Genomic DNA, 218,664 nt, shown 5'->3' on the forward strand with positions numbered 1-218,664 from the left:
TGCGGTGAGCCCTTCAGCGATGCGGGCCGGCACCGCGGTCTGCTGTGGCAGGTGGTCGAGGTGGAGTCGCAGCGCTCGGCGGGCGCGGCTGAGACGCAGCCGGAACGCGACCGGCGAGATGCCCAGGACGGCGGCGGCCTGCGGTGCGCTGAGCTCGTCGAACGCGGCGATGGCGAGGGCCTCCTGGTGCGTCTCGGAGAGGTGCCTCCAGGCGCGACCGACGTCGACCGCGCTGACCACACCGTCGGTCTCCGCCGTGGTGGCGGCGACGACGACCGGCTCGTCGGCGAGGCGCACCCCCAGCGCGCGGCGGCGGTGCTCGCCCCGCTGGGTGTTGAGCAGGAGGTTCCGGGTGATGCCGAAGGTCCACGCCCGGGCGTCACCCGGGTCGCGCGGCAGCTCGTCGAGGCGACGCCAGACGACCAGGAACGCGTCGGCGACGACGTCGTCGGCAAGGTCGGGATGTGTCCGTCGCTGGACGAAGCGCAGGAGGTCCGGGTAGACCGCGTCGTACAGCGCGGTGAAGGTGCGCTCCCTCGCGGGGGCACGACGTGCGTCGCTCATACCCGGTACCTGTCCACCACCCGAGCATGTGTGTCACGCGTCGATCGGTCTGCTGTGCCACGCCGGAAGGGCCACGGGCGTCGTCACTCGGGCGGCGGGCAGACGCCGGCGGAGCCGGTCGGTAAGGTCCGCGCATGGCGCGACGGGGCGAGCTGCAGGAGGTCCTGCTCGACGACGACGCTGCCGCGCAGGACGCCGACCCGGTCGCCGCGACCGGACGTCGCCGTGTTCCCGTGACGTGGCTCGTCGGCGGGGTGCTGGTCCTCGGTGCCGGGCTGGGCGCCACGCAGTGGGTCGTGACGGAGCGGGAGCGCGCCGCGGACGCCGCGCTCGCCCGGGTGCCCGGGGTGATCTCCCCGGTGGACGAGGTGCTCGTCGCCGGGCGTCGGGTTCCCGCCCGGGAGGCCGGCGCGCTGTTCGGCTATGCGGGGGGCATGGTCGATCGCGCAGCCGACGGCTCCCAGACGTACACGCGGTTCGGGGGGGCCTGGTCGACCCTGCTCCTGGGTCCGGTCGCGGTGCTCGCCGAGCAGGAGCCCTCGACGATCGTCGGTGGGAGCTGGTGCGTGGACGACGTCGTCCCCGGCGGCGACATCGGCTCGGCTGCGAGGGTCGTCTGCCTGATCTCCGACGGTGCGGTCGTCGTCGAGCCCAGTGGGAGCCTCGAGCGCGTGCCGGCTAGCGCGCACGAGGTCGTCGTGCTGTCCACCGCCGCCGGCCGGGTGCTGGCGCGGTGGCCGGTGGACGCGGGCGACACCCTTGCGGTGCTGCCCGACGACACGGTCGCGATCGCGTACTCCTCCCCGGCCGGCACCACCGTGGCCGGCTTCGACACCCTCTCGGGAGAGCAGCGGTGGTCGAGGACGGACCCGTTCGTCGACGGTGTCACCTACTCCGAGAACGACCTGTCGGCGTCGGTGTACCGCGCGGGCGACCTGCTCGCGTACTCCCCGACGGGTGGGCCCCTGCGGTTGCTGTCGGCGGAGGGGGACGTCGTGCGGGACCTGACCGAGGAGGTCGGCACCGGCGCCCACGGCATGGGGTGGGCGACCGACGTGGACGGCACGATCTCCTGGCAGGTCACCACGACGGACGGGGTCCGCACCACGTTCCTGTCGCCCGACGGCGACCCGGCGGCGGACGTCACGATCGGGGGGAGCCGCTTCGACACCGCACTGGACGACGGCAGCGTCCCCGGGCTGGTCCTGACCCGGGACGACATGCTCCGCGGGTGGGACGCGGACACAGGGTCTCGGCGGTGGTCGAACGACACGGTGATCGACGCCTCGCACGCGCTGATCATGCGGGGCAAGGTGTTCGTCGGGAGCACGAGCGGTCTGCGCGCGCTGGACGGAGCGACGGGCCAGGTCCTGTGGAGCACCAAGCCGGGACGCGGGTGGACCCTCGGATCGACGATGTTCACCGACGGGCGGCACCTCCTCGTCCCGGTCACCGCCGTCACCGCAGGTGACCGGAGCCAGCTGGTCGCGTACGACCCCGCGACCGGGCAGGAGGTCTTCCGCGCCGACTTCCCGGCCGGCGTGAGCCAGGTCGTGCCGGCGGGCCGCAGCCTGGTCGGGCTCGACATCGCCGCGAACGAGTACGTCGTGCTGGGCTGAGCCGGCGGATGCTGTCGGCGACGGCACCCGCCGGCCGCTGATCAGTCCTCGGTGACCTCGGGAGCCGCGACGGCGTTCTTGCGGGACCGCTGGACGAGGACGCCGACCAGGATCACGAGGCCGAGCCCGGCGAAGGCGAGGGCGACCGGCAGGGGGCCGACGGAGTCGAGGAACCGGGAGATCCCCCCGTACCTGCGGCGGGTGCTGTCCGGCTGCGCGATCTCGTCCCAGAGGGGCGTGAACGGGACCACCGCGATGGCGAACAGCACGGCGGGGAGGAAGAAGTCGGTCCAGGACGACTCGTCCTCGTCGGTGTCGATGTCCAGGTCGGGCGTGGTGCTGGGCGCAGAGTTCATGAGTCCGGTTTCTCGGGGAGGGAGGGCGCCTGCTGTCGGCGCGGGGGAAGGCTAACCGGACCCGTGGGGGGTTGAGTGCCGGAAATTTCCGGCATGTGACGGGAGGAGACCACGCAGCACGCCACGGATGACGTCGGGGAACACGTCGTCGGGTTGCCGTGTGCTGCCCGGGTCGAGCCTCGCGAGGTGGGGGTGGTCGCCCCGGGGGATGACCTCGGCGAGGTAGGCGGCCTGAGCCTGGGCACGCTCGGGGTCGGGAGCGCTGTCCATGGCGCGGGCGAAGGAGCTGATCAGCGAGTTCAGGACGGCGTACGCGACGAGCTTCTGGCCGTCGTGGGCGGGGTGCTCGGCCAGGACGGCCATGACGTGCTCGCTCACCCGGAGACCGTGGGGTCCGACGACGGGCGCGGTGACGACCTCGGTGAGCCACAGGTGTCGACGGTGGATCTCCAGGCCTTGCACCGCGAGGGCGACGAGGTCGTCGAGCCAGTGGCCCGTAGGTTCGTGCAGCACGTACTCGCCGGCGGCGTGATCGACCATGAGGTCGATGAGCTCCTCGCGGCTGGTCACGTGGCGGTAGAGCGATCCGCCGCCGGTACCGAGCTCCGCCGCGACGCTGCGCATGGTGAGGGCGGCAAGACCGTCCCGGTCGGCAGCGTGGACCGCGGCGAGGGTGACGGTCTCGCGGGTGTGCCGTGGGGGGCGGCCGACGCCGGAGCTCGTCGCACGGAGCCAGACCACCTCGGGTGACATGGTCCGCGCCCCTCAGGCGATCCGCTCGAGCCAGGCCCGCAGCGGTCGGGTCCCGTCGTCGCCGGCCATCGCGGCACGGACCGCCTGGGCACCCTGCCGCAGGGTTGTCGACGAGGCGGCGTCCTCGATCCGCGCGGCGAGCTTCGCGGCGGTGACCTGCTTGACGGGCAGCGGGCTGCTGGCCGCTTGAAGCGCGGTGAGGCGTCGCGCCCAGAAGGGCTGGTCGGTGTGGATCGGTAGGGGGACCGACGGCACCCCGGCGCGGAGTGCCGCGGCGCTGATGCCCGCACCGGCCTGATGGACCACGGCCGCGGCGCAGGGCAGGAGCCACTCGTGCGGTACGTCGCCCACGTGGAGCGCCCGGTCGGTGCCGAGGCGCTCGGCGACCTCCCGGAGCTGGTCGCCCTGGAGCACGACCCGGTGGGTCCCGCTGGTGAGCGCGTCATGGACCGCGTCGGCGACCGCGGCGCCGGGCGGGAGGCTGCCCAGCGAGACGACGACGGGGGCCGGGCCGGCGGACAGGAAGTCCTCGAGCTGCGCGTCGGGGCTCCAGAGCGGTGCCGTCGGCGGCCACCAGAACCCGTCCAGGGTGAGGGACGACGGCCAGTCGCCGGGGCGAGGGAGGACGGCCGGGCTGATCCCGTGGTGCACCGGCAGCCCTTGCTCACGACGTCGGCGCTGCGCGGTACGGCGGGCCTCGGGAGGCAGGCCCAGCTCAGACCGGATCCGGGCGCACGCCGGGTCGTAGGGGGTGCGCACGAGCTGCGAGAGGCGACCGGCGAGCCGGTTGCCGATCGCGCCCAGGTCGTGCGCGCTCGCGATCATCGGGGGGTAGTCGCGGCTCGGCTGCGCGGGTTGCAGGAGCGCCTCGGCCGACGGGACGCCCAGGTGCTCGGCGAGGTCGTGACCGTACGGCGAGATGGCGTTGGTGAGGACCGCATCAGCCCCGGGTGCTGCCGCGAGCGCCGCTGACGCCGCAGCCTCCATGTAGGTGCGGAGCGACTCCAGGTAGGCCCGCACCCCCGGCTTGGACGCGGGATCCGTACCTGGAGCCGGGGTGAGCGTCGCGGTGACGGGGACGTGCGTCGCGCCGGCGTCGCGCACGAGGGTCCCGTACTCGGTGTTCGCGACGATCGTGACGTCGTGCCCGTCCGCGACGAAGGACGCGGCGAGCCCGGCTGCGGGCGCGACGTCGCCGCGGGTACCGGGGGCGAGGACGAGGACGCGCATCAGATCTCCTTTGCGAACAGTGTTAGCAAAGGCTACCAGGGTGACGCGTGGAGTCGTCGCGCCACGCGACGCGTCCCTCAGGACCCTGAACCGTTCGTCTGGTCGTCCTTGTCGGTCTCGCGGGGTGGCACCACTGTCTGCCGCGCGATCCGGTGCGGGTACGGTCGTGCCCGCTGACCCGGGAGCTCCGGGCGACGGGAGGGACACATGCGTTCGTCGGTCGTGGTGACGATGGTGGTCGCCGGTGTCCTCGGGCTCGCCGGGTGCACGGGTGGCGACGACCCGGAGCCGTCCGGGACGGGCTCGGCGGCGGCGGACGCGCCGGGCGGGACGGTGCAGCAGGCCGGCACGGTCTTCGACGCCACGTTCCCGGTGCCGGGCGACCCCGACGCCGCGGTGCGCGTCGAGGTGGAGCCGCTGGTCGTGCAGGGCAAGACCATGGAGCTGCGCGTCTGGTTCACGCCCGACGACGACTCCCTCGCCGACGGTGAGACCGTCAACATCTACGGGATGACGGGCGACGGTGATCTGCGCCCCGCGCTGAACGACCTGGAGCACCTGACGCAGTACTTCGTCCTGAGCGAGACCGGGCAGTACTGGGAGACGGACAACGTGTCCGCGAAGGCCGCCGACGGCGAGCGGGTGCTCTACCAGGCGTGGTTCGCGGCACCGACCGAGCAGGTCGAGGCGCTCGACCTGTCGCTGGTCGCGTCGTGGGCACCGTTCGAGAACGTCCCCGTGACGTACGAGGACTGAGCCGTGCGACCGATCGCCCGTCGACTGCCGGCTGCGGCCGCGCTCACGCTCGTCGTCGCCGTGCTCGTCTCCGGAGCCTCCCCGGCGACGGACGACGCGACGCCCCTGACGCTGGACGACTTCCCTGCCCTCACCGAGGGCGTCCTGACCAACCGGCTGTTCGCCGTGCGGGACTACAGCGGGTCACCGGCGTTCTTCACCGTGCGGCCCTACGAGGCGGACCCGGCGATCCGGCAGGTGGAGCAGGTCGAGCAGGAGCAGGACCAGACGTCGGTCACGCTCGCGTCGGACATCCTCTTCACCGTCGACGGCAGCGACCTGTCCGAGCCGGCGCGCGCGGCGGTCGGAGGGCTCGTCGCCCAGGTCCCCGCGGGGGCCACAGTCACGGTCGACGGGCACACCGACTCCGTCCTCGACGACGCCTACAACCAGGCGCTGTCGGAGCGCCGCGCTCAGTCGGTGGCCGCCGCGGTCGCTGCGGCCCGTCCGGACGTCGTGCTCGACGTGCACGGGTACGGCGAGTCGCGCCTGCTGGTCCCCGAGGAGGGCGAGGACGTCGCCGACGACCGCGCCCAGAACCGTCGCGTCGAGCTCCGGTACTCGGGCGCGCCCCCCACGCCGACGGCGTCCGCGGCACCGTCGGGCACCCTCGGCAGCGCGGCCGCGGGGCCCTACGGAGACGCCGGCCTCGTCGTGCCCGTACCGGAGTCGCTCGAGATCGAGCAGACCGTCGACGCCCCTGGGCGGCCGGGCGAGAAGCTGCGCGTCGGGGTGGAGAGCCTCGAGGTGCGCGGGGCGTCGATGCGGCTGCGGATCGTCGTCGAGCGGCTGGGCGGTTCCAGCGAGCCGGCGACGCTCTACGAGCTGATGGACCGCAGCCCGCTGCGCCCGACCGTCGCGGACCGCACCCGCCTGGTCGAGTACCGCACGCTGTCGAACACGGGCCAGCGCTGGTCGACCGACGAGCTGGCCCTCGACCTCCTCCCCGGCGTGCCCGTGCGGTTCGAGGCGACGCTCCCGGCACCGCTCTACCCGACCGAGGCGCTCGCGGTCAGCGTCGACTCCCGCTGGTCGACGTTCGAGGACGTGCCCGTCGCCTTCCCCTGACGGCTCACCGGGCGTCGGAGTGGTGGGGTAGATGTCGGGCCGGCGCCGAGGCGTACGCCGTGACGGCGACGGTCGCCTGGGCCGCTCAGGCGTTCGAGCTCCGGTCGATCCCCAGGGTGGCGACGAGGTCCTCGTGGAGCTCGAACCAGACGCGGTGGCAGGAGTCGACGTCGGTGCGGTCGACCCAGCCGGTGTCTCCGGCGTGGGCTCGGCGTCGCGCCGCGGCGAACCGGGTGTCGTAGCCCTCGAACCGGGCCAGGAGCCGCCCGAGCCGGTCGACGAGCGGCGTGAGGCCCTGCTCGATCGCGGCGAGCTCGTCCAGGACGCGGGTGTCCCACGCGGTGTCGGCGTGGTCGTTGGTGGCGAGCCGGTCGTCGGGGGTGGGGCGCAGCTGCCAGGCCGTGCAGGCGCGCTGGAGCCGTGCGTTCAGCGGCAGGAAGTCGCCGTGGACCTCGCGGACGTCGTCCTCGCCGTCGCAGGAGGAGAGCTCGGCGGCGAGCAGGCGCTCGTCCTGGGCCCGCCCGCGGTCGGTCAGGGACCAGCCGCCGAGGTCGGCGAACGCGGCGTGTTCCACCCAGCCGTAGGCCTCCGCGTCGCGCAGCAGCTCCTCGGTCTCGGCCGGGTCGAGGTCGAACCGACGGGCGACCGTCGCGGTGTCGGCGAACCCGACGATGCGCACGGCGTGCAGCGTCAGCAGGTCGGGGGCTGACTCCCGCGTCACGACGCCGTCTCCCGTCGGGCGGTGAGCCTGGCGTAGTGCTGCTGGCACGCCTGCCGCGACCTGAACCCCATGGCCTCGGCGATCTGGGCCCAGGTCAAGCCTGCGCTGCGGGCGACGAACAGCAGGCCGTCCTCGAGCCCGTCCACCTCGGCGCGCGCCGCGGGCATCAGGGTGAGGGCACGCAGGAGGTCGTCGGAGGTCAGGTCGCCCGAGCGCCACAGGGCGAACTGCACGAGGTCCACCGCGGACGGAGGGACCGGTGCGGGACGCCACGGGCGGTCGTCGAGCCGGTCGGCACCCCGGTGGAGGAGCTGCTCACGTGCGTCGTGCTCGCGCCGGGCCTGCGCCTGGTCGGCGGCGGCCGCGTCCTTGCTCTGCATGCGCGCCATCGTGCATAGTCAACAGAATGTTGTCAACGACCCTCGTCCCGCTGCACGACGCCGTGCCTCGGACGTGCGGGGGAAAGGCGGGCGCGCTCGGCGCACTGCTGCGCGCGGGGCTGCCGGTCCCGGACGGGTTCGTCCTCCCGATCGCCTACCGCCCGGTGGACGGTGCGCTCCCCGACGACCTGCGCGCCGCCCTCGGGAGCGCACCGGTCGCGGTGCGGTCCTCGGCGGACGACGAGGACACCGGCCTCGCGTCCGCGGCGGGCCAGTACGAGAGCGCGCTCGGGGTGCAGGGCGTCGACGCGGTGGTCGACGCGGTCCGCGCGTGCTGGGCGTCGTTGCACTCGGCCCGGGCGGTCGCCTACCGGGGCGCGTCGGCCACGAGCCCGAGGATGGCGGTCCTCGTGCAGCGCCACCTGGACGCCGAGGTCTCCGGGGTGATGTTCACGCCCGGGGGTCCGGGCGGGCCGACGCAGATCGAGGCGTCCTGGGGGCTCGGCCCGAGCGTCGTCGGCGGCACGGTCACGCCGGACGCCTACCGCGTGGACGCGGACGGGACGGTCACGCGCACGGTCGCGGACAAGCGGACCCGCCTGGACCGGCGCGGCACGCAGGTCGTGACGAGCGACGTCCCCGAACCCGACCGCCGTCGACCGACCCTCGACGACGCCACCGCCGCCGGGCTCGCGGGCCTCGGCCGGAGCATCGCCGCGGTGCTCGGCGGACCGCAGGACGTCGAGTGGGCGCTCGTCGGCGGTGACCTCTGGGTCCTGCAGGCCCGGCCCACCACCGCCGACCTGCCCGAACGGCCGTCGCGCCCGGTCCGCTCGCCCGCGACGCTCGTCGGGACACCGGGCAGCAGCGGCACCGCGACCGGTACCGCGCGCGTCGTCCGCGGTCCGGGTGACTTCGCCGGTGTGCGCCCGGGCGACATCCTCGTGTGCCCCTGGACGGACCCGAGCTGGACACCGCTGCTGCGCCTCGCCGCCGGGGTCGTCACCGAGACCGGCGGGGTGCTGTCGCACGCCGCGATCGTCGCGCGCGAACGTCGGATCCCCGCCGTCCTCGGCATCACCGGCGCGACGACCACGCTGCACGACGCCACGACCCTCACCGTCGACGGCACCGCCGGCACGGTCACGAGGCACCGATGAGGACGGCCAGGGGCACGCGTCACCTCTACCTCGCCCGCCACGGCGAGGCCGACGCGTTCGGCGAGCTCACCGACACGGGCCGACGGCAGTCCGAGCTGCTCGGTGAGCGTCTCGCGCGCGTCCCCGTCGACGCCGTGTGGCACTCACCCCTGCCGCGCGCCGTCGCCAGCGCGCACGAGGTCGCCCGGCACCTCCCCGGCGTCCCCGTCGCCGCGGCCCCCGAGCTGGTCGACCACGTACCGCACGTCCCGCCCCCGAGCGAGATCCCGACGCCGTGGCTCGGCTTCTTCGACGGCTACGACGCTGCCGAGGCGGCGTCGGGGCGTGCGACCGCGGACGCCCTGGTCGCCCGGTTCGCGTCGGAGGTGGACCCCGTCACCGAGAGCGGCGACACGCACCTGGTCCTCGTCACGCACGCGTTCCAGATCGCCTGGCTCGTGCGGGACGCGCTCGGTGCACCCCCGTCGCGCTGGCTCGGGCTGAACAGCGGGAACGCCGCACTGACGGTCATCGAGTACCGGATCGGCCTGCCGCCCGCGCTCGTGGTCTTCAACGACATGAGCCACCTGCCGGCCGCACTGCGCTGGACAGGTTTCGCCGACGTCGTCAGGCCGTAGCGCTCAGGGCTGAGGCGGCCCGTCCACGCCGTGCACGGGGTCCGTGCCCGCGCGGGGCGGGAAGGGTTCCCAGGTGCCGGGGTTCAGCCGCAGGGTGCAGCCCTGCGCCACGGCGCGGTCGGTCAGGTCCTGGGCGGGGTAGCCGTCGGCGACCATCGCGTCCTCGACGGCGCGGGCGATGCGCTCGGGGTGCCGGCTGCCGAGGTACCACCACACGAACGGGGTGCGGCGGGCCCGGGAGCCCGGCCGGACCGCGTCGGTGACCTCGACCACGCCGGGGAGGTGCCGCCACCCGCCGAGGGCGGAGTCCAGGCCGTTGAGGGCCAGGGCGGTGCCGCTGGCGGCGCCGTGCCGGAAGTGCGGCGACGACGACGTCCGCCCCGGCAGCCGACCCAGCAGGTTGGAGCGCCGCACCACGCGGACGCGGCCGGGGTCGATCGTGGACCACGGGATCACGAAGGGTGACTTCGTGCGCATCCCGACGACCAGGCCGTGCTCGCAGACCCGGTGCCGCTCCGCGACGCCGACCCCGACCAGCAGCGCGACGAAGAGCAGGAACGTGCAGCCGACGGCCGCCGCGACGATCCGGCCCTGCGCCTCGGGCAGGGCGACGGCCAGCGCGCCCCAGGGGAGCACGACGACGGCAGCGAGGATCCAGAAGACCGTGCCCGGCCAGGAGCGGAACGTCGCCCGGACGGCACCCATGTCCTGCCGGCCCTGGTCGGCCACGGCCAGCAGGCGGTCCAGGGACGCGTCGTCGGGGCCGCCCAGCTCGAGGAACTCCCGCTCACCGCTCACGGTGCGGCCAGGACGTCGTGCCAGTACGTCAGCACGGACTCACGGTCGGCGCCCCGGTAGCCGACGTCGTCGCCGACGGCCGTCGAGACGTAGGAGCCGTGCGGCCCGGTGAAGACGCCGCTCCAGGTCTCGCCCACCGTGTCACCGAAGTCCAGGCGGGTCACCGTGAGCGCAGCAGCTGCTCGCGGGCGGTCGTCGAACCGTCGGCGAGGCCCTGGACGATCGCTGCCGTGGCCACCACGACGCCGCCGATCGCGGCGAGCGCTGACTCGGCGGCGGCAGCCACCTGGCCGTCCCCGGCGAAGACCATGCCCACCCCCTGCTGGATCGTGCGGCGCTCGCCCGGCCGCGACCGCACACGTTACCGACCTGCGCCCGTCCATCGGTCCGGTACGGGGGGATCTGTCACCCGGACGGCACGCGCGGATCCGTCCAGCACTGTGATCGTGCACAGCGACCCTGGGTCCCGAACAGAACGAAAGGGTTAGGCGACGGCGCACGCCATGGGAGGCTCGCTACTGTGAGCGATCACAGGGTGGAGCACGCCTCACGGTGGGCGTTGCACACCGCACGACAATCACTGGAGATTGCGCGTGAACACTCGGAAGCGTCTCACCGCGATGGGGATCGCAGCCCTGCTGACGGCGACGGCCGCAGCCGTCGCCGTCCCGTCGCCCGTCCAGGCCGCGAACAGCCTGTCGATGCTCGGCGGTGACGTGTCGAGCCTGCAACGCAGCCTCGACCTCGGCGTGAAGTACTACGACGCGAACGGGAGCCAGAAGCACCCGCTCGACATCCTCAAGGGCGCCGGCATGAACTACGCGCGGCTGCGCGTGTTCAACAACCCGGCGTCCGGGTACAACAACCCGAGCAAGGTCCTTGCCTACGCCAAGGAGGTCAAGTCGCGCGGCCTGAAGCTCATGGTCGACCTGCACTACTCCGACACGTGGGCGGACCCGGGCAACCAGTGGAAGCCGTCGGCGTGGGCGAACCACGGCATCGCGCAGCTGCAGAAGGACGTCTACGACTACACGTACTGGCTCTGCACGAGCCTGAAGGCGCAGGGCACGACGCCGGACAGCATCCAGATCGGCAACGAGATCAACGTCGGCATGCTCTGGAACGAGGGCAAGGTCTCCAACAGCAACTTCACCAACCTGAGCCTGCTGCTGAAGTCCGGCTACAACGCGGTCAAGGCGTGCAGCTCCTCCACCCAGGTCATCATCCACACCGCCAACTCCGACAGCGTCGAGCACCTGACGTGGTTCTACGACGGGATCAAGAACCAGGGCGTGAAGTGGGACCTCACGGGCCTGTCGTACTACTGCTTCTGGCACGGCGGGCTGGACGCCCTGTACTCGGCGGTGTCGACGGCCCGCACCCGGTACGGCAAGCCGGTCGTCCTCGTCGAGACGTCCTACCCGTTCACGACGGCGAACGCGGACTCGCAGGCGAACAGCGCCAACGGCACCTGCGCGGGCTTCGACGCCAGCTGGGCAAGCCAGGCGACGATGTTCCAGTACGTCCAGAACACGGTCCGGAACGCCGGTGGGATCGGCGTCTTCTACTGGGAGCCCACCTGGACCGCCGTGCAGGGCAACGGCTGGGACCCGTACAACATGAACGGCACCGGGAACGGGTGGGACAACCAGGCGATCTTCAGCTGGAGCGGCCGGGTCAACCCCGGCTTCCGCTGGACCCCCTGACGGCCTCAGGCGGTACGTTTCTCCACCATGAGCGGCCCCCACGTCCTCCTCACCATCGCGGTCGCGCTCCTCGTCCTGGGCGTCGTGGCCCTGCCGGTCGGCATCGGACTGCTCTCTCGGGCCCGCAGCGTCCGTCGGATCCAGCTCCCCGCCCGCGTGGTCAGCAAGGTCGGCATCGTGGCCGGCGACGTCATGACCGTCGAGTACCCCGGTCCCGACGGCGCACCCTTGCGCGCCGAGGTCTTCGCCGCGTTCCGGCAGGGCCTCGGCGCGACGCCGATGTTCCACGGGTACGTGTACGTCAACCCGGACGACCCCACCGACGTGAAGACCCGCCCTCAGGGGAAGGTCGGTCCCGGGTGGACCGTCACGATCATCGGCATCGTCCTGCTGACGGCAGGGCTCGTCGTGCTGCTGGTCGCGCTCGCCGGCCTGTGGATCCAGAGCATCCCGGTGGTCGGCTAGCGGTGCTGCTCGACAGGTTCGCCGGGGGCTGGTCGGTGGACCGCGCCGTCGTCGACACCCGTGCCGGGGCGGACGGCCACCTGAGCGGCACGGCGCGGTTCGAGCCCACCGGCGACGGGTCCCTGGCCTACGTCGAGTCGGGGGTGCTGACGTTCGGCGGGCACGTGAGCCCAGCGGGTCGACGGCTGCTGCTGCGGGGTGCGGGCGGCCGGTCGGTCGACGTGCTGTTCGGCGACGGCCGCTTCTTCTACCGGTTCGACCTCGTCGACGACCGCTGGACCGGCGAGCACCCGTGCGCCGAGGACATCTACACCATGACCGGACGGTTCCTCGACGCCGACAGGTTCGAGGAGATCTGGCACGCCCTCGGCCCGTCGAAGGACTACCGCCTCACGACGACGTACCGACGGTCCGCGTCCTAGTCAGTCGTCGATCTCCGCGGTGCCCGACCGCTCGAGCTCGTCCAGGTGGTCGAGCATCGCCCGGACCTGCTCGGGCGGGTGCCCGACCCAGTCCTCGACCTCCCCGACGACCCGGACCGGCTCGCGGGTGCGGTAGGACCGCGTCGGGTTCCCGGGGAACCGCTTGTCGGTGACGTTCGGGTCGTCCTCCAGGGCGCCCGTGGGCTCCACGACGTAGATGCGACCACGCCCGGGACCGTGGGCCAGCTCCGCACCCCACGTCGCCGCGTCGAGCGTCGCGGTCACGTAGACGTGGCCGGCCGTCCTGCCGCCGCCGAAGTTCGAGCGCCGGCCCGGCTCGAGGACGTCGCCGACCCGGAGGTCTGCCTTGGTGCCGTGGAACAGCGCCCCCGACTCGTGGACCTCGAAGGGTGTCGGACCGGTGGTCATGTGCGTCCTCCTGTCAGCCGGCTAGGTGCGCCACAGCCGGCTCGATCACCACGGACACCCTAGGTCTCCCACCCGGGGCTCGTCCGTGCCGCACCGTTGTGAGTACAGCATTCCGTGTACTGTCACCTGCATGGCGACCGCGACGCTCACGCACACCTCCGCGCTCGCCCGGCTGGGGTACGCCCTGTCGGACGAGACGCGCACGAAGATCCTCCTGGCGCTGCGCGAGGCACCGGCCTACCCGTCGGACCTGGCCGACGCGCTGGAGGTGTCCCGGCAGGTGATGTCGAACCAGCTCGCGTGCCTGCGCGGGTGCGGGCTCGTCGAGTCCGTCCCGGACGGCCGCCGCACCTGGTACCGGCTGGCCGACCCGCAGCTGTCGTCGGCGCTCGCGGACCTGCTGCAGCTGGTGCTCGTGGTGGACCCGACGTGCTGCGGTCCGGACTGCGCCTGCGCATGACCAGCCTCGCGACCGGCCGTCGCGCCCTGCTCGAACGGCGCATCCGGTGGATCGTCGCGGCGACCATCGCCTACAACGTCGTCGAGGCCGGCGTGGCGCTGGCCGCCGGGCGGATCGCGTCGTCGTCGGCCCTGGTCGGGTTCGGGCTCGACTCGGTCGTCGAGGTGCTGTCCGCCGCCGCGGTCGCCTGGCAGTTCTCCGCCCCGGACCCGCACACCCGGGAGCGCGCCGCGATACGGACCATCGCGCTGTCGTTCTTCGGCCTGGCCGCGTTCGTCACCGTCGACGCCGTGCGGACCGTGGTGGCCGCGGCCGAGCCCGAGCACTCGACGGTGGGCATCGTCCTGGCCGTGGTCAGCCTGGCGGTCATGCCGATCCTGTCCTGGGTCGAGCGACGCACCGGCCGCGAGCTCGGGTCGGCCTCCGCGGTCGCCGACTCCCGGCAGACCCTGATCTGCACCTACCTGTCGGCCGTGCTGCTCGTGGGCCTCGTGCTGAACAGCGCGCTCGGGTGGTGGTGGGCCGACCCGGTCGCCGCCGTGGTGATCGCCGGGTTCGCCGTCCGGGAGGGCATCGAGGCGTGGAAGGGCGAGGCGTGCTGCACGCCCGTCTCCCGGCTGGTCGGCGACGAGCCGCACTGCACGGACGGCTGCTGCTGACGCGCAGTCATTGCGCCGGCACGCACCCGCCGTCGGCGATCATCCCGTCGGTCTCCACCTCGGCGTGCTCCGGGTCCAGCGTCCCGACGAGGCACAGCCCGCCGACGGAGATGATCACGCCGATCGACGACGGCGCCGCGGGGTCACCGGCCGCCTCCACCCAGGGCACGTCGGGGTCGAACCCGGCGGCCTCGAGGGCGTCCTGCACGGCGTCGACGGACAGCGGGCCGCCGACCAGGGAGGCCAGGGCGTCCTGCGCGGCCACGCGCTGCGGCTCGACCTCGGCCCGGCTGTCGTCGTCCGGCTCGAACCGCTGCCGGTACGCGTCGTTCTGCGCCATCGCCGCCTCGCCGTCGTACGGCACGCAGTCGGCCGGCATCTCCTGGCCCTCGACGATCGGGCACGCCGCGGTCGGCGTCACGGACGCCGACGGGTCCTCGGCAGCTGTGCCACCGGAGCGCCCGGCACAGCCCGAGGCGAGGAGGACGACGGCGACGATCGTGACCAGCGCGGAGCGCGTGCGGATGAGCATGCCCGCCAGGCTCGCACCGGCCCACGCCGACTGTCGTGCGGTCGGCTCGATCGTCACCGGACCGAGACCGGCCCGTTTCCCGACGGTCACCTGGGCGGGGCGCTCACCGGCACGGGCACACCCCCGAATCTCGTCGCGACGGTCAGGGCCGGTGCAGCGTGAAGACCTCGTACTCGTCGCGGACGGGGCGGCTCGCGACGAGCTGGTGCCCGCCGCCGTGGTACGCCGACACGTAGTGCCCGTTGAAGGCCCGCAGGGCGATCCGGTCGGTCATGACCTCCTCGACGCGGAAGACCTCCCACTCGCCGATCTGCGCGCGCCCGGCGAAGATCTCGCGCCCGCCGCCGGCCTCCGCGGAGAGGAAGTCGCCGTTCGGCGCGAGCAGCGCGACGCGGTCGCCGCCGAGCCGGACCAGCCCGAACGTCTCCCAGTCGCTCGGGCTCGGACGGTTCGCGACGAGCATCTGCCTGCCGCCGCCCTCGGCGACCACGAACTCGCCGTAGTGCACCTGGAGGTTCAGCACGTCGTCGACCGCGGGGAGCCGACGGGCACGCCACTGCAGGGTCAGGCGGTACGCGCGACCACCCAGACCTGCCACCACGACCTCGTGACCGGCGACGTGGGAGCTGGGCGAGCCCGGGACCAGGAACGACGTCTGGACGGGGGCGAAGTCCTCGTTCGGGATGCCCCGCACGGTGTCGTCGACGCCGGGGACGCTCCAGCCGAACATCCCGCCGTCCTGGTCCTCCTTGGCCCTCTGACCGACGACCGCGCCCATCGCGTCGGCAAGCGTCGGGGCGAGCGCCTTGATGACGTCCTGCGCGGCGGCGTCCCGGGTGGTCCCCGACCAGTCCTCCGCGGCGAGCAGGAGCGTCGCGTGCGCCGCCGACGGTCCCGCGGTGCCGTCCGGGACGAAGAACCGGTGCAGCTCGCGGTCGAGCAGCGCGGGGTGCCGGTCGACCGCGCTCGTGCCCAGGTTCTGCGGCACGAGCGTGCGGACCTCCGCGGCACCGTCCGCGCCGACCTGCGTGGTCAGGGCTCCCGTCAGGCGCAGCGAGTCGTGCCCGAGGCCGTCCGGGGCGAACGGCCAGGCGCCGCGGAACGCCGTCGGGTCCTCGCACAGCACGCCCGTGACGTGCAGCGACACCACGGTGCCGCCGGCGTAGTCGACGATCGGCTGGCGGCAGATGGGCATGACGGTCATGGGGTTCCCTTTCCTCGAGGAGACGTGCTCGGAGCGGTCAGCGCGACGACGACCTTGCCGCGGACCTCGCCCGCTTCGAGCCGGCGGTGCGCGTCGGCGACGCCGTCGAGCGGCACGACCGTGACGCGTCGCGGACGCAGCCCGGTGCGCGCCACGGCGTCGGCGACGTGCCGCGCCGCGACGGCGAGCTCCTCGGCCGACGCGCGGGAGATCGTGAAGCCGGTGACGGTCGCACCGGACAGGTAGAGGCGGCCGACGGGCAGGCGGGCGCTCGCGGCCATGCCGGCGAGCAGGACGACGCGGCCGTCGGGACGCAGGACGTCGAGGTACGACTCGAGGTCGTTGTGGCCCGCGGCGTCGACGACGAGGTCGACCGGACCGCCGAGCACGGCGACGTCAAGGGGGGAGCCGGTCGCGAGCGGCGTGGCCCCGGCGGCACGCAGGTCGTCGTGGTCCTGCGGTCGGGCCGTCGTCAGCACGGTCGCGCCAGCGGCGCCGGCGAGGTGCACCGCCGACCACCCGACGTTCCCGCCGCCGCCGACGACGAGCACGCGCTGCCCCGCGCGCAGGTGCCCGCGGTCGGCCAGGGCGAGCCAGGCGGTGACGGCCGGATGGGCCAGCGCGGCCAGGTCGCACGGCTCGACGCCGACCGGCACCGCGTACAGCCGGGCGCGGGGGACGCAGACGTACTCCGCGAGCGCTCCGTCGCGACCGTCATGGCCGAGGCTGTTGGTCCACACCTCGTCCCCGTCGGCGAACGCGTCCCGTGCGGCGGCACCCGCCCCGACGACCGTCCCGACGGCGTCGCGGCCGACGACGAACGGGAACGCGAGCGGGGTCGACCAGGAGCCGCTGCGGACGAACGTGTCGACGTGGTTGACGGACCCGTAGCGGACCCGGACGAGGACGTCGTCGGGGCCGGGCACGGGCACGGGGACGTCGAGCACCCGGATGCTCTCCGGGGGCCCGGGTCGGTCGATGGTTGCGGCTCTCACCGGCGGGAGCCTGCCAACCGGGCACGCCGGTCCGGCTCCGACCGGTCCGCGGGTGTCACGTCGCACCGGTCGACGTGTCAGGTCGGGACGCGAACCTGTCAGGTCGGGGTGGACCTGACACGCGGGGCGGCTCGACCTTGTCCCACGTGCCCGTTCTGCCCACGATCGTCCGCCATGACCATCATCGACAGCAGCCCCCTGTTCGCCGTCTCGGAATCGATCGAGGTCGACGCGTCGCCCGCGGAGGTGTTCGCGACCGTCTCCGACCTCGGCCGCAGCGGCGACTGGAGCCCCGAGTGCCGCGGCGGCACCTGGACGGGCGAGCCCGGCGCGGTCGGCTCCGTCTTCCGCGGCGAGAACTACCGCGCCGAGGACGTCGTCGGCTGGGCGCCGCTCGTGCGGGGGACGTGGTTCACCGAGGCGGAGGTCGTCGAGGCCGACGCCCCGGCGACGTTCCGCTGGGCCATGCGCACGCACACCGGTGCGACGCAGAGCAGCGTGTGGGGCTTCGTCGTCGAGGAGACCGTCGACGGCTGCCGGCTGACGCACGACTTCGTGATGCGCGAGGCGACCGAGGGGATCCACAAGATCGTCGCCGGGCTCGACGAGGCGGACCGCGAGCGCTTCGTCGAGGAGTGGGGTGCGAAGCTCGTCGACGACGTGCGCCGGACGCTGGCCCGGATCAAGGACGTCGTCGAGGCCGGCGTCGTCCGCGTCGACGTGGTCGCCGGGGCGGCGTCGTGATCTACCAGCGTGTCGGCAACCGCGGGATCCGGCTCGGGTCGCTGTTCGCCCGGGCGCACCGGCGCAACCCGCGTGCCCGGCTCACCCTCGATCACGACCTCGACCTGGTGCCGGGCCGCCGCGAGTTCGCCATGGGCGACCTCCAGGAGCTGGTGGACGACTTCTCCGCGCGGCTGTGGTCGGCCGGCCTGCGCACGGGGGACCTGCTCGTCCTCTACAAGAGCGACTGCTTCGACCTGACCCTGCTGGCGTGCGCGTGTGCGCGGATCGGCGTCGTGCCCGTCCTGCTGTCGGCCAAGCTGGACCCGGCGACGGCTGCCGCCCTCGTTCGCAAGCTCCCTCGCCCGGCTCTGCTGACGGACCCGAGCAAGCTCGCGACGCCCGGCCTCGCCGAGATCGGCGAGCATTGCGCGACCGTGCTGACGGTCGGCCCGTGGACCGAGGGCACGGACCTCCGGGCGCTCACGGGGCAGCCCGCGGTGCCCGCGGTCGACGTCCCCGCCGACAGCCCGCTGTTCGTCACGCACACGTCGGGCACCACGGGTCTGCCGAAGCTCGCCGTGCACACCAGCCGCACGATGCAGGCGCGGTACCGCCCGCAGTCGCTGCTGGCGCGGCTCATCTCCCACCGCGAGACCGTCGCCATCCACGTCTCGTTCGTGCACTCCCGCCTGTTCACCGCCCTGCCCATCGCGATCCTGCACGGGCACAGCGTCGTCCTGCTCCGCGACGACGAACCGGCCGCGGTCGCGGACCTGCTCGCCCGGACCCGGCCCGGCCTCATCGAGGCGCACCCCAACACGTTCAAGTCCTGGGAGGCGCTCGCCCACGACCCCCTGCGGCCGCTGGCGGGGACGCGCGTGTTCAGCAGCACGTTCGACGCGGTGCACCCGAGGACCGTCGAGGCCATGCTCGCGGCGTCGTCCCGGCGGGCGGCCGTGTACGTGCAGATGTACGGGCAGAGCGAGGTCGGCCCCATCGCGTGCCAGCTCTACACCCGCCGGCGCGGCATGCCCGAGGGGCGCAACGTCGGGCGCGGGTTCCCGCTGTCGACCGCGATCCGGGTCAGCCCCCGGGGCGGGCGGACGCCGAGCCGGGAGCACCCCGGGTACATCGAGGTGAAGAGCGACGGCCGCATCGTCACGTACCTCGGCGAGCACGAGCGCTGGGAGGCGCAGGTGCACGACGGCTGGTGGCGGATGGGAGACGTCGGCTTCAAGGACCCCCGCGGGCGCCTGCGTCTGCAGGACCGCGAGATCGACCTCATCGACGGTGTGCCCAGCACCCTCGAGCTCGAGGACGAGCTGCTGCGCCGCCTGCCGGACATCGCCGAGATCGTCGTCGTCGAGCTAGACGACGGCCCGGCGGCGGTGCTGTGCACGCAGACCGGCGAACCTCTCGACGACGCGCGCTGGGCCGCCGCGGTCCGGGACCTGCCGGTCGCCCGCCGCGTCGAGCTCGCCCAGGCCGACATGCCGACGACGTCCACGACGAAGGTCCGCCGGCGCGAGCTCGTCGCGCTGCTGGAGCGCCGATGACGCCGGTCGCCCTGGTGACCGGTGCCGCCGGCGGCATCGGCCGGGCGGTCGTCCTGCACCTGGCACGGCTCGGCGGTCACGTGGTGGCCGTCGACCGGGACGCCCACGGTCTCGCCGCGCTGGAGGAGGCGCCCGGGACCGTGACGACGCGCGTGGTCGACGTGACCGACGAGGGCGCCGTCGAGGCTCTCGTCGCCGACGTCGAGGCGACGCTCGGTCCCGTGACCCGGCTCGTCAGCGCCGCGGGCGTGCTGCGCCCGGCGCCGGTGCTCGACGTCTCCCGGGCCGACGTGGTCGAGACGTTCGCGGTCAACGTCGTCGGCACGGTGCTGGTGTGCCGGGCCGTCGCCACGCGGATGGTCGCCCGTGGCGGAGGGTCGATCGTCACCGTGGCGTCGAACGCCGCACGGGTGCCCCGCACCGGGATGTCCGTGTACGCGGCGAGCAAGGCGGCCGCGGAGATGTTCACGCGGTGCCTCGCGCTCGAGACGGCGGCGCACGGCGTGCGGTGCAACGTCGTTGCGCCCGGCTCGACCGACACCCCCATGCTGCGCGCCCTGTGGGAGCAGGGCGGCAGCGAGTCCGCGACCGTCGACGGCGACCTGGCGACGTACCGCAATGGCATCCCGCTCGGCCGGGTCGCGAGCCCCCAGGACGTCGCCCAGGTCGTCGCGTTCCTGCTGTCCGACGACGCCCGCCACATGACCATGCAGTCCCTCACGGTCGACGGCGGCGCCGCGCTCGGAGCCTGAACCACCCGCCTTCCCGAACCCCCTACCGAGGAGGAGCCATGCCCGGACTACCCACCGTGCAGCCCTACGTCCTGCCCGGCCGCGATGCCATCCCGGCCGCTCGGGTGCCCTGGACCGTCGACCCCGCCCGCGCGGTCCTGCTCGTGCACGACATGCAGCAGTACTTCGTCCGCGGCCTGCCCGACGTGGTCCGCGACGACCTGGTGCGCCGGGTCCGGCTCCTGCGGGCCCGGGCCGACGTGCTGGACGTCCCGGTCGCGTACACGGCGCAGCCCGGCGGCATGACGCCCCTCGACCGGGGGCTGCTGGCGGACGTCTGGGGGCCGGGCATGAGCGCCACCGCGGAGGACCGGGACGTCGTGGCTGGCCTGACGCCGAAGCCGGGCGACTGGCGGCTGACCAAGTGGCGGTACAGCGCGTTCGTCCGCTCGACGCTGCTCCAGCAGATGCGCGACGCGGGGCGCGACCAGCTCGTCATCTGCGGGGTCTACGCGCACGTCGGGGTGCTCATGACCGCGGCGGACGCGTTCCAGCACGACATCCAGCCGTTCGTCGTCGCGGACGCGGTCGCGGACTTCTCGCTCGAGTTCCACCGACTCGCGCTCGACTGGGCGGCGGACCGGTGCGCGGCTGTCGTCGTCACCGACGAGGTCTTCGCGTGACGGTCCCCGGCCGGCCCGACGACGCGCTCGCGCGGGTGCTGGGCCGGGAGCCGGGTGCGTTCGCGCTGCTGCACCGTCCCGCCGCCGGGGGTGCGGGGACCGTCGAGGTGATCGCCGGGCCGGTCCGGTCCGCGTCGCTGCTGCGGGACCTGCCGCTGGCCGGCCCGACGGGACCACCGTCGGGACCGGACGGCACGCCGGGTGACCCCGAGGTCCTCGTCCTCGTCCCGTACCGCCAGGTCACCGAGCGCGGGTTCGCCGCCGTCGACGACCGCGAGCCGCTCCTGTGCCTGACGGTCGAGTCGTACGACCGCCTGCCCGTCGCCGACGTCGCCGCGCGCCTGCCCACCGCGACGGCTCCGCTCGTCGGCGGCTTCGACGTGTCCGACGACGAGTACGCGGACCTGGTGCGGACCGTCGTCCGGGACGAGATCGCCGCGGGTGCGGGCGCCAACTTCGTCGTCCACCGGTCCTGGGAGGGCCGGCTCGGCGGACCGGCGCTGACGTCGGCGCTGGCCGCGTTCCGTCGGCTGCTCCTCCAGGAGGTCGGCGCGTACTGGACGTTCCTCGTGCACACGGGCGACCGCACGTTCGTCGGCGCCAGTCCGGAGCGCCACGTCACGCTCGAGGGCGGCACGGCCACGATGAACCCGATCAGCGGGACGTACCGGTACCCGCCGACGGGCTCGACGCTCGACGGCGTCCTCGACTTCCTCTCCGACGGCAAGGAGACGGACGAGCTCAACATGGTGCTCGACGAGGAGATCAAGATGATGTCCCGGCTGTGCCGTGACGTGCGGGTGCGCGGCCCGTACCTGCGCGAGATGGCGCGGCTGGCCCACACCGAGTACCTGGTCGAGGGACGCTGCACGGCCGACGTGGCGACGCTCCTGCGCGACACAATGCTGGCGCCCACGGTCACGGGCAGCCCGATCGAGAACGCGTGTCGCGTCATCGCGACGCACGAGCCGCGTGGCCGTGGCTTCTACAGCGGCTTCGTCGCCCTGGTGGGTCACGATGCCGCGGCGGCGCCGTGGGTCGACTCGGCGATCCTCATCCGCACGGCGGACGTGCGCGCCGACGGCCGGCTGCGGGTGGGCGTCGGCGCGACGCTCGTTCGGCACTCGGACCCCGACGCGGAGGTCGCGGAGACGACCACGAAGGCTGCGGGCATCCTCGCGGCCTTCGAGCCGGAGCAGGTGTCCCGGTTCGGCCAGGAGGACGCCGTCACTCAGGCCCTGGCCCGGCGGGGGGCACGGATCTCCGGGTTCTGGCGGGGACCGACGGGTCAGGCGACCGCGGCAGGTGGTGGACGCCGCGCAGTGGTCGTGGACGCGGAGGACGCGTTCACGCACATGATCGCGCGGCAGCTCTCGTCGGTCGGGTGGAGCACGCGCGTCGTGCCCTGGCAGGAGGCGACGGTCGACGACGTGCTGGGGGGCGACGTCGCCGTGCTCGGACCCGGACCGGGCGACCCGACGTCGCACGACCTCCCCCGGGTGAGCAGGGTGCGCGCGCTGGCGGGTGCCCTGCTGGAGGAGCGGGCGCCGTTCGTCGCGGTCTGCCTCGGCCACCAGGTCGTCGCGCAGCTCCTCGGCCTGCGCGTCCTGACGCACCCGACCCCGCAGCAGGGCCTGCAGCGCGAGATCGACCTGTTCGGGGTCCGTGAGGTGGTCGGGTTCTACAACAGCTACGTGGCGCTGTCGGGTGCGGACGGCCTCGACGTACCGGGGATAGGCAGCATCACCGTCGCGCGCGACCAGGCGTCCGGGCAGGTGCACGCGGTGCGCGGCCCGTTCTTCTCGACCGCCCAGTACCACCCCGAGTCGGTCCTCACCCTGGGCGGTGAGCGCCTCCTGCGGGACGCGGTCGAGCGGGCCGTGCGCGGCGAGGGGCGTCCTCACGCGGCGAGCAGGCCCTCCAGCCGGTCGGCGGCGAGGGTGGCCCCGTCGGTGGCACGCAACGGCACGGCGACCACCTCGGCCGCGTCACGGTAGGCGCGGTCGGCCAGGACACGGCGGATCGCGTCGCGGACCTGGCCGACCGGTGCGTCGGCGGGCAGCGAGAGGCCGGCCCCCCGCTCCTCGACGAACGCCGCGACCCGCGGCTGGTCGAGCGCGGCGACGCCCTCCTGGTCCGCGGCGCGGCCGGTCAGGCAGACGAGCGGGACGCCGTGGGAGAGCGCGCGCATGGCCGTGCCGTGCCCGCCGTGCGTCACGACGAGGTCCGCGTCGCGCAGCAGCTCGCCGTGGTCCGCGAACGGGACGGCGAGGACCGACGCGGGCACCCGGAGCCGGTCCGGGTCGACGGCGCCGATGGTCGCGACGCCCCGCACGGGCAGGTCTGCGAGGGCGTCGAGCGTGCTCTGGAGCTTGCCGACCGACGACTGGGCGACCGCCGTGCTGAAGCTCACGAGGACGAGCGGCCGGTCGTCGCGACGGTCGGTGCGCACGACGCGCGCGCGGGCGTCCGGTTCGAGCACGGGCGCGCCGTGCCCCGCGGTGGGCCACGGGCTGCTGGGGGCGCTGTCGAGCTCCGCGAGGCTGTTGACGTGCAGGACGTCGGGACGTCCCCACAGTGTGCGCAGGTCGGGCATCGTGCCGAGGCCGGAGCGCTCACGGGCCTCGGCCTGGCCGCCCATGAGCACCTCCCAGCCGTCCACGGTGCGGTGCAGGAAGGTGTGCAGCATGACGGCCGTCGGGACGTCGCTGTCCGGGGTGACGTCGAGCGCGGCGCCGAACATCGCGTCGACGACGAGCACGTCGGCGCGCAGGTCCCGTCGCAGGTCGAGCACGTCCTGCCCGACGGCGGGAGACGTGAGGTAGCTGAAGAGGCGCCCGCGGGGGTGCCAGCCGAACTGGTCGGCGTGCCGGTAGGACGACGGCAGCACGTGCGCCCGCATCCCGGCCGACTGCACGCGGGGGGCCATCTCAGGCCTCCCCGCGAAGCGCACGTCGTGCCCGCGGCGGACGAGCTCACGACCGATGCCGATGCTGGGCGGGACGTTGCCGCCGCCGTCGAAGCAGGCCCACACGAACGTCGCCACGGCTGGTCTCCTCGGGTCGCGCGAATCCGGTCGCCCACCGTACGGGCGGGTCCGGCGCGGCGGGGCCGGGCGCCCGCGTTCTGTCACGTTGACCTGGTCAGGGTCTTCTGGAACGATCTAGTAGTTCGTTCTAGTAGATCGATCCAGAAGGAGGCCCGGTGAGCGACCGTCCGAACCTGAAGACGCTCGCGGCCGCCGCGGGTGTCTCGCCGTCGACGATCTCGAACGCCTACAACCGTCCCGAGCAGCTCTCCGTCGCGCTGCGCGAGCGGATCCTCGACCTCGCCGCCGAGATCGGGTACCCGGGGCCGAACCCCGTGGCCAGCTCGCTGCGCAGCCGCCGGACCGGCTCCATCGGGGTGCTGTTCGCGCAGGACCTCACGTACGCCTTCTCCGACCCGTACTGCACCGAGCTGCTCACGGGCGTCGCCGAGGTCGCGACGAGCTCGTCCACCAACGTCCTGCTCATGCCGGTCGGGCCGCACAGCATCTCGAAGGTCTACTCGCGCGACGAGGAGCTGCGCCTCGTGCAGGGCGTGCGCCAGGCGGTGCTCGACGGCGCCATCGCCGACGGCGTCGACGGGTCCCACCCGGTCCTGCGGGTGCTGGCGGAGCGCGGCATCCCCGTCGTCAGCACCGTCGACTCGACCGGTCCGTGCGTCCTGGTCGACGACCGCGAGGCGGCCGCGGAGCTCGGCCGGTACCTGCGCGGCCTGGGCCACCGCCGGTGCGTCGTCCTCGCCGACAGCATGGACGACGGCGACCCGGTGCTGGGCGGCAGCGACGACCGCGTCTTCCCGTACGCACGGCTGCGGGCCCTCGGCGTCCGCGACGGGCTCGGCGACGAGGCCGACGTCGTCACGGTCAGCGCGGGCCAGAACACGGTCGCGTCCGGCCGTGCCGCCGCCGCCGCTGCCCTCGCGTGCGCCGTGCGCCCGACGGTGCTGGTCGCGGTGACCGACGTGCTGGCCCTCGGCGCGCTGGAGCTGCTCCACGAGCGGGGGATCACGGACGTGTCCGTGACGGGCTTCGACGACGTGCCCCGAGCGCGGGAGGCCGGCCTCACGACCGTCCGCCAGCCCGTCCGGGAGAAGGGCCGGGTCATGGCCCGGATGCTCACCGACCCGACCACCACGCAGACCCGCGTGACGCTGCCGACCGAGCTCGTCGTCCGCGCGAGCGCCCGACCCGCCCCGGCCTGACGCCGGCGCACCACCGCAGGGGGACACCATGCACACCGACCTGACTCTCGCCCTCATCATCGGCAGCGTCCGCGCCGAGCGGTTCGCACCCGTCGTCGCCGGGTGGGCACGTGAGCGCATCGAGGCGCACGGCGGCTTCGACCTCGACGTGATCGACCTCGCGGACCTGTCGATCCCGGCGTCGCTGGACGGATCGGGCGACACGGAGCTGCTGCGCCGCCGCGTCGGTGCGGCGGACGCGTTCGTCGTCGTGACGCCCGAGTACAACCACGGCTACCCGGGGTACCTGAAGACCGCCATCGACTCGGTGCTCGCGGAGTGGGAGGCCAAGCCGGTCGGCTTCGTCTCGTACGGGGGGCTCGCGGGTGGCTGCCGGTCCGTGCAGCAGCTGCGGACCGTCTTCGCCGAGCTGCAGGTCGTCACCCTCCGGGAGCAGATCGTGTTCGCGGGCGTATGGGACAGGTTCGACGAGGACGGCCGGCTCGTCGACCCGGAGCGCCACGAGGGTGCCGCCAAGTCGATGCTCGACCAGCTCGTGTGGTGGGGTCGCGCGCTGCGCACCGCCCGGCAGGAGAAGCCCGCCGCCTGACCGGCACCCTGACCCGTTCAAGCCGGACGCCTGCGTCCCGCACCCTGCCAGGAGGCCACCCATGTCCCGGACCGAGACGACCACCGTCGCCGGACCACCCGTCGTGTCGCCGCGCCGTGCCGCGCTCGCGCTCGCCGTCCTCGCCGGGGGCGCGTTCTGCTTCGTGACCACCGAGACGCTGCCGAGCGGCATGCTCACCATGATCTCCGAGGGTCTCGGCGAGCCCGTGTCGCGCACCGGCCAGATCGTCACGGCCTACGCGATCGTCGTCGTGGTGTTCTCGCTGCCGCTCACGCGGATCACGGCCAGGGTGCCGCGCCGCGGGCTGCTGACGCTGACGCTCGCCGTGTTCAGCGCTGCGACGTTCCTCGCCGCCTGGGCGCCGACGTATGAGGTACTCGTCGGCGCGCGCGTCCTCAGCGGACTCAGCCACGCGCTGTTTTGGTCCGTCGCCGCCGCAGCCGCGACGGGTCTGTTCCCGCCCGAGGTCCGCGGGCGGATGGTCGCGCGGCTCTCGATCGGCAGTGCGCTCGGACCGGTGCTCGGGGTGCCGCTGGGGACGTTCCTGGCCCAGCAGACCGACTGGCGCGTGCCGTTCGCCGTCCTCGGCTGCGTGAGCGTCGGTCTCGCCCTGTGCGTCTTCGCCCTGCTCCCGACGTACTCGCCCGAGCAGGGCGGCGCCGCCGCGGGGACGAGCCCGAGCCGGCCGCGGTTCGCCCTGCTGCTCGTCGTGACCTGCCTGGCCGTCGCCGGGGGCATGAGCGTGCTGACCTACATCGCGCCCTACGTGCTGGACCACGCCGGGTTCGCGGAGAACTCGCTGAGCCTGCTGCTCGGAGTGTCCGGTGCCGCGGGTGTCGTCGGGACGACCGTCGTCGGACGGTTCCTGGACCGGCGGCCCTGGGAGTGCCTCGTCGTGGTCCTCGCCGGGCTCGCCGTCGCGCACGCAGGGCTGTGGGCGCTCGGCTCCACACCCGCGCTGGTCGTCGCGTGCGTCGCCCTGACCGGCGGCTGCTTCGGCGCGATGGCGGCGACGCTCATGCACCGCGGGCTGCAGCTCGCGCCCGGGAACACCGACATCGCGATGGCGTCCGTGAGCACCGCGTTCAACATCGGCATCGCCGCAGGTGCCTTCTTCGGTGGTCAGGTGCTCGCGACGTGGAGCGTGCAGGGGGTGCCGCTCATGGGCAGCCTGCTGAGCGTCACCGCACTGATGCTCGTCCTCGTCGTCGAGCCCCGGCTGCCGGCCGCCCGACCCCTCGTCCGCCCGACAGAGAGCGCCTCATGACCTCCGAGCTGACCGCCACGGTCATCGTCCCCACCTACAACCGCGCCGACCTGCTCGCCCGGACGCTCGAGTCGGTCGAGCGCCAGGACGTCGCCCGGCACCGCCTGGAGGTCGTCGTCGTCGACGACGGCTCCACCGACGGCACCCGCGAGGTCGTCGAGCGCTTCAGCCCGTCGCTCGGGGCCCGGTACCTGTTCCAGCCCGACGAGGGCTACCGCGTCGCCGCCGCCCGCAACCTCGGCATCCGGGCCGCGACGGGCGACGTCTGCGTGTTCGTCGACTCGGGCGTCGCGCTCGGGCGGTCCTGCGTCGCTGCCCATCTACGCGCGCACGAGAGCACGCCTGAGCCCGTCGCGGTCGTCGGCTACGTGTACGGGTTCGAGCAGGACGACGTCGAGGCCGCGCAGATCCGGGCGGACATCGACCTCACCGACCTCGACGGCACGATGGACCGCTTCGCCCGCACCGGTCTGTGGCCCGACATGCGGGAGCGCTCCTACGCCCGCTACGACGACGACATCGCCGGGCTGCCCGCGCCGTGGCTCCTCTATTGGACGTGCAACACCTCCGCCTCCACCGCACAGCTGCGCGAGGTCGGGATGTTCGACGAGGCGTTCACCTCCTGGGGGGCCGAGGACGTCGACGTCGCGCTCCGGTTGCACCGCGCGGGCGCCCGGTTCGTCGTCGACCGCGATGCGCGAGCCGTCCACCTGCCGCACCCGAAGCGCTACGCCGACCGGGAGGACGACGTCGTCTCCAACTACCGCTACATGGCGGACAAGTACCGGGACCCGGTGGTCGACCTGCTCGCCGAGGTCCCGACGATCGACCTGCGTGACCTCAACGAGGTCATCCGCGCACGGGGTCTGGTCGTGCCGACCGCCTGACGTGCGCCACGCCACCGTCTGAGCCGTCCCGACCAGGGTCGGGACACACTGCAGGGGGACTGCATCGATGCCACGCCCGTCGTCCACGCCGCTGGTCACCGCCGATCTCATCGGCCGACCGGAGTTCGAACGGTTCTGCGAGCAGGTCTTCGCACCGCTGCCGCGCCGCGACCAGAAGCACAAGGCGAGCGCCTACGTCGCCGGGCTGCTGCGCGCCGGCGGGCGCAAGTCCCTGCGGAACATCGCGTCGGCGGCCGGGTCGGACGTGAACGAGCAGAGCCTGCACCACTTCGTCAGCGAGTCCACCTGGCCGTGGCGGTCGGTCCGCAAGGCCCTCGCGCGGCACCTGTCGGTCGACCGGACCGCGCACGCGCTCGTCGTGCAGCCCTGGGAGACGCCCGCGGCGGGGCGCCCAGACGTCGAGCCGGTGGGGGGCCGCCCGCAGGCGTTCGGCCTCTGGGCCGCCACCGACCGGGCCGTCCTGCCGCTGTCGTGGTGGCGCAGCCCCGACGCCGCGCGCGTCGTCGGCGCCGACTTCCGGGTCGCCCGGCGTCGTGAGGTCGCCCTGGTCGAGGCCTACCTCGACGCCGCACCCGCGTCCGGTACCCCGGTCCCGCTCGTCGTCGACGCGCGCGGGCTCTCCGTCGGGGCCGTGCTGCGCAGGCTCGGGCCGCAGGTTCCGACGGCGCTGCGGATCGCGGCCGACCAGGAGCTCGTCGTGACCGAGCCCGCGTGGGCCGACGGTCGTGAGTCGTCCGTGCAGGCGCAGCAGGTCGCCTGGCGCAGCCGCAACCTGCGCCGCCCGACCGCGGTGTCCGACGACGCCGGGGGTGAGACGGTCACGCTCGTCCTGTCGAGCCTGCGCGTGCAGGTGCCCGAGGCGCGCTCGGCGGGGTCGCCCCTGGCGGCGGACCTCGTGTGCATCGGCGAGCCGCGTCGCCCGTGGCCGCAGCAGCTCTGGCTCATGGCCGGGCCGCAGCCCGACGTGGAGCTGCTGCTGTACCTCGCGTCGCTGCTCGACCACGCGCGGACCGCGCCAGACCTGACGAGCCTCGCGCTCGGCCTGCACGACTACCGCGGGCGTTCCGACGACGGGTTCCACCGCCACGCGACGCTCGTCGGGGTCGCGCAGGCGTACCTCGCGGTGCACGGCCGGGCGGGGCAGGTGTCGCTGCAGTCCGTGGTGCGCGAGCCGAACGTGGAGGTGCCCGTCGTGGCGACCGACCCGCCGCGTCCCCGACGCGACCTGTGCCAGTCGACGGTCCGTCGGACGGCGCGCCGCTCGGGGTGAACCCGGCCCGTCAGCCTGTCGGAGCAGGGTCGCGCTGACAGACTCGCGTCGTGACCACCTCCGCACAGCCGTCGACCGTCCACGTCGTCGGCGGGCTGCTGGTCGAGCAGGGTCGCGTGCTGCTGGGGCATCGCAGCCCGGGTCGGCGGTGGTTCCCGGACGTGTGGGACATCCCTGGAGGACACGTCGAGCCCGGTGAGTCGAGCCGGGCGGCGCTCGAGCGGGAGGTCCTCGAGGAGCTCGGCGTGACCGTGCGGTCGGCGCGGGAGCACGACCAGGTGCGGGTGTCCGGTGATCCCGCCGTCGTGATCGACCTGTGGCTGGTCACGGAGTGGGTCGGGACGCCGGTGAACCTGTCGCCCGAGGAGCACGACGCGCTCGCGTGGTTCGGGGTCGACGACCTGCCGACGGGGGAGCTCGCGCACCCGGCCCTGGACCGGCTCCTGCGCACGGTGCTGGAGCGGGCAGCGCCGTAGCGGACGGCCTGGTCCTGCTGCTCGCACCCGCCGGGCGTAGCGTGGAGCGGTCGCACCGGGACGAGGGGGCTCACCGTGAGGCGTTCGTGGTTGACCGGGCTCGTGACCGTGCTGCTCGTGCTCGCGGGGTCGTCGGCGATGGCGACACCGCCGGGAGGGCAGCCGCACCGCGGCCATCCGGTGCACGTCGTCATCGGCGACTCCCTGCCGGCGGGTCAGCAGTCGGTGCCGCCCGCGGTGGACTTCCCGACCACGGCCGCGCGCTGGAAGGCCAGCGGCTTCGTCGCGCAGTACCACCGGGTGCTCCGCCACGAGCTCGACTGCTCGCCGGGACGCCCGCACCACCACCGTGGCCCGGGGAGGAGCTGTCACGCCCTGGAGCTGGTGAACCTGTCGCGGACCGGCATCCCGGGAGTCGCGGCGGGGGTCACGACGGCCACGGTCCTGCAGCCCGGGGACCAGCTCGACCAGGCGGTGGCGCTGATCGAGGCGCGCAACGGCAACCGGTCGCCCCGCGACGACGTGGAGGTCGTCACGGTCTCGGTCGGGGGGAACGACCTGTACGGGCCGGCCGTGGCGGCGTGCGTGCCGCCGACCGGCTCCTGCGTGCCCGCGCTCGACGCGACGTTCACCGCGTTCGAGGACCGGTACGACCAGATCCTCGCGAGACTGCGGGAGTCGGCCGGCCCGGGCACCGTGATCCTCGCGATGACGTACTACAACCCGTTGCCGTTCTGCGACCTCGGTGCGGGGAACCCGGACACCGCCCGGGTGCTCGGCGACTTCATCCTGGAGGGCGGCGACATCGGCCTCGGTGCGATGCCGCTCGGCTTCAACGACCGGCTGCGCCAGGTCGCGGACCGGTACGGCGCGGTCGTGGTGGACACCTTCGGGACGCTCGGCGCCGGGGACTTCGTCGGCGGTGCGGACTGCGTGCACCCGGACGGCGACGGCCACCGGGCGCTCGCGGGTGTGTTCGCGAGGACGTTCCCGCGCTGACGCGCGGAGCGGAGCCTCCCTTAGCCTCGGGGCCATGATCGTCTGGCTCAACGGCACGCACGGCGCAGGCAAGACGACCGTGAGCGCCCTCGTGCAGCCCCTGCTCCCGGACGCACGGATCCTCGACGCCGAGAAGGTCGGCGAGACGCTCATGGACATCACGCCCGGGCTGCCGGACACCGACAACTTCCAGCACTGGCCGCCATGGCGACCGCTCGTCGTCGAGACCGCCCGCCGGGTCCTCGACTACACGGGTGGAACCCTCGTGATGCCGATGACGGTCCTGGTCGAGCAGTACTGGCGGGAGATCAGCGCCGGCCTCGCCGCGCACGGCATCCCGGTGCGGCACTTCGTCCTGCATGCGGACCAGCACACCCTGCGCGCGCGGATCGACGGCGACGCGGTCATGGGTCCGTCCACGTTCCGGCACCAGTACCTCGAGCCCTACGCCGAGGCGGCCCGGACGTGGCTGCACGCCGACGCGGAGGTCGTCGACACGACGCACCTGACGCCCGACCAGGTCGCCCGGGAGGTCGCCGTCGCCTGCACGTGAGCGCTCGATCGGTCACGTGAGCGACATACCGGTCACGTCGTCTGGTCGTTGGGCCGACTCACTCCGCAGGGTGAGGATCTCGGCGCCGTCGTCGGTGATCGCGATGGTGTGCTCGCTGTGCGCGGTGCGGCAGCCGGTCGCGCTGCGCAGCGTCCACCCGTCGTCGGGGTCGGTGACCAGCTCGGCGGTGTCGGCCATGACCCACGGCTCGAGCGCGAGCAGCAGTCCGGGGCGCAGCGTGTACCCGCGGCCGGGCCGACCGGTGTTGGCGACGTGCGGGTCCTGGTGCATCGTCGAACCGATGCCGTGGCCGCCGAACTGGGTGTTGACCGGGTACCCCGCCTCGCTGAGCACGGAGCCGATGGTGTGGGAGAGGTCGCCGATGCGGGCGCCGGGCCGGGCGACGGCGATCGCGGCTGCGAGGGCGCGCTCGGTGGCGTCGATCATCGCGACGCTCTCCGACGGTCGTGACTGGCCGACCAGGACGCTGACGGCGGAGTCGGCGGCGATCCCGCCCGTGGAGACGGCGAGGTCGAGGGTCAGGAGGTCGCCGTCGGCGAGGGTCTGGTCGCGGGGCCGGCCGTGGAGCACGGCGTCGTTGACCGAGGTGCAGATGTAGTGGCCGAACGGGCCGCGCCCGAACGTCGGCGCGTAGTCGACGTAGCAGGACACCGCCCCGGCCTCGACGATCATCGTCCGGGCCCACCGGTCGAGGTCGAGGAGGTTCGTGCCGACCGTCACGCGTTCCGTCAGCGTCCGGAGGATGTGCGCGACCAGGGCGCCGGACTCCCGTGCGCGGGCCAGCTCGGCGGGGCTGAGGATCTCGATCATGTTGCGTCCTTCACGGGGGTACCAATAACTATCCCGGCCATATTATCCCGGCTACGATCGTGCCCATGGTCAGGCTGCCGCTCACCCCCGAGGAGCTCGAGCGCGGACGCCGTCTCGGTGCCCTGTTGCGTCGCGCCCGCGGAGATCGCTCGATGCTCGACGTCGCACTCGATGCCGGCGTCTCGCCCGAGACCCTCCGCAAGATCGAGACCGGCCGCGTCGCGACGCCCGCCTTCCCGACGATCGCGGCGATCGCCGCCGTCCTCGGACTCTCCCTGGACGCGGTCTGGGCGGAGATCAGCGAGGCCCGAGCACCGGAGCAGCTGGCGTCCTAGCGAGGTGCGGCCGGCACGAGGTCCAGCAGACGCCGGTGCGTGCGCTCGTCCGCCGCCGCGACGATGCCCGACCCGCCGCACGTGCTGTCAACATCCATCTGACTGTGACTCGACGTGCCTGCACCGACACCTCCCGCTGACCGGCTCGTGCAACCCGGCGATCTCTCCACCTGCGGCGACGCGGCGACACGACATCGCTGAGGCGGTCGCCGCATGCCTGAGATGACCCCTTTGTCTGTCACAGCCCATTGACGGGTGACGCCCGTGTCCGACATCTTGTGACCGCGACGGCCAGAGGGTGTCGACGCGTGAGGCAGGGGGCGCATGCACACCAACCGTCTAGCTCGGACGCTGGCCGCCGTGGTCGTCGTCGGTGCACTGTCCATGACCGGTGCCCAGGCGGCACCGCCAGCTGCACCGACACCAGCCCCGTCGAACGCCCAGCCACCGGGAGGGCCGTCGTCGCTCCCCCCGACCGCCGACGAGCCGGTCGAGGTCCCCGAGGTCGGTGAGCTCGTGACCGAGATCCCGTCCGAGGAGCGCGACGCCACCCTCGGCGAGGGGTGGGAGACGTCGTCCGACCAGGCGTGGACGCTGTCGGGCGACCCGTCCGGCCTGCACGTGCTCGTCGCGGACGCCGCGGACGGGTACGCCTGGCGCACCGTCGCGACGCTGACCCGACCGGGGGTCGAGACGGACCGGTGGATCGGCAACGCATGCCTGACGTCCTCCGGTGACCGCCTCGTCGTGGCGTACGCGCCGCGGTCGTTCACCAACGAGCCGGAGCTGTTCCTCCAGGGCGCGTGGACCGCGACCGTCGACCTGGCCTCCGGGGCGGTGACCGACCTGCCCGTGCGTGGGAGCCTCGAGTACTTCACACCGTCGTGCGGCTTCGAGGAGCAGGCCGTGCTGACGGTCTCCGGGGGCGAGGAGATCAACGCCACCCGCCTGGTCAGCGTCGACGCAGGGAGCGGTCAGGTGGCCGCGCCCGTCGAGGTCGGTGGTCAGGTCACCTCCGCGATCCCCACCAGGTCGGGCCTCGTGGCCGCCATCGGCGCGCAGGTCGCACGCGTCGAGCCGTCCGGGCACATCACCCCGTTGGCCCGTGCGAAGTCCGTCCCCTACGAGCTCGCGACCGACGCCGACGGTGGCGTGGTCTTCCTCGACCACGACGGCACCACCGCGACCGTCCACCGCCTCGACGCCGCACGGCTCGCCACGCCGAAGCCCAGGCTCGAGGCACCGGTTCTCGCGAGGGGCCCGCTCACCGAGGTCGGCGTGACCAGGACCGCGCACGGCCAGGTCCTGCTGACGGGCAAGGCGAAGCCGACCCGCACGCTGCCCTCGTCCGTGCGGGTCGCCGCCGTCGGGACGGAGGCCGAGGTCAGTGCGGACGGGTCGGTCGTGGTCGACGTGACCAGCGACCGCGGCCCCGTCGCGACGCCCGACGGTTCCGTCGACCCGACCGCCACCCTCGAGACGCTGGAGACCCGCGTGACGAGTCTCGAGACCGGCCGCGCGGCGACCGTCGACGTGATCGTCGAGAGCACACCGGTCGCCTCCGAGCCTCCGGCCGCGGACGGCCCGGCTGCGCCGCCGGTCGACCGGGAGACCCCCGGGACCTCGCGGAGCCTGGAGCGCACGGCCACGACCACGACGGGGGCAGCGACGACGCTCGCGGCGTCCGGGGACCCGACGGGTGTGCACGACCCGGTCGACGTCGGCCGGGGCTGCTCGGTGCCGCGCAACTCCGTCCTCAACCAGGCTGTGCAGCCCAAGCCGCGGCAGGTCGAGTGGGCGGTCAACCAGGCCGTGAAGGGCGTGCTCAACGTCCAGCGGCCGAACAACTGGAAGAACCTCGCCATGCCGGCCTACAAGCCGCAGACGATGTTCCCGTCGATCCCGCTCAGCGGCGGCGGCGAGGTGCCCTCGCAGATCATGCTCGGGATCCTCGCGCAGGAGTCGAACCTCTGGCAGGCCAACGGCTACGTCGTTCCCGGCGTGACGGGCAGCCCGCTGATCGGGAACTACTACGGCATCGACTACACGCCCGCGAACCCCGCCGACCTGTGGAACCCGGACTTCGCGTCGGCCGACTGCGGGTACGGCGTCTCCCAGGTCACGGACGGGATGCGGCTGTCCGACACGGGTATGCCCGGCGGTCGGTCGTGGAACCAGCAGCGGGCCATCGCGCTCGACTTCGCCGCCAACGTCGCGGCCGGACTGCAGATCCTGCAGGAGAAGTGGAACCAGACCCGCAACGCCGGCATGACGATCAACGACGGCAACCCGGCCAAGATCGAGAACTGGTTCTACGCGATCTGGGCGTACAACTCGGGGTTCTACCCCGAGGCCGACAAGGACACGCTGGAGCGCAACGGTGCGTGGGGCGTCGGCTGGAACAACAACCCCGTGAACCCGAGCTACTCGCCCAGCCGCGGCTTCTTCCACAAGAAGCCGTCCGACGCGACGCATCCGCAGGACTGGCCCTACCCCGAGAAGGTCATCGGCTTCGCGGCCTTCCCGCCGTCGCTCATGGAGTCGCCGGGGACGTTCGTCGGTGCGTACCGCGCGGCGTGGTGGAACGGTGAGAACAGCCTGGACAACACCAACCGGCTCGGGGCCAAGCCGCCGGTCGACGCCTTCTGCAGCCCTGAGGTCAACGACTGCGCGTACGAGCCCGGCATGGACGCGCAGTGCTTCCACGAGAACAGCAACGGCGTGCTCGACCACCGGTGCTGGTACCACGAGCCCGTCACCTACAAGGCCAACTGCTCGGTCACCTGCGGCAACGCGTTCCTCCGGTTCGTCGCCGGCTACGCCTACCAGGAGGACGGCAACGCCTACCCGCCGGTCTGCACGACGGCGGAACTCCCCGCCGGAACGCTGGTGGTCGACGACGTGCCCGCAGGCACCCCCGTCGTCCGAGGTGGGTGCTCGGCGGTCCCGTCGGTGGGCTCCTTCAGATTCACCTTCAACAGCGGGAGCGACCCGACGGAGTTCCCCTCGAAGATGGACCTGCACCAGCTCGGTGCGGGGTTCGGTGGCCACTTCTGGTTCGGGCACACCCGGCAGGCGGGGGTGCGGGGCGACTCCATGGAGTTCACCGGGAGCTGGACGCTCGACCGTGAGCTGCACCAGTGGGCCCGAGTCCTGGTGCACGTCCCCGACCACGGCGCACACACCCGGCAGGCGACGTACAGGGTGAACACCGGAAAGGGTCCGTGGCCCGAACGCACGATCCTGCAACGGACCCAGCGCAACGGCTGGGTCTCCCTCGGTGTCTTCGAGATGGACGGGGTCCCTGAGGTCTACCTCTCCACGAGAACCGCCGACGGCGACGACGGCGACGATCCCGTCGTGACGGTCAACAAGAACGAGGACATCGCCTTCGACGCGGTCGCCTTCGTGCCACTGGACGAGAAGCCCAAGGACGTCGTCGTCGCGCTCGGGGACTCCTACTCCTCCGGAGAGGGTGCGGCGCAGTACTACGCGGAGACGGACACGCACGGATCCGACCCGCGCTACACGAACGCGTGCCACAGGTCGCCGCTCACGTGGTCCCGCATGATGACGCTCCCGGGTTCGAGCACGCCGGTCGGTCAGCGCGCGGATGCGTGGGACCCTGCGCTCGACTACCACCTGCTCGCCTGCTCCGGCGCGTACACCTGGGACGTCGACTACGACGAGAGGTACGGGGAGCTCGGGCAGCTCGAGCGAGGGTTCGTGGACGAGAGCACCACCCTGGTCACTCTCTCCATCGGGGGGAACGACGCCGGGTTCAGCGAGGTGCTCCTCGAGTGTGCGGGTCCGTGGAACATCGTCCATCCGAACTGTGAGGTGCTCCCCCTGCCCGGCGAGACGAACTTCCGGAGCGAGCTCGAGGCCAAGATCGCCACGACCGTTCGCACGAGGGTCAAGGACACGCTCGTGAAGATCAGGGGCGAGGGCCCGAATGCCGACGTCATGCTGATGGGTTACCCCAAGCTCTTCTCCGGCGTGTGCTTCGACGTCCTCACGAATGCGTTGACGCCCAGCGAGATCTACTGGCTCAACGACCTCGCCGTCCAGCTCGGTGCGTCGATGGCGGGCGCAGTGGCCGACGCCAACGCCGAGGTAGGCACGGATTTTGCGACGTTCGTGTCACCGATCGATGCGTTCGACGGCCTCGGCATCTGCGGGAACCCGGAACAGATCCACGGCCTCGTCATGACGCAGACCGAGGGAGAGCCCGCGCAGCTGACCTCATTCCAGTCCGCGCACCCGAAGGCGAACGGGTATCTCACGTACGCCGGAGTCGCGACGACGGCTCTGGCGGGCATGACCCCGTGACCCCACGCCGGTGGGGGAGGACGGCTGCGGCGCTCGCCGTGGCCGTCCTCGCCCTGCTGTCGACCGGCTGCGCACCGGACCGGCGTGACATGGAGCGCCAGGCGGCGACCGAGGCGAGGAGCAACGCCCAAGCCGTGCAGGCGTGGCTGGGGTCCGTGGTGCAGGACGAGGCCGGCTCCACGCCCGAGGAGGTCGTCGACGCGCTCGAGCAGTCGCTCGAGGGCAGCACCATCGCGATGTGGAACGGTCCGGGTGTCACGACCGGCCGGACGACGACCTGGCCGGTCGCGGTGGTCGGCAGCGCGTCCGAGTCGAGCTTCCCGTCGAACGTCATGGCCTACGCGCGACTGTGCTTCGATGCGACGTTCGACCACGGCTCTGGCGCGGTGACCCTCAGCGACATCGACTGCCCGGCGGACGCCGGCACCCCGGACGACGCGATCGACGCGGATCTGGAGCCGTGACTGCCGGGCACCGACGACAGCCCCAGGGCAGGTCCGGCGGGGCGAGGACGTGGGCGGTTGTCGCGAGGGCGGCGATCACCGAGGCCGCGGTCACGGTGTGGCCGGCGTCCTGGCCAGGTGGGGCCGCACGAGGTCGAGCAGTCGCCGGTGCGTCGGCCCGTCCGCCGCCGCGAGCAGGCCCCGGCCCGTCGGGACGGGACCGCCGGCAAGGTCCGTCACGACGCAGCCGGCCGCTAGGCACAACGCGATCCCGGCGGCGAAGTGCACGCTGTCGGCGAGCACCCCGTCACTGACGTAGCCCGCACGCCGACCCGTCGCGACCCACGCGAGCGCGAGCGTCGTCGACAGGGCGCGCGGCCCGAACTCCGCCCGGAACGCGGGGTCCGCGAGCAGCTGCGGCCCGACGAACGGCCGGTCGAGCGGACCGTCGCAGTTGACGTCGACCAGCCGCGACACGGCCGACGGGCGCAGCGGCACGTCGATGCCGTCACAGCGGAGCGACGCCCCCGTGCGGTCGCTCCAGAAGACTTCCCGGGCGATCGGGTCCGCCACGGCACAGGCGACCACGCCCACCTCGTCGACGAGCGCGACGTTGACAGCGACCAACGGGGTCTGCGCGGCGAAGTTCAGCGTCCCGCAGAGGGGGTCGACGAACCAGCGGCGCGACCCGGGCCGGCTGCTCGCCCCGGACTCCTCCGCGAGGACCGAGTCCCCCGGGCACTCCGCGGCGAGCACCGCGAGGATCGCCTGTTCGGCGTCGAGGTCGGTGTCCGTCGCGAAGTCCGTGCCCGCCTTCGCGTGGCGGGTCACGTCCCGCCCGTAGGCCGCCCGGACGACGGCGGCACCGGCCTCGGCGGCGAACACGGCGACGTCGGCGTCGGTGCGCGCGACGCTCATGCGGACGCCGCGGCGGCGGGTGTGCAGGGCGCGGTCACGAGCAACAGCCTGCACGAGGCGCACGCCAGAGGCGATCCGCTGGGTACCCCGGCCTGGGCCGGGAACGCCGCGGCGAACGTGGCCGACGGCATCACCTTCGTCGCGCTCCCGCTCCTGGCGGCGACCCTGACCCAGAGCCCGATCGCGATCGCGGGCCTGGCCGTCGGTCACTCGAAGACCAGGTCCAGGGGGAGCCCCGACTGGCCCAGGACGTCGGCACGGTTGTAGTAGTCCGCGACCGCGGAGATCTGGTCTCCGGTGGTCTCGATGACGGTGACGATGGGGACCGCGAACGGGGTCGGTGCCCCCATGAGGTGTCCGCTGAAGGTCCCCCGGACGACCGCGCGGTCGGGGCCGGTGATGACCTCGTCCACGGCGATGGCGACGTCGCCGATGGCCTCGTGCGTCATGTCGACCCACGTGGCGACGCCGTCCGGCCCGGTGAAGGAGGACTGGAACGCGTAGTCGTCGTAGGTGCCGGTCGAGGTGAACAGGGCGGCCATGGCGTCGGCGTCGCCGGCGTTCCAGGCATCCGCCCAGCGCGCGGCGAGGTCGTCACCGGACGCGGCCGTGGCGCTCGATGTCGGGGTGGTGTCTGTGTCGACGGCGCAGCCGCCGAGGAGGAGGGCCGCCCCGGTCAGGGCGGCAAGCAGGATGTGGCGGGTGGCGATGCGCACGAGTGTCTCCTTCGGTCCGTATGGTTACATGTGTAAGTATTGCCACATGTACTTACGGATGTAAAGTCACGCTCCATGAGTGACCTCACGCCTCCGCGCCGGGCGCGCAGCCCACGCGGGCACGGCGCGCAGCTGCGCGCGGAGATCGTCGAGGCCGCCGCAGCGCTGCTGGACGAGCACGGCACCGAGCAGGCCGTCACGCTGCGCGCGGTGGCACGTCGGGTCGGCATCGCCGCCCCGTCGATCTACGCGCACTTCCCCACGCGTGAGCACGTGGTGGTCGCCGTGGTCAGCGAGGCGTTCGACGCTCTCGAAGAGCACATCGCCGCCGCCGCCGAGGGCGCGGGCCGCGATCCCCGGGACCGGCTGCGCGCCGCGAGCCACGCCTACGTCGACTTCGCCGCGCGCTGGCCGCAGCGGTACCGGGCGATGTTCAGCGGGGTGTGGACCCCCGACGAACCGACGGACGACCCGGTCGAGTCGGACGGTCCGCCGAGGCTCGTGGTGGGCGACGAGGCCTTCACGGTGCTGGTGACGGCGATCCGGGACTGCGCGGCCGAGGGGAGCTCGACCAGCACCGACCCGTTCGCCGACGCCACCGCACTGTGGACCGCGCTGCACGGTCTCGCGGAGCTCCGTCCCGCCGCGCCGCGGTTCCCGTGGCCCGCCGGGCTGCTGGACGTGCTCGTCGACAGGCTCGCTCGGCTCACGCGGTAGCAGCGTCCACGGCGCGGACGAAGTCGAGGATCGCCGCCGCCAGCTCGCCCGGCGCCTCCATCGCGACGTAGTGCCCGACTCCGTCGAGCTGCACCGCGGTGACCTCGCCTGCGGTGACCTGACCGAGCGTCGCGGCGGTGAACGGGCCGCCGCCGGCGCCGACGGCCAGGACGGGGACCGTCAGCGGGCTCGACGCGGCCAGCGCCCGCAGGTCGTCGCCCTCGCCGAGCATCGACCGGTAGAGGCCGACCGCACCGCGCCAGCCCCCGGGGCGGGCGTAGGTGCGGGCGAACTCGTCGACGTCGGCGTCGGTGATCGACCCCGCGACCGCGGTCAGGCCCGGGAACGCCCACTGCCCGAGGAGCTCGCGCTCGCGGCCGGCGAACAGCAGGTCGGGGATCCCGGGGGCCGCGAGCGCGCCGATGTGCCAGGAGCCGCCGTGCGTGACGTCCGCCAGTCCTTCGAGGCCGAACCCGGCGAGCCCCATCTCGATCGCGGTGACGCTGCGGACGTCCTCGGGGTGGGTGGCGGCGAGCCGGAAGACCGTGCCACCGCTGATGTCCTGGCCGGTGACGTGCACGGGCCCGAGATCGAGGTGCGCGATGAGCGCGTGCAGGTCCTCGGCGGCGGTGGCGCTGTCGTGGTCGTCGTCGGCCGTGCTGGAGTCGCCGAACCCGCGCAGGTCGACGGCCAGGACCCGGTGGGTCGCGGCGAGCAGGGGGATGACCTTGTGGAAGGTCCACCAGGTCTCCGGGAACCCGTGGACGAGAAGGATCGGTGACCCCGTCGAGCCCGCGGAGACGTAGTGGAGGCCGGTTCCGGCCAGGTGGGCGGTGTGGTGCTCCATGGCAGCTCTCCTCAGATAGACAACTCGGTTGTCTATAACAGTAGACAACCTCGTTGTCCTTGTCCACCCGAGACGCTTACGCTGCCGACATGGCACGTTCCGGCGCGGACCTCGCGCTCCTGCTCCTGAGCGGGTTCCGCTCGCTCGTCGACGCGGCCATGGCCGAGCTGGCCGACCGCGGCTACGACGACTTCCGGCCCACGCACGAGTTCGCGCTGCGCGCCATCATCGCCGGGGCCGACAGCGCCTCCGACCTGGGCCGCCGCACCGCCGTCTCGAAGCAGGCGGCGGCCAAGACGATCGCGGTCCTCGTGCAGCGCGGTTACGTGTCGAGCGAGCCGGACCCGGCCGACGCGCGGCGCAAGCGGCTCGAGGTGACGCCGCTCGGCCTGGACGTCCTGCGCGAGGGTGAGGCGGTCTTCGAGGAGCTGCGCGCCCGGTGGGAGCGCCGGCTCGGCGTCGCGGAGCTCGCACGGCTCGAGGCCGACCTCGCGACGCTGGTCGGCGACGACGTCGTGCGCGTCGACGCACCAGGATGGGCCGCGCACCACCCGACCGAGGAGGCGCCCTGATGGCACGGCCCCCGCTCGTCCAGGTCGAGCCCGGCGAGGTCATCGCCATCCCGCTGTTCCTCACGTCGGAGCCCGTGCTGACGCGGTTCCGTGCCGACGCGTTCCGGGACCGTGGCGACGAGTTCGCGTTCTGCCGGGTCATCGAGGACAGGCGCGGCTCGGGCATCATCGTCGAGGTGTTCGACCACGTCGGCGGGCTCGACGCCGCCATCGCCGACGTCGTCGCCGCCGACCGGCTGTTCCCGCCTGTCGCGATCACCGGGCTCGGGATCCACAAGAGGCGCTGGCGCAGGGTCGGCACATGCGAGCCGTACGACCGGGAGCGCGACTCCGGCTACTCGACGATCCAGCTCGTGCTCAGCCCGTACGACCGACCGCGGCTCTGGCAGGACGGCGTCGAGACGCCGATCGACGTCGAGACGGCGAAGGGGTACGAGTCCTGGCGGGTGTGGTCCGCGGACCACCTCGAGACCAGGATCGTCGAGGCCCTCGGCCACCCGAGCTCGTCTGCGGCTGACCGCCGTCGCGGCACCGGTCCCGAACCCGACAGGGCTGTCGCCACGGCCCCCTGAACGACACCCACGTCGGGGCCGAGCACCCGGGGGCCTGGCAGGGCACTACCGGTCGTTGCCGGGGCGGTCCGGCATGGCGGGACCGGTCGGGCCGTCGAACGACCGCTCGTCGCTCCACCGCGGTCCGTGCTCCCAGTCGCTGCCACCGCGGTAGTCGTGGAGGGCGACGACGGCCAGGAACGCCCAGAGGATGGAGACGAGGATCGAGAGGAGGATGAGGGCGGCTCCGGCGATCACGCTGATGATGCCCCACCGGCGGGCGTTCGACGCCTCGCGCTCGGCCGTCACGGCGTCGGCGGCACCGAGGGCGCGCGACGCGCGGTGCGACGCGAGGAGCGCCGGGATCCCGGTGGGCCAGAACAGGATCATCGCGGCGATGACCCAGCCGACGGGCGCCGAGGTGGCGGGGGCGGCGGGCGGCGGCGGCGGTGGGGTCGCGGGCGTCGGGGCGGGGGCGGCGCTCGGGATGGGCTCGGTAGACATGGTTTCCTCCACGCGGCTCGGCTGGTCAGGCTCACGGTAGGACGCCTGCCTGGGAATGCCCTTTGAGCGTGTCCGGGCCGACGAAACGTTGTGCACGGTTGACGCCCGCGAGCCCGTGGACCTACCTCTGGAGGGCCTGCGGTACGCGCTTTCCGGCAGTCCACGACGACGTGGACGTCGAGAGCAGGTGCACCCCTTCCCTTCCCGCTCACGGCAGGTCGCACCGAGCGATGTGAGCGCTCACATCGACTGAGAGGTCCCGCATGACCCCGCTCCGCAGGCTCACCGCGCTGGCCCTGGCCGCATTGCTCCTGGTCGCCGCCCTCGTCGTGCCGTCCTCGGCGGCGACCGCCGTCGGCGAGGACACCGTCCGCAACCCGCTGCTCGCCAACGGCGCCGACCCGTGGCTGACGTTCCACGACGGCAGCTACTACCTCGCCACGACGACGTGGAGCTCGCAGCTCGTCATGCGCAAGTCCCCGACCCTCGCGGGCCTGCGCACCGCCGCCCCGGTGCACGTGTGGTCCGAGACGGCCGCCGACAGCGGGTTCAACTTCTGGGCGCCGGAGTTCCACCGGCTGACCGGCCCGAACGGCACCCGCTGGTACCTCATGTACACGTCGGGCACGAGCGCGAACCTCGACGGCCAGAAGCTCCGGGTGCTGGAGAGCGCCGGCGACGACCCGATGGGCCCGTACGCGTTCAAGTCCACGCCGATGCCGAGCACCTGGAACATCGACGGCAGCTACCTGACCGTGAACGGACAGCTGTACCTGCTGTGGTCCGAGTGGCAGGGCTCCGACCAGAGCATCTGGATCTCCCGGATGACGAACCCCTGGACGGTCACCGGCTCACGCGTGCTGATCTCCCGCCCGACGTACAGCTGGGAGACGCAGGGGGGCCGGACCAACGAGGCGCCCGCGGTCATCCAGCGGAACGGGAGGACGCACATCGTGTTCTCGGCGAGCTCCTGCAACACCCCCGACTACAAGCTCGGCCTGCTCACGCTCACCGGGAGCGACCCGATGTCCGCGTCGGCGTGGACCAAGAGGTCCTCGCCGGTGCTCCAGCAGGGCAACGGCGTCTACGGCCCCGGGCACAACGGCTTCTTCACGTCCCCCGACGGCACGCAGGACTGGCTGGTCTACCACGGCAACGCGTCGAGCAGCCAGGGCTGCGGGAACACCCGATCGACGCGTGCGCAGCCGTTCACGTGGGCGTCGGACGGGTCGCCGAGCTTCGGGTCCCCGGCGTCGACGTCGACCGACCTGGCGGTCCCGTCGGGCGAGAAGGGCCCGATCACGGCGGCCGTCGAGGGTGCGGCGTACACGCTGGTCAACCGGAGCACCGCGCGCTGCGCAGGCGTCACCGGAAGCTCCGGGTCGGACGGCGCGGACGTCGCGCAGTACGGCTGCGACGCCACCTCGAGCCGCTGGGTGCTGGACCCGACCGCCGACGGCTACTACCGGCTGGTCAACAAGGCCAGCAACAAGGTGGTCGACGTCGCGAACTGCGGCACCGCCGACGGCACGGACGTGCGGCAGTGGGCGTGGCTCGACAACGCGTGCCAGCAGTGGCAGGTCACGCCGACCTCCGACGGCTGGTCGCGGCTGACCAACCGGGCGAGCGGCAAGGTCCTGGACCTCGCCGGCTGCGGCACCGCGGACGCCACGAACATCCGGATCTGGTCGTCGAACGGCTCCGCGTGCCAGCAGTGGCGCCTCGCGCCGGCGGGCACGGTCGCCGTCGTCAGCAGCCAGAGCGGCAAGGTGCTCGACGTCGCCAACTGCTCGACCTCGGCGGGCACGTCGGTGCGCTCCTGGGCCTGGAGCGGTGCCGCGTGCCAGAGGTGGACGTTCGCGCACACCGACAACGGCTACTACCGCGTCCAGCCGGCGTCGTCGTCGAGCAGCTGCCTTCTGGTCGCGTCCGGGTCCACCGCTGATGGGGCCGCGCTCACGCAGGGCTCGTGCTCGGCGGCGGGGAGCCAGTGGCGGGTAGAACCGCTCGCGGACGGCTCCGTGCGGCTCGTCGCGCGGCACAGCGGCAAGGTGCTCGACCTGTCGGGCTGCGGTCTGGCCAACGGGAACGCGCTCGTGCAGTGGCCGTGGCTGGACAACATCTGCCAGCGGTTCACCCTGCGCGCGCTCTGACCGCCGGGGGGTGGTGGGGCCGTCCCCCACCACCCCGCTGGCGAACGGGTGTCTGCGCGTGGCTGCGCGCGTCCTCATCGGTATGGTCCCGCCCATGGTGCGACGCGGCGAGCTCCAGGAGGTCGAGCTCCTCGACGAGCACGACGTGCCCCTGAGCAGCCCGCCGCCCCGGCGCCGGATCGCGCCCGGCGCGGTCGTCGTCGGCGCCCTCGTCGTCGCCGCTGGGCTGGCCGCCACGCAGTGGGTCATCACCGCACGCGAGCGCGCCGCGGTCGAGGCGCTCGCGCAGGTTCCGGGCGTGCTCGCGCCCGTCGACGAGACGATCACCGTCGCCCGGACGGTCGCCGGAGAGGATGCCGGCACCCTTTTCGGTCACTCGGAGGGCGTCCTGGACCGGGCGACGGACGGCTCGCAGTCGTACACGTGGGTCGACGGGACCGGCGGGGGGTCCGGCTGGACCGCGGAGCTGATGGGACCGTCCGCGGCGCTCGCGGCCGTCGCGTCGGGGCACGTCGTCTCGGGCAGCACGTGCGTCACCGACTCCGCGCCCTCGATCGATCCCGTCCCGGCGACTCGGGTCGTCTGCCTGGTCACGGACGGGGCGTTCGTCGTCGACCCGACGAGCGGGACCGGTCTGGAGAGGCTGCCGGCCACGACCCGCGAGGTGGTCGTCCTGTCCGTGGCCGACGGGAGCGTCCTGGCGCGCTGGCCCGTCGACGCCGGCGAGTACGTCGCCGTCCTCCCCGACGTCGTCGTCCTGGGCTCCTGGTCGGCGACCGACATCACCCTCGCCGGGTACGACCCGCTCACCGGCGAGCAGCGCTGGACCCGCGCCGAGCCGTTGCCGCGCGGGTTCCGGTTGTCGGACGACGACCACCTGGGCATCAGCCTGTTCCGGGTGGGTGACCTGCTCGGCTACTCCGGGCCCGAACGCTCCCTGCTGCTGCTCTCCGCGGACGGCCGGCCCGTCCGTGACCTCGACGGCGAGCTCGGCGGGATGGTCGACGCCGGCTGGCTGACCGACCAGGACGGCAGGATCATCCTGCAGTCCCAGAGCGCCGACGCACCCCGCACCACGTTCCTCGCCCCGGACGGCGACCCCGCCGGTGACGTCACGGTCGACGGGCGGCTCGTCCATACGGTCCTCGACGACGACAGCGTCCCGGGGCTGCTCCTCACGGCCCACCGCGCCCTCTGCGCCTGGGACGAGCGCACCGGCGATGCCCTGTGGGCGAACGACGAGGTGGTCAGCGCCGGCTCGGCCCTCGTCATGCGTGGGCGGGTGTTCGTCACGACGGCCAACGGCGTCGTGGCGCTGGACGCGCGGACGGGCGCGCTGGTCTGGGCCACCGAGACGGAGCGCCGGATGGCCGTGAGCGCGATCGCCACCGACGCCCACCACCTGCTCGTCATGCTCGACCCGACGACGCGGGACGGAGAACCCGTCCTGGTCGCGTACGACCCGGCGTCGGGGCACGAGGAGTTCCGCGCGCACTACCCGGACGGCATCTCGATGGTCGGCCCCGCCCGGCGCACCCTCGTCGGCATGGACGAGACGACGAACGAGTACGTCGTCCTCGGCTGAGCCCACCCCCGCGGCCTCCTCACCGCGCGCCACCGGGCAGGGGCACCTACGGTGGCCCGACGTTCGTTCCCGGCACGCGGAAGACGGTGTGGCATGGCTGGTCCTCGACACCACGACGTCCTCGTCATCGGCGGCGGCAACGCAGGCATCTCGCTCGCCGCGAAGCTGCGGCGCGACGGGTGCCGTGACGTCGCGGTCGTCGAGCCGAAGCAGGTGCACGAGTACCGGCCGCTCCTGTCGTACGTCGCGTCGGGCATGGCCACGCTCGACGACCTGCGCAAGCCGCAGGCGTCCGTCATGCCTCGCGGGGTGCGGTGGTACGCGGACTCGGTGGTCGGCATCGAGCCCGAGCGCTCGCTCGTGCGCCTGGCCGGCGGGGACGACCTGACGTACTCCGACCTGGCCGTGTGCCCCGGGTCGCGAGTGGACTGGGACGCGATCCCGGGGGCGCAGCAGGCGATGAGCACCCCGGAGGCGTCGACGAGCTACCTGCCGGAGCTCGCACCGTCGACGTGGACCATGCTGTCGTCGCTGGTGGCCGGCACAGCGGTGTTCGCGATCTCCGACCGGCACGTGCCCTGCGCACCGGTCGGCCTCAAGCCGCTGTTCACCGCCGCAGACCACTGGCGCCGGACGGGCGTGCTCGACGCGATCACGATCGAGCTCGTCGTCGCGGGGGAGAACCTGGTCGACCTCCCGCGCGCCGACCGTGAGCTGCGCGCCGCGGCCGAGTCGTACGGCGTGCGCGTGCGGACCGGGACCAGCGTCGAGTCGGTCGACGCGTCCACCCGATCCCTGCGGCTGCGGACCCCCGACGGCGTCGACGACCTGCGCTACGACGCCCTCTACCTCGCACCGCCCCACCGGGCGCCCGACTGGTTGGCGTCGAGCGGCCTGACGTCGCCGACGAGCGACGGCTTCCTGGCGGTCGACCCGCGCACCCTGCAGCACCTCGCGCACCCCACCGTGTGGGGACTGGGTGACGCGGCTGCCGTGGTCGCGCTGCCGTCGGGCGGGGCGCTGCGCAAGCAGGTGCCGGTCGTCGCGCACAACATCTCGGCCCGGCGGACCGGCGCGACGATGCGGCGGTACGACGGCTACTCGGTCGCCCCGGTCACCACGTCACGCCGCGAGCTCCTGCTCGCCGAGTTCGACCGCGACGGCCGTCCCGAGCCGACCACGTCGGTCCCCGACCTGGTGCGCCCGCGCCGCAGCCTGCTGCTCTTCGACCGCTACGTGGAGCCGCAGGTGTACTGGCACCGGCTGCTGAAGGGCAAGGTGTCGTGAGCCGGGCACGCGAAAGGCGAGCACAGGTGCCCGCCTCTTCCAAGGTATAGCCGACGGGGGGTCTTGCGGCAAGGCCCCCTCTCCGGCGCAGAATCTCCGACCGTGCCCTGGCCGGCAAGCCCCAGTTCGGAGCTGATGACGTCGTGACCCCTCTGACCACCCGTGCGTTCGACCTTCCCGACGACCTCGCCGCCAAGGCGGACCCGGCGTCGATCGCGCCCGACGAGCAGCACTTCGCGGCCGTCGCGGCGACCCTCGCGCAGTCGATCGCGGAGCTGTCCGACCGGCTGGACGCCGCCCGCCGGGCACCCGGTCGCAGCGGCACCCTGGCGCTGGAGCGGGACCAGGAGATCCACCGGCTGTCCGCCCGGCTCCGCACGCTGGCGCGGTTCGGGCTGGACCTGTGCCTCGGGCGGGCTGTCGGGACCGACGGCGAGACGGTGTACGTCGGGCGGCTCGGTCTGACGGACAGCGCCGGGCGGCGACTGCTGCTGGACTGGCGGTCGCCCGCGGCGGAGCCGTTCTTCGGCGCGACGCACGCGAACCCGATGGGGCTGGTCAGCCGGCGCCGGTACCGGTGGACCGCCGGCCGGGTCGTCGACTACTGGGACGAGGTGTTCACCGCCGAGGGGCTGACCAGCAGCGCCGCGCTCGACGACCAGTCCGCGTTCGTCGCGAGCCTCGGCGCCGCGCGGTCCGAGCGGATGCGGGACGTGCTGGGCACCATCGCGGCCGACCAGGACGCGATCATCCGTGCGGGCTCGTCGGGTGCGCTCGTCGTCGACGGCGGCCCCGGCACCGGCAAGACCGTCGTCGCCCTGCACCGCACCGCGTACCTGCTGTACTCCGACCCGCGCCTCGGGCACCGGCGCGGCGGCGTGCTGTTCGTCGGGCCGCACCAGCCGTACCTGGACTACGTCGGGGACGTCCTGCCGAGCCTCGGGGAGGAGGGCGTCCAGACGTGCACGCTGCGGGACCTCGTCGCGGAGGGTGCTGCGGCGACGGTCGAGGCCGACCCGGAGGTGTCCCGGCTCAAGGCGTCCGTGGAACTGGTGAAGGCCGTCGAGCCGGCGGTCCGGTTCTACGAGCGGCCGCCGAAGGACGGCATGGAGGTGGAGACGTCCTGGTTCGACGTGTGGGTCAGCGCGGACGACTGGGCGGAGGCGTTCGAGGCGCCCGAGCCGGGGATGCCGCACAACGAGGCCCGCGACCAGGTCCGGGACGCGCTGCTGGAGATCCTGGTGGACAAGGTCGACGACGGCGAGGTCGAGCGGGACCAGGTCCGCCGGACGCTGCTGGGGAACAAGGACCTGAACACCGCCCTCAACCGCGCGTGGCCGCTGCTGGAACCGACCGACCTCGTCGGCGACCTCTGGACAGTCCCCGCCTACCTGCGCCTGTGCGCTCCGGGCCTGACGCTCGACGAGATCCGGACGCTGCAGCGCGCCGACGCGCGGGCCTGGACGGTCTCCGACCTGCCGCTCCTCGATGCCGCACGGCAACGGCTCGGCGACCCCGAGGCGTCCCGACGGCGCCGCAGGCAGGAAGCCACCCTGGCTGCCGAGCGGGCGTACATGGACACGATCGTCGACGACCTCATCGCGACCGACGACTCCGAGCTGAAGCTCATGTCGATGCTCCGTGGCGACGACATGCGCGACAAGCTCGTCGACGAATCAGCACTGGCTGGCCCCGCGAGCACAGACCCGGACGCGCTCGCCGGCCCGTTCGCGCACGTCGTCGTCGACGAGGCGCAGGAGCTGACCGACGCGGAGTGGCAGATGCTCCTGCGGCGCTGCCCGTCACGGAGCCTGACCGTCGTCGGCGACCGTGCGCAGGCGCGGCGCGGGTTCGCCGAGTCGTGGCAGGAGCGGCTCGAGCGCGTCGGGCTGCACCAGGTCGAGCTCGCGTCGCTGAGCATCAACTACCGGACGCCGCAGGAGGTCATGGCGGAGGCCGAGCCGGTGATCCGCGTGGCGTTCCCGGACGCCAACGTGCCGACGTCCGTCCGGAGCACCGGCGTCCCCGTCCGGTACGGATCGACGTCGGACCTGGCCGCGATCCTCGACGAGCACACCACCGGCGTCGCGTGCGTGATCGGCGACCCGACCTTCGAGGGGACCTCCCGGGTGCGGTCGCTGACCCCGGAGCTGGCCAAGGGCCTCGAGTTCGACCTCGTCGTCCTCGTCGACCCCGAGTCGTTCGGCACCGGCATCGAGGGCGCCGTCGACCGCTACGTCGCGATGACGCGCGCGACCCAGGAGCTCGTCATCCTCACGACGGGCGCGGACGGACCGTCAGCGACTGGGTGAAGGCGCCGATCGGGCCGCTCGTGTCGTGCAGGATCGTGTGCGTCAGGCCCAGCCCGGTCGGTCCGAACGTGACCGTCGTGTCGAGCCCGAGCCAGTCGCTGCGCGGTGCCGCGACCAGGTGGACGGTGAGGTCGACGTTCGGGAACGCGACCTCGTCCGTGGGGCGGCGGGGTGTCAGGCCGTTGGCGATGTCGATCACGCCGAGAGCCCGCGCGGTCGCGCTGACCGGCTCGTCCGCGACGAGCGGCACGGCCGTCCGCACCCAGGAGACTGCTCGGCCGGGTTCCTCCTGGAGCCGGCGTGCCTCGACGCTCCGCACGAACTCGCCCGGCCAGGTGCCGGCGGGGTCCCAGGCGGACATGTCGTCGGGTCCCGGCACAGCCGGCAGCGGACCACCGGCGATGGGGGAGGTCTCGTAGGCCTGCAGGAGCCAGGCGCGCACCACGACCGCGGCGCGTCCGTCGTGGCTGAGCGTCGCCTGCACGAGCTCGATGGTGCGGCCGGGGCGGAGGACCTCGACGTGCACCTGGACCGGCTCGATGGGCAGGGTGCCGAGGATGTCGTAGGACAGGCGCGCCAGCTGCAGCCCGTGCGTCCGCTCCGTCTCCACGACGTGGGCCAGCAGCCCGAGAGCCGGAGCGATGTGCTGCTCGCCGGGGTCCCACCCGCCGCTGACCAGCCCCGTCGGCGCGAAGGTCGTCTCGTCGAGACGGTCGAAGTACGCCACCACCGCGCTCACTCCTCGATCGCCGCGTCGAGCGAGCGCAGGTGCTGCCGGAACGTCACACCGTCGCGCTCGCGGGCGGCCAGGTAGTCGTCGAACCGGGTCTGCTCGCGCAGCGTCGTGCCGCCCTCCATGAGCGCCGCCTGGTGCCGCTCGGTGTCCCGGATCCGCGCGGCGACGACCGCAACCTCCGCCGCCCCGTCGAGCGGCACGAACACGGCCCCGTCGTCGTCGGCGAGCACGACGTCGTCGGCGGTGACGATGTGCGGACCGCAGCAGGCCCAGGCGAGCGCGTCCGCGGCCTGCGGGTCCAGGCGTTCGGGCCCGTTCGGGCACGCGCCGAGACTGACCACCGGGAGCGCGATGTCGCGCAGCTGCGCGGAGTCGCGGTGCAGGCCCCAGATGACGATCCCGACGAGGCCGGCCCGGGCGACCTCGAGCGCGACCAGGTCGCCGACGCAGGCCTCGTCGGTCCGGCCCTCGTTGTCGACGACGAGCACGTCGCCGGGCTCCGCGTGCCCGAGCGCCTCGAGGAACACGTCCACGCTGCCGACGTGCCGCACGGGCCGGGCGCGGCCGGCGACGTGGATCCCGCTCCACGCCGGCCGCAGTGCCGGGGGCGTGCACCGGACGGCGATGCCGAGGCGCAGGCACGCGTCGGCGACGTGCGCGGTGGCCAGGTCCTGGAACGTGGTCTGCAGGGTCGGTGCGTCCATGGACGCATCCTCGCCGGTCGAGCCGTCAGACGAGGGCCTGTTCGACGAGGAGTGCGACGCCGAGCCCGGTCATGAACACCGCCGACGTGCGCGACACCACCCGCGCGGCGGCCGGGCGGGCGGACAGCACCCGGCGCGCGGTCACGGCGACGGTGAGGTAGACGGCCGCGCAGGTGGCGACGTGGATCAGGCCGAGCACCACGATCTGCGCCCAGACCGGCCACGGCGCGGACGTGGAGGTGAACTGGGGCAGCAGCGCCAGGATCAGCAGGAGAACCTTCGGGTTCAGTCCGCTGACGCCGAACCCCTTCCACAGCCAGCGCGCCGGCGACGTCTCCGCGACGTCCTCGACGAGCGGCGAAGCAGGCCGGGTGAAGGTCGTGAACCCGAGCCACAGCAGGTAGGCACCGCCGACGACCGTGAGCCCACCGAGCAGTCCCGGCGCACCGGCGATCAGCGCACCCACGCCGGCGGCGACCAGGAGGGTCGCCGCCAGGTGCCCGGCGAGCATCCCGCCGACCGCCGGGAGGACGACGCGTCCGCGCAGCCCGGCGCTGATGGCGTACGCCCAGTCGGAGCCGGGGGCGACCACGAACACGACCGACACGGCCCAGAACCCCAGCACGTCGGTGATCTCCATGCGGGAAGGCTAGGGAGAAAGCGGCGACAGGTGGTTCCAACTTCTTCGCGACCCGACGGAGATCGTGGAAGAATCTCCCCCATGGACGCGATCGACCGACAGATCCTTGCCGAGCTACAGCGCGACGGCCGTCAGACCCTCACCGACCTGGCCGAACGCGTCCAGCTCAGCGTCTCCCCGTGCCACCGCCGGCTGCGAGCGCTGGAGCAGGCGGGAGTCATCACCGGCTACCACGCACGGCTGGACCCGGCGGCGCTCGGTCTGACGTTCGAGGCCCTGCTCTTCGTGACGATGCGCGAGGCCACGCGGACCTCGATCCAGACGTTCGAGACGGCCGTCGCCGAGGTCCCGAACGTCCTGCTGGCCCAGCGGCTGTTCGGCGACCCCGACTACCTGCTGCGCGTCGTGGCCAAGGACCTGAGCGACTACCAGCGCCTCTACGACGAGGAGCTGTCGGGCCTCCCCGGGGTCCAGCGGGTCAGCTCGACGCTGGTGATGCGGTCGGTCGTCGAGGACCGACCGCTGCCTCTCTAGAGCCCCACCATCGCCATCCCGTTGTCGTCGTACCGGTTGCCCGCCACGCCCACCGTCGAGGCGAGCCCGTCGAGCTCGGCGCGCTCGTCGGCGGAGAGGGCCACCGCCGCGGCGCCGGCGTTCTCGCGGACGCGCTCGATCCGCCGCGTCCCCGGGATCGGCACGATCCAGGGCTGCTGCGCGAGCAGCCACGCGAGGGCGACCTGGCCGGGGGACGCCCCCCGGCTCTCGGCGAGGCTCCGGACCCGGTCGACGAGAGCGGCGTTGGCGTCCCGGTTCTCCGCGCTGAACCGCGGCACGCGGTTGCGGATGTCGCCGTCGGCGAAGGTGGTCGTCGAGTCGACGGTCCCGGTGAGGAACCCCTTGCCCAGCGGGCTGAACGGCACGAACCCGATGCCCAGTTCCGCGAGCGTCGGCAGCACCTCGGGCTCCGGGTCGCGGGTCCACAGCGAGTACTCCGACTGCACGGCGGTGACCGGGTGCACCGCGTGCGCGCGGCGGATCGTGGCCGCACCCGCCTCGGAGAGCCCGAAGTGGCGCACCTTCCCGGCGGCGACCAGCTCGCCGACCGTCCCGGCGACGTCCTCGATGGGTACGGCCGGGTCGACGCGGTGCTGGTAGAAGAGGTCGATCACGTCGGTGCCCAGCCGCGACAGGGACGCGTCGGCGACCCGGCGGATCTGCTCCGGGCGGCTGTCGGTGCCCTGCATCGTGCCGTCGACGATGTTCCAGCCGAACTTCGTCGCGATGACCACCTGGTCCCGCACCGGGGCCAGGGCCTCGCCGACGAGCTCCTCGTTCACGTACGGGCCGTACACCTCGGCGGTGTCGACGAACGTGACGCCCAGGTCCACCGCGCCCCGCAGCACCGCGATCATGTCCTCGCGCGTGCCGGGGTTGGGGCCGTAGCTCATGGACATGCCCATGGCGCCGAGGCCGACTGCCGAGACCTGAAGTCCCTGTCCGAGCGTGCGGGTGTGCATGGACGTCCTCCCTCTGCGGACGCCGTCGCGGTCGTCCACGCCCTCGACCGTACGACGCGGTCCGCGCGCGAGGGAGGCCCTGCCAGTACGTGTGCTCGCGGGGCGTCGCACGGGAGCGACGAGAGGGACACGATGGACCTGATCACTACAGGCAGGAGACCGACCGACGAGCGCATGGACGAGCGAGATGCTGACCACGATCGACACCGCCGACGAGCTGCGGGTCTCGTCGTACCGGCCCGACGGGACCCTGCGCCCGTTCGTCACCATCTGGGTGGTGAGCGTCGGCGACGACGTCTACATCCGCTCGGCGTACGGCCCCGGCAACGGCTGGTTCCGCCGCGCGCAGACCTCGGGCACGGGCCCCCGCCGCACACCGGGCGACGGGGGCTCCTGCACGTGAGTCAGCTGCGTCCCTTCCCGACCTTCGAGAACGGCGTGACCGTCACCGCGTCCACGTCGGGCGCGTACTGCGAGCGCAGCAGCACGTCCGGGAACGTGTCCGAGATGAGCGTCGTCCCGTCGAAGCTCGGCAGCTCCTGCGACGAGAACGCGAGGGTGTTCGCGCCCTTCTTCAGGTCCACCTGGACGGTGAGCTCCCAGAAGTTGTTCTGGTGGAACGTGTGCGGGAACACGATCCGGCTCGGGGCCTTCCCGTTGACCGACAGGTCGGCGTGCCGGGCCAGCGGGTCCGGGTTGTAGTGCGTCGCCGGTGACTGCTCGGGGTTGGCGTACCGGACGGTCAGCGCGTACCGGCCGGCGGCCTTGACGGTCACGTCGAACGTGAGGGTGTTCGCGTTGCCCGGTTCGCCGCCGATCCCCGTGACCGCCTGCCCGCCGGACGCGAGCGACCGGTCGGCGACCGCAGCGGTGCCCCCGAGCCGGGCGGCCTCGGCCTCGTACGTGCTCCCGACGAGCGTGCCGGTGGTGGGCTCGACGCGCAGCCGGTCGAGGACCGTCGTGCCGCGCCCGCCGGTGACGGTCACCTTGTTGATGCCGCCGGAGAGCACGACCTGCGCCGTGGTCGACTTCTTCACGTCGGCGACCTCGGTGCCGTTGACCGCGAGGACCGCGTCGCCGGCTCCGATCGTGTCGACCCGCAGCGTCGACTCGCCGTCGGTGCGCGAGTAGACCCAGAACGTGACCTCGTCGCCCCGGCGCAGCTCGGCCGTGCCGGAGCCGGAGACCTTCTTCCGGTCGTAGGTCGCCTTCGCACCTGTCAGCTCCGCGAGCTCGGCCTCGTAGATGCTCTGCGCGGCGGCAGGGTTGGCCAGGGACAGGTCGAGCTTGTCGACGATGGAGTCGCCGAGCGTGCTGCGCGTGCCGTCGAGGCTCTTCGCGGCCAGCCGGAGCGTGTGCCTCCCGGCGCTCAGCGCGACCTGCGTGTCGGTGTGGTCCCAGACCACCCACTTGTAGCCGAGCGGCAGGAACAGCTCCTGCTCGGCGGCGTCGTCGACCGTGAGGAACACGTTCGTCGGCCCCTGCTCGGCGACCAGCGGGTAGGTGTTGAGGGAGTTGGCGAACACGGACAGGTCGTAGGTGCCGTCCTGCGGCACGTCGACCTCGAACGAGAGCGTGACGTCCGACCCGGCCCGCAACCCGCCCACGTTGTACGAGCCCGAGGTGAAGAACCGGCCGACGTCGGTCGGCGTGCCCTCGGGTCCGTTCCGGCTGTAGCCGGTGCCGGTCCAGGCGGCGTCCTCGGCCTCGTAGGTCGCGCGCCACGTGGTGGGCGGGACCTGCGGCGACGTGGCGTGCTTGCCCGGGGTCAGGACGACCTCGTACGCCGACGACGCCTGCAGGGCGGGCAGGGTGTCCGAGCCGAACGGCACGACGACCGAGCCGTCCTTCGAGACGGGCAGGTCGAGCTCGGCGACGACCTCGGGCTGCGCGGAGTCGCCGATCTGGCCGGTCCAGCGGATCTCCCGCACGAGTGCGTGGACCTTCGTGCCGAACACCTTCTTCGGGACGTCGTCGAACTGCACCCAGGACGGTCCGTCGGCGCCGCCGAGGATCAGGCGGGCCTGCTTGCGCTTCTCGTCGAGGGTCGCGACGCCCTGGAGCGTGTAGCTCGTGGCGGGTGACGGCGGCGTGACCTCGACCGTGTGACCGGTCATCGAGCCGTACGCGTTGAGCAGCCACCACTGACCGTTGGCGCGGTTGGCCTGCACCGCGGAGTCGGACAGGTTGCCGTCGATGTTCCAGTACGCGATGTCGGCGTCGACCTTGGCGGCCTCGATCGCGGAGACCCACTGGATCATCTGGCCCGGGACCGACGTGTGGTAGTTGAACGCGTACTCGTTGATGTTGATCGGCAGCTCGGTGCCCTCGTAGGCGGTGCCCGCGAACACCTCGGGCTCCCACGACCGGTACGTCGCCACGGACGACGTGACCTTCGCCGGGTCGCTGAGCTCGTGCCACGTCATCACGTCCGGCACGGTGCCGGCCTCGACGGTGTGCTCGAGGAAGCCCTTGACCTGCCCGAACAGGATGCTGGTGTTGGGCCCGGCGATCCGGGCGTCCGGCATCTTCCCCTTGATCAGCCGGTAGAAGTCGTCCCACGTCGCGAAGTAGTCGGTGGGGTCCGACAGCCAGCTGGTGCCGTCGTAGGACCACTCGCCCGTGCCGAACATGTTGCCCTCGGGCTCGTTGAACGGCACGAAGACGACGTTGTCCTGGTACTCCGGGTCGAGCTGGAGCACCTGGTCCACCTGCGCGGAGACCTTCTCGCGGTAGATCGCGACCTTCTCCTGCGGCGTGCTGCCCTCCCACTGGTACGGGAAGCCGCGGTGGATGTCGGTCATGTAGATGTACACGTCGCCGTCGGTGGAGTCGGCGAGCGGCTTGACCACCTCGAGCGCGTCGGCGCCCGGGTGCTGCGGGCCGTCCTGGGCCTTGGTCGAGACCGTGCGCAGGTGCATGCCCTCGAGCAGGTTGTTGGTGGGCAGGTCCTGGCCGTAGACGCCGTAGAGCGTGCCGGACGCGCCGCCATGGAACGCGCCGGTGTCCGTGCCGAGGTCGACGATGAGCTCGCCCGGGCGGATCACCCGGACGTTCGCGGTGACGGCCGAGCCCGCGGCGGTGCCCTGGACCGTGAACGTGCCGCGGTCCGCGTAGGCCGACGGGTCGACCGCGTCCCACGTCACCGGGACCGGGCGGTCGTAGCCGTCGGAGAACGTCGCGGTCACCGTCGCCGGCAGGGCGGGCGCCTGGTCGATCGCGGTGGTGACGGCGAACGTGTCCTGCGTGATGCCGGTGGGCTGGGGGACGTCGCCGACGAGCTCGCCGACCTGCTCGGCGGAGAGCGCCGCGTGGTAGACCGCGAAGTCGTCGATGGCGCCCGCGAACAAGGGGTCGCCGTAGAAGGAGCGGCCGAGGAATCCGGCCTGGGTGGCGGCCGCGGTGAGCAGCTCACCCGCGGTGATCGGCGTGCTGACCGACCCGATGGACGCGCCGTCGAGGTAGGTGGTCAGGACGTCCGCGGTGGTGTCGAGCGTCGTCGTGACCGTGTGCCAGCCGGCCGTGGGCAGGGCTGCGGAGCCGGTGACCCGCGCCTCCGAGCCGCCGCCGACCGTCGTGATCGCGGTGCGCAGGGGGCCGTCGCCGCTGGCGGGCGTCGTGAACAGGTACCGGCTGTTGTCGGTGCCGAGCGCCACGAGCCACTGCCACGGGGCCGTGCCGCCGTCCCAGCGGACCCTCGTCGAGACCGTCAGGTCGGTGGTGCCCTCGAGCACCGGGCGCGGCAGCGTCACGAAGGCGCCGTCGGAGCTCGGCGCGCCGCCGGGCAGGACCAGCGCACGCGAGCCCGGCACGGCGCCGTCGACGACGGACGCGGTCGCGACGTTGACGAGCGTCGCGTCGCGGCCGTTCCCGGAGCTGTCCGTGACGACGCTGCCGGGAGTGGCGTCGTCGAACGCGTAGTGGACGGCGGGGTCGGGCACGACGGCGGGGGCGGCTGCCGCGGGGACGGCCGGTGCGGCGAGGGCGGCCGTGAGCACGCACGCTGCGGCGACTCTCCGGGGGTTCACGGGACTGGTCATCGTCGACCTCTCTGTCGGGTGGCCGCGCTGTCGTCTCTGACGCACCGCCAGCGAACCGGTTCGCTGGACGACCGTAGGTGTCGGGCAATTCGGGCGTCAAGACCCTCTCAGTGAAGACGCAGGTCAGGGGCAGTACAACGATGTCCGACGCGCGCCGGGGTCGTTGTCAGGACGGCGCACGAGCCCTATTCTGCGAACCGGTTCGCGTCTTCGAGAGGATTCCCATGGCGACGATCGGTGACGTGGCGCAGGTCGCGGGCGTGTCCCGCAGCACCGCGTCCAACGTGCTGTCCGGCAACAAGCGCACGTCACCGGAGATCCAGGAGCGCGTCCGCCGCGCCGTCGACACCCTCGGCTACACCCCGAACGCCGGCGCCCGCGCGCTCGCCACGTCGCAGACCCGGGTCATCGGCCTGCTCGCCCGGTTCCTCGACGACGAGTTCGCACCCGCGATGCTCCAGTACATCCTCGGCGTCTCGAACACCGCCCGGGAGCTCGGGTACGACATCCTCCTCGTCTCCGAGGCGGACGGCGCCCGCGCCCTCCAGCGCATCACGAGCTCGCTCATGGTCGACGGCGTGGTCCTCCTGAACGTCGCCGAACGGGACGACCGCCTCGACGTGCTGCGCGGCGCGAACCGGCCCGGCGTGCTGGTCGGACTGCCCGGCGACCCGTCCGGGCTCGACGTGTTCGACCTCGACTTCGCCGAGACCGGCCGGCTGATGGTCCAGCACCTCGCCCGCCTGGGGCACCGCGAGCTGCTGCTGGTGTCGCAGCCGGACCACGTCGTCGAGCGCGGCGGCGCCTACGTCTGGCGACTGCGCGACGCCGCCGTCGAGGAGGCCCGGTTGCGCGGCGTCACGCTCCGGACGGTCGCGGCCGCACCCAGCCAGCCCGAGGTCGGTGCCGACCTGCGTGCCGCCCTCGACGCCCACCCCGACGTCACCGGCCTGCTCGTGAGCAACGAGGCCGCCGCGGCAGCCCTCCCGTTCGTGCTGCGCGACCGCGGACTGGAATCGCCTCGCGACGTCTCCGTCGTCGGTCGGTTCTCGGCCGAGTTCGCCCGCACGTTCTCGCTGCCCTACACGTCGATCGAGAGCGCCCCCGACCGGCTCGGGCAGCTCGCCGTGCGCCAGCTCGTGCGGCGCATCGAGTCACCGGGCGGTCGCGAGGAAGCGCACGGGGTGCGGTTCATCTCGCCCGAGCTCGTGGACCGCGGGAGCACGGGAGCGCCTCGGCCCGCAGACGGTGGCACGATCGCCGGATGACGCAGTCCCGGCACCTGAGCGTGTCCATCGACCGCCCGCTGGCCGACGTGTACGCGTTCGCCGCGGATCCCCGCAACCTGCCCCAGTGGGCGGCCGGCCTGGGCAGCGCGATCGAGCCCGACGGCGACGGCTGGTCCGTCGAGACCCCGCAGGGGCAGGTCGGTCTGACGTTCGCGCCGCAGAACGAGTACGGGGTGCTGGACCACGTGGTGCGGACGCCGACGGGGGAGACCGTGTACATGCCGGTGCGGGCGATCGCCGACGGCGACGGCTGCGAGGTGGTGATCACGCTGCGCCGCGCACCGGGGATGTCCGACGCGGACTACGAGCGCGACACGGCGCTCGTCACCGCCGACGTCGCATCGCTCAAGCAGGTCGTCGAGGCGCTCTGACGCGCTCCTGACGTGCGGCGGGCACGCGGTGGACCGGCCGGACTGCCCGTGCCTCAGTCGCGCAGGACCGCCGCGATCGCGCTGACCTCGAGGAGCGCACCCGGCACGCCCAGCGCGCTCACCACCGCGGCCGTGACCAGCGGCGGAGCCCCCGGACCGGCGAGCCGCGGCCCGATCGCGCCGTACGCCGCGGCCAGGTCCGCCCCCTCCGCGATGAACACGGTCCACTGCACGACGTCGGCGAGCGTGGCACCCGCCGCCTCCAACGCGGTGCTCACGTTGTCGACCGCGCGGACCGACTGCTCCGCGACGTCGTCGGAGACGACCGTGCCCGTGTCGTCGACGCCGTTCTGACCGCCGACGTAGATGGTCGTCGCACCCGCGGGCACGACGGCGACGTGGCTGAACGCCGGGCTCTGCACGAGACCGGCCGGTTGCAGACGTGTGATCTCCATGGCGTCCACGGTTCCACAGCCCGCTGACACCGGCCTGTCACCGAAGGACGTCGTAGTGCAGGTGCGCGGCGTTGCGGGTGACGACGGTCGCGGCCTCGTCGATCCGCAGGGACGCCCGCGAACCCTCGAACAGCGGGGTCCCGGAACCGAGCAGCACCGGGGCGACGTGCAGGTGCAGCCGGTCGACGAGCCCGTCGTGCAGCGCCGACCCGCCCAGCTCTCCGCCGCCCATGACGAACACGTCCTTGTCGCCCGCGGCTGCGGCCGCCTGGTCGAGCGCGTCGCGGAGGCCCGTCGTGACGATCGTCATCCGGTCGGTGAGCCGCACGTGCTCGGGCGCCCGGTGGGTCACGACGAAGCACGGCGGCGGCACGTCACCCTGGTCGGCGCCGTAGTGCATGTCGTCGTTCCAGCCGTCGGGGCCGTCGACCACGTCGAACGTGTGCCGGCCCATGACGACCGCACCCGTCGCGGCGGTGAGGTCGGCGAGCACTCGGACGTCCTGCGAGGTACGGCCGTCGCCGACCGCCCACTCGTGCAGCGCCTGCACCGCGTCGTCGGAGCCCGACACGAAGCCGTCGAGGGAGATGGTGATGTCGAGGATCACTGCCATGCTCGTCCACGATGCCACCGGTGCCGGCGCCGCGCAGCGCCGGGCTCCGGTCGGAGCCGTCGCCGACCCGCCCGTCCACCTTCACCGGCTGAGGGTCGTCTCCTCGCCGAGCCGGGCCATCTTGTGCGGGTTGCGGACGGCGTAGATCCGCACGATCCGGCCGTCCTCGACCACCAGGCTCATCGCGGTGTTCAGCTCCCCACCGAGGTCGACACGCGCTGCCGGGGCGCCGTTGAGCCACATCGGCGTCGTCGCGAACTCGACGGTGAGCCGGGCGAGGCCGCTGAGGAACGCGGCCACCTTGTCCGCCCCGACGATCGGGTGCCGCGCCGCGGAGACCACACCGCCGCCGTCGGCCACGACGACCACGTCGGGAGCGAGCACGTCGAGCAGCCCCTGCAGGTCGCCGCCCCGGACCGCGGCCAGGAACCGGTCGACGACCACCGACTGCTCGGCCCGGCTGACCCGCTGCCGCGGTCGTCGGGCGGCCACGTGCTCCCGCGACCGGTGCGCGATCTGCCGCACGGCGGCAGGTGACTTCCCGACGGCCTCCGCGATCTCGTCGTACGGCACGTCGAACACCTCGCGCAGCACGAAGACCGCCCGGCCGGTCGGGTCCAGCGTCTCCAGCACGGTGAGCATCGCGAACGAGACGCTGTCGGCCAGCTCCACGTCGTCGGCCACGTCGGGGCTGGTCAGCAGCGGCTCGGGCAGCCACTCCCCGACGTAGTCCTCGCGCCGGCGGGCCAGCGTGCGCATCCGGTTGAGCGACTGGCGCGTGACGATGCGCACCAGGTACGCCCGTCCGTCGCGGACCTCGGCCCGGCCGTCGTCACCCAGGTCGGCCCAGCGCAGCCACGTCTCCTGCACGACGTCCTCGGCGTCGGCGGCCGAGCCGAGCAGCTCGTACGCGACCGTGAACAGCAGGTTGCGGTGCGCGACGAAGGGGTCGTCGGTCATGCCTGCGACGCTACGCGGCCGGGCTGCGACAGAGGCGGCAGGCCGCACGACGCCGCGAACCCCTCGGCCTCGATCCCGAGCGCGAAGTTCGTCCGCGCGTACAGGTTGGCGAGCGCCACCCACGACGTGAGCTCCACCAGCGCCGGTGCGCCGAGCTGGTCGAGCAGCCGGGCGGACAGCGCGTCGGTCACGGTCGGCGGCGTCTGCGACATCGCCTCCGCGTACTCCAGCACGTCCCGCTCCAGCGGGGTGAACGCGTCGGACTCCCGCCACCGCGGCACCTCACGGGCCTTCGTGAGGTCCAGACCCTCGTTGTTCGCCTGGAAGTAGCCGAGGTCCAGGCACCACGAGCAGCCGATGAGGGACGCCGCCGCCATGTGGGCGTAGGACTTCAGGTCCTCGTCGCACGCGTGCCACCGCGACGACTTCTGGCCCAGCGACATCGAGAGCTTCAGCACCGGCGGGCTGTTCCAGAGCACGCCGAGCGACTCGGGCACCTTGCCGAACATCTTCTTGCTGAACGTCTTCACGACGGTCCCGTACAGGCCGGTGATCTCGACGGCCGGGACGCGGGTGGTGCTGGTCATGTCTCCTCCAGGGGATGCGGTGTCGGGCACAAGACACCGGCCGAGGAGGATCTGTGACAGGTGGTATCCCGCGGGCCGTCCGCTCGTCCTTGGTGGTGACCCCGGGAGGAACCACCATGTCCGACGCCCCTGCGCGCCTCGTCCTCGACCGCCCCGCCGACGCGCGCGCCGCGGCCGCCCTGCTCGCCGACGGGACCCCCGTCGCGCACGGGTTCGGCGCGATCTACGCACTGACGTCCCGCGGTGACGGCGTCCGGCGGGTCAATTCCCTGAAGGGCCGGCCGCTGGACCAGACCGGCAGCGTGACCGCACCGACGGGTCACGTCCTGGACGCGTTCGACCTCGCGGCCCTCCCGGCGGCGGTGTCGCCGTCGCTCGTGCAGGACGTCGTCGACGCGTTCAGCGCGCTCGGCCCGTTCGGGTTCCGTGGCCCGGCCGCCGGTCACGTGCCCGCCGACCTGACCGCGCAGGACGGGGACACGACGACGACCCAGGTCATCGTGCCGGGCGACGGGTGCCCGTCGCAGGTGTTCCTTGCCGCCGCGTCCGACGCCGTCGGTGGCGAGCCGTTGGCGGTCTCGTCGGCGAACAGGTCCCGGCACGTCACCGGTGGGCTGGATGCGCCGGTGCACTGGCGGGTCGAGGGCCTGCGGGCCGAGCTCGGCGGTGCGGACCTGGTGATCCTGGAGCACGCTGACGACGCCGTCGCGCGGGACCGGTTCCCGCTGCACACCACGGTCTCGACGACGATCCTCGGGTTCCACCGCGCGGAGCGGTCGCACGGTCGCGTGCACCTCGTGCTGGAGCGACACGGGTCGCTGCACGTCACCGGCGTCGTCGCGGTGCTCCGGGGTCTGGGGCTCGGGCTGACGATCGCCCGGCGCGCGGAGACCCGGCTCGTCCCCCGCACCTATGACGTCAGCGGTCCAGCAGCTCTCGCAGCGTCCTGATCACCTGGTCCGGTGCCTCCTCGGCCATGAAGTGGCCGGCGTCGAGGGTGCGGTGGTCGACGCCGGGTGCCCACGCGTGCCACAGGGCGGCGGCGTCGTAGCCGAGCGCAGCGCCCCAGTCCTGCTGGATCACGGTCACGGGCATCTCCAGGGTCCGGCCCGCCGCACGGTCCTCGCGGTCGTGCCGCACGTCGACCCCGGCGGAGGCCCGGTAGTCGGCGACGATCGACCAGACCGCGTCGCGGGACGCGCGCAGGTACTCGGAGCGGTACTCCGCGGGGATGGCGTCGGGGTGCTGCACCCAGTCGTCGAGGAACGACGAGAAGAACCGGTCGGCGGTCGCCTCGATCATCGGCTCGGGCACGCCCACCGGCTGGGCCATCAGGTACAGGTGCCAGGCGACCTTCGCGTCGGCGCCGCGCAGGATGTCCCACATGTCGAGGGTGGGCAGCACGTCGAGGGTCAGCAGGTGCGTGACGGTGGCGGGGTGGTCGAGGGCGGCACGGGTCGCGACGAGGGCCCCGCGGTCGTGCCCGGCCAGCGCGAACGAGTCGACGCCGAGGGCGCGGGCCACCTCGACGACGTCGGCCGCCATCGTCCGCTTGGAGTACGTGTCCTCGGTCGACTCGGCCGGCTTGTCGCTCGCACCGTAGCCGCGCAGGTCCGGGACGACGACGGTGTGGTCGGCCGCCAGGTCGGCGGCGACGTGCCGCCACATGAGGTGCGTCTGGGGAAAGCCGTGCAGCAGCACGACGGCGGGGCCGGTGCCGGCGACCGCGACGGACAGGTGCGCGCCGTCGGCGGTGGGGACACGGTGGTAGTCGAAGCCGGGCAGGGTGATCGTCATGACCCCACCCTCGCCCGCCTCGATCAGCGCCCGATCAGCGCCACTACAGTGACCGCGTGGGTGAGCCGCGGATCCGGGTCCTCGGTCCGATCGGGGCCGAGATCGACGGCACCCCGCTCAGGATCACCAAGCCGCGGCACCGCGAGATCCTCGGCCTGCTGGTGGCCGCCCACGGCCGCGTCGTCTCGACCGACCGGCTCGTCGACGAGCTCTGGGACGACCCGCCCGCCGGTGCCGTCGGCGCCGTGCGGACCTTCGTCGGGGAGCTGCGCCGCATCCTCGAACCGGACCGCCCGCCGCGGACCGACCCCACGGTCCTGGTGACGGTCGGCACCGGGTACGCGCTGCGGGGCGTGAGTGTCGACCTCTGGGACGTCCGGGACGACGACCTCACCGAGCTCCCGTTCGAGGAGTTCGCCGACCGGCCCTGGGCGCAGCCCGAGCGCGCACGCGTCGCCGCGCTCCGTGCCGACGCCGTGGAACGAGCAGCCGACGGTGGAGGCGCCGAGGTGGTGCCGCTGCTGGAGCAGCACGTCGAGGCGCACCCGTGGCGGGAGAACGGCTGGCGGCTGCTCGCCCTCGCGCTCTACCGCAGCGAGCGGCGGGCCGACGCGCTCGCTGTCCTGCGCCGTGCGCGGACCCGGCTCGTGGACGAGCTCGGGCTCGACCCCGGCCCGCGCCTCGCGGACCTGGAGCGAGACATCCTCCGCGACGACGTCCCGGACACGGGAGGGTCGCTCCTGCTGCGGGCCGCGACGGCGCACGCCCGGTCCGGTGCTCGCGCGCAGCTGGAGAGCGCGAACGCCCTGCTGCCCGGGCTGGCGACGTCCGGCACCCTCGGGCTCGTCAGGGAGCAGCGGCTCGCCGCGATCGCCGCGGCGGAGGAGCTCGGCGACGCGGAGCTCACCGCCCGGATCGTCGGCGGGTTCGACGTCCCCGGCATCTGGACCCGGTCCGACGACCCCGCGCAGGCGGCGGCCCTCGTCGACGCGGCACGGCGGCTCCTGCCCGCGGCGACCGGTCGCACCCGGGCGCGACTCCTGGCGACCGTCGCGATGGAGTCCCGCGGCACGGCGGACCGTCGGGCCGAGGCCGACGAGGCCGTGCACCTCGCGCGGTCCCTCGGCGATCCGCAGCTGCTGTGCTTCGCGCTCGGCGCCCGCTGGATGCAGTGCTTCACCGCCACCGGCCTCGCCCGTGAGCGCGACGCGATCGGGGCGGAGATCGTCGCCGTCGCCACCACCGCCGAGCTGCCCACCTTCGAGATCCACGGTCGCCTCATCCGCCTCCAGGCGCTCTGCGCGCTCGACGACGTCCCCGCCGCGACCGTCGAGGCCGACGCGGTCGACGCACTCGCCGCACGCCACGAACGCCCCCTCGCGTCGGTGTTCACCACCTGGTTCCGGCACACGTTCACCGACGCCCCCGTCGTGCCGCCACCCGCCGACGACATGCCCGGCTTCGCGCACGGCATCGCCGCGCTCAGCGACGTGACCACCGCGCTGCGTGCCGGCCGCCCGCTGCCCGACGCCGACGTCGGCCCCTACGAACCGTGGGTCCGCCCGCTCCTGCTGGCCCGCGCGGGCCGCACGCCGGAGGCTGTCGCCGCACTCGACGCCGTCCCCGACCCGCCGCACGACCTCCTGCTGGAGGCGATGTGGTGCCTCGTCGCCCGCGCCGCCGGGGAGACCGAGCACCGAGCCGCCGGTCGCCGGGCCGCCGACGCGCTCCGTCCCGCCATGGACGAACGGGCCGCGGGCAGCGGCGTCATCGACCTCGGACCCGTTGCCGATCTTCTCCAGGAGACCCCATGACGATCACCCGCATCGACGGCACGACCGACGCCCGTACGACCTCCGCCGTCGTCGAGCTGTTCGTCGCGTACCGGCACTTCTACGGTCGCCTCGACACCGACGACGACGCCCGCACCTTCCTGCACCGTCGTGTGCGGACGCAGGACTCCTTCGTCTGGGCGGCGCTCGCCGACGACGGCGTCGCAGGGTTCGTCCAGGTCTACCCGGCGCACACCTCGCTCGACCTCGGCACGGTCTGGTGGCTGAACGACCTCTTCGTCGCCCCGACCGCCCGTGCGATCGGAGCCGGGCGGGCGCTGGTCCAGCACGTCCTCGACGAGGCCGCGGCGAACGGCGTGGCGGAGGTCCGGCTGGAGACGCAACCGTCGAACACGACGGCCAGGGCGCTCTACGAGCGGCTCGGCTTCACGCTCGACGGCCCGTCCGCGCCGGTCGCCGAGCACGACGGCGGGGCATTCCTCACGTACACCTACGGGGTCCCGGACCCGACCACGGGTGCGGCGAGGATGGCACCGGCCGAGTCCGTCTGAAGACGTGCCCTGAACGAGCCATGCCCCAGCCACGATCGGTGCGCACCGTACGGGTGATGCCGGTGCGCGCACCGACCGACCGGCTCCTCGCTGATCAGCCGCGCAGCAGCTTGCCGTAGGCGTCACGCGCGTACCGGCCACGCCGGACCGATAGGACGAGCAGCCCCTCGGTGAACCCCCACAGCCCCATGGCCAGGGCGGCGAGCCCGAGCGTGAAGAACCCGCCGACCACGGTGATGGCGAGCATCGTCAGCCCGCGACGCCAGTAGCCGAGGTACATGCGGTGCAGGCCGAACGCGCCCAGGAAGATCCCGAGCAGGCCGGCCGCGACGCGGGACCGGGGCCACGCCGACGGCCTGATCCGGAGGTCGACCCGCAGCCGCAGCCGAGGCCACTGTCGGGGCGTGCGGACCGGCGTCGGCTCGGGCACCGCGTCCTCGAGGTCCGGCACCGGACCGGGCGGGTACCGCACGGTCGCCGAGAGCGGCTGGTACGCGGGAGCCGGTGCGTGCATGGGGCGTCGGGTCACGACGGGGCGCTCGCGGACGTCGTCGTCCAGGTCGAGGACGACGGGCCGGTCGATGGTGTCGGTCACGGGTGCTCCCGTGGGTCGGGTTCAGCAAGTCCCCCGAGCGTAAGCCCGGGAGACGTCGCCGGGACAGGCGGAACTACCCGCCGACGGCCGCGAGCACCGCGGGGTCGGCGCAGCCGCGCGCGAAGCCGGCGATCCGACGGTCGATGTCGCGCTTCAGGACGACGCGCCCGACGCGCTCCGCGAGCGGCGCCAGCCACCGCGGCCGGCACGTGAAGCTGTACCGCCAGACGGCCTTGGTGCCGCCGTCGGGCAGCGCGGTGAACCGCCAGCCGCCCGCCATGACGGCGAAGAACCAGGGGCCCTCGACCATCTTCATCCCGACGTTCGTCGGCGGCTGGTACGACACGTACTCGCTGACCATGCGCAGCCCGGACCGGTGCCGGGTCAGGGTGCGGACGCCCTTGGCGGGGGCGGTGGCGTCGTCGAGGAACGCCTGCCGACGGATGAACGGGTCCCACCGCAGCCGCGTCTCGCCGGTGGTCTGGGACACCGCGAACGCGACCTCGGGCGGAACCGGGACGACGACCGACGACTCGACGATCACGGGGACATCGGCTCCTTCGGGTTTGTCTGCTCGGCTGCACCCTACGGCTGCAGCGTTCGCGCGACGCGTCCGCGACGTCAGTACCAGCCGTGGGACTCCGAGTGCGCCCACGCGCCGCACGGCGAGCCGTACCGGGCGTTGACGTAGGAGACGCCCCAGCGGACCTGCGTCAACGGGTTGGTCTGCCAGTCGGCACCGGCGGAGGCCATCTTGGATCCGGGGAGCGCCTGCGGGATGCCGTACGCGCTCGACGACTTGTTCTTCGCGGTGGGGTTCCAGCCCGACTCGCGCTGGAAGAGCGCGTCCAGGCAGCCGAACTGGTCCGCGGCCACCAGCGAGGCCGCGTACTGCTTGACCTCGCCGACCGGGGTGCTCGACGGGACGGTCGGGGCCGCGCTCCGCGCCGGTCGGCGTGCCGCGTCCCGTGCAGCCTTGTGCGCGGCGGCCTGGAGCTCGGCCTCCGCCTCTGCCTGCGCGGCGGCCTCGGCGGCGAGTCGCGCTGCCTCGGCCTGCTCTGCGGCGATCCGCGCGAGCTCGGCGTCGATCGCCGGTCCGAGCCACGGCACGTCGGCGTCCGGGGCAACCCAGACGGCGTCCGCCGGTGCGCTCACCGCGGCGGACACGGGCGCCTGGAGCGCGGTCGACGAGGCCTCCCCGTGCGTCCCGATGCTCGCGCCCAGCGGTGTCGAGCTCGCGCTCGCGCTGGTCAGCACCGCGATGGCGATGACCCCGACGCTCACGATGGGGGCCACGGTGAGCGGCCGCGACCACGAGAGCGCGCGGCGGGGCTGCGGCTCGGCACGGTGACGGTGCCGCTTCGGTGAAGCAGTCATGACTGACGGGTTCCTCACGTGGCGGGTGCCCGATCCTGGTCGTCGGACCCACCAGGGCATCGGTACCTCACGCGCCGGACATGAGGGGCTGTCCGAGTCGCCCCTACTCCGGTCCCCCGGACCCGAGGCCGTCGCTCGCGCCGGTCACGACTCGACCACCCGCCGACCGAAAACCACCGTGGCGTCCTGGACCGCGACCGAGGCGACCGGCCGGATGCCGTGCAGGTGGCCGAGCGGACCCGACTCGGCCAGGTCCCACCGGACCGCGAGCCGTCGCAACGTCCCGCGCACGGTGTTGTGGGCGACGACGGTCGACCGGTCGGGCCGGCGTTGCGCAGTCGGTAGCGGCAGCACCACCGGGACGGGCGAGAGGCGCGGGCCGACCCGCGCGGTCAGCCGGGCCACGGCGGTCCCGTCCGCGGTGCGCACCTCCGTCCGCACGGACGTCCCGTCGGGTCGGGTCCCCGGGACCGTGGAGCGGGTGATGCGGGCCAGGTCCTTCGGGATGCCCCACAACGCTCGGCCACCTGCACGGGACGCGGCGGTCGTCACCCAGATCTGCGGGATCGTCACGCGCGGCATCCGACCGTCGGTGCTCAGCACCGCGACGAGCAGCTCGTCGTAGGTGAGCACCCCACCCGGCACGTACCGGACGGCCGCGAGGCCGACCAGCGCCGAGCCGCGCACCGGCACCTCCTCGTACCCGACGGGCAGCGCCTCGGTCAGGCCGACGAGCCGGTCCGCGGGGACGCGGAGCACCGACACGAGCAGCTCGCTGCGCAGCGTCCAGGGTCCCGGTGGGTACGGGATGCCGATCACGAGGACGAGCCGACCTCGGGGCGTGACGCGAACAGGTTCAGGCCCAGTGCGCCGGACAGGTACCGGGTGGCCAGCCCGCCGCGGACGCTGTTGCCGGCCGCGTCGAGGCGCGGGGAGAACGTGCTCAGGCTCCCCTTGCCGGGTGCGACGGTCACGATGCCTCCGGACACGCCGCTCTTGCCGGGCAGCCCGATGCTGAACAGCCACTCGCCGGAGCGCTCGTAGAGGCCGCTCGTGGCGAGGGCGGCGAGCACGTACCGGCACACGGACGGGTCGACGACGCGCTCGCCGGTGACGGGGTTGACGCCGCCGTCGGCGAGGGTGGCGCCCATGACGGCCAGGTCGGTCGCGGAGACGAGCAGGGAACACTGCCGCGTGTAGACGTCGGTGGTCTCCAGGGGGTCGTGGGCGATGCGGCCGTAGGACTCCAGGAGCCGGGCGATGGCCTGGTTGCGGCGGTTGTGGGCTGCCTCAGAGGCGTACACGTCGTCGTCGAGCAGGAGCGGGCGGCCGGCGAACGCGGACAGGCCAGCCTGCAGGAACGCCCACTTGTCGTCGGCGGTCGCGCCCGGGACCAGGCTGGTGGTGGCCAGCGCTCCGGCGTTGACCAGCGGGTTCATCGGGCTGCCGTCGTTGAGCTCCAGGGCCATCACGGAGTTGAACGGCAGGCCGGTGTTGTTCACGCCGACGGCGTCGAGGACCGCCTCGGGGCCGAGTGCGTCGCAGACCAGCGCGAACACGAACGCCTTCGACACGGACTGGATGGAGAACTCGTGCAGGGCGTCGCCGACGCTGTGGGAGGCGCCGGTGACGGACACGATGCTCAGCCCGAACAGTGCCGGGTCGGCGTCTGCGAGCGCGGGGATGTAGTCGGCGACGGCACCGTCGTCGACGCCCGCGTACCGGTCGTGCGCCTCCTGCATGAGGCGTTCGACCAGCTCGAGGCGGGGCAGGGTCCCGGTGGAGATCAGCTCGGGGAAGTCGTCGCTCATGGGCTCAGTCTCGCGGGCGCGCGTCGTGCGCGCGGATGGCGAGCTGGACCCGGTTCTCCAGGCCCAGCTTGGTGAGCGCGCTGGAGATGTGCGACTTCACGGTGCCGAGCGACAGGAACAGCTGCTCGGCGATCTCCGCGTTGCCCAGGCCGTCGGCGACGGCCATCGCCACCTCGTACTCCCGCTGGCTGAGCCCGGCCTCGCGCAGGTCGGGGGCGGCGGGGGCGCCACCTGAGCGGGCGTGCTCGATGAGCTGGGTCAGGACGCTCGGCGAGACGATCGGCTGCCCGTCCGCGGCGGTCCGGACCGCGTCGACGATCTGCTCGGGCGGCGTGTGCTTGAGCAGGAACCCGGCGGCGCCGGCGCGCAGCGCGTCGAGGACCACGCCGTCGGTGCGGAACGTGGTGAGCACGATGACGGCGGGCCGGGGATCCGCCCGCAGCCTGCGCAGCGCGGCCACCCCGTCGAGACGCGGCATGCGGACGTCGAGGAGGACGACGTGCGGCCGGGTGCGCGCGACGGCGTCGTCGAGCTCGTCGCCGTCGGACGCCTCCCCGGCGACCGTGATGCCGTCGGCGCCGGCGAGCATCAGCTTCAGGCCGGTCCGGACCAGGGGGTCGTCGTCGACGAGGAGGACGCGGATCTCTCGATCGCTCATCGCGCCCCGGCCGGGAGCACCACGGTCAACCGGAACCGCCCGTCGCGGACCGCGGCGTCCATCCGACCACCCTCCAGCCGCACCCGTTCGGCCAGCCCGACGAGCCCGCGCCCGGCACCGGGGATCTCGGCGGCGGTCAGCCCGACGGGCACAGCGTTCTCCACCTCGACCAGGAGGTCGTCGTCGTGCTCCGCGACGACCACGTGCACGGTTGCGTGCGGGGCGTGCTTGCGGGCGTTGGTCAGCCCTTCCTGGACGGCGCGGAACGCGGTGCGCTGCATCGACTCCCGCAGGCCGTCCGTCGGGACCGACATGCGGATGTCGACGGACTCGCCGGCCTCCCGCGCCTCGGCGACGAGCTGGGGGATGTCCCGCAGCCGGGGCTGCGGGCGGTCGGTGCCGGGCGAGACCTCGTGCAGCACCGTGAGCAGCTCGCTGAGGTCCTCCACGGCGCGGTGCGCGTTCTCGCGGATGACGACGGCCGCGTCGTGGATCTCCGCCGAGGTCGGCGCCGTCGCTGCCGGGCGGGCGGGGTCGGTGCGGTACTCCAGCGCGCCGGCGTGCACGGACAGCAGCGAGACGCGGTGGGCGAGCACGTCGTGCATCTCGCGGGCGATCCGTTCGCGCTCGTCGCGACGCGTCGTCGCCAGCCGCTCCTCGTAGCGCTCGCGGTCCCGGGCGGCGGACTCGCGCAGACCCTCGATGACCTGACGGCGGGACCGCGCGAGCAGCCCGGCGCACAGGACCAGCGCGTACATCAGGGGGATCGTCACCAACCACACCAGCAGCTCCATGCCCGGCAGCGGGAAGAGCCAGTGGTAGGGCAGCGCGGTCGCGATGTGCAGCGCGGTGATCGCCACGGAGCGCAGCGGCCGGGACCACGTCGCCATCCGGAAGACGCCGACGAGGGTGGGCACGGCGGCGGTGATGGCCAGCGCCCCGGGGAGCACCAGCAACAGGCCCACGACGCTCGGGTACCGGCGGGTCCACCACAGGAGCAGGCACGCGACGAGACCGAGGGCGATGTCGAGCGGCCAGAACCACGCGCTGACGCCCGCGACGAAGGACGGGTGGATGAGGAACGCGTAGTAGTACCAGGACCAGAGCGAGACGGCGAACACGATGCCGTCGGCGACCCACTCGCGGCGGGTCCGGTGCGGCTCCAGCGGCGACAGCGCGCGCAGCCACCTGCGGGCGCGCGCCGCTTCAGCCATCCTCCGAGGATACGGAGACGCGGTCCGACGACGACGGTCGGCCGACGACTTCTGGCCGGACGGCCGGGAGGTCTGGCCGATCGACCGACGAGGCCGTCGGGCCGGAGGTCGAGACTGGGGGCATGGCAGACGAACACGCACTCGAGCTCATCGACCTCCGCCGGGAGTTCGCCGAGAAGGTGGCCGTCGACGACATGTCGTTGCGCGTCCCGTACGGGTCGTTCTACGGGGTGGTCGGACCGAACGGCGCCGGCAAGACGACCGCCCTGTCGATGGCGGTGGGCCTGCTGCGGCCCACGAGCGGCCGGGCGCTGGTGCAGGGGATCGACGTGTGGGCCGACCCCATCGGCGCCAAGCAGCGGCTCGGGGTGCTGCCCGACGGCCTCGCCCTGCCCGAGCGGCTGACCGGCGGGGAGCTCCTCACCTACTGGGGACGCTTCCGCCGGCTGCCGAAGGACGTCGTCGCGGCGCGCACCGGGGAGCTGCTGCGCATCCTGGAGCTCGACGAGGCCGAGACGCTGGGCACGCTCGTCGGCGAGTACTCGACGGGCATGCGCAAGAAGATCGGCCTGGCCACCGCGCTGCTGCACGCGCCGAAGGTGCTGGTCCTCGACGAGCCGTACGAGGCGGTCGACCCGGTCTCGGCGCGGGTGCTGACGCGGATCCTGCGCCGGTTCACCGAGGGCGGCGGTGCCGTGGTGATCTCCAGCCACGTCATGGCGATGGTCGAGCAGCTGTGCGACCGCGTGGCGATCGTGGCCCGCGGGCAGGTCGTGGCCGACGGCACCCTCGACGAGGTGCGGCGGGGCGCCAGCCTCGAGGACCGGTTCGTCGAGCTGGTCGGCGCCCCCGAGGTCGACGAGGAGGAGCTCGCATGGATCGGGAGCTGATCTCGCTGAAGTTCACGATGCTGCGGAACACCACGCCGGGGCTGCGCAAGGTGGGCTGGGTGTTCGGGGGCGTGGCCGTCCTCGCGACCTGGGCGGTGGCCCTCCTGGCGTCCGGGGACCAGGTGCGCGCGTCCGCGCTGACCCTCGTGTTCGCCCTGTGGGGCCTCGGCGCCGCGATCGGACCGGTCCTGACCAGCGGGGCGGGTGTCCTGCGCGCCGACTACTTCGCGCTGCTCCCGTTGCCGCGAGCCGCCCTCGGACGCGGCCTGCTGGCGAGCGTGCTGGTGAGCATCGCGTCCGGCTTCGTGCTGCTCGCCCTCCTCGCGACAGTCGTCCACGCGCTGTCCGTGGCGCCCGAGACGGTCGTCGTGGTCCTCGTCGGCGCCCCCCTGACCTGGTTGCTCGTCGTCACCCTGTCGCGCCTGGTCTACGGCCTGCTCGGTGCGGCGATGAAGACCAAGCTCGGTGTCGAGATCGCCGGGGTGCAGTTCGGCCTCATGTTCGCCGCGTGGTTCGCCGGCTGGATGGTCGTGCAGGTGGCCGTGGAGAGCATCCCGAAGCTGCTCCAGGACGGTCTGCCCGAGGGGATCATCACGACGGTCGTCGACGCGCTGCCGACCTCCTGGACGGTGCTCGCCGTCGACGCCGCAGCCGCGGGCGACTGGTCACGTGCCGGGCTGCTGCTGCTCGCGCTCGCGGGCGTGGACGCCGTCCTGGTGCTGGCCACCATCCCGCTGCTGGTGCCCCGCAGCGCCGCCGTCGAGAAGCGGCGGCAGGGGCGTCGCTCCCGCGCCCTGGTCGCGGGCGGCGGGATCCTGCCCGCCACCCAGACCGGCGCGGTCGTGATGAAGGAGCTCCGGCAGTGGCGGCGGGACGCCTGGCGCGCCCTGGAGAGCAGCACCGCCGTGTGGACGGGTGCCGCGATCGGCGTGTTCGCCCTCCTCGGGGGCTACACCGCACCGGTCGCGTCGTTCGCCGGGCTCATCGTCGCGTTCATGCTCGGCCTCAGCGGGTGCAACCTCTACGGGCAGGACGGGTCCGCCGTGTGGCAGAACGTCGTCGGCGAGGACGAGTCGTCCGTGCGGTCCGACGTCCGTGGCCGCCAGTGGGCGATGCTCCTCGTGTTCGTTCCGCGTGCGCTGGTCGTGTCCGTCGCGTTCCTGCTGCTCAGCCAGGCGTGGTGGGCCGTCCCGGTGCTGCTGGCGTCGATCCCGGCGGTGTTCGGTGCCGCCGCGGGCGCCGCGATCCTCGTGTCGGCGCTCGGGGTGTCGCCCGGAGTCGACCCGCGCCGACGGCTCGGGCCGAACGACGCGAACGGCAACATCGCCCTGCACGTCTGGATCGTGCTCCTCCTGGTCCCCGTGGCGTCGATCCCGACGGCCGGGATGATCGTGTGGTCGCAGCTCACCGGGTCGGCCGCGCTGACCGTCGCCGCGGTCGTGGTCGGTCTGCTCAACGGCGTCGCCGCCGCGTGGGCGCTGGGCCGCGTCGCGATCGAATACCTGACCACACGCATGCCGGACGTGTTCAGCCGCATCCGGTACGGGCAGGTCTTCCGGGAGGCCGACGACGGGCTGCTGTCCTGGGTGGAGAGCACCACGCTCAAGGGCGAGCAGGACCTGGCGAACCAGAAGCAGAAGCAGCGGGAGGCCCGGCTCGCGCGCGCTGCCCGGTGACGGTGTCGGACCCCCGTCCTAGCGTGGAGGGCATGGCGGAGTTCCGGGACGCAGACCTGCACGACGCACGCTTCACGATGGTGGACCTGACCGGCGCCACGTTCCGGGCCGTCGGTCTCCACCAGGTGGTGATGCGGAACGTGGAGATCACGCACACCACCATCGACGGGGAGATCGAGGACCTCGTCATCAACGGCGTCGACGTCGCCCCGCTGATCGAGGCAGAGCTGGACCGTCGGTTCCCCGACCGGGTCCTGTTCCGGCCGACGACCGCCGACGGGTTCCGGCAGGCGTGGGACCGGAACGAGGAGCTGTGGTCCGCGACCGTGGAACGTGCTCGACGGCTGCCGCCGGAGACGCTGCACGAGTCGGTGGCGGAGGAGTGGTCGTTTGTCGAGACCTTGCGCCACCTCGCGTTCGCGTCGGAGTCGTGGGTGGGCCGCGCCGTCCTGGGCGACCCCACCCCGTGGCACCCGCTGTCCCTGCCGTGGGACGAGATGCGGCCCCGCCCGGGCGTCCCGCGGGACCGCGACGCGCGGCCGTCGCTCGACGAGGCGCTCTCCCTCCGGTTCGCCGCGATGGCACTCGTGCGGGGTGTGGTCGACGGCCTGACCGACGAGCAGCTCGACGTCCCCGGGGCACCGCTGGTCGGTCCGGGCTGGCCCGACGAGGGCGACTCGTTCACGCCGCGCCGGTGCCTGCGGGTGGTGCTCAACGAGGAGTGGGAGCACCGCAGGTACGCCGAGCGCGACCTGACCGTGCTGGAGGCTCAGCGCAGCGGCGCCCAGAACGACCACGGCTCGCCCTCGGGGCCGAGCGCCCCGTACTCGCGCACCCCGTAGGGCTGGTCGGCCGGCGGGAACGTGACGGTGCCGCCACGCGCGACGACCGCGTCGTGGTGGGCGTCGACGTCCTGGACCGTGACGACGAGCATGCCTGTCGCGCCCCCGAGCGTCGCCGGCGACGCGAGACCCCACTCGGGAGCGACGCGGTGCAGCATGACCATCCCGTCGGCGGTGCGGACCTCCGCGTGCACGACCGTGCCGGTGTCGTCGCGGTGCAGCGGTCCCGGCTCCAGCCCGAACACGTCGACCAGGTGCCGGTGCGCGGCCTCCAGGTCGGCGTAGACGAGCACCGCGATCCGGCGCAGCGGCTCGGTGGCGGCGACGATGGTGTCCTCGAGGACGGCGAGCAGACGCCGGCAGACGTCCTCGTCGGCGGGACCGTCGGCGGGGACCACGGTGAGCCGGTGCAGCAGCCGCTCCATGCGCAGCACCTGGTCCTCCAGCGTGGCCAGGTGCGTGCGCAGGGCACCGTCGAGGGTCCAGGTCGGGTCGTCGAGCGCCGTGGCGATGTCCTCCAAGGACGTCCCGAACCGCCGCAGCACGCTGATCCGGTAGAGCCGCTCCACCTGCTCGCGCCGGTAGACGCGATGGCCCGCGGTCGTGCGGTCCGGCGTCAGGAGGCCGATGTCGTCGTAGTGGTGCAACGTGCGGACGGTCAGGCCGGAGACGTCCGCCAGCTCACCCACCCGCCACTCGTCGGCCATCGCTCAGCGCAACGGGGAGTGGATAGCCCAGCGGTGGCCGAACGGGTCCACGAGCCAGCCGCGCTTCTCGTCGCCCTGGTCCGACGGCTCCCGGTCGACGGTCGCACCCGCGGCGACCGCCGCGGCGTAGACCGCGTCGGCGTCGTCGACCCCGAGCACGACCGCGCACGAGCTGTGCCCGAGCGTCGCCGGGGCGTAGGCGCCGTAGTCGTGGAACTCGTCGGACAGGTAGAACGCGTTGCCGGCGATGGTGAGGGCGGCGAAGCCGATCCGCCCGTCGCCCTCGTCGCGTTCGCCGGTCTCCTGCGCGCCGAACGCCGCCGTGTAGAACGCGATCGCGGCCGCCGCGTCGTGCACCGTCAGGTACGGGACCAGGCTCGTCATGCTCGCTCCTCGGCTCGGGCGGCGCACCGTCGTCGCCGCTGCGCCCGACGCTAGGCCCTCACGTCACGTGAGGTGCAAGGGGGTGTGCTTGTCCGGTCGTGGGCCGAGGGCTAGCGTCGAGAAGGACTCGGGGGGCACTCGATGAGGACGTACGACCAGCCGCGCACGCCCGCCGCTGGCGCGCCCGGCCGCGCGAACCACGCCCGCCGGACCCCGGAGCCGTTCCTGCACGTCCTGCAGCGGACCGCCGGCAACAGGGCCGTCGGCGAGTACCTCCAGCACCCCCCGACGCGGTCGGCCGACGCGGTCGTCGAGGTCGAGGACGAGCCGGAGAGCGAAGGTGCCGAGGGCATCTTCGCGTCGACCGCGACGCACGGGCTCGGGTCCCCGGCCGCGGCGTCGGGCGGCGCCGTGCTCGCCGGGCTGGACGGGTTCGAGGCGCTCGCGGGCCCGTCGGTGGGCTCGGCGGCCGACATCATGGGTGGCGGCTCCGCGCCGAACGGGATGCGGATCGGGCTCACCAGCGCGCCCGACGGGTACAAGGCGCCGCAGTTCGAGTTCGGCACGGTCGCGGCGATGGGTCCGACCGCGGCCGACCCGCCGACGTTCACCTGCACGCCGACGTGGAAGCAGCACGTGGACGAGGGCAGCAACGTCTGCTGGTACCTCCCCGCGGGCAAGCACAAGTCGATCACGCAGCGTGGCGGCAAGGACGTCTACATCACGCTGAGCGCGGCGATGTCCACGCTCGACGAGCGGGCCGAGCGCGAGCATGCCGACGACATCAAGCAGGCGCGCGACATCTCGATCCAGGAGGCCGAGACGCTCCTGACGCTCCACGTCATCGGCAAGACCTTCCCCGCCGCCGCGACCGCCACGGCGGCCCAGCAGCACGTCCTCGACGCGATCACGGCCAGCCTCACGCACCCCGGGCTCGGCAACGACCAGAGCACCTGGGCGGCGACGTACGACCGGCTGTTCATGAAGACCGGGGTACGCGACGTCAAGAAGTGGCACAACTTCGGCGAGACGGGCCCACCCGTGGTCACCGCGACCCAGATCGTGCACACCGTCGCGGCGGGGTCGACGAGCATCGGCACGACGTCGTCCGCCGCCCTGATCGTCTACTGACATGGGATCCGTCGTCGTGCCCGTCACCGCGTTCTCCGACGAGCCCACCGCCTGGCTCGACCACCTCGAACGCCGCACCCGGCACACCGTGGGTGCCCGGTGCGCCGCCGCGGGCCTCGTCGTGGTCGGCCGTCGCACGGGAGAGGTCCTCGCCGTCGACGCCGTGCTCCAGGGGGAGGCCACGGGCCCCGTCGCCCTGCCGCCGGTCCCGCGGGACTTCGACGGCAGCGAGGGCCTGACCCCGGCGGTCCATGACGGCGAGCGCGCGCTCGTGTTCGCGGTCGCGGGGGCCGACGGTGCCTGGGTCCTGCTGGACCGGCCCGGGGCGGCCGTCGGCGAGCGGTCGGTGGACGACCTCGACGCGCAGGTCCAGGCGGCGACCTGGTTCGCGCGGCTCCCGCACGACGACGCCCGGGTCGTGGCGCTCGTCGACGCCGCCGACGACGGCAACCCGGCGACCGTGTCCAGCGCCCTGCGCGCCCTCGGCGACGAGCAGCTCCACGACGCCACGACCGACCTGATGACGCTGGCCCTCGCGTCCGACGTCCCCGCCCTCCCCGCCGTGCTCGCGGCCGTCGCGCTGTGGTTGCTCGACGAGCACGCGCGGGCCTCGGCCGCGCTGGCCGGCACCGTCGACCGGCTGGGCCGGGACCGGTTCCTCGAGCTGTGGGGCGTGCAGGAGTCCGCCGACGACCCGGTGCTGCTCGTCGCCCCCGACCCGGACCTGTTGCCGTACGCCTGACCGGGTGTGGGTGGTGACCCCTAGCGTCGGTGTCATGGCTCCGACACACCACACCCTGGACTACGTCGAGATCGCCGCGCCGGACCTCCCGGCGGCGATCGACTTCTACTCCCGCGCGTTCGGCTGGGAGTTCACGCAGTACGGCCCCGGCTACGCGGGCATCCGGCGGGCCGACGGCGACGGCGAGGTCGGCGGGCTCAGCGCGGAGGGCGTGCCCGGGACGGGCGGCCCGCTCGTCCTGCTGTTCTCCGCCGACCTCGACGCCACCGTCGCCGCGGTGGTGGCCGCCGGAGGGACCGTCGTCAACGGCCCCTACGGCTTCCCGGGCGGACGCCGGTTCCACTTCCACGACCCGGCCGGCAACGAGCTGGGCGTCTGGGCGGCTGCTCCGGAGTAGGTCACCCGACGCTGCAGGTGGGGGTGAGTCCCCCTGCGGAGCCGGTGGCCTGGAACCCGACCTCCGTCACCTGGCCGGCGCCGAGGGAGCCGTTCCAGGCGACGTTCGTCAGCTGGACCGGTCCCGTGCTGGCGGACCGGGTGACGTTCCACGCGTTGGTGATGGTGGCGCCCGACGGCAGGGTCAGGCCGACGTTCCACCGGCTGATCGGCGACGAGCCGGCGGTGATGCGGATGCTGGCGACGAAGCCGCCGGTCCACTGGTTGACCGCCACGGTCGCCGTGCAGCCGCCGACGGGCGGGCTGGTGGGCGTCGTCGTCGGCGTCGGAGTCGGAGTCGGACTGGTGGGCGTGGGAGTCGGGATCGGGGTGGTCGGTGTGGGGGTCGGCGTGGGGCCGTCCCCGAGGACGGGCGTCTGCCAGTCGACCCAGTCCGCCAGCCGGCCCTGCGCCTTGCTCGAGATCCGGAAGGTGCCGGGCGTGCTGCCCGTGCCCAGCAGGAACTTCTGGATGCTCTGCTGCAGCGGCGTGCGCCACTCGGCGCGGTTCGCGCAGTGCGAGCCGTCGGTGACGTCGGACCAGTAGGTGATGTTCCCGCCGGCACCGAGCGCCTTGTAGACCTCCGCGCCTCCCAGTGCCGCCACGCTCGCCGAGCGGGGTCCGAGGTTGGCGATGTGCGGGTTGTCCATGATGAGCAGTCCGCGCGGTGCGACGAGACCGACGATCTGGTGCGTGTCGACCGGTAGCCGGTTCGGGTTGCCGGTGAACGTCCCGAACGCGTCGCCCAACCACGGCTGCTCGCCGTACGCGCTGCTCAGGCTCTGCGCGCCCTCACCGGGGATGCCCCGGAAGATCGGGACGCCGGCGCTGCCGGACTCGATGGGCATGGTCAGCGCGATCCGCTGGTCGAACGCGCCGGCCACGAACGCCCCCTTGCCGAACCGCGAGCAGCCGGTCACCCCGGTGGCGTCGGCCGTCAGGATGCTGCCGCCCGCCTGCTCGATGACGTCGATGATCCGGCTCACCCCCCAGGCCCAGGCCATCAGCAGACCGGTGCTGCTCTGCGCGCCGTAGAGGGCGTAGAACGCGCCCTGCTTGTTCGAGCGGCCGGTCCCCTCCTTGCCGACGGTGTACGGGTCGTAGCTGATGACGGCGGCGCCGGCGGCCCGGATCGCCGCGGTGTCCGCACCGAACCCGCCGTACACGACGACCGCCGGGAACGGACCCGTGCCGCTGGGCAGCTGGACGCTCGCGGAGAAGCTGGAGCTCCTGCCCTGGTGGGTCGTGCTCACGGTGATGCTGGTCCGCGACACCGTGCCCGTCACGCTCGCGGGCCGGCCCGGCTTCTCGCCGTAGACGAACTTCTCCGCCAGCCGCTTGGTCAGCTCCCGCTGGCAGCGCCAGTCCGCCTTGGTGGCGATCCGCGTGCCGTTGAGTGCCGTGAACGGGTCGGGCAGCTTGGCGTTCGTCGGCAACGAACCCGCGTCGGGCAGGGTCGGCACCGCGCAGTCGGCGCCCTCGTCCTCCACGGCGGCGACGAACGGCGCCGCCTGCGCGGGAACCTGGACGACGACGGTGGCCGCCATCAGCGCCGCGACCGACAGTGCGACGACGATCGAACGGGTCCTGGACACGGGTGCTCCCTCATGACGGGCGACTCGTCCGACCACGGTCGCTCTGCCGCCGACGATCCGGCAGGGCGACGACGGGCAGCAAAGCGACGAAACCGTTAGGCAGAGGGTGAACGAAAACTTTCGATACCCGGACGGGTCGCCACCGTGACCAGGTGCGAGCTGAGACCCAGCAGGCTGGGCTCCCGCTCGACGACCCGCGCGGCGTCGAGCACCACGTCGCGGCGGGCGTCACCGTCGTCGAACGCGGACGCCAAGGGCTTGATCCAGTGGGCCAGACCCTCGACGCCGACCGTCTCCCGCACGACGAGCCCGGCCTCGGTGGCCTCCGCGGGGAGCTCCTCCGGTCGGTGGAAGTACGCGGTCGTGAACCAGCGCGGGTCCCCGGTGGGGTTCTCGTGCACCCCGGTCGCCAGGTCCTGCGCGACGATCGCCCGGAACGCGGGGTCGAACAGGTAGGACTGCGCGAGCCCGTCGAAGAGGGACGCGAACCGGTTGATCGCCATGGCGATCACCACCCCGCCGGGCACGACGACGCGCAGCGCCTCCCGCCACACCGCCAGCCGGTCGGCGGGGTCGGTCAGGTGGTACAGCGGGCCGAGCAGGAGGACGGCGTCGACCGACGCGTCGCCCACGGGCAGGGCGCGGGCGTCACCGACGGACGCGGTGAACCGCTCGTGGCCGCCCAGCCGCGTCTCGGCCCGCTCGACGTGGCCGGGCAGCAGGTCGACGAGGTGCACGGTGTGGCCGTCGTCGAGCAGCCACTCGGCGTGGACCCCCGTCGCGCCGCCCACGTCGAGCACGCGTGCAACGGGAGGCAGGTGGCGACGGGCGATCTCCTGCACCCGCGCCAGCTCGAGCCGGCCGAGGCCCTCGCGCAAGCGGGTGTCCTCGTCGTACGCGGTGTCGTAGTGCTGGTGGATGGCGGGCTGCTCCATCGCGACAACGTACGAGCCCGCCCGGGCCGGTGCACGGGGATATCGGTCAGGTCACGACGTCGCTTCTCGGTAGGCCTTCTTGCCGTACCTGTCCAGGTACTCGTCGACGAGGTCGGTGTCCCGCTTCCTGGCGAAGCTGGACCCCAGGTAGGCGATGGACGGCTTCTCGAGGAGGGGGAGCAGGTCGTCAGGAGTCAGGGCCGTGTCGACGAGCTCAACCTCTTCCAGGTGCGGCACGTCGGTGAGCATCGTGATGTCCGAGAGACCTTTGCAGCCCCAGATGCGCACGGTCGTCAGGTGGTCGAGCCGCTGCAGGTCAGGCAGGACGAGAGGGCCCCGGGTGTTGAGGATGTGCAGCTCCTCGATCTGGGTGAGATCCGCCAGGAAACCCCAGCCCGAGGCCGACCTGAAGCCGTTGAGGAAGAGGCTCCGGAGCGTGCCGAGCTCCGCGAGGGCACGAGGATCGGCGACCTTGACGTTGATCAGCCCCAGTCGCTCGATGACGGGCAGGTTCGTCAGGAATGCCAGTGACGCGTGCTGCGACCTCCAGAGCTCGAAATCCCGTCTCGACGTGTATCGCCCGACGAGGAGCTCCGACTCCGAGAAGCTGCCCTCGACGACGACGGTGCCCTGCACGACGCGAATGTTCTTCGGCATGGGTGTCCTCGTGTGGAGCCGCTGTCAGCTGACGAGCTGTCGGAGGAGCAGGACCACGGTCGCGGCGGGTGCGAGCGCGGCCAGGACGACGGTGCTGAGCCAGCGCCAGCGCGGTGCCCAGCCGCGCCGGGCCTGCACGATGCCGGCGACGAGCGCGGGCAGGGCGGGAACCAGCGAGACCATCAGCACCACGACGGCACCGAGGTCGCCGAACCCCTGCGGGTTCCGGAACCCCTCGACGGCGTAGACGACCGCCAGCACGGCACCGACCGCCGCGGCGACGGCCAGCAGCAGCGCCGCCCAGCCGATGACCGTCGCCCACGGGACCCGTCGCGCCACTGCCTGCTCGGTCATGCAGGGACAGTACCGACGCCCGTGCGCCCCCAGCGCCGGTAGACCACGACCGCCGTCAGGATCAGCAGCGGGAGCACGACGAGGCTCTCGGGGCGGACGCCGAAGACCAGCGGGGTGTCGATGACCACGACCTCTGCGGACAGCAGCGGCCACGCGACCGCGTTGGCCATGCCGTGCCCGAGCACCGCGGGCCACACGCTTCCGGTCCGGTCGCGGGCGACACCCCAGATGACGGCCATCGCGAGCACCGCGACGGAGAACATCGGGATCTGCACGACCAGGGGGAGAGTGGTGTAGCCGTCGCCGAACGCGACGATGTACGGCACGTGCCACACGGCCCACAGGACGCCGACGGCGAGGTGCCGCCGCAGCGCCGGGACGCCGAGCGCCGCGAGCCGGGGCTCCAGGTACCCCCGCCAGCCGAACTCCTCGAACGCGGCGAACGTGAGGCGGGCGACCAGCCCGGTGGCGAACAGCACGGCGAACCGCTCGGCCGCGCCGGGCGCCAGGTGCGCGTCGCCGACGAGCGCACCGAGCACGAGCGGCACCGCGAACAGGGCGGGGAACAGCAGCAGCGCGACCGCGTACCAGCCGCGCTCGCGGCCGAGGCGTAGGCCGGCGTCGGCCCAGCCCTCCCGCCCGATCGTGCGCAGGCCGACGGCCAGGAGGAACGGGCTCATGATGAACAGCAGGGCGCCGGCGCTGGTCTCCGGGTCCGGAGACGACGCCATGACGAGGCCGCCGAGCGTGGACAGGACGAGGACTCCGACGGCGTAGACCAGCACGGCCTGCCGGGTGGCGGGCTTGCGTGTGCGGGGGGCGGTCATGGTCATGGTGGGCTCCTTCGGGCGTGGGGCATCGCCCGGCCGCCGGGATGGCGGTCGGTGGATCCGTGGACGTTCAGTCGGGCTGGGTCAGCTGGTCTCGGCGAGCAGGTCCTGAGCCCAGTCGAGCTCGGCGCGTGCGTGCACGAGTCCGTTGGCGAGGGTTGCGAGACGCAGGCGCATCTCCAGGGTCGGGGTGATGCCGGCGGCTGCGAGCGCCTGCTCGGAGCCGACCCGGGTCTGCTCCAGCACGGCCGCGAGCTCACGCGCCTCCGCGGCGCGTTCCTCCAGGACGGCGCGGACACGGTCGGGGCCGAGGCGGCCGACGAAGAACAGCCGCACGAGGAACACCTCGCGCGACGGCACGTACTCGACGGGTGCGGCGAGCCAGGAGTCGAGCTCGGCCAGCCCGGCGTCGGTGATGGAGTGCTCGCGCCGGTCGGGCTTGCCCACCTGCGGGATGGTTCGCACGTCGACGAGGCCTTCTGACGCCAGGTGGCCGAGCGTGCGGTAGATCTGCGCCTGGTCGGCCGGCCAGAAGTGCGCGACCGACTCCTCCATGTGCTTGCGCAGGTCGTAGCCGCTCATCGGGGAGATCGAGAGGAACCCGAGGACGGCGTGCTTGAGGGACATGGCTTGAGACTAGAAGACATGTCTCTTATAAGACAAGTCCTCTATTCACCTGAGCAGCGCCGCTACCGACGAGCGACCGAGGTGGCGCGCCCAGTCCAGCGGTGTCGCGCCGAACCGGGCGTCCCGCAGCGTCGGGTCGGCGCCGAGCCTCAGCAGCAGCGCGACGAGGTCGGTGTCCCCGAGGTCGACCGCGGCGTGCAGGGCGGTCTCCCACCGCTCCTCGACGGGGACGTCCTGCCTCCCGTACGCGTTCACGTCGAACCCGACGTCCACCAGCAGCGCGACGGTGTCGTGCCGACCCCGCGCCGCCGCCCAGACGACCAGTCCCGGACGCTGGTCGCGCGCCTGCGCCGCCACGGCGTCCCCCAGCGCCACCACCCGGTCCCGGTCGCCCAGCATCGCGGCCTCGACGAATGCGTCGACCGGCGCCACGTCGACGCGTTCCGCACCGCGCGAGACCAGGAGGTCGACGACCCTGCGGTCGCCACTGGCGGCGGCCAGGCTCAGCGGTGTCGGAGGGGTCGGGTCCGAGCGGCCACCGGTCGGCCACCTCCCGTCGTCGAACGGCGCATGCAGGTCCACCCCCTGGTCGGCCAGCAGCTCCACCCGGGCGAGCTGCCCGTGCTCGACGGCCCAGCGCAGCAGGTCCCGCACCAGCCTCCTGGGCTCGTCCACCGCCTCCGGACCCAGCCGGCGGCGCCAGACCCCGCCGTCACCGCGACCGAGGCCGTACTCGACGAGCAGGACCAGGTGGTCGTCGTCGGCGCCGAACATGCGGTTGTACAGGGTCTGCCCGTCGTTCGGGTCGGCGCCGCGGTCGAGCAGCAGCCGGGCGAGCGCGAGCGACTCCGGGTGGCGCGGCTGGCTCACCGGACCGCCCTCGCCCTCGCCGAACACGCCGGTGAGCAGGGTGAACAGGGTCGGCTCGCCGTGCCAGAGGTAGCCCTCGTCCGGGTCCGCACCCGCATCGAGCAGCAGCCGGGCCGTGCCGACGGGGTCCCCGCCGCCGACGCGCGAGTAGGCCAGGTAGGCGAGCGGACGCCAGCCGTGCGGGCCACCGCGACGACGGGCCAGCGCCGGGTCCCGGTCGAGCAGGCGGGCGACGACGTCCGCCCGGGACGCGGCCGAGGCCGCCCAGATGTCGTCCTCGACGAGGTCCGGGTGCGCGACGAGGAGCGCCCGGGCCGCGGCCCAGCGATCCGGTCCGTCGCTGCCCGAGTACGTCAGGCACGCGAGCCGGCAGAACTGGGCGCCTACCGACTGGTCCTCGTCGCTGGGATCCCAGGTGTGCGCGGTCCGGGCGTCGAGGTGGTGGCGCAGCCGCGGCCAGCTCGGGAAGCCGTACTCGCGAGCCACGGTGAGCTGCGCGGCGCTGAGCCGGAACGTGGTCAGGTCCGCCGGCGGGTCCGGGTGGTTCCGCGCGATCCGGTCGGCAGCCTGCGGGTCCCCGGCCACGGCGGCGCGCTGCAGGGCGCGGGCCTGGCGGCGCAGGTGCCCGAGGTCCGGGTGGGCGGGCAGGGACAGGGTCGCCACAGCGACCTCCTCTCGTCGCCCGGTGTCCGCGTGGTCGGGCCGAAAGGAGGCGGAGGGGTGCAGCCGTCTCACGCCCAGGTGGGCTGTGCCCTGCCCGCGGACCGGTCGGCTGCCTGGAAGCCGCTGTCAGCCTAGACCCGAGAGACGTACGCTCGCCGGGGCCCGGGCAGCCGGACCGACGAACGAGGGGTGGCGGTGTGCGCAGCGAGTACTCGGGCGAAGGGCTGAGCGAGGACGACCTCGCGCCGACGCCGCTCCAGCAGGTCCGCCGGTGGGTCGCCGAGGCGCACGCTCGGCACGCCGAGCGCGGCGACGTCGTCGAGCCGACGGCGCTGTCGGTCGCGACGGTCGACGCCGACGGCAACGCGAACGTCCGCACCGTCCTGATGCGGTTCCTCGACGAGCGCGGGCCGGGGTTCGTCACCGACCTCGGCTCGGCGAAGAGCCGCGAGATCACCGCCACAGGATCCGTCGCCGCGTCGCTGACGTGGCCGGCGATGTTCCGCGCGGTCCGGTTCCGGGGCCGCGCCGTCCCCGTGGGTCGTGACGAGATCGTCGCCTACTTCGCCACCCGCCCCTGGGGCTCGCGGATCAGCGCCTGGGCGTCCGACCAGTCGCAGCCGATCGCCGACCGAGCGACGCTGGTCGCCACCTACGAGCGGTACGCGGCCCTGTACCCGGACACGGGGTCGGCCGGCGACGTCCCCGTCCCCGACGGGTGGGGCGGCTGGCGGATCGAGTGCGACGAGGTGGAGCTGTGGGCGGGCCGACGCGACCGCCTGCACGACCGGCTGGTGTACACGCGTGCGGCCGACGGAGGCCTCGACACCGCCGAGGCGTGGACCGTCTACCGCCGCCAGCCCTGAGCGCCCCTGTCAGGGCGCCCGGCGCCTACCGGCCGCCGCCGTGCGTTCCTGCTCCCCGGACATCGTGCCGACGAGCCACAACCGCCAGGTCAGGAACTCCTGCAGGCGGTCGGCCTGCCCGGTCCGGCGCAGCAGCGCGAACAGCTCGTCGGCCACCTCGTCCGCGCGGTCGTCGTGCGTGACGACGAAACCCTCGACGGCCTCCCGCAGGTGCCGGGTGGCGTCGTCCGTGCGGCCGCGCGAGTCGTCCAGCCGGCCCAGGAACCAGAGCACGTCCGCGGCAGCCGGCACGTCGCCGAGCTCCAGGTACGCCTGGACGGCGCGGTCGGCGTGCTCGGCGGCGGCGTCCGTCGCGTCGTCCCCGCCCTCGGACAGCAGCCGGCGCGCCGTGGCCAGGTCCGCGTCGGCGGCGCTGCGTTCGTCGGTCATCGGGTCTCCTCCGGTCCGAGGCCTGCTCGAGCAGCACCGTCGTGGCTTCGGTCAGCGTCGCGGCGTCGGGCCCGCAGTGGCGGGGGAGAGTGCGGCGGACGACAGAGGCTAGCCGACTCCGGGCGGTGAATTGTCCGAAGTGTCGCGTTGCACACCCGGTCGCAGGTGTCGGACCATCTCGATCTCCGTGCCGATGGTGCTCTCGAACGTGACGCCCGACGGCGCGAAGCCCGCCCGCCGGTAGGCGCCCTGCGCCCGGACGTTGTCGCGGTGGACACCGAGGGTCAGAAGCTCGAACCCCAGGTCGCCGGCCCACTGCGCGCAGGTCTCGAGCAGCCGGTCGATGAGCCCCGAGCCCCGCTGCTCGCCACGGACGAAGACCCCGACGACCGTCGCGCGGCTCTGCTCGATCGGCCGCCCGTGGTAGTCGAGGGTGCCGGCACGCTGCGCGATGACCGTGACCGACCCGACCCAGTCCGAGCCGTCGACCGCGACGAACTGCGCGGCCTCGTCCCCGTCGGCCGCACGGGCGGTGCGGCCCTGGTAGAACACGTCCGGCTCCGCCGCCGCGTGCTCGTAGGTCTCGAGGAAGGCGAGGCCGGCCGCCTCGTCCCGGAGCGCGTCGAGCCGCAGGGCGCGTGCGGAACGCCAGTCGTCGGCGCGGACGCGGCGGATGCCGACCCGCAGGTCGACGTCCTGCGACGACGAGACCCCCGGCCGGTAGTCACCGTGGCGGGCCCACGTGAGCCGGACCCGGACCAGCACCACGTCGGGATCGGCCAGCGACGCCTCGAACTGCGGGAACGCGTCGAGGTACGCCCGCGCACACGCGTCCCGGTCCGCGCCGTCGGGCAGGTCGGCGGTCCCTTCGCACTGCAGCGTGGTCCCGTCGCGACCTCCGACGACGACCGCCACCCGCGGGTCCCGACGAACGTTCGCGACCTTGCGGGAGGACGTCCGCGCGTCGAGCACGAGCTCGCCGCGGTCGGTCGCGGTGATCGGCAGGTACGCGGCCTGCGGCGACCCGTCCGGGCCGAGCGTGCTGATCACACCGTCTGCCTGCGCACGGACGTACTCGACGAGCTCTCCACGATCCATCTGCCGCAGCGTAGGCGCGGGGGTCCGCAGGCGACGTCGGAAATTGCTCGTCGACGATGTCGATCTCGTGGTTCCGCCGTTCGACTCGACGATGAGAGGGTCCGAAGGGGGCCCCCGGAACGGTAGGAGAAGAACCGTGAAGTACATGCTGATCATGCGTGCCACCGACGAGGCGTACGCGGCGTTCGAGAACATCGAGTTCGCCGACATCATGGAGGCGATGGGCAGGTTCAACGACGAGATGATCTCCGCCGGCGTGCTCGTCGCGGCGGAAGGTCTGGACGATGCGGCCGACGGCGTCGTCATCGACTTCTCGTCGCAGCCGCCCGTCGTCAGCGACGGCCCGTACGGCGAGACCAAGGAGCTGTTCGGCGGCTTCTGGATTCTCGACGTCGCCTCCAAGGAGGAGGCGGTCGAGTGGGCCAAGCGCGCGCCGCTCACCGGCCCCGGCCAGAAGACCGAGATCCGCCGGGTGACGAGCATCGACGAGTTCCCGCAGGACAACGAGTGGATCCAGAAGGAGCGGGCGTGGCGCGAGCGGACGGGCCAGCTCTGACGTCGTCGGGTGACAGCCGCGGGAAGGCGAGTGCGGGCGTGGCGCGAGCGGACGGGCCAGCTCTGACGTCGTCGGGTGACAGCCGCGGGAAGGCGAGTGCGGACGTGGCGCGAGCGGACGGGCCAGCTCTGACCTCGTCGGGGACCGGGCGTGATGCGGTCGAGGCGGTGTGGCGGATCGAGTCCGCGCGCATCGTCTCGACCCTCGCCCGCTACACGGGCGACTTCGGGCTGGCGGAGGACCTCGCACAGGAGGCGCTGGCGGCGGCGCTGGTCGCGTGGCCGCGCGACGGTGTCCCGAGCAGCCCGGCGGCGTGGCTGCTCACGGTGGGTCGTCGGCGCGCGGTCGACACGTATCGCCGTCGCGTCGCGCTCGACGAGCGGCACGCGACCCTCGCCCGTGACCTGAGCGAGGGTGCGGGGGGCGACCTGCTGTGGGACCCGGACCGGATCGACGACGACGTGCTCGCGCTGATGTTCGTCGCGTGCCACCCGGTGCTGTCCCGGGAGGCGCAGGTGACGATGACGCTCCGGGTGGTCGGTGGTCTGACCAGCGACGAGATCGCCCGGGCGCTCCTGGTGCCGACGGCAACCGTCCAGGCCCGGGTCACGCGCGCGAAGAAGACGCTCGGCGCGGCCCAGGTCCCGTTCGAGGTGCCACCGCCCGACGAGCGCCGCGAGCGGCTGGCGGCGGTGCTGAACGTCCTCTACCTGGTGTTCACGGAGGGCTCGTCGGCGACGTCGGGCAGCGACTGGATCCGTCAGGACCTCGCTCACGAGGCCGTCCGCCAGGCCCGCGTCCTGGCGCGGCTCGTCCCCGACGAGCCCGAGGTCCACGGCCTGCTCGCGCTCCTGGAGCTGACCGCCGCACGGTTCCCGGCGAGGGTCCGTGACGACGGTGAGCCCGTGCTGCTGGAGGAGCAGGACCGTCGACGGTGGGACCGTGCGGCGATCCGGCGGGGACGCGCCGCGCTCGCGACGGCCGGACGCGTGGGTCGAGGGCTCGGCGCGTACGGCGTCCAGGCCGCGATCGCCGAGTGTCACGCGGTCGCCCCGTCGGTCCGGGACACCGACTGGGACCGGATCGTCGTGCTCTACGAGGCGCTCGGCCGGTTGGCGCCGTCGCCGGTGGTCGAGCTCAACCGCGCGGTCGCGATCTCGATGGCGCAGGGCCCCGCGGCGGCTCTGCCGGTCGTCGACGGTCTGGTCGCGTCGGGCGCCCTGCGCGAGTCGCAGCTGCTGCCGAGCGTCCGCGGTGAGCTGCTGCGCCGCCTGGGCCGTCGCGACGACGCCCGTCGGGAGCTCGAACGTGCCGTCGAGCTGTGCGGGAACGAGCGCGAGCGCGACGTCCTGCGGCGCAAGCTCGCCGCGCTGGACTGACTGCGCGTTTTTGCGTGGACGTCCGGCGAGGCCCGCTGCCATCGTCGTCGGGATGACACCACAGCTCTGGGACGCCGAGGCCGCACGGCGCTACGACACCCCCGGCACCGGCATGTTCGCGCCCGAGGTCCTCGGACCGACGTTGGACCGGCTCGCCGCGCTCGCGGACGGCGGTCGAGCGTTGGAGCTCGCCATCGGGACCGGCCGCGTCGCCGTCCCGCTCGCGGAGCGCGGGGTGCCGGTCGCGGGCATCGAGCTCTCGTCGCACATGGTCGAGCAGCTGCGGACGAAGGTCGACGAGGACACGCTCCCGGTCGTCCTGGGCGACATGGCGACCGCCACGGCGCCGGGCGAGTTCAGCCTCGTCTACCTGGTGTTCAACACGATCTCGAACCTGCTCACGCAGGAGGAGCAGGTCGCGTGCTTCCGCAACGCGGCCCGCCACCTGGTCCCCGGCGGCCGGTTCGTCATCGAGCTCTGGGTGCCCGAGCTGCGCAAGCTCCCGCCCGGCGTCGGGGCCACGGTCTGGTTGAACGAGCCCGACTACATCGGTCTCGACACCTACGACGTCCTGCACCAGCGGGTCGACTCGCACCACTTCCGGTTCGACGAGGGCCGGCAGGCCGACCACGGCTGGACGCCCCACCGGTACATCTGGCCGTCCGAGCTCGACCTGATGGCGCAGCTCGCGGGCTTCGCGCTGGAGAGCCGCGACGCCGACTGGTCGGGTGAGGAGTTCACCGCCGACTCGCGTTCGCACGTGTCGGTGTACCGCCTTGGCTGAGGCTACGTCGTGCTGCCCGAGCACCGCCGGCAGGGCTATGCCGGCGACCTGATGCGCGAGGGTCTCCGCGTCGCGGCGACGCTCGGGCTCGAGCGCGTCCTCGTCACGTGCTCGCCCGACAACATCGGGTCGGTGCGGACCATCGAGGCGGCCGGTGGCGTGCTGCAGGACGTCGTCTCGCACCCGAAGGCAGGGGCGAAGCGTCGGTACTGGATCACGCTCGGTGACCCGGCTCGGACCAGCACCCCGTAGCCCCGCGTCCCGTGGCCGAGACACCTCTGCTGCGAGCACGCGCTCCGTCAGCGGCGACGCAGCTCCGGCGACCAGCCGTCCGTGCCCGACAGGTAGGCGCGGACCGTGAACAGCCCGGCCTCCGGAGGCGTCAGCTGCGGGCGGTCGGCGGTGAGCAGGGCGCCGGGTCCGCGGTTGTGGTGCTCGGCGAAGCGGGCGTCCCGCCAGAGCCAGCCGCCGGAGAAGTCGCTCCACGCGACTGCGCCGATGTGGTCCCCGATCCACGAGTCGCGCACGAGCACCTGCCCGATCGCGTTCGGGTCGTTGCTCGGGTGCCACGGCCGGCCGAGGAACACGGTGCCGGCGGGGGCGTCGCTGGTGAAGTGGGACCGCGTGAACAGGAAGCCGTAGGGGTTGTCGATCATGGTGCTCGGCGCGGTCACGTAGCCGTTGTTCGTGGCCGAGCCGCGGGTCAGCGAGTGGATCTGGCTGCGGTCGAACACGGCGGTCGCGCGGCCGAAGATGAAGTCCACGTCGCCCTCGACGTAGCAGTCGCGGAAGTACGCGCGGGCGACGACGGCGGCCGACGAGCTGTTCACGTAGAGGGTGTCCTGGTTGCCGAGGAACCGGACGCCGTCGAACACGAGCCGGTCGGCGCGCGTGAGCACGGCGACGGCCTGCCGGTTGGTGATCTCCGGGTGCGCGGCCTCGTCGAAGAGGTTGGCGAACGTCAGGTTCCGCGCCGTGAAGTCGGCGCCGTCGAGCGTCACGCTCGCGCTTCCCGACGTGCCGTACGGGCCGGAGCCGTCGGGCTTGGGGGTGCCGTTCGCGTTGTCGTAGGCGATGACGACGTCCTGGGCGCGGCGGCCCGTGCCGACGAGCGTGAGGAACGGCTTCGTCGCGGGAACCTTGACCAGCTCCCGGTACTCGCCGGGCCGCACGGCGACGACCCACGGCTCGGTGGCGCCCACCGGGGCCGCGTCGATGGCTGCCTGGACGCTGGCGAAGTCCGCCCGGCCGTCGACGGAGACGGTGACGTCGGGTCGGTCGTGACCGGGTCCCTGGTGGGCGAGCACCGGGCCGGCGAGGCCGCTGTGCGCGGCGCCGAGCACCGTGAGCGTGGCGAGGAACAGGCTGGTACGTCGTCGTACGTGCATCTCAACACCCCTGCGAGAAAGCGCTTGCCCGGCGGCGTGACGACGCTAGGGGAGCGGATGCAGTGGAGTCAAGGAATCGCGCATGGGTACCTCTCCCTCGCCGACATGGAGGGGCATCGACCGCGCGCTCGCCGGGCTGCTCGACCTGGGGTGACCGCGGGTGGCGCGCACGGAGCCCGTGCGCGCCACCCCGGTCGTCAGGAGGCGCGCTCCAGCAGGACGCGGTCCTCGGGTGCGAGGTGCTTGCCCGGCCCGTGGCCGTGGCCCGGGTGCGGGTGTCCCTTGCCCGGGCCGGAGACGCCGTTGATGGCCGACGTGTCCCACGCGAGGGAGTAGGTGGACGCGGCGATCGCCTTCGACATGATGCCGAGGGCCTTCGCGTTCACGTTCGACAGGTCGTCACCTGCGGAGTGGTAGTTCGGGTCGTGCGTGATCCCCGCCGTCCCACCGAACAGGGCGACCTCCTCGGGCGTCTTGACGTCGTCGGCACCGGTGAACAGGCCGGACGCCGGGACCCCGTTGAGGATGAACGCCTGGTAGTCGGAGCGGCCGGAGAACTCGGTGTCCACCCACGGCTGGCCGATCTTGTCGAACCAGCTGGTGAGGACCGCCTCGGTGGCGACCGACCCCTCGGGGACGTCGACCGGGGCGGGGTAGGTGGACTCGTCCGCGTCGTACACGCCGATGATGTAGTTCGGCGAGCCGACCATGTCGTAGTTCAGGTACGTCGCGATGCGGTCGAGCTCACCCTCCTGCGTGGCCAGCTCCTCGACGTAGGCCGTCGACCCGATGAGCCCGAGCTCCTCGGCGCCCCACCACGCGAACCGCACGGTGTTGTGGTGCGGGGTGTGCGACTTGCCGAGCTGGACGGCGGTCTCGAGGATCGCTGCCGACCCGGTGCCGTTGTCGTTGATCCCGGGTCCCTCCTCGACACCGTCGAGGTGCGCGCCGAGCATGACGACGTTGTCGTCCCGGCCCTGCTTGGTCTCCGCGATCACGTTGAACGACTCGGCCACCTCGGTGTGGCTGCTCACGTCCAGCGTCACGTTCACCACGCCGGCAGCGAGCGCTGTGGCGAGCGCCTGACCGTCGGCCTGCCGGACGCCGGCCACGGGGACGGTGACCAGACCTTCGGCGCCCAGCGTGCCGAAGAGCTGCACGTCGGGAACGTTGTTGTAGATGACGACGCCGATCGCGCCGGCTGCCTCCGCGTTGAGGGCCTTGTCCGCGAACGGGCACGCACCACGGCTGACGAGGGCGATCTTGCCGGTGGCGACGACGCCCGACCACGTGTCGGCGGTGCAGCCGAGCGGGTCTGTGGGGGCGACGAGGTCGGCGGTGATCCCGCCGACGGGGGCGTTCGGGGAGAACTCCATCTGGTCCACCGTGTACGCGGCGGAGCCCGGGGAGTTCTCCGTCAGGGTCTCCGTGTCGATGATCTCGCGGTCGAAGGTGAACGGGTCTCGTTCGGTCTTGTACCCGGCCTTGCGCAGGGTGCGCTCGACGTAGCGGGCGCTCTCCTCGTAGCCGGACGTCAGGGCTGCCCTGTTGCCGTCGTTCTTGTCGGCGATGCGCTGGAAGGCTGCCAGGTGTCCCTGGACGGCCTTGGTGCTGACTTTCTGGGCGAACTTCTCCGGGGATCTCCCGCGATCGTGCGCCGCGGCCGGGGACGCGATGGCCCCCGCTGCGACGATGGCGATCGATGAGGCTAGTGCGACCAGAGTTCGACGTGCCGCCATGCGGTGTCCTCCTCACACGTCGGCGCGACCTGTAGGCCGCGCCGGGCCAACCCCCTGTCGGCCGCCACCTAGACCAGCACAGAACGGTCACAGGTGGGAGATGGTTCGCGCTGGCAACTGAGCTGCGGTCGGGCGCTGAGACGACCCTTGTGGAGGCCTGGCCAGGGTCGATACCGTCCCGCGACACCGAGGAGGTCACTGATGGGTGCCGCGCAGATCGTGCTGCTGCTGGTCGTCCCGGTGCTGGCCGCCCTCGTCCTCGTGCTCCGCCGCGGAGGGCTCGCCTCCCTCGCGAACGTCCGGGTCCGCGGTGCGGCCTGGGCGCTGTCCGGTGCGGCCGTCCAGGTGCTGCGCAGCGCGGACCCCGCCTGGGCCGCAGGCGTGCTCGAGGCCGCCGGCGGGGCGCTGGTGCCCCTCGCGCTCGCGGTGTGCGCCGTCGGGTTCGCCTCCGCGAACGCGCGCGGGGCGGGCCGCGCGGTCCGCGTCGCGCTCGCGGTCGCGACGGCGGGAGCCCTGTCGAACGCCCTCGCGACCGCGCTGAACGGAGGCATGCCGTTCTCCGTCCCGGCGGCCCGGTCGGTCGGCCTCGACGTCGCAGGAGCCCCGGGCCACGTCCCGATCGACGGGGCGACGCTGCTCGTCCCGCTCGCGGACCTGGTCCCCGTCCCGGGGCTCGCGATGGTGTTCAGCGTGGGCGACGTCCTCCTCTGGACCGGCCTCGCGGCAGTCCTCGTCCTGGCAGCCGCCCGGACCACCACACTCCCCGGCGACGCCGCCGGGGTGCACCACCCGCCTGCCGCGGCTCCGGCCACGGCGTCCACCGTCACGAGGAGCACCCTGTGAAGAACCGACCCTCCGCCACGCGCGTCTACGTCACGCTGTCGAGCATCGCCGTCACCGCGGCTGCGGTGTACGCGTTCGCGGCCCCGTTCACCCGGACCAACTGATGACGCGACCTTCGGCGACGCGCGTGTACGTCACGCTGTCGAGCCTCGCGGTCACCGCGGCCGCGGTGTACGCCTTCGCGGCGCCGTTCGGCAGCACGAACTAGCCGGTCCGGTGGTGCGGCGGACCGTCGCCGCACCACCGGGAGCCGTCAGAGCTCGCGCAGCACCTCGCGCGCGAACCGCACCGACCGCTCGCGCAGGCCCCCGATCCGGCTCTGGACGAGACCGGCTGGGTCCTGTCCCGCCTCGATGATCGTGGGCTTGCGGCGCACGTTGTGCGAGCACTCGAACCCGGTGCAGATGAGGGTGCCGATGGTGTCGCCGTTCCGGCCGGGAGCGCCGGCGCGGCGGGCGACGTACATCGAGACGTCCTCGGTGGCGTAGACGTCCTCGCACCAGGCGCAGACGGCACGGCGGCGCTTGCCGACCTCGGGCGAGCGCAGCGCGATGCCCACGAGGGTGTCCTCGACGGGCACCACCACGTAGGCGCGCAGGGGTGCCTTGCGGTCGATCCAGCCCAGGTAGTCGAGGCGGTCCCAACGCTGCTCGGACAGGTCGGGGAGGGTGAGCTGGGCGGCCTCGCGTCGTGAGCAGTTCACGAAGGACGCGCGGATGAGCTTCTCGGTCAGGGGGTTCACGGTCGTGGGCTTTCGGGGCGACGGGAGCCGGCACGGGATCGTGGCGGCGCGAGCGCCCGTGCAGGTGTGCCGGAGGACCGGCGGAACGTGAGTCCGTCGGTGGCGTCAGGCGTGCTGAGCGGGCGTCCGGGTCCCGCCTGAGCAGGCCTGGACGGCCGCCTCGCTTCCCCGCTGCATCGTGATGCGCTCCGTGCTCGTCTCCGTCATGAACGAGTCGATGGTGCGCCTCGGCCGGCCCGCGCGTCCACTCCGATCCTCACTCGCCCGGTGCCGCGAGCGCCTTGCGCACGGTGAGCAGGAGCTGGCTGACCACGTCGTGGGGAGGGGTCGTGCCCTCGCGGAGCTCGCTCCAGCCGAGGTAGAGCGACGACCACAGGATGCCCTGCAGCCAGCCGGGGGAGAGCCGGGTGTCGAGGGTGCCGTCGGCGAGGCCCCGCGCGCAGGCGTCGTCGAGCGACTGGGAGAAGCCGTGCTCGGGCCCGCAGGTGTCGATGGAGACGACCTCGGTGAACATGAGGGTCAGCAGGTCGCCGAGCTGCAGGAGTGTCTGGCAGGCGCGCAGGATCGCGTCGAGCCCCGTGCCCTCGTCCAGGCGTGCACGGACGGCGGCGTCCCCGAGCCGGCGTCCTGCCTCCTGCATCACGGACGTGAGGAGCTCGGCGCGGTCGGGGTAGTAGCGGTGGAGCGTCGTGCGGCCGACGTCGGCGGCGTCGGCGATCTGGCCGAGGCTCGCGCTCGGGTCGGCGGCGAGGACCCGGATCGCGGCGTCGAGGATCGCCTTGCGGGTCCGGCCACGCGTACCGGTCTCGCTGTCGACTGTCATCCACCGAAAGTAGCACCGTGTTCCACCGAGGGGCACAGTTGACCTATCTGGAACATCAGTGTTCCACTGGATGGATGACGGCGACGACGGACACCGACCAACCTCCTCGCGGCGAGCGTCTGCGCATCCTCATCGGCTTCGCGCGGCCGCACCGCAACACGCTCCTGGTCGGACTCGCGCTGAGCCTCGTCGCGACCGCGATGGGTCTCGCGACGCCCATGGTCACCAAGTGGGTGCTCGACTCCCTGTCGGAGGGTCTGAGCCTGGCGACGCCCATCGCGCTCCTGCTCGGGCTCCTGGTGGTCGGGTCGGCCGTCGGGCTCACGCAGTGGATCCTCATGGGCACCGTGGCCGAGCGCATCGTGCTCGACGCGCGCGAGTCGCTGGTCCGGCACTTCCTGCGCGCGACCGTGCCCGCCGTGACGCGTCGGCCCGTCGGCGAGCTGGTCACGCGCACCACCTCGGACACGCTGCTGCTGCGCGAGGCGGCCTCGTCGAGCCTGGTCAGCCTGGTCAACGGTGTCGTCGCCCTCATCGGGACGCTCGTCCTCATGGCCGTCCTCGACCTCGTGCTGCTCGGCACGACCATCGCCGCGATCATCGTCGTCAGCGTGCTCATGGCCCTGCTGCTGCCCGGCATCGCGAAGGCGCAGGAGGCCGCGCAGGAGTCCGTCGGCCGGCTCGGCGGCACGCTCGAGGGCACGCTGCGCGCGGTCCGCACGGTGAAGTCGAGCCGCGCCGAGGAGCGTCAGGGCGAGCGGATCCTGGCCGACGCGCGCGACGCCAAGGACCACTCGGTGCGCGCCGTGCGGACGACCGCCGTCGCCTGGACCATCTCGTGGGGCGGCATCCAGCTCGCGATCGTCGTCATCCTCGGGCTCGGTGCCTGGCGCGTCTCGCAGGACCTGCTCGCGGTGTCCAGCCTGGTGGCGTTCCTGCTGTACGCGTTCAACATCGTCGGCCCCATCACCGAGCTGACCCAGGCCTTCACGCAGCTGCAGTCCGGTATCGCCGCGGCCGCGCGCATCCGCGAGGTCACGACGATGGACAGCGAGGAGCCCGTGCCCTCCGGCGGTGCCGCGCCCGTCGCGACGGACGAGTCGACCCCCGTCGTCGAGCTCCGGAACGTGACCGCCGCCTACGGGCCCGACGCCGAGCCGGCCGTGCGGGACATCTCGTTCACGGTGCCGCGCCGGGGGCACACCGCGCTCGTCGGCCCGTCGGGCGCCGGCAAGACCACGGTGTTCTCGCTGCTGCTGCGGTTCCTCGAGCCGCAGTCCGGGCAGCTCCTGCTGGACGGGGTCCCGTTCTCCGAGATCGGGCACGGCCGCCTCCGCGAGCGCTTCGCGTACGTCGAGCAGGAGACGCCGATCGTGCCGGGCTCGATCCGCGACAACCTCCTGTTCAGTGCACCCGACGCGTCCGACGAGGAGCTCGACCGCGTGCTGGCCGCGGTCCGGCTCGACGGGGCGTTCGACGCGCTCCCCGACGGGCTGGACACGTCGCTGACCTCGACGTCCGTGTCCGGCGGCCAGCGGCAGCGCATCGCCCTGGCCCGCGCGATCCTCAAGGCGCCCGAGGTGCTGCTGCTCGACGAGGCGACCGCCCAGGTGGACGGCCTCACGGAGTCGGCGATCCACGACTGCATCCGGGACCTGGCCGCGCGCGGGGCCGTCGTCACGGTCGCCCACCGGTTGTCCACGGTGCTCGACGCCGACACGATCCTGGTGATGGAGGACGGGCGGGTGCGGGCCCGTGGGACGCACGAGGAGCTGCTGGAGTCCGACGCGCTGTACCGGGACCTGGTCGAGGCGCTGCGCATCGGCGTGGAGCTGCCGGGGCGTGTCGCTGTCGGCTGACCTGGGGTCTCAAGATGCTCAGCATGCTGAGTGTTGGCACGATGGTGTGCATGGAGACCGCACTCGACACCCGTTCACCCGCCACGACCCGGGACCGGGTCCGCCAGGTCACCGTCCTCGTCGGCGCGATCGTCGCCATCGGCGGTGCGGCAATCGGCTCCGGTGCGTTCGGCGGCCAGCCCATCGCCGACGCCGCCGACGGTGCCCTGTCCGCGACCGCCACCCCGCTCGCGCCCGACACCCCCGCGTTCTCGATCTGGTCGCTGATCTACCTCGGTCTCGGCGTCTTCGCGGTCGTGCAGGCACTGCCGCGCCAGGGTGCTGACCCGCGTCTGCGCGCCGTCTCGTGGTGGGTGCTGGCGTCGATGCTGCTCAACGCGCTGTGGATCGCGGTCGTGCAGGCCGGGTCGGTCGGCGGGAGCGTCGTCGTGATCCTCGCGCTGCTGGCCGTGCTCGCGGTCGTCTTCGTGAAGCTCGTCCGCCTCGCGCACACGGGGGTCGCGACGTCCCTGGTCACCGACACGACGACGGGGCTGTACCTCGGGTGGGTCAGCGTCGCGACGCTCGCCAACATCGCCGCGTTCCTCACGGTCGCCGACGTCGGCGAGCTCGGCCTGGGCGCGACGGCGTGGTCGGTGATCGTCCTCGCGGCCGGTGCCGCGCTGTCCGTCGCGTACGCGGTCTTCGGGCGCGGGCGTCCGTCGGTGATCGTCCCGGTGGGCCTGGCGATGGCGTGGGGCCTGGGGTGGATCGGCCTGGGCCGCACCAACGGTCCGCTGGTCGACGAGACGGTCGCGACGGCCGCGTTCGTCGCGGCGGCGATCGCGCTGCTGGCCCCGCTGGTCACGACCTTCTCGGCCCGCCGTCGCTGACGAGCAAGCCGTGAGTCGCGGTCCAGGACGCTGACGCGGGACCCAGGGCTTGGTCGCCGCTGTGCGGTGGCACCGGTCGTGCGGCCGGCGCGGTCAGTGTCGGGCCGACGCGAGCGACGGGCCGGTCCCGTCGTCGGTCAGCCGTGCGACCGTGCCGGTCGCGTCCACGGCCACGGCGATCGTGACATCGTCCGACCAGCCGGCCGCGGTCAGCTCGCGACCGCTCGTCGATGCGCCGACGGCCGCCGAAGGGTCGGGCGTCGCCCGCCAGAGAGCGGCGGCCGCGTTGGCCTCGCTGGAGAGCTCCCCGAGCGCCGCAGCGATCGCGCCCGCGCCGAGCAGGTCCTCGAGGCACGGCCGCAGGCTCCCGTCGGGCCAGCGCTCCCCTGCCGGGACGAGGACGACGTCGTGGCACGGGTCGGCGGCGAGGTGGTCCGCCGCGGCGCGGGCGACCGCCGAGGCGTTGCGCAGGCACCCGGCGACGACGGTCGCGCCGGTGCTCGCCAAGCCGTGCGCGATGGTCGCGCCGTTCGGCGAGGGGAGGACGAGCCGCCCGCCGCGCAGGTGTGCGAGCGAGGCCGGCGAGAGGCTCAGACGACCGTCGCCCCTCGGGAGTGCCAGTGCGGCCCCCAGGGAGCCGGCCAGCGCCTCCGCGCCCGCGGGGTCGCGGTGCGGGTAGGGGTGGACGACGACGCCCTGCTCGCACGCGACGGTCACCGCCGTGGAGAACGACCGGACGTCGACGACGACGACGAGGCTCGCGGACCCGTCCGGGCCGAGCAGGTGCCGCGCACCGGTGAGACCCCACTCGAGCCGCACCCGCGCGGGCCGCTGGTCGGGGAGCGCCACGATCACCGGCCGAGTCTGCCATCCGCACACCTCGCGCAACTCATGGTTGCGCGAAGGATGGCGCGAGGGTAGCGTGACCTGCAACCGATAGTTGCAGAAGGAGAAGGTCATGGAGTTCGGAAGCATCGAGCGCGAGATCCACGTCGACGCGTCGCCCGAGGTCGTCTTCGAGGTCATCAGCAGCCCGGAGCACATCCGGGAGTGGTGGAACGGCGCGGAGTCCGACCTGTCACCGACCCCGGGGGCCGCGGCCCAGGTGGGGTGGCCGGGGGACGACCACGTGGAACCGCTCACGGTCGTCGACGTCGACCCGCCGCGCCTGTTCTCGTTCCGGTGGATCTTCGACGAGGGGACGCACGGACCGTCCCTGCTCGTCACGTTCGAGCTCGTCCCGTCCGGCGCGGGCACGCTGCTCCGGATGACGGAGACCGGCTACCGGGAGAAGGGCTGGGAGATCGCGACCCTCGAAGCGGCCTACGCCGACCACGTCGAGGGCTGGGACCGGTTCGTCCCGGCGATCGCGGAGTACGCCGCCGGGCTGGTGTCGACGCCATGAGCGTCGCCGTCGACGACGACCTCTGGTCCGCGATCGGCGACCCGACGCGGCGCCGGATGCTCGACCTCCTGCTCGCCGACGGGGCCGGCACCGCCACCACGCTCAGCGACAGCCTGCCGGTGACACGACAGGCCGTGGCCAAGCACCTGGTGGTCCTGGACCGCGTCGGGCTGGTGCACGTCACCCCCGAGGGGCGCGAGCGCCGGTACCGGGTGGACGAGGCGCAGCTCGCCCGCGCGGTGGCCCAGCTCGCCGACGTCGGGTCGGCGTGGGACGCCCGTCTGCAGCGGATCAAGCGGATCGCCGAGGCGATCGAGCGCAGTCAGAAGAAGTGACGAGAAGAGGGGTATCGAGATGGTGGACATCATTCACCGGGTCGGCGTGAAGGGTGCGGCCCTGGACGACGTGTACGCGGCGGTGGCGACGGTCGACGGGCTCGCCGGCTGGTGGACGGCCGACACCACGGGTCAGGCCGAGGTCGGTGGCTTGCTGGAGTTCCGGTTCGAGCCGGGCGGGATCGACATGGTCGTGCTCGCGCAGGAGCCCGGCCGGAGCGTGCTGTGGGAGGTCGTCGACGGGCCGCCCGAGTGGATCGGGACGACCGTGCGGTGGGAGCTCAAGCAGGAGGGCGAGTACGTGATCGTCCTGTTCGCCCACGAGGGCTGGAAGGAGCAGGTCGAGTTCATGTCCCACTGCAGCACCAAGTGGGCGACGTTCCTGATGAGCCTCAAGCAGCTCGTCGAGACGGGCACCGGCGCACCGGCACCGGCGGACGTCAAGATCTCCGACTGGCACTGAGCGCCACACGGGCACCCCGGCGACGGGGTGCCCGTGTCGTACCTCGGCGGCATCATGGCGCGATGGAGCTCGAGTTCACCGGCGAGATCATCTACTGGCGCGGGCCGTCGCCGTTCCACTACGTGCCCGTACCGCCCGAGGAGAGCGCCGCGATCAAGGCGGTGTCCGCCGAGGTCACCTACGGGTGGGGGGTGATACCGGTCCTGGTCACCATCGGCGACACCGAGTGGGAGACGTCACTCTTCCCGAAGGACGGCCGCTACCTGGTGCCGGTCAAGGACAACGTGCGCAAGGCCGAGCTCCTGGACCTCGGTGACACGGTCACCGTGCGGATGGTCCTGGGGGGCCCGTGACCGGCTGGCTGGAGGACACCCGCGCGTCCTACGACACGGTCGCCGAGTCGTATGCCCGCAGGGTGACCCTCGACGGCCTGCCCGTCGTCCGTGGCGTGCTGGCGCTCTTCGCCGAGCGTGTCCGCGCGGTCGGCGGTCCTGTCGTCGACGCCGGGTGCGGACCCGGCCACGTCACCGCCCGTCTGCGCGACCTCGGCCTGGACGTCGTCGGCATCGACCTCTCGCCCGAGATGGTGCGGCTGGCTCGCCGCGACCACCCGGGACTGCGGTTCGAGGTCGGGTCGATGACCGCGCTCGACGTCCCGGACGGGTCGGTGGGCGGGGTGCTCGCGTGGTACTCGATCGTCCACGTGCCGGACGAGGACCTGCCGACGGTGGCGGCCGCGCTGCACCGCGTCCTGCGTCCGGGCGGCGTCACGATGCTCGGCTTCCACCTCGGCGACCGCCGCAACCACAAGACCGAGGGCTACGGCGGACTCCCGATGCGGGTCGACGTCCACCACCGTCCGGTCGAGCGCGTCGCCGGGTGGTTGCGCGACGCCGGCTTCGTGGTCGAGGCGCACCTGCTGATCGACCCCGACGCCGACGTGCCGGGCGGCGTGGTCCTGGCCCGGCGTGGGCCTCAGCGGTAGGGGCGGAAGAAGTCCCGCAGCTCCTGGGCGTACAGCTCGGGCTCCTCGATCGGCGCGAAGTGCCCGCCGCGCGGCGGCTCGGTCACGCGCACGGTGTTCGCGGTGCGGTCCAACCAGGCCCGCGGCGGTCGGACCAGGTCGGCGGGGAAGAGCGCGAACCCGGACGGCACCTCGACCCGGCGGGCGTGCTGCTCCGGCGGGATCCGGGAGTTGGCGTGGTACATCCGCATCGAGGAGCCGATCGTCCCCGTGAGCCAGTAGATCGTCAGGTTGGTGAGGACCTGGTCGTCGGTCAGGGCACGGTCGCTCCAGGCCTGCAGCTTCTCGACGATCCACGCCGCGAGCCCCGCGGGTGAGTCGGTGAGCCCGACGGCCGCGGTCAGAGGCTTCGTCCGGTGCATCGACGCGTACGCGCCCTCGCGCGCACCCCACGCCTGCGCGCCCGCGATGAACTCGCGCTCCTCGGGTGCCAGCTCCGCGGGGTCGCCCGTGTAGATCGGGATCCCCCCGTCGGTGCGGTGCACCGCCACGACCCGGTCGGGGTGGTCGAGCGCGAGGAACCTGCTGACGCCGCTGCCGATGTCCCCGCCCGCCGCACCGAACCGTTCGTAGCCGAGCGCGGTCATCAGCTCGGCCCACAGCCCGGCGACTCCGACGACGTCCCGCGGCGGACCGTCGGAGTACCCGAACCCGGGCATGTCCGGGACGACGACGTCGAACGCGTCCGCCGGGTCCTCGGGGTCGGTCAGCAGCGAGATCACCTCGCTGTACCGCCAGAAGGAGTCGGGCCAGCCGTGCGTCAGGATCAGCGGGAACGATCCCGCACGGGCGTGCACCACATGGATCCGATGGTCGCCCAGGGTCACGTGGAACCGGGGGTGCCGGGACAGCTCCGCCTCCTGCGCGGGCCAGTCGAACCCGTCGGCCCAGTAGGCGACGAGCTCCCGCAGGTAGCCGAGGTCGGTGCCCAGCGACCAGCCGGCGTCCTCGGGTGCGTCGGGCCAGCGCGTGGCCCGCAACCGGGTGCGCAGGTCCTCGATGGCCTCGGGCGTGGTGGGCGAGACGAACGGCTCCGGCATGCGACCCACCCTAGGGACGGCCCCCGACGCCCGCCCTCACCACTCCAGCAGGAGCGCGCCGATCGTGCGGGCGACCTCGGTCGGGGTCCGTCCGTCGGTGGCCACCCGCAGCATCCAGGCCGGGGTGTCGGCGGACAGGCGACGGTCCGCGCGCGCCGACCGTTCGATGTGCGCCGCCAGCTCGTCGCCGGACTCTCGCAACGCGAGGCGCGCGCCGACCACGAAGTCGTCCGCGGTGAGCAGCACGCCGGTGATCCGTGGGTTGTCGCCCATGGCCTCCGCGAGCTCGTCGGCCTCGAGGACCGCCACGGTGTTGGTGTAGATCAGCCGTCGGTAGCCGAGCTCGCGGTAGTTCGCCCAGAGCGCCGCCAGGTTGCGCATGCTCAGCCGGTGCTCCCAGGGCGCGGGCCACGCCAGGTCCAGGGTGTCCCCCTCGATGACCGCGTGCTGCACCTCGGCGTCCCGCAGGTGCACGTGCAGCGCGTGCGCCACCGAGGACTTGCCCACGCCGGAACGACCTCCGATGACCAGCAGCTCGGACCTGTCCACGCCGCCACCTACTCCGGCGCGCGGGCTGTCGACCCGCGCACGACGAGCTCCGGAGCGAACAGCTGCTCCTCCCGCGACGGCTTCTCGCCGCGCATCTCGGCCAGGAGCGCGTGGACCGCGGCCCGGCAGATCGCCTCGACGGGCTGGCGGACCGTGGTCAGGGGCGGGTCGGCGAACGCGACGAGCGGGGAGTCGTCGTACCCGAGCACGGACACGTCCTCCGGCACGCGCAGGCCGTTCGAGCGCACGGCCCGGATGGCGCCGAGGGCCATGAGGTCGGAGCCGCAGACGATAGCGGTGTGCCGGGAGTCGAGGAGGTCGGTGGCGGCGGCCTGCCCACCCTCGGCGGTGTAGAGCGACGAGCTCACGTGCAGCTCGCCGTCGTCGAGACCGTGCCGCGCGAGGGCGGCGGCGAACGCGGCGACCTTGCGGCGCGTGGGGACGAACCGGTCGGGTCCGATGGCCAGCCCGATGCGGCGGTGGCCGAGCGCGACGAGGTGGTCGACGGACGCGTCGATCGCGGCGGTGTCGTCGGTGGAGACGAAGGGCGCGTCGATCTCGGCGTTGTAGCCGTTGACCAGCACGATCGGGACGCCGGAGTTGCGCAGCCGCTGGTAGCGCCCGAGGTTGGCCTGCTTGTCGGCGTGCAGGCCGGAGACGAACACGATGCCGTTCACGGCGTGGTCGAGCAGCACCTCGACGTACCGGTCCTCGGACGTGCCGCCGGGGGACTGCGTGCAGAGCACGGGCGTGAACCGCTCCTCGGTGAGGCGCTGCTCGATGGCGTCGACGAACGCGGGGAAGACGGGGTTGGTCAGCTCGGGCACGACGAGCCCGACGAGGCCCACCGACTTGGTCGTCAGCGAGGCGGGGCGCTCGTAGCCGAGCAGGTCGAGCGCGGCGAGGACGGCCTGACGGGTGCCCCCGGAGACGCCGGGCCGGCCGTTCAGCACGCGTGACACGGTCGCCGTGCTCACCTGAGCCTGTTGCGCGATGTCGGCCAGCCGGGTCTGCACCTGTCGAGCCTACGAGTCCGGGGTGCTGCAGCCGGGGCGCGAATCGCGCTGGACGTCGACCAGTCGGCGACGGTTATCGTCGGCCCATGCCCGTGACCTCATTCCCGACCGACAGCGCCGCCTGGCCGGCCTTCCTCGCGAGCACGGTGGACGCGTCGCTCGACGACGCCCGCGCGCTGCTGGCCCGGCTGAAGGACGGCGCACCGCGCTCGACGACGGAGGTCCTCGGGCTCTGGAACGACGCGGACGTCGCGATCGCGACGGGGTCCGCGGCGGCGCACCTGCTGGCCGAGGTGCACCCCGACGCGGACCTTCGGGCGGCTGCCGAGGAACGCGCGCAGGCCGCCGAGGACCTCGTGACCGAGCGCGGCCTCGACCACGCGCTGTGGCAGGTGCTCGCCGCCACGGACGCCGACGGGCTCGAGCCGGGCGCGGCCCGGGTGCGCGAGCACGTGCTGCGCGACTTCCGGCGCGCCGGTGTCGACCGCCCGGAGGCGGACCGCGACCGGTTGCGGGCGCTCGCGCAGCGGTGCACGGAGCTGGGCCTGGAGTTCTCCCGGAACATCCGCGACGGCGTCCGCAGCGTCCAGGTGCGGCCCGAGCAGCTGGACGGGTTGCCCGACGACTTCCGCGCGGAGCACCCGGCGGGCGAGGACGGGCTGGTGACCCTGACCACCGAGTACCCGGACCTGCTGCCGGTCCGGACGTACGCGACGGACCCGGCGGTCCGGCTCGCGCTGACCAGCGAGCACCAGCGCATCGGGTGGCCGGCCAACGAGCCGATCCTCGCGGAGCTGCTCCGGCTGCGCGCCGAGCGGGCCACCCTCCTGGGCTACCCGGACTGGCCGACGTACGACGCCGAGGTCAAGATGATCGGCTCCGGCCAGGCGATCGCCGACCTGGTGGAGCAGCTCGACGCGCTGACCGCGGTCCCGGCGGCCCGGGACGTCGACGTCATGCTCGCGCGCTACCGCCAGGACGTCCCCGACGCGACGGCGGTGACTGCCGCGGACAACCTCTACTACGACCAGATCATCAAGAACGAGCAGTACGACGTCGACTCCCGCGAGGTCCGCGAGTACTTCCGGTACGAGACGGTGAAGCCCGGCGTCCTGGACGTCGTCTCGCGGCTGTTCGGGATCGAGCTGCGGTCGGTCGACGCGCCGACGTGGCACGAGGACGTCGAGGTCTACGACGTCACCGACGACGGCCGCGCCATCGGTCGCGTGTACCTCGACATGCACCCGCGGGCCGGGAAGTTCAACCACGCCGCCCAGTTCCCGCTGGTGCCGGGCATCGCGGGCCGCTCGCTGCCCGAAGGTGCGCTGGTGTGCAACTTCCCGACCGGCCTCATGGAGCACGACGACGTGCTGACGTTCTTCCACGAGCTCGGCCACCTGGTGCACGAGGTGCTCGGCGGCCACCAGACGTGGGCGATGTTCACGGGTGTCGCCACCGAGTGGGACTTCGTCGAGGCACCCAGCCAGCTGCTCGAGGAGTGGGGCTGGGACGCGGGGGTGCTCGGGTCCTTCGCGACGAACGCCGCCGGGCAGCCGATCCCTGCGGCGCTGGTCGAACGGATGTGCCGGGCGGACGCGTTCGGGCGCGGCGCGTGGACCCGTCGCCAGCTCAACTACACGGCCCTGTCCTACGGGCTGCACGCCGACCCTCCCGCCGACCTGGCGGCCTACACGGCAGAGATCGACGCCCGGTTCGGGCCCTACACGCCGATCGCGGACACCCACCAGTACGCCGGGTTCGGGCACCTCGACGGGTACGGGTCCGCGTACTACACGTACCTCTGGAGCCTGGTCATCGCGAAGGACCTGCGCACGGCGTTCAGCGCCGACCTGATGGACCCGACGGTCGGCAGGCGCTATCGCGACGCGATCCTCGCGCCCGGCGGGTCCGCCGACGCCGCGGACCTCGTCGCCGACTTCCTGGGCCGGCGGTCGTCGTTCGACGCGTTCGAGGCGTGGCTGGCGGAGGGCACGCCCGCCTGACGGACGCACGTCTCACCACCTGGACTAAGTAGACCGGCAAGGTCGGGTATTACTACCGTCTCACCATGACCTCCAGCACGCCGCTCGTCGGCCACGCCCTGTCGCCTCGCGGCGCCGCGTGGTCGACCGCGTGTTGTCGTCCGGTCATGCGCGCCGGCCGGTAGGACCCCGCCGCACGCACCCCCGCCCGGCCCGGTCACCCCGCGCCGCGGCCCCTGATCGCCACCCTCCCCCGACCGCGCCGGCACCACACACCGGCGGGGTGCTGCTGCCTACCCACGGAGACACCTGTGTCCTTGTCGACCCCACCCCCGACCATGCGCCGCCTCGCGACCCTCGCCGCGATCCTCACGGCCGTCGCCGCGCTCGCCACCGGCTGCACGGCGGCCGCAGCGCCGACCGACCCGGAAGCGCCCGTCACGCTCCGCTACCAGGGCAACGCCGGGCAGGTGACCCTCCCCGAGCTGGCCGACGACCTCGGCTACTTCGAGGACGTCACGCTCGAGTGGGTGGGCGACACGACGAGCGGCCCGCAGGACATCCAGTCGGCCGCCACCGGCCAGACCGACGTCGGCGGGGCGTTCAACGGCGCCATCGCCAAGCTCGTCGCCGCCGGCTCCCCGATCACGTCCGTGATCGGCTACTACGGGTCCGACGACGTCGCCTACAACGGCTACTACGTGCTCGAGGGCAGCCCGATCCGGTCCGCGCAGGACCTCGTCGGCAAGAAGGTCGGCATGAACACCCTCGGCGCGCACCACGAGTTCGTCGTCCGGGAGTGGCTGGCGAAGGAAGGGCTGACCACGGACGAGATCGCGACGGTCGAGCTCATCGTCGTGCCGCCCGTGTCCACCGAGCAGGCGCTGCGCGAGGGCCAGATCGACGTCGGCACCCTCGGCGGCGTGTTCCGGGACAGCGCGCTGGAACGCGGCGGGCTGCACGAGCTGTTCACCGACACCTCGCTGTACGGCGAGTTCACGTACGGCTCGTACGTCTTCCGGGACGACTTCATCGCCACGAACCCGGTGGCCGTCGCCGACTTCGTGCAGGGCGTCGCCCGCGCGATCCGCTGGACGCAGACCAACCCGCGCGAGACGGTCATCGACCGGTTCGAGACGATCATCGACGGCCGCGGCCGCGAGGAGAACACCGAGCTGGTGCAGTACTGGAAGAGCGCGGGCGTGGCCGGTCCGGGCGGCGTCATCGACCCGCGGGAGATCTCGATCTGGGTCGACTGGCTCGTCCGCGAGGGCACCCTGGAGGAGGGTCAGATCGACCCCGAGGACCTCTACACCAACGAGGACAACCCCTACAGCAACGGCACGTACGACCCGGACAGCGGCCCGGACGGCGAGGCCGTCTCATGACCGCGGCGCTCGACCTCGAGGCCGTCCGCAAGGACTTCGTCGTCCGGGACAACGGCCGCTCCGCCCGGTTCACCGCCGTGCAGGACCTCGACCTCTCGGTCCCCGACGGGCAGTTCCTCGCGGTCGTCGGGCCCAGCGGCTGCGGCAAGTCGACGCTGCTGGACCTCGTCGCGGGACTCACGACGCCGACCAGCGGGCGCATCCTGCTGCACGGCGAGCCCGTCACCGGACCGGCCACCGACCGCGCCGTGGTGTTCCAGCAGTACGCGCTGCTGCCCTGGCGCACCGCCCGCAAGAACGTCGAGCTCGGTCTCGAGTCCGTCGGCGTCCCGCGCAAGCAACGGGCCCGGCTGGCCGACGAGCATCTCGACCTGGTCGGCCTGACCGGGTTCGCCGACCGGTACCCGCACGAGCTGTCGGGCGGCATGAAGCAGCGCGTGGCGATCGCCCGGGCGCTCGCGGTCGACCCGCGGGTGCTGCTCATGGACGAGCCGTTCGCGGCGCTCGACGCGCAGACCCGCGAGTCCCTGCAGGACGAGCTCCTGCGGATCTGGCGGGCCACCGGCAAGACCGTCGTGTTCATCACGCACGGCATCGACGAGGCCGTCTACCTCGGCCAGCGGGTCGCGGTGATGTCGCCGCGGCCCGGGCGGATCAGCGACCTGATCGACATCGACCTCGATCCCGTGCCGGGCGAGGACGTCCGCTCCGACCCCGCGTTCGGCCGTCTGCGGCACCGCGTGTGGTCCTCTCTCCAGCAGATCGAAGATCGGTCGGAAACAGAGGTCGCCCATGTCTAGCTCGACGCTCGAGAAGGCCGCCCCCACCCTCGACCCCGCACCGGAGGACTACCGACGGCGCGCAGGTCTGACCGTCGACGAGGTCCAGACCCCCCGGTTCCTGCCAGCGCTCGGCCGGGTCCTGCGGGGGAGCGCCGCGATCCTCGCGTTCGCGGCGCTCTGGGAGGTCGCCCCGAGGATCGGACTGGTCGACGCGGTGTTCCTGCCGCCGCTCAGCACGTCGCTCGGCGCGCTCGCGGACCTGGTGAGCAGCGGTCAGCTGACCGAGCACCTGCAGGCGAGCCTGACCCGGGCGCTGGTCGGGCTGAGCATCGCGCTCGCGACCGCCATCCCGCTCGGTGCGCTGATCGGGCGGTCCGCGTCGGTCGCGCGCTTCCTCAACCCCGTACTGGAGCTGTTCCGGAACACCGCCGCCCTGGCTCTCCTGCCGGTGTTCGTGCTCATCCTGGGCATCGGGGAGACTTCGAAGATCGCGCTGGTGGTCTACGCCTGCTTCTTCCCGGTCCTGCTGAGCACGATCACGGGCGTCCGCACCGTCGACCCGTTGCTGCTCAAGTCCGCCCGCTCGCTGGGTCTGCGCCCGCTGCAGCTGTTCACCAAGGTCACGCTCCCCGCCGCGGTGCCGACGATCTTCACCGGCGTCCGGATGGCCGGTGCCGCGTCGATCCTCGTGCTGGTCGCCGCGGAGATGGTCGGTGCCCGGGCGGGCCTCGGCTACCTGGTGACCGCCGCCCAGCAGAACTTCCAGATCCCCGCGATGTACGCCGGGATCATCACGATCGCGCTCGTCGGCCTCGCGATCAACGCCGTCCTCCTCCTCGCCGAGCGCCGCCTGTCGCGCTGGCGTCCCACCTCGTGACCCCTGGAGTCCCCATGACCACCCGCACCCTGCACCTCAACGCCTTCCTCATGGGCGTCGGCCACCACGAGGCGGCCTGGCGCCACCCCCGCGTGGACCCGTCCCGCGCGCTCGACGTCGCGCACTACGTCGAGCTGGGCCGCATCGCCGAGCGCGGCCGCCTCGACTCGGTCTTCTTCGCCGACGGGCTGGCCGTCGGACCGAACGTCGCCCGCAACACCCAGGCGGTGTTCGAGCCGATCACGCTGCTGACCGCGATCGCCGGGGCGACGAGCCACGTCGGCCTCATCGCGACGGCGTCCACCAGCTACTACGAGCCCTACCTGCTGGCGCGCGCCTTCGCGTCCCTCGACCGGATCAGCGGCGGGCGCGCGGGCTGGAACATCGTGACCTCGGGGACCGACGCGGAGGCCGCCAACTTCGGCCTCGACAAGGTCCGCGCCCACGCCGACCGGTACGGGCGGGCCACGGAGTTCCTCGACGTGGCGCTGTCGCTCTGGGACTCGTGGGAGTCGGACGCCATCCGGCTCGACCCGTCCAGCGGCGTGTTCGCCGACGCGGCGAAGGTGCACCGCACCGACCACGTGGGGGAGCACTTCCGCGTGGCCGGCCCGCTGAACGTGCCCGGCTCCCCGCAGGGCCGTCCTCTCCTGGTCCAGGCCGGCTCGTCCGAGGCGGGCAAGGCGTTCGCCGCGCAGTACGCCGAGGCCGTGTTCACCGCGCAGCGCACGCTCGCCGAGGGGCAGGCGTTCTACGCGGACCTCAAGGGCCGGCTCGCCGCGTACGGCCGGCGCCCGCAGGACCTCGCCGTCCTGCCCGGGATCGTCCCGTTCATCGCGCCGACCACCGACGAGGCACGCGCCCTGGAGCTGGAGTTCACCGACCTGATCTCCCCGGACTACGCCCTGCGCCAGCTCTCCGGGATGCTCGGTGTCGACCTCACCGACCACCCGTTGGACGCACCTCTCCCGCCGATCCCGCCCGTCGAGTCCATCGAGGGCAACAAGAGCCGGTTCCAGCTCGTCCGGGACCTGGCCGAGGGGGAGAACCTGACCGTCCGCGAGCTCATCGGGCGCCTCGGCGGGGGCCGCGGGCACCGGACGTTCGCGGGGACCCCGACCGAGGTCGCCGACGAGATCCAGACCTGGTTCGAGCAGGGTGCCGCGGACGGCTTCAACATCATGCCGCCGTACCTGCCCGGCGGGCTGGACGTGTTCGTCGACACCGTCGTGCCGATCCTGCAGGACCGTGGGCTGTTCCGGCGCGAGTACGAGGGCTCGACGCTGCGCGAGAACCTCGGCCTGAGCCCGCACGTCAACCGGCACTCGGTCCCGGTGGCCGAGCGCGCGGCGGGCTGACCCGGACGTCCGGCTCGACACGGCCGGGGTTCGCCCAGCGACTCCCGACCGCCTAGCGTGATGCGTGCCCGCCCGCCGTGACCATGCGAGCGGCGGGCGGGACACGCCGACCGAGGAGCCCCGGATGCAGCTCGCCCTACCGTTCGACGAGGCGCTCGCCCTTGCCGTGGCGAAGGATCCGCTCCCGCCGATGGTGCGAGAGCTGCGCTGCGAGGGCTCGACGATCCACGCCGACATCGACCTGCGCGCGATCCCGGACCCGTCCACGGCCCTGCGCCTCGCCGCGGCCGCGGTCGGGACCGTCGCGGTGACGGTCCGGTTCGCCGACTGGTCCGCGGGCACGGCGACGCTCGTCGTGACCGCGCACGCCCGGGCCCTGCCCGCGCACAAGCTCGTGCCGTTCCTCGTCGGGCCGATCAACGCCGCGCTGCGGGACCGTGGCCTGCCTCCGGGTCTGGTCGAGGTCCAGCGCGGGGAGTCCGAGCCCTGGGTCGTGATCGCGGTCCAGGACGCGATCTCCGCCAAGGTCGACGGCGTGTCGGTCACGGACCTCGCGCTGCGGGACGCCGTGATCCACGTCGAGGCGACCGTGGGTGCTGTGCGGGTCCGCTGACCGGCAGGATGGGCCCACCCGACCGAGAGGACCCGTCGTGCCGCGCACCGTCCAGCTCCGCCGCTACAACGTCAAGCCCGACCTCGTCGACGAGTTCCTCGCGTGGTGGTCCACCTCGCTCGCGCCCGCCCGGCCCGCGTTCGGGTTCACGATCGAGTCCGCGTACGTCAACCGGGAGGCCAACGAGTTCACCTGGGCCGTGAGCGCCGAGGGGGACGCGGACGAGTTCCGCCGGCTGGAGCAGATCTGGATGGACTCACCCGAGCGCGCGGCCCTGTTCGAGGGGCTCGACGACGGCTGGCACGACTCGACCGTGATCGCGCTCGTGGAGCAGCTCGTCTAGACCGCACGCGAGCCGCACCCCCCGACCCGGTCACCCCCTCGAGAACGCCGAGGTGAAGAAGTCGGTGAACACCGGCGTCGGCTGCGCTGAGGTCCACGCGTCCGTCGTGAGCAGGATCGCGATGGTGTCCGTCACCGGGTCGGTCCACCACGTCGACCCGAGGCCGCCGTCCCAGCCGTAGGTCCCGGCGTGCCGGCCGTCGGGCCGGTCGGCCGTGCAGACCCCGAGGCCCAGCCCCCACCCCTCGCCGCCGTCCGGGTCGTGCGGGACGCCCGCTGCCGTGACCAGCTGCGCGACCGCGGCGGTGGTCAGGACCGGTCCGCCGCCGTCGCGGAGCGTGCGCGCCAACGCGTGGAGGTCCGCGACCGTCGACACCAGGCCAGACGCCGCGTCGGGGAACGCGGGCGTCGTCGCCCACTGCCCGTCGGCCTCGTCGTAGACCTCGGGTCCGAGCCAGGTAGGGCCGAGCCGCCCCCGCTGGTCGGGCGGGACCTGGAAGCCGGTGTCGGTCATGCCCAGCGGGTCCAGCAGCCGCTCGGCCAGGAGGTCCGGCAGGGGGCGACCGGCCGCGCGGGCGACGAGCACCCCGAGCACCTGCGCGCCGGTGTTGTAGAGCCACCGCGCACCCGGCTGGTGGGCGAGCGGCACGCTCCCGACGATGCGCATCCACTCGTCGGGCGCCGGGGCGGCCTGCGGGGCGGGCGGTCCGACGGGCAGACCCCGCTCCGCGAGCGCGCCGAGCACCGCGCCGGGGAACGGCCCGGTGAAGTCCATGCCCAGGCCGAGCCGGAACCCGAGCACGTCCCGCACGGTGATCGCGCGGTCCGCGGGGACGGTGTGGTCGATCGGGCTGTCAGGGGTCCGCAGCACGCGCCGGTCGGCCAGCTCCGGCAGCAGCGCGTCGACCGGGTCGTCGAGGCGCAGGAGCCCGTCGTCGACCAGTCCCATCGCCAGCGCCGCGACCACCGGCTTGGTCACCGACGAGATCCGGAAGACCGAGTCGGGCACGCTGATGCCGGCCGCGCCGGAGCGCACGTCCCCCGCGCGGTCCACGAGCCACGCGGCCCCGTGCACCTCGCCCGACACGACCCTGGCCTCGACCGCTTCCTTCACGTCCATGCGACCACCCTGCCGCGGGGGTCTGACACTCGCTCAGTCGAAGAGGTCGTCCAGGAAGCTGCGCTTCTTCTTCTTCTTGTAGTAGTCGTCGCGGTCCCCGCCCCGGTACCGGTCGTCCTCGCGGTAGCGGTCGTCCGGGTAGCGAGCCGGTGCGGGTGCGGGTGCCGGGGCGGGGGCCGCCGGGCGCGTGCCGTAGTAGGAGGCCTCGGCGTCGGTGAGCTTCTCCAGCTCGCCGCGGTCGAGGAAGATCCCCCGGCAGCCGGTGCACTGGTCGATGGTCACGCCGTTGCGCTCGTACGCGCGCATGTCCGAGCCGCACTTGGGGCAGACGAGCGGGTTCATGGGGTCTCCGTCCGGAAGGGGGGTGGCCGTCGAGGGGTGAACGACCGAACATGCCACAGGGTTTCCTCGGCCGAACGGCCGACGCCGGTGCGACTGCTCGGCCGATGTGCGCGACGTCGGCGGCGGCAAGGCTCACGGCATGTCGAAGCGCAGGCGTGAGTGGCTCATCCCGGCTGGCCTGATCCTGCTCAGCCTCGTCCCGATGCTGGCGGGCACGGTCCGGCTGACCGAGCTCGCAGGCGACCCGGAGGTCACCCCGGACAACGCGCGGTTCGTCGCGATGCCGCTGCCCGTCGTGGTGCACATCGTGTCCGCGAGCGTGTTCTGCCTGCTCGGCGCGTTCCAGTTCCACCCGGGCCTGCGCCGTCGGCGCCCGCGATGGCACCGCCTGGCCGGTCGCGTCGTCGCACCCGCCGGGGTCGGCGCGGCCCTGTCGGGTCTGTGGATGGCGTCGTTCGCCGACCTGCCGGCCACCGACGGGCCGCTCCTGGAGGTGTTCCGGCTGCTGTTCGGGTCCGCGATGGTCGCGTTCCTGGTGCTCGGGGTGGTCGCGATCCGGCGCCGGGACGTCGTCACGCACAGCGCGTGGATGACCCGGGGCTACGCGATCGGCCAGGGCGCCGGGACCCAGGCGCTCATCCTCGGTCCGTTCCTGGCGGTCGGCATGACGAGCGTCACGGCCCGTGCCCTGCTCATGGCCCTGGCCTGGACCCTCAACCTCGCGTTCGCGGAGTGGGTCATCAGGCGGCGGCGCCTGACCGGGCGGCGGACCGCCCGGTCAGGACACCTCGACGTCAGGAGCGCGGCACCGCACCCGGCAGCGGCGGAACCACCGGCGGGAGCGGCCGCGCCGGGGCGGCCCGTCGCGACTGCGGACCTTCCTCGCCGCCCAGCGGCTCGGTGAACGGCTGCACGTCACCGGTGCACACGGTCCCGTCCGCGGGCGTCTCGCCCGTGATCAGGTAGGCGTCCACGGCGTCCGTCACGCACGCCGACGTGCCGTACGCCGTGTGACCCCACGAGTCGCTGGTCAGGAGGGTGCTCCTGGGCAGCAGCGCGGCTGCGGCGACGGCCCCGTCGTAGTTCGTGGCCGGGTCCCAGTAGTTGCCGACGACGAGCACCGGAGCGGCCGTCCTGCGGGTGAACGGGCCGGTGTACGCGTCCTCGTCGCGGATCGTCCAGGTCGACGACGCGCACGGGGACGAGGCCCACGTCCAGAGCGGTCCGAAGCCCGGTGCGGCGGCATCGGCCGCGGCGGACGCCGGGACCCAGTCCTCGGCACGGGCGGGGTTGAGCCCGTCGGTGCACAGCACGCTCTGGAACGCCTCGGGCGCGTTGTCGTACGGCCAGCCGGCAGCGACGGGCGCCTTCGGGGTCGCCGGTCCGTGCAGCGCCTCGTACCGCGTGACGAAGGCCGCCCGGGCACCCGCGAGGTCGGCGTCGGTCGGGAAGATCAGGCTGTGGACGAAGGTCAGGTCCTGGTCCACCCAGGCCGACCCGTCCGGCTGGTAGAGGTCGCCCAGGAGCAGTCCGACCAGGTCCGGGTAGGTGAGCACGAACTCGCCGAACTCGTCCGAGATGACGAGCGGGTTCGCCTTCAGGGAGGCGACGATGTCCGCGTAGACCGTGGCCGGGTCGCCGAGACCGGCGAGGAGGCAGAACTCCGGCCCCGCCGCGGCGCACCGGGCGAGGACCTCGTCCAGCGCCTTCGACGCGCCCTCGCCGGACTTCAGCCGCTGGGTCTGCGGGATGCTCGCGTTCTCGGGCGTGCCGGCCCACGCGAGCGGGTCGAGCACGCCGTCGATGACGACCGCACGCACGCGGTCCGGGAACAGGTTGGCGTAGACGTTGCCCAGGTAGGTGCCGTACGAGAAGCCCAGGTACGTCAGCTTCTTGTCCCCGACCATCCGGCGCAGGACGTCCATGTCGCGCGCGACCTCGGCCGTCGACATCGAGCCGGCGAGCGGGGCACCGGCGCTGGAGCAGGCCGACCCGAACGCCTTCGCCGACGCGACGTACGCACCGGTCTCCGCGTCACCCACCGGGAACGCGACGTTGAGACCGGTCAGGGCGTCCGCCTGCTCGCCCAGGTGGCGGAAGCACTTCACGTTGCTGCTGAAGTTCGTGCCGCGGGGGTCGACGCCGACGACGTCGAACCGCTCGAGCAGCGCGGGGGACAGGAAGTACGCCGCGGACGCGGCGATCTGCACCCCGGACCCGCCCGGTCCGCCCGGGTTGATGAACAGCGTGCCGATCTTGCGCGACGGGTCGGCGACCGACAGCCGCAGCAGCGCGACGTCCGTGGTGGCCTTGCGGGGCTGGTCGTAGTCGAGCGGCAGCTGGACGGTCCCGCACTCGGTGCGTTCGCCGAAGACGCTGCTGCAGTCGAACCACTGCGGGTCGGGAACCGCGACGCGGTCGACACGGGCGGCCTCGGCCCGGCTCGTGCGGTCGGTGCGGTCGGACGGGCTGGCGCTCGCGGAGGCCGACCCGAGCGTGACGGTCAGGGCAAGAGCCCCGAGAAGTGCGCCCCACCTGCGGGCATGGCGACGTGCAGCAGTCATGCGTTCCCCCTGCGTGTGCGTCCGCCGTCCGTTCGCCCCCTGCGCCCGGTCCGGCCTGGACGCGCTTCACCCTGCCGAACCGGACGCCCCCGCGCCTAGGCGCGAATGTGAAGACTCCGCGAAGATGTCCCCCGCTCGCGTTATCGTCGCCGGGCCATGACGACGAAGGGAACGCTGGTGACGGGGTTCGGACCGCTCGCGTACCACCGCGACGTCGCGACGATCCTGGAACGGGAGAACCCCGTGGCGTTCCGGTCCCTGCGGCCCACCACCCCGACGGCGGAGCTCGAGCAGGTGCTGCTGCGGCAGACGTACCGCGTGGACCCGGTCGGGCACGCCGAGGTGCACGCGGCCGTCCAGCGGGCCGCGGACGCGCTCGGGGTCGTGCTCCCGATCGAGATCTACGTCGACGAGCGTGGGCAGGGCGGCGCCGCCGAGCTCGTGTTCGTGCCGGACCGGGCGGTCCTGATCCTCTCCGGCAGCCTGCTGAACCTGCTCGACCCCGAGGAGCTGTGCGCGGTCGCGGGTCACGAGCTGGCGCACCACGTCCTGTGGACCGCGGACGAGGGTCGGTACCTGGCGGCGTCGCGGTTGCTCGACGCGGCCGAGTCCGACGCCCGCACCCCGTCGGAGTACCTGGAGACTGCCCGCCGGTTCCGGCTGGCCACCGAGCTGGTCGCCGACCGCGGCGGGATGCTGGCGAGCGGCTCGCTGACGACGACCGTGAGCGGGCTGGTCAAGGTGGTCACCGGCCTGACGAAGGTCGACTCGGCGGCGTACCTGCGGCAGGCCGCCGAGGTGGACTACAGCGTGCCGAGCGCCGGCAGCACCCACCCGGAGACCGTCCTGCGGGCGTGGGCGCTGCAGGAGTGGGCGGAGCGCGGTCCTGGTGCCGACGCGATGGTCGAGGCGTCGCTGGGTCCGCAGCTCGACCTCGCGGTGCTCGACGTGCTGGGGCAGGACCGGCTCGTCGAGATCACGCGGTCGCTCGTGTGGATGCTCGTGGCGGACGACGCCGTCCGCAGCGAGGAGGCCCTGGACCTGGCGCGGCGGTTCGGGGTCGTCGTCGGCGGCACCCCGGTCATCACGGACATGCCCACGACGCTCGCCACCGAGACGCGCACCTACCTGGCGGCCGTGCTGCTCGACTTCGCGACGGCCGACGACGAGGGCGGTGCCGACGACCTGGGCGCGGTGCTCGCGCTGGCCCGCCGGGTGGGGCTGGGCGACGAGCTGCTGCGGATGTTCGGCGCCGAGCTGGACCTGGGCGACCGGGCGATGTCCAGGGTGCTCGCGTCGGCCGACTCCCCGCGGGTGGTGCGCTGATGCGCCGGCTGGTCGAGCGTGCGGTGGACCGTGGCGGGCTGCCCGCCGACGACGTCCTCGGTCTGCTGCTGCCCCTGTTCCGCACGGTGCAGGCGCTGCACGAGACGGGCAGGGTCGCGCCGCTGCGGGGCCTCGCGGCGCTGGCCGACGACGGCGACGACCCGGTGACCGTCGACGAGACGCTCGCCGGGCCGCCGGTGCGGAACAGGTCGGCGATCGCTGCCGCGGAGCTCAGCGGGGCCGTCGAGGTCGACCACGAGGAGGGTTCCGTCCGGATCGTCGCCGGTTGGCAGCGCTGGGAGCATCTCGTCGGCCACCACGACGAGCTCACCGACATCGCCAGCCTGGGCGAGCTGTTCGTCGCGCTCGTGTGCGGGCTGGACCTGGCCGAGGAGAGTGACGCGGCGCTGCTGCAGGAGCGCCGGAACAACCTGTTCGCCCTGGACCCCGGGCTGCACCCGGTCCTCGCGACGGTCGCCAGCGCGATGATCGCGCCCGACCGCCGGCGCCGCGCGCAGGACCTCGCCGACGTCGTCGCGCGGCTGGAGTCGTACCGAGACCAGCCAGAGGACTTCGACCTCGACCGGGTGCTGAGCGCGCAGCCCGACTCCCGCGCGGCCGTCCTGGAGCACCTCCGGGACCGGCTCTTCGACGCCTCCCGTCGCAACCCGCTCCTGCACTTCCGGCCCACCGGCCGGACCATCAACCTCACCGAGGCGTCCGTCCCGCTCGTGCTGGACGTCCGGCACATCCGCGCGTCACAGCTGTTCACCTGGGGCGGTCCGGCGTCCTCCCGGCTGCTCGACGGGAAGGTCCTCGACGTCGGGTCCCTGGTCCGCTGGGACGACGCCCCCTACGCCGCGGCGGCGCTCGACGCGCTGATCTCGTCGGCCCGCCGCGACCGTGCCGAGTACGGACGGGACCAGCTGCGGCTGGTCGTGGCGTTCCTGCGCTGGCACGACGTGAAGAACGACCCGACGACACCGATCGAGTCGCCCCTCGTGCTGGCGCCGGTGACGGTGACCAAGCAACGCGGCGTGCGCGACGCGTACCGCCTGGAGCTGACCAGCACGGTCGCCGAGGTCAACCCGGTGCTGCGGCACCAGCTGGACGAGCTGTTCGGGCTGCGGCTGCCGGAGACGATCGACCTCGCCGCGGACGGGGCCGTCGAGGAGCTGCGGGCGACCATCGAGAAGCAGGCGCGCGCGACGCAGCCGGCCGTCGTGGTCTCCCTCGTCGACAAGCCCCGCATCGAGCTGGTCCGGCACCGCGCGCAGGTGGCGCTCCAGGCGTACCGGCGACGTCGGCCGTCCAGCCGCCCGACGATCGGCCGCCGCCAGTACGCCTACTCCTACCGGCGTCCGGGCTGGGCACCGCTGGGCGTGCAGATCTACGCCGACCGGATCCAGCGGCGACCCATCCCGCTGTCGGTCGAGCTGGGTGACCGGCCCGCGCCGCAGCACGTGGTCGAGACGTTCTCGGTGCAGTCGACGGCCGACGCGAACCCGTACACGTGGGACGTCGACCTGACGATGGTCACGCTGGCCAACTTCAACTACCGCACGCTCAGCCTGGTCCGCGACTACGACTCCCTCCTGACCGATCCGCTGGAGAACGCCGCATTCGACGAGCTGTTCTCGAGCGCCCCGCGGGACGTCGCCGAGCACGGCGCGACCGTCCCCGTGGCCGACCGCTACCTGGTGGTCCCGGCGGACGCGTCGCAGGTCGGCGCCGTGGCGCTGGCCCGCTCCGGGGACAACTTCGTCATCCAGGGGCCGCCCGGCACCGGCAAGTCGCAGACGATCACCAACCTGGTCGCCGACTTCGTCGCGCACGGCAAGCGCGTCCTGTTCGTCTGCCAGAAGCGGGCCGCCCTCGACGTCGTGCACGCCCGGCTGCGTGCGCAGGGGCTGGGCGAGATCTGCACGCTGGTGCACGACAGCCAGCAGGACAAGAAGGAGTTCGTGCACGGCCTGCGGGACACGTACGAGCGGTGGCTCGCCGACGACGAGCCGCTGGAGGCCGTCGAGGCGCGACGGGCGGCGCTGATCGAGGCGACGACCGCCGCGCTCACCGAGGTCGGTGCGTACGAGCGGGCGCTCGCGGGTGTGCAGGACGTGCTCGACCGGCTGATCTCGTTGCGGGGGTTCCGCTGGGGCGACGACCTGACCCCCGCCGAGCAGGCGCTCCTGCCCGAGCCCGCCGACTGGGTGCCTGCCCGCCCGCTGGTCGACTCGCTGGTCTCGGCCCTGGCACGCGCGGGCGCGGCGCCGGTGCTCGCCCGCACCCCGGTCCGCCTGGTCGACCCCGCGATCCTCGACGAGTCGCGCGCCGACGCGGTGGTGGCGCAGCGCGCCCACGAGGCGGTGCACGCGATCGAGGCGGTGCTCGCGCTGCTCGTCGCGTCGTGGGACGCCGACGGGCTCACGGTGGACGACGCGGACGCGATCGGGCAGATGCACGCGGTGCTCGCCCCGCTGGTCCAGCGCGACCTCGGGTCGGCCGTCACGCCGCGCACGCCGGCCGCCCGGCGGCTGCAGGAGGCGACGGTCGCCTGGCGCGAGGTCGAGGCCGCCGCGGACGCGGCCGACCGGGCGGCGGTGGGCTGGCGCGAGCCGTTGTCGGCACCCGACGCGGCGGCGGCCCTGGACATCGCCCGCCGACGCGAGACGTCGGCCTGGAAGTTCCTCGACGGCGGCTGGCGACGCGTGAAGCGGCTGGTCGCGGCGGGGTTCGACGCGGGTGACCGGCAGGTCCGGCCGACCGTGACGCAGTCGCTGGAGCTGCTCGTCGCGCGCTACGACACCGCGGCCCGCGCCGACGCGCTCTCGCAGGAGCTCGCCCGCGAGTGGGGGCACGGCGACCTCGCGGTGCTCAGTGACCGGATCACCGCGATCCGGAAGTACACCGGCGCGCTCGCCGTGTGGCGCACGCGTCTGGCCGACACCGAGCCCGACGACGTGCTCGACCGGCTCCCGGACCAGGTCGACGCGGTGCGGGCGTGCCTGTCGGGACTCGTCCTGGGTGCCGACGACCTCCCGATGACAGCGTTGCGCGACGAGCTGCGCGGCCTCACCGGCGCCGACGGGCAGGCGCTCGTGCGCGCGGCGGCAGGCACCCTGCGCGACCTCGCCGCGGCCCCGACCGTGCTGCGCGCGCTCCGGCACCTCGACGCGTCACCGGACCAGCTCGAGCACGCCGTCGTCGCCGCGTCCATGCGGGAGGCCCGTGCGCTGGAGCCCGCCCTGAACCGGCTCGACGGCGACCGGCTCGCCGACCTGCTGGACCGGGTCGCCGAGCGTGCCCCCGAGCTCCAGCGCGCCAACGCGGCCGTGGTCACCGCCCGGCTGCGCGCCCGGTTCACGGAGTCCGTCGCGCACTCGCAGCGGAGCGTCACCGGCATGAACGCCGAGGACCGAGCGCTCAAGGCGGTCTGGATGGCCGGCCGGCGCGAGCTGGAGCACGAGTTCGGCAAGGTCCGCGCGTACAAGTCGATCCGGCACCTGGCCTCGTCGGACCCCGGCGCGGTCGTCGCGGCGATGCGCCCGGTGTGGCTGATGAGCCCGTCGTCGCTGTCGGACACCCTGCCGCTGGAGACGTCGTTCGACGTCGTGATCTTCGACGAGGCCAGCCAGATCCCCGTCGAGGAAGCCGTGCCGGCGCTGTTCCGTGGCGCGCAGGTCATCGTCGTCGGGGACCGGATGCAGCTGCCGCCGACGCGGTACTTCCAGGTCGGTGCACCGGCCTCCGACGAGCAGGTCAGCGACGACGACGCCCCGGTGGGGGTCGTGCTCGACTCCGACAGCTTCCTCGCGGTCGGGTCCGTCCGGCTGCCGTCGACCATGCTGACGTGGCACTACCGCAGCCAGTACGAGGCGCTCATCCAGTTCAGCAACGCGGCTTTCTACGAGGGCCGGCTGACCACGATCCCGGACCGGACCCTGACCCACGTACGGGCGCGTCCGCTGGAGGTGACCGTCTCCGCCATGGCCCCCGACGACGTCACCGCCGCCGTCGACGGTCTGCTGGAGCGGAGCATCAGCGCCATCCGGGTGCTCGACGGTGTGTACACGCAGCGCACCAACCCGCAGGAGGCCGTCTGGATCGCGCACCTGGTCCGCGAGCTGCTGGCCCGGGGGACCGGTCAGACGCTCGGGATCGTCGCGTTCTCCGAGGCGCAGCAGTCCGAGATCGAGCGTGCGCTGGAGCGCCTCGGCCGCGAGGACGCCGAGTTCGCCCGCCGGTACGACGCCGAGCTCGCACGCGAGGAGGACGGCCAGGTGGTCGGGCTGTTCGTGAAGAACCTCGAGAACGTCCAGGGCGACGAGCGCGACGTCATCCTCATGAGCGTCTGCTACGCCGCCGGCCCCGACGGTCGCATGCGCATGAACTTCGGGCCCATCAACAACGCGGGCGGCGAGAAGCGCCTCAACGTCATCTTCAGCCGCGCCCGCCGGCACATGGTCCTGGTCAGCAGCATCGACCACACCGCGATCACCAACACCTACAACGACGGCGCCAACACCCTGCGCGGCTTCCTGCACTACGCCGACGCGGTCTCCAACGGCGACGCGGCGGCGGCGTCCGGCGTGCTGACCGGGCTCCGCGAGCGCAGCGGGCGGACCGCACCCGAGCCCGTCTCACCGATCGTCGAGCAGATCGCCGACGCGGTCCGCGCGGCCGGCGTCGAGGTCGTCGCCGGCGTCGGGCAGTCCGCGTTCCGCGCCGACCTGGCACTGCGACCCGTCGGCGCCGCGGAGCACACCGTCGGGGTGCTCGTCGACCAGCCGTCCCGGCTCCTCGCGCACTCCCTCGACGAGCGCCGCGTCACCCAGCCGACCGCGCTGCGTTCCGGCGGGTGGCGCGTCGTGCAGGTGCTCGCCACCGAGTGGGAGTCGGACCCCGACGAGGTGGTCCGCCGGCTGGTCGCCGCGGTGGGTCACGACGCCGCGGCGTCACCGTGACCTGGTTCGCGCACCAGGTGTTCGCCGAACCTCGTCCGGACGTCATCGCCCCGCTCCGGCACGCCTTCGGTGACGCCCTGTTCCGGGTCGCCGACCTGCCCGCCCACTGGTCGCCGGGGTCGGCCCCGCTGTCGATGCCCACCCAGGGGCTCCTCGTCGTGCGCGAGCTCTGCGCACCGCCCGGCGACGACCCGTCGGGTGTCCACCCGCCCCTCGGGCTGCTGCTCCTCCTCCGCCGGATCAGCGTCGCCACCGACTCGGTGGTCAGCCTGTACTGCGCCGGCTACTGGGGCGGCGACATCGAGTACGCCCAGGCCTGGACCTTCACGGGAGACGGGGGTGGCGGCCGGGTCCACCTGCACACCGTGGAGGAGGGCCGAGACGCCCACGGCTCGGTCGAGTCGCGCCCCGCGGTGCGCAGCTGGGACCAGCACCGTCCCCAGGACGCCCCCGAGATCACCCTCGACGGAGACGTGCTGACGCTGGTGCTCGACCATCACGACGTGCACCTCGACGGCGGCTACTTCGCCGCCCACAGCCGCAGCTTCGACTGGAGCCGCTACCGGCTCGACCGCTGACGAACCTGCTCGACCCTGATTGAGCATGCTCGACCAGGCTCAGCCTCGACGGAACCGGCGACGGCCCGGACCTCCGTCGCAGGGCCGGTCAGGCGGTCGAGCCGACCGCCTCCGACCGCATCCCGTCGTCAGTCGCTCGACGCCAGCTCGGCGTGCATGCCGCGGTAGATGGCGGTCCGCAGCTCGATCGCCCACGCCTCCAGCTCGGGCATCCCTGCGGCCTCGGCGACGGCGATCTCCGCCTCCACGTCGTACGGCACGCGCACGATCTGCAGGCTGAACGTCTGGCCCACGCCCTCGAGGATCACGTACGACGCGGTCGTCTCGTCCAGCGGGTTGCCGACGCTGCCCACGTTGACCAGGGTGCGGCCGCGGTCGGTCTCGACGTAGGCGTCGTGGACGTCGCCGTAGAGGACCACGGTCGGCTCTGGGCCGTCGCCCGTGAGCTCGGTGGTCGCGAACATCGCCGCGAACTCGTCGGCGGAGTGGTGGAAGTGCACCCGCGTGTAGACGCTCGTCGCCGACGCGTGGAACAGCCGGACGTTCCGGCCCGCGACCACCAGGTCGTGGCTCAGCGGCAACGCGGACAGCCAGGTCCGGTCGTCGACCGTCAGCTCGTCGTGCCACCAGCGGATCGCCGGGTCGTCGTGCTCGGCCGACACCGGCAGGAAGTCGTCCCAGTTCCCCCGGACCGTCAGCGCGCAGCGCTCGCGGGTGCGGGCGACCGCCGCCGAGCCACGCGGACCCTTCCCGGCGACATCACCGAGGTTGAGGATCGTCGTGATCCCGCGCGCGTCGATGTCCGCCAGCACCGCGTCGAACGCGGTCAGGTTGCCGTGCACGTCGGACAGGACCGCGATACGCATGCGCGCCAACGTAGCGGGCGCACCTGTCCGCATCGACCGGTTTCGATACGCGACCGAACGGGTCCGCGGCGCGCTCCGGCCGGGGCGGTCGGTATGCCGACGGGGGTGGGCTCCTGCGCGCGACAGTGGTCGGCGTGTGTGCGAGGGCGACGATCGTCCGCAGCTCAGAACGGGGGGTCGTCGCGGTCGGCTCGGGGTGGTGGCGGTGGTCGGTGGTGGAGCGCCTGGGGTGGGACCAGGACCGGGACGGGATGTCGGGCGCTCGTGATGCCGTGCCGGTCCGTCCACGACGAGACGCCGGTGGTCCGGTCGTAGGTGACGGTCCACCAGCCGTCCGTCTTGGCCTGGTGGTGGTGCTTGCACAACGCGTGGAGGTTCGACTCGCAGGTCTGCGGGTCGTGCAGCTCCTGGTCGCGCGTGAAGTCGTAGGGGACGCGGTGGTCGATCTCGCACCGGGTCGCGGGCTGGCGACAGCCCGGGAAGGTGCAGGTCACGTCGCGCGCCTGCACCGTGCGCGTCAGGTCGGCACCCGGCCGGTACGACTGGGTGCCGACGGAGCAGGCCTGCCCGGTGGCGGGGTCGGTCAGCACGCGGCGCCAGGTGGCGTCCTGGGCGAGCTCACGGGCGACCTGCGCCGGGATGGGTCCGTAGGAACCGAGGACGGCGGGGGCGTCGTCAAGGCCCGCCAGGGTGCTGGCGGCGACGGTGACCTGCAGGGCGACCCGCTGCCCGTGACGTGTGGGGAGGGCTGTCCCGTCCGGGGTCGCCTGCCGGTCCAGGATCGACATGAACACGTCGCTGAACGCGTCCGCGCGGCGCTGGTCGACAGTCCGTTCGTCGCCGTCGAGGGCCGCGTGCCCGGCCAGAGCGTCGATCGCAGTGAATGCCGCCGTCGCCTCGGCCGCGGGCAGGTACGCGATCAGGCGGGCCATCGCGTCGGGCGCCAGGTCCAGGAACACGCCTCGCCGCTCCCGCTCCACGACGCGACGCTGCTCGGCGACGGCCGGGTCGGCGGCGATCAGGGTCGCACGCACGTGCCGGGTCAGCTGCGGGCCGGTCATCGTCTCCGCGCGGTCCACGGCATCGGCGACCACCGCGGCGACCTCGCTGCGTGACAGGCTCCCGCCGCCCCGACCGACCTCGTCCAGGATCACGTCGACCTTGCGTGCGGCGACGGCGCCGGCCGTCCACGCGTCGGCCAACGCGGGGTGCTGTGCCGTGCCCCACGCGCGGAGGAACAGGTTCTCGGCGTGGCGCCTCGTCGAGACCAGGGCGCACGCGAGCTCGTCGGGCACGTGCCGCAGCGCGTCCGGCGTCCGTGCCTCGAGCTCGCGGACCCACACCGCCTGCGCGGCCTCGACCATGTTCAGGACCTGCTGCCACGCCGCGACCCCGTTCACCAGCGCCGCCCCGGAGACCTCGGCGACCGGGACCGAACCGAGCATCGCGACCAGCTGCGCGACGTCCGTGTCGGGGATCGGGAAGTCCTCGACCGCGCCCAGGTCCACCACGCGCGCACCCGGTGGGACCGCCGGTGCTGCCTCGGGACGAGCGCCGCGCCCGGAGTCGGCCCACACGAGGGCGGGGGACGTCATCGGCGGCAGGCCGAGGGTCCACGCAAGCCCCGTCGCGTCGAGGTCGTCGACGACGCGATCGTCGAGCACCGCCGTCACCGTGACCACCTCCTGCCGCACACGAGTCGCCCGATCGGGCATAGAACAAATGTACGACCAGCCACTGACATGCGCCTGTGACCTGCGGGAACGCCACTGAGTTCGAGCATCGTCGTCGCCGGCCCGCGGCATCGGGACGGCGCGAGCGAGGTGGGGCGTCGCCGTGGGTGTGGTGAGTGGGCACTGCGGAGGTGCCCGTGGAGCGCTCCTTCGCCCTGGTCAGGCGGTGGGCGCGGTCCCGCCAACCGCGACGACCGGCTCGCCGTCGTCCACCGCGCGGGCGCCGCCATCATCACCCGGCTGGGCGCGACCTAGAACTCCAGCCACTCACAGGCCTCGCCAGCGGCCACGGCGACCTGCTCCGTGACCTGTGCCATCCAGTCCTCCGCCCGAGGCAGGTCGCCGTCGACGACTACCTGCCAGCCGACCTCCTCACCGGAGTACGCGATCTCGATCCCCTCGACGCGGGCACGGAAGTCACCTTCCCCGTCGATGGGCTCGGATGCCCAGCCCTCCGCCAGGAGGACCGATGCCATCCGGTCGGCACGGATCGCGGGCCAGCCATGATCGGCGACCGTACGGATCAGAAACTCACGCACGCCCAGATCATGGCAGGCCAGCAGGAAGACACGCCCTAGTCGAGGCTGTTCGGCGCCCGGTCCTCGTCGACGGACCGCAGCACCCGGCACGGTGAGCCGACCGCGACGACGCGTGGCGGGATGTCGCGTGTGACGACGGACCCGGCGCCGATCACGCTGCCCGCGCCGATGGTCACGCCGGGCAGGATCACCACGCCCGCGCCGATCCACACGTCGTCCTCGATGTGCACGGGCAGGGAGAACTGCCATCCGCCGACGCGCTCCTCGGGCACGGTCGGGTGGCCGGCGGTCGAGATGGTGACGTTGGGGGCGATCATGACGCGGTCGCCGATGTGGATGTCGGCGTCGTCGACGAGCACGAGGTTGAAGTTGGCGTAGAACCCGTCGCCGACGTGCACGTGCGAGCCGTACGAGACGTGGAAGGGGGGCTCGATCCAGACGTCGGAGCCGACGGAGCCGAGGAGCTGCTGCAGGATCGCCGTCCGCCGCGCGGCCTCACCCGGGCGGGAGTGGTTGAAGTCGTAGGTCAGCTCCTTGCCTGCGACACGCTCGGCCTCGAGCGCGTCCAGGCCGGGGCCGAAGTCGACGTACAGCTCGCCCGTGTTCAGCTTCGCCCTAACCGCTTCGTACTCGTCCGTCATCGCACGCTCCTCTAGGGTGTCCCGCAGACATCATCGTCGAATCGATCCGACACCGGGACATCGCCATGAACGCGCCCTACCAGGACCCTGCCCTCTCCGTCGCAGAGCGCGTCGCCGACCTCGTCGGGCGCATGACGCTCGCAGAGAAGGTCGGGCAGATGATGCAGCTGAACTCCCAGGGCGGTGTCGAGGACCTGGTCCTCAACCTGCACGTCGGGTCGATCCTGCACACCTCGCCGGAGCGGGTGCGCCAGGCCCACGAGCTCACCGCGCAGACGCGCCTGCAGATCCCGCTGCTGATCGCGGAGGACTGCATCCACGGGCACTCCTTCTGGGAGGGCGCGACGATCTTCCCGACGCAGCTCGGCATGGCGGCGACCTGGGACGCGGACCTGCTGGAGCGGGCCGCGCGGGCGACGGCCGTCGAGGTGGCGGCGACCGGCATCCACTGGACGTTCTCGCCGGTGCTCTGCATCGCCCGTGACCTGCGCTGGGGCCGGGTCAGCGAGACGTTCGGCGAGGACCCGTTCCTCCTCGGCGAGCTGGCCTCCGCGATGGTCCGGGGCTACCAGGGCGACGGGCTGTCGGACCCGACGGCGATCCTGGCGACGGCCAAGCACTTCGCGGGCTACTCCGAGACGCAGGGCGGCCGCGACGCCACCGAGGCGGACATCTCCCGCCGCAAGCTCCGCTCCTGGTTCCTGCCCCCGTTCGAGCGCGTCGCTCGCGAGGGGTGCCGGACGTTCATGCTCGGGTACCAGTCGATGGACGGCGTCCCGATCACGATCAACGAGTGGCTGCTCAACGAGGTCCTGCGCGGCGAGTGGGGCTACGAGGGCACGCTCGTCACGGACTGGGACAACGTCGGCCGGATGGTCTGGGAGCAGCACATCCAGCCCGACTACGCGCATGCGTCGGCGGCGGCCGTGCGGGCCGGCAACGACATGGTGATGACGACGCCCGGGTTCTTCGAGGGTGCGCAGGAGGCCGTGCGGGAGGGCCTTCTCGACGAGGCCGCCCTCGACGCGGCCGTCGGCCGGATCCTCACCCTGAAGTTCGAGCTGGGGCTGTTCGAGGACCCCCGGCAGCCGTCGGTGGAGCGGCAGACGGCGGTCATCGGCTCGGCCGAGCACGCCGAGCTGAACCTGGAGCTGGCCCGTCGTTCGCTGGTGCTGCTGACCAACGACGGGACGCTCCCGCTCTCCGACGAGAAGAAGACGATCGCCGTCGTCGGCCCCAACGCCGACGACCAGCACACGCAGCTCGGCGACTGGGCGGGCTCGTCCGGCCAGGCCGACTGGCTGCCCGACGGCCACCCGCGCGAGCTGACGCAGACCGTGCTCGACGGCTTCCGCGCCCAGGTGCCCGACGGCTGGACCGTCACGCACGCCCGCGGCGCGGACATCCTGACGCTCGGCGCCGACCCCGAGGGCGAGTTCTTCCCCGACGGCCAGCCGCGCCCGCAGGTGGTGTTCCCGACCGACCCCGACGCCGCGCTGATCGCCGAGGCGGTGGCCGCGGCGCGCGACGCCGACGTCGTCGTCGCGGTGGTCGGTGACCGCATCGAGCTCGTCGGCGAGGGTCGGTCGACGGCGACGCTGGAGCTCGTCGGTGGGCAGGTGGCCCTGCTCGACGCGCTCGCGGAGACGGGCACGCCGATGGTCGTCGTCGTCATCGCCAGCAAGCCGCACGTGCTCCCGCCGTCGGCCAGGAACGCCGCGGCGATCCTCTGGGCCGCGAACCCCGGGATGCGTGGCGGGACCGCGATCGCCGAGCTGGTGCTGGGCCGGATCGAGCCGTCGGGGCGGTTGCCCATCTCGTTCGCGGAGCACGTCGGCCAGCTGCCCGTGTTCTACAACCAGCTGCCCGGCCAGCACGGCACGCGGTACGCGGACCTGACGCAGCGGGTGCCGTTCGCGTTCGGCGAGGGGCTGTCCTACACGACCGTCGAGTACGCGGACCTGCAGGTGGTCGAGGCGGTGCTCGGGGTCGACGACACCGTGCGCGCCCACGTCACGCTGCACAACACGGGCGACCGGCCGTCGCGGGAGACCGTGCAGGTCTACGTCCGCGACACCGTCACGTCCGTGACCTGGGCGACCAAGGAGCTCAAGACCTACCGGCAGGTGGACGTCGCCCCGGGGGAGCGTGTCGTCGTCGACCTCGCGCTGCCCGTCGCCGACTGCACGCTGGTCGACGCGAACGGCCGGCGGATCGTCGAGCCCGGGAAGTTCGAGCTGCTGGTGGGCCCGTCGTCGCGCGACGAGGTGCTCCTGCGGGCGGGCTTCGTGGTCCGGGACTGACCCGTGTCCCTCGACGCCACCCGGGCGACGTACGACACCGTCGCGGAGGACTACGCACGGCTGGTCACCGGGCTGGACGCCGAGGGTCCGCTGGACCGCGCGATGCTCGCCGACTTCGCGGACCGCGTCGACGGGCCGGTCGCGGACGTCGGCTGCGGGACCGGCCGGATGAGCGCGTACCTGTCCGGGCTGGGCATCGACGTCGTCGGCATCGACCTGTCGCCCGGCATGATCGCCGTCGCGCGGGAGACGTACCCGTCGTTGCGCTTCGAGGTCGGGTCGATGACCGCCCTGGACCTTCCCGACGGGGGTGTCGCGGGCGTGCTGGCCTGGTACTCGATCATCCACACGCCGCCCGAGGGTCTGCCGGAGGTCGTCGCCGAGCTGCGTCGGGTCCTGGTGCCCGGCGGGCACCTGCTGCTCGGGTTCCAGGCGGGTGCCGACGAGCACCGGTCGCTGACCCACGCGTACGGGCACGACGTGCAGTGCGACGCGTGGCTGCACTCGCCCGACACGGTCGCTGCGCTGATCGAGGCCGCCGGCTTCACGGTCGACGCGCGCCTGGTCCGCGAGCCGACCGGCCGCGAGCGCCGTCCGCAGGCGAGCCTGCTCGCGTCGCTGCCAGCTGACGATCGCGGTGACCGGACGCGCGGCGGCGCGGTGACATGATGTCCCGGCCGAGCGGATCGACGGACGTGACCGGGGGTGGGACCAGTGCGCCGAGGGACGAACCTGCCGCGGATGGCGGGGTTCAACCAGACGGTGATCCTCGACGTGGTGCGACGGGCGGACTCGGGTCTGACCCGTGCGCAGCTGGCCCGGCGGACGGGGCTGTCCGCGCAGACGGTGACCAACGCGACGCGGCGGCTGCTCGAGCAGGGGCTGGTGCGCGAGGAGGGTGAGGGGTCGCGGCTGGGGCCGGGCCGGCCGGGCACGCTGGTCCACCTGGACGCCAGCGGTCGGTACGCGATCGGCGTCCACCTGGACCCCGCGACCATGACGTTCGTGATCCTCGACCTCGCGGGCAACGCGGTGGCCGAGTCGCACCTGCCGGTGCCGCGTCCGGACCAGCCGGAGCTGGTCGTCGAGGGGATCGTCGGCGCGATCGAGGGTCTGGTCGCGTCCGCCGGCATCGACCGGGCGCTGCTGCTGGGCATCGGCATCGCGAGCCCCGGACCGATCGACGTGGACCGCGGCATCGTGCTCGACCCGCCCCACCTGCCCGGCTGGGACGGTGTGCCGCTGCGGGACGCGGTGCAGGCCCGGACGGGGCTGCCGGTGCTGCTGGACAAGGACACGATCGCGGCGGCGTCGGCCCACCTGTGGGACCCGGGCGTGCACCGGTCGAGCGAGTTCGTGTTCTTCTACCTCGGGACGGGCGTCGCGATGTCGCTGGTGATCCGCGACGAGGTGGTGCGCGGCGCGTCGGGCAACGCGGGCGAGGCGGGACACTTCGTGGTGGACCCGTCCGGGCCGGTGTGCGAGTGCGGCAAGCGCGGCTGCCTCGGCGCAGTGCTGGGCGAGGGGATCCTCGTGCAGCAGGGCCGGGCGGCGGGGGTCCCGCTGCCCGAGGCTCGCGACGTGGTCGAGCTGGACCAGGCGTTCACGGTGCTGTGTGCGGCGGCGGACGACGGTGACGCGCGTGCCGTCGAGGTGCTGGAGACGGCCGGTCGACGGCTCGGCATGGGTGCGGTCGTGGTCACCGACCTAGGCGACCTGGACACGGTGATCGTCGGCGGCCCGCTGTGGTCGCGGATGGAGCGGCACGCGATGCCGGCGCTGGAGAAGCTGGTGGCGAGCCACCGGGTGCCCAGCAGCTCGCACTCGGTGGCCGTGCTGGGCTCCCCGCTGGGCTCGCAGGTGGGTGCGGTGGGGGCGGGGCGGCTGGTGCTGAGCCAGGCGTTCACCCCACGCCCGTCGGACCTCCTGCTGCACGCCTGAGACCTCCCGAGATGATCCGGACGAACCAGGATCTTGTTAATACGTCATTTCGCGTTAATAATCGGATCCGGCGTCCGGCAACGAAGCCCGGCACGCGAGGAAGCACGGGAGCAAGGGAGCATCCATGCGTCTCAAGGCAGCAGTGGCCGCGTCCGGAGTGCTGGCGCTGGCCACACTCACCGCCTGTTCGGGTGGCGACGGAGGCGCCGACGGCGACAGCGCGAGCGGCGCCTCCACCGTCACGGTGGCGTACCAGAAGACCACCGCGTTCCACCAGCTCGACGACATGCTGCAGGTGGCCAAGACCCAGTTCGAGGACGCCAACCCCGACGTCACGATCGAGCTGCAGCCCATCGAGGCCGAGCAGGACCAGTACTTCACCAAGCTCGCGCTGATGAACGGCTCACCGGAGACGGCCCCGGACGTCATCTACGAGGACACCTTCCAGATCCGCTCCGACGCGGCCGCCGGCTACCTGCTGCCCATCGACGACTACCTGGCGGACTGGGAGGACTGGGACCAGTTCTTCGAGAACGCGAAGCAGGCCGGCCTCGGTGACGACGGCAAGACGTACGGCGTCTCGATGGGCACCGACACCCGCGGCATCTACTTCAACAAGACGATCTTCGAGCAGGCCGGCCTGCCGACGGACTGGCAGCCGGAGAGCTGGGACGACATCCTCGACGCCGCCCGGACGGTCAAGGAGAAGGTCCCGGACGTCATCCCGCTGAACATCTACGCGGGCAAGGCGGCCGGCGAGGCCACCACGATGCAGGGCTTCGAGATGCTGCTGTACGGCACCGAGGACACTCTCTACGACACCGACTCGAGCAAGTGGGTCCTGGGGTCCGAGGGGTTCACCGACTCGCTCGGCTTCCTCGACACCGTGTACGGCGAGGGCCTCGCGCCCAGCCTGGACATCGCGCTCGACGCCGCCGTCGGCAACCGGGTCAGCACCGAGCTGCTGCCCCAGGGCAAGCTCGCGATGGCGGTCGACGGCTCGTGGATGCCGGGCGGCTGGATCTCCGGCGAGAACGCCTGGCCCGAGTGGGAGCAGACGATGGGCATGGCCAAGATGCCGACGCAGGACGGCGGTGGCCCCGGGTTCACCTCGATGTCCGGCGGCTGGACGCTGGCGGTCGGCGCGCACGCGGAGGACCCGCAGGCGGCGTTCGACTTCATCACCACCGCGCTGAACAAGGAGAACACCTTCAAGTACGACACGGAGAACAGCCAGATCGCGGTGCGCAAGGACGTCGCCGAGGACCCGGAGTACATCGCGTACAACCCGTCCTTCGAGTTCTTCTCCGCGCTCGTGGACGTGACGCACTTCCGTCCGGCCACCCCGGACTACTCGCAGATCTCGTCGAACATCCAGGTGGCCGCCGAGGCGATGGCCACGCAGCAGCAGTCGCCGGAGGACGCCGCGGCCGCGTACGACGCCGCGGTGACAGGGATCGTCGGCGACGACAACACGACCGACTGACCGTGGCGGACCTCGCCATCGAGGCGGGTCGCGGCCGGGGGTCCTCCGCCCCCCGGTCGCGGCCCCGCCGGGTCGCCCTCACCCGGGTCCTGCCGCTGGTCCCGGCGGTCGCCCTCCTGCTGCTCTTCCTGGCCGGGCCGATCGTCTACTCGCTGTACGGCTCGCTCACCAACACGGCGCTGACCGGCTACAAGGCGGCGAACCCTGACTTCATCGGCCTGGACAACTACGCCAACCTGTTCTCCAGCCCCGAGTTCTGGAAGTCCGTCTGGCTCACGGTGCTGTTCGTCGGGGCGTCGGCCGTGATCGGGCAGAACGTGCTCGGCATGCTGCTGGCGCTGCTCATGCGGTCGTCGGTCAGGCCGCTGCGCTCGATCGTCGGTGGGCTCGTCGTGACGGCGTGGGTGCTGCCGGAGATCGTCGCGGCGTTCGCGCTGTACGCGTTCTTCTCCACCGACGGGACGCTCAACTCGATGCTCGGGTGGATCGGGCTCGACGGGACCACGTGGCTGATCACGTTCCCGATGTTCGCGGTCATCATGGCGAACATCTGGCGGGGGACGGCCTTCTCGATGATGGTCTACAACGCCGCGCTGTCCGAGGTGCCGCCCGAGATCACCGAGGCCGCCGAGATCGACGGGGCAGGCACGGTCCAGCGGTTCTTCCGCATCACGCTGCCGATGATCCGCCGGTCCATCTCGACGAACCTCATGCTCACCACGCTGCAGACCCTCGGCGTGTTCACGCTGATCTGGGTCATGACGGGCGGGGGGCCGGGGACGGCGAGCTCGACGCTGCCGGTGCTCGCGTACCAGCAGGCGTTCAAGTTCTCGCAGGTCGGGTACGGCACCGCGATCGCCACCGTGACGCTGGCCGTCGGCGCGATCTTCTCGATCGTCTACATCAAGGCGCTGAAGCCGGAGGTGGACTGAATGTCCGTCGTGGACCTGCCCGTCAGCACGCCCGTCGTGCCGCCCACCCGCCGGGAGCGCACCGCGCTCGCCTCGCCGCGCGGCCGGACCTCGCGCTGGGTGTCCTCGGTGATCCTCGGGCTCATCGGCCTGACGTTCCTGGTGCCGCTGGCGTGGATCGTGCTCGCGTCGCTCAACCCCACCGCGACGGTCGGCGTCACCTGGCCGGGTGAGCCGACGTTCGACAACTTCTCGTCGGTGTTCACGTGGGAGCAGACGCTGCTGCCGCTGTGGAACTCGACCGTCATCTCCATGGGCACGGCCGTCATCACGGTGGTCGTCTCGGTGCTCGCGGCATACCCGCTGTCGCGGTACCAGATGCGGTTCCGACGGTCGTTCCTGTACGGGATCCTCTTCGCCACCTGCCTGCCCATCACCGCGATGATGGTGCCGGTCTACGCGCTCTTCGTGAACCTGCACCTGCTCGACTCGGTGCCCGGGACCATCTTCTTCATGGCGGCCACGTCGCTGCCCATGGCGATCTGGATGACGAAGAACTTCATGGACTCGGTGCCGATCTCCCTGGAGGAGGCGGCCTGGGTGGACGGCGCGAGCGCGATGAAGGCGCTCCTCCGGATCGTCCTGCCGCTCATGCGACCCGGCCTGGCGGTCGTGTTCATCTTCGTGTTCACGATGGCGTGGGGGAACTTCTTCGTCCCCTTCGTCCTCCTGTACAGCCCGGAGAACCAGCCAGCCGCCGTCGCGATCTTCGACTTCTTCGGCACCTACGGCTCGGTCGCCTACGGCAAGCTCGCGGCCTTCTCGATCCTCTACGCCACCCCCGTCCTGGTGCTGTACCTGCTGGTCCAGCGGTTCTCCGGCGGCTCGTTCGCCATGGCCGGCGCCGTCAAGGGCTGACCACCTCTCTCGACTAAGGAGCACGATGCACGGCAACCCCCTGCTCGCCGAGGCGCGCATCGACCGATTCGTGGCCGACCAGATCGTCCCGGCCGTCTACCGTGGCCGCGTCCCGCTGACCCTGACCGCCTGGACGGCTCCGGGTGAACCGGTCCCGTTCCGCGAGGCGGTCGGTCAGGAGTACGAGCCGGTCGCGCCGGGTCTGGCGTGGGGCGCCCCGTGGAGCACCACCTGGTTCCACGTGACCGGCGAGGTGCCCGACGGCTGGTCGGCCGAGGGCACCGCGGTCGAGCTCGTGATCGACCTGGGCTTCTCCCGGTCGAACCCCGGGTTCCAGGCGGAGGGGCTGGTCTGGCGCCCGGACGGCACGACGATCAAGGGCGTCTCGCCGATGAACCAGGCGGTGCCGTGGTCGGGTGACCGGCAGGTCGACGTGTTCGTCGAGGCAGCCGGCAACCCGAACATCGCCAGCAACTTCGGGTTCGTACCGACGCCGTACGGCGAGCTGGCGACGGCGGGCAGCGAGCCGCAGTACGAGCTGAGGTGCGTCGACGTGGCGCTGCGCGACGTCGCCGTGTGGGAGCTCCTCCAGGACCTGACGGCGCTGATCGGCCTCATGAAGGCGCTGCCGGCGGACTCGACCCGGCGCGCGAGCATCCGGTTCGGGCTCGAGGACCTGCTCGACACGGTCGACCCCGACGACGTCGCGGGGTCGGCGGCCGCGGCCCGCACGTCGCTGCGCCCGCTGCTCGACGCCCCGGCGTCGGCCAGCGCGCACCACGCCTACGCGGTCGGGCACGCCCACATCGACTCGGCCTGGCTGTGGCCGGTGCGCGAGACCGTGCGCAAGTGCGCCCGCACGTTCTCCAACGTCATCGCGCTCATGGACGCCGACCCGGACTTCGTGTTCGCGTGCTCGTCGGCCCAGCAGTACGCCTGGATGAAGGAGTACTACCCGGAGCTCTTCGCCCGCATCAAGGAGAAGGTCGCCGCCGGCCAGTTCGTGCCCGTCGGGGGGATGTGGGTCGAGTCCGACACCAACATGCCCGGCGGCGAGGCGATGGCCCGGCAGATGGTGGCGGGCAAGCGGTTCTTCCTGGAGGAGTTCGGCGTCGAGACGCAGGACGTCTGGCTGCCCGACTCGTTCGGCTACTCCGGCGCGCTCCCCCAGATCGTGCGGTCGGCCGGTTCGCGCTGGTTCCTGTCGCAGAAGCTGTCGTGGAACGACACCGACCGGATGCCGCACCACACGTTCACGTGGGAGGGCATCGACGGCTCGCGCGTGCTCACGCACTTCCCGCCGGTCGACACTTACAACTCCGACCTGTCCGCGGGCGAGCTGCTGCACACCGAGCGGAACTTCGCGGAGAAGGGCGTCGCCGGATCGTCGATCGTGCCGTTCGGCTGGGGCGACGGCGGCGGTGGGCCGACGCGGGAGATGGTCGCGTCCGCGCACCGGTTCGCGTCGCTCGAAGGGGCGCCGACGGTCGAGCTGGGCAGCCCGAACACGTTCTTCGCACGCGCCGAGGCCGAGCTGGCGCAGCCGTCGGTGTGGACGGGGGAGATGTACCTCGAGTTCCACCGCGGCACCTACACCTCGCAGGCCCGCACCAAGCAGGGCAACCGGCGCAGCGAGCACCTGCTGCGCGAGGCCGAGCTCTGGGCGGCGACCGCCGCGGTCCAGGCCGGCGTCGAGTACCCGTACGACCAGCTCGAACGGCTGTGGCGCACCGCGCTGCTGCACCAGTTCCACGACATCCTGCCCGGCAGCTCGATCGGCTGGGTGCACCGGCAGGCGGAGGAGACGTACGCGGCGCTCGCGGTGGAGCTCGAGGAGCTGATCGCCGACGCGGCCGCCGCCGTCGTCGGGACCGGCGACCTGCCCCTGCTGCTCAACGCCGCGCCGCACACCCGCTCCGGGGTGGACGCCCTGGGTGCGGGACCGGTCCAGGCCGCCGACGGGGACGCCGTCACGCTGGTCCGGGCAGAGGACGGCACGATCCGCCTCCGCAACGGTCTCGTCGACGTGCACCTCACGCCCGGCGGGCAGATCGACTCGCTGCGGGACCTGGTCGCCGACCGGGAGGTTGTCCCCGCGGGTGCGCTCGCCAACCTGCTCCAGCTGCACCGCGACGCCCCGGCGCAGTGGGACGCGTGGGACATCGACAAGGAGTACCGCCGGGTGGGCACCGACCTGCTCGACGCCGACAGCCGTGAGGTGGTCTCCGAGACCGCGGACGCCGTCGTCGTGCGGACCACGCGCGCGTTCGGCTCGTCACGGCTGGTGCAGGACCTCACGGTGCGACGGGGCAGCGCGGCGGTCGAGATCGTCACCGACGTCGACTGGCACGAGCGGCAGAAGCTGCTCAAGCTCGCGTTCCCGCTCGACGTGCTGGCGGACCGGTCGGCGGCGGAGACCCAGTTCGGGCACGTCTACCGCCCGACGCACACCAACACGTCCTGGGACGCGGCGCGGTTCGAGATCTGTGCCCACCGCTGGGTGCACGTCGGGGAGACCGGCTACGGCGTCGCGATCGCCAACGACTCCACCTACGGCCACGACATCACGCGCCGGCCGGGGGGCTCGGGCACGACGGTGCGGTTGTCGCTGCTGCGGGCGCCGCTGTTCCCGGACCCGGAGGCGGACCAGGGGCACCACCGGCTGACCACCGTGCTGCACGCGGGCGCGACCATCGCGGACGCGGTCGAGGACGGCTACCGCACCAACCTGGCCGAGCGGGTGGTCCGGGGCGCGCACGCCGCGGAGCCGCTGGTCACCGTGTCGAACCCGGCCGTGGTGGTCGAGTCCGTCAAGCTCGCCGAGGACCGCAGCGGCGACGTCGTCGTGCGCCTGTACGAGTCGCTGGGCGGGAAGGCCCGCGCGACGGTCGTCCCCGGGTTCGCCGTATCGGGCGCCCGGGCCGTCGACCTGCTGGAGCGGGACGTCGAGGCCGCCGGTGCGACGGTCACCGACGGCGTCGTCGAGCTGGCGCTGCGCCCCTTCCAGCTCGTCACGCTCCGGTTGCCGCGGGCGTGACCCGGTCCCACCAGCGACGATGGAGTGCACGGTCGTCGTCATCGAGAGGAACACCGCTGTGAAGACCTTCACCCTGCCCGGCACGGACATCGTCGTCCCCAACGTCGTGCTCGGGCTCATGCGCATCGCCGACAAGTCCGACGACGAGATCCGCACCCTCGTCGCCGCGGGGCGGGACGCGGGGATCACGATGATCGACCACGCCGACATCTACGGCGGCGCGATGCACGTGTGCGAGCGCCGCTACGCCGAGGCGCTGCGGCTCACCCCGGCCGACCGCGCCGAGGTCGTCATCCAGTCCAAGTGCGGCATCGTCCCGCCCGACGGTTTCGACTTCTCCTACGAGCACATCATCGAGTCGGTCGACGGCTCGCTCGACGCGCTCGGCACCGACTACCTCGACATCCTGCTGCTGCACCGCCCGGACGCCCTGGTGGAGCCGGAGGAGGTGGCGCGGGCGTTCGACGAGCTCGAGGCGGCCGGGAAGGTGCGCGCGTTCGGCGTCTCCAACCAGACGCCCGGGCAGATCGCGCTGCTGAAGAAGTTCGTGCGCCAGCCGATCGTGGCCAACCAGCTGCAGCTGTCGATCACGCACTCGTCGATCATCGCCCGCGGGGTCGCCGCGAACATGCAGGGCGAGGACCAGTCGATCGACCGCGACGGCGGGATCCTCGACTACTGCCGCCTGCACGACATCACCGTCCAGGCGTGGTCGCCGTTCCAGGCGGGCTTCTTCACCGGCGTCTTCCTCGGCTCGCCGGACTACCCGGAGCTCAATGCGGTGATCGACCGGCTGGCGGCGAAGTACGACGTGCCGGCCATCGCGATCGCGACCGCGTGGATCACCCGGCACCCCGCCCAGATGCAGGTGGTCCTGGGGACGACGAGCCCCGACCGCGTCACCGGGGCGGCCCAGGGCTCCGACATCCCCCTCACCCGGGCCGAGTGGTACGAGCTGTTCCGCACGGCGGGGCACATCGTCCCGTAAGTGGTCAGGATCGAAGAAGCGGCGCCCGGTGAGGCGCTCCTAGGGTCGGTCCCATGACGATCTCACTCCAGTACACCAACATCACCGTCAGCGACGTCGACGAGGCGCTCGCCTTCTACCGGGACGCCCTCGGGCTCGAGGTCCAGCAGGACGTGTCGAACGGCGGCCACCGCTGGGTCACGCTCGGCAGCGACGCGCAGCCCGGGCTCGGAATCGTGCTGTCCGACCCGCACGCCGGCCGGTCGCAGGCCGACGGCGACGTCATCGCCACGCTGCTCGCCAAGGGCGTCCTGCCGATGCTCGTCTTCGCCTCCGACGACGTGGACGGCACGTTCGAGAAGGTCCAGGCGTCCGGCGCCGAGGTGCTCCAGGAGCCGACCGACCAGGGCTGGGGCCCGCGCGACTGCGCGTTCCGTGACCCGTCGGGGAACACGGTCCGCATCTCGCAGGCGTCCTAGCCCTCGATCCGGCCGAGCGCCCACTGCCGCACCGGCAGCGCCTCGGTGGCGGCGCAGGTGGAGAGCAGGGGGTCCGACGACGTCTCGACGAGCGCGACGGTCACCGGACCGTCGGGTGCGTCGAGACGGACGGTCCAGCCGTCGGCGGTGCGGTCCTCGCTCAGCGGCACGTACGCGTCGAGGCGGTCGTCGCCCAGGTGCTCACGCGCGAAGTGCTGCGCGGCCTGCACCGGGTGCGAGGAGGAGCTGCGGCCCCGCAGGAACCGGGGCGCGACGCGTCCGGCCAGGTAGGCGTCGGCCACGGTGACCGCATCGGCGTCGTCGACCCAGCCGTAGTACAGGCCGTGGGGGAGCAGCACCATCGTGCCGGCGAACCGGTCACCGCCCAGGTGCGAGCACTCCCAGGTCTCCTCCGGGTAGGCGGCCGCGAGCCCGGCGGCGACCACCCGTCCGCGGACCGCGCAGCACTGGTCGTGGCGGCCGTGCGCGCAGACGGCGAACACCGGCCGGTCCGACGGCACGCCAGCGGAGCCGTCGAGCGGCACGTCCAGCAGGTCCTGCGGGTCGTCGACGTGCCCCCACCGCACGGACTCCCGGCCGGCGCGCGAGTCGACGAGCGCCCACCGGACTCCGACCTGCGGGGCGCGACGGCCCGGGCGCCGGATGGCGAGCGGGCGGATGCCGGCACCCTCGATCCGGTGCACCAACGCTCGGCCGAGGGCGTGGTCGAACGGCGGGTCGAGCAGCGCGTGCCGGCCCCACGCGGCCTGGTTCTCGACGAGGAACCAGCGGTCGCCGTGGGAGCCGGTGGCGACGAGGGGGTCGCCGCGGTCGCGGGCGCCGTCGCTGCAGGGCACCCACCCGTCGGTCACGGCGACGTCACCACCACGCCCTCGCGCAGCAGCCGGCGGACGACGACGAGCGCACTGGCCAGGTCGAGCCCGGGCAGCGACCCGACGGCGACCGGGTCGCCGGTGCGGAGCGCGTCGAGGGCCGGTGCCGCCTCGACGGGCAGCGTCAGGACGGTGCCCCGGGCGGTCAGGCGCACCCGGTCACCGGCCCGCTCGACGCGGCCGCCGTAGCCGCTGCGCCACCGCACGAGGGTGTGCTCGGTCAGTGCCGTGATCGCGCTCAGCGTGGCCAGCGGGGCGACCGGCTCCGGGCGGGTGTCGCGGCCGAACCGGGCGCCGAGGCGTCGCGCGGCCAGCCCGGCCGGGTCCCCCGTCGACGACAGGGCGGCGACGAGGTCGGCCACGGTCTCCTCGACGATCGGCCGCAGCTGGTCCGGGTCGCTGACGTCGAGGCCCATCGGCAGGGACGCCCGCAGGGCCGGGGAGTCGCCGACGAGGCTGAGCAGCGTGTCGACGACGTCGGCCCGGGTGTACGCGGACATCCCGACGGTCAGGTGGATGGACGTGTCGCCGAGCGCGGTCGCGGAGTGGATCCAGCCGCGCGGCAGGTACAGGGCGTCGCCGGGGCGCAGGACCCGGTCGATGACGGGCGTGCCGCGGCCAGCCTCGTCGACGGCGGCGCGGTGGTCGGTCCACACCTGGTCCGTGAGGGGGTCGGGGTGCACGGGTGCGTGGACGACCCAGTGCTTCTCGCCTGACACCTGCAGGACGAACACGTCGTGGGTGTCGTAGTGCGGGGAGAAGCCCTGCGACGACGGCGGCGTGACGTACGCGTTGACCTGCGCGGGATGGCCCAGCTCCTCGACGAGCTCGCGCGTGAAGTCGACCAGGGGCGGCCACAGGCGGTGCAGGCCCTGGAGCACGATCGTCGCGCCGGCGGCGAACTCGGCCAGCACCTTGTCGCTCGACACCTGGTCGGACACCTCGGCGCCGAACCCGCCCGACGCCGTGTACCGGGCGGGTGCCAGGACGTCGCCCTCGTGCGCGAGGCGGACGAACGGTGTGCGCAGGGCACGGCGGCCGACGAGCTCGTCGACGGCGGCGGCGGAGAACAGGTCCGTGAAGTCGTCGTTCGCAGGGGAGAGCAGGGCCGCCCGGCCCCAGAGCTCGTCGGCGAACTGCTCACGGGGAACGCTGATGCAGCGGGAGAGCGCGGACCGCAGGACCGGTCCGCGCTCTGCCAGGACGTTCTCGGGCACTAGGCCGAGCCGTCCGCCCCGCCGTCGTGGCCACCGGGGTTCGCGCCGCCGTCGGCCGGTCCCTCACCCGCGGAGCCGTCGGCGCCGCCGTCGTGCCCGGCGGGGTTGGCGCCGCCGTCCGCGGGGCCCTCGCCGGCCGAGCCATCGGCGCCGCCGTCGTGCCCGCCCGGGTTCGCGCCGCCGTCCGCCACGCCTTCCCCTGCGGGTGCCGGCTCGGTCGTGATGTCGTCGTCGTTGATGCTCATGGACACTCCCTCGTCTCGCAGCCGTGCGGCGGCGTCGCCGCCTTCGCGAGCGTATGCGCTTGACGTCCAGCCCGCCCTGGGAGCATTCTGCAACCGGTCGGTTGCACAACCGAGAGGTTTCACAGATGGATCCGCTGAGCGCGACGTTCGCCGCCCTCGCCGACCCGACCCGCCGAGCGATCCTCGCCCGGCTCGCCGACGGCGAGGCGACGGTCGCCGAGCTGGCGGAACCGTTCGACATGACGACGCAGGCCGTCTCCAAGCACCTCCGGGTGCTCGAGGAGGCGGGCCTGATCACCCGGGGCAGGCGCGCGCAGTGGCGGCCCAGCCGGCTCCGCGAGGACGCGCTGGACGACGCCACCGACTGGCTCGAGCATCACCGGGCGGCGTTCCGGCAGCGCTTCGACGCCCTGGACCGCGAGATCGCCGCACTGCGGCAGGAGGGACACCACGATGGGAACCACTGAGCTGATCGTCGAGCCGGGACGGCAGGACGTCGTCGTCGTGCACGACTTCGACGCGCCGCCCGAGGTGGCGTTCCGCGCCTACACGGACCCGGACCTGATGCCGCGCTGGAAGGGGTCGGAGCGGTTCGCGGTGGTCGTCGACGAGCACGACCTGCGCGTCGGCGGCCGCTGGCGGCTGGTGATGACGCGCGCCGACGGCACGGAGTACCCGATGCGTGGGGTGTTCCACGAGGTCAGCGCGCCGCACCGCCTCGTGTCGACCTACGAGTTCGAACCCGGGGGTCCGGGTGCCCTGCAGCTGGTCGTCGAGACGTTCGAGCCCACGCCGACGGGGTGCCGCCTGACGTCGGTGTCGCTGTTCGCGTCGGTCGAGGACCGCGACGGCTGGGTGCCGTCCGGCGGCCTGGAGTCCGGGACGCGCGCGTCGATGGCCCTGCTCGACGAGGTGCTGGCGTCATGACCGACCTCGAGGTGCAGCGGGCGTTCGACGCCCCGGCGAGCGCGCTGTGGGCGGCGTGGACCGAGTCCGACGTCGTACGTCGGTGGTGGGGGCCGCAGGGCTTCACGTGCCCGGTCGCGCGGATGGACGTGCGGGTGGGCGGTGTCTCGCTCGTCGCGATGCGGACGCCCGACGGGGTCGACCTGTGGAACACGTGGACGTACACCCGCATCGTCGACGGTGAGCGCCTCGAGTTCGTCAACGGGTTCAGCGACGCCGACGGCGGCTCCTACGACCCGCAGGACCTCGGCTTCCCGCCCGGCATCCCGCGCGAGGTGCCCCACGTCGTCACCGTGCGCGCCGGGCTCATGACGATCGTCGAGCGCGGGTACGCCGACGCGCAGACCGCCGAGCTCTCCCGGCAGGGCCTGGAGTCGTCGTTGGACAAGCTCACGGCGACGTTCTAGGGGTGCTGTGCGCGCAGCGCGACGGCGATGCGCTCGATGAGGTCGGTCAGGATCGGGCGGACGTCGTCGGGGAACGTGGCGATGTAGTCGTCGGTGGCGTTCACGTCACACCGGCTTCGTCGCCTTGCCGTCGAGCCACAGCGTGTCGGACTCGTCGCGGTGCACGCCGTCGGTGCCGACGTGCTTGGTGCTGATCGTGGGTCCCTTCGAGATCACGTGCCACAGCGCCATCGCGTGCCCGCGACCGACGCCGTAGTCGTCGGCGAGCCAGGTCACGACACCGGCCGCCTTGGCGCCCGGCGCGTCGAGACCCTTCTCGTGCGCGATCGCCACCAGCTGCCGCGGGGTGAGACCGGTCTTGTCCTCGATGGTGTCCAGGTAGGCCTGGAACGACATGGGTGTCCCCTCTCCGTCGGGGAAAACCTAGCGTGACCCGGTGACACGCGCCCTTGACGGGATGTGCGGCATGTTCGTAATGTCGCACCTCACTGCTGCAAGAACTCGACAAACAGAATGCACAAAGCCGTGCATCCCGGTCGCGATGAACCGCACTCATCTCGCCGTCCCACCCCGCACCCCGGTCGCCTCCGCGCGCCCCGGGGTCGACCCCGCACTGACGCGGGAGAACGAGGACGTCCATGAGAACTCGGTTGAAGCACGCGATCGTGGCCGGTGCCACGATCGCGCTCGTCGCGCCCCTGGGCGTCGCGCTCGTGGCACAGGGGGCGTCCGCCGCCCCCGTGCTGCTCTCCGCGGGCAAGCCCGCCACCGCCAGCAGCTCGAACCAGACCTACGTCGCCGGCAACGTCACCGACGGGAACCAGGCCACCTACTGGGAGTCGGCCAACAACGCGTTCCCGCAGTGGGTCCAGGTGGACCTCGGCGCCGCCGCGACCGTCACCGACATCACCCTGAAGATCCCCGGCGGCTGGGGTGCCCGGAACGAGACCGTCACGCTCCAGGGCTCGACCGACGGGTCGAGCTTCACGACGCTCAAGGCGTCGGCGTCCTACGCGTTCACCGGCGGCAACACCGTCGCCGTCGACGTCACCGACACCAGCGCCCGCTACGTGCGCGCCGCCGTCAGCGCCAACACCGGCTGGCCCGCCGCGCAGCTGTCCGAGGTCGAGGTCTACGGGACCTCCTCGACGCCGCCGGTCGACCCGCCCGAGGGCAGCAACCTCGCGCAGGGCCGCCCGATCACCGCGACCTCCGTGCAGCAGACCTACGTCGCCGGCAACGCGGTCGACGGCTCGACCGCCACCTACTGGGAGGGTGCGCCCGGCGCCTACCCGTCGAACCTCACGGTGTCGCTCGCCGCACAGTCCACGCTGACCGGCGTCGTCGTGAAGCTCAACCCCGACGCCGCCTGGGGCAACCGGACGCAGACGTTCGCGGTCGAGGGCCGCACGGGCAGCGGTTCGTGGAGCACCCTCAAGGCGTCCGCCGCCTACGTGTTCAGCCCGTCGTCCGGCAACACGGTGACGATCGCCGTCACCGGGTCCGCGACCGACGTCCGCCTCGTGTTCACCGCGAACACCGGCTCGTCCAACGCGCAGGTCGCCGAGCTGCAGGTGTTCGGCACCACGACGCAGGTGCCGACGAGCCCCGACCTCCAGGTCGCGCTGACGACGAACCCGATCACGGTGACGCCGACGCAGGCGATCTCCGTCGGCGCCACGATCCGGAACTCCGGCACCGCCGGCTCGGCCGCCACCACGGCCGTCGTCGCGATCGGCGGCACGACCGTCGGCACGGTGAACGTCCCAGCGCTCGCGGCCGGTGCCCAGACCACGATCACCGTGAACGGAGGCACCCGGGCGACCGGCACCTACCCGCTCACCGTCACGGTCGACCCGGCGAACACCGTCGCCGAGTCGAACGAGACCAACAACACGGCGTCCGGCTCGGTCGTCGTCGCGACCACGCCCACGGGCGACGGTTCCGACCTCGCCGCCGGCCGGCCCGCCACGGCGTCGTCGACCGAGTTCTCGTTCGCCGCCGGCAACGCGGTCGACGCCGACCCGAACACGTACTGGGAGGGTGCCGGCGGCGCGTACCCGAGCTGGCTCGCCGTGAACCTGGCGTCGCAGTCGACGCTCCAGCAGGTGGTCGTCGGGGTCCCGCCGGTCGCCGCCTGGGGTGCGCGGACGCAGACGTTCTCGATCGAGGGCCGGGTCGGCACCGGCGCGTGGACGTCGCTGAAGGCGTCGGCCGCGTACGCGTTCGCTCCCGGCTCCGGCAACAAGGTGACCGTCCCGGTGAGCGGGTCGGCCACGGACGTACGACTGGTCTTCACCGGCAACACCGGTGCGGGCAACGGGCAGGTCTCCGTGCTCCAGGTCGTCGGACTCCCCGCACCCAACCCGGACCTCACGGTCACGGCCGTGACGGCCAGCCCGGCCTCGCCCGTCGAGACCGCCGCGATCACCCTCTCCGCGACCGTGCGCAACGGCGGGAACCTCGCGTCGGCCGCGACCACGGTGGACCTCACGGTCGACGGGGCGCGCGTGGACTCGGTGGCCGTGCCCGCGCTCGCGGCCGGGCAGTCCGCCACGGTGAGCAAGGCGATCGGGACGCGGCCCGCAGGGTCGTACACGATCGGCGCGGTCGTCGACCCCGCCAACGCGGTCGTGGAGCAGAACGAGGCGAACAACGGGTTCAGCAACCCGACCAAGGTCGTCGTGACCGAGGCGCCGGGCCCGGACCTGCAGGTCCTCGCCATCGCGTCGAACCCGGCCAACCCGTCTGTGGGGTCGTCGGTGTCGTTCACCGTCACCGTGAAGAACCGGGGGTCGTCGGCCGCCGCAGCCAGCACCACGCGGCTCGTCGTCGGCAGCACCACGTTGAACGGCGCGACGGGTGCGCTGGCATCACAAAGCACCGCCACCGTCGCGATCAGCGGCACGTGGACCGCCGCGACCGGCGGGGCCACGCTGACCGCCACGGCCGACGCGACGAACGCCGTCGCGGAGACCAACGAGAACAACAACACGCTCGCGCAGTCGATCGTCGTCGGGCGCGGGGCAGCCGTCCCGTACACGTCCTACGAGGCCGAGGCCGGCACCTACACGGGCACGCTGCTCGAGGCCGACGCGCTGCGGACGTTCGGGCACACCAACTTCGGCACCGAGTCCTCGGGCCGCAGGTCGGTGCGCCTCACCAACCAGGGTCAGTACGTGCAGCTCACCTCCACCAACGCCACCAACTCGATCGTCGTGCGGAACTCCATCCCGGACGCGGCCGGCGGAGGCGGTCAGGACGCGACGATCAGCCTGTACGCCAACGGGGCCTTCGTGCAGAAGGTGATGCTGTCGTCCCGGCACAGCTGGCTGTACGGGACCACCGACCAGCCCGAGGGCCTCACCAACACCCCGGGCGGCGACGCGCGACGGCTGTTCGACGAGTCCCACGCGCTGCTCGCGCAGTCCTACCCGGCGGGCACCGTGTTCCGGCTGCAGCGCGACGCGGGCGACTCGGCGGCGTTCTACGTCATCGACTCCGTCGACCTGGAGCAGGTGGCACCGCCGCTGTCGAAGCCCGCGGAGTGCACGTCGATCACCGCCTACGGCGCGGTGCCGAACGACGGGCTGGACGACACCGCGGCAATCCAGGCGGCGGTGACGGCGGACCAGAACGGCCAGATCAGCTGCGTCTGGATCCCGCAGGGTCAGTGGCGCCAGGAGAAGAAGATCCTCACCGACGACCCGCTCAACCGCGGGATGCACAACCAGGTGGGCATCTCGAACGTGACGATCCGCGGGGCCGGCATGTGGCACTCGCAGCTCTACTCGCTGATCGAGCCGCAGGACGCGAACACCCTCAACCACCCGCACGAGGGCAACTTCGGGTTCGACATCGACAAGGGCGTCCAGATCTCCGACATCGCCATCTTCGGCTCCGGCCGGATCCGTGGCGGCGACGGGAACGACGAGGGCGGCGTCGGGCTCAACGGTCGGTTCGGCACGGGCACGAAGATCAGCAACGTGTGGATCGAGCACGCCAACGTGGGTGTCTGGGTCGGCCGCGACTACGACAACATCCCCGAGCTCTGGGGACCTGCCGACGGCCTCGAGCTCTCGGGCATGCGCATCCGCAACACCTACGCCGACGGGATCAACTTCTCCAACGGCACCCGGAACTCGCGGGTGTTCAACTCGTCGTTCCGCACCACCGGTGACGACGCGCTGGCCATCTGGGCCAACCCGTACGTCAAGGACCGGACCGCCGACAACGCGCGCGACAACCACTTCGTGAACAACACGATCCAGCTGCCGTGGCGCGCCAACGGGATCGCCATCTACGGCGGCTCCAACCAGTCGATCGAGAACAACCTCGTCTACGACACCATGAACTACCCGGGCATCATGCTGGCGACCGACCACAGCCCCCTGCCCTTCGGCGGGACCACGCTGATCGCCAACAACGGTCTGTACCGGACCGGCGGGGCGTTCTGGAACGAGGACCAGGAGTTCGGGGCCATCACCATCTTCCCGAGCACCCTGGACATCACCGGCGTCACCATCCGGGACACCGACATCGACGACTCCACCTACGACGGCATCCAGTTCAAGAACGGCGGCGGCGTCGTGCCGGACGTCCGGATCACGAACGTGCGGATCACCAACTCCCGCAACGGTGCCGGCATCCTGGCGATGAGCGGGATCCGCGGCAACGCGATCCTGAGCAACGTGACTCTCTCCGGCAACGCGGACGGCAACATCGTCACGCAACCGGGCAGCCAGTTCGTCATCACCGGGAACTGACCTGAGCCGACCCTGCCATGAGTGACGTCTGGGACTGCGTCGCGTCACTCATGGCAGGGTCCTCGTCAGGTCGTGCGGTCCAGCAGTCGGACCTCCACCACCTCGCCCGCCTCGCTCTTGCCGATCGTCGTGCAGAGGGCCTTGCGCAGCGGGAGCCAGTGCGGCCCGGTGCCCGACGGCATGAGGGTCGCGGCGAACTCGTGGCCGTCGAGCGTGCCGGTGACCTTGACCGCCTTGCGGGTGCCGAGCAGCTCCGCGGAGCCGTCGAGCTCCAGGTAGGTGGCGAAGGCTCCGTCCTTGCGGATGGGTGCGGTGAACGTGGCGTCGAGACTCATGCGCCCAGGATCTCGCGCAGCCGGACCGCGAACGCCTCCGGCTGCTCGGCGAAGCCGATGTGGTCGCCGGGGAACAGCGTCGGCTCGATGCCGAGCAGGTCTGCCAGCGCACGCGACGTCCGGTCGCACAGCTCGCCGGTCGACTCCTCGCCGATGCCGACGACGATCCTCGTGGGTGTCGCCGTCAGCGTGGCGACGTCCGGCCGGAACCGCACGGTGTGCCGGAGCATGTGCGCGAACTGGAAGTGCTCGTCGAGGGCGTCCTGGCCCTCGCGCGGCGTACCGAAGTACAGCTCGAACACCTCGTCGGGCATCTGCAGGTTGCCGATGTCCATGAACTGCCGCCACGCCGAGCGGGTGTCACCGGTCAGGTAGGTGGCGATCATCTGCTCGGTCTTCTCGTACAGGTCGGCGTGGTCGGGGAGGAGCTCGTCGAGGGGCGGCTCGTGCGGGATGGCCGTGTGCACCAGGTGAGGGTGGCGCTCGACGAGGGACAGGACGGTGACGGCACCGCCCGACGAGCCCAGGACCGTCGCGGGGCCGGCGTCGACGTGCCGCAGCAGCGCCGCCAGGTCGTCCGCACGCTCGACGGGGGTCGAGTCACGGTCGGGGTGGTCCACCGAGCTGCGGTTGATGCCGCGGGGGTCGGTGGTCAGGACGGTGTGGTCGGTGGCGAGCAGGTCCGCCAGCGGGGCGAACGCGGTCGCGTCCATGGGGGCGCCGACGAGGGCGATCAGCGGGCCGGCGCCGCGCAGCTCGTAGTGCAGGCGGGCGCCGGGGACGTCGAGAGTCGTGGCGGTGGTCTGGGTGGTCATGGGTCCTCCTGGGGTGATGGTGTCAGGAGTAGGACTTGCGCCGCGGGGCAGAATCATCGGTCATGACGGACCTGTCCGAGGTCGATGCCTTCACCGAACGGCTCGCGCCCCTGCGCGGCGAGCTCCACGCGCACTGCTACCGCATGCTCGGCTCCGTGCACGACGCCGACGACGCCCTCCAGGATGCGCTGCTGCGGGCGTGGCGCGCGATGGACGACTTCGAGGGGCGCAGCTCGCTGCGGTCGTGGCTCTACCGGATCGCCACCAACGCCTGCCTCGACCTCGTCGCGCAGCGCGGCCGCCGTGCGCTGCCCGTCGACCTCGGGCCGTCGAGCGAGCACGCCGTCGTCGGCGACGCCCCGCTGACCGACGTCGCCTGGCTCAGCCCGTACCCCGACGCGCGCTACGAGCAGCGGGAGTCCGTCGAGCTCGCGTTCGTCGCCGCGCTGCAGCACCTGCCCGGCAACCAGCGGGCCGCCCTCCTGCTGTTCGAGGTCCTGGGCTTCTCCGCCGCCGAGATCGCCACCTGGATGGACACGACGACCGCCTCGGTGAACAGCGCCCTGCAGCGCGCGCGGGCGACCGTCGCGGAGAAGGTGCCGCCGCGGGACGCGGTCCCGGCTGCCGACGGGCGCGTCCGCGAGGTCGTCGCCGGGTACTCCTCGGCCCTGGAGCGCGGCGACGTGGACCTGCTGCTCTCGCTGCTGACCGAGGACGTCACGTGGTCGATGCCGCCGCTGCCGCACTGGTACCGGGGGCGCGCGGCCGTGACGGAGTTCGCGACGACGATCGCGTTCACCTGCGGCTCGTGGCGGCACGTCCCGACGAGCGCGAACGGCCAGCCGGCCGTGGCGTCCTACCTGCGCGCGCCCGGCGACGACGTGCACCACGCCTGGTCGATCGACGTGCTCACGTTCCGGGGCGGCCAGGTCGCCGGCCTGACGGCGTTCATCGGTGCCGAGCACTTCGAGGCGTTCGGCCTGCCCGTGCAGATGCCGTGACGGGGACCCTGCGTCCCTGACCCGTCCGGGTGACCGCGGGCTGCTCGGACGTGCTCCGGCTCAGGTCGGCCCTACTGTCGAGCGCGACGGAGGAGGCGCACGATGTTCCTGGCCACCGTCGTGGTGCTCGTCGTCGTCGGGATCTGGCTCGGCGCGCGACTGCTGCGGTCGCGCGCCCAGGAGCGGCGCCGTCGGCACGGTCGGCCGCCGATGTCGCTGGTCGAGGAGCTGCGCTGGCTGCTGCTCCTCCTGCTCCCCTGGGGGTTGCTGCTGGCGACCGGACGGTTCGCGATCGTCCGCAGCTGCTACGAGGACCTTACCAACGCCGAGCTCGCCGTGGACGTCAGCGCCGACGAGTTCTGCGACGCGATGCTCCGGGACTACTTCCCCCGCACCGTGGTCGCGGTCTCGGTGGTCGTCGCGGTCGTCGCGCTCACCTGGACGGTGACGGTGCTCCTGCTCCGCGCGGCCGAGGGGCGCCGCGCACCCGTCAGCTGACGTCGCGGCGCCGGGGCTCGTCGGTCAGGGCACGACGGCGCCCGCCGCCCCCCGGAGGGGAGGACGGCGGGCGCCAGGCCGTGCTGGGTCAGTGCGTCCCGCACACCGCCGTCAGGCCGGTGGTGCTCCCGCTGGCGATGAAGCCGGCGGTCGCCGTGCCTCCCGCGGGCACCGCGCTGTTCCACGCGGCACTCGTGATGGTGTTGGCGCCCGAGAGGGAGCCGTTCCACGCCTGGGAGAGCGTCGCCCCGGCGACTGCCGTGTGCCAGCCGGTCAACGCGGTCGAGCCGGCCTTCACGGTGACCTCACCGACGAAGCCACCGCTCCAGCTGTTGACCACCTTGACGGTCGCGGTGCAGGCACCGGTGCCGCCCGTCGGGGTCGGGGTGGGGGTCGACGTCACCGTGGGGGTGGGCGTCGGGGTCGACGTCACCGTCGGGGTCGGCGTCGGCGTGGAGGTCACGGTCGGCGTCGGGGTGGGGGTCGGCGTCGTGTTGCCGCCACCGATGTTGATGTCGCTGCACAGGTAGTACGGCTGGTCCGTGTGGCTGGCCTGCCAGATCGTGTACAGGACCGCCCGACCGCTGCGGCCGGACAGGTTCACGTCCGTCTGGTAGAGGCCCGTCGTGCCGTAGCGGCCGGTCTCCTTGACCAGGTCGAGGTCGTCCCAGCCGATCGACTGGGTGGTCGGGTCGAAGCCGGCCTTCGTGACGTAGATGCGCAGGTAGTCGGCACCGTGCTTCGCCGAGTCGGTCAGCGTGAGGGTGAAGGACGTCGGGACGCCCTTGGCCACCCAGGGGCCGACCTCGTCCAGCGAGTTGTACCGGCCGCCCTCGGTGCGTCCGCCGGAGCAGAGCTGGCCGTCCGGGATGAGCTCTTCATGCCGTCCACCGATGCCCTCGTGGTACAGCCCGTTCCAGTTCCACATGGTGTTGGGGTTGGCCTTCCAGGCCTGCCAGCACATGGGGTCCTTCTGCTCCATGGTCGGGTCGAGGTGGTTGCTGCCCCACCGCTCCCAGCACCCGTAGTTGCGCGTGGGCGGGTCGGTGACCGAGCCGTGGGCAGAGGCGGGCTGGGAGGTGACGACCGCGGCCACCAGCGCCATGGTGACCGCGAGGAGCGCGGTGACCAACGTGCGAGGTCGTGCTCGGACTGACATGGGGTATCCCCTTCTCGAAGACGTCGACGTTGACCCCCCGGGAGCGCCCTCCGTCAGGCAAACGCTTGCCTGACGGCTGAGCGGGGGCGTCCGTCCACCCTCACGACGAGCACGCGCGATGACCAGGCACCGAAGCGATTCACCTGTCCGTGGCGTCGACTTTCGACAGGAGCCAGTCGAGGGCGTCGGTCGCGGCGTGCAGCACCGAGACGTGCCCGTCGCCGGGGCGCAGCCAGAGCTCCGCCGACGGGATGCGTTCCGCCAGCCAGCGTGCGTGGCTGCTGGGCACCACGCGGTCCGCGTCGCCGTGCAGGAGGAGCACCGGCGCAGTGATGGCGGCGGGGTCGAAGCCCCAGGGCGCGACGTAGGCGAGGTCGTCGTCGACCATCCCGCCGATGCCGTCTGCCAGCGCCTCGCCCGCGATCCGGCCGAGCCAGCCCCAGTCGCCCTCCAGCGCCGCGTGGTCGGTCGGCGTGAACATCGACGGGTCGTACTCGCTGGTGGTCAGCACGTGCTCGAGCGCGCTGCGGCCCTCGACGGCGGCGCGCAGCTCGGCGGTGCCGGCCGGGTTGATGCCTGTGTACCAGTCCAGGCCGTCGGCGGGGTACGGCGCGAGTCCCGACCCGCTGACGGCGGCGACGACCCGGTCCCCGAGCAGGGCAGCGCAGGCCAGGGCGTGGGGTCCGCCGCCGGAGTGGCCGAGGACCGCGAACCGGCTGAGGCCGAGGGCGTCGGCGATCGCCGCCACGTCTCCCGCGGCCGACGCGATGTCGCGGCCGGGGTGCGGGGTCGAGCCGCCGTAGCCGGGGCGGTCGTAGGACACCCAGCGGATGCGACGTGCGGCGCTCGCGGGCAGCAGAGGTTCGGGCGGGGTGCCGACGTTGGGGGTCCCGTGGTGCCAGACGACGGTGAGCACGGGGTCGTCGACGGGGACGTCGTAGGTGCGCAGCGTCCGGCCGTCGGGCGAGGTCACCTCGATCATCGGCTCTCCCTCAGCAGCTCGATCTCCTCGCGGTTGATCTCGCTGGCACGGGTGAACAGCTCGTTCGCGAGGTCGATCTGCTCGTCGGTGAGGGTGTCCAGGTAGGCGGCCCAGCGCGCGCCGACGCGGCCGTACACCGGTCCGACCTGCTGCAGGACCTTGTCGACGTCGGCGGTCACGATGACGCGCCGACGGTCGGCCTGGTCGCGCTGGCGGCTGACGTAGCCGGCCTTCTCCAGCCGGTCGATCACCGCGGTGATCGCGCCGCCGGCGCTCAGGCCGGTGCGTTCGGCCAGCTCGCCGGGGGTGGCGGGACCCTGGCTCATCAGCAGCCCGACCGCCTGCAGGTCCGTGCTGTTGAGGCCCCCGGTGCGCGCGACCGCGTCCTGGAAGAGCACGGCGTTCGCCATGAAGTCGCGCATGACGTCGGCCATGCGCGCGATCGACTGCTCGCGGGTTGACGGGGTTCCCACGGACGACCTACTCTCTCGAAATACGAGAGACTCTGAATGCGAGAGTCTCGTTCTTCCACGGTATCAAAGGACGTCATCATGCCCAGAGCCCTCATCATCGGCGGCGGGGTCGCCGGTCCCGCGGTCGCCCAGCTGCTCTCCCGAGACGGCTGGGACACCCACGTCTACGAGGCGCACCACGGGCCGGACCCCTACGCGGGCCTGTTCCTCAACGTCGCGACGAACGGCCTCGCCGTCCTCGACACGCTCGGGCTGCGCGACCGGCTGCTGACCGACGGCCACCGCGCCGGGCGGATGGTCATGTGGAGCCGGACCGGCAAGGAGCTCGGCGCGGTGCCCAACGGTCCGGTGCGCGAGCCCGAGCGCGGCAGCGTCATCGTCCGGCGCAGCTGGCTGCACCAGGTGCTGCGCGAGGGGTCCGACGCGGCCGGCGTCCCGACGACGTACGGCGCGCGGCTGGTGTCGATCGAGCAGGACGCCGACCGCGTGCGCGCCACGTTCGCGGACGGGACCGTGGCCGACGGGGACCTCCTCGTCGGCGCCGACGGCATCGGCTCCCCGACGCGCCGCCACATCGACCCCGCCGCCCCCGAGCCCGTGTACAGCGGGCTGGTCGGGGTCGGCGGGTTCGCGCGCGTGCCCGGGCTGGAACCGACGCCCGAGACACAGCACTTCGTCTTCGGCGCCCGCTCGTTCTTCGGCTACCTCGTGCGCGCCGACGGCACCACCTACTGGTTCGCCAACGTGACCGCCCCGGACCGGGACGCGGCGGTCAGGCTCGACGACCTGCGGGCGCTGCACTCCGACGACCCGTACCCCGTCCCGCAGATCCTCGCGGCGACCACCGACGAGCTGCGTCCGTACCCGGTCGACGACCTCGTCGGGGTGCGGCACTGGAGCCGCGGGCGGGTCGTCGCGATCGGGGACGCGGTGCACGCCACCAGCCCGAGCGCGGGTCAGGGTGCGTCGCTCGCGCTCGAGGACGCGGCGGTGCTCTCTCGGACCCTGCGCGACGAGGGCTCCTTCAGCACTGCGTTCGCCACCTACCAGGCCGCACGTCAGCCGCGCACCGACGCGGTCGTGAAGTACGCCCGCGCGATCGACGCGCAGAAGCGGGTCACGAAGAGCCGCCTCGGCGTCGCGATCCGCGACGCGATGATGCCGGTGTTCCTGCGCCGGGCCGCCCACGACGCACGCAACGACTGGCTCTACAACCACACCGTCGGCTGAGAACGGTCTGCTGAGAAGATCACAGCGTGATCCACCTCGACGACGACGAGCGCCGTGCGCGCCTGGCCCGTCGGCACGCCGTCGCGCCGCCCTTCCGCGTCGGAGACGTCGAGGCCGCGGCCGACGCGATGGTCTGCCTGCACGCCACCGACCCGACCGGGCTGTACCTGTCCGCGTGGGCCCGCGTCGACGGGTTCACCGTGCCGGACCTGGACCGCGCGTTCTTCGAGGACCGCACGCTCGTCAAGCACCTGGCCATGCGACGGACGCTCTTCGCGGTCGGACGCGACCTGCTGCCGGTCGTGCAGGCCGCGTCGAGCGACAAGGTCGCCGGCGTCGAGCGGCGGCGGCTGGAGAAGGAGGTCCGGGAGGCCGGGTTCGTCGACGACGCGTCGCGGTGGTTCGACGAGGTGACGGCGGCCGCCGTGGAGGGACTGGCCGACGGACCCCTGACCGCGGCGCAGCTCCGCGAGCGCGAGCCCGTGCTGGAGGGGTCCATCGCGTACGGCCACGGGAAGTCGTGGGCCGGGTCCTTCCCGGTGGTGTCGCGCGTGATGACCTGCCTGCAGGCCGCCGGGACGGTCGTGCGCGCCGGGAACCTCGGCTCGTGGACGTCGTCGCGACCCACCTGGGCGCTCGCGGCCGACTGGCTGGGGGAGCCGATCCCGTCGGTCCCCGAGGACGTCGCGCGGGCGCGGCTGGTCGAGCGGTGGCTGCGCCGGTTCGGGCCGGGGACCACCCTCGACCTGAAGTGGTGGCTCGGTTCGACCCTGACAGCGGTGCGGCAGGCGCTGCGGGACGTCGGCGCGGTCGAGGTGTCGCTGGACGACGGCTCGACCGGCTGGGTGCTCGCCGACGACACCGACCCCGTCGGGCCCGTCGATCCGTGGGTCGCCCTCCTGCCCGCCCTCGACCCGACCACGATGGGCTGGTCCGAGCGCGCCTGGTACCTCGGCCCCTACCGCGCTCAGGTGTTCGACACCGCAGGCAACGGGGGCGCGACGATCTGGGTCGACGGGAGGATCGTCGGTGGCTGGTCGACGAAGGACGGCGCCGTCGACCTGGTCCTGCTCGAGGAGGTCGGCCCTGACGCGCGTGCAGCGCTGGACGCCGAGGCCGACCGGCTGACCACCTGGCTGGCGGGCACGACGGTCATGCCTCGGTTCCCCGCGCCGCTGGTCACCCCACCGAGGCGATCGCCTGCTTGATCAGGTCCGCGACCTCGTCGGGGTGGCTGATCATCGCGACGTGCGAGCTGTCGATCTCGACCGTCGTCGACCCGGCACGGGCGGCCATCGCGCGCTCGGCCGCGGGTGGGATCACCCGGTCCTGCGACGCGACCAGGTACCAGGACGGCAGCGTCCTCCACGCAGGCGGCCCGGACGGCTCCCCGAGGGTGGCCAGCGCGGCGGGGCGCTGCGAGACCGCCATGATCGCGCCCTCCTCCGCGGGCAGGTCCTGGCAGAACGTCTGCGGGAAGATCGCCGGGTCCAGGTAGGCGTCCGCGTTCCCCTCGCCCGCGTCCGGGAACGGGCGCACGACGATCACCTGCGTGAGGTCCGGCGGCGGGCCGTCGCTGCCCAGCGCGGTCGCGGGACCGGCCGCCTCGCCCTCCTCGAGCGCGAACGCCGCGATGTAGACGAGGGCCTTGACGTTGTCCGCCCCCACGGCCGCGTTCGTGATGACCGCCCCGCCGTAGGAGTGCCCGACGAGGACGACCGGACCCTCGATCGTCGACACGAAGGACCGGATGTACGCGGCGTCGCCCGACACGCTGCGCAACGGGTTGGCCGGCGCGTGCACCGCGTGGCCGGCGGCGGTCAGGCGACTGATCACGCCGCCCCAGCCGGACGCGTCGGCGAAGGCTCCGTGGATCAGGACGACGGTGGGGCTCATGGTGGGTTCCCTTCGGACGGTGGCGGATCACCGCCAGTCTCCGGAGTACCGGCGACGCCGAGGTGGCCGTGACGTGCAGGGTTCTGGTCCGTCCGTGCACGATCCCCCCTGTCGGGCGCGCGTCCAGACGCTTACGGTGGGCTCATCGCGGTGTGTCCGACATGTGGGGGTTTCCGATGAGCCTCGTCCTGCGCTCCGACGACCTGCCGCCCGACGACCGCATCGAGATCATCCGCGAGGCCATCTGGACCGAGGTGATGCCGGTCGAGATCTCCTACGACCGTCCCGGCCCGCAGATCGAGGTGGTCTGCCGGCTCGCCACGGCCGGTTCGGTGAACTTCTCGTCGGCACGGTCCACGCCCACCACGCTGCGGCGCACGCCCGCCCTGGCCCGGCAGGACCACGACCCGAAGGTGTTCCTCGCGGTCCAGGTCTCGGGCACGTCGATGTTCGCCCAGGGCGACAACCAGGCGGTCCTGCGCCGCGGGGAGATGGCGGTCTACGACAGCACCCGCCCGTACACCGTCCTCAACACGACCCGCACCGACCTGCACTACTTCCAGGTCCCGCGCAGCGAGCTCGGCCTCCCGGCGAGCACCCTCGACGCCGTCGCCGGGCTGCGCATCGGACCGGACAACAACCCGCTCGCGGCCGTCGTCGCGCCGTACTTCGACACGCTCGGCAGCACCGACGTCCTCGACCACCCGACGGCCGCCGCGCTCGTCGCCGGTCCGAGCATCGACCTGCTCCGCGCCCTCATCACCACGCACCTGGCCGACGAGCCGCTCGCCGCTGCACCCCTGCAGGGCTCCCTGGTGCTCCGCGTCCAGGAGTACGTGCGGATGCACCTGGCGGACCGGGACCTGACCGCAGCGAGGGTCGCCGCGGCGCACCACGTGTCCGTCCGGCACCTGTACGCCGAGCTGGAGCGCGCCGGGGTGGGGCTCCAGGACACCATCCGGGCGCTGCGCCTCCACGAGTGCCGACGGGCGTTGCGCGACCCCGCGTCCGCGCACCTGACGGTCGCTGCCGTCGGCGCCCGCTGGGGTTTCGTCGACGCCTCCCACTTCGGGCGCGTGTTCCGCCGCGAGTACGGCATGACGCCCCGCGAGTGGCGTGCCGCCTCCGGCTGAGCCGCCGCGCTATCTTGCGAGCACCCGCTCGTGGACCACGTCGAAGGAGCTCGTCGGCCCGATGGCATCGCCCCAGGGCCTCGCGCCCTCCACCCGGACGCTCCTGTTCCTGTCGGCAGCGGTCGTCGTCCTCGCGGGCGTCCACGCCTCGCGCGAGGTGCTCGCGCCGCTGTTCCTCGCCGCGGTGCTCGTCATCATCGTGCACCCGATCCGGCACCCTCTCGAGCACCGGGGCTGGCACCGTGCCGCGGCGACGACCGTCGTCATCGTCGTCGTCTACCTGATCCTGCTCGTCCTCATCGCCATGCTCACGTTCGCAGGCATCCAGTTCGCCGGGCTCGTGCAGGAGTACCTCGCCGAGCTGCAGGACGCCGTCGGTGGCGCCACGTCGTGGCTCGCGACGCTCGGCCTCGACCAGGACGCCGTGAGCTCCGTGACGGACGCGCTCCAGCCGTCGCAGCTGCTGGGCGTCGCGACGAGCATCTCCGGTGCGGCTCTCGGTGTCGCGACGACGCTGTTCGTCGTCGTCACCTACGTCATCTTCATGTCGGTCGACGCAGCCCGGTACGACGGGGCGCACGCGCAGTTCGGCGCGACACAGAGCGGTGTCCTGCGCCGGGCCACCACGTTCAACATCGGCGTCCGCCGGTACTTCGTCGTCAGCGCGTCGTTCGGTGCCGTCGTGGCGATCATCGACGGGCTCGCGCTCTGGGCACTCGGCGTCCCCGCGCCGGCGGTCTGGGCGATCCTCGCGTTCGTCACCAACTTCATCCCGAACATCGGGTTCGTCATCGGCGTCGTCCCGCCCACGATCCTGGCGCTCGTCGTCGGCGGCTGGCCCCTGGCGCTCGCCGTGATCGCCGTCTACAGCGCCGTGAACGTCGTGCTGCAGGTGCTGGTGCAACCGAAGTTCGTCGCCGACGCCGTGAACATCACGCTCACGCTCAGCTTCGTGTCCGTCATCTTCTGGACGTTCGTCATCGGGCCGCTCGGCGCGATCCTCGCCGTGCCGCTGACCCTCCTGACGCGGGCGGTCCTCCTGCAGGGTGGGCCGGAGACCGTCTGGTACTCGTGGCTGTCGGGGGAGGACCTGCCCAAGCCCAAGCCCGACCCGTCTCCCGACCCCGAGCCCGCTGTCGTCGAGGGGCCCGCGGCCGACTGACGAGTCAGGCCTCCGTGCCGCGCACGGTCCGTCGGTCTCCCAGGACGAACGGTCATGTTCGGCGGATCCCTGGTCGTTGTCCGTCCATCCAGCCGCCCCCAGGGTGGACCCATGACCACACCGACCTACCTCGCCACCGAGGCCACCGGCACGACCGGGCGCCGCATCACCGACCGCCCCCTCACGCACGAATACCGCGACGGACGTGCTTCCCGTGGCTAAGGCGCTGCTGGTCGTCGCCGGGGCCCTGGCCGTCGCCATCGGCGCGGCCGTGCTGCTGGCGCCCGTCGCGTTCTCCGAGTCCTACGGGATCGTCCTCGGGCTCGACGCCGACGCGCTCAGCGAGCGGCGGGCTCCCGGGGCCGCCCTCCTGGTGATCGGCGGGCTGCTCGTGGCAGGTGCCTTCGTGGCGCGGCTGCGGTTCACGGCGCTGCTCGTCGGGACGCTGGTGTACCTCGCGTACGGGTTGGCGCGGGTGCTCAGCCTGGTGCTCGACGGGCGGCCGACCGACGGGCTGCTCGTCGCCGGGGTCGTCGAGCTCGCGATCGGGGCGGCGTGCCTCGGGGCGCTCGTGCGGTCGGTGCGTGCCGAGGCCCGCGAGGTCGCGTACGCGCGGTGAGGTCCGGGTCGTCTACCGGGCGTCGAGGGCCAGCTTCGCGCCGAAGGCGACCAGGACGGTGCCCGTGATGCGGTCGGTGACCTTCGCGACGGCGTCGCGGGCGAGCCAGCGGGCGGCGAACCCGGTCGCCAGGATGATCACGGTGAACCACGCCATGCCGAGGACGTTGTGCACGGCGGCGAGCAGGACGCCCATGAGCAGCGGGGAGGTGTCGGCGGGGACGAACTGGGCGATCGTCGCGAGGTAGAAGACACCGATCTTCGGGTTGAGCAGGTTCGTCCACAGGCCGGTGACGAACCCGTGCCAGACGGACGCGCGTGGCGGGTCGACGGCTGCCGACACGCGGTGGGGCCGCAGGCTCGTCCGGAGCAGGCTGATGCCGAGCCAGACCATGTACGCGGCGCCCGCCAGGGTGAGGATCCGGTACGCCAGCTCGGACGCGGCGAGCAGGGCGGACGCACCGACCGCCGCGGCGACGCCCCAGACCAGGCAGCCCACGTTGATCCCCGCCGCGGCCGCGAAGGCGTACGCGCGTCCCCGGCTGATCGCCGACCGGAGCACGAGCGCGGTGTCGATGCCCGGGATGATCGTCAGCAGCCCCGCGACGACGGCGAACCCGAGGACGGCCTGCGGGACGGTCACGGGGTCTCCCAGGTGGGTCGGCGGCGACGGGCCGGCTGTGCTCGCTCCAGGTGCAAGGAACGGGGTCGACGCGACACTAACGCGGTGACGGGAGGTGTCGGGTGCAGACCAGCAGGTCGGCCGTCGGTGCGTGGGTCGTCGTCGCGCTCCTGGTGGGGTGCGGCCCCGTGGTGGCGCCGGACGACCGGACCGCGCTCGCGGGCGACGGCTGGCACCGCGTCCCGGACGGTCCGCTGTCGGCCCGCCGGACCGCGACCGTGGCCTGGGTGGACGACCGCTTCGTCGTCGTCGGTGGCGACGACGGGCCGCCGTGCCCTCCGAACGCCGACTGCGGGGTCCCGACGGGCGAGTGGCGCCGTGACGGTGCCACCTTCGACCCGACCACCGGCCTGTGGGCGCAGATCGCGGACGCTCCCCTGGAGATCCCGTGGGCGACCACGGCCGTGGTCGACGGCGTCCTCTACCTCCTGGTGGACCGTGACAGCGACGGGCCTTCGGCACTCCTCACCTACGACGTGGCGGTCGACCACTGGGCGACGCTCCCGATGCCGCCGGACGGGCCGGGACGACTGGTCGAGCACGGCGACGTGCTGCTCAACATCCCGACCTCCGACGAGTCGGGCGCAACTGTCGACTCCTGGTTCGACCCCGCGACCAGCACGTGGCACCGCCTCCCGGACGACCCGCTGGGACCGAGCTACGACAGGTCGGTGGTCGTCGTCGACGGCCTGGTGGTCCTCACGGCGAAGGACCTCGTGCCGAGTCCGGGCGCGGAGAGGCCGTCGCTCGTCCGGGCCGCCGAGCTCGACCCGACGCTGACGACGTGGACGGTGCTGCCGGGCAGCGAGGTCATCGGGTCCGACCCGGTGGCGGTCGCGGGCCGGGTGGTGTTCCCGGACGTGGGCGGCGCGGACGGGGGCGAGGTGGGGAACTGGGGTCGGACGTACTGGTCCGGGCGGATCTTCGACCCGGGCACGGCGACCTGGGCGGACCTGCCGGAGGTGCCGGGTCGCACCTCGTGGCCGCGAGTCGTGGTCGGTGACCGGGTCAGGGTCGGTGACGTGCTGCTCGACCCGGTCGACGGCACCACGACGGCCGTGCCGGCGCCCCCGTGGACGGACGCGGACTCACCCGTGGTCGCCGCGTCGCCGGAGGTGGTCTTCGCGTGGGGCGGTGGCAGCGCTACCGGATACCTCCTGACCCCCTGACGAGGGCAGCGTCGGGAAGGACCGTCGTGCCACGACGATGACCACGAGGCTCGCCAGGAGCAGCCCGGCGCCGACGTACGGCAGGGCGCCGAGACCGGGGCCGACGAGCACGAGCGCGCCGAGGGCGGCGCCGCCGCCGATCCCGACGTTCGCGGTCGAGTTGACCAGCGCACCGATGATGTCGGGGGAGGCGCCGCGGGTGCGGATGGCGGCGGTCTGGAACACGGACGCCATCGCGCCGAACGCCCCGGACCACACGGCGGCCGCGACGAGGACGCCCGCCTGGGCCGGGAAGACGAGACCGAGGGCCAGCAGGCCGAGGGCCATGACGACGTGCACGGCGAGGGTGCCGCGGCGGGGGTCCCGGTCGAGCGAGACGGCGGCGTACGCGGTGCCGACGAGGCCGACGGCGCCGAGGCCGAGGAGGACGGGTCCGACGGCGGTCTCGGTGAGCCCGGTCGCGAGCAGGAGGACCGACACGTACGTGTAGACCGTGTACTGGGCCAGGTAGGTCAGCGTGTTGGTGGTCGACACGATGCCGAGGCGTCGGCGTCGGTCCGTGCGGGTGTGGTCGGCGTGGGGTGCGTCGTCGCCCGAGACGGGTGGGAGCAGCGTCGCGACGAGGACCGTGGCCAGCGCGCACGCGGCGGCGAGGACCAGGAACCCGTTGCGCCACCCGACGGCGATGCCCAGCGCGGTGGACAGCGGCACGCCGAGCACGAGACCGGCGGACGCCCCGGCGGTGACCAGGGCGAGCGCGCGCCCGGTGACGTGCGGGAGCACCAGCCGGGACGCGTACCCGATGCTCAGCGAGAAGAACAGCGCGTGCGCGACACCGCCGACGGCGCGTCCGGCGGCGACGAGCCCGAACGACGGCGCGATGCCGACGAGCACGTTGCTGACCGTGTAGGCGACCAGGGTCACCAGGAGCAGGCCCTTGCGGGGGAGCCTGCGGGTGCCCAGTGTCAGGGGGATCGCGAGCGCCGCGACCATGAACGCGTAGACGGTCACGAGCAGCCCGGCGACGGACTCGGTGACCTCGAGATCGGTGCTGATCTGCGGGAGCAGCCCGACCGGGACCAGCTCGGTGGTGATCGCGACGAACGTGGCCAGCGTGAGGGCGACCAGGCCACCGGCGGCGTCGCGGACGGAGCCCGGACGGAACGAGACGGCGGCCGTCACAGGGGCCGCTGCCACTCCGCGTCCACGCTGGCCTGCCGGAACCCGAGCGCCACGTTGATGGCGAGCATGTGCGCGTTCTCCTGTGCGTTCCAGGTGTGGATGCGTTGGGCAGCCGGGCGGACGCCTCCCAGCTCGTCCAGGACAGCGATCTTGGCGAGCATCCCGAGGCCGTGCCCGCGGTGCTCGCGCAGGACGAGGGTGTCGCCCTGGTACACGACGGCCGGCCTGTCGAGCGGGTACTCGACCATCGAGAAGCCGGCGAGCGTCCCGGTGGGGACGTGCTCGACGACGGCGACGAGGAAGCCCTGCCCGCGGCGACGGATGTCGGCGGCGTCGGCGACGACACGCGCGGCGTCCCACGGGTCCTCGGTGAGCTCGAGCCCGGCGGACGGGGCGTCGGTGCTCATCCGGGTCTTGAGGACGGCCATCCCTTCGCGCCACTCGGGGGCGTAGTCGTCCTGCATGAGGTGCACGCGGTAGTCGCTGCCGGGTGCGGCTCGCAGGTGGTCGACGTGGATCGGCAGGTCCAGCACGGAGTGCCGGACGACCTGCTCGAGCGTGAAGCCGCGGGCGAGCGCGAACCGGGTGGCGTCGTCGTCGGCGGGGATCCGGCCGCTGCCGGTGGGGGACTCGAGGGCGTCCGGCCCGGGGGGTGGTTCGGTCCGGTAGGAGGAGTCGGAGATGACGACGCGCCGCCCGGCCGCCCGGGCGATCTCCAGGCCGGCATCCCAGAGCGCCGACCCGATGCCGCGTCGCCGCCAGTGCGGGTGCACGCCGACGTAGACGACGGCGAGGTGGGCGTTGCCGACGAGCGGCAGGCCGATCATGGCTCGGCCGACGACGGAGGCCGGCGTCCGCGGCGACCCGGCGGGGAGCGCGACGAGCCGGTGCACCGCGCGGTGGGGCTCCGTCATCGTCGCGCGCGTCATCGGGACGTCGAGCGAGATGTCGGTCGAGCCGTGGATGGCGAGGTCGACCGCGTCGCCGACCTGGACCGTCCCCTCCACCGTCCAGGCATCGGGGTGGTCTGGTTCCGCGGGGACGTGCACGAGATCGACCATCGGGTCAGCCTCGCGCTCCGTCCCCGCGGGTGGCAACGTCAATGGGTCACGCCCGTGCCAGGTACGCCTCGATGCGGTCGAACGCCCCGACCCACGCGTGCTCGGCGAAGAAGTCACGCATCTCGACCGACGGGAACCCGGTCTGCACGACGGACATGCGCGTGCCGTCGCCCTCGGCCTCGAAGGTCACCTCGACCTGCGTGGTCATGGTCATGCCGTCGGGGCTGCTGCCGGTCGACTCGGTGACGAGGCGGTGCGGACGGTCGATGACGAGGAACGTCTGGGTCTCGCGGAAGAGGTTCTCGCGGTCCGGCCCCCACACGGCGGTCTGCTGGCCGCCGACGCGCAGGTCGACCTCGATCTCCACGACGCCGGGCTCCTCGTCGAGGATGGAGAACCAGATCTTCTGCTTCTCGGCGTCGGTGTAGGCGTCGAACACCTGCTCCGGGGTGGCGGGCAGGACGCGCGTGGCGCGCAGCTCCAGGGTGGTGTCGGTGGTCATTCTTCCGTTCCTCTCTGCAGGGTGAAGTAGGCCTCGAGACCGTCGAGCCGACGCTCCCAGAGCCGCTGGTAGAAGGAGATCCATGCCATGGCGTCGTCCAGTCGTTCTTCGCCGAGGCGGCACTGCCGGGACCGCCCGACCTTCTCGGTGCGGACCAGCCCGGCGTCCTCGAGGACCCGGACGTGCTTGGTCATGCCGGTGAGGGTCATGCCGTGCGGCTCGGCGAGCTCCCCGATGCTGGCGGGGCCCTCCCCGAGCCGGGTGAGGATGTCGCGCCGGGTCGAGTCGGCCAGGGCCGAGTAGATCCGGTCGAGGGTGTCATGCTGAACCATGTGGTTCACCATACGACACTGAACCGGTTGGTGCAATAACGGGACGTAGGATCGTGGGGTGCGAGCGATCCGAGGGAAGGTCGGCGTCGTCGCGGCCCTGGTGCTCGCGGTGGCGCTGGCGCTGTCCGCCCTGGCCGGACTGGGCACCCGGCCGACGGGGATCCCCGACGAGGGACCCTGGGCGGTCCAGCTCACCGACCCGGAGGGTGACTGGGCCTCGTGCCTCGACGACCCCGCGCTGACCAGCCCGACGACGTGGCAGTCGACCGTGACGGCCGTGTTCGCGGAGGGAGCCACCGAGGCCGACGTGCAACGCGTCCTCGACTGCCTCGGCGACGCCATGACCGGTGGGTCCGTGCAGGTCGGGACCGTCGAGCCCGTCGACGCCTGACAGGTCAGCGGTCGGTCAGGGCCAGCTTCGCGCCGAGCGCGACGAACGCGCCCGCGAAGGTCCGTCGCATCCACAGCACGATGCGCGGCCGGGACACCACCTGGGAACGCACCGCAGCCGCGAACGCGCCGTAGATCCCGAACACGACGAACGTCATCGCCATGAACACCCCGCTCAGCGCGACCATGTGCAGGAGCGCGCCGGGCTCGTCGGGACGCACGAACTGGGGCAGGAACGCGAAGAAGAAGATCGTCAGCTTCGGGTTGAGCACGTTGAGCAGCACCGCGGACCAGATCACGCGTCCCGCCGAGAGTGGTTCGGTCTGCCCGCTGACGACGATCTCGGACCGGTCCCGCCACATCCGGACGGCCATGTACAGCAGGTACGCGACGCCCAGGAGCTTCAGCGTCTGGAACGCGACCGCGCTGGTGTTGAGCACCGCGGCGAGCCCGGTCATCGCGGCGACGACGTGCGGCACGATGCCGAGCGTGCAGCCGAAGGCCGCGACCAGGCTCGCGCGGGTGCCGCGCGAGAGGCCTGCGCTCAGCGTGTAGATCACGCCGGTGCCGGGGGTCGCGACGATGACGAGGGTCGTCAGCAGGAACGCCACGGTCATGCCGAGCAGTCTGCCCCCGGGCGCTACCGGGTGGCCAGGACCTCGTCGAGCACGGTCCGCAAGCGCACCGCGAAGTCGTCGGGAGTGCCGGCGGGCAGGTCGTCGACGTCGAACCACGCCACCTGCTCGCTCTCGTCACTGACGACGGGCACCGCATCGGGCGACGCGTACGCGACGAACCCGACGTCCCAGTGCACGCGGCAGCGACCGAAGGCCGCCGACAGGTCGTGCCGATGGACGTCGACCGGGAGCCGTCCCGCCACCAGGCCCGCGATGCCGCCCTCCTCGCGCCCCTCACGGGAGGCCGCGTCGGCCAACGAGGAGTCGCCGGGCTCCAGGTGGCCGCCCAGCTGCACCCAGAACTGCCCCTTGCGGTGGAAGCACAGCAGCACGCGCGACAGGTCGGGCGTGAGGACGAAGCAGCTGGCCGTCAGGTGCTCGGGGGCGAGCGACCGCTCGACGGCGGCTGCCCCGGAGGCGGCGACGAACGCCCGGTACTCAGCCAGCAGCGCACCCTGGGCGGGGTCGTGCGGGGTCCACTCGTCGAGCACGTCACTGATCACCGCGGCAGCGTACGGTGCCGTGGTGACGCTCGAACGACGGACCGCGCGCCTGCTGATGCGCGAGTGGACGCCCGCCGACCTCGAACCGTTCGCGGAGCTGAACGCCGACCCCGACGTCATGGAGTTCTTCCCGTCCACCCTGTCCCGGCCGGCCAGCGACGCGCTCGCTGCCCGCGCGCAAGCACGGTTGCAGGAGAACGGCTGGGGACTGTGGGCGCTGGAGGTGGACGGCCGGTTCGCCGGGTTCACCGGTCTGGCGCGGCCTTCATGGGACCCGTCGCTGGTCGAGGTGGGCTGGCGGCTGGCGCGCTGGGCGTGGGGGCACGGCTACGCGACGGAGGCCGCGCGCGAGGCGCTGACCGTCGGCTTCGACGAGGTGGGCCTGGCGGAGATCGTCTCGTTCACGGCCGTGCCCAACGTGCGCTCGCAGGCCGTGATGCGTCGGCTCGGCATGACGAGGGACCCTGCCGACGACTTCGACTTCCCGACGATCGCGGAAGGGCACCCGCTGCGGCGCTCGGTCCTGTACCGGATCACACGCTCCTGAGTGGCCGGTCCCGGGGCCCCGGGACATACTCGCCCCCGTGACGACCCCCCAGGACGCGACCACCCAGCCCGCCGCCGAGCAGCGGGACGGCAGCGGTCCGCTGCGCACGGCCGTGATCGTCAACCCCAACCGCGTGGAAGGTCTCGACGAGCTGCGCGCCGGCATCGTCCAGCAGCTGGCCGACGCCGGATGGCCCGAGCCGGCGTGGTTGGAGACGACGGCCGAGGACCCGGGCACCGGGCAGGCGAAGCAGGCCGTCGAGGACGGGGCCGCGGTGGTGTTCGTCGCCGGCGGCGACGGGACCGTCCGGGCGTGCATCGACGGGCTGGCCGGCACGCAGACGGCGCTCGCGATCCTGCCGGGCGGCACCGGCAACCTGCTGGCCACCAACCTCGGTGTCCCCACCAACACGATCGAGGGCGTGCAGCTCGCCCTGGACCGCGGCCGCCGCGCGGTCGACCTGGGCGAGGTCGAGGGCCAGACGTTCGCCGTCATGGCGGGCATGGGCCTGGACGCGGCGATGGTCGACGACGCCCCCACGAAGCTCAAGGCGGTGCTCGGCCCGGTCGCGTACGTGTTCTCGGCGCTCAAGCACCTCAACGACGCGGAGATGAAGGTCGAGGTGCAGGTCGACGACCACCCGGTCCTGCGCCGGCGCGCCCGCACGGTGATCGTCGGGAACGTCGGCCGGCTCCAGGGCGGGGTCAACCTGCTGCCCGACGCCGAGCCGGACAACGGCCAGATGGACGTCGCGGTCCTCGCCCCCCGCAACCTGGGGCACTGGATCCAGACCGCCTTCCACGTGCTGCGCCCCGGCCGCAACAAGGTGCCGAACATGGAGGTGCTGCGCGGGTCGCGGATCACGGTGACCAGCGACCGGCCGCAGCCGCGGCAGCTGGACGGTGACGTCATCGAGGAGTCGGCGACCCTCGACGTCTCGGTCCGCCCGGACGCGCTGTGGGTCTGCGTGTACCAGCCGGACGAGTCGGAGGACCTCACCGAGGGCTCCTGACCCGGTCAGCCCCGGGGGACGACGAGCACGGGGACCGGTGAGTGCCGGATGATCTTCGTCGCATTGGTGCCGAGGAACACCCGCCGGAGCGTCCCTGCGCTGGAGGACCCGAGGACGAGGAGCTCGTTGGGCAGCCAGTCGACGGAGCTCAGCGCCTCGCTCCAGCTGGTGCCGGACGCGACCGCGAACTCGGTGCCGGGGTCGAGCTGGTCGGCGAGAGCGGCCTGCGCCTGCGCCATCTGCTCGCGCCACTGCTCCGTGACCTCGGACTCGATGTCGGTGCCGATCTCGGGCGGGTACATCGTCGCGGAGCGCACCCCGAAGGACGCGACCCGCAGCTGCACGTCGATCTCGCGGGTGAGCCGCGCCGCCCAGCGCACGGCCGAGGCGGCGACCCCGGACCCGCTGAACGAGCAGGTCAGCCGGTGCGCGGCGACGTCCGTCGTGCTCGGCGCGCACCGGTACGAGCGCGGCGCGATCGCCAGCGGGACCGGCGAGGAGTGCAGCAGGTAGTCCGCGGTGGAGCCGACGACGACACGTCCTTCGGGTCCGTCCGGCGACGAGCCGAGGACGAGCGCGGTGGCGTCCCGCTGCTCGGCGAGGGCGGCGAGGGCGCGGGGCGTCGACCGGTCGGTGAGCCGCACGAACTCGACGCTCAGGTCGTCGGCGCGTCCCGCGAGGAACTCGAGCACCGTCGCCTCGGCCTCGGCGGCGCGCGCCGTGATCCACTCCTGCATCTCGCCGTCGACCCGGGCCATGGAGGGCACGGTCCAGCCCGGCGGGATCACGGTCGCGACGACGAGGACGAACGCGCCCGTGGCCTCGGGCAGGGTGCGCGCCAGGGTCACACCGAGGTCGAGCGCGCCGTGGACGTCGCCGAACGGGTTGGCGCCGACGACGATCGTCATCGCCGGTCCTCGTCGTCGACCAGGCTCGCCTCGACCGCGCGCTGCAGCAGCGAGTGCTTGCGGCCCCACAGGAAGTAGAACGCGAGCACGACGCTGAGCCAGAGCAGGAACCACGCGTACGTGTACCAGTGCAGGCCGGACAGGATGTAGAGGCAGGCCAGGACGGCGAGGACCGGGGTGACGGGGTAGCCGGGGACCTTGAACCCGCGCGGGAGGTCGGGCCGGGTACGGCGCAGGATGACGACGCCGACCGAGACGACCATGAACGCGATCAGGGTGCCGATGGACACCAGGTCCCACAGGTAGTCGAGCGGGATGAACGCGGCGAGCAGGCCGACGACGATCGCGACGATGACCGTGTTGTTGACGGGCGTGCGGGTGCGCGGGTTGACGCGTGCGAACGCCCGCGGCAGGAGCCCGTCGCGGCCGATGGCGAACAGGATGCGGGTCTGCCCGTACATCGTCACCAGGGTCACCGAGAAGATCGAGATGATCGCCCCCGCCGACAGGATGGTGCCCGGCCAGGACGCGCCGACCACGTCCTGCAGGATCTTGGCCAGCCCCGCCTCGCCCTGCTCGGCGTCACCGAACGCCTCCCACGGCTGCGTGCCGAGCGCCGAGACGGCCACGAGGACGTAGATCGTGGTGACGATGGCGAGCGCGCCGAGGATGGCGCGCGGCATCGTCTTCTGCGGGTTGCGCACCTCGTCGCCCGCGGTCGAGATGGCGTCGAGACCGATGAACGTGAAGAAGATCGTCCCGGCGGCGGCCGTGATGCCCGCGACGCCCTTCGGGGCGAAGTCCGCGAAGTTGTCGGAGTGGAACCCGGTGAACGCGATCACGACGAACATCAGCAGGACCGCGAGCTTGATGACGACCATCGTGGCGTTGACCTTGGCGGACTCGGACGCGCCGCGGATCAGGAGGATCGCGCACATCGCCACGAGGATCAGCGCAGGCAGGTTGACGAACCCGGGGTCGACGTCCCAGGGCGCGGCGGACAGCGCGGTCGGGATCTGCCAGCCGAACAGGTTGTGCAGCAGCTGGTTCAGGTACCCGCTCCAGCCGACCGCGACGGCCGCCGTCGACACCCCGTACTCCAGGAGCAGGCACGCCGCGACACCCATCGCGACCACCTCGCCGAGCGTCGCGTAGGCGTAGGAGTACGTCGACCCGGAGACGGGCACCGTGGACGCCATCTCCGCGTAGGACAGCGCCGAGAGGCCGGCCGCGAGCCCGGCCAGGACGAACGAGATGATCACCGCCGGTCCGGCGTCGGGCACCGCCTCGTGCATGACGAAGAAGACGCCGGTGCCGACGGTCGAGCCGACGCCGAACATCATCAGCGTGAACGTGCCGAGGGACCGTTCCAGGCCTTCGCTCGACGTCACGGACGGGGCGGTGATCGGCTTCCTGCGCCAGAGCTGTGCTCTCAGGGAGGCCTGCGGAACCGACATGGGCGGGCCTCTCTGCGAGGGCACGGGTCGACAGCCACGGTAGGAGCAGGACGAACCGTCGGCAATCGGTCCCGGCGCCGCGAGCCGCACAGGTGGCTCACAGGAACTGCTCGTGAGACAGGTGGCCGAATCGGTCACGGCCCTGGTCGTTTATCGCTACTGTCCGCGCATGATCACAACACTCGCCACCGAGGTGGCCAACACCACCGCCGCCGCGGGCGCCGGCGCCGGCTCCATCGTCGGCGGCCTCATCGGCTACCTGCTCGTCGCGTTCGCCCTCGTGGGCGTCTTCAAGAAGGCCGACGAGCCCGTCTGGCAGGCCTTCGTCCCGATCTGGAACACCATCGTCCTGATCAAGGTCTCGGGCAAGCCGATCTGGTGGATCATCCTGCTCCTGATCCCGATCGTGAACATCGTGATCCTGGTCCTCATCTACCACGGCCTGTCGACGTCGTTCGGCCACGGCGCGGGCTTCACCGCCGGCCTGTTCTTCCTCAGCATCATCTTCCTGTACATCCTCGGTTACGACTCGAACCCGTACCAGGGTGCGAAGGACGGTCTGCCGGCCGCCGGGTACGCCACCGCCTGACCCGCACTCCCCGAGACGGCCGTACCCCCACGGGGTGCGGCCGTCTCGTGCGTGTGTGACCGTCTCCGGATGACGACGCTCCAGACCCTGGCCGACGAGGGGTTCATCTCCCTGACCACGTTCCGCAAGTCCGGCGTGGGGGTGCCGACGACGGTGTGGGTGGGTCGCGACGGCGACGCGCTGCTGGTGACGACGCCCCGGGGGAGCGGGAAGGTCAAGCGGCTCCGGCGGGACCCCCGCGTCGAGCTGTCCCCGAGCAGCCGCCTGGGGAACGTCGACGACGACGCCCCGACCGTGACCGGCGTCGCGGAGGTCCTCGACGACGACGCCGCACGCGAGCGGTGCAACGCGATCATGCAGGAGAAGTACGGGCTGGAGTACCGCGTGATGATGGGGATCGAGAAGCTGGGCCGCAAGGGCGACGACAACCGGGTGATCCTGCGGATCACGGAGGCGTAGCCTGCCCGCCGTGCCCCTGACCCACGCGGAGATCACCGCGACGCTGCGCGCGTCGGGCTGCGTGTTCGCCGAGGACGAGGCGACCCTCCTCCTCGACGCGGCGTCTGGCAGCGACCTCGCGCGGATGGTCGACCGGCGCGTCGCCGGGGAGCCGCTCGAGGTGATCGTCGGGTGGGCGGAGTTCTGCGGGCTGCGGATCCAGATCGACCCGGGGGTGTTCGTGCCGCGGCGGCGGACCGAGGCCCTGGTGCGGGAGGCCGCACGGGTGGCGACCGGTCCGGCGGTGGTGCTGGACCTGTGCTGCGGGTCGGGGGCGTTGGGGGTCGCGCTGGCGCACCTGCTGGGGTCCGTGTCCTTGTACGCCGCCGACGTCGAGCCGGCCGCGGTCCGCTGTGCTCGGCGGAACGTCGCGACGGTGGGCGGTCAGGTGTTCGAGGGGGACCTCGACGAGCCGCTGCCGGGGTCGTTGCGCGGCCGTGTCGACCTCCTCGTCGCCAACGTGCCGTACGTGCCGACCGACCACGTCGCGCTGATGCCGCCCGAGGCGCGCGACCACGAGCCGCGGGTGACGCTGGACGGCGGCGCCGACGGGCTGGACGTGCTGCGGCGGGTCGCGGGGGTGGCGCCGCGGTGGCTGGCGGCCGGCGGCCACCTGTTGGTGGAGGCGAGCGCGGCGCAGGCGGCCGCCGCGGGCGAGGCGTTCGCCGCGGCCGGGCTGGCGGCACGGATCGTGTGGGACGAGGAGTGGGAGGCCACCGTGGTCGTCGGGACGCTGTCTGATGAGTGAGGCCGTCGATCGGCTCGTCGCGCTCGCCGACCCCGAGCGCGCCGAGGGGATGTCGCGGTTCTTCCAGACGGGACCCGGGCAGAACGGCGAGGGCGACGTGTTCCTCGGCCTGACGGTGCCGCAGGTGACGGCGGGTCGCGAAGCAGCATCTCGGGCTGCCTGGGGATGAAGAAGAGGACAGGAACTGTCCGCTACCACGCCTAGCGTTGTCCGTATGAGCATCGAACCGTTCAGCATCGACATCCCCCAGGCACAGCTCGACGACCTGAGCGAACGCCTGCACCGGATGCGCCTCGCAGCGCCTCTCCCCGGAGACGACTGGTCCACCGGCGTGCCCACCGCGTACCTGAACGAGCTCGTCACCTACTGGCGGGACTCCTACGACTGGCGCGCCCAGGAGGCCGCCCTCAACGCGTTCCCGCAGTTCGTCACCGAGATCGACGGCCAGCGCATCCACTTCGTGCACGTGCGGTCGGCAGAGCCCGACGCGCTCCCGCTGGTCCTCACGCACGGCTGGCCGGGGTCGTACACCGAGTTCCTCGACCTCGTCGGACCGCTCACCGACCCTGTCGCGCACGGCGGGTCCGCGGCCGACGCGTTCCACGTCGTCATCCCTTCGCTGCCCGGCTTCGGGTTCTCCGGCCCGGTGCGCGAGAGCGGGTGGGGGCCGGCGCACATCGGAGCCGTCTGGGCCGAGCTCATGAGCCGGCTCGGGTACGACCGCTACGGGGTGCAGGGCGGCGACATCGGTGCGGCCGTCTCGCCGGAGGTCGCCCGCATCGCCCCTGACTCCGTGGTCGGCGTCCACCTCAACGGGAACATCGGGATGCCGTTCCACGAGCTCGGTGCCGACGAGCTCGCCTCGCTCACCGACCTCGAACGGGACCGCCTGCGCCGCATCGGTGAGTTCATGCAGGAGGAGTTCGGCTACATCTCGATCCAGGGCACGCGACCGGCGACGCTCGGCGCGGCGCTCGCCGACTCCCCGGTGGGCCAGCTCGCGTGGATCGTCGACAAGCTCCGCGCGTGGACGTTCCCCGCGCAGACTCCGCCCGAGGACGTCCTCGGGATCGACTGGCTGCTCACCGACGTGATGCTCTACTGGCTGACCGACACGTCCGCGTCGGCAGCGTACGTCGGGTACGCGCAGGACACCGCGTGGGGCGAGAAGGCCCCGCCCAGCGGCGTACCGACGGCCGTCATCACGTTCGCGCACGATGTCGGGATCCGTCGGTACGCCGAGCAGGACCACACGATCGTCCGGTGGACCGACGTCGCCGACCGTGGCGGCCACTTCGCGGCCCTGGAGGAGCCGGTGCTGCTGGTCGGCGACGTGCGGGAGTTCTTCCGGACGGTCCGCTGACTCTCGTCAGCGGCCCGCGATCTCCAGCCAGTGCGGGTTGGTCATGATGCCCAGGAGGTTGCCGAACGGGTCCACCACGGACGCGGTGGTGAAGCCCTCACCGCGCTCGCGGATGCCCTCGTGCTCGGTCGCGCCGAGCGCGAGCAGGCGGTCCAGCGTCGCGGACAGGTCGTCCACGTGCCAGGAGACGACCGCGCCGCTCGGGCCGCCGGCGCCGGGGACGTACGTGCGGTCGATGATGCCGAGCTCGTCGAGGTGGTCCCCGATCCGGAACTCGAGGTAGCCCTCGCGGACGAAGTACGGCTCGATGCCGAAGGGCTCGGTGTACCAGGTGCGGGCGGCGTCGAGGTCGTCGGCGAAGAACGACACGTTGGCGAGGCCCCGGAAACTGCTCTGTGCTGTGGTCATGTCTCTACTCTCCTCGGCTAAGTGCTCACCTTCTGAGCACTTTGTCTGCGACTCTCGAGACATGCGCGCAGACCGTCTCGTGGCCACCCTCCTGCTCATGCAGGCGCGCGGGCGCGTGACCGCCGCCGAGGTGGCCCACGAGCTCGAGGTGTCCGTCGCGACCGCCCGTCGTGACCTCGAGGCGCTGTCCACTGCGGGCATCCCCGTCTACCCGCAGCCGGGGCGCGGCGGCGGCTGGTCGCTCGTCGGCGGTGCGCGGACGGACCTGACCGGGCTGACCGCGTCCGAGGCGCAGGCGCTGTTCCTCCTGGTCGGCTCGTCGTCGAGGCGGTCCGCCGACGCGACCTCCGCGCTGCGCAAGCTCGTCCGTGCGCTGCCCGCGACGTTCCGCGCGGAGGCCGAGGCTGCGGGACGCGCGGTGCTGGTGGACCCCGTCGGGTGGGGGTCGGCGGCGCGGTCCCGCCAGCCGTGGGTCGAGGACCTCCAGGGCGCGGTCGTCCGGCGCCGGCAGGTGACGCTCGTGTACAGCGGACGGTCCGGCGAGTCCGAGCGGACCGTCGACCCGTGGGCGCTCGTCGACAAGGGTGACCTCTGGTACCTCGTCGCCGGCACGCCCGCCGGGCGCCGGACGTTCCGGCTGGACCGGATCGCCGGCCTGTCGGTGCTGGACACCCCGGCACCGCGCCCGGACGACCTCGACGTCGCGGGGATCTGGGAGTCGGTCGTCGACGAGGCCGAGCAGCAGCGCTCGCGCGTGACGGCCACCGTCCTGACCACCCCGTTCCTCGCGCGCGTCGTCCGGGACCAGTTCGGGCGGCACGCCACCGTCCTCGGGCCCGACGACGACGGCCGCGTGCGGCTGGAGGTCGCGTCGCACACGGCGCGCTCGGTCGCGGAGAAGCTCGCGGGGTTCGGGGCGGCGGTGGAGGTGCTGGAGCCCGCTTCGGTCCGGGACGAGCTCGGGGTGCTGGGCGCGGAGCTCGTGGCCAGGTATGTCGGTGGTCGTCGCTAGCGTGCGGCCATGATCACCGAGGGAACGTTCACCGTCAGCGGGTTCGCCGGGGTACCGATCGAGCAGGAGCGGCCGGTCGTCACCGCGCTCGGCGTCGGCGTCGCGACGATGGAGAAGACGTACGCCGGCGGCGTCGAGGGTCGCTCGACCACGCTGTTCACGTCGGCGTTCGACCCCGAGAGCGGCATCGGCACCTACGTCGCGATGGAGTCGTTCGAGGGCAGCCTGGACGGGCGTGCCGGCACGTTCAACTTCGTGCACGCCGCGTCGACGACCGGCACCGACCGCTCGGCCGAGCACTTCCTGATCGTGCCGTCCAGCGGCACCGGGAACCTGGCCGGCATCGTCGGCAGCGGCGCGCTCGTCGTGGACGCCGACGGCACGCACCGGATGCGGTTCGACTACACCGTCGACTGAGCGCGCGACCGCTCGGCGTGCTCCCGCGCGGCGAGCGACGCGAAGGTCAGGAGCTGCTTGCGCATCATCACCAGGTCGCCCCACGCGAGCAGCCGGTTGCGGACCGCCGCCCTCCGGCTGGTCGGCCGGGTCCCGCGGATCACCGCCACGAGCCTGCTGCGCTCCGGCCCGACGGCTTCGACCGCGTACGTGAGCACGATGTCCCCGTACACCCGGGTGCTCAGACCCGGCGCCATGCGGAACGTCAGGTGCTCCCCGACGACGAACGACTCGAGCGTGAAGATCGTCGAGAACGTCTGCCCGACCTCCAGGTCCCAGCACCACGGCAGCGGCCGGCGAGGACTGCGGCGGCCCGGGTTGTCGACCAGGTCGTAGCTGTACGGGGCGGCCCGGAACTGGCAGACCCACCGGAACACGACATCGGCGGGAGCCGCGACGCCCACACCCCGCATCAGGCGGTCCCCAGGGTCCGGGAGCAGGTCGTCGCACGGGTAGGTCCGGTCCTGCTCGGCCTGCGTGACGCCCCAGGTCGTCGCGATGCTCATGGCTGCCCCTGCCGTCGTCGAGACCTCCACGCTAGGGCGGTCGCGGGGTGCGCGCCCCGGCCTCTCAGCGGGTCCACAGCCCGCGCGTCCCGGTTGGCCTGATCAGGCCGACCGGAGCGCGCGGACCCGGTTGTTCCGGGCGTCGTGCGTGAGCTCGACCAGCCCGAGGGCCTCGAGCAGCGGCGGCAGGGACATCCCGAACCGGCCACGGTAGCCCTTGCGCAGGCCGTACCACCCGCCGACGGGGTTGGCCTCGTCACGGCCCCACGCCTCCACCGACCCGGAGGCGGCGGGCTTCTGCTCGTCCGCGGCGCCGAGCGGGACCCAGTCGCCCTGCGCCAGCAGCCAGGCGTGCAGGTCGTCGACCGCGCGCAGGTGGTACCGGAGCGTCGTCGACCCCACCTGGCAGACGAGGGCAGGCGGGTCGGCGGGCTCGTCGCGGTACATCGTGTACGCGGACGAGCCCGGGGCCGTGGTGAGCTGCCAGGGGTCGTCCTTCGTCCCGGTGCCGGCCATCGGTGACTCCTTCGGTGCGGTGCCTGTGCGCTCCACTATCGACCCTCCGCGGGCTTGACGCGTAGGAATAATCCTACCTAACCTGAGGCGCATGCCACGCAGGCTCAAGGACTCGGAGCTCGACCGGCTCTTCGCCGCGCTCGCCAACCCGACGCGTCGCGACATCCTCGACGCCCTCCTCGACGGCGAGCGGACCGTCACGGAGCTCGCCGCGGACTTCGACATGTCCCGGCCCAGCGTCTCCGAGCACCTGGCCGCGCTCCGCGAGAGCGGCCTGGTGACGGAGCGCCCGGCCGGTCGACACCGCATCTACGCGGTGACGGCCGGCCCGCTCGGCGACCTGGCCGACTGGCTGACCCCGTACGAGCGGTTCTGGCGAGAGCGCCTCTCGGGCCTCGGCGCGGTGCTCGACCGGATGGACGACGACCACGCACCCGACACGAAGGACGACGCACGATGACCGACCAGACCACCGGCTGGGAGCTCCCCGCCGAGGACGAGCCCACCGACCCGACGGCCATCCGGGTCGACCAGTACTTCCCGCACCCGCCCGCGAAGGTCTGGCGTGCGCTCACCGAACCGGACCTCGTCACGCAGTGGCTCATGACGACCGACTTCGTCCCCGAGGTCGGCCACCGGTTCACGATGGCCGGGCGGCGTGTCGAGGCGACCGGGTTCTCGGGCACGGTCGCCAGCACGGTCCTGGCCGTCGAGCCCGGCCGGACCCTCGCGGTGACGTGGACGGACGCGGCCGACCCCGACCTGGTGCCGACGACGGTGACGTGGACCCTGGAGCCCGAGGGGCACGGCACGCGGCTGTTCCTCGAGCACGCCGGCTTCGACCCGGACGACCCGACCGCGCAGCTGTCCCGCCGGATCATGGGCGGCGGCTGGCGCAGCATGATCCTGCGTCGCCTGGGGGAGCTGCTGGACGCGACGGACTAGCCCCCGGCACGGTCGGTTCCGCCCGCTACGCTCGCCAGCGTCGTCGACGGAACCCGACCGGAGGAGTGCCGCCACCGTGATCACCACCGTGCTGGACGTGACCGTGTCCGACGAGCCCTGGCTGGTGATCGTCGCGACGCTCGGCCCCCTCGTGGCGGCGATCGGCGCGATCGGCGCGCTCTTCGTCGGGATCCAGACGGTCCGGCAGCGCACCGCGGCCGACGCCCAGGCGCAGTGGTGGGCCCGCGTGCAGTGGGCCGCCGGACTGGCGTTCGACGCCGACGACGCCCAGCGGTCGGTCGGGTTCGACGCGCTCGCGCTGTTGGCGTCGTCCCCGCTGGCCGGTCCGGAGGACCAGGCGTTCCTGGCCGGGTTGTCGTTCGACGCGCTGCGGGCCGTGCAGGAGCGGGGGACCGTCGACGACGTGGACTTCGTGCCGGTCGACGACGAGGGGTTCGTGCGACCGTCGGACGCGCGGCCCGTCGTGGAGGTGTCTCGGTCCGAGGTCGCGGCCGCGCGGCTGCGGGTGGTGACCGACCGTGGCCGGGGGCGGTCGACGGAGGCATGGGTCGCCCGGCTCGCGGCGCTGCGCGAGGCCTGAACCACCGTCGGGAAAGCCGGGTAAACACTTACTGGGTTGTCACTATTGACACGTGACACCAGGCCGGTACCTTTTGTCCTGGCCGGCAACAAATGTCCGGTGCCCGGCGCCAACGGCGGTGCCTCCTCGCGTGCGGGGACCCGTCCTGCGACGTGCCCTGAGCGCAGAGAGGTCCCCCATGCACCTTGGTAGCCCCCCACGTCCTGGACGCCGGCGGACGGCGACGGTGCTCGTCACCGCGCTCGCCGTCGCGCTCGTCCCGCTCGTCGCGGCCCCCGCCGCGCAGGCGGCCGCGCCCGTCGACCTCGGCCCGAACACGATCGTGTTCGACCCCAGCCAGCCGATCGAGGAGATCCAGGCCACGGTCGACGCCATCGCGACGCAGCAGGTGCCCGCGCACTTCGGCGAGGGCCGGTACGCGTTGCTGTTCAAGCCCGGCACCTACGGCACGCCGGAGAACCCGCTGCGCTTCGAGGTCGGCTACTTCACCGAGGTCGCCGGGCTCGGCCAGGACCCCGGCGACGTCGTCATCAACGGCGCGATCGAGGTCTACAACCAGTGCCTGCCGGTGCCCGAGGGTGCGCCGGCGAACTGCATCGCGCTGGTCAACTTCTGGCGCTCGCTGTCCAACCTGACCATCCAGTACGCGGCCGGCGACGCCGACGGGTGCCGCAGCTCCGCCAACTTCTGGGCCGTCTCGCAGGCCGCCCCCATGCGCCGCGTGAACGTCACGGGCGCCAACCTCAGCCTGATGGACTACTGCACCGATGGACCGCAGTACGCGTCGGGCGGCTTCATCGCCGACTCGACGCTGCCCTACGTGGTCAGCGGCAGCCAGCAGCAGTTCCTGGTCCGCAACGGCTCGGTCGCCGGGTGGAGCAACAGCGTCTGGAACCAGGTCTTCGCGGGCGTGCAGGGCGCTCCCGCCACCGACTTCAGTCCCGTGGTCGGCGAGCCCAAGTACACGACGCTCGACACGACGCCGGTCTCCAAGGAGAAGCCGTACCTCTACGTCGACGACGCGGGGAGGTACAACGTCTTCGTCCCGTCGGCGCAGAAGGACTCCGCCGGGGCCACCTGGGCGACGGGCAGCACGCCGGGCAAGTCGATCCCGATCAGCAAGTTCTTCGTCGCCAAGCCCGGTGACAGCGCCTCGAAGATCAACACCGCGCTGGCCCTGGGCAAGCACGTCCTGCTCACCCCGGGCGTCTACCACGTGAACAGGACGCTCAACGTGCTCTGGCCCAACCAGGTGGTGCTCGGGCTCGGGCTGGCGACGATCATCCCGGACAACGGGGTCGTGGCCATGCAGACGCTCGACGTCCCGGGAATCGACATCGCCGGGATCATGTTCGACGCCGGCACGACGAACTCCCCGGCGCTCCTGCAGCTGGGCACCAAGCTCTCGTCGCTCGACGCCAGGTTGAAGCGGCCGCTCCTGAGCAGCGCGAACAACCCGACGTCCGTGCAGGACGTGTTCTTCCGGATCGGTGGCGAGGACGTCGGCAAGGCCACGCAGAGCCTCGTGGTCAACACGAACCAGACGATCATCGACCACACCTGGGCGTGGCGGGCCGACCACGGCACCGGCGTCGGCTGGGACATCAACACCGCCGAGACCGGCGTGCTCGTCAACGGCAACGACGTCACCGCGACGGGCCTGTTCTCCGAGCACTACCAGAAGTACAACGTCATCTGGAACGGCGAGCGCGGCAAGACGATCATGTTCCAGAACGAGCTGCCGTACGACGCGCCCGACCAGGCGTCCTGGCAGCACGACGGCGTGAACGGCTGGGCCGCCTACAAGGTGAACGACAAGGTCAAGGTGCACGAGGCCTGGGGCATGGGCGCGTACATCTACACCAACGTCAACCCGACCCTGCATGCCACCCGGGCATACGAGGTGCCGGTCACGCCGGGCGTGAAGCTGCACAACGTGCTCACGGTGTCGCTGAACGCGGCGGGCACGATCGACCACGTCGTCAACGACACGGGCGACCCCGTGACGCCGACGTTCGCGGGCCCGAGCACGGTGGTGGAGTGGCCGGTGCCGTGACCTGAGAGTGGTACGGAGGGGGCCCGACTGCGCGAACAGAGCGCGGTCGGGCCCTCAGTCGTCCGGCAGGGCGAGGCCGAAGATCCGGCGCTGCGGCGGGGCGAGCGTGTCGGCGCCGGGCTCGGGGGCGGGGAAGCCGTCCGAGCGTGGCGGCCCCACCCAGAGCCGCCACCCGTCGCCGTCGCGGTACACCTGCCCCGTCGTCTGCAGGTGCGCCCGGCCCGCGGCGTCGAGCTGCGCGCGGACGGACTCCTCGTGCGACGGCGGGACGAAGCCGACGGTGTGGTTGCGGCACACGATCACGACGTGCTCGCCGCCCTCCGTCTCGAAGGTCAGCGCGACGGGTGCGGGCGCAGAGCCGCGCTCGGCGCCCGTCAGCGCCGCCGACAGACCGGTCTGCAGCGCAGCGGCCTCCCCGGCGACGAAGCCGTCGCCGACGTCCGCGGTGACCTGGCCACGGCGCGTGAACATTCCCACGGGACCAGCGTCCCACTGCGGCTCAGACCCGGGCGACCAGTGCGTACCGCTCGTCGGTGACCGGTCCGCCCCAGAGCGCCTCCTCGGCGCTGAGCGACTCCACCCGGAACCCGCTGACCAACGGTCCGACGACGGCCGCGAGCTCGGCCGCGGTGATGCCGGCGTTCGTGGACCAGCGGCCCTCGACCAGGACGAGCGCGCCGCCGGGGCGGACCAGCGAGACCCACCGGGCCAGCGCCGCCCGGGGGTCGGGCAGGGCCCAGACCACGTGGCGCGTGAGGACGACGTCCACCGGGTCGCCCGGGGGGTCCGCGGCGTCGCCGACGACGAACGTGGCGCGGAGCCCTGCGGCGTCGAGCTTGGTGCGTGCGCGCTCGACCATCTCCGGGGACAGGTCGACGCCGGTGACCCGGTGGCCCGCCTGCGCGAGCAGTGCGGCGAGCGAGCCGGTGCCGCAGCCGAGGTCGAGCACGTCCCACGGCCCGGTCGGGAGCCAGCCGGCCAGGCGGGCGGCCCACGCCGCGCGGGTGCGGGGGTCGCGCAGACCGTGGTCGGGCTCGTCGTCGAAGGTCGGCGCCGCCGCGTCCCAGAACCGCGCGACGCCGGAGAGATCCGAGGAGGACATTCGTCCACGCTAGGTGTCGAAGAACGCTGTCGCCGTTCGACGGCACAGGTGAAGGCCCGGCCCCGGCACTAGCGTCGAGGTGGCCACCGAGCGAAGGAGAGCACCATGAAGGTCCTGGTCATGATCAAGGGTGACGGCGCCGACGAGGACAAGGTCACCCCGACCGACGAGATGTTCGCCGAGATGAACGTCTACAACGAGCAGCTGGTGAACGCCGGGATCATGCTCGCCGGCGAAGGCCTCCAGCCCAGCAGCAAGGGGGTGAAGGTCGTCTGGGACACCAGTGGCGAGGTGTCCGTGGTCGACGGGCCGTTCGCGGAGTCGAAGGAGATCATCGCCGGCTACTGGGTCTGGCAGGTGAGCTCGCTGGACGAGGCCGTCGAGTGGGCGAAGCGCTGCCCGTCGACGCCCGAGATGCGGTCCGAGCTCGAGATCCGGCCGTACTTCGAGATGGAGGACTTCGCGAAGGTCGTCTCGCCGGAGATCCTCGCGAAGGAGCAGGCGCTGGTGGACCGGGTCAAGGAGCAGCACGGCTGATGTCCGACGCGAGGCGGACCGTCGAGGTCATCTGGCGGATCGAGTCGCCGCGACTGATCGCCTCGCTGACCCGCCTGGTCCGGGACGTCGGACTGGCCGAGGAGCTGGCGCAGGACGCGTTCGTCACCGCGCTGGAGCAGTGGCCCGTCACCGGCGTCCCGGACAAGCCGGGTGCGTGGCTCATGGTCACGGCCCGGCACCGGGCGATCGACCTGATCCGACGGGAGCAGAACCGGGACGCGAAGTACGCGGTCCTCGCGCACGGACTGGCCGACGAGGACGCGGCCGACCGCATCGTCGATCAGCCCATCGGCGACGACCTGCTCGCACTCGTGTTCCTCACCTGCCACCCGGTGCTGCCACGGGAGTCGCGGATCGCGCTGACCCTCCGCCTGTTCGGCGGCCTGACGACCGACGAGATCGCGCGCGCCTACCTCGTGCCGTCGCCGACCGTCGGGCAGCGGATCTCCCGCGCCAAGCGCACCCTGGCGGAGGCGCACGTCCCGTTCGAGGTGCCGCAGGCCGACGCGTTGCCGGCGCGCGTCGGGTCGGTGCTCGAGGTGCTCTACGTGATCTTCACCGAGGGCCACGCCGCGACGAGCGGTCCCGCGTGGGTCCGTCGGGACCTGGCCGACGAGGCGATGCGGCTGGGCCGGGTGCTCGCCGGCCTCCTGCCGCGCGAGCCCGAGGTGCACGGGCTGGTCGCGCTGATGGAGCTGCAGGCGTCCCGGTTCGACGCCCGCGGCGACGGCGTGCTGCTGCCGGACCAGGACCGTCGGTTCTGGGACCGGGCCCTGATCGAGCACGGGCTCACGGCGCTGGACCGCGCGACGACGCTGGGCAAGCCGCTCGGGCCGTACACCGTGCAGGCCGCGATCGCGGCGTGCCACAGCCGGGCGCGCACCTTCGAGGACACCGACTGGGAGGCGATCGTCGCGCTCTACGACGCGCTCACGCAGCTGACCCCGTCGCCGGTCGTCGAGCTCAACCGCGCCGTGGCCGTCCTGCACGCGGACGGGCCGGAGGCCGCGCTGGTGGCGCTCGACGCGATCCGCCACGACCCGCGGCTCGTGCGCTACCACCTGCTCGGCGCCGTGCGGGCGGACGTGCTGGTCCGGCTCGGACGTGCCGACGAGGCCGCCGAGGAGCTCGAGCGGGCGGCGGCCCTGGCGCCGACCCAGCGGGAACGGAACCTGCTCATGGCTCGTTCGGCGGCCGTCACGGAATCTCCCGTGCTCGATGTCGGAGGCGACTGACACCATGAGCGACATGACCGAGGACACCCCGACGCAGACTGACGCGCCCGTCGAGGAGCGGCCCGGCTGGCGCCGGGAGACCACGATCTTCCTCACCGGGCAGACGGTGTCGCTGTTCGGCTCGATGCTCGTCCAGTACGCGGTGATGTGGCACCTGACCCTGGAGACCAAGTCCGGTGGCGTCATGGCCCTGTACGCGGTGTTCGGGTTCCTGCCGCAGGCCGTCATCTCGATCTTCGACGGTGTCTGGGCGGACCGGCTGGACCGCAAGAAGCTCATCATCGGCGCGGACGCCACCATCGCGATCGTCACCCTGGCGCTGGCGATGTTCATGGCGGCCGGCGCCACGGACCTGTGGCTCATCTTCATCGCCATCGCGATCCGCTCGGCCGGTGCGGGGATCCAGATGCCGGCCGTCGCGGCGCTGCTCCCGCAGATCGTCCCCGCGGACAAGCTCATGCGCGTCAACGGCATCAACGGCACCATCCAGTCGGCCATGATGCTCGTCGCCCCCGCGGCCGCCGCGGCGGTGTACGCCAGCATGTCGATCGTCGCGGTGTTCTACATCGACGTCGTCACCGCGGTCATCGGCATCGGCCTGCTGCTCCTGGTCACCGTGCCCCGGCTGGTCCGCTCCGAGGAGAAGCTCAGCTACTTCGGCGACCTCGTCGGCGGAGTGAAGTACATCGTCACCCACGCGTTCGTGCGCTGGGTCCTCGTCCTGTACGCCGTCGTGTTCGTGCTCATCGTCGCGCCGTCGTTCCTGACGCCGCTGATGATCGTGCGGACGTTCGGCGAGGAGGTGTGGAAGCTCACCGTCAACGAGCTCGCGTTCAGCATCGGCATGGTGCTCGGCGGTGCGGCGATCGCGGCGTGGGCGGGGAAGTGGAACCGCGTGCGGATGATCCTCATCTCGACGCTGGTGTTCGGCGTGATTTCGATCGGGCTCGGGCTGTCCACCAACCTGTGGGTGTTCTTCGCGTTCATGTTCCTGCTCGGCCTGTCCGTGCCCGCGTTCTCGACGCCGTCGTTCACGGTGCTCCAGGAGACCGTGGAGCCCGAGATGCAGGGGCGCGTGTTCGGGTTCGTCGGGATCGTGATGGCGCTGTCGATGCCGTTCGGCATGGCCGTGTTCGGACCGCTGGCGGACACGTTCAGCGTGGAGTCCCTGCTCATCTGGGCCGGGGTCGCGCTCCTGCTCGTGGTCGCGCTCGCGCTGGCCATGCCCGGGGGTCGGCGCTCGATGCGCGCCGCCAACGAGCACGCGACGGTCTGAGCGGTCGCAGGCACGCGCGCTTCCGACGAGGGCGAACCTCGCGGCGGGGCGACTCCGCAGAGTGCCCGACGTGCGGCGGCGTCGTCGGGCAGGATGTCGCCATGCTCGCCCCGATCACGCTCACCGGTCGCCACGTGCGGCTGGAGCCGCTCGCCCTGACCCACGTCGTCGGGCTCGCCGCCGCAGCCGCCGAGGAGCGCGGCAGCTACGGGTACACGTGGGTCCCCGACGGGCTAGACGAGACGCAGACCTACGTCGAGGCGGCCCTGGAGCACGCGTCCGGTGGGCGCGCGATCCCGTTCGCGGTGCGGCGGCTCTCCGACGACGCGGTGGTCGGCAGCACCCGGTTCCTCGACCTCGAGGTGTTCCAGGAGCCGGCGCCGTGGCCGCCCGGCATCGGGACCGGCGGGGTGCCCAGCGACGAGAACCCGCCGTCCGTCGCCGAGATCGGGAGCACCTGGTACGCGGCCTCGGCGCAGCGGACCGCGATCAACACCGAGACCAAGCTGCTCCTGCTGACGCACGCGTTCGAGACGTGGCGGTCGCTGCGGGTCACCCTGAAGACCGATGCGCGCAACGCGGCGTCGCGACGGGCGATCGAGCGGATCGGAGGCCGGTTCGAGGGCGTCCGCCGCGTGCACACCGTCGCCACCGACGGCGGTCTGCGGGACACGGCGTACTTCTCGATCGTCGCCGCGGAGTGGTTCGTCGTCCGCGCAGGCCTGGTCAACCGCCTGGCCTGACCCCCATCCCCCGCAACGTCCGCACATCGGTGGGTTCCAGCGCTTCTTTGTGCGGACGTCACTGATCCGCTAGCGCTGACCGTTGGTGGAGCAGGAAGTCGCGTTCCGGGGCGGTGGTGGTCAGGGCCAGAGCCGCGTCGTACGCCGCGGTCGCCTCCGGGCGGCGGTCCAGGCGGCGCAGGAGGTCGGCGCGGACCGCGTGGAACAGGTAGAAGCGGTCCAGGGGCAGGTCGTCGACGAGGGCGAGCCCGGCGGCGGGCCCGTCGAGCTCCGCCACGGCCACGGCGCGGTTGAGGGCGACCACGGGGCTCGGCGCGATCGACATGAGCTGGTCGTAGAGGATGACGATCTGCCGCCAGTCCGTCCCGGCGGGCTCGCTGTGCACCGCCTGCATCGCGGCCTGCAGCTGGTAGGGACCGAGGTGGTCGCGGCGCAGGCACCGGCGGACGAGCTCGCGGCCCTCGTCCAGCTCGCCCGGGTCCCACCGCGAGCGGTCCTGGTCGCGCAGCAGGACGAGCGAGCCGTCGGCGGACACGCGGGCGTCGCGGCGGGCGTCGGTGAGCAGCAGGAGCGCGAGCAGCCCGAGCGCCTCGGGCTCGTCGGGCATGAGCTCGACCAGCACGCGACCGAGGCGGATCGCCTCGGCGCACAGGTCGTCGCGGACGGCGGCCCCCGAGCCGGTCGTGAACACCAGGTAGACGACGGCGAGGACGGCGCGGAGCCGGTCGGGCAGGTCGGCGTCCGAGGGGACCCGGTAGGGGATGCGGGCGTCGCGGATCTTGCCCTTCGCACGCACGAGGCGCTGGGCCATCGTCGGCTCGGGGACGAGGAACGCCCGCGCGATCTCCGGGGTGCTCAGCCCGCCCAGCAGCCGGAGCGTCAACGCCACCTGCGCCTCGACGGACAGCGCCGGGTGGCAGCACGTGAAGAGGAGCCGCAGCCGGTCGTCGCGCACGGGTCCCTCCTCCACCGGGTCGTCGCGCTGGTGCAGCAGCGCCGCCTGCGCGTGCCGGTCGTCGCGGGACGCCTCGCGGCGCAGCCGGTCGATCGCCTTGCGCTTGGCCGTCGTGATGATCCAGCCGGCCGGGCTGGGTGGGACGCCGTCCGTCGGCCAGTGCTGGACGGCCGCGACGAACGCCTCCTGGACGGCCTCCTCGGCGACGTCGAGGTCGCCGAACGACCGGGCGAGGACCGCGACCGCGCGGCCGTGCTCCGCGCGGAACACCCGCGCGATCGCGTCCTCGTCCGCGGTCGTCACGGAGCAGCCATCAGTACCGGAACGGCCGGACCTCGATGGGCAGGCCCGTCGCGACGGCCAGCTGCCCACCCCAGTCCATCGCCGCGTCGAGGTCGTCGACGTCGACGATGGTGAAGCCGCCCAGGTGCTCCCGGGCCTCGACGAACGGGCCGTCGGTGGTGACCACCTGACCGTCCGTGGCGCGCAGGACGGTGGCCGTGCTGGGGTCGTGCAGACCGCCGGCGTAGACCCAGATGCCCGCGTCGCGCATGGCCTGGTCGACCGCGCCGACGGCTTGCATGACCGGTTCGAGGACCTCGGGGGCGGGTCGGGGTCCGTCGGGCTCCATCACGCTCAGCAGGTAGTGGCTCATCGCGTCCTCCTCGGGGTGCGGCACCGGCCCTGCGCCGGCTGCTCACCCCTCATACGAACGGTGGGCAGCCGGATCGACAGGTCAGTCCGCTGCCACCGGAACGTAGTCGAACGTGTCCGGGTCCGGGCCGGTGCGCTCGTCGCGGTTGAGGCTGGTGATGTCGGCGACGTCGACCTCGGAGAGCTCGAAGTCGAAGATCGCGAAGTTCTCCTCGATGCGGCTGCGCGTCACCGACTTGGGGAAGACGATGTCGCCGCGCTGGAGGTGCCACCGGAGAGTGACCTGCGCGGGGGTCTTCCCGAGCGACTCCGCGATGCGCACGATCGTCGGGTCGTCGAGGACCTTGCCCTGCGCGATCGGGCTCCACGCCTCGGTCGCGATGCCGTGCTCGGCGTCGAACGCGCGCACGTCGTCCTGCGTGAGGTACGGGTGCACCTCGATCTGGTTGACGGCGGGCGTGATGGTGGTCTCCGCGTGCAGGCGGCGCAGGTGGCCGGGCTGGAAGTTGGAGACGCCGATCGACTTGGCGCGGCCGGACCGGTAGAAGTCCTCCATCGCCTTCCAGGTGTCGACGAAGCTGCCCACGGTCGGCAGCGGCCAGTGGATGAGGAAGAGGTCCACGTAGTCGAGACCGAGCGTGTCGAGCGTCAGGTCGAACGCGATCGCCGCGTCCTCCGGGTCGTGCGCGTCGTTGTTGAGCTTGCTGGTGATGAAGACCTCGTCGCGAGACAGGCCGGACGCGGCGAACGCCTCGCCGACTCCCTGCTCGTTCTTGTACATCTGCGCGGTGTCGATGTGGCGGTAGCCCACCTCGAAGGCCTGCAGGACCGCGTCCTTGGTCTCGGCCGGGTCGATCTGGAAGACGCCGAAGCCCAGCTGGGGGATCTGCACGCCGGTGTTCAGGGTGATGTTCGGGACTGTGGTCATGCCTCCCATTGCAACCCGCGCGGCGACGTCGCGCCTGTTAAGGTGCCAACTAACCAGTTGGTTGTCCCGCGCTAGGAGCCCAGATGTACGTCGTCCCCGACCAGACCGGACGCACCGTCGTCGTCACCGGCGCCAACAGCGGCACGGGACGGGAAGCCGCCGAACGCCTCGCCGCCGCCGGTGCCCACGTGATCCTCGCCGTGCGCAGCGCGGAGAAGGGCGAGAAGGCGCTCGCGGAGATTCAGGCTGCGCACCCCGACGCGTCCGCCGAGGTGCGGATCCTCGATCTCGCCTCGCTCGCGTCGGTGCGGTCATTCGCCGACGACCTCGGCCGCGACCTCGACCACCTCGACACCCTGGTCAACAACGCCGGCGTGATGACCCCGCCCACCCGCCACGAGACCGAGGACGGCTTCGAGCTGCAGCTGGGCACCAACTACCTCGGTCCGTTCGCGCTGACCAACCTGCTCCTGCCGCTCCTGCTGGTCGCCCCGGAGGGCCGGGTCACCACCATGAGCAGCGGCATGGCGGCAGTCGGGCGCATCCGGTTCGACGACCTGCAGTGGACCCGGCGCCGGTACAGCCCCACGCGGTCGTACGCGCAGTCCAAGCTGGCCGACCTGCTGCTCGCCCGGCAGCTCGCGCGCGTCTCGATGCAGCGCGGCTGGGCGCTGCGCAGCAACGCGGCCCACCCCGGGTTCACGCAGACCAACCTGCAGACCGCGGGTGCGTCCCTCGGCAAGGACACCGTGCACCGCTCGTCCATCGCGCGCTTCCCGTTCGTCCCGTCGCAGCTCCCCCCCGAGGGCGCCGAGCCGATGCTGTTCGCCGCAGCCGACCCGCGCGCGGTCGAGGACGGCTACTACGGCCCGACCGGCCGGTTCGGGCTCGTCGGCCCCACCGGTCCCGTCCGCCTCAGCCGCCGCATGCGGGACGACCACACGGCCGCCCGGCTCTGGGCGGTGGCGCAGGACCTGACCGGCACGACGCTTCCCGCGTGATGGCCGCAGACACGCCGCGCCGGATCCTCGACGCGGCCGCCGACGAGTTCGCCGAGCGCGGGCTCGCCGGGGCACGGGTGGACCGGATCGCCGAACGGGCCGGCGCCAACAAGCAGCGGATCTACGCGTACTTCGGCAGCAAGGACCGGCTGTTCGAGCGCGTGGTCGAGGACCGGATCGAGCAGCTGCTCGACGCTGTGCCCTTCGACGCGGTCGACCTGCCCGGCTACGCGGTCCGGCTCTGGGAGTTCAACCTCGCGCACCCGTCGCTGGTGCGGCTGCTCCTGTGGCACGCCCTGGAGCGGCCGGGCGTGCAGGTCGGGCACTCGCAGGCGTCGCACGCCCGCAAGGTGGCTGCGCTGCGGGCCGTGAGGGGCGACGACGAGTGGCCCGCGGACCGGCTGCTCGGGCAGGTGCTCGCGCTGGTGCACGGCGTCACGCTCGCCCCGGGACCGGACCCGGAGCACACGCGCGCCGACCTGCGCCGCGCGGTCAGCCGGCTGGTCGGCTGACGGGCTCGACGACGGCGCGCAGCCGCTCGGGCTGGATCCCGTCCTCCTTGGCGATGGAGCGGCGGATGACCGGCGCGAGCACCTTCAGCGGACCGCGGACCTGGACGTCCGCGAGCAGGTGGAGGCTCGTGCCGCCCGCGGAACCGGTCAGCGTGTAGGTGTACAGGGCGGTCACGGGGCCGGAGCGCGACAGCAGGGCGAGCGTGCGCGGCGGGTCGAGGGTGTCGACGACCGCGGTCCGGTCCTTGCCCCGGACGGTGAACGTCACGACGGCGCCCGGCGACACCGGTCCGCTCATCGCGGTCACGCCCGGCATCCACCGGGACGCCAGGGACCAGTCGGTGAGCGCCGCCCACACCGCGTCGGGTGGGGCGGCGATGGTGGTCGTGGTGTCGATGGCGGTCGTCATGGCGCGACGCTAGGCGACCCCGCCGACGGGGTCTTGGACGGGATTGACCACCGGAGCGAAGCCCGGCTCCGTCGGGGCGTCCCCGTAGACCGCGCGGTAGGCCGCCACGTACGCGGCGGGCGTCGTCCCCGTGTGGCGCCGGAAGTGCCGGATCAGGTGCGCCTGGTCGTACCAGCCGCGCTCGGCGGCCACCTGCCCCCAGCCGACCGGGCGACCGGTGTCGAGCGACGCCAGCAGGTCCCGCATCCGGGTCACCCGCGCGAACGTCCCAGGGCTGAGGCCGACCACGCGTCGGAACCCGCGGTCCAGGTGGGCGTGCGAGAGGTGCAGCGCGCGGGCCACGTCGGCGACCGGGCGCCCCGGGTCGGCGACGAGGGCGGCGACCGCGGCCTCCACCGCGTCGGTGCAGCGGGGCAGCGCGGGCTCGTGCACGGCGACGGACTCCCGGAGCGTCTCCTCGACCGCCGCGATCATGTCGGCCGGCTCGTCGAGCCCCAGCAGCTCGCGGCGCACCGCCGCCCAGGGCTCCGCACCCACCAGGCGGCCCCGCAGCGCGCGCGGGTCGACGCCGAACGCGGTCGCGCAGCCGACGGGTGTCGCGACGACCCCGACGCACCACGTCTCCCCGAGCGGGCGGTTCAGCATCGGCTGGTCGTCGGGCCCCAGCAGGAACCCGGTCCGCGCGACGTGCCCGTCGCCGTGCCCGTTGCGTGCGACCTGGGCGATGGGCGCCCCGAGCACCAGCCCGAGCACCGCCGAGCCCGTCGGTGCGATGCGTTCGGCCGGCGCACGCAACCGGCCGCGGGCGTACCAGATGCCCGCCACGTACCGCCCGAGCGGACCGGTCGGCTCGTGCGTGAGGTAGGTGAAGTCGTCGGCCACCCGTCGATCGTCGCGCACTGTCGGAGGTCGGTGGAAAGGTCGTGCTCGCATGCCTGTCCGCATGGCACCCTGCCGTGACCGACCCGCAAAGGAGCTTCGGCATGTCCCATCCCCTCGCCTCCCTCGTGACCGGACCCGTGCTGACCCCGGGCGAGGAGGGGTTCGACGACGAGGTCACCCCTCACAACCGCGCGGTCGTGAACAGTCCCGACGTCGCGGTCGGTGCGACGAGCACGCAGGACGTGGTCGAGGCCGTGCGGTGGGCCACGTCGCGCCAGGTGCCGCTGACCGTGCTGGCCACCGGGCACGGCGCCACGAAGCCCGTCACGTCGGGGGTGCTGCTGACCACGCGTCGGCTCGGTGGGGTCGAGGTCGACCCGGACGCGCGCGTCGCCACGATCGGCGCCGGTGCACGGTGGACCGACGTCATCCCGGCCGCCGACGCACACGGGCTCACCCCCGTCGCCGGCTCGTCGACCCACGTCGGTGTCGTCGGCTACCTGCTCGGCGGGGGGATCGGCCCGTTCGCCCGCAGCCACGGGTCCAGCTCCGACCGGCTCCGGTCGCTCACCGTGGTCACCGGGACGGGGGAGGTGGTCGAGGCGTCGGCCGACGAGCACCCCGACCTCTTCTGGGCGCTCCGCGGCGGCAAGGTCGGGCTGGGCGTGGTGACCCAGGTCCGGCTCGAGCTGGTCGCGATCCCGGAGCTGTACGCGGGCGCGCTGTTCTTCGACGCCGAGCACATCGGCAGGGCGCTGCGCGGCTGGATCGCGTGGACGGCGACCGCGGACCCGCAGACGACGACGAGCGCGGCGATCATCTCGTTCCCCGACCTCCAGGCCGTCCCGCCGTTCCTGCGGGGTCGTACGGCGCTCGCGCTGCGGGTCGCGCGGCCCGGCGACGAGTCCGCCGGCGAGGCGGCCACCGCACCCCTGCGGGCGCTCGCCCCCACGTTCCTGGACACGGTCGGCGTCCTGCCGGTCGCGCGCGCCGTGGAGATCCACAACGACCCGGTCCAGCCGGGACCCGGCTGGGTGCGCGGGATCATGCTCGGCCACGCGGACGACGACCTCGCGACCGCCTGGCTCGACGTCGTCGGACCGGGGACCGGCCACCCGTTCGTGGCCGCCGAGCTGCGGCACGTCGCCGGCGCCACGGGCGTGGACGTGCCCGGCGGGTCGGCGGTCTCGGGGCGGGGCGCGGCGTTCGTCGCGGGGGTCGTCGGCAACGACCCGACGCAGTTCGCCACCACCCTGCCCACCTGGGCCGCCACGCTCAGCGAGGCCCTCGCGCCGTGGACCGTGGCGGAGCTCAACCCGAACTTCGCGGGGACGGGCACCCCGGTGTGGGCCCCGGCGACCGCCGACCGCCTGGCGCAGGTGCGCCGGACGTACGACCCGGCAGGGGTGTTCGGGCGCCCCCCGACTGGGGAGGAGTGGTGAAGGCTGCACGGTTCGCACCCGCGCCCCCACCCGGTGGTGGCACGCTCTCCGAGCGTCGCCCGAGCGGGACGCAGCCGCACGTGACGAGAGGACAGCATGTCGTTCGCAGGTGAACGGGCAGCATCGAGGCGACGACTCCTCGGCGGGGGGATCGTGCTCGTCACGGTCGCCGCGGGGCTGGCCGCGTGCTCCGCCGAGCCGCCGAACCCGGACAGCGCGACGACCGCGCTCGCCTCCGCGCTCGCCTCCGGCGACTTCACCGAGGCGCCGTTCGCCGGTGGTGCGGCCGACGTGTCCGCGGCGACCGAGGTCCGGACCGCCGCGTTCGAGGGGCTCGCTCCGTGGGAGCCGCAGGTCGCCGTCGTCTCGACGACGATCGACGAGAAGGACAAGGGCCTCGCGACGGTCACCCTCGGCTACACGTGGGACGTCGACGAGAGCGACGCCGACTGGACGTACGAGACGCACGCGAAGCTCGCCCGCGACGACGAGGACGTCTGGCACGCCACGTGGTCGCCCTCGATCCTGGCCCCCGACCTCGTCGAGGGGGAGGTCCTCACCGTCCAGAAGGCGCGGGCGGACCGCGCGAACGTGCTCGGCGCGGGCGGTGCGGTGATCGTCGAGCCGCGCCTCGTCCACCGTCTCGGCATCGACAAGACCCGGGTCGCAGCCCCCGAGCAGGACGCGGCCGCACGTGCGCTCGCGTTCTCGCTCGAGATCGACACGGAGGCGTACGTGGCCAAGGTGGTCGCGGCGGGCGAGAAGGCCTTCGTCGAGGCGATCACCGTCCGCGACGGCGACCCCGGCTACGACGTCCCGGCACTCGCCGCGATGGTCGGCGTCAACGACGTCACCGACATGCTGCCGCTCGCCCCCACACGCCAGTTCGCGCGCCCGATCCTCGGCACGGTCGGGCCGGCCACGGCGGAGATCATCGAGAAGTCGGACGGGGCCGTCTCGGACGGCGACCTGGCCGGCCTGTCCGGGCTCCAGCGCCAGTACGACGCCCAGCTGCGCGGTCTGCCCGGCCTCACCATCACCGCCGCGCGGCCCGACGGCGCCTCCCCGCGCCAGCTGTACACCGTCGAGCCCACCCCGGGCACGCCGCTGACGACCACGCTCGACGTCGACCTGCAGGGTGCGGCCGAGGCCGTCGTCGCCACCGTCACCCCAGCGAGCGCGGTCGTCGCCATCCGGCCGTCCACCGGGGACGTGCTCGCCGCGGCCAGCGGAGCCGGTGGCGAGGGGATGTCGACCGCGACCCTGGGTCAGTTCGCCCCGGGCTCGACGTTCAAGGTCGCCTCCGCGCTCGCGCTCCTGCGCTCCGGGCTGACCGCCGAGGGCGAGACGTCGTGCCCGGCGACGGTGTCGGTCGACGGGCGGACGTTCACCAACTTCCCCGAGTACCCGACCGACAAGCTGGGCACCATCCCGCTGTCGACCGCCTTCGCCAACTCGTGCAACACGGCCTTCATCTCGGCGCGGGACGCCGCGGACCAGGACGCGCTCATCGACGCGGCCGGGTCGCTCGGCCTCGACCCGCACGCAGCGCTCGGGTTCCCGGCGTTCCTCGGCGACGTCCCGGCCGACTCGGACGGCACCGACCACGCCGCGTCGATGATCGGCCAGGGGCGGGTGCTGGCCTCCCCGCTCGGCATGGCGACGGTCGCCGCGTCGGTGGCCCGTGGCGAGACGGTGGTCCCGCGCCTCGTGGTCCCCGCGGAAGGTGCGGCCACCGAGTCGCCGACCGCCGACGACGCCGCAGCCGGCGAGGAGCCGACCGACGCCCCGCGCCCGGTCGTCCCGCTGACCGCCGACGAGGCCGCGACCCTGCACCAGCTCATGCGCGGCGTGGTCACGGAGGGTGGCGCGACGTTCCTGCTGGACGTCCCCGGCGACGAGGTGGCGGCCAAGACCGGCACCGCGCAGTTCGGTGAGGCGGGGAACCTGCAGAACCACGTGTGGATGATCGCGATCCAGGGTGACCTGGCCGTCGCGGTGTTCGTCGACGTGGGCGAGTACGGGTCGACCACCGCCGGGCCGCTGCTGGAGCAGTTCCTGCGTGCGGCGCAGGGCTGACGCCTCGTTTAATGCGCCGCGTCGGGTCGCTGCGGTCGACACAATGACCCGGTGTTCCTCACCCTGACGTCGACAGCCGAGTCCGCGAGCGACCTGGGCTTCCTCCTGCACAAGCACCCCGACCGGGCGCAGACGTTCGACCTGTCGGTGGGCACGGCGCACGTGTTCTACCCCGAGGCCTCCGACGAGCGGTGCACGGTCGCGCTGCTGCTCGAGATCGACTCCGTCGAGCTGGTCCGCGGCGGGCGGTTCGGGGACGGCTTCGCCCTGGGTGCCTACGTCAACGACCGCCCGTACGCGGCCAGCTCGCTGCTGTCCGTGGCGCTCGGGCGGGTGTTCCGGTCGGCGATGGCCGGGACGTGCGCGGCGCGCCCGGACCTCGTGGGGGTCGCGCTGCCGTTGGAGGTCCACGTGCCGGCGGTGCCCGACGACGGCGACCCGGGCCTGGTGGCGCGACTGTTCGAGCCGCTCGGGTGGACCGTGGACGTCGGTGTCGGGCCGCTGGACCCGCAGGTGCCGTCCTTCGGTGACTCCCCGTACGCGGACGTGCGCCTGACCGGCACGTTCACCCCCGCCGACGCCCTGCGGCACCTGTACGTGCTGCTGCCCGCGCTCGACGGTGGCAAGCACTACTGGGTGGGTCCCGACGAGGTCGACAAGCTGGTCCGCAGCGCGGGCGAGTGGCTGGGTGGGCACCCGGAGCGGGACTGGATCCTGCGGCGGTCGCTCGCGCACCGGCGCGAGTACGTGGCCGACGCGGTGGAGCGGCTGGGCGTGGTGGAGGGCGCGGCGGAGCAGGTGGTCGCCCCGACAGCCGCGCGGCCGCTGTCCGAGGTCCGACGCGAGGTGGTGCTGGCGGAGCTGCGGACGGCGCGGGCGTCGTCGGTCGTGGACCTGGGCTGCGGTGAGGGTGCGCTGCTGCGGGACCTGCTGGCGGACCCGGCGTTCACGCGGGTGGTCGGGGCGGACGTGTCGCACCGTGCGCTGCGCAGGGCTGCGGAGCGGCTGGGCCTGGACCGGATGCCCGACTCGGTGCGGGCGCGGCTGACGTTGCTGCAGTCGTCGGTGACGTACCGGGACGCGCGGCTGGCGGGTGCGGACGCGGTGGTGCTGATGGAGGTCGTCGAGCACGTGGACGCCGACCGGCTGCCGTCGCTGGAACGGACGGTGTTCGGCGACGCGCGGCCGCGGACGGTCGTCGTGACGACGCCGAACGAGGAGTTCAACGTGCGCTACCCGACGCTGCAGGCGGGCACGATGCGGCACACGGACCACCGGTTCGAGTGGACGCGCGCGCAGGGTGAGCAGTGGGCGGCGCGGGTGTGCGAGACGTACGGGTACACGTTCCGTGCGGGGGCCGTCGGGGACGTCGACCCGGAGGTCGGACCGCCGACGCAGCTGCTCGTCTTCACGCTGGGGGCGGCCGCATGAGCGCGCTGGAGATCCCGGAGCTGGCGCTGGTCGTGCTGGTCGGGGCGTCGGGGTCGGGCAAGTCGACGTTCGCCGCACAGCGGTTCTCTCGGTACGAGGTGGTGTCCAGCGACGTCTGCCGGGGCATGGTCTCCGACGACGAGACGGACCAGGACGCCACGAAGGACGCGTTCGAGGTGCTGTCGTTCGTCGTCGGGAAGCGCCTGGACCGCGGGCGTCTGACGGTGGTCGACGCGACGAACGCGCAGCGCGACGCCCGCAAGCACGTGGTGGAGCTGGCGCGGGCGCACGACGTGCTGCCGGTGGCGATCGTGCTGGACCTGCCGGAGGAGGTCTGCCTGGACCGCAACCGGGGGCGTGGTGAGCGGGAGCTGCCGGCGCGGGTGGTGACGCGGCAGCGCGACCTGGTCCGGCGGGCGGTCGGTGGGCTCGCGCGCGAGGGGTTCCGGCAGGTGCACGTGCTGCGCACGGAGCAGGAGGTGGCGGAGGCGACGATCGTCCGCACGCGCCTGCGCAGCGACCTGCGGGACGAGCACGGCCCGTTCGACGTGATCGGCGACGTGCACGGCTGCCGGTCGGAGCTGGAGACCCTGCTGGAGCGGCTCGGTTACGCCCTGGTGCGGGACGACCAGGGCAGGCCGGTGGACGCCGCGCACCCGGACGGCCGGAAGGCGGTGTTCCTCGGGGACCTGGTGGACCGCGGCCCGGACACGCCCGGCGTGCTGCGCCTGGCCATGGGGATGACGGCGGCGGGTCACGCGCTCGCCGTCCCGGGCAACCACGAGCACAAGCTGGTGCGTGCGCTGGACGGTCGCAAGGTCACGGTCAGCCACGGGCTGGAGACGTCGCTGGAGCAGCTGGCCGCCGAAGGCCCGGAGTTCTCCGCGGCGGTCCGGGCGTGGGCCGACGGGATGGTCTCGCACCTGGTCCTCGACGACGGGCGGCTGGTCGTCGCACACGCGGGGCTGAAGGAGGCGTACCACGGGCGCACGTCGGGCCGGGTGCGCAGCTTCGCGCTGTACGGGGACACCACCGGGGAGACCGACGAGTTCGGCCTGCCGGTGCGCTACCCGTGGGCGGACGACTACCGGGGCCGCGCGATGGTGCTCTACGGGCACACGCCGACGCCCGTCCCGCAGTGGGTCAACAACACGATGTGCCTGGACACCGGGGTGGTGTTCGGCGGGCACCTGACGGCGCTGCGCTACCCGAGCAAGGAGATCGTGCAGGTGGCGGCCGAGCAGGTCTGGTACGAGCCGGCCAAGCCCTTCCTCGTGCCGGCGCCGACCCGTCCGGACGACGTGCTCGACATCGAGGACGTGCTGGGCCGGCGGTCGCTCGAGACGCGGCACCACGGCCGGATCACCATCGGCGAGGAGAACGCCGTCGCCGCGCTGGAGGTGATGAGCCGGTTCGCGCTGCACCCGCGGTGGCTGCCGTACCTGCCGCCGACGATGGCGCCCGTCGCGACGTCCCCGCTGCCCGGCGTGCTGGAGCACCCGGCGGAGGCGTTCTCGGCGTTCGCGGCCAACGGAGTCGCGCACGTGATCTGCGAGGAGAAGCACATGGGCTCGCGGGCGACCGTGCTCGTGTGCCGGGACGGGTTCCGCTGGAGGGGTGCACCGGACGGGGAGACCGGAGCCGTGTGGACCCGGACCGGGCGGGCGTTCTTCGACCGTTCACTGACCGAGGTCCTCCTGGACCGGCTGCGTGCGGCTCTGACGAAGGCCGGACTCTGGGAGGAGCTCGGCACGGACTGGCTGCTGCTCGACGGCGAGCTGCTGCCCTGGTCGCTCAAGGCGGGTCCGCTGCTGCGCGAGCAGTACGCGGCGACGGGCGCGTCGGCCCGCGCGATGCTCCCGCCCGCCGTCGCGACCCTGGAGGCGGCCGCGTCGCGGGGGCTCGACGTGGCCGACCTGCTGGACCGGACGCGCCGTCGTGCCACGGATGCCGACGCCTTCGTGGCGGCCTACCGCCGCTACGTCTGGCCGACCGACGGTCTCGACGCCGTGCAGCTCGCGCCGTTCCAGGTGCTCGCCGCGGAGGGGTCGACGTTCCACGACCGCGACCACGGCTGGCACCTGTCCCTGATCGACCGCCTGGTCGCTGCCGACCCGACGCTGCTGCGCACGACGCAGCGGCTCGAGGTCGACACCTCCGACCCGCAGGAGGGGATCGACTGGTGGGAGGACCTGACCGCGTCCGGGGGCGAGGGGATGGTGGTCAAGCCGTTCGCCAACCTGGTGCACGGTCGGCGCGGGCTCGTGCAGCCGGGCCTGAAGGTGCGCGGGCGCGAGTACCTGCGGATCATCTACGGGCCGGAGTACACGCAGCACCTCGACCGGTTGAAGGTCCGGTCGCTCGGGCGCAAGCGAGGGCTGGCGCTCCGGGAGTACGCGCTCGGGCTGGAGTCGCTGGACCGGCTGGTTGCCGGTGAGCCGCTGTGGCGCGTGCACGAGCCGGTGTTCGCGGTGCTTGCGCTCGAGTCCGAGCCGGTGGACCCGCGCCTGTGAGAGCGTCGGAGGTATGAGTGACGAGGACATCCGGACGCAGTACGAACGGATGGTCGCCGGCGACTGGTACGAGGCCGACGCCGACATCCAGGCCCTGACCAGCGCCGCACAAGCACGTGCGGAGCGGTTCGCGCAGGCTGTCAGGGACGGTGACGACGACGCCGTCGACCGGTTGCGGGAGCTGCTGGGCTCGCTGGGCGAGGGCTCCTGGATCCGCCCGCCGCTGTACGTCGACCTCGGCGTGCACCTGCACGTCGGGGCGCGGTCGTTCGTGAACTTCGGTCTGGTGGCGCTCGACGTCGCGCACATCCGCATCGGCGACGACACCAAGATCGGCCCGAACGTCCAGCTGCTCACCCCGATCCACCCGGTCGACCCGGAGCCGCGTCGCGCCAAGCTCGAAGCGGCGAAGCCGATCACCATCGGCGACAACGTGTGGCTCGGCGGCGGTGTCATCGTGTGCCCGGGCGTGACCATCGGCGACAACACCGTCGTCGGCGCCGGGGCCGTCGTGACCAAGGACCTGCCCGCCGACGTCGTCGCGGTCGGCAACCCGGCCCGCGTGATCAAGGAGATCTGATGGCCGCCCCCACGACCGAGCGCGCCGTCGGCGTCATGCTCCCGCGGGACCTGCCCGCCCACCAGTTCCGCACCTACGCGCAGCGCGCGGAGACGCTCGGCTTCGACGAGCTCTGGGTGGTCGAGGACTGCTTCTTCCGGGGCGGCATCGCGCAGGCGGCCGCAGCGCTCGCGATGACCGAGCGGATCCGGCTCGGCATCGGCATCCTGCCCGCCGCGGTCCGGAACGCGGCGTTCACCGCGCTGGAGGTGTCGACCCTCGCGGAGCTGTTCCCCGGCCGCGTCGACGTCGGCATCGGGCACGGGATGCCCGGCTGGATGCGGCAGGTCGGCGCGTGGCCCGCGAGCCCGCTGACCATGCTGGGCGAGCACCTGGACGCGGTGCGAGCGGTGCTGCGCGGGGGTGCGCACGACGCGGACGGACGCTACGTGACGTGGTCCGGCGTCGACCTCAACACGCCACCCAGCAGCGTGCCGCGGGTCCTGGCCGGGGTCCGCGGACCGAAGTCGCTCGCGCTCGCGGGCCGGTCCGCCGACGGCACGATCCTCGCGGAGCCGGTCACCCCCGAGTACGTCGCGGAAGCGCTGCGGCACATCGCGCCGACGCGCGAGCACCGGATCGTCGCGTACTGCGTCGCGGTGGTCGACGACTCCCCGGACGCCGCCCGCGCCGCCGCCCGGCCCGCCCTGGAGTGGATCGGCGACCCGGACTGGGACGTGCACATCGCACCGCTGCCGTTCGCCGACGAGTTCCGCGCGCTGCGGGCGACGTCCGGCACGCGCGAGGCGTTCGCCGCGGCGATGCCCGACGCGTGGGTCGACCAGCTCGCTGTCGTCGGGTCCGTCGACGACGCCCGCGCGCGCATCGGCCAGCTGCACGACGCGGGCGTCACGACGACGGTCCTGATGCCGGTCGGCGTGGACCCGTTGGCCGCCCTGGAGAACTTGGCGAGGGTGCTCTAGTGGCGAGTGCGGTCCGGCTGATCCGGTCCCCACTGCTCAGCGACGTCGCCCAGTACGCGTACGCGGCGACGGCGGACGCGGGCGCCCGGCTGATCTTCCTGGCCGGCGCGTGCCCACTGGAGGACGACGGGTCCACGGCTGCGGTCGGCGACTACGCGGGTCAGGCCGCCCGGTGCATCGAGACGCTCACGCTGGCGCTGGAGGCCGCCGGGGCGGGCATCGGGGACGTGATCAGCACGCGCGTGCTCGTCGCGTCGTCGCAGCGGGACGACCTGGGCGCCGCGTGGGCCGTCGTCCGGGACGCGTTCGGCGAGCACGACGTCCCGAGCACCCTGCTCGGCGTCACGGTGCTCGGCTACGAGGACCAGCTTGTCGAGATCGAGGCCGTGGCGGCCGTCGTCGACTGAGCACGCTCCTGGGCTGGGGTCGGGAGGTCGAGCAGGTCCGCGATCTGTGACGCGACGGCCGACGGCGTGCGGTCGTCGTTGGTGACGACGTGCTCCTGGACGGCGGCCTCGACGAGCAGGTCGGCCAGCATGTCGGTGCGGGCGAGGTGCCAGTCGCGCTCGGGGCCGGGTGGGTGCCGGGTGACGAGACGTGCGTGCCGGAGTGCCGTGGGTGAGTCGATCCGGACGACCCGCACGGGTTCGCCGAGGGCGTCGGCGTAGGCGTCGCGCTGCGCGACGGTCTCGATGACGCGCGGCAGGATCAGCACCTCGAGCCCTGCGTCGTGCCAGTGCGGGCGCATCGTGCGCAGGTGGGCGACGACGACCCGCTCGTTGAAGGGGTCGTCGGGCGGCGCGGTGGTCTCGTTGGCGATGGCGTCGACGTCGAGCTCCTCGGCGGCGTACCCGCGGGCGAGCAACGCGTCCCGCAGGGCGACGGCCACCGTCGACTTGCCCGTACCGACAGTTCCCGAGAGTGCGACGACGTTCATGGCGCACATCATGCCGTGTTAAGAACTCTTGACATCATGTCTGGTTCGCCATACCTTCGTCATGTCAACAATTCTTTACACAGGAGACTCCGATGGACGTCCAGACCCGCACCATGCAGGCGATCACCCAGCGCGCGTACGGCTCGTCGGAGGTCCTCGCGCTCGCCACCCGGCAACGGCCGGTGCCGAAGGCCGGCGAGGTGCTCATCGCGGTGCGCGCCTCGTCGCTCAACTTCGCCGACGTCGCCATGGTCACCGGCCGGCCGGCGCTGATCCGGACCGTCTCCGGGCTGCGCACGCCCAAGCACCCGGTGCCCGGCAAGGACGTCGCCGGCGTCGTCGAGGCGGTCGGCGCGGACGTCACCGAGTTCCAGCCCGGCGACGAGGTCTTCGGAGAGGCCACGGCGGGCGTCTGGGCGCAGTACGTGTGCGTCCCGGCGAAGCTCGTCGCGATCAAGCCGGCGAACCTGACGTTCGAGCAGGCCGCCACGCTCCCGCTCGCGGCCGGCACCGCGCTCGACTGCGTCGCCGGGGTCCAGGCCGGGCAGAAGGTGCTGGTCAACGGCGCGTCCGGCGGGGTCGGCACGTTCACCGTGCAAGCGGCGAAGGCGCTCGGGGCCGAGGTGACCGGGGTGTGCAGCGGGCGCAACGTCGAGCTGGTCCGGAGCGTCGGCGCGGACCACGTCGTCGACTACGAGCGCTCCGACTTCACCAGCGACGGCACCCGGTACGACCTGATCATCGACCTCGTCGGCAACCGCAGCCTCGCGGCCTACCGGCGGGCGCTGACCCCGCGCGGCACGCTGCACCTGTCCGGTGGCGGCGGCGGCTCGATCATCGGTCCGATGGCCCGGCTGGTGCAGGCGCTCGTCGTGAACCTGTTCGTCAAGCAGCACCTCACGCCGGTGTTCGCCACCCCGAGCCGCGCGAAGCTCGACCGGCTGCGCGAGCTCGCCGAGGCCGGTTCGCTCACGCCCGCGATCGAGCGGACCTACTCTCTCAGCGACGCCCCGGAGGCCGTGCGTCGGCTGATGGCCGAGCACGCCCGGGGCAAGACCGTGATCACCGTCGCCGAGGAGCGCTGATGTCGTACGAGGAACGGAACGTCTGGGTGATGTTCGTCGTCTCCGTGCTCGCGTACGCCGTGTACGTCGTGGTCGTGCTGACGCGGGCGCAGGACGTGCCGCTGACCGAGGTCGCCTACGTCGGGCCGCTCCTGTGGTCCATCGGCGGCGCGATCGTCGTCTCCATCCTCGCGTCCATCGCCGTGGGGCTGGCCAACCGGCGCGACGGGCACCTGACCGACCAGCGGGACAAGGAGATCAACCGCGTGGGCGAGCGCACGGGCCAGTCGTTCGTCGTCATCGGCGCCCTCGCCGCGATGGTCCTGGCGCTCCTCGAGGTGGACTGGTTCTGGATCGCCAACGTCATCTACCTCTGCTTCGTCCTCTCGGCGATCATCTCGTCCATGACCAAGCTGGCGGCCTACCGGCAGGACTTCTCCACGTGGTGAAGCCGCCGACGCGCGTCACCAACTCGATCCGCACGCTGCGCTTCACCCACGGTGAGATGACCCAGGCGGACCTGGCCGAACGCATCGGCGTCACCCGCCAGACCGTCATCGCCATCGAGCAGGGGCGCTACTCGCCGTCGCTCGAGATGGCCTTCCAGATCGCCCGCGTGTTCGACGTCCCGCTCGACGACGTCTTCCAGTACCCGGGCTGACCCTCGCACCACCCCGCACGAGACCAGCAGGTCTCGCGATCCGTCATGCCCGAAAGAGGTCGTCACATGAACGCACGCCTGGCTGGACTGCTGTACCTCGTCGTCGCCGTCTGCGGCGGCTTCGCCGAGCTGGCCGCACGAGAGACGATCAAGGCGTCCGACGACGTCGCCGAGGCGCTGCGCGACAGCGTCGGGCTGATGAAGGTCGCATTCGCCGCCGACCTGGCCGCCTTCACGTGCTTCCTGCTGGTCGGCATCGCCCTGTACGGCCTGTTCAAGGACGTGCACCGCACCGCCGCGATCACGATGCTCACCATGAACGCGGTCAGCGTGGCCATCCAGTGCCTCAACATGGTCAACCACGCCGGTGCCGTGCTCGCGGCGCAGCAGGGGGCCGACGAGCTCGCGGTGCTGTTCCTGGAGCTGCACGTCGTCGGGTACCACCTGGTGGCGCAGATCTTCTTCGGCGGGTGGCTGATCCCGCTCGGGTACCTGGTGGTGCGGTCGCGGATGGTCCCGCGGCTGTTCGGGTACGCGCTCATGATCGGTGGGACCGGCTACCTGCTCGGTCTCGTCGTCGAGCTGGTCGCGCCGGGCGCTGACTCCGTGATCCTGGTCCTGGGCATGCTGGGCGGGATCTCCGAGGTGGCATTCCTCGGCTGGTTGCTGGTGCGGGGCGTTCGCCGGCCGGTGCTTGTGCCCTAGTTTGGCTAGGTGTCCGACGCCACGCTCAGCCTGCTGGTCCTGGCGGGCTGCGTCGGCCTCTTCATCTGGAACCGGCTGAGCGTCGGCGTGGTCGCGATCCTCACCGCGCTGGCCCTGTACGCGACCGGGCTGATCACCGCCAACGAGGCCGTCGCCGGGTTCGGTGACCCGGTCGTCGTGTTCATCGCGTCCCTGTTCGTGCTCAGCGAGGGCCTCGAGTCGTCGGGGGTCACCGCGTGGGCCGGTCAGCAGCTCATCACGCGTGCAGGGACCGCGCGCAACCGGCTGCTGATCGCGCTCATGGGTCTGTCCGCGGTCATGGCGGCGCTCGTCACCCCCAACGGCGCGGCCGCCGCGCTGCTTCCCGTGGTGGTCCTGGCGTCGCGACGGTCGAAGCAGTCCACGTCGCAGATGCTCATGCCGCTCGCGTTCGCCGCGAGCGCCGGTGCACTCCTGGTGCTCAGCGGCAGCACCGTGAACGTGATCGTGTCCGACGCCCTGTTCGAGGCCACCGGCGAACGGTTCGGGTTCTTCGAGTTCGGGCTGATCGGGCTGCCGCTCGTGCTCGTGACGATCGCGGTCTCGGTCCTGCTCGGCCGCCGGCTCCTGCCGGACCGGTCGCCGACGTCGCTGCCCGCCGACTACTCCGCGCACGTCGACACCCTGGTCGAGCACTACAGCCTGGACGTGGGCTTCTTCCGGCTCGCGGTGCAGCCGGGGTCCGACGTGGTCGGCAGCCGTCGCGAGCAGGTGTCCGTACCGGACGGTGTCGTGCTCATCGGGGTGCAGCGGTCCACCGGCGCTCCGGCGGCCGAGGACGACCTGCTCGCCGTCGGCGACGTCGTCGTCGTGACCGGTGAGAGCGACGGCATCACGTCGCTCGTCGAGCGGCACGGGTTCGCCGTCGCGACGACGCCCCTGACCCGGGGGACGCGCGAGGCGCTGCTCGGCCGGGAGGTCGGTGTCGCGGAGCTGGTCGTCCGCCCGCGGTCGCGCGTCATCGGTGAGGTCGTGTTCGCCGGGCTGGTCCGGTCCGGGGTCACCGTGCTCGGCGTCCGGCGGCTGGGCAAGGACCGCGGCGGCGACCACCTGGTCCTCGCCGAGGGGGACTCGCTCCTGGTGCACGGGCCGTGGTCGTCCGTCGAGGCGTTCGCCGCCGACGACGACGTCCTCATCGTCGACAGCCCCGAGCTGGTCCGCCGGCAGACCGTCGCGCTCGGACCGAAGGCGTGGCGCGCGATCGCGGTGCTCGTCGGCACGGTCGCCCTTCTGGCGAGCGGTGTCGTCCCGCCCGCGATCGCCGGGCTGATCGGCGCGACGGCGATGGTCATGACCGGCGTGGTCGGCGTCCCGCAGGCGTACCGGGCGGTGTCGTGGCAGACCGTCGTGCTCGTCGGCGGGCTCATCCCGCTGTCGGTCGCGATCGCGTCGTCCGGTGCCGCGGACCTCGTCGCCGGCTGGCTCGTCGGCATCGTCGGCGACGGCAGCCCGCAGGTGGTCCTCGCCGCGATCTTCGTGCTCACCGTGCTGCTCGGTCAGGTGGTCAGCAACACCGCGACCGTGCTGATCGTCGCGCCCATCGCGGTCGCCATGGGCAACGAGTCGGGCGTCGCGCTCGCGCCCGTGCTCATGCTCGTCGCGGTCGCCGGGGCCGCGTCGTTCCTCACCCCGATCGCCACCCCCGCCAACATGATGGTCATGGGGGCGGGCGGCTACCGGTTCTCCGACTACTGGAAGCTCGGCCTGGCGACCACGCTGGCGTGGTTCGTCGTCGCGGTCCTGCTCATCCCCGTCATCTGGCCCACGTAAGGAGCACGATCATGCCGTTCGACCCGATCCCGTCCCGCGCCCGGTTCGAGGAGCTGTCCGTCCGGGTGGCCGCACCCGGCGCCGGTGCCGGCCGCGCCCTCGGGCTCGCCGTGACCGCGACCGGGGAGGTCCCGTCCGGGGTGCCGCTCGACCGTGCCGCGCTCACCGAGTGGGGGTTCCGCGGCGCCGTGGGCGAGACGCTGATCCTGCCGCGCGACGGCGGTGCCGTCATCGCGACGGGCGTCGGCGACGAGCCGTCGGAGGCCGCCCTGCGCGACGCCGCCGCGGCGTTCGCGCGAGCGGCCGGTCGCGACGACGTCCTGACCACCGACCTCGCCGGGGCGGGAGTCTCCGTGGAGGCCGCCGCGCAGGCCGTCGTCGAGGGCATCCTGCTCGGCCGGTACCGCTACGACGCCCTCAAGTCCGACCCGTCCACGGTCCCCGTGCGCGAGATCGTGCTCCTCGTCGAGGACGCGTCCGCTGACGACGCGCGCCGCGGTGCCGACCGCGGGGTCGTCATCGCGCGGGCCGCCTCCCTGTCGCGCGACCTGGCCAGCACCCCCGCCGGGCACCTCACCGCGCCGGACCTCGCCGACGTCGCCGTCTGGCTGGCCGGTGAGCACGGGCTCGACATCGAGGTGTTCGACGAGGAGGCGCTGGTCGAGATGGGCTGCGGCGGGCTCCTCGGCGTGAACGCCGGGTCGGTGGTGGAGCCGCGCATGATCGTGATCCGGTACGTCCCGTCGCCCGATGTCACAGCGAGCCGCCCGCAGCATCTTGCCTTCGTCGGCAAGGGCATCACCTACGACTCCGGCGGCATCAGCCTCAAGCCGTCCAACGCCATGCACGCCGCGATGAAGATGGACATGAGCGGCGCCGGCGCGGTGCTCGCGGCGATGACGGCGCTCGCGGACCTCGACGTCCCGGTCGCGGTCAGCGCGTACCTGGCCTGTACGGACAACATGCCGTCGGGCTCGGCGACGAAGCTGGGCGACGTGCTGACCAGCCGCAGCGGCCGCACGATCGAGGTGGTCAACACGGACGCCGAGGGGCGTCTGGTCATGGCCGACGCGATCGCGCTGGCCAACGAGGACGGAGTCGACGCCATCGTCGACATCGCCACGCTCACGGGAGCCGCCCTGGCCGCGCTCGGCATGATGACCGCGGCCGTCATCGGCAACGACGACAGGATTCTCGACCTGGTCGAGGCGGCAGCGCAACGCACCGACGAGCAGGTCTGGCGGCTGCCGCTGGACCGCCGGTACCGCAAGCAGCTGGACTCCGAGGTCGCGGACATCAAGAACCTCGGCGGCGAGTACGCGGGGGCGATCACCGCGGCACTGTTCCTGGCCGAGTGGGTCGGGGACACCCCGTGGGCGCACCTCGACATCGCGGGCACCATGCGGTCGGAGGCGGACGACGCCTGGCGGACGAAGGGGGCGACCGGCTTCGGCGCCCGGCTGCTGCTGGAGGTCGCGTCGACGTTCTCTGCCGCGCGGTGAACGAGCGGCGCGCGCTCCACGAGTCGATCGCGGGGGCTGCCGTCCTGGGCAGCCTCGCGGTCGTCTGGGGGATCGCCGCCCAGTCGCGCGTGCTGCTGTTCGACGGTGCCTTCATCCTGCTCGGCATCGTGCTGTCCGCGCTCTCGCTCATGGCCTCGCGGGCGGCGGCCGACGTGCCGAGCGCGCGCTTCCCGTTCGGCAAGGCGGCCGTCACGCCCCTGGCGATCGCGGTGCAGGGCGTGGCGCTGCTCGGCACGCTGCTCTACGCCGCGGTCGACGCCGTCGCGGTCATCACGGCCGGCGGGGCCGACGTCGAACCCGGCACGGTCCTCGCGTACGGGCTGATCACCATGACCTGCTCCTACGCGCTCGCCCGCTGGCTCACCCACCGCGCCCCGGACTCGGAGCTCGTGGCCGCGGAGGTGGCCCAGTGGCGGGCGGGCGCGCTGCTGAGCCTGGTGTTCGCCGTCGGCGGCGGACTGGCGCTCGCCCTGGCGGACGTGGGTGACGTCGTGCGGTACGTCGACCCGGTCCTCGTCCTGGTGGCCTGCCTGGTCCTGCTGCCGATCCCGCTGCGGCTGCTGCGCGCCGCTGGCCTCGAGCTGCTGGAGGCCCGACCACCCGCCGAGGTGCGGCGGGTGCTGGCCGAGGCCGTGACGTCGGTGCGGGAGGAGTTCGGGCTCGACGAGCCGTTCGTCCGGGCCACCAAGCTGGGCAGCCGCCTCTACGTCGAGGTCGACTTCGTCGTCGCGGAGGGGGCGTGGGACGTGACCGGGGAGGACCGCGTCCGCCGCGCGCTCATCGGCCGGCTCGAACCGCTCGGGTACGACCTGTGGGCGAACGTCGAGCTGACAGCCGACCCGACGCTGGCGCGGTGACCGGGTCACCGCGCCAGCTCCGGGCGGCGGTCAGCTGATCTTGCGGCGGTACGTGCGCATCGCGAAGACGTACGCGACGACGAGGATGCCGACACACCAGGCCAGCGCGACCCAGATGTCGCTGCCCACCGGCTGCCCGGCGAACAGGTCCTGGATCGTGTTGACGATCGACGTCACCGGCTGGTTCTCCGCGAACCAGCGCACCGGACCGGACATCGTCTCCGTCGGGACGAAGGCCGAGCTGATGAACGGCAGGAAGATCAGCGGGTAGGAGAACCCTGCGGCACCGTCGACGGACTTCGCCGAGAGGCCCGCGATGACGGCGACCCAGGTGAGCGCCAGGGTGAACAGGGTCAGGATCCCGGCCACCGCGAGCCACGCACCGATCCCGGCCGACGTGCGGAACCCCATGAGCAGACCGACGACGACGATGATCGCGATGGTGATCCCGTTGGAGGCCAGCGACGTGAGCACGTGCGCCCACAGCACCGACGGCCGCGAGATCGGCATCGAGTGGAACCGTTCGAAGATGCCGCTCTGCAGGTCGGTGAACAGCCGGACGGCCGTATAGGCGATGCCCGACGCGATCGCGATCAGCAGGATGCCCGGCAGCAGGTAGTTGACGTAGTTCTCCGTGCCCGACGAGATCGCGCCGCCGAAGACGTAGACGAACAGCAGCATCAGGGCGATCGGCGTGACCGCGGTCGTGATGATCGTGTCGACGCTGCGGGTGATGTGCCGCAGGGAGCGACCGGTCAGGTCGGTGGTGTCGCTGAAGAAGTGCGTGGTGGTCATGACAGGTCCTCACTGAGCTCGTTGGTGGTGCTTCCGGTGCCGACGAGCGCGAGGAAGATCTCCTCCAGCGTCGGCTGCTTCTCGACGTACTCGACGGTCGCCGGGGGGAGCAGCGCCTTGAGCTCGGTGAGCGTCCCGTTGGCGATGATGCGGCCCTGGTGCAGGATCGCGATCCGGTCCGCCAGCTGCTCCGCCTCGTCGAGGTACTGCGTGGTCAGCAGGACGGTCGTCCCCTGCGTGGCGAGCTCTTTGATGACCTGCCACACCTCGATGCGCGCCTCCGGGTCGAGACCGGTGGTCGGCTCGTCGAGGAAGAGCACCTTCGGCTGCCCGATGAGGCTCATCGCGATGTCGAGCCGACGACGCATGCCGCCGGAGTACGTCGACACCCGGCGCGAGCCCGCCTCGGTGAGGCTGAAGCGCGCGAGGAGGTCGTCGGCGATCTGGTCGGTGTTCTTCAGGTGCCGCAGCCTGGCGACCAGCACCAGGTTCTCCTTGCCGGAGAGGATCTCGTCGACCGCGGCGAACTGCCCGGTCAGGCTGATGGACTCCCGGACGCCGAGCGCGTCCGTCGCGACGTCGGACCCGGCGACGACTGCCGTGCCGGCGTCCTGCTTCAGGAGCGTCGACAGGATCCGGATCATCGTGGTCTTGCCGGCGCCGTTCGATCCGAGGAGGGCGAAGATGCTGCCCGGTGCGACGTCGAAGTCGACGCCGCGCAGGACGTGCAGGTCGTTGTAGGACTTCTCGATGGCCTTGACCTGGATGGCAGGTGACATGGCGGTTGCTCCTTCTTCTGGTCTCATCGGGTGGCGCGCTGGACGGTGATGTTGCCCGCCTGGGTGCGGGCGCGGACGGCGACGGACTGCTCGGACTCGTCGGGGGCACGGTTGCCCTCGAGCTGGTTGCGGACGTGACCGCTCTTGGAGGACAGGTCGAGCCAGGCGGGGACGCCGTCCCGCACCCCGAGCGTGATCTGCCCGTACCCGCTCTCCACCTGGATGGAGCCGCTCGAGATCTCGTGCAGCTGGATGCTGCCGTAGGAGGTCTTCGTCGTGACCGAGCCGAGCGCCCTCGTGATGTCCAGGTCGCCGTAGGACAGCCGGGCGTCGAGGTCGCCGCCGGACTCCCCGACCTGCACGGACCCGTGCGACGCCTTGAGGACGGCGTCACCGGTGACGGTGCCGATGCGGATCTGGCCGTGGTCGGCGGTGATCTCGACGGAGCCGTCCGCGGTGCCGACGGTCGCGTTGCCGTGCCCGGCGCGCAGCCACAGGTCACCCGTGGAGTCGATGTCGACCGGTCCCATCGAGCACTTGATCCGGGTGGCGCCGAGGCGTCCGACGGTGCGGACGCCGCCCATCGAGCTCTCGGCGGTGAGCCGCGAGCCGGCGGGCACCTCGACGCGGACGTCGACCGACTCGCTCGGGCCGATGAAGCTGAAGCGCGGCTTCGGGCCGGTGATCGTGAGCACCCCGGCGGCGAAGTCGACCGTGGTCTCCTCCGCGCCGCGGCGGTCGACGGCCTTCGCCGGGTTGGTCGGGGTGACCGTCACGACGGTGTCGGTGCGGTCGCCGGTGACGATCTCGATCTCGCCCACCGGCAGGTGGATCGCGACGTCGATCGGGGTGGGCGTGGGGTACGTGGGCATGCTGACGCCTGCCTTCCTCTGGGTGTGCTCGACCGGCCCCGCGGGTCTGCGTGGCTGGTGGGTCTGTGGGCTGGGGTCTAGCGTGCCCAGCCGGCGAAGCTGTCGCCGGTGCGCAGCGTGCGCTGCGCGGATCGTCGTTGCTTGGGCTGGAGTGCGGCGGCGACCGCCCGCACCAGCCACGTGTTGACGGACAGCCCGTCCGCCACGGCCGCCTCGTCGACCTTCGCCTTCAGGGCGTCCGGCAGGCGGAGCGTCGTGCGCGAGGTGCTCACGTCGTCGAGGTCCACGGAGGCCGCGGGCTCGTCGTCGCTGTCGGGCTCGGTGCTGGCCTGAGTCACGACGAACTCGACCTCACGGCCACGGAGCCGCAGGTCGACCGAGCCGGGTGCCAGGTCGCGGGTGATCTCCCCGGCCGCGGCCGAGAGGACGTCGAGCAGCACGAGCCGCGCGGCGGAGTCGAGGCCGGCGACGAGCCGTTCGGCGACCGCGCGGGTCTCGTCCGTGCCGTGCTCCGCGGACTCCAGCAGCTGGCGCTGCAGGTCGTTGACGTGCTGTCCCAGGTCCATGGCACCAGCATGACACCACCGTGGTGTCAGGTCAAGCGGTTGTGGTGTCAGATTGTGCCGAAGTGGTGTCACGTGGCTCCGCTGGGCCTGACGGTGCAGGTCAGACGCCCTATGCCCACTTCCGGAGCCCTGGTGGTACCTTGACGCCATGAGTGGGACATACGCCGCCGTGATGGGAGATCGAGGGCGACTCGTGGTGCCCGCGGACCTCCGGGCTCATCTCGGTCTCGACGAGGGAGCGGCGGTCATCCTGGTCGAGACGCCGGGTGGTGTCGTCCTGATGACGCGGGACCAGGCCAGGCAGTCGATCGCGCGCCAGCTGGCTGGCGCCGACCTCGTCTCGCAGCTGCTGGAGGACCGACGCCGGGACGCGTCACGCGAGGACCGGGCGTGACCGCTGTGCTCGACGCCTCCGCCCTGCTGGCGTTCCTGCAGGCGGAGAGCGGGTCCGAGGTCGTCGAGCGGGAGCTCGAGGCCGGTGCGCAGTGCTCGGCGGTGAACTGGTCCGAGGTCGTCCAGAAGCTGCGCGCGAGAGGCGTCGACTGGGGTGTCGCGCACGCCGTGCTCAGCAGCTACGGCCTGCGGATCGTCGACGCGACGGGCGAGGACGCCGTCTGGGCGGCGCAGCGGTGGACGTCGGGAGAAGGGCTGTCGATCGCGGACCGCTTCTGCCTCGCCCTCGGTGCGCGCACCGGTGAGGTGGTCTTCACGGCAGATGCGGCGTGGGGCTCGTCGGACGGGGTGCGGCAGATCCGCTGAGGCGCTGCGCCCTCGTCACTCCGCCGCCGTCGGGAGGGTGTGCCAGGTGTCGAACGCGACCGCCGCCGCGGCGTCGACGTCGCCCGCGGCGCAGGCCCGGATCAGCTCGTCGTGGCGGTCGGGGGAGCGTCGGCCGTCGGCCGAGGCGAACCGCAGCCGCTCGATCCTGCGCAGCACGGGCATGTACTGCTCGAGGACCGCGGCGGCCGCCCGGTTGCCGGCGACGGCCACCGGGACGGCGTGGAGCTCGTCGTCGGCGTCGAGCGCGGCGTCGATGTCGCCGGCGTCGAGGGCGTCGCTGAACCGGCGTGCGGCGTCGCGCATCGCGTCGACGTCGACGGACGTGATGCGGGCGACCGCCTCGCGGACCGCCAGCTCGTGCATGGCGGCGACGACGTCCCGCGCGTCCCGCGTGGACCGCTCGTCGAGCGAGCTGACGACCGTCGACCGCCCCGGTCGCGCGACCACGAGCCCACCCTGGGCGAGCCGGAGGAGGGCCTCGCGCACGGGGGTGCGGCTCACACCGAGCCACGTCGCGAGCTCGCCGTCCCGGAGCTGCTCGCCGGGGGCGAACGTGCCGTCGGTGATCGCGTCGCGCAGGCGGCGGTAGACGTCGTCGCGGAGCAGGGAGCGGTCGACCGGAGGGCGGTCCGAGGGAACGGGCACGGCTCCATGGTGACAGGGTCTTGACCGACTGTCGGCAGTACGCAATATATTGCATACCGAACGTGTTGCAGAAATCGTCCCCACCCACGAGAGGAAGACCCCCATGAGCAAGCAGACCATCGTCCTGGTCCACGGCGCCTACGCGGACTCGTCGAGCTGGAACGGCTCCGTCGACGCCCTGCAGGAAGCCGGCCACCGCGTGATCGCCGTCGCGAACCCCCTGCGCGGACTGGAGAGCGACGGCGACTACCTGCGCAGCGTCCTGGAGACCATCGACGGCCCCGTCGTCGTCGCCGGCCACTCCTACGGCGGGTCCGTCATGAGCCACGCGGCCGACGGCAACCCGAACGTCACCGCCCTCGTCTACGTCGCGAGCTTCCTCGCCGAGGTCGGCGAGAGCCTGCTCGAGCTCGTCGAGAAGTTCCCCGGCGCCCAGCTGGGCGGTGCCGCCGTCCCGACGCCGTACCGCACGCCGGACGGCAGCACGGAGACGGAGCTGACCATCGACCCCGAGCGCTTCCCGGCGCTGTTCGCCGGTGACGTGGACCCGGACGTGGCCCGACGGATGGCCGCCACGCAGCGCCCCCTCGCGCTCGCCGCCTTCACCGCTCCGGCGACGCGCGCCGCCTGGCGGTCGATCGAGTCGTGGGTGCTGCTCGCCGCGCAGGACCTCGCCGTCCCCGCCGAGCTGGTGCACTTCATGACCGAGCGGGCCGACGCGCACCTCGTCGAGGTCGACGCGTCCCACGCCGTCACGGTCTCGCAGCCCGGCGCTGTCACCGACCTCATCCTCACCGCGGCGCAGGCGACCGCGCGCTGAGCCACGGATCTCCGACCCCGGGCCTCCGGGGTCGGAGGTCACCCGGTGGGATGGGCCTGCGCCGCCGTGCGTGCAGGTAGCGTCCGGTCGCATGGCGCAGCGCGGCGAGATGGCGGAGGTCGAGCTCGTCGAGCACGACGACGTCGGCGACGTCGAGAACCCTGTCGACCACGTGGACCGTGCCCGCGGTGTGGTCCTCGACCGCGCGCGAGCCGGCCTCGGGTGGATCCGTCGGCACCGGGTGCTCGCCGTCGTGACCGTCGCCGTGACCGTCGCCGCCGTCGCCGTCCCCGCCGCGCTGTCTGCCCGGGCGGAGCGCGCACGCACTGCCGCGCTCGCCGCCCTGCCCGGCGTCCTCCTGCCCCTGGCGTCCGCACCCGACGTGGTGTGGTCGTCGCCCGTCTCCCCGAACAGCTGGACGCTGATGTCCGGCGACCGCGCGTGGGTCCGGGACGACGTCCTGGTCCTGTGGGAGCAGACGGGTGACGCGACGAGCTCGCTGCGGGCGCTCGACGCCCTGACCGGCGACGAGGTCTGGACGAGATCCCTCTCGAGCGTCCCGGACCTGGGAGACCCGGCCAGCAGGTCGACCTACGACCGGACCACCTGTTCCGCGCCCGAGGCCGTCTCCGGACAGGCGGTCGTGGTCTGCCTGGTGGTCGACTCGTGGCAGCTGACCCCCTCCGCCGACGACGCCGAGCCCGACCTGGTCGAGGCTGCCTCCGTGCGACTGCGGGTGTTCGACGTCGCGACGGGCGAGACGGTCCGTGACCGCCCTCTCGGGATCGACTCGTCCTTCGTCGTCGTCGGCACCGACGTCGTCCTCGCGGAGACCAGGTCCGCCGACGGTCCGGCGAGCCTCGTCCGGCTGGACCCGTCGACCGGGACCGAACGATGGAGCGTCGACGTCCCGCACCCGGCCGACGGCGCGGGGGTGGCCACCCCGATCGTCCAGCTGTTCGGCGACGAGATCGGCGTCGGCTGGCTCGGGACCACCGCCCTGTTCACGGCCGACGGGGACGCGACCGGGCAGCTCGACACCGACAGCGTCTGGGAGCTCCGCGGACACCGCATCGCGCCCGTGGGCGGAGGGATCACCCAGCTGCGCGACGTCGACACCGGGCGCGTCCTGGACCTCGGCGGCGCCCGGCCGCAGTGGCTCGCCACGGACGACGGGTCCGTGCCGGGCGTCCTGGTGCTCGAGTCCGAGGACCGGCTCACCGGGCGCGACCTCGCGACGGGCCAACGCGCGTGGCAGGTCGACTGGCCGGCGGAGAGGACGCTGAACCTGGTCGTCGTCGACGGCATGCTCGCGCGTCAGGCCGAGGACGGGCTGACCGTGATCGACCTCGCCGACGGGACACGGCTCTGGCACCGGTCGACGTCGGCCTACGGCCAGAGCATGGTCACCGACGGCCGTCGCCTGCTCGTGATCGAGTCCGTCGTCGGGACGGGACCCGTGGTCACGGCCTACGACGCCCGCGACGGGCGGCGGGTCTGGGAGGTCCCGATCCCGTCCGCCATCCAGAGCCTCGCGGTGGTCGACCACCGACTGTTCGGTGTCGGCAGCGGGGGCGTGGTCGCGCTCGGGACGAGCTAGTCGAGGTAGATCGACGCCCCCGGTCCCAGCGGGATGCCCAGCAGGTACCAGACCACGAGCAGCGCGGACCAGGTGACCAGCAGCACCACGGTGTACGGGAGCATCAGCGAGATGACGGACCCGACGCCGACCTTGCGCCGGTACCGCTCGGCGAAGATCACGATCAGCGCGAAGTACGGCATCAGCGGGGTGGCCACGTTCACGGGTGAGTCGCCCACGCGGTAGGCGGCCATCGCCAGGTCGGGGGAGATACCGAGCTGGATGAACAGGGGCACGAACACGGGCGCGAAGATGGCCCACTTGGGGACGACGCCGCCGATGAAGATGTCGATGATCGCGGTCATGGCGATGAGCCCGAGGATCAGCCAGACGGTGCTGAGGTTGGCGGCCTCGAGGGTGTCGGCCATGTTCACGGCGGCGATGGTGCCGAGGTTCGAGTAGTTGAAGTACGCGATGAACTGGCTGATCACCAGCAGCAGGAAGATCAGGCCGGAGAGGCCGGCGATGGTCTTGGTCATCGGGTTGATGACGTCCATCGAGCCGTGGATGGTGCCGGCGCCCTTGCCGTAGCAGAGCCCCATCACGAAGAAGTACACGAGGATCAGGAAGATGATCGAGTTCAGCAGCGGGGAGTCCTCGATCAGGCTGCCGGTCTCGGGGTTGCGCAGCAGGGCGTTCGGCGGGAGCGAGAGCGCGAGCACGACGGCCGTGGTGGCGAGGAAGCCCCAGAACGCCCAGCGCAGACCGTTCTTCTCCTCGGCGGTGAGCTCGCCCGACGGGGCCTCGTCGGCGACGTCGGAAGGCCCTTCCGACGGGTGGTAGGCGCCCAGGCGTGGCTCGACGAACTTCTCCGTGAGCAGCGTGACGACGACGGTGACCAGCAGCGTGGAGACGATCCCGAAGTACAGGTTGCCGGTGATGGACACGTGGTTGGCGGGGTCGGCGATGGCCTCGTTGGTGATCTCCGAGAGCATCCCGTCGACCGGGGTGATGAGGATGTTCACCGCGAACCCGCCGCCGACACCGGCGAACGCGGCCGCGAGGCCGGCCAGCGGGTGCCGGCCGAGGGACAGGAACACCGCGGCGGCCAGCGGGATGAGCACCAGGTAGCCGGCGTCGGTCGCGATGGAGGACAGCACGCCGAGCAGCACGATGATGAACGTGATCGCCCGCGGCGGCGCGATCTTGACCAGCCGCTTGATGAACGAGGAGATCAGCCCGACCTCCTCGGCCATGCCCACGCCGATCATCGCGACGACGATCACGCCGACCACGCCGAAGTTGTTGAAGTTGGCGACGGGCGACGTGAACACGAACCGCAGACCGTCCGCGTCGAGAAGGCTCTGCGCGGCCACCGTGACGGTGATCGGCTCCTCGGCCCCGATCTGCGCCTGCTCGAACGTGACGGTGCTGCCCATGGCCTGGAAGACGGCCGACAGGACCATGATGAACGCGATGAGGATGAGGAAGATGATCACCGGGTGCGGGACCTTGTTGCCCGCCACCTCGATCCCGTCGAGCACCTTCTGGAGGACCGACCTGCGGGGCGCTACCTCGACCTGGCTCATCTGGGCTCCTTGTCCTGAAACCGCTACGGGGCCGACGCTAGCGCTGGACCCGACATCTCGGACGGCTCCGTGATGGGATGTCGCCATGAAGCCGCCCGTCTACGCACCCGGTCAGCCCGGATGGATCCGCGACCTCGGTCGCACCGGCCTGCAGGTCTCGGCCGTCTGTCTCGGCGGTGGACCGCTCGGAAGCATGCCCGCGCTCTTCGGCCGGGACGTCTCCGCCGACGAGGGCGTCGCCACGGTCCTCGCGGCGCTCGACAGCCCGATCCGCTTCGTCGACACGTCCAACGCGTACAGCGAGGGGGAGAGCGAGCGCCGGATCGGCGCCGCCCTGGTGGAGGCGGGCGGGGTGCCCGACGGCGTCGTCGTCGCCACGAAGGTGGACCCCGCGGGCCGCGACTACTCCGCCGACCGCGTGCGCGCGTCCGTCGCGGAGAGCCGTGCGCGGCTGGGCATCGAGAAGCTCCCCCTGGTGCACCTGCACGACCCGGAGTCGTTCGACTTCGCGGAGATGTCCGCGCCGGGCGGGCCGGTCGAGGCGCTCGTGCAGCTGCGCGACGAGGGCGAGATCGGTGCCATCGGCCTGGCCGGCGGGCGCGTGCAGGAGATCGCGAAGTACCTGGACCTCGGCGTCTTCGACGTCCTGCTCGTGCACAACCGCTGGACGCTGGTCGACCGCAGCGCGGGTCCGCTGCTCGACGAGGCCGTCCGGCAGGGCATGGGCATCCTCAACGCGGCGGTCTACGGCGGCGGGATCCTCGCGTTCCAGGCCGGAGGCCCGACGAGCTACGGCTACCGCCCGGCACCGCCCGAGACGCTCCAGGCGGTCGAGGCGATGCGCCGGGTGTGCTCCGACTTCCACACCGAGCTCGGCACCGCCGCGCTGCAGTTCTCGCTGCGCGACGAGCGGATCGCCTCGACCGTCGTCGGCATGAGCCGGCCGGGGCGCGTCGCCCGCACCCTCGACCTGGCGTCGGAGCCGCTGCCCGACGCGCTGTGGCCCGCGCTCGAAGCCCTGGTCCCGCCGGCGCACGTCTGGCTCGACGCATGAGCCGCGTCGTGGTGACCGGCGGGAGCGGCAAGCTCGGGCGCGCGGTCGTCGAGGACCTCGCGACGCACGGGTACGACGTGGTCAACGTCGACACGGCCCTGCCGCCCGCCGACCAGAAGGCGGTGTTCAGCCGCGTCGACCTCACCGACCTGGGCGAGGTCACCGAGGCGTTCACCGGCATCGACGACCGCTACGACGGCGTCGACGCGGTGGTCCACCTCGCGGCGATCCCCGCGCCCGGTCTGCGCCCGAGCGGTGCGACGTTCGCCAACAACGTCGTCGCCACCCACCACGTGTTCAGCGCCGCCCGCCGCGCCGGCATCAGGAACGTCGTCTGGGCGTCCAGCGAGACCGTCCTCGGGCTGCCGTTCGAGACACCGCCGCCGTACGTCCCCGTCGACGAGGAGTACGCCGTCCGCCCCGAGAGCACCTACTCGCTCGGCAAGGCCGTCGAGGAGGAGATGGCCCGGCACTTCACGCGCTGGGACCCGTCGCTCAAGCTCATCGGCCTGCGGTTCTCCAACGTCATGGACGTCGCCGACTACGCCGCGTTCCCGTCGTTCGCCGCCGACCCCCGCAGCCGCATCTGGAACCTCTGGGGCTACATCGACGCCCGCGACGGCGCCCTCGCGGTCCGGCTCGCGCTCGAGAGCGACCTGACCGGGTTCGAGGCGTTCATCGTCGCTTCCCCCGACACCGTCCTGGAGCGCCCGTCCGCCGAGCTCGTCGCCGAGTACTTCCCTGACGTCCCGGTGCGCCGACCGATCGAGGGCCGCGAGACCCTGCTGTCCATCGACAAGGCCCGTCGCCTGCTCGGCTACGACCCGCAGCACACGTGGCGCGACGAGGTCTGATCGTCGAGCCTCCGGGCTAGCCCATCGGTTCGAGCAGTGCGAGGGCACGGTCTGTGACCGCCTGGGCGACAGGGATGTCGACGTCAGGATCGCCCAGGTCCTCCGCGCTGCGCGCGAGAGCCAGCAACGTGTCTTTCACGACGCCAGCGGCCGTCTCGGCCGACAGCCCCCAGACCTCGGCCTCAGCGGTGAGGTGGTCGGCGGTGATGTAGGGCAGGTAGACCTGCTGGTCGACCGCGTGACCGGCGTGCCGCAGGCGCGACGCGACGAGGAACACCGGCGCGACGTCGTACAGCGGCGTCATCGAGACGTTCGCGGACCGGCTGATGTGCACGGAGTAGTTCTTCGAGTGCGCGTCCCCGTTGCCGATCGCTGCGTTGAACGTCACCTGTGCGAGCAGGTCCGACAGGAACGCGACAGGGTCGAGCGCCTCCGGCGCCGCGAGGGCCGCCAGTGCTGCCAGCCGGCGCTCGCCCGTGCTTGCCTCGTACTTGTCCCGGGCGGCGAGGCCGAGTGCCTGCGTGAAGTCCTCCTGGTGGCTGCGGCGGCCGTCGCGGCGGTCGAACCTCTCGACGACGAGCGCCTCCCGCCCCGCGAACGTCTGCAGGTCCGCCGTGGCGGCCCGAAGTCCGGCGTTCGCGGCGAGCCGGAGCGCCCAGTGCTCGTACCGGATGATCTGGGGGACGACGACCTGCGTGCTGGTCGGCTCGGGCTTGATGAGGTGCGTCGACATCGCACCTGCCGACGGCCACGCCCAGCCCTCCGCGGTCCTGGTGAGAAGCACCTTGTCCTGGACACCGCCCAGGGACGCAGACACCTCCAGGCCGTCCCGGGCGGGGTGGGTGGGCAGGTCACGCACGATCTCGTCGACCTGCTCGCCGGTCAGCGGCGACAGGATGCCGTCTCCGGCCGTGTCGTCGCCGCTGGTGAACTGGATCGCGCCGGCGCACTCGCGTCCGATGTGCGCGAGCAGCGCGAACCCGTCGCCGGGGCGGATCGAGTGCTTGCGCTCGAGGACTGCGCGGACGGTCCCCTCGGGAAGGAGGTTGTCGCAGAACCGTTCGAGCGCATCGCCCTGGACGCGCTTGTCCGTCAGAGCCAGTGACAGGGAGAGCGGGCGTGCGCCGAAGCCGTAGGTACTGAGCGCGGCCTCGGTGAACCGCAGGCGGAGGCGGGCGTTGCGGAGCTGTTCGAGCTCGCCGACGACCTGACCGTGCAGCCACACGGTCAGGATGCTCATCGGGGCGGCTCCACGGTCACGGTCGACCCGCGGGGGACCATGACCAGCTCGTAGCCCTGGACGTCGAGGAGCTGCATGAGCGTGTCCACCTGGGGGCTCGTGCCGCGCTCGAGGCGTGACAGGTGCGGGCGTGAGGAGCTCACGCGCGCCGCCAGCTCGCTCTGGCTGGTGCCCGCTCGCTGTCGGATGGACTGGAGCGCGACACCCAGTGCGCGCTTGGTTCGCGCGCGATACCAACGCATCTGCACAGATTCATCGGGACCTTCCATAAGGATGAATCCTAACAGATTCATTCCGAGTCACAGCCAGATTGAATCTCACCAGATGCAAGGTGCGCACGGTGACCGCATCGACCTACGACGTCCGACGTCGATTCGGAGCGAGGCTCGACCGCAGCCGTTCGAACCACCGGTGCTGGACCGCCGGAAGCTCCAGGCGGAGGGCGCCGGCGCAGGCATCCAGCACACGGTCCCGGTCGAGCGTCCCGTCGGCGACCAGGCGCTCGATGCTCGCCTGCCAACCCTGGCCCGCGTTGCCGCGGTAGCGGTCGAGGTAGGCCAGGTTCACGCGCTTCGTCCCAGGGACCTCGAAGATGCGCCAGAACGTCGACTCGCGCAGCTCGTCGTCGGTGGTCAGCGCGTCACACAGGACCGACGCGTCCATGCCACCTCCCAGCGCGTTGACCATGGCGAGCACGTACTCGTCGTCGTGCTCGAGCGAGTACTCACCGTGCCGCTCACGCCAGCGAACGACCTGGAAGTACGGCTCCCAGACCTGCGTCGTGGCGAGCGCGTGGACGAGGCTGCGGCCCGTCCCGTCGCCCATCCGGTCCAGGTCGGTCACCAGGTGCCGAAGGTGTCGAGGCAGCCTCCGTCGCGACTCTCCCCCGGCCGACCGCATGCGCGTCATGGTAGGCGCGCGGGGGACGGGCCGGCCGTCGATGCGAGCACCTCACCCGGCACCGGGGGTATCAGGAACGGGACGAGGCACCCATTCCGGGCACACCTCGATCCCCAGGAGCCCCCTGATGAGCAGCGCCGTGCCGTTCGCCTTCCTCGTCCACCCGCGTGCCCGCATCGCGGAGGACCTGGCCCGCGCGTGGCGTCCGCTCGGTCGGCTGCCGGAGGGCCTCCTCGACTCCGCGGTGCGGCGGTTGCCGCTCCCGTCGTACGACATGGCGCGGGTGCACCTCGACTCGGCGATCGTCGGTCACGTGCTGCTCGTCCCGTTCGGGGCGAAGCACCTGCTGTCGGAGCCGCACGAGGGCCGGGCGCGCGTCGGTCGGGCGATCGACCACGCCGTCCGGGTCGGTGCGGGGGTCGTCGGGCTCGGGGCGCTCACGGCGACGGTCACGGCCGGGGGAGCGACGCTGCGCCGTCGCACGGACATCGGCGTCACCAACGGCAACGCGTACACGGCAGCCATCGTCGAGGACCAGCTCATGGACCTGCTGGCGGACCTGACGGACCGGCGGGTGGCCGTCGTGGGCGCGACCGGCTCCGTGGGCACCACGCTGGTCCGCCTGCTCGCGCAGTCCGGTGCGGTCGACTCGCTGCTGCTCGTCGCGCGCGGTCGGGCCAAGCTCGACGCGCTCGCCGCGGAGGTGGGCCGCCGCGTGCCGACGACGACGTCGACCGACATCCACGACGTGCGCGACTGCGACGCCGTGGTCCTGCTCACGGCGTCGGCCGACGCACTGCTCGGCGCCGAGCACCTGGCGCCCGGCGCGCGCGTCCTGGACGCGACCCAGCCCCGCAACACCTCGCCGGACCTCGCCGCAGCCCGCCCGGACGTCACTCTCGTCGACGGCGGCGTCGTGCAGGTGCCCGGCATGCACCTGCGCGGAGGGGACATCGGGCTGCCGCGCGGGCAGGCGTACGCGTGCTTCGCGGAGACGTTCCTGCTCGGGCTCGCCGGGCACGTCGGGCACTTCTCGACGGGCGTCCCGACGCTCGACCACGTCGCGCACATCCGCGGCCTGGCCGACCGGTTCGCGCAGCACGGGTTCCGCGCGGCCGCACCGGCGAGCTTCGGCCGGCCGCTCGCAGGTGTCCGGTGAAGCGCGTCGTCATGCTCGGCGGCGGTTACGTGACGCTGCACGCGTACGGCGCCATCGTCCGGCGGCTGCGCGGCGAGCTGCGCCGGGGCGAGGTCGAGATCGTCGTCATCAGCGCGGACACGGTGCACAACTTCCACGGGTTCACCGGCGAGGTCGTCGCGGGGCTGCTGCCGATCGGCCTCACGCAGACGCCGCTGGCGGAGGCGATGCCGAAGGCCCGGGTGCTGCACGCGCGGGTCACGCACGTCGACCTCACGACGAGGACGGTCCGGTTCACCGGCGGCGAGCTCACCTACGACGCACTCGTCGTCGGCACCGGGGGACGCGAGCCGCTCGACGCGGTCGACGGTCTCGCCGGGAACGGGCTCACCCTGCGCGGACCGGGCGACCTGGCCGACCTGCTGCAGCGGGTGCGCGTCGTCGACGCTCCCGTGGTGGTCGTCGGCGGCGGGCTCGCGGGGGTCGAGCTCGCCGCCGCGCTCGCGGCCCGCGTGGCGCAGGTCGTGCTGGTGCAGTCGGCGGACCGGGTGGTGCCCGCGCTGCACGCCGAGCACCCGCGACTGGCCGCACGCTGCACGGCGGAGCTCACGCGGCTCGGTGTCGACGTCCGCACCGGCGTGCGGGTGGACGCGGTCGACGACGACTCGGTGACGCTGTCCGACGGCTCCGAGATCAGGACGCACGTCGTCCTGGCGACCACCGGTCAGCGGGCGGTGGCCCTGCCCGGCCTGGACTCCCTGCCGCGCGACGACCGCGGCCGGCTGGTGACCACCCGCGACCTGCTCGTCGCGCCCGACGTCTGGTCCGCCGGTGACGCCGCGTCCGTCGCGCACCCGCGCAGCGGCCTGCCCGTCACGGCGAACGCGCTGTGGGCGATCAAGGCGGGGGACCAGGTGGGCCGCAACGTCGCGCACACGCTCCG

At 72.7% G+C, this 218,664-nt stretch carries 234 protein-coding genes (2 of these 234 running past the window's edge); 133 read left to right on the forward strand and 101 right to left on the reverse strand.

Going from position 1 to position 218,664, the window contains the following annotated elements; genetic code table 11:
• A protein-coding gene (locus tag ASF78_RS08520) for an RNA polymerase sigma factor (protein ID WP_056586804.1) crosses the window boundary here: on the reverse strand, positions 1 to 564 show its 5' portion. 6 nt of this gene lie to the left of the window's left edge; 564 of the gene's 570 nt are visible here — the first part of the coding sequence; the start codon lies at positions 562 to 564; its stop codon lies off the left edge, out of view.
• 134 nt (positions 565 to 698) lie between these two features.
• On the opposite strand from ASF78_RS08520, the gene ASF78_RS08525 reads away from it, so the two are divergent.
• Positions 699 to 2,183: a PQQ-binding-like beta-propeller repeat protein gene (locus tag ASF78_RS08525; protein ID WP_056586808.1), complete on the forward strand. Its 1,485-nt coding sequence runs from the start codon at positions 699 to 701 to the stop codon at positions 2,181 to 2,183.
• Positions 2,184 to 2,224: 41 nt separating this feature from the next.
• On the opposite strand, the gene ASF78_RS08530 is transcribed toward ASF78_RS08525, so the two are convergent.
• Genes ASF78_RS08530 through ASF78_RS08540 form a run of 3 tightly spaced genes read right to left on the reverse strand, consistent with a single transcriptional unit; the run spans position 2,225 to position 4,522 of the window.
• The gene (locus ASF78_RS08530) at positions 2,225 to 2,539 is read right to left on the reverse strand and encodes a hypothetical protein (protein WP_056586810.1); all 315 of its coding nucleotides are present in this window, start codon (positions 2,537 to 2,539) and stop codon (positions 2,225 to 2,227) included.
• A gap of 51 nt (positions 2,540 to 2,590) precedes the next feature.
• Complete coding sequence (locus ASF78_RS08535) at positions 2,591 to 3,292, reverse strand: TetR/AcrR family transcriptional regulator (RefSeq protein WP_056586814.1); 702 nt, start codon at positions 3,290 to 3,292, stop codon at positions 2,591 to 2,593.
• A 12-nt stretch (positions 3,293 to 3,304) separates the two neighbouring features.
• The gene (locus tag ASF78_RS08540; protein WP_056586818.1) at positions 3,305 to 4,522 is read right to left on the reverse strand and encodes a glycosyltransferase; all 1,218 of its coding nucleotides are present in this window, start codon (positions 4,520 to 4,522) and stop codon (positions 3,305 to 3,307) included.
• Positions 4,523 to 4,729: 207 nt separating this feature from the next.
• On the opposite strand from ASF78_RS08540, the gene ASF78_RS08545 reads away from it, so the two are divergent.
• Both ASF78_RS08545 and ASF78_RS08550 read left to right on the forward strand, forming a co-directional pair.
• Complete coding sequence (locus ASF78_RS08545; protein ID WP_056586821.1) at positions 4,730 to 5,278, forward strand: hypothetical protein; 549 nt, start codon at positions 4,730 to 4,732, stop codon at positions 5,276 to 5,278.
• 3 nt (positions 5,279 to 5,281) lie between these two features.
• Entirely contained in the window at positions 5,282 to 6,385 is a 1,104-nt protein-coding gene (locus tag ASF78_RS08550) for an OmpA family protein (protein WP_056586824.1), read from the forward strand.
• An 85-nt stretch (positions 6,386 to 6,470) separates the two neighbouring features.
• Here ASF78_RS08550 and ASF78_RS08555 read toward each other — a convergent pair whose 3' ends face one another.
• Positions 6,471 to 7,106, reverse strand: coding sequence for a hypothetical protein (locus ASF78_RS08555; RefSeq protein WP_056586827.1), 636 nt, complete (start codon positions 7,104 to 7,106; stop codon positions 6,471 to 6,473).
• The gene (locus tag ASF78_RS08560; RefSeq protein WP_056588387.1) at positions 7,103 to 7,486 is read right to left on the reverse strand and encodes a DNA-binding protein; all 384 of its coding nucleotides are present in this window, start codon (positions 7,484 to 7,486) and stop codon (positions 7,103 to 7,105) included. Before ASF78_RS08560 ends, ASF78_RS08555 begins: the two co-directional genes overlap by 4 nt.
• A gap of 26 nt (positions 7,487 to 7,512) precedes the next feature.
• Between ASF78_RS08560 and ASF78_RS08565 the strand changes: the two genes are divergently transcribed.
• Positions 7,513 to 8,646 (forward strand): PEP/pyruvate-binding domain-containing protein, encoded by a 1,134-nt coding sequence (locus ASF78_RS08565; RefSeq protein ID WP_056586829.1) that lies wholly within the window; start codon positions 7,513 to 7,515, stop codon positions 8,644 to 8,646.
• On the forward strand, positions 8,643 to 9,263 hold the full coding sequence (locus ASF78_RS08570; protein WP_056586832.1) for a histidine phosphatase family protein: 621 nt from the start codon (positions 8,643 to 8,645) through the stop codon (positions 9,261 to 9,263). Before ASF78_RS08565 ends, ASF78_RS08570 begins: the two co-directional genes overlap by 4 nt.
• A gap of 3 nt (positions 9,264 to 9,266) precedes the next feature.
• On the opposite strand, the gene ASF78_RS08575 is transcribed toward ASF78_RS08570, so the two are convergent.
• From ASF78_RS08575 to ASF78_RS08580, 3 genes are read right to left on the reverse strand one after another with little or no spacing between them, the layout of a single operon-like run.
• Positions 9,267 to 10,061: a hypothetical protein gene (locus ASF78_RS08575; protein WP_056586835.1), complete on the reverse strand. Its 795-nt coding sequence runs from the start codon at positions 10,059 to 10,061 to the stop codon at positions 9,267 to 9,269.
• Positions 10,058 to 10,225 (reverse strand): hypothetical protein, encoded by a 168-nt coding sequence (locus ASF78_RS22345; RefSeq protein ID WP_156374081.1) that lies wholly within the window; start codon positions 10,223 to 10,225, stop codon positions 10,058 to 10,060. Before ASF78_RS22345 ends, ASF78_RS08575 begins: the two co-directional genes overlap by 4 nt.
• Positions 10,222 to 10,419, reverse strand: a complete 198-nt coding sequence (locus ASF78_RS08580; protein WP_056586838.1) for a hypothetical protein — start codon at positions 10,417 to 10,419, stop codon at positions 10,222 to 10,224. The genes ASF78_RS22345 and ASF78_RS08580 overlap by 4 nt, the downstream gene beginning before the upstream one ends.
• A gap of 235 nt (positions 10,420 to 10,654) precedes the next feature.
• On the opposite strand from ASF78_RS08580, the gene ASF78_RS08585 reads away from it, so the two are divergent.
• Genes ASF78_RS08585 through ASF78_RS08595 form a run of 3 tightly spaced genes read left to right on the forward strand, consistent with a single transcriptional unit; the run spans position 10,655 to position 12,654 of the window.
• A complete protein-coding gene (locus ASF78_RS08585) occupies positions 10,655 to 11,767 on the forward strand; it encodes a glycosyl hydrolase 53 family protein (RefSeq protein ID WP_200940530.1) in 1,113 nt (370 codons plus the stop codon).
• Positions 11,768 to 11,794: 27 nt separating this feature from the next.
• Entirely contained in the window at positions 11,795 to 12,232 is a 438-nt protein-coding gene (locus ASF78_RS08590; RefSeq protein WP_056586841.1) for a hypothetical protein, read from the forward strand.
• Positions 12,233 to 12,234: 2 nt separating this feature from the next.
• Positions 12,235 to 12,654 (forward strand): DUF6314 family protein, encoded by a 420-nt coding sequence (locus ASF78_RS08595; protein ID WP_056586844.1) that lies wholly within the window; start codon positions 12,235 to 12,237, stop codon positions 12,652 to 12,654.
• Here the strand turns inward: ASF78_RS08595 and arr are convergent, their stop codons facing one another.
• Positions 12,655 to 13,083: an NAD(+)--rifampin ADP-ribosyltransferase gene (gene arr / locus ASF78_RS08600; protein WP_056586847.1), complete on the reverse strand. Its 429-nt coding sequence runs from the start codon at positions 13,081 to 13,083 to the stop codon at positions 12,655 to 12,657.
• A 130-nt stretch (positions 13,084 to 13,213) separates the two neighbouring features.
• On the opposite strand from arr, the gene ASF78_RS08605 reads away from it, so the two are divergent.
• Both ASF78_RS08605 and ASF78_RS08610 read left to right on the forward strand, forming a co-directional pair.
• Positions 13,214 to 13,543, forward strand: coding sequence for a helix-turn-helix transcriptional regulator (locus ASF78_RS08605; protein WP_056586850.1), 330 nt, complete (start codon positions 13,214 to 13,216; stop codon positions 13,541 to 13,543).
• Positions 13,540 to 14,202 (forward strand): cation diffusion facilitator family transporter, encoded by a 663-nt coding sequence (locus ASF78_RS08610; RefSeq protein ID WP_056588393.1) that lies wholly within the window; start codon positions 13,540 to 13,542, stop codon positions 14,200 to 14,202. Before ASF78_RS08605 ends, ASF78_RS08610 begins: the two co-directional genes overlap by 4 nt.
• Positions 14,203 to 14,209: 7 nt before the next feature.
• On the opposite strand, the gene ASF78_RS08615 is transcribed toward ASF78_RS08610, so the two are convergent.
• The 3 genes from ASF78_RS08615 to ASF78_RS08625 form a co-directional block, all read right to left on the reverse strand.
• Positions 14,210 to 14,791, reverse strand: a complete 582-nt coding sequence (locus ASF78_RS08615; RefSeq protein WP_056586852.1) for a hypothetical protein — start codon at positions 14,789 to 14,791, stop codon at positions 14,210 to 14,212.
• A gap of 85 nt (positions 14,792 to 14,876) precedes the next feature.
• Entirely contained in the window at positions 14,877 to 15,938 is a 1,062-nt protein-coding gene (locus ASF78_RS08620; RefSeq protein ID WP_056586855.1) for a hypothetical protein, read from the reverse strand.
• Positions 15,935 to 16,933 (reverse strand): zinc-binding dehydrogenase, encoded by a 999-nt coding sequence (locus ASF78_RS08625; protein WP_056586858.1) that lies wholly within the window; start codon positions 16,931 to 16,933, stop codon positions 15,935 to 15,937. The genes ASF78_RS08620 and ASF78_RS08625 overlap by 4 nt, the downstream gene beginning before the upstream one ends.
• Before the next feature lie 174 nt (positions 16,934 to 17,107).
• On the opposite strand from ASF78_RS08625, the gene ASF78_RS08630 reads away from it, so the two are divergent.
• Genes ASF78_RS08630 through ASF78_RS08650 form a run of 5 tightly spaced genes read left to right on the forward strand, consistent with a single transcriptional unit; the run spans position 17,108 to position 22,626 of the window.
• Positions 17,108 to 17,677, forward strand: a complete 570-nt coding sequence (locus ASF78_RS08630; RefSeq protein WP_056586860.1) for an SRPBCC family protein — start codon at positions 17,108 to 17,110, stop codon at positions 17,675 to 17,677.
• Entirely contained in the window at positions 17,674 to 19,215 is a 1,542-nt protein-coding gene (locus tag ASF78_RS08635; RefSeq protein WP_056586863.1) for a class I adenylate-forming enzyme family protein, read from the forward strand. Before ASF78_RS08630 ends, ASF78_RS08635 begins: the two co-directional genes overlap by 4 nt.
• Positions 19,212 to 19,967 (forward strand): SDR family oxidoreductase, encoded by a 756-nt coding sequence (locus tag ASF78_RS08640; protein ID WP_056586867.1) that lies wholly within the window; start codon positions 19,212 to 19,214, stop codon positions 19,965 to 19,967. The genes ASF78_RS08635 and ASF78_RS08640 overlap by 4 nt, the downstream gene beginning before the upstream one ends.
• 38 nt (positions 19,968 to 20,005) lie before the next feature.
• Positions 20,006 to 20,629, forward strand: coding sequence for an isochorismatase family protein (locus ASF78_RS08645; protein ID WP_056586869.1), 624 nt, complete (start codon positions 20,006 to 20,008; stop codon positions 20,627 to 20,629).
• Positions 20,626 to 22,626 carry a chorismate-binding protein gene (locus tag ASF78_RS08650; RefSeq protein WP_082494874.1) on the forward strand — a complete coding sequence of 667 codons (2,001 nt, stop codon included), beginning with the start codon at positions 20,626 to 20,628 and terminating at the stop codon, positions 22,624 to 22,626. The genes ASF78_RS08645 and ASF78_RS08650 overlap by 4 nt, the downstream gene beginning before the upstream one ends.
• Here the strand turns inward: ASF78_RS08650 and ASF78_RS08655 are convergent.
• Positions 22,530 to 23,675, reverse strand: coding sequence for a glycosyltransferase (locus ASF78_RS08655; protein ID WP_056586873.1), 1,146 nt, complete (start codon positions 23,673 to 23,675; stop codon positions 22,530 to 22,532). The genes ASF78_RS08650 and ASF78_RS08655 overlap by 97 nt on opposite strands.
• A 158-nt stretch (positions 23,676 to 23,833) precedes the next feature.
• Here ASF78_RS08655 and ASF78_RS08660 point away from each other — a divergent pair, with 158 nt between their 5' ends.
• From ASF78_RS08660 to ASF78_RS08695, 8 genes are all read left to right on the forward strand, one after another.
• Complete coding sequence (locus tag ASF78_RS08660) at positions 23,834 to 24,877, forward strand: LacI family DNA-binding transcriptional regulator (protein ID WP_056586875.1); 1,044 nt, start codon at positions 23,834 to 23,836, stop codon at positions 24,875 to 24,877.
• Positions 24,878 to 24,905: 28 nt separating this feature from the next.
• Positions 24,906 to 25,466, forward strand: a complete 561-nt coding sequence (locus ASF78_RS08665) for an NADPH-dependent FMN reductase (protein ID WP_056586881.1) — start codon at positions 24,906 to 24,908, stop codon at positions 25,464 to 25,466.
• Positions 25,467 to 25,527: 61 nt separating this feature from the next.
• Complete coding sequence (locus tag ASF78_RS08670) at positions 25,528 to 26,754, forward strand: MFS transporter (RefSeq protein ID WP_056586884.1); 1,227 nt, start codon at positions 25,528 to 25,530, stop codon at positions 26,752 to 26,754.
• Positions 26,751 to 27,641 carry a glycosyltransferase gene (locus ASF78_RS08675; protein ID WP_056586887.1) on the forward strand — a complete coding sequence of 297 codons (891 nt, stop codon included), beginning with the start codon at positions 26,751 to 26,753 and terminating at the stop codon, positions 27,639 to 27,641. The genes ASF78_RS08670 and ASF78_RS08675 overlap by 4 nt, the downstream gene beginning before the upstream one ends.
• A 67-nt stretch (positions 27,642 to 27,708) precedes the next feature.
• Entirely contained in the window at positions 27,709 to 28,932 is a 1,224-nt protein-coding gene (locus tag ASF78_RS08680; RefSeq protein WP_056586888.1) for a transposase, read from the forward strand.
• A 50-nt stretch (positions 28,933 to 28,982) separates the two neighbouring features.
• Positions 28,983 to 29,408 carry an NUDIX domain-containing protein gene (locus tag ASF78_RS08685; protein WP_056586890.1) on the forward strand — a complete coding sequence of 142 codons (426 nt, stop codon included), beginning with the start codon at positions 28,983 to 28,985 and terminating at the stop codon, positions 29,406 to 29,408.
• A gap of 75 nt (positions 29,409 to 29,483) precedes the next feature.
• Positions 29,484 to 30,407: an SGNH/GDSL hydrolase family protein gene (locus ASF78_RS08690; protein WP_156374083.1), complete on the forward strand. Its 924-nt coding sequence runs from the start codon at positions 29,484 to 29,486 to the stop codon at positions 30,405 to 30,407.
• Between the two features lie 34 nt (positions 30,408 to 30,441).
• Positions 30,442 to 30,960, forward strand: coding sequence for an AAA family ATPase (locus ASF78_RS08695; RefSeq protein ID WP_056586896.1), 519 nt, complete (start codon positions 30,442 to 30,444; stop codon positions 30,958 to 30,960).
• Between the two features lie 12 nt (positions 30,961 to 30,972).
• Here the strand turns inward: ASF78_RS08695 and map are convergent, their stop codons facing one another.
• Entirely contained in the window at positions 30,973 to 31,791 is an 819-nt protein-coding gene (gene map, locus ASF78_RS08700) for a type I methionyl aminopeptidase (RefSeq protein ID WP_056586900.1), read from the reverse strand.
• 65 nt (positions 31,792 to 31,856) lie between these two features.
• Between map and ASF78_RS08705 the strand changes: the two genes are divergently transcribed.
• The 3 genes from ASF78_RS08705 (at position 31,857) to ASF78_RS08715 (ending at position 36,922) form a co-directional block, all read left to right on the forward strand.
• On the forward strand, positions 31,857 to 32,126 hold the full coding sequence (locus tag ASF78_RS08705) for a helix-turn-helix domain-containing protein (protein WP_056586903.1): 270 nt from the start codon (positions 31,857 to 31,859) through the stop codon (positions 32,124 to 32,126).
• Positions 32,127 to 32,450: 324 nt separating this feature from the next.
• A complete protein-coding gene (locus ASF78_RS08710) occupies positions 32,451 to 36,458 on the forward strand; it encodes an SGNH/GDSL hydrolase family protein (RefSeq protein WP_056586906.1) in 4,008 nt (1,335 codons plus the stop codon).
• The gene (locus ASF78_RS08715) at positions 36,455 to 36,922 is read left to right on the forward strand and encodes a hypothetical protein (RefSeq protein WP_156374084.1); all 468 of its coding nucleotides are present in this window, start codon (positions 36,455 to 36,457) and stop codon (positions 36,920 to 36,922) included. The genes ASF78_RS08710 and ASF78_RS08715 overlap by 4 nt, the downstream gene beginning before the upstream one ends.
• Before the next feature lie 90 nt (positions 36,923 to 37,012).
• Here the strand turns inward: ASF78_RS08715 and ASF78_RS08720 are convergent, their stop codons facing one another.
• A complete protein-coding gene (locus tag ASF78_RS08720; protein ID WP_056586914.1) occupies positions 37,013 to 37,819 on the reverse strand; it encodes an inositol monophosphatase family protein in 807 nt (268 codons plus the stop codon).
• A gap of 206 nt (positions 37,820 to 38,025) precedes the next feature.
• Positions 38,026 to 38,535, reverse strand: a complete 510-nt coding sequence (locus ASF78_RS08725; RefSeq protein WP_056586917.1) for a nuclear transport factor 2 family protein — start codon at positions 38,533 to 38,535, stop codon at positions 38,026 to 38,028.
• Positions 38,536 to 38,610: 75 nt separating this feature from the next.
• On the opposite strand from ASF78_RS08725, the gene ASF78_RS08730 reads away from it, so the two are divergent.
• The gene (locus ASF78_RS08730; RefSeq protein WP_056586920.1) at positions 38,611 to 39,252 is read left to right on the forward strand and encodes a TetR/AcrR family transcriptional regulator; all 642 of its coding nucleotides are present in this window, start codon (positions 38,611 to 38,613) and stop codon (positions 39,250 to 39,252) included.
• On the opposite strand, the gene ASF78_RS08735 is transcribed toward ASF78_RS08730, so the two are convergent.
• Positions 39,242 to 40,099: an alpha/beta fold hydrolase gene (locus ASF78_RS08735; RefSeq protein WP_056586924.1), complete on the reverse strand. Its 858-nt coding sequence runs from the start codon at positions 40,097 to 40,099 to the stop codon at positions 39,242 to 39,244. The genes ASF78_RS08730 and ASF78_RS08735 overlap by 11 nt on opposite strands.
• 89 nt (positions 40,100 to 40,188) lie before the next feature.
• Between ASF78_RS08735 and ASF78_RS08740 the strand changes: the two genes are divergently transcribed.
• Both ASF78_RS08740 and ASF78_RS08745 read left to right on the forward strand, forming a co-directional pair.
• Complete coding sequence (locus tag ASF78_RS08740) at positions 40,189 to 40,671, forward strand: MarR family winged helix-turn-helix transcriptional regulator (protein WP_056586927.1); 483 nt, start codon at positions 40,189 to 40,191, stop codon at positions 40,669 to 40,671.
• Positions 40,671 to 41,243: an Imm26 family immunity protein gene (locus ASF78_RS08745; protein WP_162243346.1), complete on the forward strand. Its 573-nt coding sequence runs from the start codon at positions 40,671 to 40,673 to the stop codon at positions 41,241 to 41,243. The genes ASF78_RS08740 and ASF78_RS08745 overlap by 1 nt, the downstream gene beginning before the upstream one ends.
• A 45-nt stretch (positions 41,244 to 41,288) precedes the next feature.
• On the opposite strand, the gene ASF78_RS08750 is transcribed toward ASF78_RS08745, so the two are convergent.
• On the reverse strand, positions 41,289 to 41,726 hold the full coding sequence (locus ASF78_RS08750; protein WP_056586933.1) for a CD225/dispanin family protein: 438 nt from the start codon (positions 41,724 to 41,726) through the stop codon (positions 41,289 to 41,291).
• Between the two features lie 263 nt (positions 41,727 to 41,989).
• Here ASF78_RS08750 and ASF78_RS08755 point away from each other — a divergent pair, with 263 nt between their 5' ends.
• The 4 genes from ASF78_RS08755 (at position 41,990) to helR (ending at position 49,063) form a co-directional block, all read left to right on the forward strand.
• Positions 41,990 to 43,879: an RICIN domain-containing protein gene (locus tag ASF78_RS08755; protein WP_056586935.1), complete on the forward strand. Its 1,890-nt coding sequence runs from the start codon at positions 41,990 to 41,992 to the stop codon at positions 43,877 to 43,879.
• Positions 43,880 to 43,973: 94 nt separating this feature from the next.
• Positions 43,974 to 45,464 carry a PQQ-binding-like beta-propeller repeat protein gene (locus ASF78_RS08760; RefSeq protein ID WP_056586938.1) on the forward strand — a complete coding sequence of 497 codons (1,491 nt, stop codon included), beginning with the start codon at positions 43,974 to 43,976 and terminating at the stop codon, positions 45,462 to 45,464.
• A gap of 93 nt (positions 45,465 to 45,557) precedes the next feature.
• Complete coding sequence (locus tag ASF78_RS08765) at positions 45,558 to 46,751, forward strand: NAD(P)/FAD-dependent oxidoreductase (RefSeq protein WP_056586942.1); 1,194 nt, start codon at positions 45,558 to 45,560, stop codon at positions 46,749 to 46,751.
• A 143-nt stretch (positions 46,752 to 46,894) separates the two neighbouring features.
• Positions 46,895 to 49,063, forward strand: a complete 2,169-nt coding sequence (gene helR / locus ASF78_RS08770) for an RNA polymerase recycling motor ATPase HelR (protein ID WP_056586945.1) — start codon at positions 46,895 to 46,897, stop codon at positions 49,061 to 49,063.
• On the opposite strand, the gene ASF78_RS08775 is transcribed toward helR, so the two are convergent.
• Genes ASF78_RS08775 through ASF78_RS08785 form a run of 3 tightly spaced genes read right to left on the reverse strand, consistent with a single transcriptional unit; the run spans position 49,026 to position 51,143 of the window.
• Positions 49,026 to 49,793, reverse strand: a complete 768-nt coding sequence (locus ASF78_RS08775; RefSeq protein WP_200940531.1) for a thioesterase family protein — start codon at positions 49,791 to 49,793, stop codon at positions 49,026 to 49,028. The two genes, helR and ASF78_RS08775, sit on opposite strands and share 38 nt — an antisense overlap.
• A gap of 5 nt (positions 49,794 to 49,798) precedes the next feature.
• Positions 49,799 to 50,503, reverse strand: a complete 705-nt coding sequence (locus tag ASF78_RS08780) for an RraA family protein (RefSeq protein WP_056586948.1) — start codon at positions 50,501 to 50,503, stop codon at positions 49,799 to 49,801.
• Positions 50,504 to 50,528: 25 nt separating this feature from the next.
• Positions 50,529 to 51,143, reverse strand: a complete 615-nt coding sequence (locus tag ASF78_RS08785) for a LysE family translocator (protein WP_056586951.1) — start codon at positions 51,141 to 51,143, stop codon at positions 50,529 to 50,531.
• An 81-nt stretch (positions 51,144 to 51,224) separates the two neighbouring features.
• Here ASF78_RS08785 and ASF78_RS08790 point away from each other — a divergent pair, with 81 nt between their 5' ends.
• A complete protein-coding gene (locus ASF78_RS08790) occupies positions 51,225 to 51,677 on the forward strand; it encodes an Lrp/AsnC family transcriptional regulator (RefSeq protein ID WP_056586954.1) in 453 nt (150 codons plus the stop codon).
• Here ASF78_RS08790 and ASF78_RS08795 read toward each other — a convergent pair.
• Positions 51,674 to 52,660: an aldo/keto reductase gene (locus ASF78_RS08795; protein WP_056586957.1), complete on the reverse strand. Its 987-nt coding sequence runs from the start codon at positions 52,658 to 52,660 to the stop codon at positions 51,674 to 51,676. The genes ASF78_RS08790 and ASF78_RS08795 overlap by 4 nt on opposite strands.
• A 187-nt stretch (positions 52,661 to 52,847) precedes the next feature.
• Between ASF78_RS08795 and ASF78_RS08800 the strand changes: the two genes are divergently transcribed.
• Positions 52,848 to 53,063: a DUF2255 family protein gene (locus tag ASF78_RS08800; protein ID WP_056586959.1), complete on the forward strand. Its 216-nt coding sequence runs from the start codon at positions 52,848 to 52,850 to the stop codon at positions 53,061 to 53,063.
• 1 nt (position 53,064) lies between these two features.
• On the opposite strand, the gene ASF78_RS08805 is transcribed toward ASF78_RS08800, so the two are convergent.
• Positions 53,065 to 56,700, reverse strand: coding sequence for a LamG-like jellyroll fold domain-containing protein (locus ASF78_RS08805; protein ID WP_056586962.1), 3,636 nt, complete (start codon positions 56,698 to 56,700; stop codon positions 53,065 to 53,067).
• Positions 56,701 to 56,924: 224 nt separating this feature from the next.
• On the opposite strand from ASF78_RS08805, the gene ASF78_RS08810 reads away from it, so the two are divergent.
• On the forward strand, positions 56,925 to 57,968 hold the full coding sequence (locus ASF78_RS08810) for a LacI family DNA-binding transcriptional regulator (RefSeq protein WP_056586965.1): 1,044 nt from the start codon (positions 56,925 to 56,927) through the stop codon (positions 57,966 to 57,968).
• A complete protein-coding gene (locus ASF78_RS08815) occupies positions 57,965 to 58,360 on the forward strand; it encodes a polyketide cyclase (RefSeq protein ID WP_056586967.1) in 396 nt (131 codons plus the stop codon). Before ASF78_RS08810 ends, ASF78_RS08815 begins: the two co-directional genes overlap by 4 nt.
• Before the next feature lie 53 nt (positions 58,361 to 58,413).
• On the opposite strand, the gene ASF78_RS08820 is transcribed toward ASF78_RS08815, so the two are convergent.
• The 4 genes from ASF78_RS08820 to ASF78_RS08835 form a co-directional block, all read right to left on the reverse strand.
• The gene (locus ASF78_RS08820) at positions 58,414 to 58,815 is read right to left on the reverse strand and encodes a RidA family protein (protein WP_056586970.1); all 402 of its coding nucleotides are present in this window, start codon (positions 58,813 to 58,815) and stop codon (positions 58,414 to 58,416) included.
• A gap of 37 nt (positions 58,816 to 58,852) precedes the next feature.
• Positions 58,853 to 59,428 carry a dihydrofolate reductase family protein gene (locus ASF78_RS08825; protein ID WP_056586973.1) on the reverse strand — a complete coding sequence of 192 codons (576 nt, stop codon included), beginning with the start codon at positions 59,426 to 59,428 and terminating at the stop codon, positions 58,853 to 58,855.
• Positions 59,429 to 59,509: 81 nt separating this feature from the next.
• Positions 59,510 to 60,388 carry an RNA polymerase sigma-70 factor gene (locus tag ASF78_RS08830; protein ID WP_056586976.1) on the reverse strand — a complete coding sequence of 293 codons (879 nt, stop codon included), beginning with the start codon at positions 60,386 to 60,388 and terminating at the stop codon, positions 59,510 to 59,512.
• Positions 60,385 to 60,975: a carboxymuconolactone decarboxylase family protein gene (locus tag ASF78_RS08835; RefSeq protein ID WP_056586979.1), complete on the reverse strand. Its 591-nt coding sequence runs from the start codon at positions 60,973 to 60,975 to the stop codon at positions 60,385 to 60,387. Before ASF78_RS08835 ends, ASF78_RS08830 begins: the two co-directional genes overlap by 4 nt.
• 116 nt (positions 60,976 to 61,091) lie before the next feature.
• On the opposite strand from ASF78_RS08835, the gene ASF78_RS08840 reads away from it, so the two are divergent.
• Positions 61,092 to 61,925 carry a hypothetical protein gene (locus ASF78_RS08840; RefSeq protein ID WP_056586982.1) on the forward strand — a complete coding sequence of 278 codons (834 nt, stop codon included), beginning with the start codon at positions 61,092 to 61,094 and terminating at the stop codon, positions 61,923 to 61,925.
• Here the strand turns inward: ASF78_RS08840 and ASF78_RS08845 are convergent.
• On the reverse strand, positions 61,894 to 62,772 hold the full coding sequence (locus ASF78_RS08845; RefSeq protein WP_056586985.1) for an alpha/beta fold hydrolase: 879 nt from the start codon (positions 62,770 to 62,772) through the stop codon (positions 61,894 to 61,896). The two genes, ASF78_RS08840 and ASF78_RS08845, sit on opposite strands and share 32 nt — an antisense overlap.
• A gap of 56 nt (positions 62,773 to 62,828) precedes the next feature.
• Here ASF78_RS08845 and ASF78_RS08850 point away from each other — a divergent pair, with 56 nt between their 5' ends.
• A complete protein-coding gene (locus ASF78_RS08850; RefSeq protein WP_056586987.1) occupies positions 62,829 to 64,586 on the forward strand; it encodes a BTAD domain-containing putative transcriptional regulator in 1,758 nt (585 codons plus the stop codon).
• Positions 64,583 to 65,116 carry an N-acetyltransferase gene (locus ASF78_RS21945; protein ID WP_082494876.1) on the forward strand — a complete coding sequence of 178 codons (534 nt, stop codon included), beginning with the start codon at positions 64,583 to 64,585 and terminating at the stop codon, positions 65,114 to 65,116. Before ASF78_RS08850 ends, ASF78_RS21945 begins: the two co-directional genes overlap by 4 nt.
• A 94-nt stretch (positions 65,117 to 65,210) precedes the next feature.
• On the opposite strand, the gene ASF78_RS21950 is transcribed toward ASF78_RS21945, so the two are convergent.
• The 7 genes from ASF78_RS21950 to ASF78_RS08890 form a co-directional block, all read right to left on the reverse strand.
• Positions 65,211 to 65,711: a TM2 domain-containing protein gene (locus ASF78_RS21950; RefSeq protein WP_200940532.1), complete on the reverse strand. Its 501-nt coding sequence runs from the start codon at positions 65,709 to 65,711 to the stop codon at positions 65,211 to 65,213.
• Positions 65,712 to 65,784: 73 nt separating this feature from the next.
• Positions 65,785 to 66,255 (reverse strand): SRPBCC family protein, encoded by a 471-nt coding sequence (locus tag ASF78_RS08865; RefSeq protein ID WP_056586990.1) that lies wholly within the window; start codon positions 66,253 to 66,255, stop codon positions 65,785 to 65,787.
• Between the two features lie 77 nt (positions 66,256 to 66,332).
• Positions 66,333 to 67,088, reverse strand: coding sequence for a transglycosylase SLT domain-containing protein (locus tag ASF78_RS08870; RefSeq protein ID WP_056586995.1), 756 nt, complete (start codon positions 67,086 to 67,088; stop codon positions 66,333 to 66,335).
• Between the two features lie 144 nt (positions 67,089 to 67,232).
• Positions 67,233 to 67,907: an acetoacetate decarboxylase family protein gene (locus ASF78_RS08875; RefSeq protein ID WP_056586997.1), complete on the reverse strand. Its 675-nt coding sequence runs from the start codon at positions 67,905 to 67,907 to the stop codon at positions 67,233 to 67,235.
• A complete protein-coding gene (gene glsA, locus ASF78_RS08880; protein ID WP_056586999.1) occupies positions 67,904 to 68,899 on the reverse strand; it encodes a glutaminase A in 996 nt (331 codons plus the stop codon). The genes ASF78_RS08875 and glsA overlap by 4 nt, the downstream gene beginning before the upstream one ends.
• Positions 68,900 to 68,903: 4 nt before the next feature.
• On the reverse strand, positions 68,904 to 69,557 hold the full coding sequence (locus ASF78_RS08885) for a response regulator transcription factor (RefSeq protein ID WP_056587002.1): 654 nt from the start codon (positions 69,555 to 69,557) through the stop codon (positions 68,904 to 68,906).
• The gene (locus ASF78_RS08890) at positions 69,554 to 70,771 is read right to left on the reverse strand and encodes a histidine kinase (RefSeq protein WP_056587006.1); all 1,218 of its coding nucleotides are present in this window, start codon (positions 70,769 to 70,771) and stop codon (positions 69,554 to 69,556) included. The genes ASF78_RS08885 and ASF78_RS08890 overlap by 4 nt, the downstream gene beginning before the upstream one ends.
• A gap of 122 nt (positions 70,772 to 70,893) precedes the next feature.
• On the opposite strand from ASF78_RS08890, the gene ASF78_RS08895 reads away from it, so the two are divergent.
• The 3 genes from ASF78_RS08895 to ASF78_RS08905 are packed head-to-tail and all read left to right on the forward strand — an operon-like array spanning position 70,894 to position 74,179.
• A complete protein-coding gene (locus ASF78_RS08895; protein WP_056587009.1) occupies positions 70,894 to 71,661 on the forward strand; it encodes an ABC transporter ATP-binding protein in 768 nt (255 codons plus the stop codon).
• On the forward strand, positions 71,646 to 73,337 hold the full coding sequence (locus ASF78_RS08900; RefSeq protein ID WP_056587012.1) for a hypothetical protein: 1,692 nt from the start codon (positions 71,646 to 71,648) through the stop codon (positions 73,335 to 73,337). Before ASF78_RS08895 ends, ASF78_RS08900 begins: the two co-directional genes overlap by 16 nt.
• Before the next feature lie 32 nt (positions 73,338 to 73,369).
• Positions 73,370 to 74,179, forward strand: a complete 810-nt coding sequence (locus ASF78_RS08905; RefSeq protein ID WP_056587015.1) for a DinB family protein — start codon at positions 73,370 to 73,372, stop codon at positions 74,177 to 74,179.
• Here ASF78_RS08905 and ASF78_RS08910 read toward each other — a convergent pair.
• Together ASF78_RS08910 and ASF78_RS08915 are read right to left on the reverse strand one after the other, a co-directional pair.
• The gene (locus ASF78_RS08910) at positions 74,107 to 74,886 is read right to left on the reverse strand and encodes a MerR family transcriptional regulator (protein WP_056587018.1); all 780 of its coding nucleotides are present in this window, start codon (positions 74,884 to 74,886) and stop codon (positions 74,107 to 74,109) included. The genes ASF78_RS08905 and ASF78_RS08910 overlap by 73 nt on opposite strands.
• A 3-nt stretch (positions 74,887 to 74,889) precedes the next feature.
• Entirely contained in the window at positions 74,890 to 75,270 is a 381-nt protein-coding gene (locus tag ASF78_RS08915; RefSeq protein ID WP_056587019.1) for a VOC family protein, read from the reverse strand.
• Positions 75,271 to 75,411: 141 nt separating this feature from the next.
• Here ASF78_RS08915 and ASF78_RS08920 point away from each other — a divergent pair, with 141 nt between their 5' ends.
• From ASF78_RS08920 to ASF78_RS08930, 3 genes are read left to right on the forward strand one after another with little or no spacing between them, the layout of a single operon-like run.
• On the forward strand, positions 75,412 to 76,401 hold the full coding sequence (locus ASF78_RS08920) for a hypothetical protein (RefSeq protein WP_056587023.1): 990 nt from the start codon (positions 75,412 to 75,414) through the stop codon (positions 76,399 to 76,401).
• A gap of 1 nt (position 76,402) precedes the next feature.
• Positions 76,403 to 77,143: a hypothetical protein gene (locus ASF78_RS08925; protein WP_056587026.1), complete on the forward strand. Its 741-nt coding sequence runs from the start codon at positions 76,403 to 76,405 to the stop codon at positions 77,141 to 77,143.
• 34 nt (positions 77,144 to 77,177) lie between these two features.
• Positions 77,178 to 77,540: a VOC family protein gene (locus tag ASF78_RS08930; protein ID WP_056587028.1), complete on the forward strand. Its 363-nt coding sequence runs from the start codon at positions 77,178 to 77,180 to the stop codon at positions 77,538 to 77,540.
• 1 nt (position 77,541) lies between these two features.
• On the opposite strand, the gene ASF78_RS22990 is transcribed toward ASF78_RS08930, so the two are convergent.
• The 7 genes from ASF78_RS22990 to ASF78_RS23285 all read right to left on the reverse strand — a co-directional run bounded on the left by ASF78_RS22990 (position 77,542) and on the right by ASF78_RS23285 (position 84,109).
• Complete coding sequence (locus ASF78_RS22990) at positions 77,542 to 79,173, reverse strand: cellulose binding domain-containing protein (protein WP_235518448.1); 1,632 nt, start codon at positions 79,171 to 79,173, stop codon at positions 77,542 to 77,544.
• A 95-nt stretch (positions 79,174 to 79,268) separates the two neighbouring features.
• Positions 79,269 to 80,108, reverse strand: a complete 840-nt coding sequence (locus tag ASF78_RS08940) for a bifunctional 2-polyprenyl-6-hydroxyphenol methylase/3-demethylubiquinol 3-O-methyltransferase UbiG (RefSeq protein ID WP_056587034.1) — start codon at positions 80,106 to 80,108, stop codon at positions 79,269 to 79,271.
• Positions 80,109 to 80,159: 51 nt separating this feature from the next.
• Positions 80,160 to 80,765: a hypothetical protein gene (locus ASF78_RS08945; protein ID WP_056587037.1), complete on the reverse strand. Its 606-nt coding sequence runs from the start codon at positions 80,763 to 80,765 to the stop codon at positions 80,160 to 80,162.
• A gap of 24 nt (positions 80,766 to 80,789) precedes the next feature.
• Positions 80,790 to 81,119, reverse strand: coding sequence for a hypothetical protein (locus tag ASF78_RS08950; protein ID WP_056587041.1), 330 nt, complete (start codon positions 81,117 to 81,119; stop codon positions 80,790 to 80,792).
• Complete coding sequence (locus ASF78_RS08955) at positions 81,116 to 81,952, reverse strand: CPBP family intramembrane glutamic endopeptidase (RefSeq protein ID WP_056587045.1); 837 nt, start codon at positions 81,950 to 81,952, stop codon at positions 81,116 to 81,118. The genes ASF78_RS08950 and ASF78_RS08955 overlap by 4 nt, the downstream gene beginning before the upstream one ends.
• A gap of 81 nt (positions 81,953 to 82,033) precedes the next feature.
• Positions 82,034 to 82,576, reverse strand: coding sequence for a PadR family transcriptional regulator (locus tag ASF78_RS08960; RefSeq protein WP_056587050.1), 543 nt, complete (start codon positions 82,574 to 82,576; stop codon positions 82,034 to 82,036).
• Positions 82,577 to 82,621: 45 nt separating this feature from the next.
• Entirely contained in the window at positions 82,622 to 84,109 is a 1,488-nt protein-coding gene (locus ASF78_RS23285; protein WP_056587054.1) for an ankyrin repeat domain-containing protein, read from the reverse strand.
• A 197-nt stretch (positions 84,110 to 84,306) separates the two neighbouring features.
• On the opposite strand from ASF78_RS23285, the gene pdxH reads away from it, so the two are divergent.
• The gene (pdxH, locus tag ASF78_RS08970; RefSeq protein ID WP_056587057.1) at positions 84,307 to 84,975 is read left to right on the forward strand and encodes a pyridoxamine 5'-phosphate oxidase; all 669 of its coding nucleotides are present in this window, start codon (positions 84,307 to 84,309) and stop codon (positions 84,973 to 84,975) included.
• Between the two features lie 9 nt (positions 84,976 to 84,984).
• On the opposite strand, the gene ASF78_RS08975 is transcribed toward pdxH, so the two are convergent.
• Positions 84,985 to 85,404 (reverse strand): hypothetical protein, encoded by a 420-nt coding sequence (locus tag ASF78_RS08975; RefSeq protein ID WP_056587059.1) that lies wholly within the window; start codon positions 85,402 to 85,404, stop codon positions 84,985 to 84,987.
• Between the two features lie 108 nt (positions 85,405 to 85,512).
• On the reverse strand, positions 85,513 to 86,502 hold the full coding sequence (locus tag ASF78_RS21955; protein WP_162243347.1) for a GNAT family N-acetyltransferase: 990 nt from the start codon (positions 86,500 to 86,502) through the stop codon (positions 85,513 to 85,515).
• A gap of 145 nt (positions 86,503 to 86,647) precedes the next feature.
• On the opposite strand from ASF78_RS21955, the gene ASF78_RS08985 reads away from it, so the two are divergent.
• The 4 genes from ASF78_RS08985 (at position 86,648) to ASF78_RS09000 (ending at position 89,473) form a co-directional block, all read left to right on the forward strand.
• A complete protein-coding gene (locus ASF78_RS08985; RefSeq protein ID WP_200940578.1) occupies positions 86,648 to 87,058 on the forward strand; it encodes a YciI family protein in 411 nt (136 codons plus the stop codon).
• Between the two features lie 167 nt (positions 87,059 to 87,225).
• Positions 87,226 to 88,437, forward strand: a complete 1,212-nt coding sequence (locus ASF78_RS08990; protein ID WP_369816312.1) for an RNA polymerase sigma factor — start codon at positions 87,226 to 87,228, stop codon at positions 88,435 to 88,437.
• 52 nt (positions 88,438 to 88,489) lie between these two features.
• Complete coding sequence (locus tag ASF78_RS08995) at positions 88,490 to 89,221, forward strand: class I SAM-dependent methyltransferase (RefSeq protein ID WP_056587068.1); 732 nt, start codon at positions 88,490 to 88,492, stop codon at positions 89,219 to 89,221.
• Positions 89,222 to 89,230: 9 nt separating this feature from the next.
• Positions 89,231 to 89,473, forward strand: coding sequence for a GNAT family N-acetyltransferase (locus ASF78_RS09000; protein WP_056587071.1), 243 nt, complete (start codon positions 89,231 to 89,233; stop codon positions 89,471 to 89,473).
• 47 nt (positions 89,474 to 89,520) lie between these two features.
• Here ASF78_RS09000 and ASF78_RS09005 read toward each other — a convergent pair whose 3' ends face one another.
• A complete protein-coding gene (locus ASF78_RS09005) occupies positions 89,521 to 90,609 on the reverse strand; it encodes a pectinesterase family protein (RefSeq protein WP_082494878.1) in 1,089 nt (362 codons plus the stop codon).
• Between the two features lie 197 nt (positions 90,610 to 90,806).
• Positions 90,807 to 92,348, reverse strand: coding sequence for a M20/M25/M40 family metallo-hydrolase (locus tag ASF78_RS23290; RefSeq protein ID WP_056587074.1), 1,542 nt, complete (start codon positions 92,346 to 92,348; stop codon positions 90,807 to 90,809).
• Between the two features lie 201 nt (positions 92,349 to 92,549).
• On the opposite strand from ASF78_RS23290, the gene ASF78_RS09015 reads away from it, so the two are divergent.
• Positions 92,550 to 93,191, forward strand: a complete 642-nt coding sequence (locus tag ASF78_RS09015; RefSeq protein WP_056587076.1) for a DUF5317 family protein — start codon at positions 92,550 to 92,552, stop codon at positions 93,189 to 93,191.
• Between the two features lie 253 nt (positions 93,192 to 93,444).
• Here ASF78_RS09015 and ASF78_RS09020 read toward each other — a convergent pair whose 3' ends face one another.
• Positions 93,445 to 93,933 (reverse strand): FBP domain-containing protein, encoded by a 489-nt coding sequence (locus ASF78_RS09020; RefSeq protein ID WP_056587079.1) that lies wholly within the window; start codon positions 93,931 to 93,933, stop codon positions 93,445 to 93,447.
• 256 nt (positions 93,934 to 94,189) lie between these two features.
• The gene (locus tag ASF78_RS09025; RefSeq protein WP_056587082.1) at positions 94,190 to 94,756 is read right to left on the reverse strand and encodes a TetR/AcrR family transcriptional regulator; all 567 of its coding nucleotides are present in this window, start codon (positions 94,754 to 94,756) and stop codon (positions 94,190 to 94,192) included.
• A 74-nt stretch (positions 94,757 to 94,830) separates the two neighbouring features.
• On the opposite strand from ASF78_RS09025, the gene ASF78_RS09030 reads away from it, so the two are divergent.
• Positions 94,831 to 96,615: an ABC transporter ATP-binding protein gene (locus tag ASF78_RS09030; protein ID WP_200940533.1), complete on the forward strand. Its 1,785-nt coding sequence runs from the start codon at positions 94,831 to 94,833 to the stop codon at positions 96,613 to 96,615.
• Between the two features lie 50 nt (positions 96,616 to 96,665).
• On the forward strand, positions 96,666 to 97,487 hold the full coding sequence (locus tag ASF78_RS09035; protein WP_056587085.1) for a tryptophan-rich sensory protein: 822 nt from the start codon (positions 96,666 to 96,668) through the stop codon (positions 97,485 to 97,487).
• 93 nt (positions 97,488 to 97,580) lie between these two features.
• On the opposite strand, the gene ASF78_RS09040 is transcribed toward ASF78_RS09035, so the two are convergent.
• Positions 97,581 to 98,342: a 2-phosphosulfolactate phosphatase gene (locus tag ASF78_RS09040; RefSeq protein ID WP_235518449.1), complete on the reverse strand. Its 762-nt coding sequence runs from the start codon at positions 98,340 to 98,342 to the stop codon at positions 97,581 to 97,583.
• 103 nt (positions 98,343 to 98,445) lie between these two features.
• On the opposite strand from ASF78_RS09040, the gene ASF78_RS09045 reads away from it, so the two are divergent.
• From ASF78_RS09045 to ASF78_RS09065, 5 genes are all read left to right on the forward strand, one after another.
• Positions 98,446 to 98,892, forward strand: coding sequence for an SRPBCC family protein (locus ASF78_RS09045; RefSeq protein WP_056587088.1), 447 nt, complete (start codon positions 98,446 to 98,448; stop codon positions 98,890 to 98,892).
• A complete protein-coding gene (locus ASF78_RS09050; protein ID WP_056587092.1) occupies positions 98,889 to 99,227 on the forward strand; it encodes a metalloregulator ArsR/SmtB family transcription factor in 339 nt (112 codons plus the stop codon). The genes ASF78_RS09045 and ASF78_RS09050 overlap by 4 nt, the downstream gene beginning before the upstream one ends.
• 19 nt (positions 99,228 to 99,246) lie before the next feature.
• Positions 99,247 to 99,690 (forward strand): SRPBCC domain-containing protein, encoded by a 444-nt coding sequence (locus ASF78_RS09055; protein ID WP_156374087.1) that lies wholly within the window; start codon positions 99,247 to 99,249, stop codon positions 99,688 to 99,690.
• A gap of 62 nt (positions 99,691 to 99,752) precedes the next feature.
• Positions 99,753 to 100,043 carry a DUF1905 domain-containing protein gene (locus ASF78_RS09060; protein ID WP_056587095.1) on the forward strand — a complete coding sequence of 97 codons (291 nt, stop codon included), beginning with the start codon at positions 99,753 to 99,755 and terminating at the stop codon, positions 100,041 to 100,043.
• Positions 100,040 to 100,675, forward strand: coding sequence for a class I SAM-dependent methyltransferase (locus ASF78_RS09065; RefSeq protein WP_056587098.1), 636 nt, complete (start codon positions 100,040 to 100,042; stop codon positions 100,673 to 100,675). The genes ASF78_RS09060 and ASF78_RS09065 overlap by 4 nt, the downstream gene beginning before the upstream one ends.
• Here the strand turns inward: ASF78_RS09065 and ASF78_RS09070 are convergent.
• The 3 genes from ASF78_RS09070 to ASF78_RS09080 are packed head-to-tail and all read right to left on the reverse strand — an operon-like array spanning position 100,666 to position 103,319.
• Positions 100,666 to 101,754, reverse strand: coding sequence for an epoxide hydrolase family protein (locus tag ASF78_RS09070; RefSeq protein ID WP_056588419.1), 1,089 nt, complete (start codon positions 101,752 to 101,754; stop codon positions 100,666 to 100,668). The two genes, ASF78_RS09065 and ASF78_RS09070, sit on opposite strands and share 10 nt — an antisense overlap.
• A gap of 36 nt (positions 101,755 to 101,790) precedes the next feature.
• Positions 101,791 to 102,303, reverse strand: coding sequence for an ATPase (locus ASF78_RS09075; protein WP_056587101.1), 513 nt, complete (start codon positions 102,301 to 102,303; stop codon positions 101,791 to 101,793).
• Between the two features lie 8 nt (positions 102,304 to 102,311).
• Complete coding sequence (locus ASF78_RS09080; protein ID WP_056587104.1) at positions 102,312 to 103,319, reverse strand: LacI family DNA-binding transcriptional regulator; 1,008 nt, start codon at positions 103,317 to 103,319, stop codon at positions 102,312 to 102,314.
• 86 nt (positions 103,320 to 103,405) lie between these two features.
• On the opposite strand from ASF78_RS09080, the gene ASF78_RS09085 reads away from it, so the two are divergent.
• From ASF78_RS09085 to ASF78_RS09115, 7 genes are all read left to right on the forward strand, one after another.
• Positions 103,406 to 105,322: a M3 family metallopeptidase gene (locus tag ASF78_RS09085; protein ID WP_056587106.1), complete on the forward strand. Its 1,917-nt coding sequence runs from the start codon at positions 103,406 to 103,408 to the stop codon at positions 105,320 to 105,322.
• 290 nt (positions 105,323 to 105,612) lie between these two features.
• Positions 105,613 to 106,689, forward strand: a complete 1,077-nt coding sequence (locus tag ASF78_RS09090) for an ABC transporter substrate-binding protein (RefSeq protein WP_235518450.1) — start codon at positions 105,613 to 105,615, stop codon at positions 106,687 to 106,689.
• A complete protein-coding gene (locus ASF78_RS09095; protein WP_056587111.1) occupies positions 106,686 to 107,489 on the forward strand; it encodes an ABC transporter ATP-binding protein in 804 nt (267 codons plus the stop codon). Before ASF78_RS09090 ends, ASF78_RS09095 begins: the two co-directional genes overlap by 4 nt.
• Entirely contained in the window at positions 107,482 to 108,348 is an 867-nt protein-coding gene (locus ASF78_RS09100) for an ABC transporter permease (RefSeq protein ID WP_056587113.1), read from the forward strand. Before ASF78_RS09095 ends, ASF78_RS09100 begins: the two co-directional genes overlap by 8 nt.
• Positions 108,349 to 108,362: 14 nt before the next feature.
• The gene (locus ASF78_RS09105; RefSeq protein ID WP_056587115.1) at positions 108,363 to 109,706 is read left to right on the forward strand and encodes an LLM class flavin-dependent oxidoreductase; all 1,344 of its coding nucleotides are present in this window, start codon (positions 108,363 to 108,365) and stop codon (positions 109,704 to 109,706) included.
• Between the two features lie 124 nt (positions 109,707 to 109,830).
• On the forward strand, positions 109,831 to 110,319 hold the full coding sequence (locus tag ASF78_RS09110; protein WP_056587120.1) for a hypothetical protein: 489 nt from the start codon (positions 109,831 to 109,833) through the stop codon (positions 110,317 to 110,319).
• 37 nt (positions 110,320 to 110,356) lie between these two features.
• A complete protein-coding gene (locus ASF78_RS09115; RefSeq protein WP_056587123.1) occupies positions 110,357 to 110,662 on the forward strand; it encodes a hypothetical protein in 306 nt (101 codons plus the stop codon).
• A 30-nt stretch (positions 110,663 to 110,692) separates the two neighbouring features.
• Here the strand turns inward: ASF78_RS09115 and ASF78_RS09120 are convergent, their stop codons facing one another.
• Positions 110,693 to 111,781, reverse strand: a complete 1,089-nt coding sequence (locus ASF78_RS09120) for a serine hydrolase (RefSeq protein WP_056587127.1) — start codon at positions 111,779 to 111,781, stop codon at positions 110,693 to 110,695.
• Positions 111,782 to 111,814: 33 nt separating this feature from the next.
• Positions 111,815 to 112,123: a zf-TFIIB domain-containing protein gene (locus ASF78_RS09125; protein WP_056587131.1), complete on the reverse strand. Its 309-nt coding sequence runs from the start codon at positions 112,121 to 112,123 to the stop codon at positions 111,815 to 111,817.
• Between the two features lie 139 nt (positions 112,124 to 112,262).
• Between ASF78_RS09125 and ASF78_RS09130 the strand changes: the two genes are divergently transcribed.
• Positions 112,263 to 113,027, forward strand: coding sequence for a DUF2306 domain-containing protein (locus tag ASF78_RS09130; RefSeq protein WP_082494969.1), 765 nt, complete (start codon positions 112,263 to 112,265; stop codon positions 113,025 to 113,027).
• Here the strand turns inward: ASF78_RS09130 and ASF78_RS09135 are convergent.
• Positions 112,918 to 114,687 carry an alpha/beta hydrolase gene (locus ASF78_RS09135; RefSeq protein ID WP_056587132.1) on the reverse strand — a complete coding sequence of 590 codons (1,770 nt, stop codon included), beginning with the start codon at positions 114,685 to 114,687 and terminating at the stop codon, positions 112,918 to 112,920. The genes ASF78_RS09130 and ASF78_RS09135 overlap by 110 nt on opposite strands.
• A gap of 156 nt (positions 114,688 to 114,843) precedes the next feature.
• Between ASF78_RS09135 and ASF78_RS09140 the strand changes: the two genes are divergently transcribed.
• From ASF78_RS09140 to ASF78_RS09150, 3 genes are read left to right on the forward strand one after another with little or no spacing between them, the layout of a single operon-like run.
• Positions 114,844 to 116,013 carry a M48 family metalloprotease gene (locus ASF78_RS09140; protein ID WP_056587135.1) on the forward strand — a complete coding sequence of 390 codons (1,170 nt, stop codon included), beginning with the start codon at positions 114,844 to 114,846 and terminating at the stop codon, positions 116,011 to 116,013.
• Entirely contained in the window at positions 116,013 to 120,977 is a 4,965-nt protein-coding gene (locus ASF78_RS09145; RefSeq protein WP_056587138.1) for an AAA domain-containing protein, read from the forward strand. The genes ASF78_RS09140 and ASF78_RS09145 overlap by 1 nt, the downstream gene beginning before the upstream one ends.
• Positions 120,974 to 121,555: a hypothetical protein gene (locus ASF78_RS09150; protein WP_056587142.1), complete on the forward strand. Its 582-nt coding sequence runs from the start codon at positions 120,974 to 120,976 to the stop codon at positions 121,553 to 121,555. Before ASF78_RS09145 ends, ASF78_RS09150 begins: the two co-directional genes overlap by 4 nt.
• Positions 121,556 to 121,683: 128 nt before the next feature.
• On the opposite strand, the gene ASF78_RS09155 is transcribed toward ASF78_RS09150, so the two are convergent.
• From ASF78_RS09155 to ASF78_RS09170, 4 genes are all read right to left on the reverse strand, one after another.
• Positions 121,684 to 122,421 (reverse strand): metallophosphoesterase, encoded by a 738-nt coding sequence (locus ASF78_RS09155; RefSeq protein ID WP_056587144.1) that lies wholly within the window; start codon positions 122,419 to 122,421, stop codon positions 121,684 to 121,686.
• 164 nt (positions 122,422 to 122,585) lie between these two features.
• Positions 122,586 to 124,136, reverse strand: a complete 1,551-nt coding sequence (locus ASF78_RS09160; protein ID WP_162243348.1) for an HNH endonuclease signature motif containing protein — start codon at positions 124,134 to 124,136, stop codon at positions 122,586 to 122,588.
• A 269-nt stretch (positions 124,137 to 124,405) separates the two neighbouring features.
• Positions 124,406 to 124,693 carry a hypothetical protein gene (locus tag ASF78_RS09165; protein ID WP_056587150.1) on the reverse strand — a complete coding sequence of 96 codons (288 nt, stop codon included), beginning with the start codon at positions 124,691 to 124,693 and terminating at the stop codon, positions 124,406 to 124,408.
• Between the two features lie 35 nt (positions 124,694 to 124,728).
• Positions 124,729 to 125,334: a sugar O-acetyltransferase gene (locus ASF78_RS09170; protein ID WP_056587153.1), complete on the reverse strand. Its 606-nt coding sequence runs from the start codon at positions 125,332 to 125,334 to the stop codon at positions 124,729 to 124,731.
• Between the two features lie 65 nt (positions 125,335 to 125,399).
• On the opposite strand from ASF78_RS09170, the gene ASF78_RS09175 reads away from it, so the two are divergent.
• The 9 genes from ASF78_RS09175 (at position 125,400) to ASF78_RS09215 (ending at position 137,376) form a co-directional block, all read left to right on the forward strand.
• Positions 125,400 to 127,637, forward strand: a complete 2,238-nt coding sequence (locus tag ASF78_RS09175; protein ID WP_056587156.1) for a glycoside hydrolase family 3 N-terminal domain-containing protein — start codon at positions 125,400 to 125,402, stop codon at positions 127,635 to 127,637.
• A 3-nt stretch (positions 127,638 to 127,640) separates the two neighbouring features.
• The gene (locus ASF78_RS09180; protein ID WP_056587159.1) at positions 127,641 to 128,306 is read left to right on the forward strand and encodes a class I SAM-dependent methyltransferase; all 666 of its coding nucleotides are present in this window, start codon (positions 127,641 to 127,643) and stop codon (positions 128,304 to 128,306) included.
• Positions 128,307 to 128,351: 45 nt separating this feature from the next.
• The gene (locus tag ASF78_RS09185) at positions 128,352 to 129,578 is read left to right on the forward strand and encodes an ROK family transcriptional regulator (RefSeq protein ID WP_056587162.1); all 1,227 of its coding nucleotides are present in this window, start codon (positions 128,352 to 128,354) and stop codon (positions 129,576 to 129,578) included.
• 124 nt (positions 129,579 to 129,702) lie between these two features.
• The gene (locus tag ASF78_RS09190; protein ID WP_056587165.1) at positions 129,703 to 131,064 is read left to right on the forward strand and encodes an extracellular solute-binding protein; all 1,362 of its coding nucleotides are present in this window, start codon (positions 129,703 to 129,705) and stop codon (positions 131,062 to 131,064) included.
• Positions 131,061 to 131,996, forward strand: coding sequence for a carbohydrate ABC transporter permease (locus ASF78_RS09195; RefSeq protein ID WP_056588421.1), 936 nt, complete (start codon positions 131,061 to 131,063; stop codon positions 131,994 to 131,996). The genes ASF78_RS09190 and ASF78_RS09195 overlap by 4 nt, the downstream gene beginning before the upstream one ends.
• On the forward strand, positions 131,997 to 132,893 hold the full coding sequence (locus ASF78_RS09200) for a carbohydrate ABC transporter permease (RefSeq protein ID WP_056587168.1): 897 nt from the start codon (positions 131,997 to 131,999) through the stop codon (positions 132,891 to 132,893). It begins immediately after the preceding gene.
• Between the two features lie 25 nt (positions 132,894 to 132,918).
• Positions 132,919 to 135,930, forward strand: a complete 3,012-nt coding sequence (locus ASF78_RS09205; protein ID WP_056587171.1) for a glycoside hydrolase family 38 C-terminal domain-containing protein — start codon at positions 132,919 to 132,921, stop codon at positions 135,928 to 135,930.
• A 58-nt stretch (positions 135,931 to 135,988) separates the two neighbouring features.
• Positions 135,989 to 136,918 (forward strand): aldo/keto reductase family oxidoreductase, encoded by a 930-nt coding sequence (locus ASF78_RS09210; RefSeq protein ID WP_056588424.1) that lies wholly within the window; start codon positions 135,989 to 135,991, stop codon positions 136,916 to 136,918.
• A gap of 53 nt (positions 136,919 to 136,971) precedes the next feature.
• A complete protein-coding gene (locus ASF78_RS09215; RefSeq protein ID WP_056587174.1) occupies positions 136,972 to 137,376 on the forward strand; it encodes a VOC family protein in 405 nt (134 codons plus the stop codon).
• Here ASF78_RS09215 and ASF78_RS09220 read toward each other — a convergent pair.
• The 3 genes from ASF78_RS09220 to ASF78_RS23295 are packed head-to-tail and all read right to left on the reverse strand — an operon-like array spanning position 137,373 to position 139,731.
• Positions 137,373 to 138,248, reverse strand: a complete 876-nt coding sequence (locus ASF78_RS09220) for a sucrase ferredoxin (protein WP_056587177.1) — start codon at positions 138,246 to 138,248, stop codon at positions 137,373 to 137,375. The two genes, ASF78_RS09215 and ASF78_RS09220, sit on opposite strands and share 4 nt — an antisense overlap.
• Positions 138,245 to 139,486 carry a cupin domain-containing protein gene (locus ASF78_RS09225; protein WP_235518451.1) on the reverse strand — a complete coding sequence of 414 codons (1,242 nt, stop codon included), beginning with the start codon at positions 139,484 to 139,486 and terminating at the stop codon, positions 138,245 to 138,247. The genes ASF78_RS09220 and ASF78_RS09225 overlap by 4 nt, the downstream gene beginning before the upstream one ends.
• Complete coding sequence (locus ASF78_RS23295; RefSeq protein ID WP_055920661.1) at positions 139,486 to 139,731, reverse strand: hypothetical protein; 246 nt, start codon at positions 139,729 to 139,731, stop codon at positions 139,486 to 139,488. Before ASF78_RS23295 ends, ASF78_RS09225 begins: the two co-directional genes overlap by 1 nt.
• A 125-nt stretch (positions 139,732 to 139,856) precedes the next feature.
• Between ASF78_RS23295 and ASF78_RS09235 the strand changes: the two genes are divergently transcribed.
• From ASF78_RS09235 to ASF78_RS09245, 3 genes are read left to right on the forward strand one after another with little or no spacing between them, the layout of a single operon-like run.
• Positions 139,857 to 140,198 (forward strand): helix-turn-helix transcriptional regulator, encoded by a 342-nt coding sequence (locus tag ASF78_RS09235; protein ID WP_056587180.1) that lies wholly within the window; start codon positions 139,857 to 139,859, stop codon positions 140,196 to 140,198.
• Positions 140,185 to 140,658, forward strand: a complete 474-nt coding sequence (locus ASF78_RS09240) for an SRPBCC domain-containing protein (protein ID WP_056587182.1) — start codon at positions 140,185 to 140,187, stop codon at positions 140,656 to 140,658. The genes ASF78_RS09235 and ASF78_RS09240 overlap by 14 nt, the downstream gene beginning before the upstream one ends.
• Positions 140,655 to 141,104 (forward strand): SRPBCC domain-containing protein, encoded by a 450-nt coding sequence (locus ASF78_RS09245; RefSeq protein WP_056587185.1) that lies wholly within the window; start codon positions 140,655 to 140,657, stop codon positions 141,102 to 141,104. Before ASF78_RS09240 ends, ASF78_RS09245 begins: the two co-directional genes overlap by 4 nt.
• A gap of 105 nt (positions 141,105 to 141,209) precedes the next feature.
• Here the strand turns inward: ASF78_RS09245 and ASF78_RS09250 are convergent, their stop codons facing one another.
• Positions 141,210 to 141,500 carry a DUF4287 domain-containing protein gene (locus ASF78_RS09250; protein WP_056587187.1) on the reverse strand — a complete coding sequence of 97 codons (291 nt, stop codon included), beginning with the start codon at positions 141,498 to 141,500 and terminating at the stop codon, positions 141,210 to 141,212.
• A gap of 242 nt (positions 141,501 to 141,742) precedes the next feature.
• Between ASF78_RS09250 and ASF78_RS09255 the strand changes: the two genes are divergently transcribed.
• Entirely contained in the window at positions 141,743 to 145,870 is a 4,128-nt protein-coding gene (locus ASF78_RS09255) for a CARDB domain-containing protein (RefSeq protein WP_056587190.1), read from the forward strand.
• Positions 145,871 to 145,935: 65 nt separating this feature from the next.
• Here ASF78_RS09255 and ASF78_RS09260 read toward each other — a convergent pair whose 3' ends face one another.
• Together ASF78_RS09260 and ASF78_RS09265 are read right to left on the reverse strand one after the other, a co-directional pair.
• Positions 145,936 to 146,205 carry a DUF1905 domain-containing protein gene (locus ASF78_RS09260; RefSeq protein WP_056587193.1) on the reverse strand — a complete coding sequence of 90 codons (270 nt, stop codon included), beginning with the start codon at positions 146,203 to 146,205 and terminating at the stop codon, positions 145,936 to 145,938.
• Positions 146,202 to 147,020 (reverse strand): alpha/beta fold hydrolase, encoded by an 819-nt coding sequence (locus ASF78_RS09265; protein WP_056587196.1) that lies wholly within the window; start codon positions 147,018 to 147,020, stop codon positions 146,202 to 146,204. Before ASF78_RS09265 ends, ASF78_RS09260 begins: the two co-directional genes overlap by 4 nt.
• 62 nt (positions 147,021 to 147,082) lie before the next feature.
• On the opposite strand from ASF78_RS09265, the gene ASF78_RS09270 reads away from it, so the two are divergent.
• Together ASF78_RS09270 and ASF78_RS09275 are read left to right on the forward strand one after the other, a co-directional pair.
• Positions 147,083 to 148,021: a sigma-70 family RNA polymerase sigma factor gene (locus ASF78_RS09270; RefSeq protein ID WP_056587198.1), complete on the forward strand. Its 939-nt coding sequence runs from the start codon at positions 147,083 to 147,085 to the stop codon at positions 148,019 to 148,021.
• Positions 148,022 to 148,123: 102 nt separating this feature from the next.
• A complete protein-coding gene (locus ASF78_RS09275) occupies positions 148,124 to 148,519 on the forward strand; it encodes a hypothetical protein (RefSeq protein WP_056587201.1) in 396 nt (131 codons plus the stop codon).
• Positions 148,520 to 148,607: 88 nt separating this feature from the next.
• On the opposite strand, the gene ASF78_RS09280 is transcribed toward ASF78_RS09275, so the two are convergent.
• The 3 genes from ASF78_RS09280 to ASF78_RS09290 form a co-directional block, all read right to left on the reverse strand.
• The gene (locus ASF78_RS09280; RefSeq protein ID WP_056587204.1) at positions 148,608 to 149,678 is read right to left on the reverse strand and encodes a lytic polysaccharide monooxygenase; all 1,071 of its coding nucleotides are present in this window, start codon (positions 149,676 to 149,678) and stop codon (positions 148,608 to 148,610) included.
• A 139-nt stretch (positions 149,679 to 149,817) separates the two neighbouring features.
• Positions 149,818 to 150,660: an alpha/beta fold hydrolase gene (locus ASF78_RS09285; protein ID WP_056587207.1), complete on the reverse strand. Its 843-nt coding sequence runs from the start codon at positions 150,658 to 150,660 to the stop codon at positions 149,818 to 149,820.
• On the reverse strand, positions 150,657 to 151,133 hold the full coding sequence (locus ASF78_RS09290) for a MarR family winged helix-turn-helix transcriptional regulator (RefSeq protein WP_156374089.1): 477 nt from the start codon (positions 151,131 to 151,133) through the stop codon (positions 150,657 to 150,659). The genes ASF78_RS09285 and ASF78_RS09290 overlap by 4 nt, the downstream gene beginning before the upstream one ends.
• Positions 151,134 to 151,211: 78 nt before the next feature.
• Here ASF78_RS09290 and ASF78_RS09295 point away from each other — a divergent pair, with 78 nt between their 5' ends.
• Both ASF78_RS09295 and ASF78_RS09300 read left to right on the forward strand, forming a co-directional pair.
• The gene (locus tag ASF78_RS09295) at positions 151,212 to 152,363 is read left to right on the forward strand and encodes an NAD(P)/FAD-dependent oxidoreductase (protein WP_056587214.1); all 1,152 of its coding nucleotides are present in this window, start codon (positions 151,212 to 151,214) and stop codon (positions 152,361 to 152,363) included.
• Between the two features lie 26 nt (positions 152,364 to 152,389).
• On the forward strand, positions 152,390 to 153,571 hold the full coding sequence (locus tag ASF78_RS09300; RefSeq protein WP_056587217.1) for a winged helix DNA-binding domain-containing protein: 1,182 nt from the start codon (positions 152,390 to 152,392) through the stop codon (positions 153,569 to 153,571).
• Here the strand turns inward: ASF78_RS09300 and ASF78_RS09305 are convergent.
• Positions 153,543 to 154,259, reverse strand: coding sequence for an alpha/beta fold hydrolase (locus tag ASF78_RS09305; RefSeq protein WP_056587220.1), 717 nt, complete (start codon positions 154,257 to 154,259; stop codon positions 153,543 to 153,545). The genes ASF78_RS09300 and ASF78_RS09305 overlap by 29 nt on opposite strands.
• 176 nt (positions 154,260 to 154,435) lie before the next feature.
• On the opposite strand from ASF78_RS09305, the gene ASF78_RS09310 reads away from it, so the two are divergent.
• The 3 genes from ASF78_RS09310 to ASF78_RS09320 all read left to right on the forward strand — a co-directional run bounded on the left by ASF78_RS09310 (position 154,436) and on the right by ASF78_RS09320 (position 157,173).
• A complete protein-coding gene (locus ASF78_RS09310; RefSeq protein ID WP_056587222.1) occupies positions 154,436 to 155,392 on the forward strand; it encodes a helix-turn-helix domain-containing protein in 957 nt (318 codons plus the stop codon).
• A gap of 61 nt (positions 155,393 to 155,453) precedes the next feature.
• Positions 155,454 to 156,554, forward strand: a complete 1,101-nt coding sequence (locus ASF78_RS09315) for an AI-2E family transporter (protein ID WP_056588430.1) — start codon at positions 155,454 to 155,456, stop codon at positions 156,552 to 156,554.
• Between the two features lie 214 nt (positions 156,555 to 156,768).
• The gene (locus tag ASF78_RS09320; protein WP_056587225.1) at positions 156,769 to 157,173 is read left to right on the forward strand and encodes a DUF4345 domain-containing protein; all 405 of its coding nucleotides are present in this window, start codon (positions 156,769 to 156,771) and stop codon (positions 157,171 to 157,173) included.
• A gap of 12 nt (positions 157,174 to 157,185) precedes the next feature.
• On the opposite strand, the gene ASF78_RS09325 is transcribed toward ASF78_RS09320, so the two are convergent.
• Positions 157,186 to 157,815, reverse strand: coding sequence for a LysE family translocator (locus tag ASF78_RS09325; protein WP_056587227.1), 630 nt, complete (start codon positions 157,813 to 157,815; stop codon positions 157,186 to 157,188).
• A gap of 101 nt (positions 157,816 to 157,916) precedes the next feature.
• Between ASF78_RS09325 and ASF78_RS09330 the strand changes: the two genes are divergently transcribed.
• Positions 157,917 to 159,023 (forward strand): hypothetical protein, encoded by a 1,107-nt coding sequence (locus ASF78_RS09330; RefSeq protein WP_056587229.1) that lies wholly within the window; start codon positions 157,917 to 157,919, stop codon positions 159,021 to 159,023.
• Here ASF78_RS09330 and ASF78_RS09335 read toward each other — a convergent pair.
• Genes ASF78_RS09335 through ASF78_RS09350 form a run of 4 tightly spaced genes read right to left on the reverse strand, consistent with a single transcriptional unit; the run spans position 158,943 to position 162,100 of the window.
• Positions 158,943 to 160,220 (reverse strand): MFS transporter, encoded by a 1,278-nt coding sequence (locus tag ASF78_RS09335; protein WP_235518453.1) that lies wholly within the window; start codon positions 160,218 to 160,220, stop codon positions 158,943 to 158,945. The genes ASF78_RS09330 and ASF78_RS09335 overlap by 81 nt on opposite strands.
• Complete coding sequence (locus ASF78_RS09340; protein ID WP_056587232.1) at positions 160,202 to 161,266, reverse strand: GNAT family N-acetyltransferase; 1,065 nt, start codon at positions 161,264 to 161,266, stop codon at positions 160,202 to 160,204. Before ASF78_RS09340 ends, ASF78_RS09335 begins: the two co-directional genes overlap by 19 nt.
• 46 nt (positions 161,267 to 161,312) lie before the next feature.
• Positions 161,313 to 161,768 carry an SRPBCC domain-containing protein gene (locus ASF78_RS09345; protein WP_056587235.1) on the reverse strand — a complete coding sequence of 152 codons (456 nt, stop codon included), beginning with the start codon at positions 161,766 to 161,768 and terminating at the stop codon, positions 161,313 to 161,315.
• A complete protein-coding gene (locus ASF78_RS09350; protein ID WP_056588432.1) occupies positions 161,765 to 162,100 on the reverse strand; it encodes a helix-turn-helix transcriptional regulator in 336 nt (111 codons plus the stop codon). Before ASF78_RS09350 ends, ASF78_RS09345 begins: the two co-directional genes overlap by 4 nt.
• Positions 162,101 to 162,158: 58 nt before the next feature.
• On the opposite strand from ASF78_RS09350, the gene ASF78_RS09355 reads away from it, so the two are divergent.
• Complete coding sequence (locus ASF78_RS09355) at positions 162,159 to 162,491, forward strand: hypothetical protein (RefSeq protein ID WP_056587238.1); 333 nt, start codon at positions 162,159 to 162,161, stop codon at positions 162,489 to 162,491.
• Positions 162,492 to 162,495: 4 nt separating this feature from the next.
• Here the strand turns inward: ASF78_RS09355 and ASF78_RS09360 are convergent, their stop codons facing one another.
• Together ASF78_RS09360 and ASF78_RS09365 are read right to left on the reverse strand one after the other, a co-directional pair.
• Positions 162,496 to 163,107 (reverse strand): LysE family translocator, encoded by a 612-nt coding sequence (locus tag ASF78_RS09360; RefSeq protein WP_056587240.1) that lies wholly within the window; start codon positions 163,105 to 163,107, stop codon positions 162,496 to 162,498.
• Positions 163,108 to 163,130: 23 nt separating this feature from the next.
• Positions 163,131 to 163,670 (reverse strand): NUDIX hydrolase, encoded by a 540-nt coding sequence (locus tag ASF78_RS09365; protein ID WP_056587245.1) that lies wholly within the window; start codon positions 163,668 to 163,670, stop codon positions 163,131 to 163,133.
• Between the two features lie 22 nt (positions 163,671 to 163,692).
• Here ASF78_RS09365 and ASF78_RS09370 point away from each other — a divergent pair, with 22 nt between their 5' ends.
• Both ASF78_RS09370 and ASF78_RS09375 read left to right on the forward strand, forming a co-directional pair.
• Complete coding sequence (locus tag ASF78_RS09370; protein ID WP_235518455.1) at positions 163,693 to 164,217, forward strand: GNAT family N-acetyltransferase; 525 nt, start codon at positions 163,693 to 163,695, stop codon at positions 164,215 to 164,217.
• Between the two features lie 37 nt (positions 164,218 to 164,254).
• Positions 164,255 to 165,229 carry a diacylglycerol kinase family protein gene (locus tag ASF78_RS09375; RefSeq protein WP_056587248.1) on the forward strand — a complete coding sequence of 325 codons (975 nt, stop codon included), beginning with the start codon at positions 164,255 to 164,257 and terminating at the stop codon, positions 165,227 to 165,229.
• Between the two features lie 5 nt (positions 165,230 to 165,234).
• Here ASF78_RS09375 and ASF78_RS09380 read toward each other — a convergent pair whose 3' ends face one another.
• Both ASF78_RS09380 and ASF78_RS09385 read right to left on the reverse strand, forming a co-directional pair.
• Positions 165,235 to 166,137, reverse strand: coding sequence for a universal stress protein (locus ASF78_RS09380; protein ID WP_056587251.1), 903 nt, complete (start codon positions 166,135 to 166,137; stop codon positions 165,235 to 165,237).
• Positions 166,134 to 167,594 (reverse strand): APC family permease, encoded by a 1,461-nt coding sequence (locus ASF78_RS09385; protein WP_056587253.1) that lies wholly within the window; start codon positions 167,592 to 167,594, stop codon positions 166,134 to 166,136. Before ASF78_RS09385 ends, ASF78_RS09380 begins: the two co-directional genes overlap by 4 nt.
• A gap of 169 nt (positions 167,595 to 167,763) precedes the next feature.
• Here ASF78_RS09385 and ASF78_RS09390 point away from each other — a divergent pair, with 169 nt between their 5' ends.
• The 5 genes from ASF78_RS09390 to ASF78_RS09405 all read left to right on the forward strand — a co-directional run bounded on the left by ASF78_RS09390 (position 167,764) and on the right by ASF78_RS09405 (position 170,792).
• Complete coding sequence (locus tag ASF78_RS09390; RefSeq protein ID WP_056587256.1) at positions 167,764 to 168,183, forward strand: DUF5684 domain-containing protein; 420 nt, start codon at positions 167,764 to 167,766, stop codon at positions 168,181 to 168,183.
• A 69-nt stretch (positions 168,184 to 168,252) separates the two neighbouring features.
• Entirely contained in the window at positions 168,253 to 168,642 is a 390-nt protein-coding gene (locus ASF78_RS09395; protein WP_056587259.1) for a PPOX class F420-dependent oxidoreductase, read from the forward strand.
• Between the two features lie 10 nt (positions 168,643 to 168,652).
• A complete protein-coding gene (locus ASF78_RS09400; RefSeq protein ID WP_235518458.1) occupies positions 168,653 to 169,429 on the forward strand; it encodes a putative protein N(5)-glutamine methyltransferase in 777 nt (258 codons plus the stop codon).
• Entirely contained in the window at positions 169,422 to 169,598 is a 177-nt protein-coding gene (locus tag ASF78_RS22350; RefSeq protein WP_156374091.1) for a DNA alkylation repair protein, read from the forward strand. Before ASF78_RS09400 ends, ASF78_RS22350 begins: the two co-directional genes overlap by 8 nt.
• A gap of 45 nt (positions 169,599 to 169,643) precedes the next feature.
• A complete protein-coding gene (locus ASF78_RS09405) occupies positions 169,644 to 170,792 on the forward strand; it encodes an epoxide hydrolase family protein (RefSeq protein ID WP_056587263.1) in 1,149 nt (382 codons plus the stop codon).
• Between the two features lie 6 nt (positions 170,793 to 170,798).
• Here the strand turns inward: ASF78_RS09405 and ASF78_RS09410 are convergent, their stop codons facing one another.
• Positions 170,799 to 171,200, reverse strand: coding sequence for a VOC family protein (locus tag ASF78_RS09410; RefSeq protein ID WP_056587265.1), 402 nt, complete (start codon positions 171,198 to 171,200; stop codon positions 170,799 to 170,801).
• A 61-nt stretch (positions 171,201 to 171,261) separates the two neighbouring features.
• Between ASF78_RS09410 and ASF78_RS09415 the strand changes: the two genes are divergently transcribed.
• On the forward strand, positions 171,262 to 172,212 hold the full coding sequence (locus tag ASF78_RS09415; protein WP_056587268.1) for a YafY family protein: 951 nt from the start codon (positions 171,262 to 171,264) through the stop codon (positions 172,210 to 172,212).
• A 9-nt stretch (positions 172,213 to 172,221) separates the two neighbouring features.
• The gene (locus tag ASF78_RS09420; RefSeq protein ID WP_056587270.1) at positions 172,222 to 172,629 is read left to right on the forward strand and encodes a DUF3224 domain-containing protein; all 408 of its coding nucleotides are present in this window, start codon (positions 172,222 to 172,224) and stop codon (positions 172,627 to 172,629) included.
• On the opposite strand, the gene ASF78_RS09425 is transcribed toward ASF78_RS09420, so the two are convergent.
• Positions 172,614 to 173,174, reverse strand: coding sequence for a hypothetical protein (locus ASF78_RS09425; RefSeq protein ID WP_056587273.1), 561 nt, complete (start codon positions 173,172 to 173,174; stop codon positions 172,614 to 172,616). The two genes, ASF78_RS09420 and ASF78_RS09425, sit on opposite strands and share 16 nt — an antisense overlap.
• Positions 173,175 to 173,276: 102 nt before the next feature.
• Positions 173,277 to 173,690 (reverse strand): DUF6855 family protein, encoded by a 414-nt coding sequence (locus ASF78_RS09430; protein ID WP_056588437.1) that lies wholly within the window; start codon positions 173,688 to 173,690, stop codon positions 173,277 to 173,279.
• 91 nt (positions 173,691 to 173,781) lie between these two features.
• Between ASF78_RS09430 and ASF78_RS09435 the strand changes: the two genes are divergently transcribed.
• The 4 genes from ASF78_RS09435 to ASF78_RS09450 all read left to right on the forward strand — a co-directional run bounded on the left by ASF78_RS09435 (position 173,782) and on the right by ASF78_RS09450 (position 177,292).
• Complete coding sequence (locus ASF78_RS09435; protein WP_056587275.1) at positions 173,782 to 174,150, forward strand: helix-turn-helix transcriptional regulator; 369 nt, start codon at positions 173,782 to 173,784, stop codon at positions 174,148 to 174,150.
• Complete coding sequence (locus ASF78_RS09440; RefSeq protein ID WP_056587278.1) at positions 174,147 to 174,635, forward strand: SRPBCC domain-containing protein; 489 nt, start codon at positions 174,147 to 174,149, stop codon at positions 174,633 to 174,635. Before ASF78_RS09435 ends, ASF78_RS09440 begins: the two co-directional genes overlap by 4 nt.
• Before the next feature lie 76 nt (positions 174,636 to 174,711).
• Positions 174,712 to 175,236, forward strand: coding sequence for a hypothetical protein (locus tag ASF78_RS09445; protein ID WP_056587280.1), 525 nt, complete (start codon positions 174,712 to 174,714; stop codon positions 175,234 to 175,236).
• Positions 175,237 to 175,462: 226 nt separating this feature from the next.
• Positions 175,463 to 177,292: an adenylyl cyclase gene (locus ASF78_RS09450; RefSeq protein WP_369816313.1), complete on the forward strand. Its 1,830-nt coding sequence runs from the start codon at positions 175,463 to 175,465 to the stop codon at positions 177,290 to 177,292.
• A 54-nt stretch (positions 177,293 to 177,346) separates the two neighbouring features.
• Here ASF78_RS09450 and ASF78_RS09455 read toward each other — a convergent pair whose 3' ends face one another.
• Positions 177,347 to 177,769, reverse strand: a complete 423-nt coding sequence (locus ASF78_RS09455; RefSeq protein ID WP_156374092.1) for a hypothetical protein — start codon at positions 177,767 to 177,769, stop codon at positions 177,347 to 177,349.
• Between the two features lie 22 nt (positions 177,770 to 177,791).
• Positions 177,792 to 178,394, reverse strand: coding sequence for a class I SAM-dependent methyltransferase (locus ASF78_RS09460; RefSeq protein WP_056587289.1), 603 nt, complete (start codon positions 178,392 to 178,394; stop codon positions 177,792 to 177,794).
• Positions 178,395 to 178,499: 105 nt separating this feature from the next.
• Here ASF78_RS09460 and ASF78_RS09465 point away from each other — a divergent pair, with 105 nt between their 5' ends.
• The 4 genes from ASF78_RS09465 to ASF78_RS09480 all read left to right on the forward strand — a co-directional run bounded on the left by ASF78_RS09465 (position 178,500) and on the right by ASF78_RS09480 (position 182,206).
• Positions 178,500 to 178,931, forward strand: coding sequence for a YciI family protein (locus tag ASF78_RS09465; protein ID WP_056587291.1), 432 nt, complete (start codon positions 178,500 to 178,502; stop codon positions 178,929 to 178,931).
• Positions 178,931 to 180,187, forward strand: coding sequence for an RNA polymerase sigma factor (locus ASF78_RS09470; RefSeq protein WP_056587293.1), 1,257 nt, complete (start codon positions 178,931 to 178,933; stop codon positions 180,185 to 180,187). The genes ASF78_RS09465 and ASF78_RS09470 overlap by 1 nt, the downstream gene beginning before the upstream one ends.
• 13 nt (positions 180,188 to 180,200) lie before the next feature.
• A complete protein-coding gene (locus ASF78_RS09475) occupies positions 180,201 to 181,463 on the forward strand; it encodes an MFS transporter (RefSeq protein ID WP_056588440.1) in 1,263 nt (420 codons plus the stop codon).
• A gap of 101 nt (positions 181,464 to 181,564) precedes the next feature.
• Complete coding sequence (locus ASF78_RS09480) at positions 181,565 to 182,206, forward strand: GNAT family N-acetyltransferase (RefSeq protein WP_056587295.1); 642 nt, start codon at positions 181,565 to 181,567, stop codon at positions 182,204 to 182,206.
• A gap of 58 nt (positions 182,207 to 182,264) precedes the next feature.
• Here the strand turns inward: ASF78_RS09480 and ASF78_RS09485 are convergent, their stop codons facing one another.
• From ASF78_RS09485 to ASF78_RS09495, 3 genes are all read right to left on the reverse strand, one after another.
• Complete coding sequence (locus ASF78_RS09485; protein ID WP_056587297.1) at positions 182,265 to 183,464, reverse strand: RNA polymerase sigma factor; 1,200 nt, start codon at positions 183,462 to 183,464, stop codon at positions 182,265 to 182,267.
• Between the two features lie 10 nt (positions 183,465 to 183,474).
• Positions 183,475 to 183,816 (reverse strand): YciI family protein, encoded by a 342-nt coding sequence (locus tag ASF78_RS09490; protein WP_056588444.1) that lies wholly within the window; start codon positions 183,814 to 183,816, stop codon positions 183,475 to 183,477.
• Positions 183,817 to 183,897: 81 nt separating this feature from the next.
• Positions 183,898 to 184,743, reverse strand: coding sequence for an aldo/keto reductase (locus tag ASF78_RS09495; RefSeq protein WP_056587298.1), 846 nt, complete (start codon positions 184,741 to 184,743; stop codon positions 183,898 to 183,900).
• Positions 184,744 to 184,826: 83 nt separating this feature from the next.
• Here ASF78_RS09495 and ASF78_RS09500 point away from each other — a divergent pair, with 83 nt between their 5' ends.
• Complete coding sequence (locus ASF78_RS09500; protein WP_056587299.1) at positions 184,827 to 185,744, forward strand: SDR family oxidoreductase; 918 nt, start codon at positions 184,827 to 184,829, stop codon at positions 185,742 to 185,744.
• Complete coding sequence (locus tag ASF78_RS09505) at positions 185,744 to 186,256, forward strand: TetR/AcrR family transcriptional regulator (protein ID WP_056587301.1); 513 nt, start codon at positions 185,744 to 185,746, stop codon at positions 186,254 to 186,256. The genes ASF78_RS09500 and ASF78_RS09505 overlap by 1 nt, the downstream gene beginning before the upstream one ends.
• Here ASF78_RS09505 and ASF78_RS09510 read toward each other — a convergent pair.
• Positions 186,237 to 186,665, reverse strand: a complete 429-nt coding sequence (locus tag ASF78_RS09510) for an SRPBCC family protein (protein WP_056587305.1) — start codon at positions 186,663 to 186,665, stop codon at positions 186,237 to 186,239. The genes ASF78_RS09505 and ASF78_RS09510 overlap by 20 nt on opposite strands.
• 9 nt (positions 186,666 to 186,674) lie before the next feature.
• Positions 186,675 to 187,547 carry a helix-turn-helix transcriptional regulator gene (locus ASF78_RS09515; RefSeq protein WP_056587308.1) on the reverse strand — a complete coding sequence of 291 codons (873 nt, stop codon included), beginning with the start codon at positions 187,545 to 187,547 and terminating at the stop codon, positions 186,675 to 186,677.
• Between the two features lie 101 nt (positions 187,548 to 187,648).
• Between ASF78_RS09515 and ASF78_RS09520 the strand changes: the two genes are divergently transcribed.
• The 7 genes from ASF78_RS09520 (at position 187,649) to ASF78_RS09550 (ending at position 196,961) form a co-directional block, all read left to right on the forward strand.
• The gene (locus ASF78_RS09520; RefSeq protein ID WP_056587312.1) at positions 187,649 to 188,989 is read left to right on the forward strand and encodes an FAD-binding oxidoreductase; all 1,341 of its coding nucleotides are present in this window, start codon (positions 187,649 to 187,651) and stop codon (positions 188,987 to 188,989) included.
• A 96-nt stretch (positions 188,990 to 189,085) separates the two neighbouring features.
• A complete protein-coding gene (locus ASF78_RS09525) occupies positions 189,086 to 191,068 on the forward strand; it encodes a penicillin-binding transpeptidase domain-containing protein (RefSeq protein WP_056587315.1) in 1,983 nt (660 codons plus the stop codon).
• Positions 191,069 to 191,119: 51 nt separating this feature from the next.
• Positions 191,120 to 192,499 (forward strand): 3' terminal RNA ribose 2'-O-methyltransferase Hen1, encoded by a 1,380-nt coding sequence (locus ASF78_RS09530; protein ID WP_056587317.1) that lies wholly within the window; start codon positions 191,120 to 191,122, stop codon positions 192,497 to 192,499.
• The gene (locus tag ASF78_RS09535; protein ID WP_056587320.1) at positions 192,496 to 195,012 is read left to right on the forward strand and encodes a polynucleotide kinase-phosphatase; all 2,517 of its coding nucleotides are present in this window, start codon (positions 192,496 to 192,498) and stop codon (positions 195,010 to 195,012) included. The genes ASF78_RS09530 and ASF78_RS09535 overlap by 4 nt, the downstream gene beginning before the upstream one ends.
• A gap of 13 nt (positions 195,013 to 195,025) precedes the next feature.
• A complete protein-coding gene (locus ASF78_RS09540; RefSeq protein ID WP_056587324.1) occupies positions 195,026 to 195,592 on the forward strand; it encodes a sugar O-acetyltransferase in 567 nt (188 codons plus the stop codon).
• The gene (locus tag ASF78_RS09545) at positions 195,592 to 196,554 is read left to right on the forward strand and encodes an LLM class flavin-dependent oxidoreductase (protein WP_056587327.1); all 963 of its coding nucleotides are present in this window, start codon (positions 195,592 to 195,594) and stop codon (positions 196,552 to 196,554) included. Before ASF78_RS09540 ends, ASF78_RS09545 begins: the two co-directional genes overlap by 1 nt.
• Positions 196,554 to 196,961 carry a RidA family protein gene (locus ASF78_RS09550; protein ID WP_056587329.1) on the forward strand — a complete coding sequence of 136 codons (408 nt, stop codon included), beginning with the start codon at positions 196,554 to 196,556 and terminating at the stop codon, positions 196,959 to 196,961. The genes ASF78_RS09545 and ASF78_RS09550 overlap by 1 nt, the downstream gene beginning before the upstream one ends.
• On the opposite strand, the gene ASF78_RS09555 is transcribed toward ASF78_RS09550, so the two are convergent.
• Entirely contained in the window at positions 196,910 to 197,491 is a 582-nt protein-coding gene (locus ASF78_RS09555; protein WP_056587332.1) for an adenylyl-sulfate kinase, read from the reverse strand. The two genes, ASF78_RS09550 and ASF78_RS09555, sit on opposite strands and share 52 nt — an antisense overlap.
• 92 nt (positions 197,492 to 197,583) lie before the next feature.
• Between ASF78_RS09555 and ASF78_RS09560 the strand changes: the two genes are divergently transcribed.
• The 7 genes from ASF78_RS09560 (at position 197,584) to ASF78_RS09590 (ending at position 204,110) form a co-directional block, all read left to right on the forward strand.
• Complete coding sequence (locus ASF78_RS09560; RefSeq protein WP_235518460.1) at positions 197,584 to 198,576, forward strand: NAD(P)-dependent alcohol dehydrogenase; 993 nt, start codon at positions 197,584 to 197,586, stop codon at positions 198,574 to 198,576.
• Complete coding sequence (locus ASF78_RS09565) at positions 198,576 to 199,004, forward strand: hypothetical protein (protein WP_056587335.1); 429 nt, start codon at positions 198,576 to 198,578, stop codon at positions 199,002 to 199,004. Before ASF78_RS09560 ends, ASF78_RS09565 begins: the two co-directional genes overlap by 1 nt.
• Positions 199,001 to 199,216 carry a helix-turn-helix transcriptional regulator gene (locus ASF78_RS09570; RefSeq protein WP_369816320.1) on the forward strand — a complete coding sequence of 72 codons (216 nt, stop codon included), beginning with the start codon at positions 199,001 to 199,003 and terminating at the stop codon, positions 199,214 to 199,216. Before ASF78_RS09565 ends, ASF78_RS09570 begins: the two co-directional genes overlap by 4 nt.
• Before the next feature lie 66 nt (positions 199,217 to 199,282).
• The gene (locus ASF78_RS09575) at positions 199,283 to 199,921 is read left to right on the forward strand and encodes a DUF4386 domain-containing protein (protein WP_056587340.1); all 639 of its coding nucleotides are present in this window, start codon (positions 199,283 to 199,285) and stop codon (positions 199,919 to 199,921) included.
• Between the two features lie 9 nt (positions 199,922 to 199,930).
• Positions 199,931 to 201,730: an SLC13 family permease gene (locus ASF78_RS09580; RefSeq protein WP_056587343.1), complete on the forward strand. Its 1,800-nt coding sequence runs from the start codon at positions 199,931 to 199,933 to the stop codon at positions 201,728 to 201,730.
• An 11-nt stretch (positions 201,731 to 201,741) separates the two neighbouring features.
• Positions 201,742 to 203,232, forward strand: coding sequence for a leucyl aminopeptidase (locus ASF78_RS09585; RefSeq protein WP_056587346.1), 1,491 nt, complete (start codon positions 201,742 to 201,744; stop codon positions 203,230 to 203,232).
• Complete coding sequence (locus tag ASF78_RS09590) at positions 203,229 to 204,110, forward strand: cation transporter (protein ID WP_056587349.1); 882 nt, start codon at positions 203,229 to 203,231, stop codon at positions 204,108 to 204,110. The genes ASF78_RS09585 and ASF78_RS09590 overlap by 4 nt, the downstream gene beginning before the upstream one ends.
• A 30-nt stretch (positions 204,111 to 204,140) precedes the next feature.
• Here ASF78_RS09590 and ASF78_RS09595 read toward each other — a convergent pair whose 3' ends face one another.
• The 4 genes from ASF78_RS09595 to ASF78_RS09610 all read right to left on the reverse strand — a co-directional run bounded on the left by ASF78_RS09595 (position 204,141) and on the right by ASF78_RS09610 (position 207,122).
• Positions 204,141 to 204,905, reverse strand: coding sequence for an ABC transporter permease (locus ASF78_RS09595; RefSeq protein ID WP_056587352.1), 765 nt, complete (start codon positions 204,903 to 204,905; stop codon positions 204,141 to 204,143).
• Positions 204,902 to 205,684, reverse strand: coding sequence for an ABC transporter ATP-binding protein (locus ASF78_RS09600; RefSeq protein WP_056587355.1), 783 nt, complete (start codon positions 205,682 to 205,684; stop codon positions 204,902 to 204,904). The genes ASF78_RS09595 and ASF78_RS09600 overlap by 4 nt, the downstream gene beginning before the upstream one ends.
• Before the next feature lie 23 nt (positions 205,685 to 205,707).
• The gene (locus tag ASF78_RS09605; protein WP_056587358.1) at positions 205,708 to 206,556 is read right to left on the reverse strand and encodes a DUF4097 family beta strand repeat-containing protein; all 849 of its coding nucleotides are present in this window, start codon (positions 206,554 to 206,556) and stop codon (positions 205,708 to 205,710) included.
• A 77-nt stretch (positions 206,557 to 206,633) separates the two neighbouring features.
• Positions 206,634 to 207,122 carry a hypothetical protein gene (locus tag ASF78_RS09610; protein ID WP_056587361.1) on the reverse strand — a complete coding sequence of 163 codons (489 nt, stop codon included), beginning with the start codon at positions 207,120 to 207,122 and terminating at the stop codon, positions 206,634 to 206,636.
• 148 nt (positions 207,123 to 207,270) lie between these two features.
• On the opposite strand from ASF78_RS09610, the gene ASF78_RS09615 reads away from it, so the two are divergent.
• Together ASF78_RS09615 and ASF78_RS09620 are read left to right on the forward strand one after the other, a co-directional pair.
• Positions 207,271 to 207,516 (forward strand): AbrB/MazE/SpoVT family DNA-binding domain-containing protein, encoded by a 246-nt coding sequence (locus tag ASF78_RS09615; RefSeq protein WP_056587363.1) that lies wholly within the window; start codon positions 207,271 to 207,273, stop codon positions 207,514 to 207,516.
• Complete coding sequence (locus tag ASF78_RS09620; protein ID WP_056587366.1) at positions 207,513 to 207,881, forward strand: type II toxin-antitoxin system VapC family toxin; 369 nt, start codon at positions 207,513 to 207,515, stop codon at positions 207,879 to 207,881. The genes ASF78_RS09615 and ASF78_RS09620 overlap by 4 nt, the downstream gene beginning before the upstream one ends.
• A gap of 15 nt (positions 207,882 to 207,896) precedes the next feature.
• Here ASF78_RS09620 and ASF78_RS09625 read toward each other — a convergent pair whose 3' ends face one another.
• Positions 207,897 to 208,547, reverse strand: coding sequence for a GntR family transcriptional regulator (locus tag ASF78_RS09625; RefSeq protein ID WP_056587368.1), 651 nt, complete (start codon positions 208,545 to 208,547; stop codon positions 207,897 to 207,899).
• A gap of 103 nt (positions 208,548 to 208,650) precedes the next feature.
• Here ASF78_RS09625 and ASF78_RS09630 point away from each other — a divergent pair, with 103 nt between their 5' ends.
• Together ASF78_RS09630 and ASF78_RS09635 are read left to right on the forward strand one after the other, a co-directional pair.
• Positions 208,651 to 209,367 carry an alpha/beta fold hydrolase gene (locus ASF78_RS09630; protein WP_056587372.1) on the forward strand — a complete coding sequence of 239 codons (717 nt, stop codon included), beginning with the start codon at positions 208,651 to 208,653 and terminating at the stop codon, positions 209,365 to 209,367.
• Positions 209,368 to 209,458: 91 nt separating this feature from the next.
• Positions 209,459 to 210,967, forward strand: a complete 1,509-nt coding sequence (locus ASF78_RS09635) for a PQQ-binding-like beta-propeller repeat protein (protein WP_056587376.1) — start codon at positions 209,459 to 209,461, stop codon at positions 210,965 to 210,967.
• Here ASF78_RS09635 and ASF78_RS09640 read toward each other — a convergent pair.
• Complete coding sequence (locus ASF78_RS09640) at positions 210,964 to 212,535, reverse strand: AbgT family transporter (RefSeq protein WP_056587379.1); 1,572 nt, start codon at positions 212,533 to 212,535, stop codon at positions 210,964 to 210,966. The two genes, ASF78_RS09635 and ASF78_RS09640, sit on opposite strands and share 4 nt — an antisense overlap.
• 85 nt (positions 212,536 to 212,620) lie before the next feature.
• On the opposite strand from ASF78_RS09640, the gene ASF78_RS09645 reads away from it, so the two are divergent.
• Together ASF78_RS09645 and ASF78_RS09650 are read left to right on the forward strand one after the other, a co-directional pair.
• Positions 212,621 to 213,589: an aldo/keto reductase gene (locus ASF78_RS09645; protein ID WP_056587382.1), complete on the forward strand. Its 969-nt coding sequence runs from the start codon at positions 212,621 to 212,623 to the stop codon at positions 213,587 to 213,589.
• Complete coding sequence (locus ASF78_RS09650; RefSeq protein ID WP_056587385.1) at positions 213,586 to 214,443, forward strand: NAD(P)-dependent oxidoreductase; 858 nt, start codon at positions 213,586 to 213,588, stop codon at positions 214,441 to 214,443. Before ASF78_RS09645 ends, ASF78_RS09650 begins: the two co-directional genes overlap by 4 nt.
• Positions 214,444 to 214,459: 16 nt before the next feature.
• Here ASF78_RS09650 and ASF78_RS09655 read toward each other — a convergent pair whose 3' ends face one another.
• The 3 genes from ASF78_RS09655 to ASF78_RS09665 form a co-directional block, all read right to left on the reverse strand.
• Complete coding sequence (locus tag ASF78_RS09655) at positions 214,460 to 215,683, reverse strand: type II toxin-antitoxin system HipA family toxin (RefSeq protein ID WP_056587388.1); 1,224 nt, start codon at positions 215,681 to 215,683, stop codon at positions 214,460 to 214,462.
• The gene (locus ASF78_RS09660; RefSeq protein WP_162243349.1) at positions 215,680 to 215,925 is read right to left on the reverse strand and encodes a helix-turn-helix domain-containing protein; all 246 of its coding nucleotides are present in this window, start codon (positions 215,923 to 215,925) and stop codon (positions 215,680 to 215,682) included. The genes ASF78_RS09655 and ASF78_RS09660 overlap by 4 nt, the downstream gene beginning before the upstream one ends.
• Positions 215,926 to 216,037: 112 nt before the next feature.
• The gene (locus ASF78_RS09665; protein ID WP_056587393.1) at positions 216,038 to 216,526 is read right to left on the reverse strand and encodes a DUF6493 family protein; all 489 of its coding nucleotides are present in this window, start codon (positions 216,524 to 216,526) and stop codon (positions 216,038 to 216,040) included.
• A gap of 184 nt (positions 216,527 to 216,710) precedes the next feature.
• On the opposite strand from ASF78_RS09665, the gene ASF78_RS09670 reads away from it, so the two are divergent.
• Positions 216,711 to 217,742 carry a semialdehyde dehydrogenase gene (locus ASF78_RS09670; RefSeq protein WP_056587399.1) on the forward strand — a complete coding sequence of 344 codons (1,032 nt, stop codon included), beginning with the start codon at positions 216,711 to 216,713 and terminating at the stop codon, positions 217,740 to 217,742.
• A protein-coding gene (locus ASF78_RS09675; protein WP_056587404.1) for an NAD(P)/FAD-dependent oxidoreductase crosses the window boundary here: on the forward strand, positions 217,739 to 218,664 show its 5' portion. The gene runs 241 nt beyond the window's last position; the window shows 926 of its 1,167 coding nt (coding positions 1-926); it begins with the start codon at positions 217,739 to 217,741; its stop codon lies beyond the right edge, outside the window. The genes ASF78_RS09670 and ASF78_RS09675 overlap by 4 nt, the downstream gene beginning before the upstream one ends.

The organism is Cellulomonas sp. Leaf334 (assembly GCF_001424195.1).
In the GTDB taxonomy this organism is placed as follows: domain Bacteria; phylum Actinomycetota; class Actinomycetes; order Actinomycetales; family Cellulomonadaceae; genus Cellulomonas.

Bases quoted from the DNA above. Each gene is read 5' to 3' on its own strand.
- ASF78_RS08525 (WP_056586808.1), top strand. From the start codon at position 699: ATGGCGCGACGGGGCGAGCTGCAGGAGGTCCTGCTCGACGACGACGCT.
- ASF78_RS08530 (WP_056586810.1), bottom strand. From the start codon at position 2,539: ATGAACTCTGCGCCCAGCACCACGCCCGACCTGGACATCGACACCGAC.
- ASF78_RS08535 (WP_056586814.1), bottom strand. From the start codon at position 3,292: ATGTCACCCGAGGTGGTCTGGCTCCGTGCGACGAGCTCCGGCGTCGGC.
- ASF78_RS08540 (WP_056586818.1), bottom strand. From the start codon at position 4,522: ATGCGCGTCCTCGTCCTCGCCCCCGGTACCCGCGGCGACGTCGCGCCC.
- ASF78_RS08545 (WP_056586821.1), top strand. From the start codon at position 4,730: ATGCGTTCGTCGGTCGTGGTGACGATGGTGGTCGCCGGTGTCCTCGGG.
- ASF78_RS08560 (WP_056588387.1), bottom strand. From the start codon at position 7,486: ATGCAGAGCAAGGACGCGGCCGCCGCCGACCAGGCGCAGGCCCGGCGC.
- ASF78_RS08565 (WP_056586829.1), top strand. From the start codon at position 7,513: ATGTTGTCAACGACCCTCGTCCCGCTGCACGACGCCGTGCCTCGGACG.
- ASF78_RS08570 (WP_056586832.1), top strand. From the start codon at position 8,643: ATGAGGACGGCCAGGGGCACGCGTCACCTCTACCTCGCCCGCCACGGC.
- ASF78_RS08590 (WP_056586841.1), top strand. From the start codon at position 11,795: ATGAGCGGCCCCCACGTCCTCCTCACCATCGCGGTCGCGCTCCTCGTC.
- arr (WP_056586847.1), bottom strand. From the start codon at position 13,083: ATGACCACCGGTCCGACACCCTTCGAGGTCCACGAGTCGGGGGCGCTG.
- ASF78_RS08605 (WP_056586850.1), top strand. From the start codon at position 13,214: ATGGCGACCGCGACGCTCACGCACACCTCCGCGCTCGCCCGGCTGGGG.
- ASF78_RS08610 (WP_056588393.1), top strand. From the start codon at position 13,540: ATGACCAGCCTCGCGACCGGCCGTCGCGCCCTGCTCGAACGGCGCATC.
- ASF78_RS08620 (WP_056586855.1), bottom strand. From the start codon at position 15,938: ATGACCGTCATGCCCATCTGCCGCCAGCCGATCGTCGACTACGCCGGC.
- ASF78_RS08630 (WP_056586860.1), top strand. From the start codon at position 17,108: ATGACCATCATCGACAGCAGCCCCCTGTTCGCCGTCTCGGAATCGATC.
- ASF78_RS08640 (WP_056586867.1), top strand. From the start codon at position 19,212: ATGACGCCGGTCGCCCTGGTGACCGGTGCCGCCGGCGGCATCGGCCGG.
- ASF78_RS08645 (WP_056586869.1), top strand. From the start codon at position 20,006: ATGCCCGGACTACCCACCGTGCAGCCCTACGTCCTGCCCGGCCGCGAT.
- ASF78_RS08665 (WP_056586881.1), top strand. From the start codon at position 24,906: ATGCACACCGACCTGACTCTCGCCCTCATCATCGGCAGCGTCCGCGCC.
- ASF78_RS08670 (WP_056586884.1), top strand. From the start codon at position 25,528: ATGTCCCGGACCGAGACGACCACCGTCGCCGGACCACCCGTCGTGTCG.
- ASF78_RS08675 (WP_056586887.1), top strand. From the start codon at position 26,751: ATGACCTCCGAGCTGACCGCCACGGTCATCGTCCCCACCTACAACCGC.
- ASF78_RS08680 (WP_056586888.1), top strand. From the start codon at position 27,709: ATGCCACGCCCGTCGTCCACGCCGCTGGTCACCGCCGATCTCATCGGC.
- ASF78_RS08695 (WP_056586896.1), top strand. From the start codon at position 30,442: ATGATCGTCTGGCTCAACGGCACGCACGGCGCAGGCAAGACGACCGTG.
- map (WP_056586900.1), bottom strand. From the start codon at position 31,791: ATGATCGAGATCCTCAGCCCCGCCGAGCTGGCCCGCGCACGGGAGTCC.
- ASF78_RS08705 (WP_056586903.1), top strand. From the start codon at position 31,857: ATGGTCAGGCTGCCGCTCACCCCCGAGGAGCTCGAGCGCGGACGCCGT.
- ASF78_RS08710 (WP_056586906.1), top strand. From the start codon at position 32,451: ATGCACACCAACCGTCTAGCTCGGACGCTGGCCGCCGTGGTCGTCGTC.
- ASF78_RS08720 (WP_056586914.1), bottom strand. From the start codon at position 37,819: ATGAGCGTCGCGCGCACCGACGCCGACGTCGCCGTGTTCGCCGCCGAG.
- ASF78_RS08730 (WP_056586920.1), top strand. From the start codon at position 38,611: ATGAGTGACCTCACGCCTCCGCGCCGGGCGCGCAGCCCACGCGGGCAC.
- ASF78_RS08735 (WP_056586924.1), bottom strand. From the start codon at position 40,099: ATGGAGCACCACACCGCCCACCTGGCCGGAACCGGCCTCCACTACGTC.
- ASF78_RS08740 (WP_056586927.1), top strand. From the start codon at position 40,189: ATGGCACGTTCCGGCGCGGACCTCGCGCTCCTGCTCCTGAGCGGGTTC.
- ASF78_RS08745 (WP_162243346.1), top strand. From the start codon at position 40,671: ATGGCACGGCCCCCGCTCGTCCAGGTCGAGCCCGGCGAGGTCATCGCC.
- ASF78_RS08750 (WP_056586933.1), bottom strand. From the start codon at position 41,726: ATGTCTACCGAGCCCATCCCGAGCGCCGCCCCCGCCCCGACGCCCGCG.
- ASF78_RS08755 (WP_056586935.1), top strand. From the start codon at position 41,990: ATGACCCCGCTCCGCAGGCTCACCGCGCTGGCCCTGGCCGCATTGCTC.
- ASF78_RS08760 (WP_056586938.1), top strand. From the start codon at position 43,974: ATGGTGCGACGCGGCGAGCTCCAGGAGGTCGAGCTCCTCGACGAGCAC.
- ASF78_RS08765 (WP_056586942.1), top strand. From the start codon at position 45,558: ATGGCTGGTCCTCGACACCACGACGTCCTCGTCATCGGCGGCGGCAAC.
- ASF78_RS08780 (WP_056586948.1), bottom strand. From the start codon at position 50,503: ATGGACGCACCGACCCTGCAGACCACGTTCCAGGACCTGGCCACCGCG.
- ASF78_RS08785 (WP_056586951.1), bottom strand. From the start codon at position 51,143: ATGGAGATCACCGACGTGCTGGGGTTCTGGGCCGTGTCGGTCGTGTTC.
- ASF78_RS08790 (WP_056586954.1), top strand. From the start codon at position 51,225: ATGGACGCGATCGACCGACAGATCCTTGCCGAGCTACAGCGCGACGGC.
- ASF78_RS08795 (WP_056586957.1), bottom strand. From the start codon at position 52,660: ATGCACACCCGCACGCTCGGACAGGGACTTCAGGTCTCGGCAGTCGGC.
- ASF78_RS08800 (WP_056586959.1), top strand. From the start codon at position 52,848: ATGCTGACCACGATCGACACCGCCGACGAGCTGCGGGTCTCGTCGTAC.
- ASF78_RS08805 (WP_056586962.1), bottom strand. From the start codon at position 56,700: ATGACCAGTCCCGTGAACCCCCGGAGAGTCGCCGCAGCGTGCGTGCTC.
- ASF78_RS08810 (WP_056586965.1), top strand. From the start codon at position 56,925: ATGGCGACGATCGGTGACGTGGCGCAGGTCGCGGGCGTGTCCCGCAGC.
- ASF78_RS08815 (WP_056586967.1), top strand. From the start codon at position 57,965: ATGACGCAGTCCCGGCACCTGAGCGTGTCCATCGACCGCCCGCTGGCC.
- ASF78_RS08820 (WP_056586970.1), bottom strand. From the start codon at position 58,815: ATGGAGATCACACGTCTGCAACCGGCCGGTCTCGTGCAGAGCCCGGCG.
- ASF78_RS08825 (WP_056586973.1), bottom strand. From the start codon at position 59,428: ATGGCAGTGATCCTCGACATCACCATCTCCCTCGACGGCTTCGTGTCG.
- ASF78_RS08830 (WP_056586976.1), bottom strand. From the start codon at position 60,388: ATGACCGACGACCCCTTCGTCGCGCACCGCAACCTGCTGTTCACGGTC.
- ASF78_RS08835 (WP_056586979.1), bottom strand. From the start codon at position 60,975: ATGACCAGCACCACCCGCGTCCCGGCCGTCGAGATCACCGGCCTGTAC.
- ASF78_RS08840 (WP_056586982.1), top strand. From the start codon at position 61,092: ATGTCCGACGCCCCTGCGCGCCTCGTCCTCGACCGCCCCGCCGACGCG.
- ASF78_RS08845 (WP_056586985.1), bottom strand. From the start codon at position 62,772: ATGACGATCACCCTGCCCGGCTTCGACTACCACCGTGTCCCCACCGCC.
- ASF78_RS21945 (WP_082494876.1), top strand. From the start codon at position 64,583: ATGACGATCACCCGCATCGACGGCACGACCGACGCCCGTACGACCTCC.
- ASF78_RS08870 (WP_056586995.1), bottom strand. From the start codon at position 67,088: ATGACTGCTTCACCGAAGCGGCACCGTCACCGTGCCGAGCCGCAGCCC.
- glsA (WP_056586999.1), bottom strand. From the start codon at position 68,899: ATGAGCGACGACTTCCCCGAGCTGATCTCCACCGGGACCCTGCCCCGC.
- ASF78_RS08885 (WP_056587002.1), bottom strand. From the start codon at position 69,557: ATGAGCGATCGAGAGATCCGCGTCCTCCTCGTCGACGACGACCCCCTG.
- ASF78_RS08890 (WP_056587006.1), bottom strand. From the start codon at position 70,771: ATGGCTGAAGCGGCGCGCGCCCGCAGGTGGCTGCGCGCGCTGTCGCCG.
- ASF78_RS08895 (WP_056587009.1), top strand. From the start codon at position 70,894: ATGGCAGACGAACACGCACTCGAGCTCATCGACCTCCGCCGGGAGTTC.
- ASF78_RS08900 (WP_056587012.1), top strand. From the start codon at position 71,646: ATGGATCGGGAGCTGATCTCGCTGAAGTTCACGATGCTGCGGAACACC.
- ASF78_RS08905 (WP_056587015.1), top strand. From the start codon at position 73,370: ATGGCGGAGTTCCGGGACGCAGACCTGCACGACGCACGCTTCACGATG.
- ASF78_RS08910 (WP_056587018.1), bottom strand. From the start codon at position 74,886: ATGGCCGACGAGTGGCGGGTGGGTGAGCTGGCGGACGTCTCCGGCCTG.
- ASF78_RS08915 (WP_056587019.1), bottom strand. From the start codon at position 75,270: ATGACGAGCCTGGTCCCGTACCTGACGGTGCACGACGCGGCGGCCGCG.
- ASF78_RS08920 (WP_056587023.1), top strand. From the start codon at position 75,412: ATGAGGACGTACGACCAGCCGCGCACGCCCGCCGCTGGCGCGCCCGGC.
- ASF78_RS08925 (WP_056587026.1), top strand. From the start codon at position 76,403: ATGGGATCCGTCGTCGTGCCCGTCACCGCGTTCTCCGACGAGCCCACC.
- ASF78_RS08930 (WP_056587028.1), top strand. From the start codon at position 77,178: ATGGCTCCGACACACCACACCCTGGACTACGTCGAGATCGCCGCGCCG.
- ASF78_RS08940 (WP_056587034.1), bottom strand. From the start codon at position 80,108: ATGGAGCAGCCCGCCATCCACCAGCACTACGACACCGCGTACGACGAG.
- ASF78_RS08945 (WP_056587037.1), bottom strand. From the start codon at position 80,765: ATGCCGAAGAACATTCGCGTCGTGCAGGGCACCGTCGTCGTCGAGGGC.
- ASF78_RS08950 (WP_056587041.1), bottom strand. From the start codon at position 81,119: ATGACCGAGCAGGCAGTGGCGCGACGGGTCCCGTGGGCGACGGTCATC.
- ASF78_RS08955 (WP_056587045.1), bottom strand. From the start codon at position 81,952: ATGACCATGACCGCCCCCCGCACACGCAAGCCCGCCACCCGGCAGGCC.
- ASF78_RS08960 (WP_056587050.1), bottom strand. From the start codon at position 82,576: ATGTCCCTCAAGCACGCCGTCCTCGGGTTCCTCTCGATCTCCCCGATG.
- ASF78_RS08975 (WP_056587059.1), bottom strand. From the start codon at position 85,404: ATGACCGACGAACGCAGCGCCGCCGACGCGGACCTGGCCACGGCGCGC.
- ASF78_RS21955 (WP_162243347.1), bottom strand. From the start codon at position 86,502: ATGGATCGTGGAGAGCTCGTCGAGTACGTCCGTGCGCAGGCAGACGGT.
- ASF78_RS08985 (WP_200940578.1), top strand. From the start codon at position 86,648: ATGCTGATCATGCGTGCCACCGACGAGGCGTACGCGGCGTTCGAGAAC.
- ASF78_RS08995 (WP_056587068.1), top strand. From the start codon at position 88,490: ATGACACCACAGCTCTGGGACGCCGAGGCCGCACGGCGCTACGACACC.
- ASF78_RS09005 (WP_082494878.1), bottom strand. From the start codon at position 90,609: ATGCACGTACGACGACGTACCAGCCTGTTCCTCGCCACGCTCACGGTG.
- ASF78_RS23290 (WP_056587074.1), bottom strand. From the start codon at position 92,348: ATGGCGGCACGTCGAACTCTGGTCGCACTAGCCTCATCGATCGCCATC.
- ASF78_RS09015 (WP_056587076.1), top strand. From the start codon at position 92,550: ATGGGTGCCGCGCAGATCGTGCTGCTGCTGGTCGTCCCGGTGCTGGCC.
- ASF78_RS09025 (WP_056587082.1), bottom strand. From the start codon at position 94,756: ATGACAGTCGACAGCGAGACCGGTACGCGTGGCCGGACCCGCAAGGCG.
- ASF78_RS09030 (WP_200940533.1), top strand. From the start codon at position 94,831: ATGACGGCGACGACGGACACCGACCAACCTCCTCGCGGCGAGCGTCTG.
- ASF78_RS09035 (WP_056587085.1), top strand. From the start codon at position 96,666: ATGGAGACCGCACTCGACACCCGTTCACCCGCCACGACCCGGGACCGG.
- ASF78_RS09045 (WP_056587088.1), top strand. From the start codon at position 98,446: ATGGAGTTCGGAAGCATCGAGCGCGAGATCCACGTCGACGCGTCGCCC.
- ASF78_RS09050 (WP_056587092.1), top strand. From the start codon at position 98,889: ATGAGCGTCGCCGTCGACGACGACCTCTGGTCCGCGATCGGCGACCCG.
- ASF78_RS09055 (WP_156374087.1), top strand. From the start codon at position 99,247: ATGGTGGACATCATTCACCGGGTCGGCGTGAAGGGTGCGGCCCTGGAC.
- ASF78_RS09060 (WP_056587095.1), top strand. From the start codon at position 99,753: ATGGAGCTCGAGTTCACCGGCGAGATCATCTACTGGCGCGGGCCGTCG.
- ASF78_RS09070 (WP_056588419.1), bottom strand. From the start codon at position 101,754: ATGCCGGAGCCGTTCGTCTCGCCCACCACGCCCGAGGCCATCGAGGAC.
- ASF78_RS09085 (WP_056587106.1), top strand. From the start codon at position 103,406: ATGCCCGTGACCTCATTCCCGACCGACAGCGCCGCCTGGCCGGCCTTC.
- ASF78_RS09095 (WP_056587111.1), top strand. From the start codon at position 106,686: ATGACCGCGGCGCTCGACCTCGAGGCCGTCCGCAAGGACTTCGTCGTC.
- ASF78_RS09100 (WP_056587113.1), top strand. From the start codon at position 107,482: ATGTCTAGCTCGACGCTCGAGAAGGCCGCCCCCACCCTCGACCCCGCA.
- ASF78_RS09105 (WP_056587115.1), top strand. From the start codon at position 108,363: ATGACCACCCGCACCCTGCACCTCAACGCCTTCCTCATGGGCGTCGGC.
- ASF78_RS09110 (WP_056587120.1), top strand. From the start codon at position 109,831: ATGCAGCTCGCCCTACCGTTCGACGAGGCGCTCGCCCTTGCCGTGGCG.
- ASF78_RS09120 (WP_056587127.1), bottom strand. From the start codon at position 111,781: ATGGACGTGAAGGAAGCGGTCGAGGCCAGGGTCGTGTCGGGCGAGGTG.
- ASF78_RS09125 (WP_056587131.1), bottom strand. From the start codon at position 112,123: ATGAACCCGCTCGTCTGCCCCAAGTGCGGCTCGGACATGCGCGCGTAC.
- ASF78_RS09130 (WP_082494969.1), top strand. From the start codon at position 112,263: ATGTCGAAGCGCAGGCGTGAGTGGCTCATCCCGGCTGGCCTGATCCTG.
- ASF78_RS09135 (WP_056587132.1), bottom strand. From the start codon at position 114,687: ATGACTGCTGCACGTCGCCATGCCCGCAGGTGGGGCGCACTTCTCGGG.
- ASF78_RS09140 (WP_056587135.1), top strand. From the start codon at position 114,844: ATGACGACGAAGGGAACGCTGGTGACGGGGTTCGGACCGCTCGCGTAC.
- ASF78_RS09145 (WP_056587138.1), top strand. From the start codon at position 116,013: ATGCGCCGGCTGGTCGAGCGTGCGGTGGACCGTGGCGGGCTGCCCGCC.
- ASF78_RS09155 (WP_056587144.1), bottom strand. From the start codon at position 122,421: ATGCGTATCGCGGTCCTGTCCGACGTGCACGGCAACCTGACCGCGTTC.
- ASF78_RS09160 (WP_162243348.1), bottom strand. From the start codon at position 124,136: ATGCCCGATCGGGCGACTCGTGTGCGGCAGGAGGTGGTCACGGTGACG.
- ASF78_RS09170 (WP_056587153.1), bottom strand. From the start codon at position 125,334: ATGACGGACGAGTACGAAGCGGTTAGGGCGAAGCTGAACACGGGCGAG.
- ASF78_RS09175 (WP_056587156.1), top strand. From the start codon at position 125,400: ATGAACGCGCCCTACCAGGACCCTGCCCTCTCCGTCGCAGAGCGCGTC.
- ASF78_RS09190 (WP_056587165.1), top strand. From the start codon at position 129,703: ATGCGTCTCAAGGCAGCAGTGGCCGCGTCCGGAGTGCTGGCGCTGGCC.
- ASF78_RS09200 (WP_056587168.1), top strand. From the start codon at position 131,997: ATGTCCGTCGTGGACCTGCCCGTCAGCACGCCCGTCGTGCCGCCCACC.
- ASF78_RS09205 (WP_056587171.1), top strand. From the start codon at position 132,919: ATGCACGGCAACCCCCTGCTCGCCGAGGCGCGCATCGACCGATTCGTG.
- ASF78_RS09215 (WP_056587174.1), top strand. From the start codon at position 136,972: ATGACGATCTCACTCCAGTACACCAACATCACCGTCAGCGACGTCGAC.
- ASF78_RS23295 (WP_055920661.1), bottom strand. From the start codon at position 139,731: ATGAGCATCAACGACGACGACATCACGACCGAGCCGGCACCCGCAGGG.
- ASF78_RS09235 (WP_056587180.1), top strand. From the start codon at position 139,857: ATGGATCCGCTGAGCGCGACGTTCGCCGCCCTCGCCGACCCGACCCGC.
- ASF78_RS09240 (WP_056587182.1), top strand. From the start codon at position 140,185: ATGGGAACCACTGAGCTGATCGTCGAGCCGGGACGGCAGGACGTCGTC.
- ASF78_RS09245 (WP_056587185.1), top strand. From the start codon at position 140,655: ATGACCGACCTCGAGGTGCAGCGGGCGTTCGACGCCCCGGCGAGCGCG.
- ASF78_RS09250 (WP_056587187.1), bottom strand. From the start codon at position 141,500: ATGTCGTTCCAGGCCTACCTGGACACCATCGAGGACAAGACCGGTCTC.
- ASF78_RS09255 (WP_056587190.1), top strand. From the start codon at position 141,743: ATGAGAACTCGGTTGAAGCACGCGATCGTGGCCGGTGCCACGATCGCG.
- ASF78_RS09260 (WP_056587193.1), bottom strand. From the start codon at position 146,205: ATGAGTCTCGACGCCACGTTCACCGCACCCATCCGCAAGGACGGAGCC.
- ASF78_RS09265 (WP_056587196.1), bottom strand. From the start codon at position 147,020: ATGACCACCCAGACCACCGCCACGACTCTCGACGTCCCCGGCGCCCGC.
- ASF78_RS09270 (WP_056587198.1), top strand. From the start codon at position 147,083: ATGACGGACCTGTCCGAGGTCGATGCCTTCACCGAACGGCTCGCGCCC.
- ASF78_RS09275 (WP_056587201.1), top strand. From the start codon at position 148,124: ATGTTCCTGGCCACCGTCGTGGTGCTCGTCGTCGTCGGGATCTGGCTC.
- ASF78_RS09280 (WP_056587204.1), bottom strand. From the start codon at position 149,678: ATGTCAGTCCGAGCACGACCTCGCACGTTGGTCACCGCGCTCCTCGCG.
- ASF78_RS09285 (WP_056587207.1), bottom strand. From the start codon at position 150,660: ATGATCGAGGTGACCTCGCCCGACGGCCGGACGCTGCGCACCTACGAC.
- ASF78_RS09295 (WP_056587214.1), top strand. From the start codon at position 151,212: ATGCCCAGAGCCCTCATCATCGGCGGCGGGGTCGCCGGTCCCGCGGTC.
- ASF78_RS09305 (WP_056587220.1), bottom strand. From the start codon at position 154,259: ATGAGCCCCACCGTCGTCCTGATCCACGGAGCCTTCGCCGACGCGTCC.
- ASF78_RS09310 (WP_056587222.1), top strand. From the start codon at position 154,436: ATGAGCCTCGTCCTGCGCTCCGACGACCTGCCGCCCGACGACCGCATC.
- ASF78_RS09315 (WP_056588430.1), top strand. From the start codon at position 155,454: ATGGCATCGCCCCAGGGCCTCGCGCCCTCCACCCGGACGCTCCTGTTC.
- ASF78_RS09340 (WP_056587232.1), bottom strand. From the start codon at position 161,266: ATGGTCGATCTCGTGCACGTCCCCGCGGAACCAGACCACCCCGATGCC.
- ASF78_RS09345 (WP_056587235.1), bottom strand. From the start codon at position 161,768: ATGACCACCGACACCACCCTGGAGCTGCGCGCCACGCGCGTCCTGCCC.
- ASF78_RS09350 (WP_056588432.1), bottom strand. From the start codon at position 162,100: ATGGTTCAGCATGACACCCTCGACCGGATCTACTCGGCCCTGGCCGAC.
- ASF78_RS09360 (WP_056587240.1), bottom strand. From the start codon at position 163,107: ATGACCGTGGCGTTCCTGCTGACGACCCTCGTCATCGTCGCGACCCCC.
- ASF78_RS09380 (WP_056587251.1), bottom strand. From the start codon at position 166,137: ATGACGATCGTCGTCGGCGCCAACCCGTTCGGCGACGTCCACGGCGCG.
- ASF78_RS09385 (WP_056587253.1), bottom strand. From the start codon at position 167,594: ATGTCGGTTCCGCAGGCCTCCCTGAGAGCACAGCTCTGGCGCAGGAAG.
- ASF78_RS09390 (WP_056587256.1), top strand. From the start codon at position 167,764: ATGATCACAACACTCGCCACCGAGGTGGCCAACACCACCGCCGCCGCG.
- ASF78_RS09395 (WP_056587259.1), top strand. From the start codon at position 168,253: ATGACGACGCTCCAGACCCTGGCCGACGAGGGGTTCATCTCCCTGACC.
- ASF78_RS22350 (WP_156374091.1), top strand. From the start codon at position 169,422: ATGAGTGAGGCCGTCGATCGGCTCGTCGCGCTCGCCGACCCCGAGCGC.
- ASF78_RS09405 (WP_056587263.1), top strand. From the start codon at position 169,644: ATGAGCATCGAACCGTTCAGCATCGACATCCCCCAGGCACAGCTCGAC.
- ASF78_RS09410 (WP_056587265.1), bottom strand. From the start codon at position 171,200: ATGACCACAGCACAGAGCAGTTTCCGGGGCCTCGCCAACGTGTCGTTC.
- ASF78_RS09415 (WP_056587268.1), top strand. From the start codon at position 171,262: ATGCGCGCAGACCGTCTCGTGGCCACCCTCCTGCTCATGCAGGCGCGC.
- ASF78_RS09420 (WP_056587270.1), top strand. From the start codon at position 172,222: ATGATCACCGAGGGAACGTTCACCGTCAGCGGGTTCGCCGGGGTACCG.
- ASF78_RS09425 (WP_056587273.1), bottom strand. From the start codon at position 173,174: ATGAGCATCGCGACGACCTGGGGCGTCACGCAGGCCGAGCAGGACCGG.
- ASF78_RS09430 (WP_056588437.1), bottom strand. From the start codon at position 173,690: ATGGCCGGCACCGGGACGAAGGACGACCCCTGGCAGCTCACCACGGCC.
- ASF78_RS09435 (WP_056587275.1), top strand. From the start codon at position 173,782: ATGCCACGCAGGCTCAAGGACTCGGAGCTCGACCGGCTCTTCGCCGCG.
- ASF78_RS09440 (WP_056587278.1), top strand. From the start codon at position 174,147: ATGACCGACCAGACCACCGGCTGGGAGCTCCCCGCCGAGGACGAGCCC.
- ASF78_RS09460 (WP_056587289.1), bottom strand. From the start codon at position 178,394: ATGTCCTCCTCGGATCTCTCCGGCGTCGCGCGGTTCTGGGACGCGGCG.
- ASF78_RS09465 (WP_056587291.1), top strand. From the start codon at position 178,500: ATGAAGGTCCTGGTCATGATCAAGGGTGACGGCGCCGACGAGGACAAG.
- ASF78_RS09470 (WP_056587293.1), top strand. From the start codon at position 178,931: ATGTCCGACGCGAGGCGGACCGTCGAGGTCATCTGGCGGATCGAGTCG.
- ASF78_RS09475 (WP_056588440.1), top strand. From the start codon at position 180,201: ATGACCGAGGACACCCCGACGCAGACTGACGCGCCCGTCGAGGAGCGG.
- ASF78_RS09480 (WP_056587295.1), top strand. From the start codon at position 181,565: ATGCTCGCCCCGATCACGCTCACCGGTCGCCACGTGCGGCTGGAGCCG.
- ASF78_RS09490 (WP_056588444.1), bottom strand. From the start codon at position 183,816: ATGAGCCACTACCTGCTGAGCGTGATGGAGCCCGACGGACCCCGACCC.
- ASF78_RS09495 (WP_056587298.1), bottom strand. From the start codon at position 184,743: ATGACCACAGTCCCGAACATCACCCTGAACACCGGCGTGCAGATCCCC.
- ASF78_RS09500 (WP_056587299.1), top strand. From the start codon at position 184,827: ATGTACGTCGTCCCCGACCAGACCGGACGCACCGTCGTCGTCACCGGC.
- ASF78_RS09505 (WP_056587301.1), top strand. From the start codon at position 185,744: ATGGCCGCAGACACGCCGCGCCGGATCCTCGACGCGGCCGCCGACGAG.
- ASF78_RS09510 (WP_056587305.1), bottom strand. From the start codon at position 186,665: ATGACGACCGCCATCGACACCACGACCACCATCGCCGCCCCACCCGAC.
- ASF78_RS09520 (WP_056587312.1), top strand. From the start codon at position 187,649: ATGTCCCATCCCCTCGCCTCCCTCGTGACCGGACCCGTGCTGACCCCG.
- ASF78_RS09525 (WP_056587315.1), top strand. From the start codon at position 189,086: ATGTCGTTCGCAGGTGAACGGGCAGCATCGAGGCGACGACTCCTCGGC.
- ASF78_RS09535 (WP_056587320.1), top strand. From the start codon at position 192,496: ATGAGCGCGCTGGAGATCCCGGAGCTGGCGCTGGTCGTGCTGGTCGGG.
- ASF78_RS09540 (WP_056587324.1), top strand. From the start codon at position 195,026: ATGAGTGACGAGGACATCCGGACGCAGTACGAACGGATGGTCGCCGGC.
- ASF78_RS09545 (WP_056587327.1), top strand. From the start codon at position 195,592: ATGGCCGCCCCCACGACCGAGCGCGCCGTCGGCGTCATGCTCCCGCGG.
- ASF78_RS09555 (WP_056587332.1), bottom strand. From the start codon at position 197,491: ATGAACGTCGTCGCACTCTCGGGAACTGTCGGTACGGGCAAGTCGACG.
- ASF78_RS09560 (WP_235518460.1), top strand. From the start codon at position 197,584: ATGGACGTCCAGACCCGCACCATGCAGGCGATCACCCAGCGCGCGTAC.
- ASF78_RS09565 (WP_056587335.1), top strand. From the start codon at position 198,576: ATGTCGTACGAGGAACGGAACGTCTGGGTGATGTTCGTCGTCTCCGTG.
- ASF78_RS09575 (WP_056587340.1), top strand. From the start codon at position 199,283: ATGAACGCACGCCTGGCTGGACTGCTGTACCTCGTCGTCGCCGTCTGC.
- ASF78_RS09585 (WP_056587346.1), top strand. From the start codon at position 201,742: ATGCCGTTCGACCCGATCCCGTCCCGCGCCCGGTTCGAGGAGCTGTCC.
- ASF78_RS09595 (WP_056587352.1), bottom strand. From the start codon at position 204,905: ATGACCACCACGCACTTCTTCAGCGACACCACCGACCTGACCGGTCGC.
- ASF78_RS09600 (WP_056587355.1), bottom strand. From the start codon at position 205,684: ATGTCACCTGCCATCCAGGTCAAGGCCATCGAGAAGTCCTACAACGAC.
- ASF78_RS09605 (WP_056587358.1), bottom strand. From the start codon at position 206,556: ATGCCCACGTACCCCACGCCCACCCCGATCGACGTCGCGATCCACCTG.
- ASF78_RS09610 (WP_056587361.1), bottom strand. From the start codon at position 207,122: ATGGACCTGGGACAGCACGTCAACGACCTGCAGCGCCAGCTGCTGGAG.
- ASF78_RS09615 (WP_056587363.1), top strand. From the start codon at position 207,271: ATGAGTGGGACATACGCCGCCGTGATGGGAGATCGAGGGCGACTCGTG.
- ASF78_RS09630 (WP_056587372.1), top strand. From the start codon at position 208,651: ATGAGCAAGCAGACCATCGTCCTGGTCCACGGCGCCTACGCGGACTCG.
- ASF78_RS09635 (WP_056587376.1), top strand. From the start codon at position 209,459: ATGGCGCAGCGCGGCGAGATGGCGGAGGTCGAGCTCGTCGAGCACGAC.
- ASF78_RS09640 (WP_056587379.1), bottom strand. From the start codon at position 212,535: ATGAGCCAGGTCGAGGTAGCGCCCCGCAGGTCGGTCCTCCAGAAGGTG.
- ASF78_RS09645 (WP_056587382.1), top strand. From the start codon at position 212,621: ATGAAGCCGCCCGTCTACGCACCCGGTCAGCCCGGATGGATCCGCGAC.
- ASF78_RS09650 (WP_056587385.1), top strand. From the start codon at position 213,586: ATGAGCCGCGTCGTGGTGACCGGCGGGAGCGGCAAGCTCGGGCGCGCG.
- ASF78_RS09655 (WP_056587388.1), bottom strand. From the start codon at position 215,683: ATGAGCATCCTGACCGTGTGGCTGCACGGTCAGGTCGTCGGCGAGCTC.
- ASF78_RS09660 (WP_162243349.1), bottom strand. From the start codon at position 215,925: ATGCGTTGGTATCGCGCGCGAACCAAGCGCGCACTGGGTGTCGCGCTC.
- ASF78_RS09670 (WP_056587399.1), top strand. From the start codon at position 216,711: ATGAGCAGCGCCGTGCCGTTCGCCTTCCTCGTCCACCCGCGTGCCCGC.